The 230,686-nt window shown below is 41.9% G+C and carries 174 protein-coding genes and 2 tRNA genes (2 of these 176 cut by a window edge); 65 read left to right on the forward strand and 111 right to left on the reverse strand.

What is annotated here, in order from left to right:
* From OQX62_RS21760 to OQX62_RS21810, 11 genes are all read right to left on the reverse strand, one after another.
* Positions 1–994, reverse strand: the 5' portion of a protein-coding gene (locus OQX62_RS21760; RefSeq protein ID WP_265833771.1) for a TlpA disulfide reductase family protein. It extends 125 nt beyond the left edge of the window; 994 of the gene's 1,119 nt are visible here — the first part of the coding sequence; it begins with the start codon at positions 992–994; its stop codon lies beyond the left edge, outside the window.
* Positions 995–1,031: 37 nt separating this feature from the next.
* The gene (locus tag OQX62_RS21765; RefSeq protein ID WP_265833772.1) at positions 1,032–2,108 is read right to left on the reverse strand and encodes a TlpA disulfide reductase family protein; all 1,077 of its coding nucleotides are present in this window, start codon (positions 2,106–2,108) and stop codon (positions 1,032–1,034) included.
* 17 nt (positions 2,109–2,125) lie between these two features.
* Complete coding sequence (locus tag OQX62_RS21770; RefSeq protein WP_265833773.1) at positions 2,126–3,061, reverse strand: S1 family peptidase; 936 nt, start codon at positions 3,059–3,061, stop codon at positions 2,126–2,128.
* A 4-nt stretch (positions 3,062–3,065) separates the two neighbouring features.
* The gene (locus OQX62_RS21775) at positions 3,066–4,184 is read right to left on the reverse strand and encodes a TlpA disulfide reductase family protein (protein WP_265833774.1); all 1,119 of its coding nucleotides are present in this window, start codon (positions 4,182–4,184) and stop codon (positions 3,066–3,068) included.
* Positions 4,185–4,254: 70 nt separating this feature from the next.
* Positions 4,255–5,373 (reverse strand): TlpA disulfide reductase family protein, encoded by a 1,119-nt coding sequence (locus tag OQX62_RS21780; RefSeq protein WP_265833775.1) that lies wholly within the window; start codon positions 5,371–5,373, stop codon positions 4,255–4,257.
* Between the two features lie 23 nt (positions 5,374–5,396).
* Positions 5,397–5,930 carry a TlpA family protein disulfide reductase gene (locus tag OQX62_RS21785; protein ID WP_265833776.1) on the reverse strand — a complete coding sequence of 178 codons (534 nt, stop codon included), beginning with the start codon at positions 5,928–5,930 and terminating at the stop codon, positions 5,397–5,399.
* A gap of 23 nt (positions 5,931–5,953) precedes the next feature.
* The gene (locus tag OQX62_RS21790; protein WP_265833777.1) at positions 5,954–6,973 is read right to left on the reverse strand and encodes a DUF1735 domain-containing protein; all 1,020 of its coding nucleotides are present in this window, start codon (positions 6,971–6,973) and stop codon (positions 5,954–5,956) included.
* Positions 6,974–7,008: 35 nt separating this feature from the next.
* Positions 7,009–8,409, reverse strand: a complete 1,401-nt coding sequence (locus OQX62_RS21795) for a RagB/SusD family nutrient uptake outer membrane protein (protein ID WP_265833778.1) — start codon at positions 8,407–8,409, stop codon at positions 7,009–7,011.
* A 5-nt stretch (positions 8,410–8,414) separates the two neighbouring features.
* Entirely contained in the window at positions 8,415–12,476 is a 4,062-nt protein-coding gene (locus OQX62_RS21800; protein WP_265833779.1) for a SusC/RagA family TonB-linked outer membrane protein, read from the reverse strand.
* A 368-nt stretch (positions 12,477–12,844) separates the two neighbouring features.
* Complete coding sequence (locus OQX62_RS21805; protein ID WP_265833780.1) at positions 12,845–14,035, reverse strand: FecR family protein; 1,191 nt, start codon at positions 14,033–14,035, stop codon at positions 12,845–12,847.
* Positions 14,036–14,122: 87 nt separating this feature from the next.
* Positions 14,123–14,722: an RNA polymerase sigma factor gene (locus OQX62_RS21810; protein WP_265833781.1), complete on the reverse strand. Its 600-nt coding sequence runs from the start codon at positions 14,720–14,722 to the stop codon at positions 14,123–14,125.
* A 250-nt stretch (positions 14,723–14,972) separates the two neighbouring features.
* On the opposite strand from OQX62_RS21810, the gene OQX62_RS21815 reads away from it, so the two are divergent.
* Positions 14,973–16,736 (forward strand): hypothetical protein, encoded by a 1,764-nt coding sequence (locus OQX62_RS21815; RefSeq protein ID WP_265833782.1) that lies wholly within the window; start codon positions 14,973–14,975, stop codon positions 16,734–16,736.
* Between the two features lie 12 nt (positions 16,737–16,748).
* On the opposite strand, the gene OQX62_RS21820 is transcribed toward OQX62_RS21815, so the two are convergent.
* Both OQX62_RS21820 and OQX62_RS21825 read right to left on the reverse strand, forming a co-directional pair.
* On the reverse strand, positions 16,749–17,441 hold the full coding sequence (locus OQX62_RS21820; protein WP_265833783.1) for a hypothetical protein: 693 nt from the start codon (positions 17,439–17,441) through the stop codon (positions 16,749–16,751).
* A 165-nt stretch (positions 17,442–17,606) separates the two neighbouring features.
* Positions 17,607–18,068, reverse strand: a complete 462-nt coding sequence (locus tag OQX62_RS21825; protein WP_265833784.1) for a PA2169 family four-helix-bundle protein — start codon at positions 18,066–18,068, stop codon at positions 17,607–17,609.
* A 125-nt stretch (positions 18,069–18,193) separates the two neighbouring features.
* Between OQX62_RS21825 and tssD the strand changes: the two genes are divergently transcribed.
* The 3 genes from tssD to OQX62_RS21840 all read left to right on the forward strand — a co-directional run bounded on the left by tssD (position 18,194) and on the right by OQX62_RS21840 (position 21,669).
* Positions 18,194–18,712, forward strand: a complete 519-nt coding sequence (gene tssD / locus OQX62_RS21830; protein ID WP_265833785.1) for a type VI secretion system tube protein TssD — start codon at positions 18,194–18,196, stop codon at positions 18,710–18,712.
* An 83-nt stretch (positions 18,713–18,795) separates the two neighbouring features.
* A complete protein-coding gene (locus OQX62_RS21835) occupies positions 18,796–21,285 on the forward strand; it encodes a mechanosensitive ion channel domain-containing protein (protein ID WP_265833786.1) in 2,490 nt (829 codons plus the stop codon).
* Between the two features lie 132 nt (positions 21,286–21,417).
* Complete coding sequence (locus OQX62_RS21840) at positions 21,418–21,669, forward strand: DUF3253 domain-containing protein (RefSeq protein WP_265833787.1); 252 nt, start codon at positions 21,418–21,420, stop codon at positions 21,667–21,669.
* Between the two features lie 8 nt (positions 21,670–21,677).
* Here the strand turns inward: OQX62_RS21840 and galA are convergent, their stop codons facing one another.
* The 6 genes from galA to OQX62_RS21870 are packed head-to-tail and all read right to left on the reverse strand — an operon-like array spanning position 21,678 to position 33,176.
* Positions 21,678–24,107: a beta-galactosidase GalA gene (gene galA / locus OQX62_RS21845; protein ID WP_265833788.1), complete on the reverse strand. Its 2,430-nt coding sequence runs from the start codon at positions 24,105–24,107 to the stop codon at positions 21,678–21,680.
* A 10-nt stretch (positions 24,108–24,117) separates the two neighbouring features.
* Positions 24,118–26,334 carry a cellulase family glycosylhydrolase gene (locus OQX62_RS21850; protein ID WP_265833789.1) on the reverse strand — a complete coding sequence of 739 codons (2,217 nt, stop codon included), beginning with the start codon at positions 26,332–26,334 and terminating at the stop codon, positions 24,118–24,120.
* Between the two features lie 7 nt (positions 26,335–26,341).
* Entirely contained in the window at positions 26,342–27,397 is a 1,056-nt protein-coding gene (locus OQX62_RS21855) for a glycoside hydrolase family 53 protein (RefSeq protein ID WP_265833790.1), read from the reverse strand.
* Positions 27,398–27,404: 7 nt separating this feature from the next.
* Entirely contained in the window at positions 27,405–28,505 is a 1,101-nt protein-coding gene (locus tag OQX62_RS21860; protein WP_265833791.1) for a SusE domain-containing protein, read from the reverse strand.
* A 45-nt stretch (positions 28,506–28,550) separates the two neighbouring features.
* The gene (locus OQX62_RS21865) at positions 28,551–30,182 is read right to left on the reverse strand and encodes a RagB/SusD family nutrient uptake outer membrane protein (protein ID WP_322973790.1); all 1,632 of its coding nucleotides are present in this window, start codon (positions 30,180–30,182) and stop codon (positions 28,551–28,553) included.
* 18 nt (positions 30,183–30,200) lie between these two features.
* Positions 30,201–33,176, reverse strand: a complete 2,976-nt coding sequence (locus OQX62_RS21870; protein ID WP_265833792.1) for a SusC/RagA family TonB-linked outer membrane protein — start codon at positions 33,174–33,176, stop codon at positions 30,201–30,203.
* A gap of 195 nt (positions 33,177–33,371) precedes the next feature.
* Here OQX62_RS21870 and OQX62_RS21875 point away from each other — a divergent pair, with 195 nt between their 5' ends.
* The 3 genes from OQX62_RS21875 (at position 33,372) to OQX62_RS21885 (ending at position 39,243) form a co-directional block, all read left to right on the forward strand.
* The gene (locus OQX62_RS21875) at positions 33,372–37,511 is read left to right on the forward strand and encodes a two-component regulator propeller domain-containing protein (protein WP_265833793.1); all 4,140 of its coding nucleotides are present in this window, start codon (positions 33,372–33,374) and stop codon (positions 37,509–37,511) included.
* 460 nt (positions 37,512–37,971) lie between these two features.
* The gene (locus OQX62_RS21880; protein ID WP_265833794.1) at positions 37,972–38,202 is read left to right on the forward strand and encodes a hypothetical protein; all 231 of its coding nucleotides are present in this window, start codon (positions 37,972–37,974) and stop codon (positions 38,200–38,202) included.
* Between the two features lie 231 nt (positions 38,203–38,433).
* Positions 38,434–39,243 (forward strand): RNA polymerase sigma factor, encoded by an 810-nt coding sequence (locus OQX62_RS21885; RefSeq protein ID WP_265833795.1) that lies wholly within the window; start codon positions 38,434–38,436, stop codon positions 39,241–39,243.
* A gap of 2 nt (positions 39,244–39,245) precedes the next feature.
* Here OQX62_RS21885 and OQX62_RS21890 read toward each other — a convergent pair whose 3' ends face one another.
* Both OQX62_RS21890 and OQX62_RS21895 read right to left on the reverse strand, forming a co-directional pair.
* Positions 39,246–39,587, reverse strand: a complete 342-nt coding sequence (locus tag OQX62_RS21890) for a hypothetical protein (protein ID WP_265833796.1) — start codon at positions 39,585–39,587, stop codon at positions 39,246–39,248.
* 86 nt (positions 39,588–39,673) lie between these two features.
* Entirely contained in the window at positions 39,674–39,919 is a 246-nt protein-coding gene (locus OQX62_RS21895) for a hypothetical protein (RefSeq protein WP_265833797.1), read from the reverse strand.
* Positions 39,920–40,126: 207 nt separating this feature from the next.
* Here OQX62_RS21895 and OQX62_RS21900 point away from each other — a divergent pair, with 207 nt between their 5' ends.
* On the forward strand, positions 40,127–40,705 hold the full coding sequence (locus OQX62_RS21900) for a chemotaxis protein CheB (RefSeq protein WP_265833798.1): 579 nt from the start codon (positions 40,127–40,129) through the stop codon (positions 40,703–40,705).
* 37 nt (positions 40,706–40,742) lie between these two features.
* Here the strand turns inward: OQX62_RS21900 and OQX62_RS21905 are convergent, their stop codons facing one another.
* The 6 genes from OQX62_RS21905 to OQX62_RS21930 form a co-directional block, all read right to left on the reverse strand.
* A complete protein-coding gene (locus OQX62_RS21905; protein WP_265833799.1) occupies positions 40,743–41,531 on the reverse strand; it encodes a TerC family protein in 789 nt (262 codons plus the stop codon).
* Positions 41,532–41,620: 89 nt separating this feature from the next.
* The gene (locus OQX62_RS21910; RefSeq protein ID WP_265833800.1) at positions 41,621–41,836 is read right to left on the reverse strand and encodes a hypothetical protein; all 216 of its coding nucleotides are present in this window, start codon (positions 41,834–41,836) and stop codon (positions 41,621–41,623) included.
* Positions 41,837–41,889: 53 nt separating this feature from the next.
* On the reverse strand, positions 41,890–43,140 hold the full coding sequence (locus tag OQX62_RS21915) for a cation:proton antiporter (protein WP_265833801.1): 1,251 nt from the start codon (positions 43,138–43,140) through the stop codon (positions 41,890–41,892).
* Positions 43,140–43,580, reverse strand: a complete 441-nt coding sequence (locus OQX62_RS21920; protein WP_265833802.1) for a hypothetical protein — start codon at positions 43,578–43,580, stop codon at positions 43,140–43,142. The genes OQX62_RS21915 and OQX62_RS21920 overlap by 1 nt, the downstream gene beginning before the upstream one ends.
* A gap of 70 nt (positions 43,581–43,650) precedes the next feature.
* Positions 43,651–43,818, reverse strand: a complete 168-nt coding sequence (locus tag OQX62_RS21925) for a hypothetical protein (protein WP_265833803.1) — start codon at positions 43,816–43,818, stop codon at positions 43,651–43,653.
* A 50-nt stretch (positions 43,819–43,868) separates the two neighbouring features.
* The gene (locus tag OQX62_RS21930) at positions 43,869–46,121 is read right to left on the reverse strand and encodes a TonB-dependent receptor (protein WP_265833804.1); all 2,253 of its coding nucleotides are present in this window, start codon (positions 46,119–46,121) and stop codon (positions 43,869–43,871) included.
* 118 nt (positions 46,122–46,239) lie between these two features.
* Here OQX62_RS21930 and OQX62_RS21935 point away from each other — a divergent pair, with 118 nt between their 5' ends.
* From OQX62_RS21935 to OQX62_RS21945, 3 genes are all read left to right on the forward strand, one after another.
* On the forward strand, positions 46,240–46,899 hold the full coding sequence (locus tag OQX62_RS21935; RefSeq protein WP_265833805.1) for a metal-dependent transcriptional regulator: 660 nt from the start codon (positions 46,240–46,242) through the stop codon (positions 46,897–46,899).
* A 108-nt stretch (positions 46,900–47,007) separates the two neighbouring features.
* Entirely contained in the window at positions 47,008–47,805 is a 798-nt protein-coding gene (locus OQX62_RS21940) for a hypothetical protein (RefSeq protein ID WP_265833806.1), read from the forward strand.
* A 63-nt stretch (positions 47,806–47,868) separates the two neighbouring features.
* Positions 47,869–48,099 carry a hypothetical protein gene (locus OQX62_RS21945; protein WP_265833807.1) on the forward strand — a complete coding sequence of 77 codons (231 nt, stop codon included), beginning with the start codon at positions 47,869–47,871 and terminating at the stop codon, positions 48,097–48,099.
* A gap of 118 nt (positions 48,100–48,217) precedes the next feature.
* Here OQX62_RS21945 and OQX62_RS21950 read toward each other — a convergent pair whose 3' ends face one another.
* From OQX62_RS21950 to fucP, 6 genes are all read right to left on the reverse strand, one after another.
* The gene (locus OQX62_RS21950) at positions 48,218–49,876 is read right to left on the reverse strand and encodes a M28 family metallopeptidase (RefSeq protein WP_265833808.1); all 1,659 of its coding nucleotides are present in this window, start codon (positions 49,874–49,876) and stop codon (positions 48,218–48,220) included.
* A gap of 168 nt (positions 49,877–50,044) precedes the next feature.
* Positions 50,045–51,157 (reverse strand): M20 family metallo-hydrolase, encoded by a 1,113-nt coding sequence (locus OQX62_RS21955; protein WP_265833809.1) that lies wholly within the window; start codon positions 51,155–51,157, stop codon positions 50,045–50,047.
* Positions 51,158–51,169: 12 nt separating this feature from the next.
* Positions 51,170–51,787, reverse strand: a complete 618-nt coding sequence (locus OQX62_RS21960) for a GNAT family N-acetyltransferase (protein WP_265833810.1) — start codon at positions 51,785–51,787, stop codon at positions 51,170–51,172.
* 168 nt (positions 51,788–51,955) lie between these two features.
* A complete protein-coding gene (locus tag OQX62_RS21965) occupies positions 51,956–52,789 on the reverse strand; it encodes an amidohydrolase family protein (RefSeq protein WP_265833811.1) in 834 nt (277 codons plus the stop codon).
* Between the two features lie 7 nt (positions 52,790–52,796).
* Positions 52,797–53,132, reverse strand: coding sequence for an L-rhamnose mutarotase (locus OQX62_RS21970; protein ID WP_265833812.1), 336 nt, complete (start codon positions 53,130–53,132; stop codon positions 52,797–52,799).
* Entirely contained in the window at positions 53,132–54,376 is a 1,245-nt protein-coding gene (fucP, locus tag OQX62_RS21975) for an L-fucose:H+ symporter permease (protein WP_265833813.1), read from the reverse strand. Before fucP ends, OQX62_RS21970 begins: the two co-directional genes overlap by 1 nt.
* Before the next feature lie 146 nt (positions 54,377–54,522).
* Between fucP and OQX62_RS21980 the strand changes: the two genes are divergently transcribed.
* Positions 54,523–55,392 (forward strand): AraC family transcriptional regulator, encoded by an 870-nt coding sequence (locus OQX62_RS21980; RefSeq protein ID WP_265833814.1) that lies wholly within the window; start codon positions 54,523–54,525, stop codon positions 55,390–55,392.
* Between the two features lie 20 nt (positions 55,393–55,412).
* On the opposite strand, the gene OQX62_RS21985 is transcribed toward OQX62_RS21980, so the two are convergent.
* Together OQX62_RS21985 and OQX62_RS21990 are read right to left on the reverse strand one after the other, a co-directional pair.
* Positions 55,413–56,774 (reverse strand): hypothetical protein, encoded by a 1,362-nt coding sequence (locus tag OQX62_RS21985; RefSeq protein WP_265833815.1) that lies wholly within the window; start codon positions 56,772–56,774, stop codon positions 55,413–55,415.
* Positions 56,775–56,780: 6 nt separating this feature from the next.
* Positions 56,781–57,386, reverse strand: coding sequence for an RNA polymerase sigma factor (locus OQX62_RS21990; RefSeq protein ID WP_265833816.1), 606 nt, complete (start codon positions 57,384–57,386; stop codon positions 56,781–56,783).
* Between the two features lie 174 nt (positions 57,387–57,560).
* Here OQX62_RS21990 and OQX62_RS21995 point away from each other — a divergent pair, with 174 nt between their 5' ends.
* From OQX62_RS21995 to OQX62_RS22010, 4 genes are read left to right on the forward strand one after another with little or no spacing between them, the layout of a single operon-like run.
* A complete protein-coding gene (locus OQX62_RS21995; protein ID WP_265833817.1) occupies positions 57,561–58,448 on the forward strand; it encodes a hypothetical protein in 888 nt (295 codons plus the stop codon).
* 7 nt (positions 58,449–58,455) lie between these two features.
* A complete protein-coding gene (locus OQX62_RS22000; protein WP_265833818.1) occupies positions 58,456–58,821 on the forward strand; it encodes a c-type cytochrome in 366 nt (121 codons plus the stop codon).
* Between the two features lie 12 nt (positions 58,822–58,833).
* The gene (locus tag OQX62_RS22005) at positions 58,834–59,382 is read left to right on the forward strand and encodes a YceI family protein (protein WP_265833819.1); all 549 of its coding nucleotides are present in this window, start codon (positions 58,834–58,836) and stop codon (positions 59,380–59,382) included.
* Entirely contained in the window at positions 59,379–60,353 is a 975-nt protein-coding gene (locus tag OQX62_RS22010) for a DUF5777 family beta-barrel protein (protein WP_265833820.1), read from the forward strand. The genes OQX62_RS22005 and OQX62_RS22010 overlap by 4 nt, the downstream gene beginning before the upstream one ends.
* Positions 60,354–60,431: 78 nt before the next feature.
* On the opposite strand, the gene OQX62_RS22015 is transcribed toward OQX62_RS22010, so the two are convergent.
* From OQX62_RS22015 to OQX62_RS22075, 13 genes are read right to left on the reverse strand one after another with little or no spacing between them, the layout of a single operon-like run.
* The gene (locus OQX62_RS22015; protein WP_265833821.1) at positions 60,432–61,856 is read right to left on the reverse strand and encodes a sialate O-acetylesterase; all 1,425 of its coding nucleotides are present in this window, start codon (positions 61,854–61,856) and stop codon (positions 60,432–60,434) included.
* 23 nt (positions 61,857–61,879) lie between these two features.
* Entirely contained in the window at positions 61,880–63,163 is a 1,284-nt protein-coding gene (locus OQX62_RS22020) for an MFS transporter (RefSeq protein ID WP_265833822.1), read from the reverse strand.
* Between the two features lie 7 nt (positions 63,164–63,170).
* On the reverse strand, positions 63,171–63,737 hold the full coding sequence (locus tag OQX62_RS22025) for a hypothetical protein (RefSeq protein ID WP_265833823.1): 567 nt from the start codon (positions 63,735–63,737) through the stop codon (positions 63,171–63,173).
* Positions 63,738–63,758: 21 nt separating this feature from the next.
* The gene (locus OQX62_RS22030; protein ID WP_265833824.1) at positions 63,759–65,975 is read right to left on the reverse strand and encodes a GH92 family glycosyl hydrolase; all 2,217 of its coding nucleotides are present in this window, start codon (positions 65,973–65,975) and stop codon (positions 63,759–63,761) included.
* Positions 65,975–67,426, reverse strand: a complete 1,452-nt coding sequence (locus OQX62_RS22035; protein ID WP_265833825.1) for a sialate O-acetylesterase — start codon at positions 67,424–67,426, stop codon at positions 65,975–65,977. Before OQX62_RS22035 ends, OQX62_RS22030 begins: the two co-directional genes overlap by 1 nt.
* A gap of 2 nt (positions 67,427–67,428) precedes the next feature.
* Positions 67,429–69,636, reverse strand: coding sequence for a GH92 family glycosyl hydrolase (locus tag OQX62_RS22040; protein ID WP_265833826.1), 2,208 nt, complete (start codon positions 69,634–69,636; stop codon positions 67,429–67,431).
* Positions 69,629–71,413 carry an FAD-dependent oxidoreductase gene (locus tag OQX62_RS22045; protein WP_265833827.1) on the reverse strand — a complete coding sequence of 595 codons (1,785 nt, stop codon included), beginning with the start codon at positions 71,411–71,413 and terminating at the stop codon, positions 69,629–69,631. The genes OQX62_RS22040 and OQX62_RS22045 overlap by 8 nt, the downstream gene beginning before the upstream one ends.
* Positions 71,410–72,861 (reverse strand): glycosyl hydrolase family 28 protein, encoded by a 1,452-nt coding sequence (locus tag OQX62_RS22050; protein WP_265833828.1) that lies wholly within the window; start codon positions 72,859–72,861, stop codon positions 71,410–71,412. The genes OQX62_RS22045 and OQX62_RS22050 overlap by 4 nt, the downstream gene beginning before the upstream one ends.
* Before the next feature lies 1 nt (position 72,862).
* Entirely contained in the window at positions 72,863–74,848 is a 1,986-nt protein-coding gene (locus tag OQX62_RS22055; RefSeq protein WP_265833829.1) for an FAD-dependent oxidoreductase, read from the reverse strand.
* A gap of 6 nt (positions 74,849–74,854) precedes the next feature.
* Positions 74,855–76,426, reverse strand: a complete 1,572-nt coding sequence (locus OQX62_RS22060) for a hypothetical protein (protein ID WP_265833830.1) — start codon at positions 76,424–76,426, stop codon at positions 74,855–74,857.
* A gap of 17 nt (positions 76,427–76,443) precedes the next feature.
* Positions 76,444–77,106: a fasciclin domain-containing protein gene (locus OQX62_RS22065; protein WP_265833831.1), complete on the reverse strand. Its 663-nt coding sequence runs from the start codon at positions 77,104–77,106 to the stop codon at positions 76,444–76,446.
* Positions 77,107–77,155: 49 nt separating this feature from the next.
* Positions 77,156–78,667 (reverse strand): RagB/SusD family nutrient uptake outer membrane protein, encoded by a 1,512-nt coding sequence (locus OQX62_RS22070; protein ID WP_265833832.1) that lies wholly within the window; start codon positions 78,665–78,667, stop codon positions 77,156–77,158.
* 5 nt (positions 78,668–78,672) lie between these two features.
* Complete coding sequence (locus OQX62_RS22075) at positions 78,673–81,909, reverse strand: SusC/RagA family TonB-linked outer membrane protein (RefSeq protein ID WP_265833833.1); 3,237 nt, start codon at positions 81,907–81,909, stop codon at positions 78,673–78,675.
* 248 nt (positions 81,910–82,157) lie between these two features.
* Between OQX62_RS22075 and OQX62_RS22080 the strand changes: the two genes are divergently transcribed.
* Positions 82,158–86,087 carry a hybrid sensor histidine kinase/response regulator transcription factor gene (locus tag OQX62_RS22080; protein ID WP_265833834.1) on the forward strand — a complete coding sequence of 1,310 codons (3,930 nt, stop codon included), beginning with the start codon at positions 82,158–82,160 and terminating at the stop codon, positions 86,085–86,087.
* On the opposite strand, the gene OQX62_RS22085 is transcribed toward OQX62_RS22080, so the two are convergent.
* The 12 genes from OQX62_RS22085 to OQX62_RS22140 form a co-directional block, all read right to left on the reverse strand.
* Entirely contained in the window at positions 86,084–88,045 is a 1,962-nt protein-coding gene (locus tag OQX62_RS22085) for an NPCBM/NEW2 domain-containing protein (RefSeq protein ID WP_265833835.1), read from the reverse strand. The genes OQX62_RS22080 and OQX62_RS22085 overlap by 4 nt on opposite strands.
* Before the next feature lie 208 nt (positions 88,046–88,253).
* Positions 88,254–90,821: a BamA/TamA family outer membrane protein gene (locus tag OQX62_RS22090; RefSeq protein ID WP_265833836.1), complete on the reverse strand. Its 2,568-nt coding sequence runs from the start codon at positions 90,819–90,821 to the stop codon at positions 88,254–88,256.
* 190 nt (positions 90,822–91,011) lie between these two features.
* On the reverse strand, positions 91,012–92,514 hold the full coding sequence (locus tag OQX62_RS22095) for a RagB/SusD family nutrient uptake outer membrane protein (RefSeq protein ID WP_265833837.1): 1,503 nt from the start codon (positions 92,512–92,514) through the stop codon (positions 91,012–91,014).
* Between the two features lie 12 nt (positions 92,515–92,526).
* Entirely contained in the window at positions 92,527–95,694 is a 3,168-nt protein-coding gene (locus tag OQX62_RS22100; protein ID WP_265833838.1) for a SusC/RagA family TonB-linked outer membrane protein, read from the reverse strand.
* 356 nt (positions 95,695–96,050) lie between these two features.
* Positions 96,051–97,097 carry an NAD(P)-dependent alcohol dehydrogenase gene (locus OQX62_RS22105; RefSeq protein ID WP_265833839.1) on the reverse strand — a complete coding sequence of 349 codons (1,047 nt, stop codon included), beginning with the start codon at positions 97,095–97,097 and terminating at the stop codon, positions 96,051–96,053.
* Positions 97,098–97,256: 159 nt separating this feature from the next.
* Positions 97,257–98,504, reverse strand: coding sequence for a cystathionine gamma-synthase family protein (locus OQX62_RS22110; RefSeq protein WP_265833840.1), 1,248 nt, complete (start codon positions 98,502–98,504; stop codon positions 97,257–97,259).
* A 23-nt stretch (positions 98,505–98,527) separates the two neighbouring features.
* On the reverse strand, positions 98,528–99,280 hold the full coding sequence (locus tag OQX62_RS22115; protein WP_265833841.1) for a LytR/AlgR family response regulator transcription factor: 753 nt from the start codon (positions 99,278–99,280) through the stop codon (positions 98,528–98,530).
* A 105-nt stretch (positions 99,281–99,385) separates the two neighbouring features.
* Entirely contained in the window at positions 99,386–100,711 is a 1,326-nt protein-coding gene (locus OQX62_RS22120; RefSeq protein ID WP_265833842.1) for a RagB/SusD family nutrient uptake outer membrane protein, read from the reverse strand.
* Positions 100,712–100,721: 10 nt separating this feature from the next.
* Positions 100,722–104,075, reverse strand: coding sequence for a SusC/RagA family TonB-linked outer membrane protein (locus OQX62_RS22125; protein WP_265833843.1), 3,354 nt, complete (start codon positions 104,073–104,075; stop codon positions 100,722–100,724).
* A gap of 30 nt (positions 104,076–104,105) precedes the next feature.
* Positions 104,106–106,763, reverse strand: coding sequence for a zinc-dependent metalloprotease (locus tag OQX62_RS22130; protein ID WP_265833844.1), 2,658 nt, complete (start codon positions 106,761–106,763; stop codon positions 104,106–104,108).
* A gap of 79 nt (positions 106,764–106,842) precedes the next feature.
* Entirely contained in the window at positions 106,843–108,420 is a 1,578-nt protein-coding gene (locus OQX62_RS22135) for a sensor histidine kinase (protein WP_265833845.1), read from the reverse strand.
* A gap of 31 nt (positions 108,421–108,451) precedes the next feature.
* A complete protein-coding gene (locus OQX62_RS22140; RefSeq protein WP_265833846.1) occupies positions 108,452–109,438 on the reverse strand; it encodes an aldo/keto reductase in 987 nt (328 codons plus the stop codon).
* Positions 109,439–109,579: 141 nt separating this feature from the next.
* Between OQX62_RS22140 and OQX62_RS22145 the strand changes: the two genes are divergently transcribed.
* Positions 109,580–109,798 (forward strand): hypothetical protein, encoded by a 219-nt coding sequence (locus tag OQX62_RS22145; RefSeq protein WP_265833847.1) that lies wholly within the window; start codon positions 109,580–109,582, stop codon positions 109,796–109,798.
* 24 nt (positions 109,799–109,822) lie between these two features.
* Here the strand turns inward: OQX62_RS22145 and OQX62_RS22150 are convergent, their stop codons facing one another.
* The 5 genes from OQX62_RS22150 to OQX62_RS22170 are packed head-to-tail and all read right to left on the reverse strand — an operon-like array spanning position 109,823 to position 118,342.
* Positions 109,823–110,785, reverse strand: a complete 963-nt coding sequence (locus OQX62_RS22150; RefSeq protein ID WP_265833848.1) for an SDR family oxidoreductase — start codon at positions 110,783–110,785, stop codon at positions 109,823–109,825.
* Positions 110,786–110,843: 58 nt separating this feature from the next.
* On the reverse strand, positions 110,844–112,685 hold the full coding sequence (locus OQX62_RS22155; RefSeq protein WP_265833849.1) for an ABC transporter ATP-binding protein: 1,842 nt from the start codon (positions 112,683–112,685) through the stop codon (positions 110,844–110,846).
* Between the two features lie 50 nt (positions 112,686–112,735).
* Positions 112,736–113,902, reverse strand: a complete 1,167-nt coding sequence (locus tag OQX62_RS22160) for an aldose epimerase family protein (RefSeq protein WP_265833850.1) — start codon at positions 113,900–113,902, stop codon at positions 112,736–112,738.
* 60 nt (positions 113,903–113,962) lie between these two features.
* On the reverse strand, positions 113,963–116,410 hold the full coding sequence (locus tag OQX62_RS22165) for a glutaminase family protein (RefSeq protein ID WP_265833851.1): 2,448 nt from the start codon (positions 116,408–116,410) through the stop codon (positions 113,963–113,965).
* A gap of 24 nt (positions 116,411–116,434) precedes the next feature.
* Positions 116,435–118,342, reverse strand: a complete 1,908-nt coding sequence (locus OQX62_RS22170; RefSeq protein WP_265833852.1) for a glycoside hydrolase family 2 protein — start codon at positions 118,340–118,342, stop codon at positions 116,435–116,437.
* A gap of 211 nt (positions 118,343–118,553) precedes the next feature.
* Here OQX62_RS22170 and OQX62_RS22175 point away from each other — a divergent pair, with 211 nt between their 5' ends.
* On the forward strand, positions 118,554–121,829 hold the full coding sequence (locus tag OQX62_RS22175) for a ligand-binding sensor domain-containing protein (RefSeq protein ID WP_265833853.1): 3,276 nt from the start codon (positions 118,554–118,556) through the stop codon (positions 121,827–121,829).
* The gene (locus OQX62_RS22180; protein ID WP_265833854.1) at positions 121,814–122,641 is read left to right on the forward strand and encodes a response regulator; all 828 of its coding nucleotides are present in this window, start codon (positions 121,814–121,816) and stop codon (positions 122,639–122,641) included. Before OQX62_RS22175 ends, OQX62_RS22180 begins: the two co-directional genes overlap by 16 nt.
* Here OQX62_RS22180 and OQX62_RS22185 read toward each other — a convergent pair.
* From OQX62_RS22185 to OQX62_RS22210, 6 genes are read right to left on the reverse strand one after another with little or no spacing between them, the layout of a single operon-like run.
* Entirely contained in the window at positions 122,628–124,691 is a 2,064-nt protein-coding gene (locus tag OQX62_RS22185; RefSeq protein ID WP_265833855.1) for a glycosyl hydrolase family 28-related protein, read from the reverse strand. The genes OQX62_RS22180 and OQX62_RS22185 overlap by 14 nt on opposite strands.
* A gap of 12 nt (positions 124,692–124,703) precedes the next feature.
* Positions 124,704–125,957: an O-antigen ligase family protein gene (locus OQX62_RS22190; RefSeq protein WP_265833856.1), complete on the reverse strand. Its 1,254-nt coding sequence runs from the start codon at positions 125,955–125,957 to the stop codon at positions 124,704–124,706.
* On the reverse strand, positions 125,935–127,116 hold the full coding sequence (locus tag OQX62_RS22195; RefSeq protein ID WP_265833857.1) for a glycosyltransferase: 1,182 nt from the start codon (positions 127,114–127,116) through the stop codon (positions 125,935–125,937). The genes OQX62_RS22190 and OQX62_RS22195 overlap by 23 nt, the downstream gene beginning before the upstream one ends.
* 11 nt (positions 127,117–127,127) lie before the next feature.
* The gene (locus tag OQX62_RS22200) at positions 127,128–128,168 is read right to left on the reverse strand and encodes a glycosyltransferase family 4 protein (protein WP_265833858.1); all 1,041 of its coding nucleotides are present in this window, start codon (positions 128,166–128,168) and stop codon (positions 127,128–127,130) included.
* On the reverse strand, positions 128,168–129,343 hold the full coding sequence (locus OQX62_RS22205) for a glycosyltransferase (RefSeq protein WP_265833859.1): 1,176 nt from the start codon (positions 129,341–129,343) through the stop codon (positions 128,168–128,170). Before OQX62_RS22205 ends, OQX62_RS22200 begins: the two co-directional genes overlap by 1 nt.
* On the reverse strand, positions 129,344–130,663 hold the full coding sequence (locus OQX62_RS22210) for a flippase (protein ID WP_265833860.1): 1,320 nt from the start codon (positions 130,661–130,663) through the stop codon (positions 129,344–129,346).
* A gap of 170 nt (positions 130,664–130,833) precedes the next feature.
* Here OQX62_RS22210 and OQX62_RS22215 point away from each other — a divergent pair, with 170 nt between their 5' ends.
* Entirely contained in the window at positions 130,834–131,772 is a 939-nt protein-coding gene (locus OQX62_RS22215) for an alpha/beta hydrolase (RefSeq protein WP_265833861.1), read from the forward strand.
* A 36-nt stretch (positions 131,773–131,808) separates the two neighbouring features.
* Here the strand turns inward: OQX62_RS22215 and OQX62_RS22220 are convergent, their stop codons facing one another.
* From OQX62_RS22220 to OQX62_RS22270, 11 genes are all read right to left on the reverse strand, one after another.
* The gene (locus tag OQX62_RS22220) at positions 131,809–134,316 is read right to left on the reverse strand and encodes a TonB-dependent receptor (protein WP_265833862.1); all 2,508 of its coding nucleotides are present in this window, start codon (positions 134,314–134,316) and stop codon (positions 131,809–131,811) included.
* A gap of 161 nt (positions 134,317–134,477) precedes the next feature.
* The gene (locus OQX62_RS22225) at positions 134,478–134,879 is read right to left on the reverse strand and encodes a hypothetical protein (RefSeq protein WP_265833863.1); all 402 of its coding nucleotides are present in this window, start codon (positions 134,877–134,879) and stop codon (positions 134,478–134,480) included.
* A gap of 113 nt (positions 134,880–134,992) precedes the next feature.
* Positions 134,993–135,376 carry a hypothetical protein gene (locus OQX62_RS22230; protein WP_265833864.1) on the reverse strand — a complete coding sequence of 128 codons (384 nt, stop codon included), beginning with the start codon at positions 135,374–135,376 and terminating at the stop codon, positions 134,993–134,995.
* Between the two features lie 145 nt (positions 135,377–135,521).
* On the reverse strand, positions 135,522–135,710 hold the full coding sequence (locus OQX62_RS22235; protein ID WP_265833865.1) for an Arc family DNA binding domain-containing protein: 189 nt from the start codon (positions 135,708–135,710) through the stop codon (positions 135,522–135,524).
* 2 nt (positions 135,711–135,712) lie between these two features.
* On the reverse strand, positions 135,713–136,567 hold the full coding sequence (locus OQX62_RS22240; RefSeq protein WP_265833866.1) for an SPFH domain-containing protein: 855 nt from the start codon (positions 136,565–136,567) through the stop codon (positions 135,713–135,715).
* A gap of 123 nt (positions 136,568–136,690) precedes the next feature.
* On the reverse strand, positions 136,691–137,878 hold the full coding sequence (locus OQX62_RS22245) for a GAF domain-containing sensor histidine kinase (protein WP_265833867.1): 1,188 nt from the start codon (positions 137,876–137,878) through the stop codon (positions 136,691–136,693).
* Positions 137,879–138,021: 143 nt separating this feature from the next.
* The gene (locus OQX62_RS22250; RefSeq protein WP_265833868.1) at positions 138,022–138,342 is read right to left on the reverse strand and encodes a hypothetical protein; all 321 of its coding nucleotides are present in this window, start codon (positions 138,340–138,342) and stop codon (positions 138,022–138,024) included.
* Between the two features lie 12 nt (positions 138,343–138,354).
* The gene (locus OQX62_RS22255) at positions 138,355–139,233 is read right to left on the reverse strand and encodes an ATP-grasp domain-containing protein (protein ID WP_265833869.1); all 879 of its coding nucleotides are present in this window, start codon (positions 139,231–139,233) and stop codon (positions 138,355–138,357) included.
* Positions 139,234–139,278: 45 nt separating this feature from the next.
* Positions 139,279–139,707, reverse strand: coding sequence for a GNAT family N-acetyltransferase (locus tag OQX62_RS22260; RefSeq protein ID WP_265833870.1), 429 nt, complete (start codon positions 139,705–139,707; stop codon positions 139,279–139,281).
* A gap of 7 nt (positions 139,708–139,714) precedes the next feature.
* Complete coding sequence (locus OQX62_RS22265) at positions 139,715–140,122, reverse strand: hypothetical protein (RefSeq protein ID WP_265833871.1); 408 nt, start codon at positions 140,120–140,122, stop codon at positions 139,715–139,717.
* A 146-nt stretch (positions 140,123–140,268) separates the two neighbouring features.
* A tRNA-Tyr gene (locus OQX62_RS22270) sits at positions 140,269–140,351 on the reverse strand.
* 271 nt (positions 140,352–140,622) lie between these two features.
* Here OQX62_RS22270 and OQX62_RS22275 point away from each other — a divergent pair.
* From OQX62_RS22275 to OQX62_RS22300, 6 genes are all read left to right on the forward strand, one after another.
* On the forward strand, positions 140,623–141,183 hold the full coding sequence (locus OQX62_RS22275) for an RNA polymerase sigma factor (RefSeq protein WP_265833872.1): 561 nt from the start codon (positions 140,623–140,625) through the stop codon (positions 141,181–141,183).
* A gap of 77 nt (positions 141,184–141,260) precedes the next feature.
* Positions 141,261–142,415 (forward strand): FecR family protein, encoded by a 1,155-nt coding sequence (locus tag OQX62_RS22280; protein ID WP_265833873.1) that lies wholly within the window; start codon positions 141,261–141,263, stop codon positions 142,413–142,415.
* A gap of 260 nt (positions 142,416–142,675) precedes the next feature.
* Positions 142,676–146,200: a SusC/RagA family TonB-linked outer membrane protein gene (locus OQX62_RS22285; protein WP_265833874.1), complete on the forward strand. Its 3,525-nt coding sequence runs from the start codon at positions 142,676–142,678 to the stop codon at positions 146,198–146,200.
* 59 nt (positions 146,201–146,259) lie between these two features.
* On the forward strand, positions 146,260–147,675 hold the full coding sequence (locus tag OQX62_RS22290) for a RagB/SusD family nutrient uptake outer membrane protein (protein WP_265833875.1): 1,416 nt from the start codon (positions 146,260–146,262) through the stop codon (positions 147,673–147,675).
* An 11-nt stretch (positions 147,676–147,686) separates the two neighbouring features.
* Positions 147,687–148,853: a redoxin domain-containing protein gene (locus OQX62_RS22295; RefSeq protein ID WP_265833876.1), complete on the forward strand. Its 1,167-nt coding sequence runs from the start codon at positions 147,687–147,689 to the stop codon at positions 148,851–148,853.
* A gap of 1 nt (position 148,854) precedes the next feature.
* The gene (locus OQX62_RS22300) at positions 148,855–149,979 is read left to right on the forward strand and encodes a TlpA disulfide reductase family protein (protein WP_265833877.1); all 1,125 of its coding nucleotides are present in this window, start codon (positions 148,855–148,857) and stop codon (positions 149,977–149,979) included.
* Between the two features lie 121 nt (positions 149,980–150,100).
* Here the strand turns inward: OQX62_RS22300 and OQX62_RS22305 are convergent, their stop codons facing one another.
* Positions 150,101–150,718, reverse strand: coding sequence for a hypothetical protein (locus OQX62_RS22305; protein WP_265833878.1), 618 nt, complete (start codon positions 150,716–150,718; stop codon positions 150,101–150,103).
* Positions 150,719–151,325: 607 nt separating this feature from the next.
* On the opposite strand from OQX62_RS22305, the gene OQX62_RS22310 reads away from it, so the two are divergent.
* From OQX62_RS22310 to OQX62_RS22355, 10 genes are all read left to right on the forward strand, one after another.
* Positions 151,326–154,382, forward strand: a complete 3,057-nt coding sequence (locus OQX62_RS22310; protein ID WP_265833879.1) for a SusC/RagA family TonB-linked outer membrane protein — start codon at positions 151,326–151,328, stop codon at positions 154,380–154,382.
* A 2-nt stretch (positions 154,383–154,384) separates the two neighbouring features.
* Complete coding sequence (locus OQX62_RS22315; RefSeq protein ID WP_265833880.1) at positions 154,385–156,154, forward strand: RagB/SusD family nutrient uptake outer membrane protein; 1,770 nt, start codon at positions 154,385–154,387, stop codon at positions 156,152–156,154.
* A 128-nt stretch (positions 156,155–156,282) separates the two neighbouring features.
* On the forward strand, positions 156,283–157,146 hold the full coding sequence (locus OQX62_RS22320) for a helix-turn-helix domain-containing protein (protein WP_265833881.1): 864 nt from the start codon (positions 156,283–156,285) through the stop codon (positions 157,144–157,146).
* Positions 157,147–157,173: 27 nt separating this feature from the next.
* On the forward strand, positions 157,174–157,575 hold the full coding sequence (locus OQX62_RS22325; protein WP_265833882.1) for a deaminase: 402 nt from the start codon (positions 157,174–157,176) through the stop codon (positions 157,573–157,575).
* 137 nt (positions 157,576–157,712) lie between these two features.
* Entirely contained in the window at positions 157,713–158,768 is a 1,056-nt protein-coding gene (locus OQX62_RS22330) for an alpha/beta hydrolase (protein WP_265833883.1), read from the forward strand.
* Positions 158,769–158,834: 66 nt separating this feature from the next.
* Complete coding sequence (locus tag OQX62_RS22335) at positions 158,835–158,999, forward strand: hypothetical protein (RefSeq protein ID WP_265833884.1); 165 nt, start codon at positions 158,835–158,837, stop codon at positions 158,997–158,999.
* Between the two features lie 156 nt (positions 159,000–159,155).
* A complete protein-coding gene (locus OQX62_RS22340; RefSeq protein ID WP_265833885.1) occupies positions 159,156–159,914 on the forward strand; it encodes an alpha/beta hydrolase in 759 nt (252 codons plus the stop codon).
* A 4-nt stretch (positions 159,915–159,918) separates the two neighbouring features.
* A complete protein-coding gene (locus OQX62_RS22345) occupies positions 159,919–160,290 on the forward strand; it encodes a DoxX family protein (RefSeq protein WP_265833886.1) in 372 nt (123 codons plus the stop codon).
* 163 nt (positions 160,291–160,453) lie between these two features.
* Positions 160,454–161,266, forward strand: a complete 813-nt coding sequence (locus tag OQX62_RS22350; protein WP_265833887.1) for a helix-turn-helix domain-containing protein — start codon at positions 160,454–160,456, stop codon at positions 161,264–161,266.
* 35 nt (positions 161,267–161,301) lie between these two features.
* Positions 161,302–162,138 (forward strand): SDR family oxidoreductase, encoded by an 837-nt coding sequence (locus tag OQX62_RS22355; protein ID WP_265833888.1) that lies wholly within the window; start codon positions 161,302–161,304, stop codon positions 162,136–162,138.
* Positions 162,139–163,386: 1,248 nt separating this feature from the next.
* On the opposite strand, the gene OQX62_RS22360 is transcribed toward OQX62_RS22355, so the two are convergent.
* The 8 genes from OQX62_RS22360 to OQX62_RS22395 all read right to left on the reverse strand — a co-directional run bounded on the left by OQX62_RS22360 (position 163,387) and on the right by OQX62_RS22395 (position 172,947).
* A tRNA-Ala gene (locus tag OQX62_RS22360) sits at positions 163,387–163,460 on the reverse strand.
* 219 nt (positions 163,461–163,679) lie between these two features.
* Positions 163,680–164,756, reverse strand: coding sequence for a hypothetical protein (locus tag OQX62_RS22365; protein WP_265833889.1), 1,077 nt, complete (start codon positions 164,754–164,756; stop codon positions 163,680–163,682).
* A 5-nt stretch (positions 164,757–164,761) separates the two neighbouring features.
* Positions 164,762–166,549 (reverse strand): HSP90 family protein, encoded by a 1,788-nt coding sequence (locus OQX62_RS22370; protein ID WP_265833890.1) that lies wholly within the window; start codon positions 166,547–166,549, stop codon positions 164,762–164,764.
* Position 166,550: 1 nt separating this feature from the next.
* Complete coding sequence (locus OQX62_RS22375; RefSeq protein ID WP_265833891.1) at positions 166,551–169,037, reverse strand: tetratricopeptide repeat protein; 2,487 nt, start codon at positions 169,035–169,037, stop codon at positions 166,551–166,553.
* A 330-nt stretch (positions 169,038–169,367) separates the two neighbouring features.
* The gene (locus OQX62_RS22380) at positions 169,368–169,814 is read right to left on the reverse strand and encodes a hypothetical protein (RefSeq protein WP_265833892.1); all 447 of its coding nucleotides are present in this window, start codon (positions 169,812–169,814) and stop codon (positions 169,368–169,370) included.
* Between the two features lie 43 nt (positions 169,815–169,857).
* On the reverse strand, positions 169,858–170,304 hold the full coding sequence (locus OQX62_RS22385; RefSeq protein ID WP_265833893.1) for a hypothetical protein: 447 nt from the start codon (positions 170,302–170,304) through the stop codon (positions 169,858–169,860).
* Positions 170,305–170,489: 185 nt separating this feature from the next.
* Positions 170,490–171,128 carry an NAD(P)-dependent oxidoreductase gene (locus OQX62_RS22390; RefSeq protein ID WP_265833894.1) on the reverse strand — a complete coding sequence of 213 codons (639 nt, stop codon included), beginning with the start codon at positions 171,126–171,128 and terminating at the stop codon, positions 170,490–170,492.
* Positions 171,129–171,306: 178 nt separating this feature from the next.
* Entirely contained in the window at positions 171,307–172,947 is a 1,641-nt protein-coding gene (locus OQX62_RS22395; RefSeq protein WP_416276595.1) for a glycoside hydrolase 43 family protein, read from the reverse strand.
* 186 nt (positions 172,948–173,133) lie between these two features.
* Between OQX62_RS22395 and OQX62_RS22400 the strand changes: the two genes are divergently transcribed.
* The 5 genes from OQX62_RS22400 to OQX62_RS22420 all read left to right on the forward strand — a co-directional run bounded on the left by OQX62_RS22400 (position 173,134) and on the right by OQX62_RS22420 (position 180,564).
* Positions 173,134–174,090, forward strand: a complete 957-nt coding sequence (locus OQX62_RS22400; protein ID WP_265833895.1) for a pectinesterase family protein — start codon at positions 173,134–173,136, stop codon at positions 174,088–174,090.
* A 109-nt stretch (positions 174,091–174,199) separates the two neighbouring features.
* Complete coding sequence (locus OQX62_RS22405) at positions 174,200–175,876, forward strand: glycoside hydrolase family 28 protein (protein WP_265833896.1); 1,677 nt, start codon at positions 174,200–174,202, stop codon at positions 175,874–175,876.
* The gene (locus tag OQX62_RS22410) at positions 175,876–177,798 is read left to right on the forward strand and encodes a glycoside hydrolase family 88 protein (RefSeq protein WP_322973795.1); all 1,923 of its coding nucleotides are present in this window, start codon (positions 175,876–175,878) and stop codon (positions 177,796–177,798) included. Before OQX62_RS22405 ends, OQX62_RS22410 begins: the two co-directional genes overlap by 1 nt.
* Positions 177,799–177,849: 51 nt before the next feature.
* Positions 177,850–179,496: a UxaA family hydrolase gene (locus tag OQX62_RS22415; protein WP_265833897.1), complete on the forward strand. Its 1,647-nt coding sequence runs from the start codon at positions 177,850–177,852 to the stop codon at positions 179,494–179,496.
* A 51-nt stretch (positions 179,497–179,547) separates the two neighbouring features.
* On the forward strand, positions 179,548–180,564 hold the full coding sequence (locus tag OQX62_RS22420; protein ID WP_265833898.1) for a LacI family DNA-binding transcriptional regulator: 1,017 nt from the start codon (positions 179,548–179,550) through the stop codon (positions 180,562–180,564).
* An 18-nt stretch (positions 180,565–180,582) separates the two neighbouring features.
* Here OQX62_RS22420 and OQX62_RS22425 read toward each other — a convergent pair whose 3' ends face one another.
* From OQX62_RS22425 to OQX62_RS22450, 6 genes are all read right to left on the reverse strand, one after another.
* Positions 180,583–182,646 (reverse strand): glycoside hydrolase domain-containing protein, encoded by a 2,064-nt coding sequence (locus tag OQX62_RS22425; protein WP_265833899.1) that lies wholly within the window; start codon positions 182,644–182,646, stop codon positions 180,583–180,585.
* An 87-nt stretch (positions 182,647–182,733) separates the two neighbouring features.
* On the reverse strand, positions 182,734–184,260 hold the full coding sequence (locus tag OQX62_RS22430; protein ID WP_265833900.1) for a RagB/SusD family nutrient uptake outer membrane protein: 1,527 nt from the start codon (positions 184,258–184,260) through the stop codon (positions 182,734–182,736).
* Positions 184,261–184,270: 10 nt separating this feature from the next.
* Positions 184,271–187,783, reverse strand: coding sequence for a SusC/RagA family TonB-linked outer membrane protein (locus OQX62_RS22435; RefSeq protein WP_265833901.1), 3,513 nt, complete (start codon positions 187,781–187,783; stop codon positions 184,271–184,273).
* Between the two features lie 49 nt (positions 187,784–187,832).
* The gene (locus OQX62_RS22440; RefSeq protein WP_265833902.1) at positions 187,833–188,807 is read right to left on the reverse strand and encodes a FecR family protein; all 975 of its coding nucleotides are present in this window, start codon (positions 188,805–188,807) and stop codon (positions 187,833–187,835) included.
* 83 nt (positions 188,808–188,890) lie between these two features.
* Entirely contained in the window at positions 188,891–189,481 is a 591-nt protein-coding gene (locus OQX62_RS22445; RefSeq protein WP_265833903.1) for an RNA polymerase sigma factor, read from the reverse strand.
* A 91-nt stretch (positions 189,482–189,572) separates the two neighbouring features.
* The gene (locus tag OQX62_RS22450; protein ID WP_265833904.1) at positions 189,573–190,817 is read right to left on the reverse strand and encodes a YdcF family protein; all 1,245 of its coding nucleotides are present in this window, start codon (positions 190,815–190,817) and stop codon (positions 189,573–189,575) included.
* Between the two features lie 210 nt (positions 190,818–191,027).
* Between OQX62_RS22450 and OQX62_RS22455 the strand changes: the two genes are divergently transcribed.
* Positions 191,028–192,545 carry a sensor histidine kinase gene (locus tag OQX62_RS22455; RefSeq protein ID WP_265833905.1) on the forward strand — a complete coding sequence of 506 codons (1,518 nt, stop codon included), beginning with the start codon at positions 191,028–191,030 and terminating at the stop codon, positions 192,543–192,545.
* An 82-nt stretch (positions 192,546–192,627) separates the two neighbouring features.
* Positions 192,628–192,987 carry a response regulator transcription factor gene (locus OQX62_RS22460; protein ID WP_265833906.1) on the forward strand — a complete coding sequence of 120 codons (360 nt, stop codon included), beginning with the start codon at positions 192,628–192,630 and terminating at the stop codon, positions 192,985–192,987.
* Positions 192,988–192,991: 4 nt separating this feature from the next.
* Here OQX62_RS22460 and OQX62_RS22465 read toward each other — a convergent pair whose 3' ends face one another.
* Complete coding sequence (locus tag OQX62_RS22465) at positions 192,992–193,852, reverse strand: helix-turn-helix domain-containing protein (RefSeq protein ID WP_265833907.1); 861 nt, start codon at positions 193,850–193,852, stop codon at positions 192,992–192,994.
* A gap of 254 nt (positions 193,853–194,106) precedes the next feature.
* On the opposite strand from OQX62_RS22465, the gene hxlB reads away from it, so the two are divergent.
* The 3 genes from hxlB (at position 194,107) to OQX62_RS22480 (ending at position 195,871) form a co-directional block, all read left to right on the forward strand.
* Complete coding sequence (gene hxlB, locus OQX62_RS22470) at positions 194,107–194,691, forward strand: 6-phospho-3-hexuloisomerase (RefSeq protein ID WP_265833908.1); 585 nt, start codon at positions 194,107–194,109, stop codon at positions 194,689–194,691.
* 40 nt (positions 194,692–194,731) lie between these two features.
* Positions 194,732–195,364 carry a 3-hexulose-6-phosphate synthase gene (hxlA, locus tag OQX62_RS22475; RefSeq protein WP_265833909.1) on the forward strand — a complete coding sequence of 211 codons (633 nt, stop codon included), beginning with the start codon at positions 194,732–194,734 and terminating at the stop codon, positions 195,362–195,364.
* Positions 195,365–195,496: 132 nt separating this feature from the next.
* Positions 195,497–195,871, forward strand: coding sequence for a response regulator transcription factor (locus OQX62_RS22480; protein WP_265833910.1), 375 nt, complete (start codon positions 195,497–195,499; stop codon positions 195,869–195,871).
* A gap of 55 nt (positions 195,872–195,926) precedes the next feature.
* On the opposite strand, the gene lpxB is transcribed toward OQX62_RS22480, so the two are convergent.
* Genes lpxB through surE form a run of 3 tightly spaced genes read right to left on the reverse strand, consistent with a single transcriptional unit; the run spans position 195,927 to position 198,074 of the window.
* Positions 195,927–197,036, reverse strand: coding sequence for a lipid-A-disaccharide synthase (gene lpxB / locus OQX62_RS22485; RefSeq protein ID WP_265833911.1), 1,110 nt, complete (start codon positions 197,034–197,036; stop codon positions 195,927–195,929).
* Positions 197,033–197,302, reverse strand: coding sequence for a stationary phase survival protein SurE (locus OQX62_RS22490; protein ID WP_265833912.1), 270 nt, complete (start codon positions 197,300–197,302; stop codon positions 197,033–197,035). The genes lpxB and OQX62_RS22490 overlap by 4 nt, the downstream gene beginning before the upstream one ends.
* Positions 197,295–198,074: a 5'/3'-nucleotidase SurE gene (gene surE / locus OQX62_RS22495; RefSeq protein WP_265833913.1), complete on the reverse strand. Its 780-nt coding sequence runs from the start codon at positions 198,072–198,074 to the stop codon at positions 197,295–197,297. The genes OQX62_RS22490 and surE overlap by 8 nt, the downstream gene beginning before the upstream one ends.
* A 128-nt stretch (positions 198,075–198,202) precedes the next feature.
* Here surE and OQX62_RS22500 point away from each other — a divergent pair, with 128 nt between their 5' ends.
* Entirely contained in the window at positions 198,203–201,136 is a 2,934-nt protein-coding gene (locus OQX62_RS22500) for a M16 family metallopeptidase (RefSeq protein ID WP_265833914.1), read from the forward strand.
* Positions 201,137–201,214: 78 nt separating this feature from the next.
* On the opposite strand, the gene OQX62_RS22505 is transcribed toward OQX62_RS22500, so the two are convergent.
* Positions 201,215–201,400: a CsbD family protein gene (locus OQX62_RS22505; protein ID WP_265833915.1), complete on the reverse strand. Its 186-nt coding sequence runs from the start codon at positions 201,398–201,400 to the stop codon at positions 201,215–201,217.
* Between the two features lie 117 nt (positions 201,401–201,517).
* Here OQX62_RS22505 and OQX62_RS22510 point away from each other — a divergent pair, with 117 nt between their 5' ends.
* Positions 201,518–202,225: a hypothetical protein gene (locus OQX62_RS22510; RefSeq protein ID WP_265833916.1), complete on the forward strand. Its 708-nt coding sequence runs from the start codon at positions 201,518–201,520 to the stop codon at positions 202,223–202,225.
* Between the two features lie 83 nt (positions 202,226–202,308).
* On the opposite strand, the gene acs is transcribed toward OQX62_RS22510, so the two are convergent.
* Complete coding sequence (acs, locus tag OQX62_RS22515; protein ID WP_265833917.1) at positions 202,309–204,213, reverse strand: acetate--CoA ligase; 1,905 nt, start codon at positions 204,211–204,213, stop codon at positions 202,309–202,311.
* A 318-nt stretch (positions 204,214–204,531) separates the two neighbouring features.
* Between acs and rpmB the strand changes: the two genes are divergently transcribed.
* The 7 genes from rpmB (at position 204,532) to OQX62_RS22550 (ending at position 210,318) form a co-directional block, all read left to right on the forward strand.
* Complete coding sequence (gene rpmB, locus OQX62_RS22520) at positions 204,532–204,765, forward strand: 50S ribosomal protein L28 (RefSeq protein WP_037437638.1); 234 nt, start codon at positions 204,532–204,534, stop codon at positions 204,763–204,765.
* Between the two features lie 39 nt (positions 204,766–204,804).
* The gene (gene rpmG / locus OQX62_RS22525) at positions 204,805–204,987 is read left to right on the forward strand and encodes a 50S ribosomal protein L33 (RefSeq protein ID WP_008242799.1); all 183 of its coding nucleotides are present in this window, start codon (positions 204,805–204,807) and stop codon (positions 204,985–204,987) included.
* Between the two features lie 36 nt (positions 204,988–205,023).
* On the forward strand, positions 205,024–205,185 hold the full coding sequence (locus OQX62_RS22530) for a DUF4295 domain-containing protein (RefSeq protein ID WP_265833918.1): 162 nt from the start codon (positions 205,024–205,026) through the stop codon (positions 205,183–205,185).
* A 72-nt stretch (positions 205,186–205,257) separates the two neighbouring features.
* Complete coding sequence (gene ftsY, locus OQX62_RS22535) at positions 205,258–206,220, forward strand: signal recognition particle-docking protein FtsY (RefSeq protein WP_265833919.1); 963 nt, start codon at positions 205,258–205,260, stop codon at positions 206,218–206,220.
* 30 nt (positions 206,221–206,250) lie between these two features.
* Positions 206,251–207,585, forward strand: a complete 1,335-nt coding sequence (gene rimO / locus OQX62_RS22540) for a 30S ribosomal protein S12 methylthiotransferase RimO (protein ID WP_265833920.1) — start codon at positions 206,251–206,253, stop codon at positions 207,583–207,585.
* Between the two features lie 47 nt (positions 207,586–207,632).
* Complete coding sequence (bshC, locus tag OQX62_RS22545; RefSeq protein ID WP_265833921.1) at positions 207,633–209,219, forward strand: bacillithiol biosynthesis cysteine-adding enzyme BshC; 1,587 nt, start codon at positions 207,633–207,635, stop codon at positions 209,217–209,219.
* A gap of 10 nt (positions 209,220–209,229) precedes the next feature.
* Positions 209,230–210,318, forward strand: coding sequence for an Ldh family oxidoreductase (locus OQX62_RS22550; protein WP_265833922.1), 1,089 nt, complete (start codon positions 209,230–209,232; stop codon positions 210,316–210,318).
* A 538-nt stretch (positions 210,319–210,856) separates the two neighbouring features.
* On the opposite strand, the gene lepB is transcribed toward OQX62_RS22550, so the two are convergent.
* The 5 genes from lepB to OQX62_RS22575 are packed head-to-tail and all read right to left on the reverse strand — an operon-like array spanning position 210,857 to position 215,239.
* Positions 210,857–212,071 (reverse strand): signal peptidase I, encoded by a 1,215-nt coding sequence (gene lepB, locus OQX62_RS22555; RefSeq protein ID WP_265833923.1) that lies wholly within the window; start codon positions 212,069–212,071, stop codon positions 210,857–210,859.
* Positions 212,072–212,087: 16 nt separating this feature from the next.
* Complete coding sequence (gene dapB, locus OQX62_RS22560) at positions 212,088–212,828, reverse strand: 4-hydroxy-tetrahydrodipicolinate reductase (RefSeq protein WP_265833924.1); 741 nt, start codon at positions 212,826–212,828, stop codon at positions 212,088–212,090.
* 45 nt (positions 212,829–212,873) lie between these two features.
* On the reverse strand, positions 212,874–213,491 hold the full coding sequence (locus OQX62_RS22565; RefSeq protein WP_265833925.1) for a DUF5683 domain-containing protein: 618 nt from the start codon (positions 213,489–213,491) through the stop codon (positions 212,874–212,876).
* Positions 213,491–214,426 carry a ParB/RepB/Spo0J family partition protein gene (locus OQX62_RS22570; protein WP_265833926.1) on the reverse strand — a complete coding sequence of 312 codons (936 nt, stop codon included), beginning with the start codon at positions 214,424–214,426 and terminating at the stop codon, positions 213,491–213,493. The genes OQX62_RS22565 and OQX62_RS22570 overlap by 1 nt, the downstream gene beginning before the upstream one ends.
* Positions 214,427–214,435: 9 nt before the next feature.
* Complete coding sequence (locus tag OQX62_RS22575; RefSeq protein WP_265833927.1) at positions 214,436–215,239, reverse strand: ParA family protein; 804 nt, start codon at positions 215,237–215,239, stop codon at positions 214,436–214,438.
* A gap of 180 nt (positions 215,240–215,419) precedes the next feature.
* Here OQX62_RS22575 and OQX62_RS22580 point away from each other — a divergent pair, with 180 nt between their 5' ends.
* A complete protein-coding gene (locus OQX62_RS22580) occupies positions 215,420–215,941 on the forward strand; it encodes an NADPH-dependent FMN reductase (RefSeq protein WP_265833928.1) in 522 nt (173 codons plus the stop codon).
* An 11-nt stretch (positions 215,942–215,952) separates the two neighbouring features.
* Here the strand turns inward: OQX62_RS22580 and OQX62_RS22585 are convergent, their stop codons facing one another.
* Positions 215,953–216,408 carry a hypothetical protein gene (locus OQX62_RS22585; RefSeq protein ID WP_265833929.1) on the reverse strand — a complete coding sequence of 152 codons (456 nt, stop codon included), beginning with the start codon at positions 216,406–216,408 and terminating at the stop codon, positions 215,953–215,955.
* A 46-nt stretch (positions 216,409–216,454) separates the two neighbouring features.
* Between OQX62_RS22585 and OQX62_RS22590 the strand changes: the two genes are divergently transcribed.
* Positions 216,455–218,086, forward strand: a complete 1,632-nt coding sequence (locus OQX62_RS22590; protein WP_265833930.1) for an ABC transporter substrate-binding protein — start codon at positions 216,455–216,457, stop codon at positions 218,084–218,086.
* Positions 218,087–218,133: 47 nt separating this feature from the next.
* Here the strand turns inward: OQX62_RS22590 and OQX62_RS22595 are convergent, their stop codons facing one another.
* On the reverse strand, positions 218,134–220,581 hold the full coding sequence (locus tag OQX62_RS22595; protein ID WP_265833931.1) for a TonB-dependent receptor domain-containing protein: 2,448 nt from the start codon (positions 220,579–220,581) through the stop codon (positions 218,134–218,136).
* A 196-nt stretch (positions 220,582–220,777) separates the two neighbouring features.
* On the reverse strand, positions 220,778–223,582 hold the full coding sequence (leuS, locus tag OQX62_RS22600; protein ID WP_265833932.1) for a leucine--tRNA ligase: 2,805 nt from the start codon (positions 223,580–223,582) through the stop codon (positions 220,778–220,780).
* Between the two features lie 209 nt (positions 223,583–223,791).
* On the opposite strand from leuS, the gene OQX62_RS22605 reads away from it, so the two are divergent.
* The 7 genes from OQX62_RS22605 to OQX62_RS22635 all read left to right on the forward strand — a co-directional run.
* Positions 223,792–224,670 carry a cell division protein FtsX gene (locus OQX62_RS22605; RefSeq protein ID WP_265833933.1) on the forward strand — a complete coding sequence of 293 codons (879 nt, stop codon included), beginning with the start codon at positions 223,792–223,794 and terminating at the stop codon, positions 224,668–224,670.
* A complete protein-coding gene (locus tag OQX62_RS22610) occupies positions 224,670–224,894 on the forward strand; it encodes a DUF3098 domain-containing protein (RefSeq protein ID WP_265833934.1) in 225 nt (74 codons plus the stop codon). The genes OQX62_RS22605 and OQX62_RS22610 overlap by 1 nt, the downstream gene beginning before the upstream one ends.
* Before the next feature lie 6 nt (positions 224,895–224,900).
* Complete coding sequence (locus tag OQX62_RS22615) at positions 224,901–225,695, forward strand: undecaprenyl-diphosphate phosphatase (RefSeq protein ID WP_265833935.1); 795 nt, start codon at positions 224,901–224,903, stop codon at positions 225,693–225,695.
* A gap of 32 nt (positions 225,696–225,727) precedes the next feature.
* A complete protein-coding gene (gene truB, locus OQX62_RS22620; RefSeq protein ID WP_265833936.1) occupies positions 225,728–226,474 on the forward strand; it encodes a tRNA pseudouridine(55) synthase TruB in 747 nt (248 codons plus the stop codon).
* A complete protein-coding gene (locus tag OQX62_RS22625) occupies positions 226,467–227,330 on the forward strand; it encodes a YitT family protein (protein WP_265833937.1) in 864 nt (287 codons plus the stop codon). The genes truB and OQX62_RS22625 overlap by 8 nt, the downstream gene beginning before the upstream one ends.
* A 10-nt stretch (positions 227,331–227,340) precedes the next feature.
* On the forward strand, positions 227,341–228,276 hold the full coding sequence (locus OQX62_RS22630; protein WP_265833938.1) for a bifunctional riboflavin kinase/FAD synthetase: 936 nt from the start codon (positions 227,341–227,343) through the stop codon (positions 228,274–228,276).
* Between the two features lie 472 nt (positions 228,277–228,748).
* Positions 228,749–230,686, forward strand: the 5' portion of a protein-coding gene (locus tag OQX62_RS22635) for a cation:proton antiporter (protein WP_265833939.1). 291 nt of this gene lie beyond the right edge of the window; the window shows 1,938 of its 2,229 coding nt (coding positions 1–1,938); it begins with the start codon at positions 228,749–228,751; the stop codon falls past the right edge of the window.

Consider the following 230,686-nt stretch of genomic DNA (forward strand, 5'->3'; position numbering starts at 1 on the left):
AACTTCCCCATCCCCTCAGATCAGAAACCTGCTCCCAGTTGAGGCCATCTTTTGCAATAGCATCCGCCCAGTTCTTCCTGGCATCCTCACCGCCATCCAGCGAAACACCAAGGATGGTGAAATTTTTAGATTTATACTGTTCGTAGTTTTTTACCACGTTTGGATTTTCCTGTCTGCAGGGGATGCACCAGCTGGCCCAAAAATCTACCAGCACATACTTTCCTTTGAAAGAGGATAAACTTACATCTTCTCCTTTCGGATTTTTGAAAGTGAAATCCGGCGCCATATTACCGATGTCGAGCACCTTAGCTTTTCCAATTGAAGACAGGTAAGCTTCCCCGGCTTTTGAAGTTCTGATTTCAGGGCTTAAAGTATTGAACAAAGTACTGGCCTTTTCAGGACTTGACTCAGGACGAAAAGTAACCCTTAACAAATTAAGACTCACCAATGAGTTGGGATGATTTTTAATAAATTTCTCCTCAGCCTGTTCTTTTGACAGCATCAGGTCTTTAAGCAACTGCGCATTTTTGGCATCATCCGGAGTGTTGACTTTCGCTTTTCTGAAAGCGGCTTGTAATGCTGCTTCTTGTTTCACAAATGGAGCTAAGAGATCCACCATTTCCTGCTGGTCATGATTTAACGGAGTACCTCCCACTCTTGCCCTGAACATGGAATCGGGAGTACTGAATTCAATATGACCATTCTCCAGGTAAACTCCAGTCTGATCAGGACTTGGGCTTGAAAATAATTTTTCTCTCGCCGGACTAACCATCACATATGCTTTCATGGGGACAGAAACAACGCCTTTGAGGCTGAACTGGCCATCAGGCTGCACAGCGGCAGAGTCAAACTTCATTCTTCCGGATTCCTGGTAAACCACATAGGCCGTAGTGGGTAATCTGACTTTAGCTATAGTGCCGTTAATGGTATATTTTTGCTGTGCAAAAGCGGCAAAGGGCACTGCAGCCAGCAGCATAACAATCACTTTTTTCATGAGAATATTTGTTTTTTATCGGTTATGAAAGATGCAGTTACATGAACAATTCCTTTAGTTTATTATCCAGCGCTATTCCTCTTAAATCTTTAGCCACGATATTTCCCTGAGGGTCAATCAGCAAAGTGCTGGGTACGCCATTTATTCCATAATAAACCCTCAGGTCATCGTCCCAGCCTTTCAAATCGCAGACTTGTGCCCAGGGCATTTGATGTGCAGCTAAAGCAGCCAGCCAACGGTCTTTATCCCCGGGATCATCTACGGAAATGCTTAAAACTGTAAAATTGTGATCTTTAAAAGTGTTGTAAGTTCTGATGAGATTCGGAATTTCTCTGCGGCAGGGTGCACACCAGCTTGCCCAAAAATCCACTAACACATATTTACCTTTATAAGCAGAAAAGCTAAGCGGATTCCCCTTATCGTCTTTCTTCGTGAAGGCCATTACCTTTTCACCTACGGCACTGCGTTTCAGGATGACCAAACGATCTGCAATACGCTGACCTTCGGCAGTAGATTTCATTTTTTCACTCATCTGGTCATACATTTTCAAAATGTCTTCATAATTGCCCAATCGGCTATATTCAGTGATCAGGTTTAAACTGAAAGCACTTTGCGTATGTGCTGCAATATAATTCTTGCCCAGCATGTCCTTCTGCCCGCTAATCGCTGCGAGCTTTTCGTCCAGCACCAATTTTTCCTTCCCGGTCAGTGTAAGGGATTCATGGAAAATACGATTTTCCTCCTCTACTAATGGCTTCATTGATTTGGCATAAGCTACAGCTTCATCATTTGTTTTGGATCCGGTTATGACAAGCTGCTCTAAAGAATCTCTGCTCCCCTTAACCGTCATCATTCCTGGCTCTATGAACATATAGACAGCTCTGCCGGGGAAAATCATCGTTATTTTTTGCGCTTCAGTTACCGGTGCCTTCCAGGTAAATTTCCCGTTCGTAACTTTCAAAGTGACAGATTTGGAAACTTTACCTTCGTAGTATTGGATGAGCACACTTGAATTGCCCAGCGCGCTAAGCTCGCCGTGGACCTGAACCTGACTAAACAAAGTTTCTGTAAAGCCAATAAACAGGACAAAGGTGATGATAAAAAAATGTTTCATATTTTTAAATGTTTAGCTTATTTCGATTGAATTAAACGGCGGAGTGACCGCACTGGAATAGTTGTTTTGATGACCATTTGTAAATTTCCCTGTGGCCTTTCCTGCGCATAGATAGAATGTGTGGTAGAAACCATACCAGCCATATTTCCCCTGTCATCTAAAATAGGTCCGCCACTGGATCCTTTTGCATAATCTGCAGTAATCTCCATCCTGTCACCCATCGGACCAATTTTATGTTGTGCAGTATTACGTGCCACAACACCTTTACTGTAATAATACAAGTATTCGTTCGGGTTGGTCAGGGTATGAACGGTTTCTCCAACGCCCAGCTCAGTACCTAATGGTATGGTACTCAGACGCACCTTACCGGTGTTGATCTTAAATACCGCAGCATCTGCCATTTCATTGTAGGCCAATACCTTTTCAATAGGAAAAACCTCACCTTTTAAATTCACCAGAAAAGTGATACTATCATTAACCGGCAGTGTTGCATCAGCTTGTATAAAATTCATAAATACATGCCAGTTGGACACACACATACCATCTGCCGTGATCGCCGTAGCCGTTGCATGAAGCTGTATCTTTTCACGCTGTCCTTCGGAAGCCTTAAAATATTTGCAGACCATCAGCACACCATTTTTTCGGGTTTTTACAATCTGCGGACCTGTCATTTCCCTTGTACCTGGTTTGTCGAGTGATGGTATATCTGCCTTCGCATCAAAAGGCAGCGTCAGTGTTTGTTTTCTCAGTTCCGCTGAGCTCATAAAGGTTGTTTTTAGCTGCGCAGCTTTAAGATTTTTAAGTACGTTGCCTAACAGTTCATCGTAGTCGACATAAATATCTTCCTTTTCATTTTGCGCATAAAGGGTAAATGGAGAAGATAACAGCAGTATAAAAAGGGGAGTCATAATGACCCCCTTAATTTTTAACCCTAAACGGCATAGATTCATCATGATCCTAAAGTATAGCTGATAGTTTTGCTTCCAGTTCTTCGCCACGCAGATCTCTGCCAATGATTTTTCCTGTTGGATCTAACAAAAAGTTAGCAGGTACCGCAGTGATATGAAAAAGTTTAACGGCATAACTTTCCCAGCCCTGCAGGTCAGATACCTGTTCCCAGGTCAGTTTGTCTTTTGCAATCGCTTCCATCCATTTTTGCTTTGCATTTTCTCCTCCATCTAATGAGACGCCAAGCACGGTAAAGTTTTTCGCTTTGTACTTTTCAAATGCTTTGACCACATTAGGATTCTCTCTTCTGCAAGGCCCGCACCAGCTGGCCCAGAAATCTACGAGCACATATTTACCTTTGAACGAGTTCAGGCTAACGTCCTGATTTTTGGTATTCTTCAAAGTAAAATCCGGTGCCATATTTCCAACAGTTAATCCTTTGGCTTTTTCCAGTTTTTCTGCATAAGCTCTTCCAAAGGTGGTAGCCTGCAGTTCGGGACTTAAACCGTTGAACAATTCAGTAGATTTTTCAAGGTATTGGTCCGGATTAAATGCAGCACGCAGCAAGTTCAGGCTCACCAGTGAATTTTTATGATTTTCTATAAAACCTGCCTGTATCTGCAGTTTTGCCATGGCCATCGACTCAAATACCTGCTGCAGTTGCGCCTGTTCGCCGGCATTGCCTTCGGCTTTCTTGAAATCTGCATTTAACTGCGTTTCAGTTTTCTTAAAAGGTGCCAGCAAGGTGATCATCTCCTGCTGATCTTTATTCAATTGCGTACCGCCTACATTCGCTCTGAACAAAGAGTCAGGACTGCTTATCTCTATCGTTCCGTTTTCTAGATAAATACCAACCTGGTCAGGATTGGGTCTGGAATTAAGCTTTTCACCATTTTGTCCGAGCATCACAAAGGCTTTCATTGGATTGGAAACAGTTCCTTTTATCGTGAATTTACCATTTGGTGCCACCACAGTAGAATCAAAATTCATTTTTCCTTTTTCCTGGTAAACAACATATACCGTTGCAGGAAATTTCACTTTGGTAACTGTTCCGTTAATAGTGTACTGTTGTTGCGCTGCAGCGGCAAAAGGTAATGCTGCCAGCAGCGTGATCATTGCTTTTTTCATTTGTTGTTTTTGTTTGATTGTGTTAGAAAATTGCGCACGCTACCGGGTAGCCATGCGCAGATTGGAGGTATTATAAAAAGAGCGTTTTTAGTTTTTGATTCAGTTCATCTCCGCGTAAATCGCGGGCGATGATCTTTCCAGTCGGGTCGATCAGAAAATTCGCAGGTATCTCATTTACTTTATACAACTGTGCAACCGGACTTTCCCAGCCCTGCAGTTCAGATACCTGTTCCCAATTCAAACCATCTTTGGCAATTGCGTCCATCCACAGTTTTTTACTGTTTGCTCCTCCATCGAGCGATACACCCAGCACAGTGAAATTCTTATTTTTAAACTGCTCAAAAGAAGCAACCAGGTTAGGGTTTTCTTTCCGGCAGGGACCACACCAGCTGGCCCAAAAATCTACCAGTACGTATTTACCCCTGAAAGAAGCAAGTGAGACAGGTATATCTTTTGTGTTTTTGATGGTGAAGTCCGGCGCCAGACTGCCTACTTCAACTGATTTGGCATCTTTTAATGCGTTTTTGTAGGTCAGGCCATTTACGGAATTTTGTACATCCGGACTTAAGCTAATGAACAGTTTACGGGCTCTGGTCATATCTTTCCCCGGATCAATATTCGCAAACAGCAGGCTTAAACTCACGAGTGAATTGGAGTGGTCTTTAACAAAAGTTTCTATCGCTTCGATTCTGCGGGTTTCAAGCTTTACATAATCTGATTTGATTTTCTCCTGCTCCGTATCATTGCCTTTAGCAAGATCATACTCCGCCACCATAGCTCTGGTTGTTTTTTTGAAAGGCGCAAGCAGATCCACCATCTGCTGCTGCTCTTCGTTCAGTTTTGTACCACCTACCCTGGCATGCACCAGTGAGTCGGCAGTAGTAACTGTCACATTACCATTTTCAAGGAATACCGCCACCTGGTCCTGATCGGTCATATCTTTGATTGTAACGCCGGTATGGCTCAGTAAAACAAATGCTTTCATCTTAGTTTTCTGTGTGCCTTTAAAGACAAACTGTTTACCGGTTAAAACTGCAGAATCCTGTTTCACTTCCTGATTGACTTTGTAGTTGAGGTAAGCTTTCGCAGTAGGGGCAACATTTTTCACATTTACCCTGATCGTATAATTCTCCTGCGCCATCGCCGTAAAGGGCAATACTGCGAGCAGCGTAATAATGGATTTGTTCATGCTATTCATAGATTTTTGGTGTATTAAATTCCTTTCAGCTGATTCAGTTCCTGCTCAAGTTCGGGGTGTGAAGGCATAGTTGCATTCAGCTTCAGCACCCTGCCGCTTTTATCCAATAGAATAAAACGGGGAATGGTATTGATTCCAAAAACCTGCTCAAACACCTTGTCTCTCACCATCCATTGTATGCCGGGCATATTCGGTCCCTTCCATCTCCATTCATGTGTATCTATAGAGATCCTCACAAATGTGATGGCCTTGTTTTTCATCTTCTCTTCCAGGGCAAGGAGGTACGGCTGCTGTATACGGCATGGGTAACACCAGGATGCCCATACATCAATAAGTACATACTTTCCTTTGAGGTCACTCAGTCGCATATCATTCCCCACATGCCCGGTGGTATCTCTGAATACAATATCCGGGACTTCATCACCTACCTTCAGCCGCGTGGTATCTACAGTAGTTTTTTGTTTCGCCTCTACAGAGGTCTCTTTACTATTTCCGCTAAACAGCAGGGCTGATAGGGAGGCTACGACAATCATTGTAGTTTTTAACATCTTGGTTTCGTTTTTTGTATGATTTAATTGGATATGAAAAATCGGATATATGCCCTGGTAGAATCATTGGCCACTGGTGGTACACCATATGACGAACCTGTATAGGTCTTTACCTTCAGCCCCATCACATACCATTGATTTTTCGGAAAATTTGCCTTGTCAGGAAAACGGATCGTTACACTGTCTTTACTTAATAATAACCTGGCAGGTACGGTCACCAGATCCTTACTCAGGATATAATTGCCGGCAGGCACTGGTGCAGGAGCCGGGTAACCCGGAAATCCTTCTTTAAGAATCACCTCGTTCACCTCATCATCCGTAAGTGCAACCGCCTGAATGAGGACATCATGTGCAGGAAATAAGGTGTTGAGGGTAAGCCTGAACTTTAATGAATCCGGGACTGTACTGTAAGCAGCGCTCAACGCACCATAACCCGTTCTGCCAAAGCTGGTGCCACCAAATACGCTGCCACCATGCATTTTTGCTTTAAGGTCTCCTTTGGTCACAAATACTTTAAAGAAGAAGAGTGAATATTTTAATTTGGAACCGCTTTTGGCTGATAAGGTAACAGGAATCAGGTAAATGGTGCTGTCCTTCAACTGAAGTCCATCATTCAATACCACATACAGTGAATCTGCCGCCTGCGTTGAGCCGGAGGCCAGGGGGAAATTACCCTGATGCGAAACCTGAAAAGCTCCTTCTGGAATGGCCGGATTTTTTTCCTGGTACAACTGATTGTACTGGGCTACAAGGGAGGGATCAACTGCAGCTGTGATTTCCTCTGCAGACTTAGCGGCTTCGGTGAGCACAATAGGTATCCCGACGTAATAGGGTGTGAAATTATAACTTTCGCCATTTAATGCCACCACATTACTGCCCTGCACATAAGAAACCATTCCATTGCCCAATCTGACCTGCAGGTTATCCGCATCACTCAGGTCTTTTTTACAGGAGAAAATTCCTGTACAGATCAGACATACGAGCACTGTGCCTTTTAAATTGAAAAGTGAGTGATAGGTGATAGGATATATTTTGTTAGACATGATCTTGATTGAATAAGGATTAAAAATTGCCCCTGTTACCTGGGATTTTGAACAATATTTGGATTGGCCGCAATGACCGTCGGACTGAAAGGAACCAGGTAAAGACCGGATCCTGCGGGAAGTGTTGCGATCGCAGTGCCACTGTCGTTAAAGCGTTTAATATCCTGCTTCAATGCGGCGTCTTTATTTAATCTTTTCAGGTCAAATAAACGCAGACCACCGTGGTAAAACAACTCACGTCGCCTTTCATCCAGTACATAGCCTAAAATGTTGGCTGCGGTGTAAGTACGACTGTCTGTAATATAGGTAGGTAACCTGTTTATCCTTAGTTTAGCCAGCAGCGCACCAGCCTCGGCAAAAGAGCCGGCACGGGCCAGACATTCTGCCTTGATCAGCATCACCTCAGGCACACCCACACTATGGTCAAAAACCATTGAATTCCCCGTTGAAAGACGATAAATCGCAGGCGAAAACCTGGAAGCGGATGCAAATTTTTTACTGTACCTCAAATCAGAAGTGGTTAAAGTTGAAGTCAGGCTCGCGCTCGGCATCAGCGTAGTGGAATAAAACGAGATAAAAGCAAGATCTGTAGTCATCCTCCCCAGCAAAATTTCCGGATTAGGTACCAGGTCTGGCAATTGCGATGGATTGAAATAGGTACTGAGGCTGTAATTTTGTAAAGAACTTTGCGTCGCCAGTGTAGAATCCGCATAATTCAACGCAGCAGTATAATCACCCTGATACAAATATGCTCTTGCCAGCAATGCATAACCTGATGCTTTTCCGGGATGGATAATGTCAACCCCTTTACCCGGTAAATATGGATTGCTGACAGCCGCCTTCAGGTCGCCAATCACCTGTGCATATACCTGTGCTACGCTGGCCCTTCCCGGCAGGGCATTGGTGCCGGCGGTAGTGACCAATGGCACACCCGGATCTGTCGCCGAAGTTACTGCATCATAAGCTGCACCATAAGCGTTTACCAGCTGCAGATAATACCAGGCCCTGTTGATCAGGGCCTGCGAAACTACTGTGCTTTTATTTTGCGGGGTATTGGAAGCATCATCTGGTGCCGCATCTATCCGGTTAAGAATAATATTCATTTGCAGTATCCTGGAATACGTCGAGTTGTACATCACGTCAGCATCAGCAGGATTCCAGATGGAACTTTGCCACAGGTAACTCCGCTGGTAATAATTGCTGGCAGTTGCCACCTGCGTATTGGACAAGGTCATGTCATCGCTCATCAGGTCCAGCAGGAAAAAATGGCAATTGCTTAACGTGTCGCCATTCAGTATTTCCTGAAAATCTTTAACAGTAGTCGGATTGATACTGGTGGAAGGAGGCGACACATCCAGAAACTTTTTACAGCCTGGTAATACCCACAGTCCGCAAATTACTAAAACAAAAAATATTGATCTTTTATACATCATCATATTATTTAAAAGCTCACACTTAGGTTACATGAATAAATTCTCGGCAGGGTTGTGCCTATTCTGCCATCCACACTTACGGTCGACGGGTCTATGTGATACTTGTTCCTGGCCCAGAAAGCCAGATTCTGCACCTGCAAAGTCATTGTAAATGCACTTAAACCGTATCTCTTTATGTATTTGTTCGGTAAGTTAAATCCAAGCATAACCTCTTGCAGACGAATATTGTCTGCCGGTAAAATACTGTTACTGGAATAACGGGTAACAAATTCCCTGAAGGAATTGGTACCAGAAGTACCGATTTTTGGCACATCGGTAAAGTTCTCATCACCAGGTTTACGCCACCTATCAGCCACCAGACTGCTAGTCTCGGAATCATTTCCCGGATATGGAAGATAATACCGCATCACATAACCCAGGTTAAAGGTTAGTGCCACACGGGCAAAAAGCTGACGGAACCTGAATTCCTGAATCAAACCGCCCGTCCATGGTGCTTTGGTCACTCCCTGGTTCACCAGCGAAGCGGATATTGTAGCACTGTCCAGTACAGAGGTGACATTTCCATTGTTGTCATAAAACTGCGGATCGCCGCTTGAGTTCAGTCCGGCCCATCGCGGCGCCCAGATATTACTGACATCATAGCCCTCTCTGATCGCTAAAGTATATTCATTCGAAGCGGTGAACCGCGTAATTGGTACCTCTCTCGCGATATTGGTATTGTGTGCCCCATTGATGGTAATATTATAATTAATGTTATTGGTTTTGTAAACTACTGAGTTAAAGAAGAACTCCACGCCACGGTTTTTGATATTGCTGAAGCTTACCTGGCTGGACAGACCTGTACTTGGATCTGTTAAAACCGCCAGGTTATTCGATAAACCACTGGCATTCTGATCATAATAACGCACATCAATATTGTATCTGCTATCACTGAAACTGATTTTACCATGTGCTTCGAACAGATTACTTGCGGCAGGAAGCAGACCAAAATCGCTATTGGTAGCCTGACTAAACGAACCATTTGAGGCCACATTTGTGCTCTGCATCAAAGCCAGTCCCTGGTATGGACTAATTTGCTGCAAAATCATATTGAATGACAGATCACTGATCCGGTCAGATTTGAAATAACGCTCATGGACAATATCATAGTTAAAACTTCCATTGAACTGATTTGTCCCCTCAGGAGATTTAGCATAATTGAAGTGCAGGTTCAGCAATTTTTTCCTCATAAACATATCCAGTCCGGCACTCAGGTATTTTGTCGTAGCAGCTACGGCACCAGCCCCATTACCGGAATTGGTGGCTGCCAGATTTCCCCTCATGTTTTGCGTATTGTAGGCCGTATTCACTACAATGGCACTATCTGCAAATGCCAGTGTCAGTTTTTGATATAAAACCTTTGAACGCTGTCCTTGCTGTTGTGTCGGCGTAGCACCGTTTACCAGGATATAGTAAGTATTCCAATAGTTCTGCAAATACCTGGTATTGGTATAATTGCCGGGAAGATTAGGCATTTGAACACCATTCGCTCCCACAGAAACCAGCACATCTTTTAAAAAGCCATTCCAGTTTTTGACCAGCAGTCCTGTTACGTCAGTGTTATAGGAAGATAAAACGGAATAAGTAGCAGATTGCCCGTATAGCGGATTTAATACAGTAGTATATAAACCTGACACTTTTATTCTATCTGCAAAGCTATAGTTCAGCGATGCATTGCTATTGATGTTACGGGTTACAGCGGTATCTCCTGCCATATTTTGTGTGAGCGAAAAAGGGTAAGCGCTGGATGAGGCTCCAGAAAATAAAGCGTAAAAGTTGGTTATCGTACTTTGCGTTGAAGGGTTGGTGGGTAAATAAACAGGGGTACTTGTTTTTGTATTCCGGTTGTATCCATACAACGTAGGATAAGAAGGACTACTGGCGGTAATACTGGCAAGCCCGGCCCCTACGCCCAGGGCAATTGCATGTTTACCTAAAACCTTTGAGTAAGTTAAGCCTGATCTTACGTTTACATTATCGGTAGTCCGGTTATTCGCCTTCAATATATCACCGTAGGGCACATAAAAATTCACACCGGAGTTAGATAATTGCCCGTAAGTATTCACAAACTGCCTTACATAACTCGATTCCGCCCCATAAAGCGTACTGCTTTCGCTGCTTCTATGGGTATACAACACCGATGTTGCCCAGGTCAATCCAGGTAACAAGTTCCAGTTCATATTAAAATTGGACTGCCTGCTTTTCTCAATAGAGGATATATCATTTACCCTGTTATCTTCCAGCAGATTGACACCGAAATTTTTATATCCCCGTGATTCGATCAGCCGGTTACCAGCGGCAGACAAGCGCGTATAATCATAGATATAATTCCCTTGTGCGTCTACCAGCAACTGGTAGGGATCCATCCCGATATTGGTAGGGGAAAAGGCATAGCCATATTTTGACCTGGCATCGCTTAAATTGATGAGCCAGTTGATGTGCAGTTTATGGTTAAAAAAATTAAAGTTATTATTGAGGTTAAGGGAATAGGTATCATTCTTACTCCCCAGATTATTTGTCTTTCCTCCTATATAATTACCAATAGCGGTAAATCTGTAGGCTTGTGTCCCCCCGCTTACAGTTAAACTGTGATTTTGATTGAAAGCACTCTGCTGCAGCAACTTCATCTGGTCCTCGTTATCGAGACGTGACAGCGAATCCCATTTTGAATCAAATTGGGCAGTGCTGATTACCCCGTTTTTCACCTGGCTGAGCAGCTGTTTAGCTGGTGAAAGGTTGAATTGCGTAACACCATAGGTATTACTCAGCGCAGTGTTAACATCCTTCAGGTAATCCAGATAGGTACGGGAATCGGCCAGTTTCAATTGTGACCTGTTAAATACCGGAGCGGGTGAAAAATATAAACTGGTGGTGTAATTGATTTGCAGCTGTCCTGCTTTAGCCTGTTTTGATCGGATCAGAATAGCGCCACCAGCTGCCCTGGATCCCCATTTGATTAATTCTCTGGGATCCTTAACCACCTCAATGGATTCTACGTTGGTCATGGGATAATTAGCGGGGAAACCATCCTGCGGGAAACCATCAATCACGACGAGCATATTGGAGGTATTACTGCCAAAATTACTTGCCCCCCTGATCTCAGGAACCAGCGCGTTGGTAATGGTAGTGACTGTATTCAGACGGTACAGCAAACTAATTGAAGCCGGAACATTGGTTCCTTTGAGCAGGAGATCAATAATCTGCTGCCCCTGGGTTTTACCATAGTTACTCAGGAATTCTTCGACCGTATAACGTGTATAATTCATGAAAGGCTGACCATTTAAACGATTTGAATAGGCATCAATACTGGTGATCGTCTTCGTACTGGTGTTCACTACCTGTAAACTCAGTCCGGGAATAGTCCCCTGCAATACCTGCGCAAGATTCATATAGTTCCGGTTCTCCAGATTGACAAATTTGGTAGGATACAGTTTTGCATCATTGGATTCGATCTTCACCTCTGTCAGGTCAATAGACTTGTTATCGCCTTTTTCCAACTCGATTTTCAGATAGGTGGTATCCGTATAATCAACTGTTTTTTTCACAAAGCCGGCGGCTGACAGCAGGATAAAACCTGCTTCCCCCCCCTGTATCTTAAACTCACCATTGGCATTGGTTACACTTACCGTATTCAATGTGGGCTCTGATATGGTCACATTTTTAACCGGCAGCAGATTTTCGTCCACAACTGTTCCCCTAACCATTACTGAAGCTTGTTTTGGCGAAATATTTCTTTTCTGATCCTTATCTGCCTTATCCTGCTCCTTTTTAACCAGGATCGTCTGGGCAATGATTTTATAGGTTAAAGGCAGGTTCTTAAAAACCTGGCTTAGTGCATCCTGAATTGACCCCTTAGTCAGATTAACGGTTACTTTCGGGATATCACTGATGTCCTGACTGTCATATAGAAAAGTAAATTTAGATTGTAATTCTATGGATTTAAAGACTTTTTGTACTTCAACATTTTTCTCGTGAATAGTAATCTGACTATAACTTTTGGAAGCCATCAACAGCACTACCGCAGTTATCATTATTGTTACCCAATTAATCCGCATTACAGACCTCCGCTTTAAAGTATTGATTTACAGCATTTTTCACAAATAGAAAGGAAGCAGATTTTATTTTTTTCGCAAGTAGCTGCAATACTCCCTGCAAGGGTTTAGATAAACCATTTAAATACATATTTTTGTAATTAAGATTAAACGTTAAGATTCGATTGCCAAATTGCTTGTTAATGGGTTAATTCAGATATTGACCGGGTAAGTGCTTCAACACTTCCCGGTTTTCTATGTTAACCTGCTGAGGATTTCCTCTGATCTTAATTGAGTAGTAGATATTTCTTCATGTGTTTCTTTTTGGGGTTAGCAAATCAGTGAATTAGGTTGGTTGTATTTTAAGGTTAATTTTTTACGATAATCTTTCGTCCTTCCATGCTAAAGCGCACATTGAAGTAGGTGAGCATCTGCAGAAATTCTGAAGCTTTAACATTGCGCTTGATTTTTCCTGAGAATTTTCTCTGGGGAATCTTTCCCTGGTATTCAACTTCCACATCATACCATCTAGAAGCCTGACGCATAATGGTTTCAATGCTGGCATCATTGATCTGAAAGAGTCCGTATTTCCAGGCCACTGCCTGTTCCAGATCTGCAGGTTTAACCAGAATTGGTCCGGACGATCTGTTGACTGCCTGCTGTCCGGGTTTGAGTAATGCCGAATAACGGCTGTTCAGCTGTTGAATTTTGACCGAGCCCTCCAGTAAGGTTGTTTTAATATCCGGCTCATCGGTATAGCTATTGATATTGAAGTGCGTCCCTAAAACTTCAACGGTCTGTTTGCCTGCTTTAACAAAAAACGGTTTCGTTTTATTTTTAGCTACTTCAAAATAAACTTCTCCGCTGATTTCGACATGCCTTTCGCTGCCTCTAAACTGGGTAGGGAAAACGATGGATGAAGCTGCGTTTAACCATACTTTGGTACCATCAGCGAGTATCACCTGGTATTGACCGCCTTTGGGTGTGGCAATAGTGTTATAAGCGAGCTTTCCTTTTTGAGCCTGACCAGATTTTGTTGCATCGTAAGCGATCTCCCCTTCCTGTGTTTTATTAATCGCAATTCCGTCCTGGTTAGTCAACGTTCCATTTTTGGCGCCGTTTAACACAATAGTTGATCCATCACTCAGCGTCAGTACCGCCTTGTTACCCCCGGGAACGAAGTCCATTTTTGCCATTTGCCTGCGGGTACTATGATTATCCACGAGGAAATAAGCAAAAATTCCCATACAGATCAGTATAGACGCGGCAGCAACATACTTGAACAGCCCATTTTTGCGGAAAAAAGTAATAATGGTTTTTTTCTGATTTGCAGCGGCGATCCCGGTTTGAATCTGCTGCAGCATTTTTTCCCTTTTACCTAAAACAAAAGGATTCCGCTCAGGTATATAAGTTTGATAAGTATCCTCCATCAGGTCCAGTAATTCCTTATCAGAATGCCTTTTATTGATCAGCATCATTAATTCATTCCGCTCTTCAGCGGTTGCTGTCTTATCAAAATATTTTTGAAATAAATCGTTTATACGGTTGTTCGGCATCATAGTGTTCAGAATAACAGCGTAAATTAACGCCATTATAACACTAAAGACACATTACTTTATAAAAAGGGGTAACGGTATTTTATTTTTTTAAAAAAAAATCAGAGGGGTAGATAAAACGAGTACAATCACAGCATCATTTTGAGAGGAAAGTTCATTTTTAATGAAACGCAGTGCAAGTTTAATATGCTTTTTAACAGTTTCCGGGGATATATCTAAGATTTTAGCAATTTCCTCATGCTTTAAACGCTCTTCCCTACTCATTTTATACACTTTTTTCTGTTGAGGAGGTAATTTTTCGATTGCATCATCAATTAAGGAGCGATATTCTTCGATAACAGGCGTATCATCTGGCATATAAGCTTCTTCTTCGAACTGCTTCAACCATTCCAGTTGCCGCACTTTATCATTTGCTTTTTTCCGCAGATGATTGAGGGTTTGATTTTTGGAAAGAATGAATAAGTAATAACTGAAGTTGTCTAGCTCGGGAAGCGTTTCCCTTTTGAGCCAGATTTTTATAAAAACATCCTGCACAATTTCTTCGGTAACCTCGATCGATTCCGTGAGTTTATACACATACTCGCCTAGTTGTCTGTAATAGGCATCAAAGAGTTCGGTAAATGCACGTTCATCCCCTTTTGCGACTAATGCAAGTAATTCAGCTTCGTTTTTAACAGGTGTCAGGCCCAATGTTTGATATAAATTCTAAAGTTATATAAAATGTATGTCTTTTCACAAGCGCCACAGTTAATATTCAATTTTAACCATAAACGCCTCCCGCCAGCCTTTTTCTGTATGACGAGTTTCAGCTTTTCAATTGACGCTCCTGATATGGTAATAATTTAATACCTTCCATTCATGAAACCTGCATAAATGATAAGCTAAAAGCTGAAATGAAAATGCGGCAGGCTTCATCGCCTTTAAAGCACAATATATCCCAATGAAAGACAGTCCCTACAAAAAAGCCAAAATGACAAACTGGTTCCAGCCGACCATGTTACTGAACATCGCTTTAAAATCAGTGATCTCAGGAACATTTGGCAACTATGCTGACCGAAGGGAGCTGCAGGCCGCATTAGGGACTAAGGATGAAGAAGCCGATCCGGGCAGGTTAAGGGAAAGACTGGCTGCCGGAAAAAAAGAGATATGGGTAGATTTTATCTGTGATACAGGCGACGGATTCAATTCCACTTACTCAGTCGCAAAAAAAGCTGCGCAGCAAATACTCAGTTTGCAAAGCGAAGATGGAAAAGATGCTCCGCACAACACCCGGCGCGGAGACCTGCTGGTTTTAGGCGGTGATGAAGTCTATCCCTTCCCTACCCTCGACACCTATAATTCAAAATTCCGCCTTCCTTTTGATGCGGCGGGCGACAGAACTGAAAAATTTACTGATGCCACGCGACCGTTGTTATTTGCCATTCCTGGTAATCATGACTGGTATGACGGTTTGGGTAATTTTATGAAACTCTTTTGTCAGCAACGCAGTATAGGCATCTGGCAGACCGTACAGAAAAGAAGCTATTTTGCCATTCCACTCCCGCATAATTATTGGATCTGGGCAACAGATATTCAGCTGAATTCCAATATAGACCAACCGCAGCTGGATTATTTCAGTCGTATTGCCAAAACGGAAATGCAGGAAGGTGATAAAATTATTCTGGTCACCGCAGAACCTGCATGGGTATATAATGAGATCAGGAAAAATGACCAGTCCTTTGACAGGCTGGAATTTTTTATTGCAAGACATATCCGTGATGAATATGGTATAATTGGGAAGAAGTTCAGGCTGGCGGTTAATATAACGGGCGACTTACACCATTACTCCCGTTACTCTGCTACGGAAAACGGACATCAATACATCACTTCAGGTGGCGGTGGCGCTTTTCTTCACCTCACGCACAACTTACCTGATGCGGTAGAATCCCTGGACAGTCGGACGGCAGCAGATAAAATTGCCCGGAAAAAAGTGTTTCCTGAGGTGGCCGATTCAAAAGCACTATTATTGGGGAACTTACTTTTCCCCGTCAAAAACCCTGCATTTACGGGTCTGGCCGCTCTGGTTTATCTTTATTTGTTCTGGTTATTTCAAAGTCACCACGTGGCGCTGACGGGAGGATTTTTTCTGGAAGGATTTACAGGTATTTCCACAGCACGTTTTTTTGAAACGATGGCCGTTTATTTTCTGGGAGGCCCCTCACTGGCCATCAGCATCGGCGCACTTTTTGCTGGCTTCTGGTTGTTTGTAGACCGGGTGTCCACAAAAGCCGGGAGCTCTTTGATCGGACTATTACATGCACTATGTCAGACAGTGATGTTATTCGGCACGATGTATTGGCTGGCACAAACCACCCTGATGGATTATTGGGGAAGCTGGTGGGGAAATGCGCTGATTGTATTGATTTTCAGTACGGTTGGCGGAACCATTTCTTCTTTACTGATGGGCGTCTATCTTTACTTATCTAATCTCCTGCTGAGTATGCACGAGGATGAATCCTCTTCTTCTCTGGCAAACCCTGACTTTAAGAACTTCATCAGAATGAAAATTCACGACAAGGGAATCGACATTTATCCGATTGGTATCAAAAAAGTGCAGAAAGACTGGAAGGTAACGGGCACGCAAAAGCAGATCACTGTTGAAGGTAAAGATTTTGAAACCATATTGATAGAAAAACCTATCCATGTATTGGATCACATGCTTTAGGCTGCCCGCTTGTTAAGACCAGAATCCTTTCACACGAATCTGCTCATGCCCCATTTTTTTTAATAATTTGCGTAATGCGACGACCAACTGATGATTCCCATTGATATAAAATGAGGTATTGGCAATAGCATACTGTTGTTTGATCAGCCAGTCTGCCAGTTCATCGTAACTGGACATGGTATTGATTGCCGGAGAAAAGTTATCACGCAGCAAGTTTGTGCTTTGCGTTTTATCAAGAACTACAGCCATATCTAAACGACTGACAGGAACGGTAAGTTGCTGAAGCGCCAGTAAATGTCCGACACTGCTGGCATCACCCAGACCAACCACAAAATCTGTAGGATGTGGAAACTGACGTGTACTTTCCGGACGGAAATAAGAAACGCTATCACCACTTTTCAGCTTTTTTGCCCAGCTGCTTCCCGGCCCCTGGTGATCCGCATCAATCAATATGGAACAAGTTGAGGTTTCCTCATCCCATCCAAAGGGACTATAATCTCGGAAGCTGAATCCATCAACGCGAAACTTGATGTAGGGAATCTGCCTCCAGTCGCGCATGTTAACAGAAGGCAGGTGAAGTTCAATTTCTATTAACCTGGATTCTTCCCAGCTGCGCACATTCAATACGTTTCCAGCATTTAGCAGCTGGCTTTCAATTAACTTCCCTGCTTTATCTTTGATTTGGCTTAATATGGATTTTTTCATGTGACATTAAATTAATGCCACAAAGAAACCTGATTTTCAACGGGTTTAAAATAGCACATATCGTGTATTTGTAGCACTATTCCCGGTATTGCCGCCAAAAACACCTTGGCTGTAAAAAAAAAGCCGCTGGCATTAAATACCAGCGGCTTCATCAAAAATTATAACTTAAATTGCAGCTTGCGCATCTCTTAAAGCTTTGATGGCATCGTGACCAGCATTTACACCAACTTGTTGTTGCAATAATACTGTTCTCACATTTTCACCTAATTCATTTTCCTGAAGTGCATCTCTGTAGGCTTTTTTGATCGCATCCTCACCTCTTTCACATTCCGCTAAGATACTGTGACGGTCATCACCACCAAATCCTGCTTTGATATCTATCCAGGCTCTGTGTAATGTACCCAGAATCGTATTACCCGTATCAGGATTTTCTCCGTTTCTGCCAACCAGACCAGCAAGTTCGGTTACATTCGCTCTGCTCTCTGATGATAATTTATCGAAGATAGCTTTCAGGTCAATATTTTCATCCTTCAAATCTGCCGCTGCTTTATTAAATCCATCAGCTCTATCATTGTTAATCTCAATAAGGTCGTTTAAAACCTCAACTGTTTTTTCTGTGTTTTCCATTTTAATCTATTTTGGTAGTTGTTAGCTATTAAACAGCATCACAGGATGATAGTTTGAAATATTATTTTTTTTAGTTTGCGCAACATTTTCTCTACGAGCTTGTTATCTATAAAAAACAAAAATATATGAAAAACTTATTTTTATTTACGCTCAGCCTTATTTCATTAACATTTCTGGCATCACAGACCTTCGCACAATCAGAAGAATCACGCAATAAGATACAGCTGATCATAACGCATGATGGTAAATCAATAACAGCCGATTTAAATTCATTGAGCACAACCATTTCACGAACAAGTGAAGAAGATATAGCTGAGGTAAAAACAGCTGCAGATACAAGTAAAACTAAACTGCCGTCCCCCGGCACCACTGGTTCTGCATTTTATTTATCATTTGATATCAAACAGATGAGCAATGACCTGCTAAAGGTATTCGCCAGAAAAAAAACACGCTTTGATGGAACAATTACCATTACGGATAGCTATGGTAAAAATGCACCAAGAAGTATCAGGTTCAAACAGGCATCCTTATACAACTATTCAGATCAGTTCTCCTCCGCATCTTATGGCGACACCTACGGAAGTTCTGTCATTGCAATTATGTGTAAGGAAGTTGCGATCAATGGAATAACTATAGAACAATAAGGCCGGCATCATTATCCTAACGACTCCATCGTGATTTTGAAAGATCGTGATGGTTTCGTATTATTGAACTAGGCCTCATCATTATGCATATACAAAGCTATTTCCGCATTGTTATTTTTGTACTGCTCAGCATCTTTTCCATAAATGCTTCCGCACAGGGCAGGAATAGTGACAGTTCAGTTACCAGCAGGGATAGCATTGCAAAAGGATTTGTGGATAGAATGCAGGATTTCGCAAAAGAGTCTGCCATCAAGAGCAAGGCCGAATTTGACGCAGATAAAGCAATTGCAATCCAGTTAAGAATCTTCGAAGAAGTAAGACTGACAATGCAGAGCGCGAAGAGTTATATGAAATCGGGTCTCGATACCTCGGCACTCAAGCAAAACCTGAAGGAAATTCAGGGCGACTTCACAATAGCTGCTGACGGCGTTTTTATCAACAAAGGAACGGCCCAGACTTATCGCAACCTGACCGCAACTAAAAAAATAATCAATGAGCTGATTGGTGAGGCAAGGGTGAGCAAGCTGAGACTGGATACCAGACAGCAGGCACTGACCGGATACAGGTTTCGAATGGATTCATTGTTGACCACCCCGGCACTTTTTAATTTCCCGAAGGATTCCCTGGAATTGATGGATTACCTGCACAGCCTGGTTACGCTTGCCAAGGAAACGGGTCCTGTAGACTCAGCACTCAGAATTGCCGGACGGAATGTACAGCGACTGCTCAATGCCTACAATCTGGAAATCAACCAGCTGAAACTAAGTGTAGATGAAATTGAGCACGATGAGCAGAAGATGGCAAAAACCACTCTGAGCAGGGAATTTCCCAATCTTTGGAAAACACCAGGATCCTACAGACCTTTTCAGGAAATCCTGAATTTCTCCAAAGTAAAGGGGCTGCTCACCCTCCGGTTTTATGCCATTAATAATCTCTGGAAATTAGTAGCATTTACCGGATTGGCTATGCTTTCCTTCCTCTACCTGCGTTCCCTGAAGACGATTTATACTTCGAAGGGATTAATGAATAACAGTTATGAAGGACAACTGGTCATCCGATACCCGGTGTTATCTGCAGTACTGCTGGTGATCAGTATATTTCAGTTCATATTTTTTTCTCCGCCTTTTATTTTGAACGTTATATTCTGGCTGATCTCCTGCATCTGCCTCACAATTATTTTCAGGGGCTATATTACCCGATACTGGATGTGGGTATGGCTGCTCATGGTGACTTTTTTCTTTTTGGCCGCAGCAGACAACCTCGTGTTGCAGGCATCCAGAACTGAGCGCTGGTTTATGCTTGTGGTAGCCCTGGCAGGCATTTTTTCGGGTATTGTTATCATTTTTCAGCGACGTCAGCATGAATTGCGGGAGAAATGGATAGCCTATTCCATTGGTTTTATGGTTTTCCTGGAAATATGTTCGGTCGCCTTAAATATATTCGGCCGCTACAATGTCTCCAAAACCTTATTCATAGGGGGATTTCTGAATGTGATTATTGCCATACTATTCCTTTGGGTAGTCAGGTTTATCAACGAGGGATTGGTTCTCGCTTTCGATGTTTATACGGTTCAGGATAAAAAGCTGTTCTATTTAAACTTTGGACGGGTAGGGTCAAGAGCGCCCTTTTTGCTGTATGTACTTTTGGTATTGGGATGGATCGTCTTAATGGGTCACAATTTTCCTTTATTTGAATATCTTTCTCAGCCGCTACTGAACTTTTTAAGCAGGGACAGAACCATCGGGGATTATACATTTACGATCAATTCCCTGTTTCTCTTCTTTGCAATAATGTCCATCTCAGTTATTGTTTCTAAAATTGTTTCCTTTTTTGCCTCTGATGACCATCTGGGCACCAGCAAGGACAAGGAATCAAAAAAACAAAGATTAGGCAGCTGGGTACTACTGGTACGCATATTTATCCTGTCCACAGGTCTTTTTCTGGCCATTGCAGCCGTGGGTATCCCTATGGATCGCATCACTATTATTATAGGGGCATTGGGTGTTGGGATTGGATTCGGCCTGCAAACCCTGGTTAACAATTTAGTCAGCGGCCTTATCATTGCTTTTGAAAAACCAGTTAATGTAGGTGATATTGTCGATGTGGATGGCCAGGGTGGCACAATGAAGTCCATCGGTTTCCGTAGCAGTGTGATCACCACCTGGGATGGTGCTGATTTAGTGATGCCAAACGGCGACTTACTGAACTCCCACCTGATGAACTGGACCTTAGCGGGAAACCGCAAGCGGGTGTCCATCCTCATCGGTGTGTCTTACGATGCTGATCTGGAAAAATGCAGAAAAATAGTGAAGGAATTACTGGATGCAGAAGAACGGATCAGCAAATCGCATCCTCCGGTTGTACAATTTGAAGAGTTTGGTGCCAGTGCAATCCATCTCAAAATCTATTTTTGGACCAAACATATGTCCGATAACAATTCTACCAGAAGTGATCTGGTGATATCCATTACTAAAGCGTTCAAGTCTAATCAGATTCAAATACCTTTCCCTCAACAGGATGTGCATTTACATATGGAGAAGCAGGAGAATGAAAAAACAAGGGGAAGCTCCTGATAAATCTTCCCCATGCAGAATTATGCAGCCCTTCTGTTTCTTAACTCATCCACTTCAGATTGGCGGAAGTAAATGGTTGTCTTATACCAGAATTTGTAAGTCAAATTGATTATGTTTATTTGCTGATACCATATGCAACAACTCAAAGATATATCAACAACCATCTTGTCGGTCGCTACCCAGCGTGGCCCGGAAAAAAGCACCTGTCCATCAGAAATTGCACGAAAGCTATTTCCTGATGACTGGCGTAATCATATGAAAAATGTAGTAGACGTAGCTATAGATTTACATCATCAGGGTAAAGTGATGATCACACAAAAAGGGATAGCCATCGATGTGAATCACATTAAAGGACCTGTTCGCATTAAAATCATCTTACCTTAATAGCATAATTATCTGGTTTTAACTGTTATCTGTCCGTTTTCCAAACCTTCACTGATTGCCTGCAGCCGTGTGACTCCCTTCTCTTTTTGCGCCTGCAAAATAATTTGGCATTTACCATTGAATAACTTTCTTTTCCATTTCCCCTCTTCGCATTGATCTGCTTCATGACTGCTGGGATCACCATTGCCTACCCCAATGATTTTCAGACCACTTTGTACGGAAAATTCAACGCTTGAGTTTACATCGGGAACCGACCTTCCCTGCTTGTCTACAGCTGTCACATTCACCACAACAACATCTTTTCCATCTGCTTGAACCTGTGCCCGATTCGCATCAAGTACCAAACGGTAAGGGCTTCCGGTAGTTTCTATTTTAGCTGTTATCTTTTTTCCTTTTTTATAAGCTATGGCTGATAAAGTACCGGGATGGTAGGGCACGTTCCATTTCAGGTGACTGTTGCGTGGCATTGTTTTTTGCCCCTGACTTTTACCATTCAGGAATAACTCTACTTTATCGGCATTGGTATTTACCCAAACCTCTATGGGCTGCCCCTCTTTTCCTTTCCAGTTCCAGTGTGGCGAAAGGTGCAGCACATCTTTATCTGTCCACCAGGATTGATAGTAATAATAAATATTTTTCGGAAAACCACAAACATCCATCACCCCGAAATGTGAATTGATATTTGGCCATTCATAAGGTGTAGGCTCCCCTCTGTAATCAAATCCTGTCCAGATAAATCCGCCCTGCCAAAAATCATTTTCCGCAGCAAGCGTCCACCACTCTTCAGCTTTACTGGCCCACCAGGGTGCAGTAATGTCCTGATCTGGCACATAACCGGCTATAGAATCTTTCACATAAATACCTCTGGTGGTTACTGTGCTCCCCATCTCTGTACCTATAAGAGGCTGATCAGGATGATCTTTATGGTAATCGGCAACGGCAAACTGACGATAATTAAATCCCCTTACAGGGATTACCTCATTAACGCCATTAAACACGTTGGGCAGATCGGCGGCATAAGTACTGGTACGGTAAGGATCCAGTTCATGCTGTTTTGCCAATAGCGTCTGTGCAATACGTTTACCTACGGAACTGGTTTGCAGTAAACCTTCCTCGTTACCTATGGACCATAAAAATATGCTGGGATGGTTTCTGTCTCTTTTGATCAGCCTTTCTAACTGTGACAGGTATTCAGCGCCACTGTTTAACAAGCGCTGCTCATCTAGCACCAACATTCCCAGGCTATCGCAGGCGGCGAGCAATTCCGGCGTTGGTGCATGGTGACTCGCCCTGTAGGCATTACAGCCCATTTGTTTCAATAAGCTTATCCGGTAATACTGCATCTCATCTGGTAAAGCGCTACCGAGACCGGCATGATCCTGATGGTTGTTTGTCCCCTGTATCTTAATGTGTTTCCCGTTCAGAAAAAAGCCCTTTACAGGATCCATATGAATAGTTCTGATGCCATAACGCGTCACCGTACTATCCAATACTTTGGTTCCGGATTTTAAAAGGGTAACGACTTTATAGAGATAAGGATCTTCGAGCGACCAGCGTTTGGGCTGATCCAGGTTTATCACCTGCTTAGTCTGTCCCTTTGCATTCACCGCAAGGTCGAGATGCTGTACTGCTGCAGCTGATACCTTTCGGCCATTTCTATCTGTAATATAACTATACAATTGTATTTTACCAGGCTGCTGCCCCAGGTTCTGTACGGTTGATTCTACGGTCACCCTTGCTTTTTGATCTTCTATATCAGCATGAATAAAAATTCCGTCTTGCGGCAGATGAATATTGTCATACTGGTTGAGCCAGACATGCCTGTAGATCCCTGCCCCCTCATAAAACCAGCCCTCATATTGGGTAGCATCTACCCTCACTGCAATCACATTGTCTTTCCCATAAATAAGGTTGTCTGTCAGATCATAACTGACCCCCAGGTAACCACTGGCATTCCTGCCGAGATATATACCATTGACCCATACCTCCGCATCTCTGAAAATCCCGTCAAACTGTACCTGGAAACGCTGACCTGAATCTGCTTTTGACACAGTAAAATGTTTACGGTACCAACCGATGCTTGTTGCAGCAAATAAACCTCCTACCGGCTTATAACCATGTGCCAGAACATCTGCATTGGCAGATTGTGCAAATGGAAGTCCCGCTGCCCAGTCATGCGGCAGATTCAATTTCCGCCATGCTGTATCGTCAAATACAGGACTAATTGCGGTCTGCTCTGCTTTGCCGGATTTAGCAAATAAGTTGGCTACTTTATAATTAAAGTCTTTAGCAGGATCAGCAGCATGCCCGAGACTGAATCTCCAGCCTTCATCAAAATTGAGGTGTGAGGGAAGAGAAGTTTTCTGGGCAGAAACAGGTTTCGGGCTAAAGAACTGGATGCTGGAAAGCAACAGGAACAATTTTATAAAATAGCGCATATCTATATTGTTATTTAAGATAAATAGATTCAATCTCCAGGGTATTAGGCTGGTCGGTTGTACGGTTATTCATACCGTAACCAAATGTCACTTCCAGTTTTCTCGCGTCTTGCAGATGGAAAACAGCTGAGGTAACCGATTGATAGTAAAGCGGTAAGAAGCCAGGATATGGCCGCGGAAGAAGTAATTGTGCATCTTTTTTCAAACTACGGAGAGGAATCTCAATGTCTGAGAACTCGTTGCTCACCACCGCTTCAGCAGAGTAGAAATCTGCATTTTCGGTAATCAGTCCCAATTTGATTTTGATAGACTTTTTATTACCGGTTTTCGCACGTATCACGATAGTCTTCAGCGCATCAATTCCCGGAGCGTTCGGGTCCATTAAATCTCCAAAATAACTTTGAATTCCAATTAAAGGATTTTGCTCAGTTGTATCCATCTTCAGTTTCAATACCGCAGCTCCGGGGATTTCGGCATCAATGTATTCAACCGCCTTGTTATTCCAGTCGGGATTATACACCGCTATTTTTTCCCTGTCTGTAACCGGATTAAATATTTTGATCAGTGATGTCCTGGGTGCCACAAATTCACCTGCTTTGATCACCCCAAGAGCACTTTGTGCAGTATAGCTGTTTTTCTTGTCTTTTCTGCTTAACCAGTAAACACCCGGGGAAACTTTAATTTCCTTGTCATTAGCGATAGCGGATACGGTCTTGTCATTAATTGCCGTTAGCCTGTAACCACTCCCCAGATCGGGCAGGTCCAGCACCATAGCATGACTGTCCCAGCTGATCCTGCTTACATCTTTACCGGGTGAATTCTTTTCAAAAGGGTCACGGATAAATACAGCATCAGGCATGACTTCCAATCGCCATAAACCTTCTTCCACATGGTCGATAAAATAAGCACCTGTTCCTTTATACGTACTTAACACAGAACTGCCCACACCTGCTATATGTTGCAGCAATGCCGGATTTACAGGCAACGAAGTAGTGGTATTGGAGAAATAAAATTCGTCGGCAGTATTCATCTCACTCAATGAATTTTTATGGTCAAGTCTGAAAGCGTCAAACAACGTATCTATCGCATATTTTTGAAGTCTCGGCAACTGGTGAAAAGCCCTGGAGGCAATGAGCAAGCTGATTGCCTTTGAAGGAGTATAGGCCAGATTTAAGTAATGTGTCTGATATTCTACATTGCTGGAAGCGGTGGCCATCGGATCATACGCAAATTGCGTAGCCCACTGAAATCCTGCTGCACGGAAACTCCTGGCCATGGCCGGATACATATAAGCAGCCAATACATCTGCCGCATCAAATTCATAAACCATCTTCGCCCGGTTTTTAAAGCCGGGGATAGTATCGAAAGGAATGCTGTATGCTGATACGTTCGGCAGGTAATTGCCCTGCTGGGTGTGGCCGGCGACAAGCCCCGTGGGATACCATTGGAAACTATGGCCCTGTACATCTGCTTTGACGATGGCGCCGGCATATTTTGGCGATTCACTGATATTATAGAAAACGGGTTTCTTCCAGCCCGTCTGACGAATCGCTTTCACCATACGGTTAACATATTCAGTTGTTCTTGCCGGCGGACCGCTATGCTGCGGCTCATTGTTCACCTCAGTGGCAATCACATCCGGATCCTGCTGATAGGTAAGTCCGGTATAGCGGTTTTTATGCTTAAAAAATTGGGTCAGGTAGTTTTCCTGAGCTAAAAAAGCAGCTTCTTCTACCAGTGCGCGTTTTTTGCCATATTTTGAAGAGAAACTGCCCGTATTTTCATCCTTTTCCGGATAACCATTCCCCCAAAAGGCAATGGGCGTAATAATTGTTTTTATATTTCTCTTTTTAAGTTCAGCCAGCAGGAAATCGAATAACCGGAGATGTTCGTTATTGATGAGGTTGCCTAATGTGTCAGAAATTTCTGTATCCCATACATGCACCCTGAACGCATCCAGACCAAGGCGTGAAAAATGATACACATCATCTCTGATGGCCTGCTCTACAGAAATGCCCAGCCGATTGATAGAGCGGTAACCATAAGCAAATGGTGCCGTATAATTCACACCAAAAAAAGCAGCTTCCTGTTGGTTTTTCTCCCAGCGAATCACCCCCTTCGCATCTATATAAATCCCTTGTTTAGCGGCTGATGATTTTTTGGATTGTGCAGTAGCATGTAATGAGAAGGCAGTAGCCAGGGCAAATAAAAAGTATTTCTTAATCATATCAGGTTTAAGGTAAAAAAGCATCCATTGCTATTGTTGGCTTTCCGGTATCGTCAAATGCACCCAGTTTATAACCACTCCAGCTATTGTAAGATTGCGGCTCCCAGTAAAAAACGCCCAATCCTTTTTGATTAGGCAGGGATTTGTTTTTGGTTAGCAGATCAGTAATAAAAGCTTTAGAGGCGGCAGCTTCGGCGACCGGCATACCTACTTCGCAGATCATAATCTCCGAGCCATAACGCGTAACCATATCGTTCATATTGGCGAAACACTGTGTATTTTTTTCTGACCAATCTGCAATAGTCGGATATAAAGACATACCAATTACATCCCATTTGGCACCATTGTTTTTGAGTCCGTCAAACATCCATCTGAATAGTCCGTTATCATAGCCATTCGACAGGTGAACAATCACCTTCGAACCGGGATTAACTGATTTCACCGCATTATAACCAGAAAGTACCAGATCTGCAAAGTTTTTCATGTTAAGCGATGCCTTTCCCTCTTCCCACAACATCCCATTATTGGTTTCATTTCCTACCTGCACCCACTCAGGTACAATTCTATTGTTCTTCAAAAGTGTTAAAACTGCTGTGGTATGGCTGGCAACTGAAGTCTTCAGCGCCGCAATATCCTGCGACGCCCAGGCCGCAGGCTTATTTTGCTGCCCCGGATCTGCCCAGCTGTCACTATAATGAAAATCCAGTAATATCCGCATGTTCATGGTTTGTGCACGTTTTGCCTTGGCCAGTACATCATCTGCATTACACCATCCAGTTGCCGGATTTACCCATACCCTGAGCCGGATGGAATTTATTCCTTTATCGCTTAAAATCCGGAACAAGTCCTGTTGCACACCTGCACTAGTATAAAATTTCTTTCCGGCAGCTTCCATTTCGCTTACCCAGCTCACATCTGCGCCTTTGGCATAAGTACCTATAGGATCCGGCACCGGATAAATCTGGGTATCCCCTTTTGGCGTTTTTTCGCAGGCCGTGCTCAGCAGGGTAAACAGCGATAGCATTACTATACTCTTGAGGCTATATTTATTTTTAAAGATCATGTCTGTTTTAGTTAATTGAATAGGTATAATTTCCATCACCGCCACTTAAGTCCAGTGTTACTGTAAATACGCCGGTTTTGGTAACCGGGATATTGATGCCGCCCCAGGAAGGTGCTCCGGCAAACATCAATGTACCTTTATCATCCACTTTATAACTGATATCATATGCACCGTTACAGGTGAAAACAAATGCTTTCCCGGCGGTTAAGGAGACATTGGCAGCAATCCATTTTTTGGTGGCAGCATTGTAAATCATCGGTGTTGATGAAGTACTCCAGCCATTATCATCACCAGAAATAAAGAATTTTACGGGTGTGTAATTGATGGTCAGCGCATCAAGGTCTACGTTTACTTTCATATAAGCAGGCGATGGTGTCAGCCATAAATTACCTCCTCCTAAGCTTAAAGTATTCGCGTCTGTTCCCCAGCCATATACTTTTGCATCTTTCGCTGAAACAAGCTGGAAAGCATCACCACCCCATCCATCTGCATTTGGAAGGTCGATATATCCTTCATATTTGGAATTAAATTTAGCAGAAGTCAGCAGGAATCCTGCCGATTGCTCCAGGGGAGTTTTCCAGGAATTTGCGCCTTTCACCAATAATGCCGGATATTCCATAATTGCTTTATAAGGTGTTACATCCATTTTAAGCACGGAATAAATTGGTTGTATGGTAGAGCCTGTACCTATATTCTGGTTTACTTCTGTTTTTAAACGCACCACTAGTGTACTGTTTACGCCAGTTGGCAACAGCAGCTGTACCGAAAGCAAAGCGTTAAAATCCGCACCTGTGTAGGATTTCTGCAGACTATCGGCGGCAAGCTTAACGTTAATCGCTTTGCCCCAGGCATTGGCACCAATAGTATCTGCTGGCACATCAAATTGTAAGGTATAGACAGGAACGACTTTGATGCCATAATCCGGAGCTTTAAAAGTAAAAGTTACTACCCTGGAAGCATCAGTGGCTTCGGATAAAACTAAACTAGTCGCCGTACTGCTAAAAGAAAGCGAATTTGCTGCAGGCGGGATGACTATATTTTGAGACTGTTCCTTTTTACAAGCCGCAAAAAGGAAGATGATGAAGATCAGTAGAAACTGATTTTTCATAGCGTATGATTGGATGAATGAAGCTATCATGATTGCTGAACTAAATTAATAACCAGTGTTTTGAATTAAGTTTGGATTAGCAGAAAGGTCTGTGGGCGGCAAAGGGAAAATATTGAATTTCCCGGCTACGGAGGTACCTGCCCTCAATCCACCTTTCCATGACCATAAATAGGTGTTGGTGGTAAATTTATCAAAGCGGATCAGGTCTGTTCTTCTATGCCCTTCATAATACAGTTCACGGCCACGCTCGTCCAATATAAAGTCCCTCGTTAGTGCGCTGGCCGAGATATCTCCGGCAGTACTGCCATTATAAGCCCGTCTGCGTAATTTATTGACATAATCCAGTGCTTTGTTTAAATCACCGCCCGTACCTCCGCGCAATACGGCTTCCGCATAGGTGAGGTAAGTTTCACCCAATCTGAACAGGGGAAAATCTATATCTGAAAAATCTTTGGCAGCATCCTGGTTTGGCGCAGGGGCACCCGACCTGGTCTTGTTCCTGAATTTAGTACTGGAATAGCCGTCGGTTGAAACATACAGTTCAGTCATGTTCAGATTTTGCCCGGTCATATAAAACTGGGCACGGGAATCCGTATTACCTGTTTTATCTGCAAAAAGATTCACGAAATTCTCTGTAAAGCGTAGACCTCCCCAGTCGCCGTTTGAACCGGAAACATCTGCGGGAACGTGAGCAGGCCCGTGCATCAGGTAAGTAGTACCCCCAAAATTCTGCGTGCTTGTTCCATCGTAATTAATGGTCAGGATAAATTCATCTCTATTGAGGTGATTATCTGCCATGGTGAGTTCCCTGTAATTATTATGCAGGGAATAACCAGCCCCGGTTATTTTATCACAATAGGTAATGGCTTCCGTGTATTTTGCCGTACCAGTATACACTTCTGCATTCAGGTACATACGCGACAACAGTGCCCATGCCGCAGCCTGGTCTGCCCTGCCATATTCATTAGTTTTAGCAGGTGCCAGTTCTCCTTCTATGGCTTTAAGTTCAGTCTCTATATAGGTGAAGAGCTCTTTCCGCTGAATCTGTTTAGGAAAATCCTTTCCCCCAATTTCAACCGACTCCGTAACCATTGGCGGATTAGCATACAGGTCCATTAACACCCAGTACTGATAAGCCCTCAGAAAACGTGATTCTGCCCTGTACCGACGGATGTTATCTGCATCTGCACCGCTGATCCCCCTTTTAGAAAGATTGTCATCCGAAGACTGCCTGATAAAATCATTGCACAAAGTAATCTGAAAAAAAGACCTGTAATATAATCCGTTGATGATTGAATTAATCGAAGACCAGCTCAATTCATGCAAACCCTGAATTCCGGCATCACTTTGCCATGACCAGCCAGCTTCGTCCGTAGTCAGTTCCTGCAGGTTCCAGTATAACCTTAAAAAATCCGAGTTTCCCTCATCTTTAATAATTTCTACAGGAATATCCTGCTGCCCCGTGGTGGCATTACCGGTTAGCGCAAAAGCACCATATACTTTTGCCAACGCTTGTTTATAACCTTCAGGTGTAGTGTAAACTTTATCAGCTGTAAGGTCATTGGTCGGCGTCAGGTCCAATTTATTACAGGAAACCAGAGAGATCAGCGTTAAACAGGTCAGTGAAACCGTTTTGAAAAAGCCTGGCAACATATATTTTTGGTGAGAAGTATTCATTTTCTGTGAGATTAGAATTTAAAAATTGACATTTAGTCCGAGCGAGAAGACTCTTGGTCTTGGATAAAGATTATTATCTATACCAAAAGGAACTTCAGGATCCAGTCCGCTGTATTTAGTAATCGTAAACACATTCTGCACACTGGCACTCAGCATCAGATTCGCCTTGCTTTGAAAGATTTTTCCAAACCGGTAACCCAGGTTGATATTGTCCATCTTAAGGAATGAGCCATTCTCAATATAATAATCACTCAGTAACTGCTGCGTTTTAAAATTGGTGGTCAGATAATTCGGCGAAGCATTGGCAAGAACAGACGAACCCGTGATCTGTGCCAGGTTGCCGGTTTGACTATAAATATTATTGTATACGTAATTACCCAGATTAGCTCTCAGGGTAAAACTCATATTCCATTGTTTGTAACTGAGATTATTGCTGAATCCAAGAAAAACTTTAGGATCAGCAGGTTTCCCTTTATGGAAGTCATTTTCATTTACCTGGCCATCCCCATTCTGGTCTATATATACACCTTCAATAGGTTGTCCGGATTGATTATAGGCTTGTTCCAAGAGATAAAAGGTATTTTTACTGCCGCCGACTGCATTGATTAAAGCAAATTGTCCGCCTATCCCGCCGGCAATGCTTCCAGACTGAAAGCCTTTATAATTCGCATCGTTGGGCACCACCGTAAGGTTAGTGATAGTATTTTTATTGTAAGTAGCGTTGAGACTGAACTCCCAGTTCAGGTCTGCCGTTTTCACCGGGACAAAACCCAATGTAAGTTCCAGTCCTTTGTTAGTCATATCACCAACATTCACTACAGCACTTGCTGAAAAATTGGTTCCTGCAGGCTGTGGTACCCTATTGAGTAAATCGCTCGTTTTCTTGGAGTACCACTCCAGGCTACCGGTAATCCTGTTATCCAAAAAGCCAGCATCTACGGCTATATTGGTTGTGGCTGTCTGTTCCCATTTGATATTGGAAATATAAGCACTGGGGCGATACATCTGGTAAAAAGCATTTCCAAACTGGTAAGAGGCATTGGGTGTACTCAGGTTATATGTGGATAAATAACCATAATTATCAATCCCGTCCTGCTGACCAGTCAAACCGTAACTTGCCCTCAATTTCAATGCAGAAATGGTCTTGCTATCTTTCAGGAAATCTTCATTTTTCAAGGTCCAGGCTAAGGCTACAGAAGGGAAAACAGCATATTTATATTTTGGTGCAAAACGGGAAGAGCCATCTCTTCTGACAGTTGCAGTCAGTAAAAAGCGATTATCATAACTATAATTTACACGTCCGAAATAAGAAATAAGCCGGTTTTGTGGTTTGTTAAATGGAAAAGTAGGGTCTGAATTGGCTATTTTTTTCCCATCGGCATCAAAATCTGCAAAGTTGTACACCTTAGTGAGGTAATCATTGTAGGAATAACCAGCTGTAGCATCTACCCTGCCCTTGATAGATTTAAATTCTTTGATGTAATTCAGGTAAAAATCAAATACGGTATTCATCCGGGTTTGTTTATATTCCGTGTTCACACCCGGTCTGTTAATTGTTTCTGCTGCGTATTGGTCAACAAATACAGTTCCTTTACCGGTTGCCATATCATAACCTGCATTCACATTGGCATGCAGCTCAGGAAGAAAATGAAATTTATAGTCCAATTGCAAATTTCCAATACTCCGGTAAGGATTGGAACGGTCTTCCCGCTGCTCCAGTAAACCTACGGGGTTTCTACCCACCAGGTTTGCCAAACCACTTGGGTTAGCCGCATTGAGCCATTCCCAATAACCATTATAATCGCTTCTATTGGTATAAGTAGCCTGTGTCGGATCAAAACTTACCGCACCACCAATGGCTGCAGTATTGGCAAACCTTGTTTTAAGAGTACTTCCCTTAAGGTTCAGATCCAGTTTTAAATGATTATCAAAAAAAGTAGGGTTTAGTACCAGTGCCAGGGATGTTTTTTGCAGTTCATCCGTACGCAATATACCGCGTTGGTTCTGATAACCCAGCGAAAGACGATAAGGCAATTTTTTAATTCCTCCGCTGATGCTCAGGTTATTGTCCGTCGCCAGACCATCCTGATAAATCAGGTCCTGCCAGTTGGTATTGAAATTGCCCAGCATTTCTTTTTGCTGTTGAGTACCGCTGGCATTCACAATACTGCGAATCTGATCCGCACTTAACACATCCACTTTCCTGACAATTCTGGATACAGAGTTCACTGTATTGAAGGCCAGCTTTAATTCCCCGCCCAGGCCTTTTTTTGTGGTGATAATGATTACACCGTTTGCTGCTCTTGCACCATAAATTGCAGCAGCAGAAGCATCTTTTAATACAGTAAAGGTTTCTATGTCGTTCGGATTGATGAAACTCAAAGGATTCGAGGCTCCAGAAACACCGCCATTTTCAAGCGGAACACCGTCGATTACAATCAACGGATCATTACTGGCATTTAAAGAAGATCCGCCACGGATACGGATAGTACTTCCACTTCCCGGCTGACCACTATTTGAGGTAATGGATACACCTGACACTTTACCGGATAACATTTGCTCGGGGGTGGTGATATTTCCTTTTTGAAAATCCTTCGAACTGACTACCGCAATGGAACCAGTGAGGTCTTGTTTCCTGGTTGTACCATAGCCCACTACAACCACTTCAGATAAGGCAGCAGCATCTTCACGTAAGGTGATATTTAACCTGGTTGAGCCTGCGCTGAGTTCTTGTTTGATGAATCCTACAGAAGTGAATTCCAGAATGGCTTGTGGACTTGGAACGCGGATAGAAAAACGACCGTCAGTACCCGTTACGGTGACCGTAGCTGTTCCCTTTAAACGGACACTTACACCCGGCATTCCGAGTCCGTCGGTGGCCGACTTTACCGTCCCGCTCACGGTAACCGGCTGCTGTGCATACAGGCTCAGCGTAAAAATAAAGAGTAGCAGAAGGAGCATGCTGCTCTTATGATAAAAAGTAGAATTGTGCATACAGTATTTGGTTTTTTTGGAGATACAAATGAAACCTTTCCCCTGCTTTTTCATTTGTTCAATTGATCATATTTTTTGTGCTATCAGACAAATCGATTGTAATTAACCCCATAAAAGCGTTTTTAATAGTTATTTATAGTCTTAATTTCTTTTACCTTTATAAAAATATAAACCTACTTCCTGCCACAATTCACCATGATTTCCTTTACCAAAAGTCTGATCCTTTTATTATGCTGTTGTGTTTTCACAACGGTTTGCGGTCAAAATCTAAAGTTCAGACGTATAGGAATTGAGGACGGACTTTCAAATAGTACCATAGAATGCATTTTTCAGGATTACCGGGGTTTTATCTGGTTTGGCACACGTGACGGATTAAACAAATACGATGGTAACCAGATCACTTTATATCAGCATAGCGAAGCAAATAGTACTATCAGCGATAACTATATCCGCTGTATTTATGAAGACAAACAGCATCGGTTATGGATTGGTACTTCAAATGGGCTGAACCGCTTTAATCCGGAAAACAATCAGTTTACCCGGTATCATGCGGATCAAAATAAAAAGGCCGTACTGAGCAATAATGCTGTGGTTTCCATAAGTGAAACAGACCGTGGTTTGTGGATCGGTACCGATGGCGGCGGAATCAATCTGATGAATTTGCAAAGCGGAAAGGTGCAGTCTTATGTCGTTGCTGATCGTTCATCAGCCGTAGCCGCTGATCGTGTAAATGGTATCTATCCGGATCAGTCCGGCAATCTTTGGCTGGCAACAAATAAGGGCTTAGTATTTTTTAACACTGCAACCATTCAATTCAAATCAGTACCTGCACTCCGCTCCTATGCTATCAGGACCATTACAACTGCTCCCGAAGGCAATTTATGGCTGGGCACAGAAGAAAGAGGGTTATTTTGTTATGACATCAAAAACGCCACTTTAAAACAATACCAGCATCAGGAAAAAAATAAAAACAGCCTGGCAAGTGATTTGGTCAGGGCTGTGGTATTTCATAAAAAAAATGAAATATGGGTTGGTGGAATCAATGGCGGACTTGACTTGTTGAATACCGCAACGAATACTTTCCGTCATTATCAAAATGAACCTGGAGACCCCTCCAGTTTATCGCAACGAACAGTTTCTGCACTGTACCAGGACAAACAGGGAAATTTATGGATAGGAACGCATCGCGGTGGGGTTAATTTATATTGTCCCGGATCGGAGAAATTCAATCTGGTTCAGCAGGAACTAAATAAAAATAGTTTAAGCTATAATGATGTTAAAGCCTTCTATGAAGACCAGCAGCAGAACATATGGATCGGAACAGATGGAGGAGGTTTAAATTACTTCGACCAGATTAAAAAGACCTTTGCTCATTACCGGACAAATCCATTTGATTCCGGAAGCCTGGGTTCTGATGCCGTTCTTGATATTATGGCCGATCGCTACAACCAGCTGTTTATAGGTACCTGGGGAGGTGGTCTGAACCTGATGGACAAGAAAAACGGGACTTTTAAGCGCTTTACTTATGACGGAGGTCCCGGATCTATATCATCCGATTACGTACAAAAAACAATCGAAGACAGCGAAAACAACCTTTGGGTAGGCACCTATTATGGCGGTTTAAACTTGCTTGATCGTAAAACGATGCGCTTTACACGACTGACTGAAGGCAGAAACGGATCTAAGCTGGTCGGAAACAATATCATTTCCCTGCTGGAGGATGACAAGAAAAACTTGTGGATCGGGACAGATGACGGAGGCCTGAATTGTTATGATCTCCGCACAAAGATTTTTACACATTATTTTCTGAAGGAAGAACGCAAACCAGACCTGCGCGTACTCTTTATGGATAGTAAACGCAGGTTGTGGCTGGGTCAGAAGGGACTGTACCTGTTTAATCCGGCAAAAAAGATGTTCTCGTTGTACACAAAAAAAGCTGAGCTGGGCAGTACTTTTATAAAAGGCATATTGGAAGATGAAGCCGGCAATTTGTGGATCTCCACTTCCAGGGGGCTCACCAGATTTAATCCCGAAAATTTATCCTTCAAAAAATACAACAGGGCAGATGGTTTGCAGGGCCTCGAATTTGAAGCCAATGCGGTCATGAAAACAGCGAAAGGAGAGTTGTTTTTTGGCGGCGTTAACGGATTTAATTCAATTCTTCCAAAAGATATTAAGCCGAATAAATATATCCCTCCTGTATATCTGACAGAATTTCAAATATTCAACAATAAAATTGTTCCTGGTGTAAAAGGCTCACCATTAGCAAAAGACATCGGTTTTACTAAAGAGATAAGGCTGAGTTATAAACAGTCTTCATTTTCCTTCAATTTTGCAGGGCTCAATTATACGGCACCTGAAAACAATAAATATGCATTTAAGCTGGAAGGTTTTGATAAAGAGTGGAATTACAACAGTACTTCAGGGAAGGCAGCATACACCAATCTGGATCCGGGCACTTATACCTTTAAGGTAAGGGCGTCAAATAATGATGGACTGTGGAACCGGACAGGCACCTCGTTGCGCATAGTCATTGCGCCACCCTTCTGGGCTACATGGTGGTTCAGGTTGCTTGCGGCCAGTTTATCCATTTATCTGGCCTATGCATTGCTGAGTTTCCGGAGAAAGCTGGAACTGAGGACCCTCGAAGAAAAAAAGAGAGAGGAAATGCACCAGGTCCAGCTGCAGTTCTTTACCAACATTTCTCATGAATTCCGCACACCTCTCTCGTTGATCCTGGGTCCTATCGACCGTTTGCTAAAGGAAGATCACCAGGCAACCTTTCAATCTTACTATAAAACGATTCACCGGAATGCCAACCGGCTCCTCAATCTGATCAATGAACTGATGGACTTCAGGAAGATAGAATCAGGCGCATTACAGCTGAAAGTAACCCATGGCAACCTGAGCCTTTTTATTGATGAGGTAGCAGAAGAGTTTTCGGAAATGGCCTTAGAAAAGAACATCACTTTTAAAGTGAATAAAAGCGCCGAATTTACCGCCGTATGGTTTGACCGGCAGGTGATTGAAAAGATAATCCTGAACCTGATCAACAATTCTTTGAAATATACGGACACTGGTGGTGAAATCACGTTAGCTGTATTTCATGCAGCAGCCAGTATCGAGCCCTGTTATGAGAATCAGTTATTCATCAAAAGTGATTTTGAAGCGCAGGAATATATTTCTATCCGTGTAGCAGATAATGGCATAGGAATTTCTGCCGATTCGATTCATCACCTGTTTGAACGCTATTACAGGATCACTGAATCTCATATGGGTTCCGGCGTAGGGCTGGCTTTTGTTAAGAGTCTGACCCTGCTGCATAAAGGTCTGATCAGGGTATCCAGTGAAAAACATAAGGGTACTGAAATTATCATCTCCTTCCCTTGCCAGAAGGAGGATTACAATAAAGATGAACTTTGGGGACAGGGCAGCAGCCAGGGAGGTACACGTTTAGAAAGTATCAATTATAATTCTGACGAGAAGCTTCCGCCGGCCTTAACTGATACCGTTCCTAAAAATAGTGCTGCATTTACCGGCACCCGGCACATTTTGATTGTGGATGATAATCAAGAGCTGCGTTCATTCCTGAAAGAAGCGCTGGAAGATACATATCATATCTTTGAAGCCGAAGATGGTCACACTGGCATAGTAATGGCCAAAGAAGTCTTTCCTGATCTGATCATTAGTGATGTGATGATGCCTGGAATGAATGGCACTGAATTTTGCAAACTGTTGAAAGAAGATATGGAGACCAGCCATATCCCCTTTTTAATGCTTACTGCAAGAGATAGTATTGAAGCTGAGATAGAAGGTGTAGAATCAGGAGCAGATCTCTATTTTACAAAACCCGTAAATATGTATCTGCTGAAGATCAGCCTGAAGAAAATTTTTGATCAGCGGCAAAAACTTAAAGAGCATTATTCCAAAGATCATCGCTCAGCACTCAGAGAGTTGGTTCATTCTACCAAAGACCGGGAGTTTATGGAGAAACTGCTGGCGATTATCAATGCCCAGCTGATTAATCCAGACCTGGATATTGACTATTTATGTGCTGAGATTGGCATGAGCAAGACCAAATTGTATGTTAAAATCAAATCCATTACTGGTCAGTCGATAGGTGAGTTTTTGAGAGCGATCCGTCTCAGAAAGGCTGTAGAAATTATGACCAGGGAAGACGTACTGATGACTGAAGTCATGTATAGGGTTGGCATTCAGACCCAGTCTTATTTTACCAAAATCTTTAAAAAGGAATTCGGTAAAACACCAACACAATTTCTGCAGGACTTTAATCATCAGGAAAAATCCAGACATAAGGGAACTCATCTTAATTGATGAGTTATGAATTCCCGATTATTATCTTTTTTCTTAATGAATTTACCGTATCACTCAAAAAAATATGAGGGTGACAATTTGAAATACTTTATTAACAATACAATGTGTTTCAAATTGTACTTTGCGGAACTCTGTTTATTCTCTACGTTACCAACAAAAGAACCGGATACATCCAGAATCAATCCAAATTGTTTCTGTGTTAACCGATGTTGCTTTCTTAATTTTGTGGCTTCATCTATAAAATACTGTTCACACTCTTCCATAATAACCAAGCTAAAATATCCCTAATTGGATCGAAGAGCGTAACTTTTGGACTAATATAATCATATGTGAAAACATTTAAAAAATTCAATAATAAAAAAACTGAACATGGAGAATAAGCCGTTCATCCTCGCTAACAATTCAGAACAACCTAAACAATTTATAAACCCCTATGTTATAGCGGTATAATCAGATAATTATGGAAAAGTATATCTTGTACGGGGGAGAAATAGAAGGTCAGTATCGGGAGGTATTGATATACGCAGTGATATCTAAACCAGATCAATTCCTGGTACACTGGGATGGCTTTGAAGTGGGCACTATCAACAAAATGGATGGCAAATGGTATACGAGCAGCGTAGACTTAATAAATGTAACTAATGAATTGGGTAAATTTATAGATGAGAACAGGGAGAAATTCCTGTTTTGACAATAAATAGCTAAGTTACATTGGACGATTAAGATAATTATTGTATAATTATCAATTGTTATATATTCAACACCAGTTTCATCGATTATAACCAGGTATATATTCAAATTTTTCGAATAAAACAAACAAAAGGTCTTTAAAATCAATTATTGTAAATTAATTAATTTTACAACAATTCTCTACAAAAATTTGCAAAATAAATCCTATGTTTGAATAATTAGGAGCAACGATATGCAAGAGAAGAAATACTTGTTTCCTGAAGCTGACCTAGTTAATTCTCTAAAGAACAAATCTGAATCCGGATTCAAAACACTATATGAGAATTACTCTGCTTCACTTCTGGGAGTAATCTGCAGAATTATACCTGACGAAAGTTTAGCACAGGATATCCTGCAGGATGCCATGATTCTTATCTGGAATAATATTGACAAATACGATGTTTCAAAAGGAAGGTTATTTACCTGGATACTTAAACTGACCCGAAATCTGGCCATAGATACCTTACGTTCCAGGAGATATACTAATAAGGGGCGTACAGATGATTTGCATGATAATTTTGATGCAATCGATTATATGAAATCCAATACGATAAACACAGATATTATTGGTCTGCGTAAACTCACAACCATATTACCACCTAAAATATTCATAGTACTGGATAAGGTGTTTTTTCAGGGATATACTCACGTTGATGCGGCAAAAGAACTGAACCTCCCCCTGGGGACAGTGAAATCGCGTATCAACCATGCAATTACAGCGCTCAGAAAGTCTTTCGAATATACATCAGACTATAACCTAGCCTCTTTACAGGAAGATTCATCTTCAATACCATACGAAGCACGTTTTTCAAGTCCAGACAAATATATGAGAAGCAAAGCAACAACAAAGCCCATTCTGGAATGGAAAACCATCCTTGAAGTAGTGTATTATAATGATTTTACACATGAAGAAGTAGCCTCAAAACTAAATATCAAGCTAAGTGAAGCAAGAAATATGAGCAGGATGTCATGGTCGGCGTTAAAAAAGACCTATATGAAATAGAATTAACATAGGGGGAACCAATATTCAACTGTGCCTTTAATAAAGGCATGTACCTGTCTTAACATTTCATTCACACGGTCAAATGACATCACCTGATAATAATAGGTAATTACAGCAACTGTCTCTTCTACAAATTTGCTAAATATGACGGCAATTATTTTATCCATATCCAGCCTCAGTTCCAGCGCCTGCATTAATATAAATTTCTTTTCCACAATACAAGCTAATCCCTTACAGTTTTTAGCGATGCTGATATGATCGTTTGATTCCGTTCTAACTGAAATACTGAGCGCATGCACAGTTGCAGTAGTAAATTTTTGTATATCAAAAGAATGGTTTGACATCTGCTTATTTATACCCATAACTGAAATGACAGATAAAATGTTTCAGCAAAAGATTATCTATCATAAAGAGATCTGTAATTAAAAGCCTACAGATCTGTTGAGTCATTGTAATAGCCACAATCGGATCTTTCTATAAAACCACCAATAATAGTTGCATAACGATTTAACAATGGAGTGGAGCCCAGCCATATCGCCCGGCCGTCATTTTTAATAAAGGCCGAAATGTAAACATACCCTATCCTTAGTCCTTCCCACCTCACTTCATACCTTTGCTCGCTATCAGCTGCGTACACAACGATCCGTCGGTTATCTATCACGATCTCATAACTCATGCTAAAACAATTTAATATAATTAAAAGGCAATGCCCCTGTTTAACTCAAATAAAAAGAAACATAACTGATTCAGGTCATTGACTGATAGCTTGAGACCGGGCGGCGGATACCCGGCCTTTACGTTTAACTTTTATAATTAAATATTAAACAAAATACCCCTTTATATAGTTTTATAAATGAGGTTTTTCCATCAAATTTCTTTACCCATGAAAGACAGATATATTGTTGCACTAGGCGCCTCATCAGGAGGCATAGCTGCTTTGTGCAGTTTCTTTGACAATACCTTACCTGATGGTGTAACTTATATCATTACTACGCATATGTATCCCTATCAAAAAAGCCTTTTAACAGAAATTCTTCAGCAACACAGTGACATTGAGGTTTGTGAGGTCGAAAATAAAATGCAGATTCTATCTAATATAATATATGTTATGCCCGAAAATAAGGTGATGTACATTAGCGACGGGAAACTGATGTTGGAGGACAGGGATCTGGCTATAAAAGTGAACTATGCTATCGACATTTTTTTCCAGTCCCTTGCCAGCGATACTTTATTCAAGAAGATTGCAATAGTGCTTTCGGGAATGGGCGTTGATGGTACCAAAGGTGTCCAGGCTATCGCAGAAGCAGGTGGATATATTATTGCACAAAAACCACTCTCTGCTCAGGAAAGCAGTATGCCCCTTAATGTAATTAAAAAGGGCTTCGTTGACGATATTCTTTATCCCAGGCAAATGCCTGCAGCTATCATCGCACATATGAAACAAAAATTTCACCCGTTTTAACGCACAGGTGAAATTTATAGTTGATATCACATTATTCTTAAATCTGATCTTCCGCAGCAATATGCTTCTTAGGGAAGTTAAATAATAAAGAAGTGAAAACCGGAATAAGAAAGATAGCTACTGTGAATATGGATACAAAAAGATCTGTTTTTTCACCTTCAATGAGATGTGAAACAGGTGATTCAGGATAGAAATGTGTAAATAATGAAGAGGTTAATTTGATACCCAGGACACCAATAACGATGAATGCTACTGTTTCCAAAAATGTAAATTTCTCCATCAGCTTCACAAAAGCCTGCGCAACAAAACGCATCGCAAGGATGCCAATAAATACACCAATATAGATTAAGTAAATATGGTCTGTAAAAGCAACCGCGGCAAAAACATTATCGATAGAAAAGGCAAGATCCATCACCTCTACCAAAGCTACTGTCGCCCAGAAAGAACCAATTGCACCAACTGTGGATTTATAAATCCAGCTCTGATTTTTATCAACTACTTCTTCCTCTTCACCACCTTTACTGTTCTTTTTCCTGAAGTAATCGAAAGCCAGATACAGCAGGTATAAACCACCTAATGGTTTTAACCACCATATTTTAACCAGCCATGCGGCTAAAAACAAACAGATTCCCCTGAAAACGTAAGCACCGATAATACCATATTTCAACGCTTTTTCACGCTGATCTTTGGGTAAATCCATCACCATAGTTGCCAGCACTGCAGCATTATCTACAGAGAGCAGACTCTCAATGACAATTAAATTTAAAATAATAAGAAGACCGGCCTGAATGTCGTCGCCTAGAATAGTATGTAAAAAATCCATCATGTTTGTTTATAGGCCGAAGATACTTATTTATCAGATTGGTATGAGATAAAAGAACAATTTTGATGAAACCTGTATATAAGATTAAAAAACTAAGGTTTTTCGTCAGATTTATCGGGAGATTGCGGAGGTTTGAGCTGATTCAGCTGTGCATCCCAGATCTGATCCGGATTATTAAATCGGGCGGTTTTCAGCTGGCGGCGCAGGCGAACAATCTCATTCACATTAATAAAGCCCTGAAGTGGAACGTATTTATTATCAGAGGGTTCGTTTGCCTCTTCAGCACTCTTTTTTGGTTCACTCTGCATCGGGTTTAAAGTTATAAAAAAATCAGAAGATACAATAGTTCATGTAAAAAAATCTATTTGGCAATGATTTCTACATCATCCGGCAGCGTTTCTTCGAGCTTTTTAAAGGTAAAGCCAGCCGTTAAACCATGAATACCTATAGAGATCAGGATAATGAAGGCTACCAGCGACCATAATTGGTCCTGTTCTTTAAAAAAAACAGTTCCAAAGGCAAAAGCCAGGTAATAAACAGAGCCTACCCCACGAATTCCGAAAAAACCAATCACGAGTTTCTCCTGAATTTTCAGTCTGGTGCCGATCAATCCGATTAATGCACTAAGGGGTCTGATCACAAAAATGAATACTACACCAAATGCAGCCATTGGCCAGGTCAGGTAATCCAGGATTCCACGGACAAGACTACCGCCAAAGAGAATCAGCAAAATGGCAACAAAAATGCGTTCCATCTGATCGGAAAAAGCATGCAGCCGGTTATGATATTGATGTCCCCTTTCGTAGTTGCGCAAGGTCAGGGCCGCAATAAATACGGCTACGAAACCATAACCGTGTACCATCTCGGTAACGCCATACACGAAAAGTGTAAGGGCAATAGACACAAAACCATCATTTGTACCGATAGATTCATATTTTTTTGCCAGGGTAAATAGAATATAAGCGAGTAACTTCCCGATTAAAAAGCCGCAAAGTGCACCTGCGAGAATCTGATAGACCAAATGTTTCCAGGCCCAGGTAATCAGGGAACCCTCCCCTCCGGCAGAAATCATTGCAACAGTAATAGCCAGCCATACAAAAGGGAAAGCCATACCATCATTGAAACCAGCTTCTGCAGTCAGCGAAAACTTAGCATTATCTCTATCTTCTTCATTTGGATCTCCCACCTGTACATCTGTCGCCAAAACAGGATCCGTGGGTGATAAAACCGCAGCAAGTAACAAGGCTGATGCCAGCGGCATATTAAAGTAATACACTCCTATGGCAGTAACAGCGGCAATACATAAAAACATGGTGATCGTGACCAGCCGAAAAGGAATTCCCCAGGTCCGAAACGAAAATTTCTGGTCTATTTTTAATCCGGTACACATGAGGGAGACCAGGACCACCAGCTCGGTAAGATGAGTAGTCAGCTCCGGATTTTTTTTTGGATCAGGTGCAGGCAAAAAGTCGAATATGCCATATAACAGCATCCCTAGCAAAACATAGATAATAGAGTATGAGATTTTTGTTTTTGCTGTGAAGGCAGGCATCCATGCCATACCCAGAATGCCTGCTCCAATAATAGTAAGTATAACCAGGTAATGATCCACTATTTTTTATTCAGCAGATTAAGTACCAATCCTGTAACAATAGCGCCAAAAATATAATAACCCACAGTAAGCACTTTTACCTGATCGGTTTTGGTCACCGGTTCAGGGTCCAATCCCATTGGCTCTGGTAGTTTAACTGCGCCAATTCCCGCAGTAAGACCGAGGAAAACTGCTTTAGGCCACAGGTATTTCTGATTGCCTGCACCAATTAAACTATAATACAAGGTATTGCTGATCAGGTCTCCCGCCAGCGTTGTTTTATACAAACTCGCTTTATCAGGCACACTGCTGCCAAAATATTTCAGCACTTTTTGAACAGCATCTTCTCCCAGGAGATCTACTCTCGGAACATCATCAGATTCTTTTTTCAATGTTTCATGCAACACATTCAAAGCTATTGCTCCTGCTGCTCCGGCTATTAAATTTTTAACTTTACTCATGACACTCATGTTTTAAATTGAAGCGGCAAACTGATGCTGCGCTTTTACAACAAATAGCTAGTGATTATGTTTATCCCTGCTCATCTGTAGAGGGCTTCGGTCCGTTTTCATCTTCACCTTCATCAGCGGAATACTGATTACCACCATCCGCTTCATTTTCATTTCTCTGGAGTTTCTCTGTATCAGTTGTATTGATATCATGACCTTGTCCTTCTTCGTGTTTTTTTCCGTTTTCCATAATGTGGTTTTTGATTAAGAACAAGGTCTGGCTATTAAAGTTTTTAATAGCTAATATTTCAGCAGGTTATACCTTAACCCTGCAAAAACCCTTCTGCCCTGTAATGGTGCATAATTATACTCAGTATCAAAAGTATAACCATTTGGATTGGCCACCGGATCTGCTGCAGTTTTATCAAATGGATCAAAAGAGCGGATCAATGCATATTTAGGAATAAATCCCAAGATGTTTTTCAGCCCCCCATAGACCTCCAGTCCGTTTTTGAATTTCCTGGTGAGCTGCAGATTAGCAATGGTAAACCATGGTGAATATTCAGGCCGGTAATCATTTCGCTGCACCGGTAAACGCATTGTACCGGTAAAGACACCAGTAAGATCCAGCACAAAATCTTTTGGAAAGGTATAAGATGCCAGGTAATTGCCACTCCATTTTGGTGCATGCAATTGTGTTGTCTTCATTCTGCCACTACCATGATCATCCAGCTGGTAAACATCAGCATAAGTCACTCCTGCCAATAGTTTTAAAGGAAAATAAAAGGTAAAATCTGTATTTAATGATATCCCCCGGGAAATCGCATGTCCATTCAGATTGGCATAAATGATCTGATCAGGATTCTGGTCAAAGTCGCCCGTAATCTTATTGGTAAAGTAGGAATAGAAGCCCGTTACATCCAGTCCGAGTAAGAAATTGGCAGACGGGATTTTTGTTACATAGTTCAGGTTTCCATTATAAGAACGCTCCGGTTTCAGCTCTTCTGCGATCACCACCTGCCTGGCTCCGGTAAGTGCCGCATGATCTTCCGTAAAGAGATTGACTACCCTAAAACCGGTACCAAAACTCGCCCTCAGCGTATTTTTTTGATTCGGAGAAAATTTATAAGCCAGTCTTGGAGAGTGGATACTGCCATGGTACTGATCATGATCATATCTGTAGCCGGCAAGCAGGGTCTGTTTATCCGTAAATTTCCATTCATCCTGAATAAAAATTCCCGGTAATGGTGTTTTCGCAGGCATATTGACTAATCCATCCGCAGATAATGTTCCCGGTGTATTGTCATCATACCAGGTATACCGGTAAGTTCCGCCTAACAGAAAATTATGTCTTTTTCCCATTTCTTTGTCCCAGTATAACTGTGCAAAACCGACCTGCTGATTGGCCATATAGGGTGAATTGCCATACCATGAATTCTGATTATGCCAGTTATAGGAAAATTGTGCCATGATCTTTTCTTTCACAGGCAACTGGTAAAGGCCAATGAGTTCCCAGCGCCTGGTATAAATACTTTCCCCGTAGATACTGTCTGAACCCCTGAATTCCTTGTTCCAATTCATCTGTCCGCCCCACCTGTCTTCATTTACGAAGCGGGCAGCGAGACTGGCTACCCGTTTATCTTTGCGTACAAAATTCCATTTATTAAATATAGAGATTCTGTTTTGGAGCGTAACATCAGTGAATCCATCATTGTTATGATCCAGCGGATGCTGATAATTGAAATAATTTACGCCCAATAAACTCTGCAGTTTTTTGCCGCCAAATTTAAGGGCAGCATCGATATTATATTCCCGCCACGAAGTACCAAAAACATCAATACTGAAGGCAGGTGCCTGGGCAGGATTTTTCGTGATGACATTGATTACCCCACCCATCGCTTCAGATCCATAGAGGGAAGATGCTGGTCCTTTCACAACTTCAATGCGGTCTACCAGACTATTGGGGATCCCACTTAGCCCGTAAACAGTAGATAAACTACTGACTATCGGCATACCGTCAATCAAAATTAAGGTGTAAGGCCCTTCCATTCCATTGATATGAATATCCCCTGTATTACAGATATTGCAATTCAGCTGTGGCCGCACTCCATTAATAAGACCCACGCTCTCAAATAAACTGGGAGTGGGATTTTTTTTAAAATAAGCGGGAGTATAAACTTCTACCGGCACCGGACTATCCAGCCTGCGTACTTCCTTCATGGTACCGGTTACGACCACTTCATTTAAATCATCCGTGCGTTCTTCGAGCGCCACATCTACACTGATTATACTGTCCTGCACAATAACCAGCTGTTGTTTTTGGGTAAGATAACCAACAGCACTTACAGTAAGCTCATACGATCCTACCGGTACATTTTTCATGGTAAAATGTCCTGAACCCGGAGTCACGGTTTTAAAACTGCTTTTTTTCAGACTTACGGTTGCTGCGGCAAGTGCTTTGCCATTTACTTCTACCTTGCCGGTTAATCCACCGGTTTGCGCAAAAGTACAGCAGGAAGAAAATATCAAAAAGAGTAGAAGTAGAGGTTTCATAGTTTTAATTTTAGACAAACATAAAACATAAATATGATAAACCAAATAAATAAAATTAGTCATAACTAATAATTATGGTTAGACAAATAATTGTTACTTTTGATCCAGACACACAGCTATGAAAAAGACTTATTCCGAAGAGAACTATTTGAAAGCCATTTATCATTTGGGTAAAGCTAAGCATAAGGTTAGCCCCAAAGCCATTGCCGATGCGCTGGAAAACAATCCTGCATCGGTAATTGATATGTTAAAGAAGCTCCAGGAAAAAGAACTGATCACCTATGATAAAACAAAGGGCGCTTTTTTATCCCATACAGGGGAAATAGCTGCACTGGATATCATCAGAAAACACCGTTTATGGGAAGTATTCCTGGTAGATAAACTAAACTACGGCTGGGATGAAGTACATGATATTGCTGAACAGCTGGAGCACATCCACGATGATCAGCTGGCAAAAAAACTGGATGACTTTCTGGGCAACCCTGCATTTGATCCGCATGGCGACCCGATACCGGGATCTAATGGGAAGATGCCGGTATATGCGAACATACTATTAAGTGATATCGCTGTAAACCAGGTATGTAAGGTAGGGAGCGTACGTGATACTTCTCCGGCATTCCTTAAATACCTGAAGCAACTCGATCTTGGTCTTGGCGCTAAAATTAAGGTTCTGGAGAAACAGGAGTTTGACAACTCCATGGTGATCACTATCAATGGCGGACAACAAAAAACGGTTTCAAATAAAATGACAGATCATATACTGGTGATCCAGGAATAATAAAACAAACCTTGCAGTCGTCCGGATGTTGCATATTAGATAATATAAAATCAATGAACACATTATGATCTAAAAGGTCATCAACAATAAAAATTCAACTATTTACTGATGAAAAAACTGCTGCAAATATCCAATCTTGTCTCTGTAGTGATCGCTATCTTTATCAATTACTATATCAATGCAGGAAGAAACAATACGCCATCAATAAGCGAAGTCTCTGCCCGTTATGATACCCTGCTCACGCCTGCTGGTTATGCTTTTGGCATTTGGGGACTGATTTATTTAGGACTCATCATCTTCGCGGTCTATCAGCTGATGGATCATTTTAATAAAAAATTTGATAACAGTTACGTGATGGATATAGGCTGGTGGTTCGTTATTGCAAACCTGGCGAATGCTGCCTGGGTAGTCGCATTTGTGCATCATCAAATCGGTTTATCAGTTGGCATCATGCTGGTCATCTTCTTTTCACTGCTGAAGATTGTCCTCAATACCAACATGGAAAGATGGGACGCACCAGTTAAAATAATAGGCTTTTTATGGTGGCCAATCAGCGCTTATTTCGGCTGGATCAATGTCGCGCTGATGGTGAATATCGCTGCCTGGCTGACATCGCTTGGCTGGGATGGTGCTCCTTTGAGCGCGACTGCCTGGGCTATTATACTGTTATTCGTGGCCGGCCTGATATTCATTACGATGATCTGGAAAAGAAACATGAGAGAATATGCCAGTGTAGGTGTATGGGGTATCGCTGCTATAGCGGTGAAAAACTGGGAAGTAAACCCAGCTGTCGCTTATGTAGCTATAGCTGTGGCATTGGTTATTTTTATCAATACAGCTGTGCATGGTTACCAGAACAGGGCGACCGCTCCTTTTGCCAGAAGAGTAAAATCTATTGAAGGTTGATTATCATGCTGATATAAACAAAATCACAACGTTGCTGTTCTATACCTAAAAATCTGTCAAATCATGGAAGAGCAAGTAAATAATCTCGACAATAAACATAAATCTGAAGCAAGCAATACAGAAAACCAACATTCCGCTGGAAATGAAAAAGGAAATGGTCTGGATAGCTGGAATGAGCGTTTGGATGAAAATCTTGAAAATGAAGATCATGCAGACTTATCAGCGGATGAAAAAGCCAGGAGATATTCTGCAGAAAAGGGCAGTGGGGATCAGTCGGACGCCAGCATTAGCTAAATAATCTTAAATTCGTCATGTGAGTAAGTCTATAACCCTGCGCGATATCGCTATAGCTTTAAACTTATTAATTGCTACGGTATCCAGCGCAGGGATATTGGCCAGTTGGCAGCTGTATTTATTTTAATGATTTTTCTCTCGCCGCCATAAATTCTGAGCCTTTTTTCCATTTCGGGAAAGTTGTCTCCTTACTTAAACGGTAACCCATATCAAATAATAAACGGACATCTTCCACTATTCCACTGCGGTCGGCAATAGCATCAAAATTATCCTGAGGTGCATGGTAACGTGATTTTGTATATTCAGCCACCTGCTTCAATCCCCATTCCCTGCCATGCGTTACATTATCTACACCGGAACCGGTGAATAAAGAAGGAACACCAACTTTAGCAAAATTAAAATGGTCTGAACGGTAATATAATCCCGATGAAGGCACAGGATCTTTAACAATTATGCGACCTTGTTTTTTAGCTGAAGCTTCAGCATAATCTTCCAATTCTGACTGACCATAACCGTAAACTACTATATCTTTGGTTTTCCCCGCCAGTCCCATCATATCCATATTGATATCGGCTACAGTTTTTTGCACCGGGAAAACAGGATTTCCGGCATAATATTCAGATCCGATCAGTCCCTGCTCCTCTCCCGTAAAGGAAATGAAGACGATAGAACGTTCAGGTTTTACTGCAGACTGCTGAAAAGCAGCGGCAAGTTCGAGCAGTGCAGCAACGCCAGTAGCATTGTCTACTGCCCCATTGTAGATAGAATCTCCTTTAACGACCTCTCCAACTCCCAGATGATCCCAGTGCGCGGAATAGATCACACATTCGTCAGGTCGTTTTGTTCCGGGAATCACGGCAATAACATTATTGGAAACAGACTTTTTGATTTTATTATTGATGGCCAGGGAAGTAGACAATTTGAGATCTACAGCCTTAAATCCTTTTTTACCTGCATCAGCAAGTAAGGAGGCCGGTTGCCCGCTCAGTTGGAACAGTTGTTTTGCCATATCAGAACTGATCCAGCCTTCCACAATGGCTCTGGACATGTTATTGTCTTTCTCTTCGGACTGCAACTTGGATTTAGACCAGCCACTGCGCACAACAGACCATGGATAGGCAGCAGGTGCGGTATCGTGAATAATCAAAATTCCTGCAGCACCCTGACGGGCAGCTTCTTCAAATTTGTAGGTCCAGCGACCATAATAGGTCATACTTTTACCTTTAAACAAGGTGCTGTCTGCAAAACCAGGGTCATTCACCATCACTACAACGGTTTTACCTTTTACGTCCAATCCGGCATAATCATTCCAGTTATATTCAGGAGCCACAATCCCATAACCTGCAAATACAAGTGGAGAGTTGGCCAGATTTACCACAGGCTGTACGCGACGTGTAGCTGCGACAAAGTTCTCCAGATAGGTTGCTGTAACACTGCCATTAGCACCTTTAAAGATCATTTTGCTTTCCGGCACGGACTTAATTTCCACCATAGGGACTTTCTGAAAATAGGTGTCGCCATTACCGGGTTTCAAGCCCAGTTTACTAAATTCCTCTTTCAGGTAATTGATGGACCTGGTCTCACCAACCGTAAAGGGCTTACGTCCCTGAAAATCATCCGAAGCCAGTACGCTGATATGTCTGGCGAAACTGGTATCATTAATGGCCTTGATACCAACAGAATCTGTATCAGCAGCAGCTGTATTTTGATGATCTGCCGAATTACATGCCATGAGGCAGCTGCCGGCAATAGCAAGGAAAAGCACTGTTTTATTCATAATCACATCTTAATTTTAGTTAATGTATCATAAAAAATTAAGATTCATCACATAACCTGGTCGGTTTTTTCCGACCAGGTGAAGATTCTCTTTACGCTGCACCTGGTCGGAAAAAACCGACCAGGCAGGTTAAGGAGCTGTTAATCAAAGAAAAAAAATCCCTAACTATCAACAAACGCGCCCGTTAACTAAGTAGGGAAAAAGGGATTCCAGTAAAAGGATATAGAGTTCAATTCCCTCAGAGATCTCTTCCAGGTAGATAAACTCATCGGCCGTATGCGAGCGTGCCGACTCGCCCGGCCCCATCTTTATAGATGGCATATCCAGCCAGCCCTGATCTGAACTTGTCGGAGACACATACGCTTTTCTCCCGATAGCCATTCCGGTTTGCACGATAGGATGCAAATGAGCTATACAGGACGGTTTCAGTACACCTGGCCTTACTGTAAATTCACAAAAGGTATGGTTCTGAATGATATGGAGCATTTCTTTTTCTGTATAGGCATCTGTCAGCCGCACATCAACGGTAAAATGACATTCTGCCGGAATAATATTGTGTTGCAAACCTGCATGCACTTCGGTGACAGTCATTTTAACCGGTCCCATTACGGGCGACACCAGCGGAAAATGATAGGTAGAGAACCACTGCATATCTTTTAAGGCCCGGTAAATCGCATTGTCCCCCTCCTCCCTGGCCGCATGCCCCGCGCGACCAAATGACGTGCAGTCCAGCACCATAGATCCCCTTTCAGCTATTGCGATCTGCATATTTGTAGGCTCGCCCACTATTGCAAAAGCGACAGGCTGCAATTCAGGAAGAACACATTTTAATCCTTTATCTCCGGAAGTTTCTTCTTCTGCGGTAGCAGCGAGACAAAGATTGAAAGGGAGATCTTTACGTTTGTAAAAATAGAGGAAGGTGGCGATGAGTGAAACCAATGCACCTCCGGCATCATTGCTCCCTAATCCAAATAATTTTTCCTCGTTGATTGAAGGTTGAAAAGGATCTTTCTCATAAGCTTTTGAGGGCTGAACGGTATCGTGATGAGAGTTAAGGAGAATTGTAGGTTTATCACTATCGAAATGAAGATTATAACACCATACGTTATTGAATTTGCGGAAAGTAAAAACGTTCCGGCTGTTTAAATACGACTCGATAACCGACGCTGTTCCCGCTTCATTACCGCTAAATGAGGGAGTTGAAATAAGTTGTTCCAGTAAATCCAGTGATTCCGCATAAATTTGTCTGGATTGGTTAGTCTCATATGTTAAGCTTTCCATATATCGGAGAATTTAAAAAGATGATTTTATTGCTGAGAAATTGTAGGAAGAAAAAGATTGGGCTAAAGGAGGATTTGCATGCATTTCCAGTTCGGCAGGATCAAAAAGCATCGCTGTGCATAAACAGTTAGCCCGCTTCTTCCCCTCCAGGATGTCATAATTGACACAGCCTTTGCAACCTTCCCAAAACAAATCATCCTGCGTGATCTGCTGAAAAGTAACCGGCTCGAAGCCCATCCTGGTATTCATTTTTAATATGGCAGCTCCCGATGTGATGCTGAAGATCTTTGCCTGGGGATACCTGCTGCGTGAAATACGGAAGATGCGTTCTTTGATTGCTTTGGCCACACCGGAATTCCGGAATTGAGGCGCCACGATTAATCCCGAATTGGAAATAAACTGGTCATTCTGCCAGGTTTCGAGATAGGCAAAGCCCACCCATTCTTCACTGCTTGTTACAGCGATGACCGCTTTACCTTCGCGCATTTTCCTGGCAATGGATTCAGGACTACGTTTTGCAATACCGGTGCCTCTTGCGATGGCAGATTCCTCGGTCTCTGTACATATCTGTTGTGTGTATCTGATATCATTTATTGTGGCCACCCGCACAAATATCATTTGCTGTTTCATTTTCAATTTTAGAAATGACGGATCAAATGACATGCCTGCGTGCCACAAAATAGCCAAAAGGGCCTCTCTATTGGTCAGCCCTGTGATATTTCTTTAAAAACGATTAGTATGCCCCTTTACATACCCTTCCATTTTGGAAGGGAGAATAGTCAATGAGGAAGGATATACTTAGGAAAGACGGTAAAATGCAGAAGCATTTTCACCGAAAAAAAGTTCTTGTTCTCTGGCAGTAAAACGACTGAAATAGTTGGCTACAATACCCATCACATCGGTATAACTGCCGGCAGATAAACATACCGGCCAGTCTGAACCATAGAGGATTCTGCTGATACCAAAAGCTTCGACAACAGTGTCCAGATATGGCGTAAAATCATCAGCCTTCCAGGATTTAAGATCAGCTTCTGTGACCATACCCGACAACTTGCAATGTACATTTTCATGCTGTGCTATTTGTTCAAGCTCTTTTTTCCAGTCGCCCATTACCTTATTTTTGATATCAGGCTTAGCCATATGATCAATCACAAAACGAAGATCAGGAAAAGCGCCGACCAGTTCCGGCACATATTTGAGCTGATCCGGGAAAATTAAGATATCATAACTCAGGTCAAACTGCCGCAGTTTACTAATACCATTGAGAAAAGCCTTATCCAGCATCAGATCCCTTTGGGTTTCGCCCTGCAGGATATGACGCACACCTTTAAACTTATCATTACGGCTAAAGTGGTGCAGCCATTCTTCAATTGCGGGGCACTGGAGGTCTACCCATCCCACTACACCTTTAATAAAATCGTGCTCTTTTGCCAGCTGCAGTAAAAAAATGGTTTCAGCTTCTGTCTGATCTGCCTGTACAGCGATGCACCCTTCAATACCATGTTCCTGCAACACAGGGAGCAGGTTTTCAGGTAGAAAGTCCCTGCGGATCACGGCCATTTCTTCATTGATCCATTCGTGTTTCAAATAGTCATATTTCCAGAAATGCTGATGTGCATCAATTTTAACCATTGCCTGATTATTTATTCAGTTCAAAAATCCTGTCCATCAAAACCCATTTTTCACCAGGTTTCGCAGAGGGCAGTGCCTGCTGGTATTTCCACATTAATTCTTCCCATTCCTGCACTTTTGGATTCCCAGCATCCATCTCTGCCTTCTTTGTAAAGGTAAAGCTTTCATCTGTATCCATGATCATAAATAAAAGTGTACCTACCCGGTAAATTTCCATATCAGTGATTCCGGATTTCAGTATGCTTGCTTTTATTTCCGGCCATATCGCCCGGTGGATTTCTTCATATTCAGCGATCAGCCGATCATCTGGAACAAGGCCAAGGCCTAAACAATATCTTTTCATTAGTGTGCTGTTATAATTTTAACCTTTTTCACATTAAGGTTACGTAGTGCAAAATAGAAAACGACTAAAAAGCAGAGTCCCGGTACGAGGTAAGCGGTCTGGATATTTGTCATATCAGATACTCTTCCCATTAATACGGGAAAAACCGCACCTCCGACTATCGCCATGATTACAAAAGAAGATCCTTCTTTCATTCTGGAACCCAATCCCCTGATACTTAAAGAGAAAATAGTCGGGAACATGATAGACATAAAGAATTCTACCCCCATTAACGCATATACGGAAGCTTTGCCATGTAATACGATTGCGGCTATGATCAGCACCACATTGATGAGACTATATACCGCCAGTAATTTTGATGGTGAAATGTACTTCATCAGGAAAGTCCCTATAAACCTGCCCGCCATAAAACCAAAAAGGGCACCCGCAAGGAACATCGAAGCAGATTTTTCTGCTATACCTGCTACCTGAGCGGAGAAACGGATAAAAAAGCTGCTGACACATACCTGTGCACCTACATAAAAAAACTGGGCAACAACGCCCAATACCAGGTTCTTTTGTTTGAACAGTGAACCATTGTTATCGACCATATCCTCTTCATCCTGTATTTCAGGTAAAGGTGTACGCATTAAAAATATAGCGATCAGCAATACTACTAAACCAATAATCATAAAGGGCAGCTTTACAGCAGATGCCTCATGGTCAAAGTAAGTGTTCAGCTGAGCTGGATTCATTGCAGCCTGTGCTTCAGGACTCAGTGTTTCACCCGATAAGATAAACATTCCTCCCAATAGCGGTGCAAGCGTAGAAGCCAGTCCGTTAAATGATTGTGCAAAATTGAGTCGCTGTGTAGCCCCTTCCGGATCGCCCAGAACTGTAATATATGGGTTTGCTGCAGTCTCCAGAAAGGTTAATCCGCTCGCAATAATAAACAACGCGCCCAGAAAAAAAACGTATGACCTGGTCTCTGCTGCAGGATAAAACAGGAAAGCTCCTGTGGCAAACAACAGTAGTCCCAATACAATACCGCCCTTATAACCGAAGCGTTTCATGAATTTTCCTGCAGGGATAGCCAGTAAAAAGTAAGCGATATAAGAAGCAGAGTCAATAAATGCAGATTGTGTATCTGTCAGTTGACAGGCTTTCTTTAAATGCGGAATCAATATAGGATTTAAATTGAGTGCAAATCCCCATAAAAAGAAGAGGGATGTAATCAGCACTACCGCGAAATGATTTTTTTTCATCGTTTAAATATACAGGGTTATAATTTTATATCGGTTAGCCGAAAGTAAGTATGATTTAGCTGATGAAACAATTCATCTTATCAATTTATTAAGGTATATTAACATTAGTATTTAAAAATAAACAAATTCCTGTATATATTTACCTGATGAAGCCGCAGCATCTTAAAATACAAACAAACGCCGATCAATCTTTTAGTGTGAGAAAAGATACATCGCCTAATGTAAATAACAGATGGCATTACCATACCGAAGTAGAAATGGTTTGTTTTCACAATGGCACAGGAACTCAATTTGTGGGGGATAATATTGAGCGTTTTTTACCGGGTGATGTAGTGCTGTTAGGCAGTGACCTTCCGCATTACTGGCGTTACGACTCTTCTTATTTTGAGGAAGACAGGGCCGAGGAACCGCATGCTACAGTAATCCATTTTTATGAGAGTTTTCTTGGTGAAAGATTTCTGCATTTGCCGGAGACCAAGGCAATCAAAAATATATTAGAAAAGGCGAAAAGAGGGATTCTGATCCGTGGCGATGAAGCGGAGAAAATTTCCCAGCAGATGGAAAAGATTTACATAGCTGAAGGGCTGAACAAAATCACTGCGCTGCTGGATTGCCTGATGATGGTGGCGGGCATGCCTAAAATTGAAATACTGTCTTCTTTAGGGTTTAAGGCCGACTTCAGGGCAGCAGAAAATGACAGGATGAATAACATCTATAATTTCGCGCTGAATAATTTCAAGAAGAAAATCCAGCTGGAAGAAATTGCTGCCGTTGCAGATCTGGTTCCTAATTCTTTCTGCCGCTATTTTAAAACCCGGACAGGAAAAACATTTTCTAAGTTCATGGTAGATATCCGTGTGGGTTATGCCTGTAAACTGATCCTCGAAAACAGACTGGATATTAAGCAGATCTGCTTTGAATCTGGCTTTAACAACTTCTCCTGCTTCCATAAAAGTTTTAAGACCATTACAGGGAAAACCCCGAAACTTTATCAGGAAACACATTTACTTGTGTAATTCAGCCCTGCAGTTCCAGCCTATTTTAGTGATGAATACTTTACAACTGCATACTTACCCGTCTTTTTAGCCGGAAACAGGCCTATATTCAGAGAAAACGATACCCCTACCGACTTCAAATCTACATTTCCGTTTCCTATTCCCGTGAGCGGTAGCTTGGCAAAAGGCTGTAGCCCTACGCTGAAAGATTCATTTATCCGATGGTCGAAGCTGAGCGAAATATTTGCTATACCGAAAAGATGTTTGTTTTGATTCTGCACTTCCAATGTAGACACCTGCTGCCCCGCTCCGGCAGCCCCGGTAATAAATTCGTACTTTTCTTTCAGCATAAAATAACTCGATAAGCCAGTATTCACACTCACAGAAAGCCGCTTTTTATTTAACAGCTTGTAGTTCACATTCAGTGGAATATCCAGCACATTACAGTCTGCATCTACCTCCCAATCCTGCGCCGCGGCATAAGGATTATCCTGCGGAGCGGTACCCGCAGAGTTATAATATTTTTTAGCATAAATCGCACCGGAAGTCACGCTGAATTTCGGGCTCAATGCATAAGTTGCCAGCATCCCCAGGTTGGAACTCACCTTTGAGGATTTGCTCGGTTTTGCCGTAGTAATATCAGGAGCAGCCATAGCACTCAGAATTAAGGTATTTCGTGGGGACAACGCTGTTTCCATATTTTTTTGCACACTTCTTGCAATTTCAGTGGGCGTAATTTTTTCGAAAGGATCTTTACTCTGCGCCAATGCATTAGCCTTTTTTTCCAGCGCTATCCTATCGCGTTCAGCAGCTGTGCTGACATCCGCAACCTCTTTACTTGAGTGTGCTAATGTAGAAGAAACCTGTAGATTGACCTCTGGTCTCATCAGATTAATACCTGAATTTATGCCATCATTTGCGGTAATGGCACTTAATAAAGGCAAAACAGGCGGTGCCTGTTCAGTCATCAATCCCACGGCAGTTGTCCTGCCACTGATATTCCCGGCTATTTGCACTTGTGAATAGAACTGTTGACCTGTTTCCTGGTGGATATGGGTATCTGCTGAATTTATTTGATGCTCAGCACGATTCATTTTCAGATCCGCAGTGTTATTTTCCAGCTCTGCCTTTTTAATCCCTGGTTTTACCGGTTCAACCGAGGAGAGTTCTTCGCCCCCCTTTTTATTAATTTCCACAGGAGTGGAGAGCAACCAGAATAATACCACCGTCAACACTGCGGCAATACCTGTCGCCGTATATAACCACATTGGAATCAGGCGTTTTTTGTTTTCTGTTCCATCCAGTTTACGCTCCATTTTCTCCCAGTCCAGTTCATTGAAAGGAATTTCAGGATCACTTAGTCCGTTTTTAAATAGCTGATCTATATCGTTCTCGTTTTCCATCACTATTTATCGATTTTTTGCTGGCATTTCATTGTTAACATTTATAGGATTAACCCCTTGTCTGGCAATGAAGCTAACATCTGCTTTTAAACTACCGTTTATTGTTGCCAGCTTCTCTTGCAATTTTTGTCGCGCTTTAAATAAATTGGATTTCGAAGTACCCGTAGAAATTTTTAACAGCTCTGCTATTTCTTCATGCGAATACCCATCTATAGCATACAGATTGAACACGGTGCGATACGCAGGAGATAGTCCCTGGATCAGTGCCAACAACTCTTTGTAGGCCAGCTGACTATAAACTATTGCCGCATCACCGATATGTTCCAGGGTGCTTACATCCTCATGGTCAGCAAATTTTAGATTGGCGCGGTAATGATCTATCGCAGTATTGGTGATAATTTTTCCGATCCATGATTTAAATGGTTTTTCGGGATCGTATTTCTCTATGTTGTTGAATATTTTCAGGAAACCATCATTCAGCACATCCGCAGCATCCTCGTCATCTAATGCATAACGTCTGCATATAGCCAGTCCATAACTATAAAATTCTTTATAGAGTAAGTACTGACTGGACCTGTCTTTTTTGATGCACCCGCTGATGATTCTCTGCACCTTTTTTATGATTTAAGCTGAGTCATTTTCTACCCCGTATACGGACAGTTTTTACAAAAGGTTGCCCCGAAAAAAAATTTATTTATCTGCTTGCACAGGCAACCGGCAGCAGTAATGTAACGTAATCGCTACAATCGATTAAATATATCGTTTCATTCTAAAAGTAAAGAAATTATGTTGGTAATTCTTAAAAGAAATCTGGCTTTAATAAGCCTGGCAGGACTGATGGTCTTTGCTTCATGCTCAAAAAATAACGATGCTCCGGAAGACGCGGGGAAAGATCCGTATGGTAATCCTGTTACACCAGGAGGTACTGCCGCCAGCTCCGGTTTGCAGTTAGCCACCTCAACTACATTTGGCAGTGTATTTACTGATGGTAACGGAAAAGCTTTATATGCATTTGCAATAGATGCGAACGGCACTTCCGGATGTGTAGATGGCTGCCTGTTAGCCTGGCCGGTCTATTATGCGGGCAATGAAACTGCACCAGCCGGAGTAGCGGCTACAGATATTGCGACCATCACACGTGCAGACGGCAGGAAACAAACCACTTATAAAGGCTGGCCATTGTATTACTATAGCGGAGATGCGACGAAAGCAGATATTAAAGGTGACGGTGTAGGGGGAACCTGGTTTGTTGCAAAACCTGATTATTCAGTCATGTTTGCCAAAACACAACTGGTGGGCCGTGATACGAAAAACTATACCGCCGAAGGTGTTGAAGGTACAGGTGAAACGGTTTACCTGACGGATGCAGCAGGTAAAACCTTATATGCTTACGCACCAGATACATTTAATGTAAATACCTATACCGAAGCAGACTTAAGCAACAATGCGCTCTGGCCCATCTTTGAATCTGAGATCCTGAACGTACCATCTATCATCAAAAAAGATGTCATTGTACAAATCACTGCAGCAGGTAAAAAACAATTGACCTATAAAGGACATCCGCTTTATTATTTCGGTGGTGATGCCAAACGTGGTGAAACTAAAGGAGTAAGCGTACCTGCACCCGGCGTATGGCCTATCCTGACTGTAAACACGCCAGCTTTAACTAAATAAATTTCATATGTTAAAATATCCGATCACCACCATCGCTATTGCATTTGTTTACCTCCTGCTGGCCTGCTGTTCAAAAAAGCAGGCTGAGGAGATCAAACCTGATCAGCCCCCGACTGAAAAGCCGGGTACAAATGTAAGTTTCGCCAGTTTTGTGCAGCCCCTGTTGCAAACCAAATGTGCCGGATGCCATGCGCCGGGCCGTTCTGCAGCAGCCATCTGGAGCTTTAATGGCTATACCTCGGTCACCGCTAATGCAGACCGGATAAAAGATGCTGTACTGGTAAAAAAATCTATGCCGCTGGGCGGAACGATTACTGCGTCCGACCTGCAATCGCTCCAGGCCTGGTTTGACCAGGGTACACTTAACAACTAAAAAACTGATCTCATGAAAAGAATGATTCTGCTATTTGGCCTCTGCTTATCTTTCATGGCAGCCGGAGCCCAAAATATTTTTGTAAGTAAAGCGACCTCCATTACGTTTTTCTCCAGTACTCCTGTTGAAGATATTGAAGGGAAAAGCACTACTGCAAGTTCCGTAGTGGATATTAAATCCCGCAACATTGTGTTTAAAGTGTCGAATACCTCTTTTCAGTTTAAAAAAAAACTGATGCAGGAGCATTTCAATGAAAATTATATAGAGAGTGACAAATATCCTTTTTCAATTTTCAGGGGGAAAATCACAGACGATGTAGACCTGAGCAAGGATGGCAGTTATACCGTAAATGTCGAGGGTACCCTGGATATACACGGCGTTACAAAAGCTTACCAAAGTAAAGCCAATATTGTAGTGGCCAAAGGAGTAATCACTGCCCGCACTACAATAAGGGTCAAAATTGAGGATCACCAGATCAAGGTTCCTTCTATCGTATTTAAAAACATCGCGGAATTTGTCGACGTGCGCATATCGGCAACTTATCAACCCAAAAAATCATGACGACAAAACCTTTTTATTTTAACGTGGTAAAATGCTTAATCCTTTTACTGTTGGTTTCCAGGTCACTCACCAGTTATGGACAGACCGAACTGGAAAAGGACCTGGAAAATACAGCGCCTGCACATGAAAAGGTAAGCGCTACTTTTAAGTCTACCAAACTCATTAATGGCCACACCAATGAAACGATTTACAAACATGAGCTCGACTTTAAAGTAGATCACCGTTTTGGGGATATTGCAGGGAGCAATGGTGGATTAAGGCAGTTTTTTGGACTGGACAATTCAACTGATGTACGTATCGGTTTTGATTATGGGATCAGTGACCGGCTGAATGTAGGATTTGCCAGGGCAAAAGGAGCGACCACCGTGCAGCAGCTGTACGAATTTAATGTGAAGTACAGACTGCTGGAGCAGACTACAGATGATTATGTTCCCGTAGCAGTGACTTTGTTCGGCAGCAATACCATTGCCGCCGTGAAGGCCAGTGACGATCCTGCATCAGCGACTGCTTACCGTAACCTGACAGACCGGATGAATTATGTTACCCAGATCATCTTTGCAAGGAAATTTAATTCCAGTTTCTCTGTTTCCTTAACGCCTGGTTATGTACACCGGAATTTTACCGCCTTCAGGGATCAGAACAATATGTTTTCTGTAGGCGCCGGAGCCCGCGCAAAAATCACCAAAAGAATGGCACTGGTAGTTGATTATTTTATGCCTTTCAGGAATAAAGATGATGAAGCCTACCTGGAGCAACTCAATGGGGTGAAATTCTATAACACTTTAGGTGTAGGCCTGGAAATGGAAACAGGCGGACATATTTTCCATCTCAACTTTACTAATGCAACCGCTATTCAGGAGATGCAGTTTATCCCGCAAACCACCAGCTCATGGTTAAAAGGGCAATACAGGTGGGGCTTTAGTATAGCCCGCAGGTTCTCATTTGATAAGAAAAAAGATAAGCGGTCTTAGCACGAATGCAGAGATCGCTGATGCATTCATCATATCATTATACCAAACAGTAATCCTTATCCGGGATTACTGTTTGTGTTACTGTTCATCTGTTCTGAAAGGCAGTGCCGGAAAACCTTGCCGGTTATAAAAATTCACAGGAGGCGGATTATCTGTAAAAGCATACCTCAGGTACATTGGCCTGGCCACTTCGCGGGCCGAAACCGTAACTTCCCTGTTCCTGATTATTGCCCTTGCCGGATAAAACTTTTTGTCCTCTCCTGCTATGGTGAAACCACGCAGCGTATCCACGCTATCTTTTGCAACAATTCCTCCATCCACATGGTCAAAACTGGCGATTATTGTACCGTTTAGTATTTTTGCTGAGCGGAAAGCCGGACCGTATGCGGCGACCGACCGATCGCCGTAAACTTCATGGAAGGCCAGGGCAGCAAGTCGCCTGCCCACCTCCTGTTTATTGACCGGATGCGCATCAAAAGGATTTCCGATGTCATTTGTAACGACTAAACCTATATTTTTCAGCTGTTTTGACACCTTGTATTGTGCTTCCTGTACAATTGCCCATCCGGATACCGGCATTACTTTGGTTACTTTCTGGTTATAATTAGCCAGCTGAACCAGCAGAAAAGGAAGGTCCGGATCAGCCCATGATTTCCGCCAGGATTGAACCATTACTTTTAATAATTGTTCATAACCAAAGCAAACAGGCCAGTCTGAATTTGCCTCCCCCTGGTACCATAATACGCCTTTAACCGGGTAGCTGAAAAAAGGGGAAATCATTGCATTGTAGATACCTGTAGGGTATCCGTTTTTTAATGGCAACTTCAGCTGACTGAGTTTAGCGGTCAGCGCAGGGAATGCCTGCAGGTCATCTTTACCCATAAACTGTTCAATCGGTTTTCCTCCCCACGAAGCATGAACAATACCGATGGGAATCTTATTTTTTTTGTACACTTCTTTCGCAAAGAACCAGCCAACGGCAGAAAAGCTGCCGATAGTTCCTTCTCCGGCCATTTTCCATTGAGATTTGCCAATATCCTGCTGCCGCGCCAGGGAAGTGGTAAGTGGCACTGCAAATTCCCGGATGAAGGGGTATGAGGCATCTTTCACCTCTTTATCGTAATCTTTCGCCTGGTCTACCCTGAAACTCATATTGCTTTGTCCGCTGCAAAACCATACATCTCCGAAATAAATATCCTGTATGGTTTTATTTTCCTTTCCTGACCGCACCCTGAGCTGATAGGGTCCCCCTGCCTGAAAAGCGGGTACTTTTATTGTCCACGTGCTGTCCTGCTGAACAATACACTGGAAATTATGCTGGGCCAGACGCAGATGAATTTTTTCCCCCGGTACCGCCCAGCCCCGGATTTGTAAGTCCGCATTCCGCTGCATGACCATATGGTCTGAAAAGTAATTCGGCAACCTGAGCTGCGCTCTTGCACCTAATGCCGTAAATATCAACAGGATTGCCGTTAAGCCTGTTAGATTTGTTATTTTCTTCATGTATAATTCAAATCACGTTTAAACTATTCTTCCAGGAAATCAAGATCCCTGTCATGCGTTTCTTCCAGGGTCAGGATACAATAAAAGCCGATGACAAAACAGACTACCCCTACAACTGCACCAGCCTGCAGTACCGGCAAAGTGGTTTTAAGCGTAGCAAAAGCAGTGGTCATCAAGACTACGGTGCCCCGCACCATATTGGGTATGGTTGTCGCCGCCGTAGCGCGTAAATTTGTGCCGAATTGTTCTGCGCCAATGGTAACGAACATCGCCCAGTAACCAATCCCCAATCCAAGGATCAGTGTAGTGATATACATGCCATGGGCACTCTTCAGGTTCCCGAACAGGTAAAGCACTGAAGCAAAAAGGGTAAGCAGCATGAAAATAAACACAGTTTTCTTGCGGGATTTTAATCCGTGACTGAGAAAACCGCTCGCCACATCACCTGCGGACAAGCCGATATAACACCACATGATAGATAAACCGGGCTTAACTGCCTCTGGCAGATGCAGGGCTGTGCCAAATTCATTACTGAAAGTAGCCAGAATACCAATAACAAACCAGGTGGGCAGCCCCATACCAATACATCTCAGGTATCTCTTCAGGCGGTTTTTATCGGTAAAGAGGGAAAAGAAATTACCCCGTTTCACCAGTTTATCTGATTTGATATGTTCAAATACGCCCGATTCAAAAACACCCAGCCTTAATAAGAGCAAGCTGATCCCCATGCCTCCGCCAATAAAATACGCAGTTCTCCATTCAAAATATTCCACTGTAAAATAAGCGACAACGGCACCAAGCAGACCTACGCCGGCAACAAGAGAAGTTCCGATACCTCTCAGTCTTTTAGGCAAAATTTCTGATACCAGGGTAATACCCGCACCCAGTTCACCTGCCAGTCCTATACCGGCAATAAACCTGAATACTTTATACATGCCCGGATCCTGGATAAAACCACAGGCAATATTTGCAATGGAATAAGTCAGAATAGAACCGAAAAGGACGGAAAGCCTTCCTTTTTTATCTCCTAAAACACCCCATAACACTCCGCCTATCAGCAGGCCGGTCATTTGCCAGTTTAAAATGGCAGCCCCTACGGATGACATTTCACTTGCGGACAGGCCCATTGAGGCCAGGCTGGGCATACGCACTATGCCAAAGAGCAGTAAATCATAAATATCGACGAAATAACCCAAGGCAGCTACAATGACAGGGATGCTGAATAAATGCTGGAAATCTGTTTTTTCAGCACTGGCATCTGCCCTGTCTGCATTGCCTTTGGCCTGATTTTTAGTATTTTGAACCATCTTATCCTTAATTGCTTCCCTGTAAAGACTTCACTGCAATATCATCAATGCGGAAAACGACAAATTTGCCCGTCTGCCTGAACCTGACTGTTAAGTTCGCCACTTTTGGGATCGGAGCAGTTTCCCTGTAATTCCAGACCAGACCTGTGCCCGCACCTGTTGGCAAAGCGGGATATTTTATGGCTGCCCATTTTGATCCGCCATCAGTACTGTATTCTACTACCAGTTCCGATCCGTTAGCACTGTCGGGACCTTTTAAAATACCAAAGCCAATTACCGGCATCATGATTTCAATGGTATTGATACCGCTGATAACAAAATCTGTTTCCGGCACATTCGCAAAGCGAAGGTTGGCCCCTCCCGAAGCATTTGTGTATTTGCCTTCGGATGAGCCCTGCTGCTGCAGTTCGCCACTGCCTGAAAAGCTCAGTTGTTTATTGGCGAAACCTTTTGCCGCCTGATGGGCGGCGATCGTTGTATTTGCAGTGACGGTTCCGAGAGTTTCTACAGAAACCTGCGCGCTAAGCGTTAAAATAGTAAGTGCAAATGCTGCTGTTAAAATGATCTTTTTCATATGAATATATTTGGTTGCTGATTAGTTGTACTGCATGGCCGATGGCGGTGCATCTGTTATTTTACTGCCCCAGGTTTTATTTGGCAGTTCACCCATCACCAGTTCCAGTTTTCCGCCCTTGATCACGTCATCGTGACTGAACCAGGGTTTATCCCAGGTTTGGCCATTGAGCTTTGCAGACTGGATATATTTATTTGTCTCGCTGTTGTTCCTGGCAGTAAGGGTAAAGATTTTACCATTGCTTAGCTTGATGGACATCTCGTTAAAAACAGGGCTTCCAATCGTATATACTGGAATTCCCGGCGTTACAGGGTAAAAACCCATCATGGAAAAGACCACGAATGCACTCATCCCACCGCCATCTTCATCACCGGGAATGCTAAACAGATGATCGCCAAACCAGGTAGCTAAAAGACTGCGGATCCTTTTCTGACTCTTCCAGGGTGCCCCCATATAATTGTATAAATAAGGGATATGAAAGCTGGGTTCGTTGCCCATTACAAACTGGCCGACCAGTCCTGTCGCATCCGGAAAAGTAGCCTGAAAATTATATTTACCGCGACCTAAATCCTCACGGAACAACTGATCCAGCTTTGCTTCTGCCTGGCCAATTCCTCCCATCAGGGTGAATAATCCGGAAAGATCATGTTTCACATCCCAGTTATAGGTATAGGCATTGTTCTCCGTGAAATACTGCCGCCCGCCCAAACCACCGGAAAACTTGGGATCAAATGGTTCAATCCATTCCCCTTCGCTATCTTTTGGCCACATAAAACCTTTATCTGTCCGGAATACATTTTTATAGTTACCTGCCTTCTTTACAAACAGTGTTTCGTCTTTATCCGCCTTCACTACTTTAGCCAGCCTGGAAAGGCACCAGTCATCATAACTCTGCTGTAAAGTTATGGCTACCGCCTGCCTCTTCTCAAAAGGATCAACTCCGGCCACGGTCTCTTTTTCATCCGTCCGCAGTGCCGGAAAATAACCATGTACCGCATAAAAACTATCCAGCTGCGTACGCGGGCCATTTTTCCATGGCAGCAGCGTGGCTTCCAGCGAATTCTTGCGAACACCCTCATAGGCTTTTTTCAGCTCAAAATTGCGTACCCCCTTAAACCAGGCATCCGCCATCCAGGCCGCAGCATGGTTCCCGGTCATGCAGGGGTTATCCCCAAAGACCAGGGCAAAAGAAGGCATCCAGCCGGACTGCTGATACATTTTTACATAGGATTGAATTTTATCTCCTTCTTTTTCAGGATCAAGGATAGTATGCAATGGCTCCTGTGCCAGGTACATATCCCAAATCCAGTTATCTGCATAGTGGGGACGTTTATCGGTATGCACTTTATGGTCATAAGCACTGTAATATCTGCCATACTCACTGATGTCCACCATCCTTTCATAGCTGCGGTATAAGGCTGTGTAGAAAGCTCTTTTCTGTACAGCAGTGCCTCCTGCCACCTGAATCTGACCTAAAGTTTTTTCCCAAATTGCCGCTGCCCTGTTTTTCACCTGATCAAAAGACCAGTGCGGAATTTCTTTTTGCAGATTGGCCTTCGCCTGTTCGATGCTGATAAAAGATATCCCATATTTGAACTGGACTACCGCAGCGTTGGTTTCCAGAAATATAATTTTAGCCTGTGGGTCTTTGCGCTGTACTAAGGTGACAGCTGTATCCAGCTCCGCATATACAAAGGCCTGCATTCCTTTGAACTGTTCAGTGCCTGTGATGATTCTTTTGCCTGTCAGTGTCATATTTCCTTCATTTATGACCCCGATTCTCAGCTTTACCGGTGCCACAGCCGTAGCCGTAAAGCGGTAAAAACCGCTGCGCTCAGCGGGAGAAAACTCCACTCTTACTCCCGGCTCATCAAGCGCAACGGTATAATAATGCGGTGCAGTTTTTTCCAGATCCGACGTGGCCCTGACCGGCTGCTTTGCATTCCGGTAAGGCATGACTGAAAATAGATTCCCTATCCGGTGAGAATACATACTCAGCGGAAAATAACTGATCTGATCATCCAGCTGGTCTTTCCGGATCGGGTAAACCCTTACCATGCTATTGGGCAAATGCATCGTTGGTCGCGTAGGTTCCAGTAAATGACCAACAGCGCCAATTGTAGGATCCACATATTGGAGGACACCAGGGTTGGGCAGCTGATTTTGCCGGGCAGCCAGACTGCCCGATAGTGCTATAGCGACCAGGAATGCAATTCCTGCTTTAAAATTTCTCTTCATTATTTCTTCTGATCAGTAATTCCGGGCCAGTCATCCGTCCGGAAAGGTGAGGCTGGCAGCGCTGCTGCATTGATTAAATTACATACCGGATTATTGGCCCAGGCATAGCGTACTGCAACCGGATTTTTAACCTGATCCGACGAAACGATGATGCTGTTACCGCTGATTTCAGCAGTCGCCCAATAAAATTTCCGGTCTGCACCAGCAATTGCAAAACCTGTCAGGGCTTTTCCGTCCTGTGTTTTCAAAGCTGCAACCGAAGGTTTAAAACTGATCCTGATTTTAGCCCCTTCAATTTTATAGGATTGGTAAACAGGTCCCTCATCAATCACATCCTGCCCATAAACCTTTCTCAAAGCCAGTAAGGCCAGTCTTTTACCGGCATCCTGTTTATTTTTAGGATGAATATCTCCGGTTTCTCCGATATCTATAGCTACAGCCATACCTGTATTGGGTAAACGCAGGGCCATAGCCTGTGCCTCTCTCAGTTCAGCCCAGGTAGCGTCTGCCGGTTGAGGCAAAATAGCCTGGAAATTCGCCAGCTGCACAAACAGAAACGGCATTTTTGCACGCCCGAACTTCGTGCGCCAATCATTGATCAGCAATGGAAAAAGTTCACGGTACTGGTAGGCCCTTGAATTATTACTCTCCCCCTGGTACCAGATAACCCCCTTTATGGTTACCGGCAGCAAGGGATTGATCATCCCGTTAAAAAGCAAGGCAGGCTTGTTGGGATTCGTTAGTTTTGTCGCGGCAGGGATAGACGCGTATTTTCTGACCGTGTCTGTAAATACTGCTACCTTAGCAATCGCCTCCGCACTGGTCCATGATTCAATAACGGTACCGCCCCAGGTGGCATCGATTAAACCAATCGCCACATTTTTATCCTGGATGATTCTCCTCGCAAAGAAATAAGCCGTGGCAGAAAAATCTGATATGGTGGAAGGAGCACATTCCTGCCAGCCCATGGTGTTCGACTGAAAATCATGTTGCGGGTGACTATTGATGGTTTTCTTCACTTTCAGGATCCGGATATTCGGGTAATTTGCATTTGCAATCTCCTGCTGGTAGTTTTTGATCTTACCCCATCCTGCCAGCGGCATTTCCATGTTGGACTGTCCCGAGCACAACCAAACTTCTCCTATCATTATATTTTTAAGTACCAGTAATTCACCATCATTGAAAGAAAGCTGAAAAGGTCCGCCTGCAGCGGGAATGTCAATTCTGATCTTCCAGTTGCCGTTCGCATCAATTGTGGTGCTGTATTTTTTATTGTTCCAGGAGGGAATAATTGTGATAGACTTACCCGGTGCAGCTTTGCCCCAGAAGGTAGATTTTTCTTTCTGCTGCAATACCATATTGTCGGTAATGACATCCGGCAGTACGATAAATGCATTCACATTGAAAGCGCAGCAAAGCGCGATGAGTACTAGATATATTTTTTTACGCATGATTATAAATGATTTGGCCCCATGATAAAGGTTAATTGTCCACCTGCCATCACTTGCTGATGGGTGATATAACCTTCTTTTATTGCTTTGTGATTTAATACGACCGACTGTACAAAACGATTTTCAGGAGAAAGATTTTTTGCATTGATGTGCAGCGTTTTACTCCCCAGCTTTAGTGATGCCTTTGTATAAGCCGGTGTGCCGAATACATATTTTCCATCCGCCGGATTCACCGGATAAAAGCCCAGCGAGCTGAAGATATACCAGGCACTCATCTGTCCGCAGTCATCATTCCCGCTCAAACCATCAGGCTTATTTTTGTATTGGTTGGCCAGGATTTCAGGGATCAGCTGCTGCGTTTTCCAGGCTTTTCCGGCCAGGCTGTAGAGGTAGGCAATATGGTGACTGGGTTCATTCCCATGTGCATACTGACCAATTAAACCTGTCACATCCACCAGCGCACCATCTCCGAACACCTTCGAATCCATAGTAAACAGGGAATCCAGTTTAGCAATGAACGGCTCATTTCCGCCCATGAGCGAAATCAGTCCGGGTACATCCTGTAATACATGAAAAGAATATTGCCAGGCATTACCCTCCGTATAATCCCCGCCAGATGTACTGGCATGTGAAACCTTCAGGGGATCAAAAGGCTTCACCCAATTGCCATCTGTATTTTTTCCGCGCATCAAACGGACGGACGGATCAAAGAGGTTTTTATAAAAGCCGCTCCGTTTTAAAAAGAACTGGTAATCCTCAGTCTTCCCTAAACGCTGTGCCATTTGTGCCGCGCACCAGTCGTCAAAGCCGGCTTCCAGGGTACGTGACACCGCCTCTGTTTTGGTCATGTCAGACGGATAGTAGCCATAGCTATCATATTGTTTCCAGTCATGCTTAGGGTTACCATTAGTGGTCAGTGTTTTTTTTATGGCCCGGTAAGCACGCTCTGCGTCAAATCCCGGCAGCCCCTTTAAATATGCGTCAACGATCACCGGAATAGAATGGTTACCAATCATACACCAGTTTTCTTTCCCCGCCAGTGTCCACACCGGTAAGGTTTGGGCAGCATCAAAATGATCAACCATGGTGTTGACGATTTCTGCATTCCGTTCCGGATACAAAATAGTATACAAGGGATGGGCTGCCCTGAAAGTATCCCACAATGAAAGTGTGGAATAGTAGTTTTTATTTGCAGACTGGTGTACCTTGTCATCCGCACCGCGGTATTTCCCATCCGCATCGGCAATATTATTTGGCTGGATGAGTAAATGATAAAGACTGGTATAAAAGTTCTGCTTTTGCGCCAGCGTGCCTGTAATCTCCATTGCCGATAAATAGTGGTCCCATTCCCTTTTTGCAGCAGTTCTGATCGCTGTAAAAGTTTTACCGGAAGCTTCCTGCATGTTTAATTTTGCACCTGCAATACTGACTGTGGACAAGGCTACTTTGAGTCCTATTTTCGTCCCTTTGCTGACTTCAAAATCCACTATCAGCTTCCTTTTTTTGTCGCCATCCGTAAAATGGTTTGCAATGAAGGGACGGTCAAATACAATGGTAAAATATGTTCTTTTCGTCACCCATTTTTTAGACTGGATATAACCATTGATGGTCTGATTTCCCTCTGCTTCCAGCTGACCTTCCAGGATATGCATGCCCAGTTCCCTGGGAGAATTGACCAGGCCATTTTGGGCATCGATTAAAAGAGAAGCTTTGCCCGTCTTGCTGAAGGTGTACTGGTGTACGCCCACCTTGGCACTGGCGGTCAGTTCTGCCCTGATATTTCCTTCCTTAAGCAGCACCGTGTAATAACCCGGCTCTGCCTTTTCTGTCTGTTTTGAAAAACTGCTTTTCATTTTGGACGACTCTCCCTGGAAAGGAAAAATCAGGACATCGCCCAGGTCACTTACGCCCGTACCACTTAAATGCGTATGTGCAAATCCCAGCAGCGTGCTGTCTGCATACTGGTATCCCGAGGTATAATCCCATTTGAAATTCCCTGTTTCCGGACTGAGCTGTACCATACCAAAGGGTACTGTTGCGCCCGGATAGGTATGTCCGAAACCACTTGTTCCGATAAAGGGATTCACGTATTTTGAATGCCCTTCCTGTGCGGAAAGCGGTTGCAGTGCGCCTAAAAGCAGAAGGCTGCAAATTAATATTTTAAATAGCTGCTGTCTGATTGGTTCCATTTCTCTCCCTCTTCTATTCATTGTGATACATCTGTTTTAATAAGCTTCTTCTGGAGCCGCCGTTGCTATACTGCTGCAGTTTCTTGCCTGACAAGCCTTCCCACAACCTGATGGTTTCGGCATCTGCCGGATCGTCCAGTCTGGCTTTGTAATCAGGCAAATAGCCCTGAAGGCCCATCAGCTGCACCATTTTGAAATCGGGATCCTTTACCGTTAGGTCTGAAAAATAAATCAGTGTAGCCTGCTGCTCCAGTAATATTTGCTGTACCTGCAGTACCGGAATATCCTGAACTGCCATCCTGTTTTGCTGCATCAGCGCAGCGGTTACCCCTGCGGCCTGTCCCAGTGCCATCCAGCAAGGTTCCATTCTTAAAGTAGAGAAACCGATATGCGTGCCTGATACAGGAACCGGACATAGCACATTTTTGATCTTTTCACTAAACATCACCTCAATTGGTACGGTATAGGGCTGTGTTTTATAACTTAAAAAACCTTCCAGCACCGGCTTGCCGGCTTCTCTTTTTAATGTAGCATGGGAATCCAGCGAATAATGCCCGGCAGTAATACTGCTCCGGTAAAGCGGCGGACGTTCTTTTCCCGCTACAGCCAATGCATCATTCGCAGTGAATATATGCTTCCCGATAATTCTTCTTCCTTCCCTGACATAGACCTGCCGCGGAAAATGCTGGTTATCCTGGTATTCATCACTGGCCAATCCCCATTCATTGACTTCAGCCCGGAATGCAGCCGGTAAAGCAGGATCATTCGCTGCGAAATAGAGCAGTCCCAGTATATATGACCGGAGCCTTTCCGCAAATTTATCCCGCCAGGCCCAGCCGGCTTTAGGCCACCTGTAATTTTCTTCCGGTAAATCTGTAGAGATCAGGGCAGCATGCTGGTTATTGGCGTCTACTTTCCCATTGGGGATCAGTACACTGTTGACCACCACATCAATTCCATGCTTCATCGGACCGATGGCCTGCTGCCTGTTTTCCAGCACATCAGTAATCAGTGAGATATATTCTTCCCTGTTATAGTTTGCAGGCCTCTCAAAAGGAATTCTTTTTGAGGCTACCTTTGTCAGGTTTACCCGGTAATTATAAGCCTGGATGGCGGTATCCCCTTCACGTGTGCTTAAGGCAGCTATTTCCGGTCCCTCCCAGTATTTATAAATTTTACCTGCACCAGTTTCGCCGTATGCTTTCCGGCTTTCACGCCCTACCCGGAATGGAATACCTGCTGCCGCTGCAAGATCACCTTCATAGGTACCATCAATAAATACTGCAGCAGTATAGTGTTCAATTTTACCATTATCCCGGTTCGTTACCTGGATAGAGCTGACCAACCCCTTACGGATCTTTACATTTTTGTCAAGCGCATCAAACTGCCGGCGCTTCAGGACGGTAATATCCGGATATGCAGCTATCATTTGCAAAAAAACCTGCTCTGCTACCGAAGGTTCGAAATGATATCCCTCTCTGCAATCTTTTACCTGCTGGGAATTTTCGCCATAGGTTTTGATATAATGTGATTTAATATGCTGTACAAATTCTAAAAATAAACCTGTGGTTGCCCCCCTGGTGTCAATATCTGTAGCGCCCAGCCCATTGGCCGGTAAACCTCCGATATGATGCGTACGTTCCAGTACCAGTACTTTCTCACCCATACGGGCTGCAGCAATGGCGGCAGTAATTCCGCCCGGATTGGCACCCACCACCACAATATCATACTTATTTTGTGCCAAGGCAGCCATAGTTATCACATGCAACAGCGATAACAGCCATAATCTTCTCATCATTTGAAATTTACCTGTTTTACAAATTCGTTTGTCTTTACCTGAGCAGCCTTTAACTTTTCACCATTTAAGGTGATGTTTTTGAAGGAGACCTTGTTCACCAGATTCTCCGGACCATAACCCAATAACTCTACCGTCAGCGGTGTTCCTTTTACCATTATATTTTTAAAACTGATATTGTCAATATGTCCCCGGTGCTCATCCGTTGTCCACACATCTTTATTGATCCACAGGGATATAAATTTTTTAGACTCTTCTATCCTTAAGTTTTCAAAGCGGATATTGCTGACCAGACCACCATCACAATGATAAACCCTTAAAGACCACTCCCTGGCCTGATCATGAATCACATCACAATCTGTAAACAAGACATCATGTATGTTCTCGTTGATTTCTGCACCCAGGCTTAAGGCATGTGCCACTTCGTTCCACAGTACACATTTGCGCACGGTAATCTTCCTCGTATCCCCTTTACCTTTTAAAGACTTGATCACCACCAGATCATCGAGTGTTCTGATGAAACAATTTTCAACCAGTACATTGCTGCTGTTGCAGATATCCACGCCATCAGAGTTGGCCCGGTAACCCAGCAGTTTAATGTTATCAATATGGATACCGGCCGACTGCCGCACGGGCAGCGTCCATAAAGGAGCATCACGTAAGATGATACCCTCAATGCTGATATTTTCGCCCTGAACCATGATCATGTTGCGGGAATGGGTTGGACAGGCCGATGCATCAATAATTCCCCTGCCCCTTACTTTGATGTTTTTACCAGTTAAACTGATCGATGGCGGATAGGGTTTATTTTTTAATCCGCTTGTTGGCGTGGTGGATGCCTTTTCATTTTCCCCGATAACAGTTCTTAAAATAGCACCGCCGGCCAGGTAAAGGGTCTGGTTATCTTTAACTACCAGTCGGCTGATCTCATGGATCCCCGGACCATAAAACAATACATCCGGGTCATTTGCATCAGGTTTATTCTTTTCTATCGTATTCGCAAAAATATGTAAGGACTGGATGATTTCACCATTGATTTCTACCGTTACCTGCTGACCGGCCTTAATTTGAAAAATGACTTTACCCGCTTTGATTTCCGCTGCAATCTGATAGGAAGATGGCAGGATTTTTACCGTTTTAATCACTGAGGCTGCACTGACAGTAATTGTAGCACTCCCCGGTAAATCAAAATAACTGAACGCGGCCTCTTCAAAATAGCGCGCAGAATTTATCTTGTCATCCATCGCTTTGTAGCGCAGCTTACGGTCGGACGAAGCTACTTTTGCAACATAAACAGGCACGTTTTTCCCGGCAGCGGTCACCTGGTAAGCACGACTCAGCGTTTCGCCCGCAGGTGCCGGATAGATGATCACCTCTGATTCAGCCTTCCATGCAAATCCGCTGAATGCAGTAAAACAAAGGGTAAGTATAACAAGCAGTCTTCTTTTCATTTTATTTCTTTTTAAATCTTAAACCATCCGCAATCACAACTCCGCCGTTGCCCTGATTCGATAAGACAATCTTTGGCCTGTGCTGCTTTGAAAATTTGTATTCTCCCAATGTATGCCAGTAACCTGCCGGCGCCTTCCTGGTCATATCCACAGCTACCACTTTACGGCCCTCATCACAGTCGATCATAACTAATGCATTTTTACTCCTGTTTTTATCGGCCGAGTACATTAACGCTACTTCATACATTCCATCTTCTTTCAGTTCAGGGAAATAAGTAGCAGATGCTGTTTGTGTGGCAGACTGGCTGGCAAACCGGTAATTGTATAACAGGAAGGGTGCTGAGCTGATAGAATGCAGCCACTCGCCCTTAAATACGGCATCAGTATCGTCCATTACATAAGCACTGCTATCTTTATTCAGGAAAAATCCCGGTTTTGTGTCATACTTCAAGATCTGCTGCTGTGTCCGTAATTTTGTGCGGAGCTGATCTGTATTTACTTGCTGAACCGTTATATTTTCTCCGATCGCCATCGCAGCCGCTACCCCCGCCGCATGTCCCGTCATCATGAAAACAGGCTCCATTCTTAGTGAGCCGTAAATAGTATGTGAGGCCGACAAACACACGGTGACAAAAAGGTTTTCACAGTCTGCCGCCCTGGGAATGAGCGCAGCATAAGGGATCTCATAAGGTCTGAAAGGCGCATGTTCCATTTCTCCTTCATGCACCAGCTGTCCTTTGGGAGTGATAAATTGCTGTACCGTATGGCAGTCCATAAAATACGAGCCCATCGCAATACCATCTTTCTTATGAATATTGTCCCACGCATCCTGCTGTTTCATCACGTAAGCTCCCGACATTCTCCTGCCTTCTCTCACATAGAGCAGATAAGGCCAGTTGCCATGGTCAGCAAATTCATCTTTCGGATAACCATAACGCCGGGCATCTTTTCTCAGCTCATCCGGTACACGACTGTCGTTTGCTAAAAAATAAAGATAGCCCTGCTGGTATGCTTTATGGTAATTTGCGATTTCATCACGTTCAGCATAGCTGCCATCCGCATAATTCCATGAGGCATTCACCAGGTCTAAATGGTTGATGTCTGCTTTTTCATTGGGCATCGGATAAACTGTGGTGACCTGATCGAAAGTCCTCAGTTTCTCCTTATGAATCTTATTTAGCAGATCCCTGTATCTTTCCGGCTGGTAATTTTCAGGCTTGACAAAAGGGATACGGTTGTCAGCCTTTGTGGTTAAAGACAGGCGGTAAGTATAGGCCTGTACCTTTTTGTCTGCACCGCCCTGAGTTGCGGTCTCATCAAATAGATAATCCAGCGGAAAATCTTTACCAAGCAGCCTGATTTCATTAATCCTGTCCGGTTTTAGTATTCCGGTAACCTTATACTGCTGTATTCCCGCTGAAGATTCGTTGTATTCCTCTTTACTTTCCCTGCCTATACGATAAGGAACCTGACTCCAGGCCATCAGATCTCCCTCATAAGTGGCATCAATAAACATCTTTGCACCATAGGTATCACCATTGGACAGGAACAACGCTGTTATTTTACCGGCCCTTTTCTGAACCCCGGTTTTTTCCTGCAGTTTAGCCTGGTAAATCACATCTACGCCTGCTTCACTCATCATTTCCAGGTACACCTTCTCTGCCGCAGAGCTCTCCATTTCCGTACAAAAACGGTTCATTTTATAATGTGCACCTACCCTTTTCAAAAATTCCATGGTATAGCCCCCTACAGTCTCAGGATTGCCGATATCCACATGCCCCAGTCCGCTGGTCGTTAAACCGCCCAAATGCAGGTTCGGTTCCAGGATAGCTACCTTTAATCCTTCTTTTGCAGCAGCATAAGCCGCAATTACACCCGATGATGTGCCGCCGTAAATGATCAGATCGTAGCTTTTAATTGGTTTTGAACGCGTAAACGCGCTCAAAACCAAAACCAAACCACAAAACACCCAAATTAGTCTCTTCATTCTATATTATTGCTGTACAACCTTAAACGATACAGTATAAAATCCTTTGGTCGTATCTTTAGGATCTACTGTAATAGATTCAATTTTCATCATTCCAATCTTAGCCCCGCTGGTGGAAGTTGCCGCTGTCTGGAAAAAGGCAACCTCGCCCGCCACATAATTGGCAAAATCTGCCGTTACCTGTGCGCTGTTCAGATAAGTTTGTACGGCACTGGCCTTCAGCTCTGCTGAGGTAACATTATCGAAATTAAAAGCGAAGGAACCAGGCGTAAACTTTTTGATCTTAGTGGCATTTCTTGGTACACCCGTCCAGTTTTCCATCAGTGGAATGCCATTGGCCACATCTCCTGACCAGGCCTCTCCGGGTCTGTTGGTAGATGCCTGATATAAACGGACTGCACCGCCGAAGAAATAGAAGTACAGATCAATATTTGGCCTGTTCGTATAGAATTGTGCCAGGGAATATGTTTTCATATCCTTCACAGAATAGAAACAGAATACCCCCGGGTAAGCCGGATCTGCCACTTTTGAATAAAACTGCGATCCAATCCTCGCATTGGGATGATAATTCAGGTCAATAATGGTCTGGATATCAACTGTAGTTGATCTGCCCAGCTGGTCATATGCTGTAATTCTGATCCCTGTAGTGGTCGGTGTAAAGGCCGGAAGATCAGCAATGAAATTGACCGCTTTTTCTGAAGTATAAGTTTTTGCAGCCGCTGTGATTTCTGTAACAACGTTTTTCTCCAGTTTGTACACCCTGATCGCATTGATTCCTATGCCAGAAGTAGCGGTAAAATTTAACGTTTTAGTAGTATTACTGGCCGCAATAATCGGCTCCAATGTGGTTGATCCGGCCACTTTCAGTTCAGGCAATGGTATAGCAATATACCTGATGGGCAAGGTTTCAATTTTAATTTTCCCGTAAGCATCTGTCACGGAAACCTGCAGTGCATTATCCCCGGCTTTGTACAGGATTTCCTGATCAAATTCGTAAGTCAGCTGCTCTGTGCCTAAAGCAGGATTCAGGGGAACAGGCGTGGTACCTGCTGCAGAAAACAGGTTTACTTCTACCTTTGCTATCGCTGATGCCGCAGTTACGCTGAATTTTGTACGGGGGATCACGATGCTGCCCGAGTTTTCATCAATTAAGATTTCAGCTACCGGAAAAGTAATCACCGGTGCCGCCAGATACCTGGTCACACTGATCGGGATCACTTTCTCCACCGTTCTCCCTGCCCTGTCGGTAGCAATAATTTTAAAAGACTGGAAGGTATCATCCCACAAAGGCAGTTCTTTCACCGAATACTGCGTAATGTCGTAGAAGGTGGTAATTTCTTTAAAATCCGTTTCTACACCCGCTTTAACAATCTTCATTTTAACCGACTGTAAACCTGCTTCGGCGAATACCACACATACCAGTGGAATATTATCCGCCTTGTTTAAGTCCGGCTGAATAACATCCAGGATCGACTTGATTTCCGGTGCTTTCGTATTGGAATAATCCATTTCCCGGTCTTTGCTGCATCCTGCTGCCAGGATCAGGAAAGCGGCCATTAAGGCCATAACTTGTTTCATTAACATATGACAATGAATTAAAATGCTTGAACATAATTGGCATCACGCTTATAGTAGGCAAAAGCCGGGAAAACATGAATTGCACCATTGGTAGTTAGAATATTGGTGGTAACCGAGCTGATGCTGGCACTCACAAAATTGCTTGGTCTCAGGTTAACAATGATATTTCCATTGGTAATCGGAGAACCGACCGAGTTTGCTGAGGATTTATTGACCTTGATCGTTAATAAGCCATCTTCCCCCGCCAGCAGCGTCTTCACGTAAATCGGTTCAGTCGGCAGTTTCTTATCATAAGCATGGTATTCCCCCTCTATGATATGGTATTGCAAAAGTTTGCGCACTTTCTCTGCATCAATATTTTTAATGGAACTAAAACCATATTTGGTAATAAAGCTGGTCATGCCCGTATTGTTGATCAGCAAATACGTATATTTTGCATCTGTCTGTTCATAAACACTTTTCATACCTGCATATTCAGCAGCCTCCGTCATTAAAGAAAAGACATCTGGTCTGCTCTGCATAAATTGCCAGGTAGTCATGTTCACATGCGTGTCTATTGCCTCTCCTTCATATGCATAGCTTTTTTGTAAAGCCAGTTTTTTACAACCTGTTAAGGTCAGTAAGCTGCATACCTGCAGCATCAGCAGCAGGCAGGTATATCTTTTTAGTATTGGTTTCATTGATGATTCTCTTTTAGTGGATATGAAATCTGTATGCCTGTGGCAGGGATTAATAACCTGGATTTTGCACCAGTGCCTTATTCTGATTGATTAAGCTCTGATTGATAGGGAATAAAGTCTGGTTCACATTACTCATCCCGTTAATAGGTTGCATTACTTTTACTGCCCGTTTTGTTCTGACCAGATCAAACCAGCGCTTGCCTTCCCCTACCAGTTCAATCTGGCGTTCATTCAGTACATAATCCACCACCTGTTCCCTTGATGAAAAACTGCTTAGTGGCCTTGTGCTTGCGGCAACGCCTGCCCTTGTCCTCACCGTGGTCCTGATGATATCCAGTGCATCCTGCCATTTATCCAGCTGTGCTTTGGCTTCTGCCTGCATCAGCAATATATCTGTGAAACGGTATACCGGATAGGCCATCTGGCAATTGACAAAATTCTGATAAGGCAGTGAAGTACCATTCGCGATGTATTTGTGCACCTGGTAAGTGGTTGTTCCGCCACCCGAAGGTGCCAGGTAATTTTCAAAGCGGTTATCACGCGGTGTAGCGGCATTTGCTGCGGTATAAATTGCCTGCAATTTAGGCGAAAGCACTACCGTAGAACCCTGACCTGAACCGCTGCCCAGCAGCAGCCAGATCAGGCTGTAATTACTAAGTCCTGCCTCCGACACATTCTGGTGGATCACGAAAATCATCTCATTCGTTGCCGGTCCATATTCATCTTTTGTAGGGTCATTGTCGTTTACCTTATTATTCAGATCCTCCACAAACTGCTTTTTCATGAGCGACATATCAGGCTGAAAATTGGTATAGGTGACATTCGAACGCAGTTTATCTATCGTTTTATCTGCACTATCATAATCTTCCAGCCACATATAAACATCCGCCTGAATGGCATAAATCGCGTTGCGTGACAGTCTTTTTCTTTCCAGATTGCCCGGGTTGATCAATTGCTCCGCCATTTTCAGATCTGCCAGGATATGATCCCTCAGCACAGTTTTCATAGCTGTCCTGGGTCTGAATTCACCCTTATCAATATTATCTATCGGATCAAGATAGACAGGCACATCCCCCCAAACCCTTACTGCATAAAAATAACTCAGCGCGCGCATAGCATAGGCCTGTGCCAGGTAATCATTTTTTAAAACTGCATCTGTAATATCAGCATCCGGAATATTTTTGATCGCGAAGTTCGCATTGCTGATCACCTTATAAAGGGTATTCCAGTTGGCACTGACCAGGTCAGTTGTCAGCTGATTTAAAATCAGTTTTCCATTCTCTGTGGGCTGCTCACTGAACAGGACGAAGTTATCCGACCGCATTTCCCCCCAGGAGAAATAGTTTGCATTTAAGGCTATTCTGAAAGAAGAATACATTTCGGCAAGGCCAGCATTCACATCCCGCTGACTTTTCCACATTTTATCTGCAGGGATCTCACTGATCGGATCCACTTCCAGGAATTTTTTGCAGGATGGCGTGATACTGCTCAATACCAGCAGGACCAGTAAACACATACTGTTCTTCCAGGAATTCATTTTCTTTATATGAGTTATTTTCATGACGATTAAAAATTAACATTTAAGCCTAAACCAAACTCTCTTTTACGCGGATAACGGTTAATGTCCATTCCGATCCCCAGTGCACTATAAGAAGAGAACTCCGGATCATAACCTGAATAGCCCGTAAAAGTGAAGGCATTATTCACATATCCATAGAGATTAATTCCTCTTAATTTTATTTTTGACACCCATTTTGCAGGGAGTAAATAGCTTAACCTGATATTGCGGATTTTTAAATAAGACGCGTCTTCCAGGTAATAGGAACTGACCGCACGTGCATTCTGAAAGCGATCAGAATAAGGGCGTGCATAATCAACCATATCCCCCTGCTGTATCCAGAAATTATGCTGAAAATCAAATGAGGGTACTGTAGACAGCCCATTCATACTGCCCTGAACCAGATTGTATTTCGCTGCATTGTATATTTCTCCGCCTATGGAGAAGTAGGAGGCAACAAATAAACTCCAGCTTTTATGGCGGATATTGAAATTGAATCCCCCCGTAAAATCCGGCTGGGCATTGCCCAGTACCATACGGTCTTTATCTGTAATGATACCATTTGCATCACCGTCTCCATTCTCCCAGTTCATATCGCCACCTCTGAAAGGCGTGCCATCAGGCAGTTTTTTCTGGTTGACCTGACCTGCATAAGGTGCACCACCCAGGGTATAATTGCTGAGCAGGAATTTCCCGTTTGCATCTTTGATCATCTGTCCCGCAGCATCCATCTGGAAGACCGGTGTCAGTTGTTCCCAGTTACTGCTGAAGGCATTGGACTGGTCATACGCAAATATGCCCTGCGCCTTATAGCCATAGAAATCGCCAATAGGCTGTCCCTGGGAAATCCACCAGGTATCATTGAAAAGATAAGGAATGCCCCCGGCAATTTCTTTAATGCGGTTGCTGTTGAAAGAAATATTGGCCCCCAGGTTCACCGTTGTGTTTTTGGTTTTGATAAGATCACCTGTCAGGCCTATCTCTAATCCTTTGTTGGTAATTGAACCGATATTTTTGCGGACCGTATTAAATCCCCATTCTTTTGGGATCTCATAAGCAGCCAGTAAGTTAGTCGTCACTTTATTGTATAAATCCACAGTCAGCTGAAACCTGCTTTTTGCAAAACTGACATCCAGTCCCACGTTCGACTGTGCCGTTTGTTCCCAGCCCAGGTTATCTACAGCAATCCTTGCTGCTGTAACCCCTGCTACCCCGTCGTAAATTCCACCAATGCCATAAGATAAAATGGATTCATAATCCCCGATACTTTCATTACCCGTTACACCGTAACTTACTCTTAATTTGGCATCGTCTATTTTTAACTTTTTGGTCCACTGCATGAAAGCTCCATCAGAAAAACGCCATGCGGCAGATGCTGAAGGGAAATAACCAATTCTTTTGTCTTTCGCAAACCTTGAAGAACCATCAGCCCTCATGTTTGCGGTGAACAAATAGCGCGATTTATAATTATACGTCACCCTTGAAAACAGCGAAGCCAGTGTATGTGCCGATGCCGTGGTTCCGGTTTTAGTGAGGTCGAAATTTGCAGCAAAGGCATTCTGCGTATAGATCGCATCAGTTGCCGAATTTCTTCCGCTATAACCATCAATTTCTGTGCGCCAGCTCTGTGCACTCACACCCAGCAGCGCAGTGAAATTATGCACGTTATTGATTGATTTACTGTAGTTCAGGTAATTTTCATTTAACCAGTTCCAGTTCATGGTGCTGGTATGTGAACCAAAGTTGTTCAGATAACCATCACTCAGCAGGGTTGGACGCATAAAATTATAGCGCACCAGTCCCAAAACCCCATTCACATTGGTCGTAAATTTCAGGTCTTTGGTAATCTTATATTCTGCCATCTGGTAAAAGGAGGCATTGTAGATATCTGAAAAGTTAGTTTGCAGATTCAGCGCCAGGGGACTGCTCCCCCAGAGTGTTCCGATAATCGAATTATCGGGATAATACAAAGAAAGATTAGGCTTGCGCGACAACAGTGAGTTCAGGAAACCACCTTCGTCTATCCCCTTTTTCTTACCATAACTGACATTGAACCTGGTTCCAAGCGTCAGCCTCGCGTTCGGAATATAGTCGGCATTTACTCTCGTTGTGATCCTGTCATAAGAAGTATTGGTGATAATTCCCTTTTCACCGAGGTAACCACCCCCGATAAAATACTTCAGCTTTTCCGATCCGCCGCCAATACTGGCATCAATCTGATTTTTATGTGCCGGGTTAAAAGCGATATCCTGGTAATCGTTATCCGCATTCAGCAGAAAGTTAAGCGAATCTGCCATTTGCGCAGCCAGTACGTTTTGTACTGCGGCAGGTACCAGCAACTTCCCCTCTCCCTGAATATATCTAGACAATCCTTTTTGCATGTCCCGGTACTGGGCCGTGTTTAACTGCGGCACAGTATGGGTCAGCTCATTGATAGAATGCAGGTATCTTAACTCGATCACAGGTGCCCTGGAAGAACCTTTTTTAGTGGTGATGATGATTACACCATTTGCCGACCTGGAACCATAGATTGCTGCAGAAGCGGCATCTTTTAAAATTTCCATCGAGGCAATATCATAAGGATTGATCGCATCCACATTCGTTGTGGGTACACCGTCCACTACCCAAAGCGGGCCGATGCCATCGTTATTCATCGTCGATGTTCCCCTGATCACCACCGAGGCACTTTCACCCGGCTGACCAGAACCTGTAGTCACCTGCACACCCGGAGCCTGACCTTGTAAGGCTTCAAATACATTTGTAGGGGTACGTTTTTCTATATCTTCTGCCGTTACGGATACAATCGCTCCCGTGATATCACGTTTTTTTGCAGTTCCATAACCCACTACCACCACGTCCTTCAATTCATTACTGGTGCTGAGCAAGGTAATACTGATCCGGCTTCCATTGCCTGCCACGCGTTCAGCGTTCTGGTATCCCAGGTACGAAAAACTCAGAATATCTGTAGGTGCGGCAATTGCAATCCTGAATACGCCGTCTTTGTCCGTAATTACGGTGACATTTGTGTTTTTATTTTTAACAGTAACTCCCGGAATGGAAACGCCGTCACCATATACAGTACCCGTTACTGTTGCGGCCGTTACTGCATCTTTTTTGACAGGGGTATTTTTTTGAGCTACGTTCTGGGCCTGAAGATTGCCGGATAACGTACAGCATCCCAAAGTGAGGCAGAGCGCGATCCTTTTACCAACATCCCTTAAAAGGAAAGTAAAATTTTTGTTCATATAGATACTTGGTTAGTTTAATTTTTAATACGCCGCTGAAGGCAATATTTGAGTAGGGCAATTCTACAAAAACAGGACGGAAGTGGCAGTCAAAATTTATATCAACCTGCACTAAAATCCTATCAAAAAGCTTTTAGTAGCAGATAATGTTCCTATTTTCGTGTCAGACGTACATCAGTTAGTTTCAGTATAAAAAAAGACATGCAGATTTTAACTGGCCGCGAAGATACACATGTACAGGAAAACCTATGAACAGACTTCATTATAAATTTTTCATCCACCTGTTGCCCTTACTATTGCTGCTGGGTCTCTTCAAAACCGGCTACACACAGGGGTTTCATAATCTCTCTGTAGAAAATGGGCTGAGCAACGCTACTACTTTCGCCATTGCCCAGGATGAAAAAGGATTGATGTGGTTTTCCACCAAGGAAGGCATAGACAGATACGATGGATCAGGCTATAAACACTATGACTTATACCCCGCAGCACAAATTACGCGCTATGGGCTAAGAAGGAATAAGTTTCATGTTGATGCCAGAAAAAGAATCTGGGTGAATAATTTCAGCGATATTTTCATTTACGAGCCTCAGCAGGATAAATTCAAATTTGTTTACCAGGTATCCCATCAAAACACGGTCAGGGATCTCTTTGTAGATGCAAAGTCCGGCACAATTTACCTGGCTACGGATCAGGGTCTGATCAAATACAATTACCATACAAAAAAGACGTTTACCTATCCCAACATCCGTAAAATATTAATTGGCCTGGCATTATACGATGAACAATTTCTCCTGCTGGCCGCAAAAAAAGACGTACAGTTCTTTGATCTGCAGTCGGGAAAATTAGCGCCTGGAAAAATACATCCCGCTATCAACGCTGCGATCAGCAAATTAAACCTTTCTGCGGTGGCGGTAGACCATCATCAGCATATCATTACCGGATCTACCGGGCAAATCTCCATGTTCCATTCAGGTGACAGCATTTTGCAAACAAATGAAAATTTAAATGCCCGGATCAGCAAGGTAGAAATCACTAAAATTCTGCCCGACAACCAGGAGGCCATCTATTTTGGTACTGAAGGCAAAGGTGCCTATAAAATCAGTACAGCACTGCAGATTTTACAGCCTTATCTGACGGATAATAACGATGCCAGCTCTTTGCCCGAGAATGAAGCGGTAGATATTTTTATCGACAATGAAAACAGGGTTTGGTTTGCAGGTCATGAGATATCTTACCTCAATGCCAATAAGCTAAAATTCAAAACCTATACCCACCAGATCAATAAAACGAATAGTCTGGTGCATAATTCCATCCGTTCTGTAGTGGAGGACAGGAAAGGAAATTTATGGATCGGTACAAATTATGGGATCAGCATCTTAAAATCAGACCGGCAGCACTGGGACTATATCAATACGCAGCAGACGGCCGACAGATCAACCAGTAACAAAATAACCGCATTAACCAGGGGCGCGGGGGATGACGTCATTGTAGGGACTTACCAAAATGGGATCTACCGTATACTGGGTCAGGAGATTAGCCACATCAGTCCCGAGAAAGAGGTTACTTTCAGAAACAATGTCAACACGCTACTCCTTGACGGCGACCAGCTCTGGTCTGGCGGTGCAGGCGTTTTCCTGAAAATGCAGCAGCTCAAAACCGGAGCCATCCAAACATTGCCCATCTCAAATGTGCTTTCACTTGCAAAAAATAGCGCTAACCAGCTCATTGCAGGTGGTCACAACGGGCTGCACATTATCAATCCCGATGGGAAAATCCAGACCTACAATGCCAGCACCTATAAGATCGGCTCTATCTTCTCCGTATCAGTCGCGCTCAATGGCGATATCTGGCTGGGTGCTGAAGGCCAGGGTTTAATCAGGTTCAGCAAAGGCAGGTTTAAAAAATACAGTACCCGGGATGGTCTTCCATCCAACTTAATTTATGGCGTTTTAAACGATAATTCAGGTAACCTCTGGCTCAGCACTACCAAAGGCCTGTCCTGTTTCAATATCGCTAAAGAAACTTTCAGAAATTACGGCCTGGCAGATGGTTTAGGCATCAAGGAGTTTGCCTATGGTGCCTATGCCAGAACTGCTTCGGGAGAAATGGTATTTGGCGGCAACCATGGTTTTATCCTCTTTAATCCCGCAGAGATTGTCAGCACTAAATTTAAAACCAGGCTGATCTTTACCGACTTTAAGATTTTTAACAGATCCGCAGATATTGATGTAAAAAACAGTCCCCTTAGAGCCGCCATTGACGAAACCCGAACGATCGAACTGAAATATAACCAAAATGCGGTTACGTTCGACTTTACCTCTGTCAATTATACCAATGAAGCCAATCTGTACCGCTGGAAACTGGACGGATTAGAAAAAGACTGGTCGCCCGCCACGAGCGAACACACGGCCAATTACACCAACCTGAAACCGGGAAAATATACCTACAGGGTACAATGGACCAATTCGGGGATAGGATCGCAGTTCAGCGCAAATGAGCGCACAATCTATATGGTGATTTCTCCGCCGTTCTGGGCTACGCCCTGGGCATACCTGCTGTATACCCTGATCGCCGGCTCCGTTATTTATTCGGTCATTAAATTTTACCATATACAGCTGAGCGAGCTGCATGCGAAAGATAAAATAAGATTCTTTATCAATATTGTACATGATATCAGAACCCCTTTATCACTGATCAAATCCCCTTTATCCATTGCACTGAAGAAAAATGATTTTTCTGCTGAAACACAGGAGATCCTGAAAACAGCCAGCCATAATACTTCACGACTGAACGGCCTGATTGATCAGCTGCTCGACTTTGAAAAAGCAGACTTCAAAAAACTGAAACTTAAAATCTCCACCATACAGATGGAGAAAACACTGGATCAGATCTGCAACGACTTCATCCCCCTGTTGGAACAGCGTGGAATTATCCTCACCAGGAATTATAAAGACAGTAGCAGTATTTTAAGAGTAGATAAGGATAAGTTCGATAAAATCATTTTTAACATTTTATCCAACGCTGTAAAATATACCCCGAAAGGCGGCCAGATAGACATCAGTACCAATATCTTTAATAAATATTACCATATCGCTATCAGAGACAGTGGCCTCGGCATTCCAAAGGAACAGCACAAAATGATTTTCAAAAGGTTCTTCCGGGCTAAAAACGTGATCAATTCCAATGAAGTTGGCTTTGGAATTGGTTTGATGGTGACCAAGGAACTGGTAAAAATGCATCAGGGTGATATCTGGTTTGACAGCCACCTGAACCATGGCACCACCTTTCACCTGAAATTCCCCCTCCCTGCATTCCAGTTTGCCGCAGCAGAGGCAGAACCATCAGCTCATTTTGACGAAATGACCGAACCGATGGAAAATGCCAGCAGTACCACAGCAGTGACTGCCAGTCATAAAAAAGCAAAAATATTGATTGCAGAAGATAATGAGGAATTGCGGACATTGATGTCCAGACATCTCTCCGGCCTGTACCATGTACAGCAGGCGGTCAACGGACAGGAAGGTTTGCTGGCAACAGCCAGGTTTTCACCAGATGTAATCATATCTGATATGATGATGCCCGTGATGGATGGAAATGAATTCTGTTATGAGATTAAAAATAACATCAAAACCAGTCATATCCCATTTATTTTGCTCACTGCACTGAGTACCAATGAACATAAAATTGAGAGTTACAGAACAGGTGCTGACACCTACCTGGAAAAGCCATTTGATCTGGATTTACTGATCAGCTGTATCAACAACCTTTTAGAAAACAGGAAGAAGCTGAGGGAAAAATTCGCCGGCAATGAGCTGCCTGTTGGTGTTGATTTAAGTCCGCTCGACAAAAAATTCATTGAGCAGGCCATAAAAATCACCGAAGAGAACTTAGCTAATCCCGATTTTGCGATTGAAGACCTGGAAAAGCAGATTGGGATGAGCCATGCCAGTTTATACCGAAAATTTAAGGGGCTGTTAGGTAAAACGCCCCTGGAATTTATTCAGCAGTACCGGCTTAAACAGTCGATGGAGTTATTGGTCAGTGGTAAATATAATGTAAATGAAGTAGCTTATCTCGTGGGCTTTTCCGACCCCAAGTATTTCAGTACGGTATTCAAAAAATACTTTGGCCAGAATGCCAGTCAATACCTACGTGATAAAAGCAAGCCAGCAGATTAACTGGCTGGCTTTACAATCAGTAATCTGACACCATGAGCAGGCAGCATCGTTTCATAACTTGTTTTATAACTTCCGATATCCTCCTGTTTCCAGGCGTCACGTACGCGCTGTTTTCCCTCTGCACCTATTGTTTTCCAGTCGGCCTGGATCTTTTCAGGAAAGATACCCCGGTTAAACAGTCCTACCGCTTTTGATCCGTTTTCCAGTGCTTTCACCCATATTTCCAGTCTTCCGGATACATATACCCTGCTCGCCTGTTTGCCCAGCGGGTCCTGATTGATCGCAATGACCTCATCATTGGTCAGTAAATTCTTCGTAAACGCATCTAAACGTGTCATATCGCAGCCAATCAGCAAAGGCGAAGCCAATAGAGACCATAAGGAAACATGCGTATACTGTTCATCAGCACTCAGACGTGTGGGACGTAAGTCGGGCCCCCAGCCTACCATTCCAATAACCAGCATATCTTCATCGTTCCAGTGACCCGGTCCAGCATTGACTTCCTTACCTGCCTGCGCAAAGCCAATTCCGGACATACTGGTCCAGGTGTCATGCACATCCCTCGATATTCTCCAGCTATTGCCCCCTACCGTGCGCCCCCATTTCCCTACATTTCCCATACCATACTGACATAAACTATAGAGTATATCACGGTTGGCCTTTCTGATGCCATCACCCAGGAGCTGAAAAGGCTTTTGCAATGCAGGAATATTGGAAGTATCAGTGGTCGTATCGTAAAACTTATAATAAGAGCACCAGTCATATTTGATATAATCAAATTTCCACTGCGTCCAGCGTTGTACATCCTTTTCTTCAAAACCATAGGAAGCCGCATATTCTCCGCAGGTGGTTTCTCCAGGTGAAGAGTAGATCCCGGCCTTGAAGCCAAGGCCATGGATATAATCCGTCAGTAGATTCATATCCGGAAATTTCCCGTTACTATTGATCATTCCATTCACATCACGTAAGGGGCCCGATAACAGGGGATCTTTCGAACCAGGCTTCATGGCCCAGCAATCGTCGATATTGATATAATTCCATCCATGATCAGCCAAACCCGAACTTACCATTGCATCTGCCGCAGCCATCACTTTCTTTGCGTCCACCGCCTGCGCAAAGCAGTTCCAGCTGTTCCAGCCCATTGCCGGAGTCAATGAAATCTCATCGCCGCCCACAATTCTCAATTCACGACTGGCCGTACCCAATTCATTTTCCGCTGTCAGCATCACCCTGGTTTCTCCTTTTGCTACCAGTGATCCGGAGATGATTCCGGTACTGTTATCCAATACTAATCCTTCAGGTAAATGCACCGCAGTAAATTTCATAGGCTTTTTTCCGCTTGCGGCAATCCTGTATAAAAAAGGGTGGCCCGGACGCGATCCGTAGATTTTTGCCCCGTTGATTTTTGGTTTCAATGAAACCGCCGGTGTAAGGATATAAGGTTCAAAAGGTTTTTCAGGCAATACTGCAGGTGCGGTATTGCGGTAGCTGATATAAGCATTCATCCAGTCTGCGTGTGCAGTATGTATGCCATCTCCCTCATTCTCCACGAGTAAGTATAACTTACTGAATCCTTTCAAACTGACATTAAAAGAGATCGGATGCGTTCCTTTCCGCAGGACAGGACTTTTAAACAACTCTTTCCGGTCGCCCATAATGATAAACCGCACTCCTCCTTTGGGCACATGATCATCCATTCCTACCATTCCTGTGAAATGATCAGCTGCTTTCTGCAAATCGAACTCAATTAAGCCTTCCGGTGCGGCAATGCCTTCAGTATAGGGCTTACCATTAACTGCAAGTGGCCGCTTTAAAGTGGAAGAAGTTTCAATTAAACTGTTGACACCGGAATAATTCACCCGGTGCAGACCCAGTGAATCCAGGTCGCCAGCTTTGGCAATTCCCGGCATCACACACCACATCCATACGGTCAGGCATATCATTAAATTTACTTTCATACAAGCTATAAATTAGTTCAGGAATTGATCCCTGACGGTTAACACCATCAAAAATAGGATCCAGTCTTTTGACAGAAATTAAAATTCCTATCAACTTTTACTAAGTTTATATCAGGAAAGCAATTTATTGAATAAATGCCTGTCTCTGCAGGTCAGTATACAGGAAAAGAGGGCAAAAGAATCTGCCCCCCGTTTCCTGTTATTTTGTTTAGTACCTGAAATTTAAAGCGATGTATGGATACCAGCCCTCATCAGAATGACCCGCTACGACTCGTAAAACCGCCATAGATGCTGGTGCAAAGTAGAAGCCTCCACCAACGCCATTATGCCATTTTTGCGAGTCTTCCCCTTTTTTCCAGACACGTCCGATGTCGTGGAAGCCTAAGACACCAAATTGTCCCGGTAGTACATAACTCGCAAAATCTGCCAGTTTAACGCGCATCTCCAGGTTATTGTAAAAACTATGATCGCCCGCAAACCTGAATTGTCTGTAGCCCAACAAGGTGCCTTCCCCACCTATAAATGCCGACTGGTAAAAGGCATGTTTTCCTACCGTGATCCCGCCGCCAAAACGTTCCGCAATGACGAAATTAGCGCGACTGTCCAGTCGCTGATAAAAAGCTGCGCTTCCTGTCAGCTGACCGAAAGTGTTTGCATAGTTATTCAGCCCCGTATAGCCCTGCAATCTGACGTTGATCAATCTTCCCTTGGTCGGTATAATTTCGCTGTTGCGTGTATTATTGATAAAATTCACCACTGCACCGGCGTAAAACTTAGCTTGTGTAATCGTCAGGCTATCCGAAGAATGTAATCCTGTACTGTTATTGATAAAGCGGCCTGTATTGTCCTCAGCTTCCAGGGCATAATATTGTAATGATGGTCCGACACTAATCGAGGATTTCTCACTTCTCCATCTCAATGCAGGATCTAACTGAAATAAGCTGAACCGCGTTCTATAATATCTGATACCATCAATAGCTTTATCAAAAGTGGTCTCATTACCTAAACCAAAGAAATTCTGCGTATTGTGCGGCGCAAAAGCACTGGCATGTAAAGTGACATCCGCCTTGCCTATGGTATGGATCCATTCTCCTTTATAATCGAACTTGAACGCTTTGGTACTGAAAGAATGCAGGAAGGAAAACTGCTGTGTATTGCCATAAGGAAATCTTCTGAATCCGGGATTGATGAACTTAACAGACAGTCCCAGTAAAAAGCCATCATCGTTATTGAATCCGGCATTTGGCAGATACATGCTTCTGTGATACAAATCTGTTTGCCTGTAAGACAGGTTCGCCGTATCGTTCCCTAGTTTTTTGATCAGCCTTTTATCATTTCCTGTAAAAAAGGCGCTGTCGGTTTTATCATATAATTTAACCTTTTGGTATGCATTTTCCACATGATAAGCTTTGAAGCCATGGCCGCCGATGATACGTAATTTGATAGCTGTAGATTGATTATTCAATATCACACTATCGTTTCCGTCATGTGTATATAAACGAATCTCTTTGGTAACTGCCGGATCGAATGTTTTTTCAAACAGTACTTCCTTTACCTTTTTATCTTTTGATAATTTATTGATCTTTACCCTAAGGCCTTTACCCGCAGCATCAGAAAGTTCCATCAGCTCTCCTTTATCACTTCCTTGAATATCTACGATTTTATTTAAAAAATGATAATAGGTATTCATCATTTCCGGCAATGTTCTCCTGCGTTCTTTTAATTGAGCAAGCAGCTCGTCATGTCGCAATGTATATACCGATGAAGGCAATCTTTTTAGCGCTTTTTCGAAAACCTCGTCGGTCAGATCGGCACAAAAATCATGAATAATGTCCATCCATTCTTTTTCACTCAGCTGGCTCAGCAAGCGGCTATCGATTCCCCTGCTCTCCCATACGTACCAATTGATATTGTGCACATTCCTTTCATAACCTTGTATATAAGGCAATAAATACGAAGACTGTGCATATCTTGGAATAACACCCTGGGTAAGATAAAAAACCTGATCCCTGTCTCTCGGAACCGGTTTATAAACAGACTTGCCATCTATATTTTCCGCTTTCCATCTCCATTGATCATCATGCCTGTCCCAGTCACCAATCACTACATCCAGCGCCTTTGCCCTCAACATCAGCGGTCCGTCATAGGTATTATCATTGTCTGTGACCAGCTTTTTAAACATTTTTATCGTGTTGTCTGATTCACCTAAGGGCTCGCGCTCTTCTATCAGACAAAGTGTGTTTGCGAAGACATCCGTAAATTCGCCCAGATTCTCGTCCGGCGCTATCCAGCCGATCATCGGTTCCGCATGCGGCACACCAACAGCCTTAGCAATTACAGGTACAATCAGCGCAGAAAAGGGATGCTGAGCAGACATGTTATCTTTTAATATATCCAGTACAAAAGTCTCTCTCAGATTTTCAGGTAAGAGCGACTCAGGATACTTCTCCACACTTCTCAATACCCATTCTTTACCCTGTTTGTCTTCCAGCCTTAGTGAATGCGACTGAAAACCGCCGCCCCGCTTAAGCGGGATGAGTCCCCCTTTAATTTTAGAAAGTCTGATTACCGGCACCTTAGTTTCCATTGCGTACTCCTTCCGGTAGTTCTCTCCAAAAAAGAAGCGGTGTATTTTACTCACACTGTCGTACTTTGGATAAACTTTAATTGCTATACTATCCTGTGTGACAGGGATAGTATTTTGTATACGCGGGCTTTGGGCTTTTAGTTCTGCCGTTCCGCATAAAATGAAAATCAGGAGCGCATAATACTTCATAATGAAAAGATATTCAAGGGATTAACCAACAAACCCCTTTCTGTAATAAGTATAGCAAAACTACAGTAATTTTTAGTATGATACTAAATCCAATCGACCGAATGGGTTAAAAACTCGTTGAAATATTAATTCAACAAAAAAGGCATCCAGAATTAACTGGATGCCTCGGTGTTATTTGATAAAAATCGGTCTATGGGTTTTGCTGACCAGCTAAACTCTTATTCGCGTCCATTTCTGCTCTTGGAATAAGATATTGCCATCTTACGTCACCCGCAGGCACCAACATTGTTCCTGCAACAACTGCAGATACAAAGTTAGGCACAACTGTTCTGTCCAAAGGAAGATTTAAACGTTTTAAATCTAACCATCTGTGGCCTTCACCCCACAGTTCCGTTCTTCTGTTAATCAGAATTTCGTTAACTAATGCCTGACCAGTATTTGCTGATCTTACAGCACTAGGGTCTCTTTTAGACACAAAATTGAATAAAGTAGTCTGTGCATTAGCGTTATCTCCAGAGGAAGCATAAGCCTCAGCCAGGATCAGATACATTTCTGCGGCTCTCATCAATGGCACATCACCTAAGCTGGCTCCGCTTGTCAAATTTACAGAGAACTTTCTGCTCATATACGGTTGTCTCGAAAATGTTGTAGCAGGCAAAGGGAAGTTAGCTGTAGTAGGTGCTGGTTCCCAAAGTTTTTTACGTACGTCAGTAGCCGGGATTAAACTATACAACGCAGAATTGATTCTTTTTGGATTTCCTCTCATGTATGAAGTATTTGCATTGAAAGCAATCTGTCCATAAAAAGAGCCAAAAGTATCATCCTGATCCACTGTAGGATGTGATGCCCAGATATATTCTTTAAGGCCCATATTATTAAAGCCTGATAAGTATTCATCAGTTGTCATCAATGTGAATCCACCATTATCAATTATATCTTTAGCAAATTTAATTGCATTGGGATAGTCTTGCATAACCAATGCAACCCTTGCCCTGATACCTTTAGCTATCCAAATGCCTGCATGGGTTTTATTGTATACTGTGGTTGCATTCAATGCGATTGCAGCATCCAGATCTTTGATCACAGCAGCGTAAACTTCTTCCACAGTTGAACGTGGTTTATTTGTGTCCGTATATGCCAGCATCAATGGTACACCCAATTGTGTATTTGGTTTAGCATTTGCATCATAACGTTTGCCATATAACTGCACTAACCAAAAATGTGCATAAGCTCTTAGTGTAAGCGCTTCAGCTTTAATTCTGTTTTTGTCCGCATCAGTACCAGTAGCTGCGTCTACGTTATCTATAATTGCATTGGCATTACCAATAATTTGATAGAATGTACGGTAGGTATAAGTTAACATGATGTGAGTATCAGTTCTGTGTGGTACCCAGGAAGCTTCTCCTGCAAACCAGTTGGAAGTAGAGATATGTATATCATCTCCAAGAAAATCCTGAAGTAACATGATACCACCTACCCCTGGCTTATTTTGCTGGTTAGTTGTTACGGTAGTTGTTCTTTCGAACATAAAACGATAAATTCCATTTAATGCAACATCGACATTTTGTGTTGTACTGAATACAGCAGTATTTGCTACTGCATCTGTAGGATTAGTTACTAAATAATCCTTTTTACAGGAAGCTAACGAAAGCGCCAGGATACCCGTAAATAATATAGTCTCTTTAATTCTCATGATTATCCTCTTTTACAATGAAACATTCAAACCTACACTGATCATTCTGCTCGGAACGTAAGATGTACTGTTTGTACCATCAAATGACTCTGATGGATTCATACCTTTTCTTTTTGAAATTATACCTAAATTTTCTCCTGTTACAAATAACCTGGCGCCTGATACATCTACTTTACTTAACCATGTTTTCGGTAAATTATAGGATAAACTGGCATTACGGAAGCTGATGTAAGAAGCATCAATAAGGAATCTGCTTGAAACTGCGTTGAAAAATGATGTTCTCGCAATGTCCAGTCTTGGAATAGTAGCAGTTGTATTAGTCGGAGTCCACGAATCCAGTGCATCAGTACTCAATGCCGAACCATATGCAGTGTTCATTAAAGAAGCATACTGGCTGTCATAGAATCTACCACCAATCTGATAAGTCAGCAAGAATGAAAACGAGAAAGCTTTATAATTAAACGTACTGTTAACCGATCCCATTAAATCTGGAATAGCTGAACCAGAATAATCATATTTTGCATTACTTGGGTTGATGGTATAGGTCTGTCCGTTAACAGTTCTCAAATCTGTAGTCGCAGTTGCCAATGGTATATAAAGACCAGCTCCGTCAGATGGATCCACTCCAGCCCATTGACGCAGGTAGAAATTATATAAATCTTTACCAACTTCTCTTCTTTTTGTGCCTGATACAATGATTGGATTTTCTTCCGGCATTTTTGTGATCCTGTTTTTGATTACAGTCCAGTTAGTCATTAAATTCCAGCTGAAATCTTTCGATCTGATTACATCTCCACCCAATGTTAACTCAATACCTTTGTTATACATCGTTCCAATATTTTTTGGAAATGTAGTAACCGGATCTGATAACGGTTGCGGAACCCTGAATAACAAATTAGAAGATGCTCTTCTGAAAAGATCCAGACTACCGGTAATTCTGTTTTTTAGGAATGCAAACGAGACACCTGTATTAAAAGTTTTATTTTGTTCCCATTTCAATAATTCTGCCGGGATAGTAGATAATAAAACACCCGCCTGATCGCCATTATTCCAGCCTAGATCATATAAAGCCTGATATAAGTAATAATTCTGTGTTCCATCAGTATTTAACAAACCATCATTACCTACAACGCCATATGATGCTTTTAATCTCAATTCATCAATCCAGCTAACATTCTTCAAAAAGTCTTCTTTGCTCAATAACCATGAAGCACCTACTGAATAGAAAGTACCCCATCTTTTATCTTCAGAAAATCTTGAAGTTCCGTCAGATCTTAATGATGCGTCTACGAAATATTTATTATCGTAGTTATAAGACACTTTACTAAGGTAAGACTCGATGGAATAAGTGTCTTTTGCGCTAGTTGCACTAGTTGGTGTCACAAAGTTTCCAAATTCAGTATTTCCATCAAGAATCTGATTGTTTTTTGAAGCTCCTGTTCTTCTGATCTGAAGATTATAGTTTTCATGTCCAGCTAATACACTGATTGTATTTAAACCAAAAGTTTTATCATAGCTTAATAACTGGTTGAAAGTATAACTCTGTGTAAAGTTCGTATTTTTTGAAGCATAACCTTTACTTGACACACCATCGCCAACAATTCTGTTCCAGTATACAGAGGTTAACCTGTCACTGATATCAACACTTGCATTTGTTCTAGCCGTGAAGTCCTTTAAGAATTTAATCTCAGCATAAGTTCTTGCATTAACTGCATTTCTTCTAAAAAGATTGTCATTTAACATGGTTTCATAAACTACGTTTCTTCCACCGTTTGCACCGATCGGACGGGCCACAGCTCCAGGATGCGCTCCATAATCCCAATATTGTTCGCCAGTAGTAGTGAGTACAGGATTACCCTGTGCATCATATGCTCTCACTGGATAAATAGGTCCGATAGTTCTTGAAAAGTTAAAAATATTACTAAAACTTGATGCATTGTCTGTGGAAGCATCACTTGCCAGATTACCGTTAGCTAATGAAGCGGCCACATTACCACCAACTTTTAACCATGGTTTAAGCTGTGAGTTCACATTTAAACGGGTGTTGAACCTCCCATAATCAGACTTCTCTATATATCCCTGCTCTTTTAAATATCCCAGAGAGAAGTAATAATCTGACTTACCGCTATTTCCGCTCAAGCTCGTATTGAAATCGCTTCTTTTGCCTGTTCTTGATAAGGGTTTTACCCAGTCAAAATCATTGTACTTAAGCGCAGCGTTAGGATTTAAGTTTCCATCGGTACCTACGATTTCTCCATTAGGCACATTAAAAGGGTTATAAACAAGCTGCGTCTGGATTTGCGCTGAAGCAGCAACTGCTGCTGCTTCAGGAGTTTGTCCTGTACCAGTTGCAGGATAAACCAAACTGTTACGCAATGCTTGCCACATTAAAGGATAATACTGTTGAGCATTAACTCTATCGTATTCTGGAATACCTCTTTCTGAGAAACCCTGACTCAAGTTTATACTTAACTTGTCTTGTCCAAGCTTACCTTTTTTAGTCGTAATGATAATAATTCCATTTGCTGCTCTTGATCCATACAATGCAGTAGAAGATGCATCCTTTAATAAAGAAACACTTTCAATGTCGGTTGCATTGATATCGGCAATATTGCCATCGAATACGGCACCATCCACTACATAAAGGGGTGAATTACTTGCGGAAAACGAGCCGAAACCACGAATCCGAACAGTCGAGCCGGTACCCGGTTGTCCGTTGCCTGCGTTAACAGAGATGCCCGGAGCAACGCCAGCTAAAGCATTACTGATATTCGTAATTACCCTTTTGTCAAGATCAGCCGAACTTAATGTAGCCACAGATCCTGTGATCGCAGCTTTTTTTGATGTGCCGTAAGCTACAACAACAACTTCATTCAGTCCTTGTGCATCTGAAATTAAAACTACGTTGACTGTGTTAGATGTACCAATAATTCTCGTTGCAGTTACAAAACCCAGAGAAGTAAATTCCAGTTCTTTTGCTGTTGATGGTACTTTGATGGCGAAACGTCCATCCGATGCGGCACTGGTTCCGATGTTTGTGCCTTTTACTTTTACAGATACGCCGGGCATCGGAAGCCCGTCGTCTTTTCCTGTAATGATTCCTGTAATAGTTCTGTCTTGCGCCATTGCATTAAAAGCAACGAATAACAATAAGAACAAACTTTGTAGAAGTTTTCTCATGTCAAAAATTTAGGTTAACAGTTAATAATTAGCCCTAAGATATCTTTGACATTTGTTGAAACAAGTTTTAGTGTAACATTTTTGAAAGAATATACTAACTACTGTGATTCTATAAAATTTATTAATCTACGGTAACGTTCCCGGAGATTTTCGGCGTAAAAAAGTGCATTTAAAGCTTGTAAATAAAGATTCTAAATATTCCTGATTTCTATATGTAACGTGTATGTTACGCAATTATTACCATTGCCTTTATAATCAAGCTAATAGGATTTAACAAAATTGCCAATTCTTCCTTTCATCTGATCAAATTTTATAAAAGCTGCAGGAGATAAAAATGATTACCTCCTGCAGACAGATTAACTGAGTGAAGCCATGTCAATCACAAAACGGTAATGTACATCACCCGCCATTGTACGTTCATATGCTTCATTGATCTGATCAATATTGATCATTTCTACATCTGAAGTGATATTGTGTTCAGCACAGTAATCCAGCATTTCCTGAGTTTCTTTAATGCCGCCTACTAATGAACCAACAAGACTTCTGCGACCAAAAATTAAATGGAAAGCCTGTACTTCTGATGGTGTTGGCGGTACGCCCAACAAGATCATTACTCCATTATTTTTTAATAAAGCCAGATAATCATTGTAATCATGAGCAGCTGAAACAGTATCAATAATGAAATCAAAACTGTTAGCCAGCCTGGTCATATTTTCTTTTTCGGTAGTCAGTTCGAAATGATGTGCACCTAATGCAGTGGCATCTTTCTCTTTACTTTTAGAACGGCTCAGTACCGTTACTTCAGCACCCATGGAGGCTGCTAATTTCACTGCCATGTGGCCCAATCCACCTAAACCTAATACCGCCAGTTTATCACCTTTTTTAACATTCCAGTGTTTCAACGGCGAATATGTAGTGATACCTGCACACAATAGCGGTGCAACCTTTTCAAGAGGTAATTTATCAGATACGCTTAACACGAAAGATTGTTTAACCACAATATGGCTGGCATAACCACCCTGAGTGATTGTTTTTTTATCCTGAGATTCTGAATTGTAAGTCTGCGTATGGCCGTTCTCGCAATATTGTTCCTGATCATCTTTGCAGCTGTCGCAATGACCACATGAATCCACAAAACAACCAACACCTACAGTATCACCTACCTTGAAATTAGTAACCTGATCCCCTACGCGGGTCACTTTACCTACAATTTCATGACCTGGTACTACCGGATAGATTGTTCCGCCCCATTCATTTCTTGCCGTGTGTATATCAGAGTGACAAACACCACAATACAAGATTTTAATTTCTACATCATCCGCTCCGGGTTCCCGGCGATCTATGTTTAATGGCTCCAATGCTTTTTCTGCACTGTAAGCTCCGTATGCTTTTACATCCTTCATCTTTGTCAATTACTTAGTTGTTCCAACAAACATAAATACAAAAGATGTTGCTTTTGTTCTGAGAAACTTAATTTTTGTGTCATGTTCATTTCCTTTTAAACAAAGCAAGCCGCATAGTTTTGATTCTATGCGGCTTGCGGAATTATGTTTGAGCTCTGTTTATACCTTTGAGGCTTCTAAAGCCTGACGGAAATCTTCAATTAAATCTGCGGAGTCTTCAATACCTATCGACAAACGGATCATCGAATCCGGTATCCCCATTTCTGCTCTGCGTTCTGCACCCAATTCAAAGAAAATCGTATGTGCAACAGGAATAGCCAATGTCCTGGTATCCCCCAGATTACTTGATTTCACCACCAATTGTAAACGGTTCAGGAATGCGAAACAATCCACGCTTTCATCCAGTGCAAAACTCATTAAACCACCAAAACGATGAAATAAAGCTGAGGCTGTTGCATGTTGAGGGTGACTCTCCAACCCAGGATAATACACCTTACTGATTAATGGATGATTTTCCAGAAAGGCGGATAATTCTCCCGCATTGCTGCATGCACGATCCAGCCTTAACGCAATAGTTTCTGCACCCACGGCAATCGTATGTGCGGCTTCAGGAGATATAGTACCACCTCCGTCACGTAAACCCCTTTTTCTAATCTGGGTCATCCCCAGCATTTCCGGGCGAATTTGTTCACGTAAAATCGGCGCTATATTTGGGAAATTTACCCAGTTGAGCAATCCTGTATCAGTTACACTACCGCCTAATGCATCTCCATGGCCACCGATATATTTCGTCAACGAATTGATTACCAGACTCGCTTTAACCGAAACCGGCTTAAAGATATAAGGCGAGGTCATGGTATTGTCCACTACATAAACCAGGTTTTTAGCTGCACAAAATTCACCTATATTGACCAGATCAGCCACCTGCGTTGCCGGGTTAGCTATGGTTTCAACAAATACCATTCTGGTATTTTCCTGATAAACATTCTTTATATTTTCGACATCAGTAGCATCTACATAAGAAATATCAAGGCCAAGATCCATGAAAGTCTGCATGATACTTCTTGTATTTCCAAACAGATAAGAGCTGGCAATAATATGATCACCTTCTTTCATCAGCGCTAATACCGTTGCTGAAATAGCTGCCATCCCGGTTGAAAAAGCAACAGTAGCCATTCCCTCTTCCATTTGCGTAACTTTATGTTCTAAAGCAGTCACTGTAGGATTTCCCTGACGTGAATAGGCATAACCTTTGGCTTTATTCTGAAATACGTTTACTAATCCCTGAACGTCATCATATCCCCAGGTTACTGCAGTATGAATAGGTTGATGCAAAGCTCCGAATTCTGGTTTCAAAAGTCGGTCTGAATGTAGAATGGTTGTTGTAAATCCTTTTTTATCGCTCATTATTAAATTTATATTTTCTTTTATTACTGATTAAGCCATTGTTTGAATGCCTCCGCCCGCTCTTCACTCACTACTACTTCCACATCTATCGGCTGATAAAGCAGATTTATTCTCACCCGATTGCGGGAAAGTTTATACATTTCTTTGATGGCATTGATATGGATGATAAACTTACGGTTGATCCTGAAAAAGGCAGCGGTATCCAGTTTAGGTTCGAGACTGCCTATTGTTTCTTCAATGATATAATGCTGATCATCTTTAGTGACCAGAAACAGGTATTTATCATCGGCCATAAAATAAGCGACTTCTTCTGAGGGAACTGTTTTAATCAGCTTGCCTGCCTTTACCATAAACCTGTTACGGATCTTATGCGCCACTTCTTCATTATCCGGGATAAACTGCTTCGGCATGACCGGTCCCGGTTTTCTGATATTGCTGAGCTTTTGCAAAGCGGCTCTTACATCTTCTTCATCGAAGGGTTTCAGCAGATAGTCGATCCCCTGATTTTTAAAAGCCTTTAAGGTATATTGATCATAAGCGGTTGTAAATATCACCGGACTGCTTACTGTGATTTGCTGAAAGATCTGAAAGCTTTCCCCATCACCTAAGTGAATATCCATAAAAAGCAGGTCGGCCGTATGCTGCTGCAACCAATTCACCGCAGCTTCTACCGTACCTAATACTGCCAGGATCTGTATTTTCGGATTAATGTGCACGAGCATATTCTGCAGTGTGGTTGCTGCAAGTTCTTCGTCCTCAATAATCAATACATTCATGGTGTGTGGTTTGCCCGTAAATGTAAAAAAAAACTCCGGCCTAAAAAATGGCAGGAGTTTTAACTTTATTGGTTTATCATCCATCAAGTCTTCAGGTTGTACCCATTATTGAAGATTCGGATTGTTTGCGATGGCCGATTTCGGGAAGCGCAAGGTATATCTTGGATCGTTTTGCTGTAGCGTAAAATCTTCTCCGCCCACATTGTGGGTGATCGAAGGCTGACCATAACGTCTCAGGTCATACCAGCGGTGACCTTCCAAAGCCAGCTCTCTTTCTCTTTCTGCAATAATTTCCTGTAATAGTGCTGCTGAACCCAAAGCTGAAATTCTGGCTCGTTCTGTAGCAAAGTACGCAGGTTTAAGACGTTTTGCTTTTAAGTCCAGTAAACTTTGCAGTGCAAGAGGGGTATTGCCCGATTGCAAAGCAGCTTCTGACTGGATCAGGTATAATTCGCCTGTTCTGAAAGAAACTTTTAATGCAATTGACTCACCTTTCAAAGACACATAGTCACCTCCGGATTTACTGAAGTAAAGCGGGAAACGTAAGTCATTCGCCTGGTTATAAATGCCCAGCAAATGATCAGAGATGTAAGAAGAATTACTAACTGTAGGATTATTTGTTCTTTCCAGGTTCATTACACTTTCTTTCGAAAGATAGTTAGCAGGAATTATAGCCCCGGCTGTATTTAAGTCTTCCAAAGTGCTGTTCAATGCCAATGCCTGTTGTGCAGCAGCCAGTGAGCTTGCCCATTCTCCCCTGTACTCATAAACTCTTGCAGCAAATGCCAGGGCAGCAACTTTTGTGAAACGGTAATTTTTACCTGCTTCAAAAGTTGTTACGTTCAGGAATTTCTGTCCTTCTGCAATATCAGCTAATACTTGTGTATAAACCTCTTCAATAGTTGAAAGTGAGTAATTTTGTTCCAAATCAAGTTTCAGCGATAAAGCAATACCACGATCAGTTGATGCAGTTGCTTTGTTATATGGTTTAGCATACAGGTTCAACAGTTCAAAGTGACTATATGCACGAAGTAAATAAGCCTCCCCTTTCATCTGATCTGTCTCTGCATTTTTACCTGCAGCAGATTCGATATTTGCAATCACTTCATTTGCATAGAATATAGTTTTGTAAAAGGCATTATACTGAAAGTCTGCAGTGACAGCATCAGGGTTACTATCATTCCATCTGGCAATATCACGAAGGCTGGAATAGTCAAAGCCATACTCATCCAATATTACCTCATCTGTGCGCAAAGCGAGCAAAGATTTATGCTGCGGAAACCCTGAATAGGCAGAAGTCATCAAAGCTCTGTAATCTGCTACAGTTTTAGGAATCACTCTTCCTACCGGTTCTATATCTAAATATTTTTTACAGCTGCCTAATGTTAGTAAAACCAACAATACAGCGGATAATTGTATAATCTTCTTCATTTGAATAATCTTAAAATGTTGCATTTAAACCAAAAGAGATACTTCTAGTGATAGGTTGTGCGTAGATATTACCATAAGTTTCAGGATCAAAATATCCTTTATAATCACCACCCAAAACGAAAAGATTTCTGCCTTCAACACTAAATCTCAAGGTATTCGCTTTTATCTTTTTAGCAATTCCTGAAGGTAGTGTATAACCTAAACGAATACTGTTGATACGGACATAACTTATTTTCTTTGCAAAAATATCAAGATTTTGATACGAACGGCCTGGGTCATTATCACTTAAAAAGTTAAAAGCCATCCACCTACTGCCATCACCAGTATCTTTACCAATAATCTGAGGCAAAGTTGAACCTGTATTTTCAGGTGTCCATGCATTGAGAATATCTCTTGAATAATTCTGACCGCGATCTACTGTAGCAGGCCCATATATAGGCGCACTGGTTACCATTTGGTCAAGGTTAAAAATAGCTGTAACAGCCAAATCAATATTTTTATAACGGAAACGGTTAGTTAAACCTCCAGTGTATTTAGGATCTCTATCACCCGCATAGGTATATAAGTCTCTGTATTCTGCTGCAGAAAGCGCGCTTTCTGATGCCTCACCAGGAAAAAAATCGGCATATGGATCATACAACTTGTAGAAATCTTCATAAGATACTGTTTTACCATCCTTTACAAACTGAGGAATACCATTTGCATCCAACCCTGCGGTTTTGAGTACAAATAACGCATTTACCGGATAACCTGCCCTTGAAGGATTATATTGATTTACCTTTGGTTCTTCTTTAATGACTTTGCTTTTGTTATGTGCAATGTTAAAGTCTGTTGACCAGGTAAATTGTTTTGTATTGATATTTCTTGTTGAGATGGTGAGCTCTAATCCTTTATTTTTAACTTGTGCAAAGTTCGCATTAGTAAAATCAAATCCCGTTTCTAAACCTAAAGCCTGTAAACCAATTAAGTCAACACTGTTCCTATTGTAATAATCAAAAGTAACCTGCACAACATTATTAAATAATCCTAAGTCTAAACCAGCATTAAATGTAGACGTTTTCTCCCAGCGTAATTTGTTATTCGGTGGGCTGGTTACTGAGATTAAATCTTCATTTGGTCCTGGTAATATTGCACCTGTTCCATAAGTACCTACAACAAAAGGGGAAGTATTTTTATCGATGTTACCCTGAATACCGTAAGAAGTACGGACACGTAAATTAGAGATCGTTTTGATATTTTTTATAAAATCTTCTTCGCTTACATTCCATGCCGCTGATGCAGAATAAATAGGCAGGTATTTATACTTAGGGTCTACACCAAATAGATCTGATCCGTCATAACGGATACTTCCATAAGCAGTGTATTTCCTATCATAAGTATATGACAATGTACCGTACATAGAAGCAAAGGCATTCGTCACCATTCCTTTTTGATAGGTACGATATTTAGTATTGTTAATTTCGCTTGAATTAGCAGGGTAAGCGATAGTTTGACTTGTTAAAGTTCGCTCATTGAAACCGAATGCCTGAGTAAATAAATCTTCATTGTTATTCCTTCTCAATTCACTCCCAACATTTGCCTCGATCTCATGTTTATCGCTGATGACTTTTTTGTATTCCATTAACGTTTTCCAGTTATACTGGAAAAAAGAAGTCTCCTGATTTTGGATAATTCCACCGGCAGGAAGAAAGAATTCATATTTTTTAGTAGCAGAGTTATAATATCTTGTTCCTTGCCTGAATTTACGCTGATAATAAGAATCTACACCCGCGTATTTTTCTGAACTTGTTTCTTCAAACTGCAAGCCTAGTTCAGTATGAAAATTCAGGTCTTTATATATTTTGTAATCCGCGCTCAATATACTTTTCACACTTTTATTGCCCAAAGTATACCTTGTATTATTCCGTTCTTCGATAATATTGTAAGGTAAATATACGTCGCCATTGTCCGCTCCCAGAATATCCGGATCATATGCATAATTACCATTCGCATCTCTTACCGTCTGATAAGGATTTACATTTCTCGAATAAGTAGATGGATTAGTAAAAGCAGAAGTTTCGGTAAGGTAGTTCTTACGCTCTGTTTTTGAAGCAAATACTGCCGCACCAAACTTCAGCTTATCTGAAATATTGTAATCTGTTTTTAACGTCATGTTGTAACGTTCCAGACCTGTACCGATAGTTGTACCTTTTTCATTATAATAACCACCAGAGAAATAATAAGTCGCCTGATCGTTCCCACCAGAAAGGCTTAAAGTATATTGCTGGTTCAATGCAGTCTGATATAATTCCTTGCCCCAGTCTGTATTGTTCTGACGTAAACCATTAATCGCTTGTTGTGTGGCTGAACTCAATCCACCGAAACCACTGGTTCTGTAAGTATTCAGTTCATTATTTGCATTTAAGATTCTGGTTACGCCGCCTTGTCCGTCACGGTAAGTTAAATCTGGTCTTGAGATTAACCCCAGTTCAAAGTCGACCTTCTCATTTGAATTCATCAGATTCAGCTTGTCGAAATCAGGTCGCTGCGCAATAAAAGTATTGGCGTTGAAACTGATCGCAACCGGTCCTTTTTTACCTCTTTTTGTGGTCACTACAATAACACCATTTGCTGCTCTTGCACCATAAATAGCTGTTGCTGCCGCATCTTTCAGGATAGTAATATCCGCGATATCATCAGGATTCAAACCCGCAATCGGCAAGTTGCGCAGCTGATCCAGCGCTTCCTTATCATAGATATTTGGCAGGTTCGTTCCTTCCAAAGGAATACCGTCCAATACCCATAAAGGATCCTGACCCCCATTTAATGAAACTGTACCACGGATACGGATCTTAGGTGCAGATGATGGCCCTCCGCTTAAACTGGTAACCGATACACCGGCAACCTGCCCTTCCAGCAACTGGTCAATTCCTGAAACACCCGCCTGACGGATTTTCTCATAATCAACTACAGCAATGGAAGTGGTATTTTTACGCTTGGCAGTCGTGGTATAACCATTCACAATTACCTCACCTAAATTATTGTCATTGCTTTGAAGTGATACCGTAATATTCGTTTTATTGATCACATTAACCAGCACTGAATTATATCCGAGATAACTGACGCGGATATTCTGCGTACCTTCAGGTACTGTTAAACTGAATTTACCAGCAGTATTGGTTACTGTTCCAATTGCGCTGTTCTGAATTACACCGGGTACACCAGTCTGCTCCCCTATGGTTGATTTGTCAACATATACGGAAGCTCCCGGTATGGGTTTTCCACCAGCATCCAAGACCTGCCCGGTAATGGTTGACTGATTCTGGCTATATCCTGAAAAGCCAAGGCCAAACAGAAAAAGCATTAAAAGTAAAAGTTTATTCATTTGTGTATAGTTTAGTTGGGTTATGATATTTTAATTAATTCTAAGACTTTGACGGATTCTAAGAATCAGGTCTTCATAATGACTTTTCGTCGCCTGATCTCCATTGTTTTTGTGTTTCTCCAACAGGGCTACAATCCGTAATAACTCTCCGCGTTTAGCAGATGCTACATCAGATGTACGACTCATTGATGTCACGTAGATGTTTCTCAGTGTTATAGTAGGGTTATCCATCTTTTCTAAACCTTTATCCAGCCCCAGATCACATGTTTGCGGAAGATTCATTAATGCAGCAGGCTGCAATGATTTTTTAGTCACCTTGTCCAGCATTTTATCAGTGCTTACGAGTAAAACATCAACATAGTTCTGCTGTAACATCCTGTCTGTAATAGATAGCTGGCGACCTTTTAAGGTTTGTGCAAATACGGAATTCCTCACATCATTTAACAATGTTGCTACTGTAAAGACCTTTTCTTTGTCCTCCATCAATTCCATCTCGAACATTCTTAACAAGCGCTCTTCACTCATCAGACTGTAGAGCAAACCGTATTGAAATTCGCGGCGCAAATTGTATGGTGCATATTCAAAAGGACCAAGAGGAGTATCTTTAATAGGGAAGGTTTTTTGTAGCAATGCTTTATCAAATAACCAATCCGGCATCGTAAATACCTGGTCTTTGATATAATCCAGCGCACCTTGCTGTACAGCTACAGGAACTGGTGTATACGTATTCTTGCGATCGCCGCTTACAGGATTTTCAAGGTAGTAACCACCAATGTTTGCAGTTACGTGCTCTGCATAAGTTTGCCACTGTCCTAAAGCAGCCATGTACAACTTGCCCGTTTGGTAATAATCTTCGCCATCTTTGGCCGACCAGTCCGCTATCTGTGGAATCAAACGTTTCAGGTTCGCTAGTCCGTAGCGACTTGCTTTAACCGCATCATCTCCCAGATCTTCAGATTGCGCTCTTGGATCAACGATATTCATGGAGCTCTGCTGCTCGCCATAATGGTATAAAGGATCGTTTTCGTGCAATTTGATCCAGCTTTTCAGCAACGGCAACTCATCGTGTGCATCTGCAACGTCTAACCAGCGATAACCCCAGGCGATTGCATATTTATCATATACACCAATCTGAGGAGTAATATTAGTTACTTTATCTTCCGGCTGCGCTACATAGTTGAAACGGGCATAATCCATAATTGAAGATGCCGTACCACCCATCCTGTTTGTAAAAGCAGGAGAACGTAAAGAATCAACCGGGAAAGAAGTGGAAGCACCCATATTGTGCTTTAAACCCAATGTATGACCAATCTCATGCGAAGAAACGAAACGGATGGCATGTCCCATTCTATCGTCGCTCAGTTTATTTGACCTTGCTCCTGTATCAATTACACCCGTCTGCACGCGCATCCAGGATTGCAAAGAGGTCATCACATTATGCCACCAGATCACATCAGACTCAAGAATTTCGCCGGAACGCGGATCTACCACCGCCGGCCCCATGGCATTGGATTTCGGCGATGCGGCATAGGTAATTTCTGAATAACGCACATCATCACCATCGTAATCAGCCGTATCCCTAACTTCTCTTGCCTGAATTGCATTTTTAAAACCCGCTTGTTCAAAAGCCTTTTGCCAGTCTACCACACCCGCAATAATCTGTTTTCTCCATTGTGGAGGTGTTGCCGGATCTATATAAAATATAATAGGCTTTACAGGCTCTACCAGTTCACCTTTCAGGTAACGCGCACGATCTGCTGCTTTAGGTTCCATCCTCCAGCGGGTAACCAGTTCCCTGCTTTCCATTTTATGCTGAGCATCAGAAAAATACCATCTGGGTGTACTAAAAAAGCCCACTCTGTTATCCGCGAAACGTGGTTTCATTGGAATTTCCGGCAACAGTAACAGGTTAGTGGTTACCGCAACGCTGATCGGGATGCTGCTTTGTCCTTCAGTAACCCTGGTACTTAACAGGGCGCGAACTACTATATTCTGAGGAAAACTTTTAATGCGTTCTATGGAAGATAAAGATGTTTTGGCAGATGTACCCAGGCCGATATCAGTAAATACATCATTGAAACTCTTCTCTGTACCATCAAAAACTTTATTCATCTTGATCACCACCGCGGATGAATCCGGCGAATAGGCTTCTATTTTGAAAGATTCGATTACAGATCCGGTAAAGTTATCATTTACTGAACGGGTAATCGCATCACCCACAACAGATTCTATCTGTGGCACAATGGTTTTAACCCAGACCGTACCGGCCAGTTTGTTTCTTGAGAAGCGGATCACTTTGTTTTCAAAGTTCATCCCTTTATTCAAGCCCGATTCGTTTAATGCCATTGGCACTGAGGAGATCTTGTTAACAAGCAGAAAATCTTTATTCATCAGGGCCAGAGGCACTTCGAAATAGTAATCCGTCTCTACCTGATGGACTTTAAACAAGCCTTTAACAGTTGTTGCTTTTTTTAATAAATCAGCATAACTTTTCAGCGACTTGGTTTTGGAGCTATCGGCACCTTTTTTAAGACTATCAGTAACTTTTTTTCTTACAGCATCTGCTACTGTTTTTTTATGCGCAGGCTTTGGTAATTTTTTAGGGATTTGAGCAAATCCATTCACACCAAATAAAAACAAGAAAAATGCAGTAGAAGCAATTTTCAAAACTTTTTTATTCAAAATCATGCTACAAAATCATGCTTAGTTGGCATATTTTAAAATTACTCAACGCCAAACAGCAGCTTTTTGAGGTGAAAGCGCAGTTTTAAGGAGTGGACACAATTGTAATTACCGGTAAAAAGCACTTATATCTATCATTTTCAACAGTAGAGACTAAATAGTAGTCGCCAAAATGTGCATATACACTCTGTAAATAATTCAAGCCCTGTTTTCCTGAATCTTTAACATCATTACGCAACTGCAAATTATTGGTTACCATAATTCCATCTCCTTCACTTTTCATGGTAATATGAAGTGGGCGCGATTTGGAAACCACATTATGCTTCACCGCATTTTCTACCAAAGTTTGTAAACTCATAAAAGGAATGTACGCCGCTTTATGCGCTGCTGAAATATCTATAACCAGGGACGCCAGCGACTCACCAAACCTGATTTTCAATAAAAAGAAATATTCACTGGCAAATCTGATTTCTTTGGACACTTCTTCTAATCCGCCCGGTGATGGATCGAGTACATACCGATACACCCTGGATAGTTTAACGACGAAAGACTTTGCCATTTCCGGCTGTTCCTCTATCAGTCCGTTTAATGAACTTAAAGAGTTGAACAGAAAATGGGGATTCACCTTTTCTTTCAGTTTATCCAGCTGCAGCAGCGCATTCTCTTTCTGCTTCCGCTCGGCAGTCAGCTCCGCCTCCTGCCTCATCATAAATTCTTTCTGCCATTTGGCCTGCGACCAGCCAATGAGTCCCAGTATAATCAATGCAGTACTCACAAACATAATGAGCACATACTTTTCGATGGCTTTTACATCTTCATCGATCACAAAAACAGGTGTATCTACGACCATCGTCCAGTTCATTTTACCAATATTCAAAGGGGTGTAAAACCTGACCACCGGAACCTGTAAATAAGAAGAGTTGACAATCTCATAACTGCTCACACTATCTGACAAGATGGTTTCCCCTTTCATTTTTTCCCTCACGGGAACTTTCTGACCGATCAGCTGCTCATCCTGATTAGTGATATACAATCTGTTTGCATCCACTATAAATGCAGAAGCCCGCCCGGTGCTGTCCACACTCCATAAATAATGCTGTAATTCATTGAAGTTGATATCCAGGCCGAAAATGAGAATTGATGAATCCGTCAGTTGATGTCTTGCAGCCAGCAGACAATGGAGGGAATCATTCACACTGATCAGTGTGCTGCTGCTCACAGCGGTATCTGTTCTGTTTAATTGTGTACGGATCCAATTTTGCTGGTAAACAAGTCCTGCGCCCTTAAGATATTTATCTTTTTGCTTTGTGATGGTATGGTAAACCGTATCACGACCTTTTACCATGGCATACCAGCCGTGATGCACTTTTGAATGGCTCAGTAACAGGGAATTAAAGAGAGGTTCTGCTTTAAAAAAGTCAGACTCTGTTTTTAACAAGGGAATGATGACTTCGGCATTGCCTAAGCCTTTGATGAAACTATCGAATTCATTGCGGATGACGTTTGATTTCAGCTGATAGATCTTCGTAGCCATATCCAGACTGATCCTTTGTGTGCGTTCATTGAACTTACTTTTCATGAATAAGCCCATGCCGGTAAAACACAAAAAAATAAAAAAGCCGATAGCAATAAAATATTTGGAGTTATATACCGCAGGTTTCATACCTGCAAATATATAAGCTCCAAACTATACACTAGTTTTTATCGACAAACTTATTGTTCGACTCATTGTAACGTGCGCCTGTATTTGGATATTTTTTAAGGATATCTTCCAGCAATTGCAGATCAGCAGAACTAAGTACCACGTCAACCGCACCAGCATTATCGATCAGGTAGTTCCTGCGTTTAGTACCGGGAATAGGAATGATATTTTCTCCCTGTGCCAGCACCCAGGCGATAGCCAACTGTGCAGGTGTACATTGTTTATGCGTAGCAAGATTAGCAAATTCAGCTGTCAGACTTCTATTGTTATCAGCGTATTCGGCTTGATAACGAGGCAGTGTTTTCCTGAAATCGTTATCAGCCAATTCCTCCACATTTAACATATTGGTTACTAATCCCCTCGCCAGCGGACTAAAAGGAATAAAAGAAATTCCCAGTTCCTTACATACCGGCAAAATTTCACTTTCCACTTCCCTCGTCAGCAATGAATACTCACTTTGCAGCGCGCTGATCGGATGTACTGCATTTGCTCTTCGGATTGAATTTGCTGAAGCTTCAGAAAGACCAAGGTAACGCACTTTACCTTCTTTCACCAGATCTGCCATCGCGCCAACCATCTCCTCCACCGGCACATTCGGATCGATACGGTGTGCATAATACAGATCTATTACATCTGTCTGCAATCGCTTCAGACTTTTTTCGACCGCAGTTTTAAGATAGGCGGGCGACCCGTCAAAGGAGCTGATCTTTTTATCGGCATCTGCATGGAAGCCAAATTTAGTAGCAATAAAGATCTTCTGGCGGTTCGGTTTGAGCACTTTTGCCACCAGTTCCTCATTAGCACCGTTGGCGTATACATCTGCCGTATCCCAGAAATTAATTCCCAGTTCGATTGCTTTTTCAAGGGTGGCAACAGATTCCACATCATCAGGTTCACCATAAGCATGGCTCATCCCCATACATCCCAAACCTACAGCCGATAATTCTACGTCTGTTTTTCCTAACTTTCTATATTTCATCCTGTCTTCATCTATATGATATACGTGCAATAAAAGAGAACGTAATTCTTTTTAAACAACCACGCCACAGCTTTGTTCCTGTATGTGCAATTATTTAATTCCTGTGTCTGATCAGGAACAGGAAATCTCACGAAACTTATTATGCCAAAGAAGACAAAAAAGACCACTTCCAAAAAGACATCAACAAAGAAAAAAGGAAGCAAGAAAAAAGGGACTAAGAAAAAGAATAAGCTCGGTGTCAAAAACTCTTTAGTCAACAACATCAACGCCCGCAAGAAAAAAGGCATAGGTCGCGCTAAAAGCAAAAAAACAGTGAGTAAGAAATCTTATAAAAAGATGAAAAAGAAATGGAAAGATTAAGTTGGTCTTAATCTTTCCCGCTATCTATTTCTTACTCAATAACAGCAGACCAAATGCGGCTATAATCCCTAATCCTCCGGCAATATATTTGCGGTGTGCTTTAGGTTTTCCGGGTAATCCCCAGCCACCATGCACAGCATTGCCATATTTTACAGGATTAAACAGATTACCGTCTGTTCTTGGAATTTCCTCTGCATTTTTGAGGTAGGTGCTGATTACTTTCTGTGTGATACCTATAGTAAGTTTAGGCAACAGGGCATAAGAAAGGCGTAACAGAATTGAGGTACTGCCAATCATCATATTTGCCTGCGGGTCTTCCGCAAGTTTCACGATGCCCATAGCCACTCTCTTCGGATCGTAAACCGGAGGAGCGGGTTTGATTGCTCTTCCCGTATAGTTGGCGGCATGCTGAATTCCCGGAGTATCCAGAAATGCAGGGAAAGCATCGCAGACATGAATATCAGGGTACTCGCCCATTTCAGCTTTCAGCGCCGCAGAAAAACCGCGAATCCCAAACTTACTGGCAGAATAGCCTGCACCATAAGGCACGGGCAGGAAACCTCCTATCGAAATATTATTGATCAGGATTCCTTTTCCCTGCTGTATAAAATAAGGCATTACTGCATGTGCGCCATTCATATAGCCTAAAAGATTAGTGCGGATGACCTGCTCATGAACTTCCATGGGCGTTTCTTCAAAGGAGCCGACAGCCAGCACACCTGCATTGTTGACCCAAATATCTATTTTCCCGCCAAAGTCCTCTGCCTTAGAGGCCAGGTTGATCATGCCTCCGTAATCAGTCACATCAGTTTCCACACATTTCACCCTGGCTCCTAATTCTTCACATTCCAGGCCCAGCTCCAGCAATGCATCGAGGTTTCTTGCCGCGAGGACGAGTTTTGTTCCATGGATAGCAAATTCCAACGCGATAGCCCGCCCCGCCCCACTGGAAGCACCTGTAATTACAATTGTTTTGTGATTTAGCATAATGATGGTTTTGTAAAAATAACCGCTCATCAGCATTAATGTTTTTGTTTATTGAAATCTAACGGTAGCCCATCGCCTGTAAATCGAATAATTCTGCATAGCGGCCCGACTTTTTAAGGAGCTCCTCATGGCTGCCTATTTCAATTAATTCACCCTTATCCAGCACCAGGATCCGGTCGGCCATTCTTACAGTGGAAAAACGGTGTGAAATCAGTACTGCCGATTTCCCCTTAGTGAGTTCTGCGAAGCGCTGGAATACTTCATATTCCGCTCTGGCATCCAATGCTGCCGTTGGTTCATCAAGGATCAGGAGCTGTGCATCTTTCATATAAGCCCTTGCCAATGCTACTTTTTGCCATTCACCGCCAGAAAGTTCAACGCCATCAGCAAAACGTTTACCCAGCATCTGGTCATAATGATGAGGTAGCTTTTCTGCAAGTACATCAGCAAGACTTTGCCGGGCTGAGGTGATGATCAGTTCCCGGTTTTCTTTTTCACTGATATTGCCGACAGCAATATTCTGTGCAAAGGTCATCTGATAACGCAGATAGTCCTGAAAAATAATGCCTACATGAAGACGTAATGCATCAAGGTCATACTCTTTAAGGTCTATCCCATCCAAAAGAATCCTTCCCTCGGTCGGGTCATACAACCTCGACAGTAATTTAACCAGTGTGGTTTTGCCGGATCCGTTTTCACCCACCAGTGCCAGTTTTTCTCCGGGATGTAAAGTAAAGTTGAGGTGTCGGTTTGCCCAGCGGGTAGAATTCGCATACTGAAAACCTACATTTTCAAAAGTGAAACCCTGCCGGATAAATTTGGGGAATGGTTTGGGATGTAGCGCTGCCTTAATTTTGGGCCTGATTTCAAAAAACTCGAAGAAATCGCTCAGGTAAATTGCGCCCTGAGATACTGCCGTAAAGCGGGTCAGCACCCCTTCCATAATTGACCTCAATTGCCGGAAAGAACCCGCCAGAAAAGTAAGCTCACCAATAGAGACACTGCCATTAATGGTCCGGAGTATAATGATGACATAGGCCATATAATAACCTGTACTGCCCAATAGCGCAAAAAATGTTCCCCATAAGGATCTGGTTACAGACAGCTTTTTATTTTCATCATAAAAGCGATCCGAGAGCAGGCGAAAACGTTCGACGATGAAACCAGACAGGTTAAACATTTTCACTTCTTTCGCCGTTTCATCACTGGCACCTAAAAAGCGGAAATAGTCGAGTTCCCGCTGTTCTGGCGTCCTGCGCCGTGCAAGGGAGTAACTTTGATTGTTGAAATAAGATTCGCCCAGAAAAGCAGGGATAATGGCGACTAACAACAGGAGGATCAGCCAGGGATTGAATGCCATTAAACCAACAGCAAGAAAACCTATGGTAATCAGGTCCTGTACCTGACTCATTACCTGCGACAGTAAAACGGTCCGACCGGCAGTTTGCTGTCTTGCACGTTCCAGTTTATCATAAAAGACTGCATCTTCGAACTGGTCCAGATCCAGCGTACCGGCATGTTCCATAATTCTTACTGAAGTATGGTTAGCAAACAGGTTGCCCAGCAGACTATCCATTAAGGTAATAGCCCTTGATAATCCGTCAGAACTGATGGCAAGTACAAATTCGAGTGCAATCAGTTCCCATAACAGGTCATGGTTGTGGTGTCCGGGATCCCGGCTCAGCAGTACTACCTGGTCAATGATCAGTTTTCCTACATATAAAATAGCGAGTGGCATTATAGATTTTGCCACCCGCAGTATTCCATTGGCAACAGTCATTTTCGGGCTGGTCTGCCAGATGAGCTTAAAAAACTCAGGCAGATTTTTCAGGGCCTCTATCCTGTCACGGAAAGTTAAAGAAGTAATTTTAGGATTTTGGTTCAGCGGCTTTCTTACCATATGTCGAAAGCAGCAATATAACAAATATCCTACCGCTGTCTCTCCCGCGATTATTTATTTACACTAAACTGGTATAAAGATTTTGTAGAATACGTCTGTCCCGGTTTGAGTACTATCGGTGCAAAAGAAGGCTGGTTAGGTGCATCAGGAAAATGCTGTGTCTCCATCGCAAAAGCTGTACGGAAATCGTCCTTAGCCCCACCTTTCAACGTATTCTTACTTTGCATAAAGTTACCGCTGTAAAACTGCAGTCCGGGTTCTTCGGTATAAACTGACATTATAATTCCACTTTTATCTCCTTTTACGGTAGCTACAGGAGTGGTAGCAACATGTTTATTTAGAGCGAAGTTATGGTCATAACCCTTACCATTAATCAGTTGCGGATCTTTAACCTCAATTCTGGCTCCAATTGAAGTTGTCTTTTTGAAGTCGAACGGCGTACCGGAAACACCTGCAATTTTACCCGTAGGGATCAAAGTAGAATCAACCGGGGTATACCCATCTGCATTGATCTTTACCAGGTGATTCAGGATCGTACCACTTCCTGCACCATTTAAATTCAGGAAAGCGTGGTTGGTCAGGTTAACCACCGTAGTTTTATCTGTAGTAGCTTCATAGCTGATGGACAAACCATTTTCGGCAGTCAGCCCATAAGTAACTTTAACCTTCAGGTTTCCCGGAAAACCTTCTTCCATATCTTTTGATAAGTACGTAAGTTCCAGCGTAGAATCATTGAGCTGTTTAGCATCCCATACCACATCCTGAAAACCTTTTTTACCCCCATGTAAGGTATTCTGACCATTATTGGTAAAAATGCTATAGTCTTTACCCTCCAGCTTAAACTTCCCCTTCGCTATCCTGTTACCTACGCGACCAATGGTGGCGCCAAAATAGGGCTCGGTAGAGTTTTTAAAACCATCTACACTGTCAAAACCCACAATTACATCTGTCTGTTTCCCAGTAGAATCCGGCACTAAAAGGCTTACCAGACGACCACCATAATTAGTGATCGCAGCTTCCATTCCTTTTTTATTTTTCAATACGTACAAGCTGGTTTGTTTACCATCGATTGTTTTTTCAAAGGCACCTTTTTCGGCAACTCCAGCCTGCTTAACAGTAGCGGTTCCTTCGGCAGTATTTTTTTTACCAGAGGGATTACAGGCGGCCAGTAAAATTAGTGAGCCTGCAGTGAGACTCAGAAGATTGATTCGTTTCATCGTTTTTAGTTTATGTGGATTACTTCCTCATGTATGGGTTAACAGGATAACAGCAGAAGATTATCGATGGTTCAGTTTATTATCTAATAATTTAATAGCATATCCTGCAACCACACTACGCGCCTGGAAACCTACTTGTTTACCATCAGTAGTTTCGTGCCAGTCGCCCAGCGGAACACGTGTAGGGGTTTCCAAAGCGTATTTATAAATAGGATCCACAAACTTATTAAAATCAGCCTCATTATCCGCTAAAGTGGCCGTCCACATGATCCAGTCAGATTTAGTATAGGTACGGCGACTATCCAAAGGCAATCCAAAAGCGTTTTGCTTCTTTAAATAGAAGTCGATTTCCTTTTTGTACACTTCCTTAGGGAAAATGCCCAGTTTTAATACTTTGTCCCATACCAGATTATATTTCTGGCTCCAGGTATCTTGATTATCGAACGTTAATGCATAATGATCCCCTGCATCCGCCATCTTCATCCATTTCTGTCCCATATCTTTGGCTATCTGATGATACTTAACCGCTACATCCTTATAACCCAGCTGATCTGCCAGCATCGCATAACCACCCAGGGCAACAATCGCTTTTACTGATAAGTTGGCGTTACGTGCAAGGTGACCAGCAAAATCATCCGTACATAATTGCGTAGCAGGATCAAATCCTTCTTTACTTAAATATTCTGCCCATGTAGTTAAGGAAGCCCAGTGTTTTTTAGCGTAATCCGCGTTACCTTCAGCTTTTGCAATTGCGGCGGTCAGGATTACCATATTGCCCGACTCCTCTACGGGCATGTCCTCACCATAAGTTTGTCCGTTAGCCAATGGATAAGTCCCCAGATCATGCGCAGGAAAAGGTTTTTTCCATTTGCCGCTTTCGCTGTAATAAAAGATTCCGTTCATCATCCCTTTTAATAAATCCGGATTATAAACCAGGAATAAAGGCGCCGATGGATAAGTGATATCCACTGTATTGATAGAGCCATTACTAAAGTTTTCTTTAGAAAGGAAGAGGATTTCTCCTTGCGGACTTTTCACTAATTTATGCGCAGAGATGGACTGGCGGTAAGCCAGATCAGCTAATTTTGCATATTTCTCTCCGCCGGCTTTTACATTTTCTGTGTAAAACTTTTTGTTGAAATCGTCACATTTTTGCAATACAGCTGCATACTCATTATTTGCAGCAATCAGTTGTTTATCTATAGTTTGATCACCTTTATCATTCCACCAGGGTCTTAAGTTCTGTCCGAAATACTGGATGGAATATAAATCGTCATAACCGATTAAAATATTTTTTGATACCACACCAGTGCCTACCCCATTGAATGGTACGACAGTTGACAACACCAGCCGTTTTCCATCAGTATTTTTAGTCGCGCTCTTTTTACCCGCAATAAAATCAGCCACTATATTTTCTGCCGGACTGATAAACTGTTGGGCATCATATTTTTGCGGAGCTGCAACATATACATAACCCCAGTCGATCCGCAAATCGTCGCCTCTCTTTTTCAGCAATGGCTGTTCTTTAGTACCTGCTTTCAATACCGATAAACTACCTGTCTGATAATGTTTCGCTGTTACCTCCTGTAAGTTGGTATTTACCGCAAGGTCAGTCGACGCACCAAAAAAGACTTCGGCATTGTGTTTTTGACCGTCATTTGCTTTCACTTTGAAGGAAACATATGAAACCGGTCTCGACAAAAGGTTCAGATCGCTCATTAACAAAGGGGAAGTAAAAGTAACCGCCAGGTTCAGTGCACCGCAATCAAAACTATAACTGGTTTGCGTAGCATTGATATCTACGTTTTTCTGTTTTGCCATTAAAACCTGCTGTGCTGCAGGTACTGGTTTTTCATAAGCCAGACCGGCATCAATAAATTGTCCGCCTGTATTGTTTTTCACATGAATAGCCAGGATATTCTGCCCTTTTTTTAACAGTTTACTGTCTACAGGCAGGTAGATGAACTTGCCCACAAAACACTGGCAGTCATAGATTTTCTCTCCGTTAAGATATACTTCTACGTCGTCATCGTGCATAATCTTTAGGTTCAATCCCTTAATAGTGGTCTGCTCCATATTAAATACGCGGCGCTGCCAAAGATCTTTAGTTCTCCATTGCGTTTTTGCATCTCCGTCGCCAAAAGGTGCGGCACCAGTTTTCCATCCTGCATCAGCAAATCCAGGCTTTTCCCAGCCTTTTGCAGGTGCAGATTCTGTGTATTTTACACTGTATTCTTTTTCATCAGCAGCAGCAAGTACTGTTGCAAAACTCTTTTCTTCGCCGCCCATAAAGCGGTACACTTTGCCATCCACTTTCAGTAAGCCAGTTAAAGACTGGCTGGCACCTGTCCAATGTTTAGTGGCAGAAGCATTCAGGTTGTCTGTAAAAGACCAGACACTAAAATAAGGGTCATGTGTAATTAAGGGGTAGGCAGGAGCCTTCCGATCCTGTGCGGTCGCATTAAAAAATGCTGCCGTGAGTAACATTATTGGGATAAATTTCTTCATTTGTGTGTGTTGGTTTTTGATAATTTAAGGCTGTATCGTATATAATTTGCTGTTTACACTTTTCAGTTGCTCAACAGGCACTTTCATCACTTTACGATCATAGGTCATAAAACCGTTAATCTCTCCCTCCACATCGGTAGTTTGCGTATACACTGCCGCAGATAACCCCAGGGGAATCAGTTCCGCCAGGCGATCCGTAAAAGAGGAATATTTCACAAACAGGTCATTCGAATTTTTAAAACTCTGGTATCCCCAGTTGTTTTTCTGCTGCCAGGTATGACCGTCTACAGGTAATCCCAGTCCCCCGAATTCGCCCAGCACCAAAATCTGTTTTTCTCCAAACAGATCCGGACTTGGCATTGCCGGATGCGGATAATTATGCAGGTCAATAATATGTCCGGTGACATAAAAGTTACCCCCACTTGCACTGTTCACTAAACGCGAAGGATCTTTTTTCATCGTCCATTCCGTAATCTCCACCGTTTTAAATTGTCCCCATGCCTCGTTAAAAGGAACCCAGACCACAATTGAAGGGAAGTTATACAAGCTGTTGATAATGATATCCCATTCTTTTCTGTAATATCCTTCAGACGTTGCTGTACGGTTTTTATCACTTCCGTGATCCAGTACTCCCGGACGGTTTTCCCAGCCATTGCCCAGATCGCCACTAGGCATATCCTGCCATAACAGCATTCCGCTTTTATCACAATAATTGTAATAACGTGCAGGTTCTACTTTGATATGCTTGCGGATCATATTAAAGCCCATCGCCTTTAATTTGTCGATATCATATACCATCGCTTTTTCTGTCGCCGCAGTATATAAACCGTCAGGATACCAGCCCTGGTCCAGCGGACCATACTGGAAAACGAATTGATTATTTAACAACATGCGCTGAATCCCTTTGGCATCTTTGCCCATGGAGATTTTACGCATGGCGAAGTAACTTTTGATATCGTCTACTACTTTATTTTTTCTTAGCAAGGTAATATGCAGGTCGTATAAAAAAGGATTGGTGGTAGACCATAATTTTTCATTTTCCATGCTAATCACTGCGGTTCCTGCTGCATCCACTTGCTTAGTAGTTACCACTGATTTACCATCCAGCACTTCAATCTTTAGCTGGTCGCCCGTCTGTATATTGGCTACCTCTGCACTGATGGTGATGGTATGTGCATCAATATCAGGCGTATGTTTAGTCGACATAATATAGGATTCAGGCACCGCTTCCAACCAGACGGTCTGCCAGATTCCTGTAACCGGCGTATACCAGATGCCTTCGGGTTTTCTTACCTGTTTACCCCTTGGCTGAGGTCCTTCGTCCGTAGGATCCCATACCCGGATTTTAATTTCCTGTTTCGCTCCATTATTCAGCAATGCCGTAATGTCAAACGTGAAAGGGTCGAAGCCACCTTCATGTTTACCCGCACTTTTGCCATTCACAAAAACTTCCGTTTGCCAGTCCACTGCTCCAAAATGTAATAAAACAGCTTTGTTTTTCATTGAAGAGGGAACGGTAATGGTATTGCTGTACCATAAGGTACTGTCTTTACCAACCGTTTTCCCTACGCCAGACAATGCAGATTCTACTGCAAAGGGCACCAGGATCTGACCATCATATTTCGTTGGAGCAGCTACAGTTTTAGGCACAATAGCATACTGCCACAGGCCGTTCAGGTTTTTCCAGTTATTGTTTCGCACCAGTTGCGGGCGCGGATATTCCGGAAGAGGTGCTTTAGGATTTACCTTTTCCGCCCATGGCGTTACAATTTTGTCCTTGATGACATGCCATTCCGTCTGCTGCGCATTTGCCTTGTTGGTTTGAGCACTGAGGTGAAGAGAAAGAAGAAAAAATGGAGAGAGAACTAATTGCTTTAGGTATGTACCAATAAAGGCCACACTTCTGCTGTAAGCCTGCGAACGTCTTTTCATATCTTTTATATTCGGTTAATTATTTCAAACAGGGTATCAAATCCTGTTTAGACATCCATCAAATATGATACTTTTTCATGTTTACACTAATCAATTTTGTATCAATCTTTCCTCAATTTGTCTCAGGTTTCATCATTAGTTATGTTTTGCTGCGCTGTGACGCAGCCTGAATTCAGCTTTCCTGCTCAAAAAAAGCAATTAATTACACTTTATGGAACCATCAAAGTCCATCTGTCTCTATTATTACGATCAGAATCATTATATTGAAAAGAGCCGATTCTTTAATATATTTGAAAACCAGCTAACCAAATTGAAAAAAACCGTAACCTTTCTGGTCTTATTGCTTTCGGCAAGCCTACTGTATGCCCAACCCTACTATTTCAAACATTACCAGGTAGAAAACGGGTTATCCAACAATACCGTGTTCTGTAGTGTACAAGATGGTAAAGGTTTCATGTGGTTTGGCACTAAAGACGGATTAAACAGATTTGATGGTTATTCTTTTAAGACTTACCGTAACGACCCTTCAAATCCAAAAAGTATTGGAAACGGACTCATTTACAGCCTGCACTGCGATAAAGATGCAACACTCTGGGTAGGTACGAACAAAGGACTGTATATTTATGATCCTGTAAATGACAGCTTTTCTCCCGTTAAACACACTGAACAAATGAATATTCATCATATGGAAAGCGATGATGAAGGTAATTTGTGGATTACCGTGATAGGCAAACTTCATAAATACAATAAACAGAAGAAAACACTGTACGCCTTTAAAGACAAGGCTCCTTTTGATGTGAGCTCAGTTTACCAGGCTTCAGACCATACTATGTGGATCTCTACCACACGTGGAACGATAGAGAAATATAACCGTAAGAACAATACATTCAGGTCCTATAATGTTCTGGATAAAAATGATGAAGGCAAATACAATATGATTGCTGCTGTGAGAGAAACCGGGGATGGCAAGCTCGTCATCGGAACGACCACACAGGGATTAAAACTCTTCGATATCAAAACAGGTCAGGTTAAAAATCTGATTACATTGAATGATGACAGGACCCATATTTTTGTCAGGGATGTAGCTAAGCTGTCAGACCATGAGTTCTGGGCAGGTACAGAATCGGGTGTATATATATATAACCATCAAAATGGTAAAATAACACATCTTCAAAAGCAGTATAATAATAATTATACACTGTCAGATAATGCCGTATACACCGTTGCAAGAGACAGAGAAGGCGGAATTTGGTCTGGCACCTATTTTGGCGGGATCAATTATTACTCTCCCCAGTATTCCATTTTCACCAAATACTTTCCCATGCAGCAGGCCAATTCCATTAGTGGCAGCGACGTGAGGGAAATTCAAAAAGACAAGAATGGCAATTTCTGGATAGGGACAGAAGATGCCGGATTGAATAAGCTGGATGCAAAAACAGGACTTTTTACCAATTTTCTACCCAACGGCACAAAAAACAGCATCGCTTATTATAATATACATGGTTTGCAGGTGGACGGTGACAAGCTCTGGATTGGCACTTTTGAACATGGGATTGATCTCATGGATATCCACACCAACAAAATCATTAAACATTATGGTATCCAGAACAGATCTTCGCTGAGATCTAACTTTATCATTGCTTTTTATAAAACCAAGGCCAATCAGATCATGCTCGCCAGTACCAACGGGCTATATACCTATGATCAGAAAAAAGATGACTTCGTCAGGGCAGGACCTGTTCCCTACACTTTTTACAATTCTATCTGCGAAGATCATGAAGGTTATATCTGGGCGGGAACTTTCAATGAAGGTGTTTTTCGCTACAAGCCCGGAGAGCGCACTTTCAGAAATTTCAAGTCAGCAAATGCTGATCCCGCCAGTCTGGGCAACAATACCATCAACGATATCTTTGAAGACAGCAAACACAGAATCTGGGTAACCACAGATGGCGGCGGTATATGTTTGTACGACCGAAAAAAGCAGAACTTCCGGCGGTATACGGATAAAGATGGATTCCCAAGCAATTTTCTTTTCAGAATAGAGGAAGATGCAGCTCATAAGCTGTGGATCAGCAGTACGCGGGGGCTTGTCCATTTTGATCCGGAAAATGGCAGCATGAAAATATATTCAAAATCAGATGGTCTGCTCACGGATCAGTTTAACTACAATTCATCTTTCAAAGCTGCTGACGGTCGTTTATATTTCGGCAGTGTAAAAGGACTGATCAGTTTTCAGCCAGACCAGCTCCATAATAAATCCTATGCCGTCCCCGTATTTCTTACCGATTTCCAGATTGAGAATGAGGAAAATGCTGACGACAAAAATCGTTCTCCCTTAAAAAAATCAATTCTCTATACCGATACCATTGTATTGAACAGCAGCCAGTCTTCTTTTAGTATCAATTTTGCCGCACTCAGTTATTTTTCTCCGGAAATGACCCAGTATGCGTATAAGATGAGTGGATTGTATAAAGAATGGGTATACCTGAAAACAAACAGGAAGGTGTATTTTACCAAACTTGCTCCGGGTGATTATGTATTCGAAGCCAAAGCCCTGATCAATGGCAGCAATGAGTGGAGCAACAGGAACGTAAAAGTTTTTATCAGGATTCTTCCCCCTTTCTGGAAAAGTCCGGCAGCCTGTATTTTATACTTTCTTTTTTTAGTGGCAGCAGGTTATTATCTCGTGATGCGTTACCACCGTCGTACTGCCCGTAAAAACAAAAGGCGGATGGAAGTTTTTGAACATGAAAAAGAGAAAGAAATTTACCAGGCCAAGATTGAGTTCTTCACCATGGTTTCCCATGAGATCAGGACACCACTAACACTCATCAAAGGGCCGATGGAAAAGATCATCAAGCTGGCACATCAGGTGCCTTCTATTGAGAAAAACCTGAGGATTATGGACAGGAATACGAATCGTTTGCTGAACCTGACCAATCAGCTGCTCGATTTCAGAAAAACAGAGATCAACGGTTTCTCACTTAATTTTGTGAAAGCCAACATTTCAGAGATCTTACAGGACATCACCTTAAATTTCCAGCCGCTGGCGGAGCATAAAAATATCAGCTTACAGACAGACCTGCTTGAGGATGCTTTTTACGCGTATGTAGATACTGAGGCCCTGCATAAAATACTGAGCAGCCTGATAGACAATGCCATTAAATATGGAAAATCCAGGGTGATCGTCAGCCTTCTGATTGATCCGAAAGATGAAAACTATTTCCAGGTAAAGGTGATGAGCGATGGTGCAATTATTCCGGCCTATCTCCATCAAAAGGTCTTTGAACCTTTTTACCGGATCAAAGAAACGGAAATAAGTCCCGGCACCGGCATTGGACTGTCCATCTCGCGCTCACTGGCAGAGCTGCACCAGGGAACACTGGTTATAAAGAATACCATTCCCGATTTTAATATATTTGTGATTAGGCTCCCGATTCATCAATTGATTGAATTTAACCTCAATGGAAAATGGAAAAAGCATTAAATACTGATTTAATTCAGCACGTTGAAGATGTAAAACCTTTTATCTTACTGGTAGATGATAATGAGGACATATTGGATTTTGTATCGGACGACCTCAGTGAAAAATATCATGTACTTACCGCTAAAAACGGTGTCGAAGCCCTTGTCATTTTACATCAGGAAATTGTGCAACTGGTGATCAGCGACATTATGATGCCGGAAATGGATGGTTTTGAATTGTGTGAAAAGATCAAGTCGACACTGGAATTCAGCCATATCCCTGTGATCCTGTTAACAGCAAAAAATACCATGCAGTCAAAAATTGAAGGGCTGGAACTGGGTGCTGATGCTTATGTAGAAAAACCATTTTCTCCGGAATTTTTGCAGGTACAGGTTTCCTCACTGATCAAAAACAGGAACAAGATCAAGGCTTATTTCTCCAGTACACCACTGATCCATATTAAAAGTATGGCTTATTCTAAAGCTGACGAGTTGTTTTTGGGGAAATTGCAGGAGACGATTCACAAAAACCTGGATAACCCCAACCTTGACGTAGAACATCTTGCCGAGAACATGAATATTAGTCGCCCTACGCTCTACCGGAAAATCAAGGCAATTTCGGACCTCAGTCCCAATGAACTGATTAACCTTGCCCGTTTGAAGAGGGCTGCAGAATTACTCAACGAAGGCGTGCTGAAAATATATGAGATCTCAGAACTGGTAGGCTACAGCTCACAAACACATTTCGGCAGGAACTTTTCCAAACAGTTCGGCATGTCGCCCACAGAATATATCAACAGCAAACAAGCAGAACGGAATATTAACCAGCTTTAAAAATTACTCTATCCCCCATTAACTCCCAGACTACAGTTCCGTCATTTGCTGTATCAGCCGTAGTTTTAAACATTAAGGTGCCAGTACGTCCCGCTTTGACACAGCGCCATACTTTGGTGCCTGCATAGACCGTCTGCCCTTTATTCACCGGCTTACTTTTCTCCCAGCTATTTTGTGCCGCAAAACCGGAATTTGTGGCTATCCATTGCATAGGCGGATTATTGATATCACGGATCACCGATCCTTTTGAATAATTACCATAAGCAGGGATCTTCGAACCATAACTCTGCGTAATGATCCATGGTTTATTCTTCTGGTTGAAACCGGGTATAATGACTTCCGGCAGATCATCCGTACTACCAGAATAGTTATCCCGGAAACCTGTAGTGGGATAAGGTTTGTCTTTGGTGACCATGTATGAAGTCACTACACTGGAAAAGCCTATTTCATCCAGGCCATGTCCGCTGATCTGATTATCAGCAACAATCAGGTTATTCATTTTAGTAAAACCGACGCCAGTAAAATAGATGCCGTGCGTGGTATATACGCTGTCTTTCATCGACTGAAAAGTTAACCTTTTACTATTGCGCAACTGGTTACCAGAGATATTCAGTTGTGTGATCCATCCATCTTTTGCCTCTATTAAAATATCTGCTGCTACTTTTTTATTCAGCCAGTTACGGCCATCAGTTACAGAGTTGTCTTTGATGAGACCGAACAGGTTGGTGGCCACTGCACTGAAGTAGATCCCATGTGCACCCGCAGCATTAACATGGTTGTTAACCAGTTTGAGATCCCGTGCTTGTCCCCCTACAAATATCCCGTTATTCTTGGTATCATATACAGAGTTTCCATCTAGTACTATATCGCGACTCTGCCCTTTTGCACTGTTCACGACCATGATGCCGTTTCCATCTTCAATCCCATTGATCACTTTACGATTCTGGTTATCCCCAATTCCGTTAATGGTGTTATGCAGTACTTTCACGTGGAAAGCATCGATCACATAAATCCCGCAGCTTTGCGAACGGGAAGCTGTAGTATCGGTATCGAAGTTGAACTCTCCACGGATGAAATTCTCACTGATAATTGTATTTCTCGCCGTCCCCTGCGCATAGTCATCGCCATAAAAAATGGCTGCTGCAGAACCCGCATCACCTGCGTTTTTGTTTCCCGCGCAATAGAAGTGATTAGAGGAAATCAGCGTTTGCCGGCATCTTTGTGCATCTATTCCATTATCACCTGTAAATTCTATTCTGTTGAGCGTAATGCGCAGATTCTGACACTGGTGATTGGCCAGGCCTATTCCCGAAATCTGCGACAGATAATTATCTTCGATAGTCAGCCTGTTGATGCGGTACGAAGAAATGGCATGCGTACCTACAAACTGAAACGTATTGTGCAGGATCCTGATATCAGCACATTCGTTACGCCCGAAATTACTGATGGCTCCATCCAGAGGTTTAAAGTTGATGTTATACCTGCCTAACCTTAAGAAGTCGCAGTTCCTGATGGTGATATCTTTCCCTTTGAACAACAATGCCCTGCCATAAGCATCACTGAAACGGCATTCTTCTATTAGCACATTTTCGGACGGTTTCTGATCGAAACTGATATTCATGATACTGTATCTGCCCTTTGATTCGACCGACTTCTGATCCGGCGCTACTGGTCGCCCTCCGGAAAGACCTAATCCCCTGATGGTGATGTGCTCTCCCTGAACGTTGATTAAAGCCGGGTGACCCGCATCTGCAACAGTATCGGTCACCAGTAAAGAATTCTCTTTACCGTTTCCCTGTATCGTTACATTCGAAGTAATATTTAATGAACTTGTTGACGGAATATAATATTTACCAGAGGGCACCAATAATATTTTCATCTCTTTCGAGGCGGCATCAATACCTTTCTGAAACGCAGGCGCATCATTATGTTTACCATCGCCGACAGCACCAAACTGTTTTACATCAAATACAATATCATTTTGGGCTAAAACAGTATCGGCGCAAAAAAGGAACAGGACAAAAGAAAACAGGACAGGGAATAAACGCATGATAAATTCAGTTTAATCACCCACAATTTCGCTACGCTCTATCCAGAAAGGTAATGATAAAAGGATCCATAAAGACAGGTAAGCGAATTCAGGAACCGAACACATCAGCATCATGAAAGCAGCGAACAGGGCAATGACATAATATTTTTTAAATTGTAAGTTTTTAAGCTTTATAAAGGCGTGCTTAAAATAGAACACCGTAAAGACAACAAGACCAAGCAGCCCATTGTTTACCAATAGTGTAGAGAAGAAGTCCGTGGACCTCACATAACCGAATCCGAGGCCTGTAAATTTCCCTACGATATTCATCTGGTCTTTCCAGTAATTGAACTGATGCAGGAAGTAACCCGAACGTTCTGAGCCCGATTGATTGGTACCCGAGAATTTATCGATAAACACACTGTGCACCAGCTTATGAATAGCCGGAGAAATAAAAAAGAGCCCTACCAATATGGCAACGATAAGCGGCAGCACCCAGATCATTTGTTTTGCGATCCTTCTGTCTGCCACACAGGCACCGAACATCAGGATAATTATCCCTAAATAAGCAGAGGTAGAAAAAGTAAGCAACAGTGCCAGTCCGAATAAGGCTAAGTCCAGATAACGCTTTAGCGGGATCGTCAAAATCCAGAATGGAATGAGAGAGAAGGCAAACATGGAAGGTTCGCCAGTTAAGCTCTTCAAACGCTGCATGCGCAATCCACTCAGCGTGATGGTCTGGAACAAGCTCCCGCTGCCAGGTTTATTGTTAAAAACCCTGTTCGTGAGCAGGTCGCCATTTACCCCTGTCAGCTGAAAAATGATAATTTCCAGAAATCCGAGGATGACGATTACCCGCAATCCGATATACAGATAGCGAAGATGACTTGTTGTAGCATAATAGCGCAGATACAGATAACACAGGATTCCGGCAAATAAGTAGATGGTCTGACTGAATAAGGTAGTACGCAATAGTGTTTTTTCCGGACTAGCCTTATCTGTCAACGTGAGCGAAGGATCCAGCTGGACAGAGAAAAGCCATACATGTGCCTGTGCAAGTACGTTGAGTACTACAAATACAGCCCCTATGATCAGCAGGTTTTTGATCAGCGCTTTATCGCCCAGATAACTCACCGCCAGAAACAACGGACAGCCCAGGTATATTAAAACATACGAAGGTACCGTTAAGGATACCTTCGTATAAAGAACTATAGAAACAATGAATGAGATGCACAGTAACAGTGCAAGATACAATTGGGTAATGTTAAGCAACTTCTTTTCGGGCATACATAATCTTTTCAGTGAGCGACATATAAAATTGTTTCTCCGTTTTCAGGATATAAATCTTACTTACAAACGCAGACAATTTAGCAATAAAATTAGGTGCGCTGAATAAATTCGCATGATTACGTATAAACTTAGGATTGAATTCCAATTGTTCTGCTTTATGAATTGCAGCAATTAATGATTCAACAGTCTGTTCTTCAAAGAATACTGAAGTACATTTAGTACTGTCATTCGTATAAGGTACCATTGTCTCTTTCACACCCCCTACACCAAAAGCGATTACCGGGCGACCAGAAGCGGCAGCTTCCAATGGCGTAATTCCGTAATCCTCATGCTGAGGAAAAACCAACGCTTTACAGTTGGCATACAGATCAGCTAACTGCGCAGCAGATTGTGCTTTAAGGAAAGTAATATTATCACCCGCAAGCTCTTTCAATTCTGCTTCTTTCGAACCAGTACCTACAATAATCAGCTTTTTATCAGGCATTTCATTAAATGATTTCACGACAAGGTCTACCATTTTATAATCTTCCAATCTGCTTACTACCAAATGATAATCTTTAACCTCATCAGAGATATAAAAGTTATCCAGTTTAGCTGCAGGATTGATAATTTTTACCGGTTGATCAGGATTGTATGAATCTTCGATACGTGCTTTAACCTCTTTTGAATTCGTCAGGTAGAAGTCGGTACATTTCGCAGCCATACTATCAAATTTCCTTAATACTCTCGATGCGAATAAAAATATATTACGAATAATGAAGTTAGATGAATTTACTATAGAATAGGAAAACGGTCTCCAGGCTAATCTGAATGGGGTATGACAGTAAGTAATTACCGAAGCATTTTTATCTGTACGAACAAATTTACCACAATGCGTAGTAGAGATCAGTACCACATCATATCCTTTAAGATTGAACATGCGCATGGCTAAGATGGCGAAGGGAAAGTACAGCATTTTAATTAAACGTTCGCTTTTACCAAGGTACTGGAACCACGAAGTAAAAACACGTGCATTCTTAAATTCTTCATAAGTTTTATCCTTGTTGTAGCATAATGTAAAAATATCTGCTTCAGGGTAGGCTTTGTGCATATCTAAAACCACCTGTTCGGCTCCGCCTCTTCTAACTAACTCGTCGTGTACAATTGCTACTTTCATCTTATTCGTATTTAATACTGCTTAATAATTCGGTCTACTATCTCTGCTGATGATTTCCATGTTGAACTTTTCAGTTGATTAGTTTTGACAGTTTGTGTATAACCATTAAAACTTTTTATCAAACCTGACAGCTCAGCAACATCAGATGTATTGAAGTAAACAACATCCGTACCACCAACCTCGCGGAAGGCTTCAATGTCTGATGCCAGAACCGGACAATTCATGGAAAGTGCTTCTGCGACCGGCAATCCGAAGCCTTCATACAATGACGGATTGATCAGTGCCAAAGCTCCGGCATAGTAATTACGCAGTTCCGAATCCGATATATAACCAGTAAAAATGATGTTGTTCAGGCTCCTGTATTGTTCCAGCTCAGGATTGACCGCAAAAGAGGCATGACTGGCTCCAACTATCACTAAATCAACATCTTTCAGTCCCGATGAAGTGAATGCTTTCAATAAAAAAAGCAGGTTTTTACGTGGGTCCAATGAGCCCACAAACAGGAAATAAGGTTTTGTATGTACTTTAACCACAGGTTCTGCAGTTGAAGCGTTAAATGCGCTCGCATTGGGTACTACTGTAATTTTTTCATTACTGATCCCATAAAAGCTGGCAATCTCCTTTTTGGAGAACTCGCTTACTGTAATGATATGTTTACTGGTGTTCAGTACTTTAGGAATTAACCATCTGTAATACAATACAAATTTCTTAGAGAAAAATTCGGGATGGCGCTCAAATGCGATATCATGCAGGCAGGTGATCTTATTTGTATATAAAAGAGGCGCAACGTTGCATAAACTGATCAGGAGCGGACTAGCGTTCGACTTTAAATGGAGCGGTAAACTGATTTGTTCCCAAACCACTCCAGCGGCCTTCCCGACTATATCAAGCGGCTTTTTCAGTTGATATACGGTATCATCCTGCTGATCCGCTGCGCAAATTACACGTACATCAGCACTTAGATTTCTGCAAATTTCAGATGCATACCGTTGTACCCCGCTCATCTTCTGAGAGAGGAACTTGCCATTTACATATACCGTGTTTTGAGTCATTATGATTCCTTTAAAAATTCTATCAATTGTACGTTGAGTACTTCAGGAGCATAGGCATTAGGGATGCCTGCACAGGCTGAGGACTTCTCTGCAATCAGCTCCGTATGCGCTAAAATGCCACTTAAAAGCATCCTGAGACTATTTTCCTGCATCTCAAATTGCCACATATACTTTTCATTATACAGTTCGCTTAAACCTGCTTTATCTGCCAGACAAACAGGAGTACATGCTGCAACGGCTTCAATAGGTACCCTTCCGAAAGGTTCATTCCAGTTAGATGGCACGATAACCACATCCACACTGCGATAGAACTGCAAAGGATCCGTTTTTCCGATAAACGTAAAATCGAATTTGCCTCTGTACAGTTCCGTCATTTCAGCCTCAAACTCTTGCTCTGCTTTACCCGCCAAAACCAGCTTAAAACGTATAGATGACTGTATTCCAGCCAATTCCTTAAAAAGAAAGTCGACCCCCTTCTGCTGATTCACCTTACCTATAAAACCAAAAATGACTTCTTTTACCGGATTTTTAATCAGGGGTTCCGGATAATTATCTGTGTTTAAACCGTTCGCAATCACACGTACAGGTGTCTTTTTCCCTACCTTATACCGGTTGTGCTGCGCTAAAATAAATTTGCTGATACCCACAAATCCGTCAGGTAATGAAAAAAAGTTTTTTTTAATTTGATAGGTGATTTTACATGCCGTGCAAAGTTGTTGACAATCTCCACACTTTGTGTACATAGTCGCGGTGTGACACATTAAATAATAATCCCTCAGCGTGTGCACCAGCTTGATATTTCTTGACTTAATAATTTTCCAGATGTATGGAGAGAAACCCTGAATGTTATTCGTATTCACCACATCCGGTTGAATCCTGTCCAGTAAAAGCCCGACAGCTGTCCTGTATAAGGGATTAAAAGAATCCAGCAAATGCCAGATGAGTTTTTTAATCGCGGGCTGTCCTACTGCCTGTTCGATATGGTAAAGGTTTTTTGTTTTTATAGCAATGACGATTACCCCGTTCATCTTTTTTACAGATTGGGTATAACCCAGCGTGAGCACATATACTTTATGGCCGGCTTTCACCAGTTCTTCCGCCATGGTGCGGACGGAGACTTCTGCCCCTCCCACCTGAAACGGCGCATAAAGCGTATTTACAATTAGTATCTTCATCTATTTTTTGCGAAAGGTGTTCATTACATTCTGTCCGGCCTGTTTTAAATAAGCCACACTGAAATAATGCTGATCTATCAAATTAATTTTCTGGCTCCGCAGTACAAAAAAGAGCGTCAGCATGATGCTGATCTCCGTTCCTACCCAGGCCAGCGCAGTACCATAATAACTCCATAGCGGAATCAGGATCAGGTTAAGCGTTACATTAAATACGCAACCGATAATGGTTACCCTGAAATATATCTTATCCAGTTTCAGGTTCAGCAGGGTCTGTACGCCCATTACATTACTTATACTCGCTACGAAGGGGCTGATGGCCAGTATACGCAGGATCCAGATCGAGTTTTCGAATTTTGCACCATATAAAATATGAACAATCAGCGGTGCAAAAAGCGCTGCGAAAAGACACATCGTCAGGGTATATAACATGACTATCGGAAATACCTTTTTTACTTCCTCAATTCCTTCTTCCTTACCCTTTGAAAAAGCAGTACCGATATGCGGGAATAAAGCCTGGCTCATGGGCAGGAGCATCACACTTTGCACTACCGCAATTACCCTTGAGGCCGCGGTGAAAATCCCGACTTCCTTTTCTGTGGTCAGTAAACCCAAAATCACCGTATTACTCGTTGTATAAAAACTGATCATCAGCGTTGCGATAAACACCATTTTATCCTCTTTCAGCAAGCCGTAAACCTCTCTGATTTTTGCCGCTTTGAAATGAAGATCAAACTTGCGCATCGCATAAATAAACAAGATAATGCTGACTACAATTTGCGACGAGGCCGACATAATTGCATACCAGATATAATCATCCGGCTGCCTGATCAGGAAGATAATCGAAACACAAAAAACAAGCTTCGCCATGAAATTGAACAAAGCAGTTTTATGAATGACCTGCAAACCCTGAAAAAGCCAGTTTGGTGTAAATACATTTGCCAGGCAGCTGCCGAAGATAAAGATACTCACCATCGGGTGCCGGTTCATCTGCGGGATTGTGGCGAAAAGAATACAAAACAGCAATACAGACAATGCAAAAAGCAAAATTCGGGAGTAGAAGATCTGCGAAAAAAGTTCATTGATCATGTTCTTATCCTCCCTGTTCTGCGCCACCCTTCTCGTAGCCGTGAAATCGAATCCGAAGTTGATAAACAGGATAAAGTACGTGACTATCGCAATGGAAAAGTTGATCGCCCCAAAACGTTCAGGCCCGATTGTCCTTACAATAAAAGGCAAGGTTAGGAATGGGAGCAGGAAATTGGAAGCTTGTATGATGGTTAAAGCACCATAGTTTTTACCTAATGCTTTATTCTTAGACATTCATTTTAGTTTTACGCTATGTTTACAGATTATTGAGAGCAAATATACTACCAATATAAACGTACTAAGAGATCATATTGTTCATTCAAATTTTACAATCTATTTAAACCACGCTAATCTTTTCTGCGTTATCAATATCTTTGTAATTGATAGCCAGAACCATTTACCTCATGAGATTCAGATCCTTCAGCCTATTTACTTTCTTCCTGCTGTTTTGCCACAATGCATTCGCTCAGCTTAAAAATTCAGATCAGTCTTTTCTAAAGCAGACCTACCAATACAGTGTTAAAGACACACAATCATTGAAACTGGATATTTATAGCAATGAAGAGCTAAAGGTGAAGAAACCTACAATCCTGTTTGTATTTGGAGGCGGATTTTTTACTGGTCACAGGGATGATAAATTTTATATTACCTATTTTAGAAAACTGGTGCAGCATAATTATAAAGTAGTTTCTATTGATTACAGGTTAGGCCTGAAAGGCGTAAAAAAGCTCGGTCCATTACATACAAAACCGCTTCGCAACGCGATAGATACGGCAGTTACTGATTTGTATCAAGCAACGGCCTACCTGATCAATAATGCAGACCGTTTAGGAATAGATAGCTCAAAAATTATCCTGTCAGGTTCCAGTGCCGGTGCGATTACCGTTTTGCAGGCAGACTGGGAAAAGAGAAACCATACTCATCTTACCCTTCCACTACCAGCGCATTTCCAGTACGCAGGAGTAATTTCATTTGCCGGGGCAATACTGAGTTACAGAGGTGCACCTTCTTATAAGGTAGCACCAGCGCCAACCATGTTATTTCATGGCACTGAAGACAAAGTAGTAGTTTATAATAAAATCAGGCTTTTCAATAAAGGTTTTTTCGGTTCTAATTATTTAGCAAAAAGGTTCAAAAAACATAAATATCCCTATTATTATCAGCGCGTAGAAGGAATGGGACATGAAGTTGCCGGTTCACCAATGACGAATAATGTAGAAGATATCCTATGGTTTATTGATAACTATATAATGAAGAAAAAACAGTATCTGATCGAAAGGGACTATAACGATTTGCAGAGAAAAAGGACTTTTAACAAAACAGCTGCAGATTTATATCATTAAACCTGCAGCTGTTTTACATCAGTAATTACTCAAGGACTAAAACATATACCCTACACTGGTCATAAAGTTCCTTGGCATACCTGGAAATAAACGAACATAATCATATCCGCCTATCCAATGTGTTTTATCAAAGATATTATTGAAGTTCACAGCCATTTTAAATTTTTTCACACTGTAAGATAGCGCTGCATTCATCAGGGTATATCCCGGTAGCTGTAAATTTACATTTTGCGTATTACGCTCCGTTACGTAATTAGCACCCAATGCTACGCCTACCCCATTTAGTGATCTGTTGGTAAACACATACTTTGCCCAGATATTTCCCTGCGAGCGTGGTGCATTTGGCATTGTCCTGCCAATTTCGCCGGCAATATTACTATCCGTTATAATCGCTTTATTATAAGAGAAATTTGCCAGTAAACTGAGGTTTGAAGACAGGGTTCCATAAATATCCGTTTCAATACCAGTAGCGCGCTGCTGACCTATCTGACGGAGTATATCACCATCGCCTGATGGCACAAGGATGTTATCCTGTACAATCCTGTAAGCCGCAATATTTACAGCCAGTCGTTTTTCCAATATTTCCATTTTCAGACCACCTTCAATCATTTTCCCCTCCAGCGGGTCGAACGGCCCACCATAAACGTCAGGATTACCTATCCGGGAAGAACCCTGCGGCTGATAACTCTGTGTATAGGTACCATAAAAACTTAGTTCGGGCATTGGTGTATAAACGACTCCAACACGTGGTAAAAGCGCCGATTGTTCTACTTTTTGCTCATTACTCTCCTTCAGATTGATGACATCCACGTAATACTCTTTACGAAGCCCAAGCAGTACCTGCATTTTTCCCCATTTAATTTGATCCTGAACATATACTCCGTTCACGTAATACATGGTAGGAGTAAACTCATTGGCTTCCGGTACATTGAAATATTCGTTGATGTCTGCATAAGCATAATCAGGCTTAGTCAGATCGAAGTGGGGAACATTTGGTACAGGTCTGCCATTTACAATCAGATACCTTTCTTTTCTCAATGGATCGTATGTGTTGATTTTTCCAGTATTCGCAGCATTACGGTATCCTCTGGCATTGTATGCTGAATTGTTATCTTTTGGAAAAACACTTTGTATATAATCATAACCTAATAAGATACGGTGTGAAAGCGGTCCCGTTTCCACGTCATACACACCATAGAGCGTTAAGTTATCAGTATAGTTACGCTGCTTTCTGCGAATTGTACGCATTTCCATTAAAGTTGGAATTGGAATACCAGCTTCGTCAACTGCATAATTATTGGACGTTCTGTGTTCCAATAAATCTTCATTCCACATAAATTTCATATATGAAGCGTTCAGTGAGATCTTGTCTGATACTTTATGCTGAATTGAGATGGTGGAGAACAAGTTAGTTTCATTCAGAAAGTCGTTATCCTTTCCTATAGCAAATGATATTGGAGTAGTATAAAGCGCTTCAGACCCTGAATCTGCAGTTGCCCCAAAGATGGCCTGACCTCTGTCTAATCGACCATTTGTGCGTGCATACACCAATTCGAAGTTCACTTTAGTTTTATCATCAGGAATGAAAGTAAATGAAGGAGCAATAACAATATCTTCAGTTCCCTGCAATAAACGGAAAGAACCTGCTTTCTGATAACCCAGATTCAGCCTGTACAGGAAGGTACCTGAAGTATCAATAGGTCCTGTAAAATCGGCTGCAATCCTTGTTGTATTGTAACTACCAGTTGACAACATTATAGATTTTCTGTTTTCATTTAATGGTTTTTTAGTGATCATATTCACTGTACCACCCGGATCTGTATTTGCAAACAGTGCCGATGCAGGCCCTTTAATTACTTCCATTTTCTCTACATAAGAAAGTAACGAAGAGCTCCATCCATTGGAAATAGTACGTAATCCGTTAATCAATGAGTTGGAAGCACGAAAACCCCTGATCACGATATCATTTTCATAATATGAAAAGGCATTGGCCCCGCTTACGTTTTTAATCAGGTCCAGTGCGCGATATGCCTGCTGGTCTTCAATTACCTCTTTAGTTACGTAACTGATCGCCTGAGGTATATCCTGAAGCCTTGTTTCTGTTTTAGAGCCCGAAAAGGAACCCGATGCTTTATATGACCGTTCCTTTCTACCCGTAATCTCTACATTCTGGAGATGGTTATCATCCGATGCAAGCGTAACATTAAACGATCTAATGTCTTTTTGCACCTCTATAGTTTTGGTTATCCTGCGATAACCAATAAAGCTGAACTGAACAGTATATTTTCCGGGTTTAATTTTCAATGTAAAATGACCTGTATCGTCGGCCGTTGTGCTCAGTTTAAGTTGGGTGATGAAAATTGATGTACCTGGAAGAGGTTTTCCCTCTTCATCGGCAATTACACCTTCGATCATAAATTCGTTTGCTGTCTGAGCATCTGCATTGGCAAGTGGTAATCCTATACATATACAAATGAGGATCAGGATTTCGCTAAAAAGTTTTCTGGTAAAGCGCATATAGTTTTTAATGAGTCTAAATAACATAAAGGCGCAATGATAGGGAAAATAGCCCTAAAAGACAAGATTTAGCGAAATAAGAGGATTTTAGATCTGTAACAATTTCACAGAAAGATCAATAAGAAGAGTGATAAACACGTAAACGGAGAGAGTTGATGGTAAAGAAGCTGAGCTGCGTTGGTCTTTAACTATTCACCGTTATTCCAGTCAGGCAGTACACCATGCACATTGCCGTAGGTTATAAATAATCCATCCTGAACGACTTCAGGATCATCATCATTTTTCCCATCGTCTTTTGTGACATACCAATATACATCAAGAGCCTCGATTCGTTCAGCAGTTAACATAGCTGTCCATCCTGTATCAGTTAGCTTGTTACCAAACTGCTCGCCCTTTAAGATTTGATCCTTTAATCCTATTCCTTCATTAGTGGCGCCTATATAAACCAGCTCAATACGCCCCATTTTCAAGGCATACACGAGATAAACACCAACTTTATCAGCTGGCGCATTACACACGTCAGCCAGATAATCACCCAGGGAAAAGAAAAAGTGTCCATTCTTTTTATATGGATTTAACTCGTCGAACATAACTGCGGTTTTAAGTTCTTAATTTAATAAAAAAATATATAAAATCAGATATAAAAAAAGCCGGTCCCAAAATAATTTGAGACCGGCTTATGCCAGATTTCTTTACTTGAAATTTAAGCTATAACTTCAGCTTCTTCTTTTAATGCAGCAGCTTTAGCTTCTTCTTCAAGGATCAGTTGATCATTGATTTGATTATACATTGCTTTTGCTTCAGGATGTAAAGATAAAATACCATTTACCTGAGCAATTCCACCTTCAGCTATTGTAGCATTTAACTCTTTTACATCTGCAACAGATAAGTTATTGTGTTCAAATTTATCTTTCCAGTATTTCATGAATTTAGCCACACGCTGTGTTTCTATTTCATCAGTAATTGGCTTCAAACTTTTTTTCAAATCCTCTGCTTCGGTATCCCCTTTACCAGATTTCTTTCTAACAATGCTGATGACGTAAAGAACAGCAATGATTCCAACTAATGCGATGATGATGTTTAACACACTAAAATTCATATTTAAATTGTCTTTTATAGGTAGCTAATTGTCTTGATTAAGGCTGCAAAAATAAGTTAATTATTCTGATATGCATACTTTTATGGTTAAGTAAATCGATTTTTTAATTGGATGCAAAAATTAGTACTTCCAGTCAGGATCTGATTTCAGGATCGTCCTTCTTTTCATTCTTTGCCTTGAGCCTTTTTGCATCTTTGAGGCTTTTGTTCAGCATCCACTCTATCTGACCATTCACACTACGAAATTCATCAGCAGCCCACTTCTCTATCGCCTTCATTGTTTCTGAATCAATCCTTAATGCAAATGATTTCTTGTCTGACATATTTATTGGTTTAAAGTCCCGGTATTGATTACAGGTTTAGTTTCACTATCTCCGCACAAAACAACCATCAGGTTGCTGACCATAGCGGCTTTCCTGTCTTCGTCGAATTCAATAATAGCTTTGTCTGCTAAAAGTTTCAGGGCGCTTTCTACCATACCCACAGCACCTTCAACAATTTTATGTCGCGCTGCCACTACAGCTGATGCCTGTTGTCTTCTTAGCATAGAATGCGCAATTTCGGGAGCATAAGCCAGATAAGCAATTCTGGACTCAATCACTTCAATCCCGGCAATCACCAGACGCTCTGCCAGTTCTTTCTCCAGCGCTATATTTACGTCATCAAAATTCGTACTTAAAGTAATTGTGGCTGTTTCATCTTCAAAATGATCATAAGGGAAAGAGCCTGCAAGCTTTCTTACTGCAGAATCCGTCTGAATCTGTATGAAAGAACTATAACTATCTACTTCAAATGCCACCTTGAATGTATCACGCACACGCCATACTAAAATCACACTGATCATAATCGGGTTACCCATTTTGTCATTCACCTTAATCTTCTCACTTTCAAAATTTCTTGCCCGCAGCGAATAAGTAAATCTGCTGTATAAAGGATTTGTCCAGAACAGCCCGTTTTGCTTGATGGTGCCTTTGTATTTCCCGAACAGCAGCAATACTGCAGAACTGTTGGGACTAACAATCACCAATCCCTTAGCGATGATAATAATTACAGGAACACATACAGCAATCAGTATGATCAGCTGATTGACCAAGCCGTAGGCCAAAAGGCCGCCTGCAATTAATAAAAATAAAACTGCTAAATAACCATTAAACGGTACAACTACCTTTTCTGTTTTCATAAGAATCTAATATTTAAATGATATTATTTTGATATCATAAATATAGGTAAGATTATGGTAATTTAAAATAAAAAAAGAGCTTCCGTTTGAAAGCTCTCTGTAGTTATGAATTGGCTAATTACCTCAATCACATGGAAAAGTCAGCGTAAAGCGCGTTTCTTCATCTGTGGAAGTTGCGGTAAGCGTACCACTATGTGCCTTTGCAATTTCTGATGCGATATACAATCCCAAACCCAGTCCCTCTTTGTTTTGCCCCGCTTCACCCCGGTGAAAGGGCTGGAAAAGATTGCCGACTTTGCATTCAGGGATTTTATCTCCGCCATTACTTACGGTTAATGTAAAAACTCCATTCGCAGCAGTGCCATTGATATTTACCGGAAGATCAACGGCTCCATAAGTCATCGCATTTCCAAGCAGGTTAGAAAAGAGCTGGGCAATACGTTTATGATCACAGTTTACTGCACAATCAAAAGAGAAGTTATAATTGATAATTCTGTTCGGCCAGATCATTTGTAATTCTTTGATCACCTGAAGCAGCGGTTTTTCTATTGGCTCGTCTGAAGAGCGGTTGAGTGTAATCCCGTCGCCTAGTCTGCCACGTGCAAAATCCAATACATTCTCTACCAGTCCGGAGATCCTGAATGAGCTATCTTGTATAATCTGCGCTAAACGTGCCTGCCGATCAGTTAGTTTATCACGCAGTAATAATTGCGAACTTGTGCGGATGGCGCCGACCGGGTTACGCAGATCATGTCCTAAAATCGCGATAAACTGATCACGGAATTCAGACGTTTGCTGTTCTTCCAATAATGAAGTTTCCACCACAGCTAAATGTGCAACAGTATTCAGGTGAAATGCAATCATATCTGCATACAGCTTAAACATGGTGATGACTTCCGGTGTATTCAGCTTTGCCGGTTCAGGATCAATTGCACAGAGGGTCCCAAACATGGTCCCGTCTTTGAGAAAAATAGGTATAGAAATATAACTTTGAAAGCCATAAATTTTCGGCGTATGGTGATTGCAATAACGTTCATCAGTCGAAACCTCGTCAATCACCACCAGTTCACGGGATGCTTCTATTTCATAGCATATAGTCGTTTCAATTTCCAGCTCGCCCCCTACAGCCAGTCCAAAATTAATATTATCCTTCACTGCGCAAGCCACCCAACGGTCTTGAGTAACACGGGCAACGGCAGCAAAGCCCATATTAGTTGTTCTGCAAATCACTTCGAGAATGTTATCAACTACAGGGATCTGACCAATTGCATCGATGTCGGCCTGAAAATTAACTGCTGAACTATCTATCATAAGGGGATTATGAATAATTGTACATTTTAGGTGGCAAAGATACAATTTTTTTCATTTTCCAAACCCACTATAACGACTGTTATTTGGAGATTGCGGAGCAGCAGCAACCAGACCATTTACAACTTTCCCAGAGTATGATATACTTATAAATAATCGTTAATATATTCCAGCGCCTTTTCCGTGGCATACACGATGGAATCTTTATACACTACAAAATTATTTTGCCTGGCTTCATCACTAAAACTCTCTTTCGTAAATCTTTTGTTGCTTTTAATCTCACTCAGGTCATACTTAAAAAGATTGCCGAATATATTGGGATGTCTTTTGTACAAGAGCCTTAATACGATCGCAAATTCCAGACTTATTTCATTCACTATTTCAGCATTCTGCTCATTGTATACCTCTACCGGGGCGATAGTTACCAATATTTTTTCAAGTCTTGCTTTCTCTTTACCTAAACTCATAACAGCTGCAATTTAGTGCTTATTTATCTGCGATACTAATGCGTGATAGTAATTGTTGACTGCATCAGGATGATAAGCTAAATACAGATAAGGCTCAATCAGTTCAATCTCCATCAGAACGAAATTTCCGGCGGTCATTACCCCATCGATACGTGCATAAAAAGTATCTTGTCCAAACACATCCAGATACTCCTTTGCTTTTTTTATGAGTTCTGCATCTGGTTCAACAGGATGTATTGTACCGCCAAAAAATTGCTGAACACGGAAGTCGCCCTCTTTAGGTTTTTTTATCAGACAATGGCTGAACTGCCCGTTAAAGAATATAAAAGACCATTCTCCATCTTTTATTTCCTGCATGAAAGGCTGCACAACGTAACTACCTTCCAGCAATAAGTTATTAATTTCATTTGCATAGTCAGCCGTATGACCTTTTAATAAAGCTATCGTATTCTTTGATCCGCCGCTAACACAGGGTTTAACAATAATTTTATCAGCAGATAGTGTTTCAAAAAGCGATTCCAGATCTGGTGTATCAGCCTGCGCAAGAAACGCTGAAGGAATCACGTCAAAACCTGCATCGATAATTTCCTGCAGGTAATGTTTGTCCATATTCCATCTCACTGTCTGGTAAGAATTTAGCAACCTCACACCTGCAGCCTCTACGTGATTTAGCCAGACATTAAATGCATCAAACTTTTCATGGTAATCCCAGGGTGATTTGAGGATAGCCAGGTCATACTGTTGCCAGTCCACTTCAGGATCATCCCAGATCCGGGCTTCAATATCCAGTCCTTTTTCCAGCAGAAACTTCAGAAGGTCGGGATTCTCATCAAAACTTGTGGGAGAGGTATATTTATTTTGATCCTGGTAGATGATATAGGCAATCTTCATGGTATAAAATTTAAAGATTGCAATTTGGTAAAATGTATCAATACCCTACTGATTTATTAATAAATAATATCTCCCGGTTTCATCCAAACCCGACATTTCAAATTTCCAGCCGCAGGACTTATAAAATGATATCGCGTTTTTATTCCTGACCAGGCATTTCAGTCTGACCGGCTGTACCAGTATCTTCACCGCAGCATTTAAGAGTTGCTTTCCTATTCCTTTTTTATGGTAATCGGCTCTGATGTATAAGTGGTGGATAAAGCTTTCCGATAAATAGACGGCTACAAATCCAACCAGTACACCGTCATGTTCAGCAACTAAGATGTGTTCACCTTTAGTATGCGTATCAAAATCTTCCAAGTGATAAGTTGAAGTATCAAGCCAGGTAAAGGTTTGTTTAAGGCAAGTCAGGTAGAGCTGTTGTAATTCATGCCTGTCATTTTTTTCAAAATCCCTGATTTTCAGACCCTGCATAAAACATTTATTCGTTAATACAACTCGTATTCAGAAGATATTCCACTTCATTATCCACCAACCGATAAGGCATATAATACAAAATAGGTTTGAGTCCCGGCATGTTTAGTCGCACAACGATTACTTCTACAGGCTCAGGGTAATCAATATTCGTAATTCTCGCGGCATAAGCAATTGCAGAGCCTTTGATCATCCCTGCACTTTGCTGTTGGTCAAAATCATATTTAATAATATTAATCAGGCCTGTACTCAGCGGAAAGTCATCACCATCAGGAAACAACCTTTGCGTGATCACATTCTCAGCATTTAGATAAACACCAAAGGGATAAAATTCACCCTGTTCAATTAAAATTAAGCGGGCCAGCGACTGACAATAATGGATCAATCCATTTAATTCGTTAGGAATAGAATTCATCAGCCAAAGGTCGGTGTTTTCCAGTTGAATTTTTGCTAAAGCTTCTCTCCGGTTAATAATAAAAATCCATTTCAGGATTGGCCATTCTCAATCAGTTTTTCCGGGAATGAAACCATCCATTTTTGGGATGGCCTTGAAAGCATAAGTGGGGGGAGAAGGATTCGAACCTTCGAAGTCTTGCGACAACAGAGTTACAGTCTGTCCCATTTGGCCACTCTGGTATCCCCCCATTTCCACGAACCTTTATTTCTGCAGGCCATTTAATAACAGGTATTAAATTCCGCGTGGGTCGCAAAAGTAATGATTTTTGCTTCGTATCCAAACAATAGTTCAAAAAGACAGGCGGGTTTCACTTATATTTTTCTGAGCAATATTTATCCACCACGTTATGTAACTGTACACCAGCAGGAAACCCGATATCCTTAAATGCTTTTTGCTTTACTGAATATTTTCCCTTACCTATGCGGAGACCACCACCAATTATATTCATATTTCAATTAATGGAGGGGAAAGACACCAAAACACTCAACATTGACGAATTCGAAACGCTGTTTCGCAGGAACCATCAATTTCTGTGCATGGTGGCTATGCAATACGTTCACGATCAGTTTATCGCGGAAGACATGGTGCAGGACTTTTTTATAGACTTCTGGCAAAGACGTCATATGATTCAACTGACCATAGGTTTTGAAGCTTACGCGCGTAGGGCAGTAAAATACAAATGCATCGACTTCCTGCGTAAAAATGCAGTGGCAGAGAAGAGAAATTCCATGTTTTCTCTTCTGGAAGCGACACAAATGCCAAACGAAGAACCAGATCAGGAAGAGATGAAGCATCAGCGATATATCCGGATTGTTGAATTGATACAACAGCTTCCCGAAAACAGGAAAAACATTTTCATTCTGCACGCAGTAGAGAAATTAAGCTATGCTGATATCGCAAAAAAGCAAAATATTTCCATTAATACTGTAAAAACACAATTGAGCAGAGCATATGCTGCGCTCAGAAACAAAACTATCATCGCTTTTATCGGTTTTCTACTGGCAATCGCCCGTTTTTAAGGCCATTTTAAAAAAATGTACAGATTTATTTGTTTTGCTGTCACCCATTTTCAACATATCTACGACAGTGTGTTGATATGGATGAAAAACTTTTAGAAAAACTGGAAGCGGATGAGCAGTCGCCACAAGACCTCAGTCCCGAAGAACAGTTACTATTGGCAGAACTCCGCACGCTAAGGGATGAGTCTGCCGAGGCCTTAAACGTATACTCCTCTTTTGATACCAGAAAGAAATGGGCTCAATTAAAGGAACAGATTGGTGTTGACGTTATATCCCATCACCATAGTAAAGGTAAGGTGCGTAAACTATGGATCAGCATTTCATCTGCCGCTGCAGCAATTTTAATGATTGCAGGTATCAGTCTTATTTATGTTAAAGATCGGCATAAGCCACAACATCTGGTCAACATCATCAAAAATGATATCGCTCCGGGCAAAAACACCGCAACACTCACATTAGATAATGGCAAAAAAATAGTCTTATCCGCTGCAAATAAAGGGCAGCTGACCCGTGAAGCAGGCATAGTGATCAGTAAAACGGCCGACGGACAAGTCGTTTATAGTGTAGACAATCAGGAATCGGGTCCTGACACGCGTATCCATATGCTATCGACCGCCAAAGGTGAAACTTATCGTCTCCGTCTGCCCGACCAGAGTGAAGTATGGCTGAATGCTTCCTCATCTGTTAAATTTCCTGCTTCATTTGCCTCACAAAAAGTACGTCAGGTAGAACTAACAGGAGAAGCCTACTTTGAAATTGCCAAAGATAAAGCGCATCCTTTTATTGTAAAAACCAACCAGCAGGAAGTTCAGGTATTGGGCACACATTTCAACATCAACAGCTACCCGGATAAAAACAACACGACTACTACCCTGCTCGAAGGAAGTCTGCGTGTATTAAACCATGCGCAACAGGGAGAAATTATCAAACCTGGCGAGCAGTCAGTATCAGACGCCGGTAAAAACATCACTATTTCTCCAGCAAATATTAAAAATGTGATGGCCTGGAAAAACGGTTATTTCCGTTTCAGAAATGAGCCGATTGAGGATATTATGGAAAAAATCATCCGCTGGTATAATATAGACGTCATCTACGAAGGGAAAGTATCCAATGAGAAATTCAGTGGTCATATTTCAAGAAACAAAAATATAAGCGAGGTATTAAATATGCTGAGCTATTCTAATGCTGTTAAATTTAAAGTTGAAGGAAGGAGGGTGACGGTGATGCAATAAAAATCTACCTGAACAAAATCTACCGGAAAATTTTAAAGCTTTGCTCAGAACCACGAGGAACAGCTAAAAAATACATACCAGTCCGACGCCAATCGAACTGGTAAAATAAGGCTGGTAAATCAACAAAATTGTCAACAAACCGCTGAAAGCCGCGATCTCGAAAATACAAGGCTTAAAGCTACAACCGAACTTAACAAATGTACCAAATTTGCACTACACTGGTGCGCTTTTGCAGCGCGCAGTATAACCTATGGAGAGTTATGAAGCTAACCACTCTGCTCCTGCTCGCATTTTTCATGCAAGTCAGTGCCGGAACCTACGCACAGAAAATTACTTTGTCAGCCAAAAACGCTGAACTGTTTACCATTTTTGATCAGATCAGTGACCAGAGCGGCTACGATTTTGTCATTACCAATTCTATACTTAAGCATGCCAGAAAAGTAAATATTCAGGTTAAAAATGCTGAACTGAAGGATGTACTCGATCAGATTTTTAAAGACCAGTCACTTGAGTTCAGTATCAGCAACAAATCAGTACTGGTAAAAAAGAAAGAACCTACCTTCCTGGAAAATATCATCAATCGTTTTCAATCGATCGACGTTACCGGTAAAGTACTGGATGAACAGAACCTGCCTTTACCCGGAGCAACGGTAAAAGTAAAGGATCAGAAAAAGCAGGTATTAACAAATAGTGATGGTGAATTTACGCTGACGGACGTTGATGAAGATGCGGTGTTAGTGGTTTCATTTATTGGTTACCAGACAAGAGAAATCAAAGCCTCGGCAAACCTGGGGAATATCAATCTGACCATTCAAACAGGTCAGCTGGATGAAGTTACTGTTTCAACCGGATACCAAACCCTTTCGAAAGAACGTGTAACAGGATCATTTTCGACCATCTCTGCTAAAAAACTGGAGCAGCAGCGCTTAAGCAGTATGCAATCTTTGCTGGAAGGAAGAATTCCCGGTTATAACAATGGATTGATCAGGGGAACAACTTCTATGCAAGCAAATAAGGAACCGCTATATGTAATTGATGGGTTCCCTGTTGAAAATTCAGCTTTAAACAATAGCAACCAGGTCATCCCGGATATCCCTGGTCTGAATCTTGAAGATATTGAAAGTATTACTGTACTTAAAGATGCTGCGGCAGCTTCTATTTACGGTGCGCGCGCTGCTAATGGCGTAATCGTGATCGTCACCAAAAAAGCAAAAAAAGGAAAGCCACAAATTTCTGCATCTAGCACCTTTACACTTTCACCCTACAGACAATATACAGATAACCTGGCCAATTCAGCAGATATTGTAGGATTAGAACAAGACTGGGCTGCAAATAATCCCAATTTACGCGGTGCTAATGCTACCACCTATGCAGCCAATTTACTACAAAATATGGCCTACCCAAGTCAGGGTATCAATGCGATACTCAGAAATGCCGCCGGTACCCTTTCTCAGGGAGACCTGAATGCGAAATTAAGTCAGCTTGCAGCTGGGGGCTATCAGTACTATGATGATGTGGAAAAATATAGCAAGCGTAGTCCTTTTTACCAGCAATACAACCTTAGTGTAGCTACTGCTACGGAGAAAAATGCACTTTACAGCTCCGTAACCTACAGGAACAATAAAACGCAGGACAAATATGCAGGTGATGAGTCACTTGGCGTGAACATCAACAATACCACCCAAATCAATAAATGGCTAAGTCTGGAACTAAGTACTTATTTGTCATACAGCGACGGCAGCGAGCAGCCTTATACTACACTATCAACAAACAACACGCTCGCTCCAGCCTATGCTTTTTTACCATACGACCGGCTGGTTAATCCGGATGGCAGCAATTTTACATCTACCGCTGCCTCCCGTTTATCAGCCAATACGATGGCTTTAATTAACAATAACGGCTTGTACAGCCAGGATTTTACACCCCTGGATGAACAGGGAATAAACCTTGCAAATACAAAAAGCTTTAACAGCAGGTCTTTTATCAGACTTGGCGCAAAAATTAACAGCTGGTTATCCTACAAATCCAGCTTTCAATACGAATATATTACCAGCCGTTTAAATCAATTATATGATAAAAACTCTTACTATGTTCGCAATAAAGTCAATAGTTTTGCATCAACCAACCCTACTCCTGGCGGTACAGCTGTTTTCAATCTGCCTTATGGAAATATCAATTATAAAGAGAACCAGTTCAGCAACTTATACAACTTTCGTCAGCAAGTAAACGTCGATAAAACATTTGGAGAAAAACACAATATCACAGCCATTGCAGGTACTGAGATCAGAAACAGAAGACTTGATTTTGAAAATCAGACACTCTATAACTTCAATCCCAACACGCTAACCTATAGTCTGATCAACCAGACCTTATTAGGAACATATCCGGGTAACATTCTTGGAGGAGGGAATCTGATAAGCAGAGATGTGGCCAGTATCTACCAAAATACCGAGCGTTTTGTCTCTTTATACGCAAATGCGGGATATTCCTACGATGATAAATATTTATTTACCGGTAGCATTCGCTGGGATAAGTCGAACTTATGGGGTACCAGCTCCAAATATCAGAACTCACCTATCTGGTCGTTAGGTGCTGGCTGGAATATCAGCAGGGAATCTTTTTTTAATGCAGACTGGGTTGATATGCTGAAATTTCGTGTATCACATGGTATAGGTGGCAATGTATATACCAATACTGCACCATTTACGACCTTCAATTTCTATCCAAATAATAACGTAGGTGGTTCTTATGCAAGTGTAGGCAGCAGACCTAACCCTTTATTATCCTGGGAAAAAACAACAACGACTAATGCAGGGCTTGATTTCGCCGTCCTAGGCAACCGTATATCAGGATCCCTGGATTATTACCATAAACAAGGGAAAGATTTATTAGCAAATACACAAGGAGTACCAACAGAAGGCTTCGGCTATTCCACTTATGTGATCAATAACGGAGAGATGCTGAATCAGGGAATTGAACTGGCCTTATCTGGTGATGTGATACGCAGTAAAGACCTGACCTGGAATTTAGGTGTTCAGTATGCCTTTAACAAAAATAAAGTGACTTATGTAAATGTTGAAGCACCGGTTTACTTCCTGCAGCTGGATTACCCGCAGTCATTTCCACGTATCGGAAATCCATACAATGCAATCTACAGCTACCAATGGGCCGGATTGAGTGCAACAGGTTTACCACAGGTGTATGATGAAAAAGGAGCAAAATTTCAGGCCTCTCCCGCCACACTGGAATCAATTGTATACAGCGGTTCTACCGTTCCAAAATATAGCGGATCGGTAAACAGTGCACTTTCTTATAAAAATTTCACCCTGTCCTTCCTGCTGACTTTTGAAGGCGGACATAAAATGAGAAATACATTTTTACCTGTGCTGGGCAGTAGCTATAATGGTGCCCTGCGTGGCTATGCCACACAAATTGCAGCAGTTAACAAAGACATCGTTAACAGATGGAAAAATCCGGGCGACGAGGCGATAACAAATATTCCGAAAGCAGTTTTTGCAGAAGACCCTGCATACAATAGCCAGAGTGCTGATATTTACCGATATGCAGATATCAATGTCCTTGATGCGACCAATGTTCGGTTGAGGAATATATCCCTGGCGTATAAAGTTCCGCAACAATTAGCCAGAAAAGCAGGATTAGAAAATATCCGGTTCCAGTTCAATGTAGAAAATGCCTTTACTATTGCACAAACTAAAACAGCAAAATACCTGCTAAACGGATATCTGACGCCAAATTATGTATGGGGCGTTTACCTGAATTTCTAGGGACCGTAAAATTTTTATGCTGCGATCAGCAGCGAATGACCATTTAAAAAATATACGTGATGAAGAACATATTTTCAAACACCATAAAAATATCAGCACTGGCTGTATTAATGAGCTTCAGCAGCTGCAAAAAATTCATAGACATCCTTCCTGTAGGAGACGGACAAATACCAACCACACTGGCAGATTACGAAGCACTGATACGCGACGAATATGGCAATCACCGCGCAGTAATTACCCAGGCTGTACTTTTGCTAAATGATAAATTTGAAACAGTTGCCAACCTGAATTATTACCCGCTGGATAAAGCCAACTATAATTGGGACGAAACTGCAAACAGAATTGCCTTAAATAATAGTGATGAAACCACTTATTATGCTAACTATTCCGGCATCAATACGAGCAATCTGATTATTGAACATGCAAATGAAACCACAGAAGGAACTCCGGCGCAGAAAGCAGAGTTGATTGGACAGGCAAAAGTGTTAAGAGCTTTGGACTATGACATGCTGGTAAATTATTATGCAGATACTTACGAAGAAGCCAATGCAGCAACTAAATTATCCGTTCCCCTGATTCTCAGTGCCGATATCGGTGCCCCATATACCCAGGTTAGCATCAAAGAATTGTACGACTTCATCTTAAAGGATATTGATGAGGCTATTCCTGCTTTAGGTGCTACCAGTGCTACGGTCTTACATCCTAACCTTGGCTCGGCAAATGCTTTAAAAGCACGTGTACTGCTCCAGATGGGAAGATATTCAGAAGCTTTGGCTGCTGCCAATGAGGCTTTGAAGTATAATGATAAACTGTTCGACTGGCCAGCTTTTTATGCGACTTACAAGACACAAATTGAGGCTCCCGGAATTTATACTAACGCACCTACTCCAATGGGTTTCAACTACGTTGAAAATTATTATTTCCGTCATGGGACGACCAGCAGCCCCGGTCGCGAGTCCGCCATCCGCACTGATCGTGCTCCGCGTTTTGAACAGGGCGATGCCAAATTTGCATCCCGCTGGAAGTTGAGAACAGTAGGTGCAGACACCTATTTTACCAGCATCACGACCGGTTACTTTAATGTAGGGGGCCTGACAACCACTGAAGTATACCTGATTAAAGCAGAATGCCAGGCACGTCTGAACGATGTTCCCGGTGCAATGACTACTTTAAACACCGTGCGTGCTAAACGTATTTTCGCTGCAAACTATACTCCTCTCAGTGCAGCGTCAACAATTGACGCTGTAAAATTGATTCAGCGAACTAAAGGTAATGAACTGATCATGAGCATTGTTCCTTTTGCCGATGCGCGCCGGTTAAATAAAGATCCCAATTACGCCACTCCACTAACTAAAACAGAAAACGGGCAGGCGCTGACGCTTTCGCCAAATTCTCATCTATGGACCATGCCTTTCCCTATGGGCGCATCGAAAAATCCAGGTAATGGAACGATTAAACAAAATGTAGATAAATAAAATCTTAAAATATGAAATTGAAAAGCATACTGCTCCTGATACTACTTATAGTATTTACAGGAACGCTAAGCGCTGCACCCGCACCATTTACTATTACCGGTACTATTAAGGGACTACCCGATGGCACCCAGATCAACTTAGTTCCGGGAGCTACTCATGCCGATGAAAAGCCTGTAGCGAAAGCTACTGTAAACAAAGGAAAGTTTGTAATCAAAGGTACGATTGGTGCTGAACCCCGTCTGTTTTACCTGCGGACAGCAGGTATTCCCGGTGGTACATCCATCATGGTGCAAAGTGCAAAAATCACCCTGACAGCAACGGCTCAATTATCCGGCAATGGAGAAAGTAAATACTATGATTTTACCAACGTTGTGATAAAGGGAAGTAATGCGCATGTATTGTACCTAAAAAAAGTAATGCCGAAAGCAGAGTTAAATACACTGTACCTGGCTAATGAGGAAGCAAATAAAGCGGTTGTGGCAAAAAGAAACGAAGCATATGCCAACAAGGATACAGTACTGGCAAATTCAATTATGCAATCAGCACCATGGAAAAAACTGGAGGCCGACGATAAAGAATTTTTCAGACTTGCTGACGAAAAAATGTATAAAATTATCAGCGATAATAAGGATACTTTTTGGGGTCCGCTACTGGCGCTCGACTTATTCAGTTATTTTACTCCGGAGAATAAAAGCATGTACGCGTCTCTGTCGCCTCAGGCAAAGAATAGCTACTACGGTAAAATCATGGGCGAACTGATTAACCCTAAAGGTTTTAAAGGAACACCAGCACCGGCAATTGACTTAAAAGATGAAACGGGGGTATCTCCACAACTGGCCGTTTTAACAAAGGGGCATAAATATGTGCTGGTAGATTTCTGGGCATCGTGGTGTGTACCCTGCCGTAAATCTATTCCTAACCTGAAAAAAGCTTATGAAGAATTTAAGGATAAAGGTTTCCAGATCGTTAGTATTTCTATTGACAAAAAAGAGGGCGACTGGCTAAAGGCACAAGGTGAAGAAAAACTGCCATGGCCAAGTTTCCTGGATAAAGGAGCTACTGCTAATGCATGGAAAATACAGGCTATCCCTGCTATGTTTTTATTAGATGAAAATGGGAATGTTGTACTGGAAAATATGGGTCTGGAAGAAGTAATCACCAAACTAAAAGCCATTTAATATGTATAATATAATAAGAAAAACACTAGCCATTGTTCCGGTTGCCGCACTGGTATTTTGTGGTGGACAATCACTTGCCCAAAATGGCAAGTATGTACTGAAAGGTAACCTTGCCAGTGCTAAAGGCAAGATTTATCTTGGTCATGAGCTGGAAGGCAAACCCGTTATTATAGATTCTGCCAGCGTTGTTAATGGCACTTTTACATTTAAGGGATCAGTAAAACAACCCGACTTTTATAGTTTAAGCAATAAAAATCTGAAATATCCGATCCAGTTTATCCTGGAAAATTCGGCTATTACTATTACCCAGTCGGCAGACAGCTTGGCCAGACCAGAAATCAAAGGTTCTGCTGCTCAGGATGTATATAAAGGTTTTTATGAAGGCCCCTGGAAAGGAATTACTGCGAAAGCAGGTGACATTTACGGTCGTCTGGACAAGGCAGGGAAATCAGGAAAAATAGATTCAATAACCCGTGCAGGATTTGACAGGGAATTTAGAACCCTGGATACCCTCAATATTGCCGCTGTAAAAGCATATGTGATTCAACATCCTGCTTCTGCAGGATCGGCAGCGATTATATATGAACGTTTTATAGGTTATCCCAATTTCCCTGTGGCAACTGATCTCTTTGCTTTGTTAACAAAAGAGAATCAACAATCAGCGATTGGCAGCCAGATCACCGCAGCTTTGCAAACTGATGCAAAAACGGCTAAAGGAAAAATTGCTCCCGCAATATCAATGGCAGATAAAGACGGCAAAATCGTAAAGCTATCTGATTTTAAAGGCAAATATGTACTCATTGATTTCTGGGCAAGCTGGTGCGGCCCCTGCAGAAAAGAAAATCCCAATGTGGTTGCTGCTTATAAAAAATACCATGATAAGGGATTTGAGATTCTGGGTATATCTCTCGATTCAAAAAAAGATGCCTGGTTAAAAGCAATCGCAGCAGATGGCTTAAGCTGGACGCATGTATCAGAATTACAAGGCTGGTCAAATACCGCAGCAACAGCATACGGAGTGAAGTCCGTACCCGCAAGTTTCCTGCTCGATCCGGAAGGTAAGGTAGTTGGTAAAGATCTGAGAGGAGAAGAATTGAATAAAACTTTAGCAGGCTTATTTAAATAATTGATCTCCGGATGATCTGATCCGGGGTAATTTACGATAATCAACACCTGTAGAAAAATTTCAGTTCAATAGCAAAAGGCATCGTAATGATGCCTTTTGCTATTGAACTGTTTCCATTTCCTTATTTTTCTTTGTATATATCGAACTGCGTGAAAGGCACTTTACCAAAATCTTTTACTGTGTAAGTGGTGGTCTTTCCTTTATCAGGCTCAGTGGCATGATAACTTTCATGTCCGTCTTTATGCAGGTACCAGTTTTTATCTGCTGCTGAATATTTATAGGTAACAAACCTGGTCCACCGCCATGCGCTGCCCCCAAAATGTTCTATTGTGAAGTAGCCCTTTTTTATGGTGATGCCACTGAAAGGATCGCCCATTATACCGCCGCACTTATAGCAATACACTGTGTTTTCACTCCTTGCGGCAAGTTTATAACTTTTATCAGGCTGACCAATTAAAATGAGCAGCGGCCTTTTTTCCGGATGCTCACTATCATCAGTCGTTTCTTCTTCACCTATCTTTTTGAGCACCATGATCACATCCGGATAAGCATCCAGATTCAAATCACCCTTCGTCATATTCAGCGCCTGATACCCTTTAGGCACAAATTTCTTTAGTCCAGCCGGCACCGGCACTTCTTCGGTTTGAATAGTTGAAGGCGAAGTGATATCATTTGCAAATAATGGAGAGATGGAGCCAATCGTAAACATCAGGCCAAGCGCTAAGGGAAGAGATTTCATTGATATAGAATTTTAACAGCTAAATTAAATAGATACAGTAGAAACGAATAAAGCTCCCACATGTTTTATAAAGAAAATATTTATGCAAGAACTAACAGTTTTGTACTTGTTATACAAAACCATTAGCTCTTTTTGTTACCCTTCTCGTCTGGTTAAGTGGTAGTTTTTACAGGGAAAGATTAACAAGGTGTTAATTTAATTAAGTCATTACGAGAAACCTGAAATACTTTCATAAAATAAAAAAGATCCTAAGCCCCGATCTTAGACCAATCTTGTCATATCAGGCGGACGCTTTACTTCAGGGGTAAAGAATAGAATTCATCCAGTGATATCATAGCATTCACACCAAAAGATACATATATCAGGTTAGTCATACCACCACTAATCCAACGTTAAATTATACAACCACCCTCCCAAAATAATTTAACCTAACCATAATGTTACGTTAAAATCCAATCAACTTACAAGCTGTTTCTTCGCATAAAATTTTAACACCTCCACTCACCACTAATTAACCTCTATGCATAAAAGAAAAAGTCACGACATCTATTAAATCAATTTAGCTTAACAAAGCAATCGCTCAAAATTATTTATTCAACCAACATTTATGTATAATAAATCTACTTTTTTCAATCTCAAAAATAGCTGTGTATTAACCATGCTATTTCTGGCCGTGCAAACCGGGCAGGCTATAACAAGACCAAAGGGGAATCTAAAACTGGATTCTAAATTATATGCTGCTTCCTTTCAGCAACAAACAATAAGAGGTAAGATCCTTGATGAGGCTGGCCTTCCGTTACCAGGTGCATCTGTTAAAGAAGCTGGTACGGCAAACATAGCCATGACCGATAATAAAGGTGAATTTAAAATCACCGTGGCTAAAGGCAGTAAACTGGAAATCTCTTTTATAGGTTATAAAAGAAAAACTGTCATCGCAGATAACACAGTACTTACCATCACTATGGAAGCTGAAGATAACAGCCTTGGTGAGGTAATGGTAGTGGGTTACGGTAAACAAGCTAAAAAAGACATTACAGGTTCAGTAACGCAACTTGAAGCCTCAAATTTCAGACAGGGCGTTGGCGTTTCAGCAGATAACCTGCTGCAAGGTAAGGTTGCCGGTGTAAGAGTTGTAGGTGCAAGCGGTGAGCCGGGCGGCGGTGTTGACGTATCCATCAGGGGTGTAGGTTCCATCAGAAGTGGAAGTACCCCTTTATTTGTTGTTGACGGGGTGCCGCTGACGAACGATGATGTGAGTCCGGCAGGACAGAACGTAGGCTTCGGTAATGCGAGAGCAAAAAACCCATTGAACTTCCTGAATACAAGTGATATTGAATCGATGACCATACTGAAGGATGCTTCTGCTGCTGCTATATATGGCTCACGCGGATCTAACGGGGTAGTGATCGTGACCACTAAAAAAGGAAAAAAAGGAGATGCATCATTCACGGCAGATTCCTATATCGGACTATCCACAGTAGCACATAAACTGGATTTATTATCCGCAGACGAATATAGAAAAGCGATTAAAGATCCGGCTTTTGACCATGGTGGAAATACAGACTGGCAGGACGTGATTTACAGAAAAGCGATGACCAGAAACAATGCCTTCTCTTTCTCTAAACAAACCAATACAGGTAACTACTATGCTTCTGCATCCCAGATGGATCAGGAAGGTATCATCAAAAACAGTAACTTCAGAAGAACCACTGCAAGAGTGAATGGTACAGAATCATTCCTTGACGATCAGCGTTTGAAAATTGGCATTAACCTGACAGCCAGCGAAACAAAAGATGACGGTGTACCTACCAGCGATGATGGTGGCTCAAATGGTCAGCTGATTGTGCATACCCTGATGGCTAACCCCACCAGAAACGTATTTGATGAAAATGGTAATTATACCAATTTCAAAATGAATGCCCACTACAACCCTGCCTATTTGCAGAGCATTTATAGTGATAAAACCCGTACTACAAGAATTCTGGCAAATACGGATATATCCTTCAGAATTTTTAAAGGTTTAGAATATAAAATGAACCTGGGTATTGACCGTTCTGTGGCCGAAAGAAATACAACGATCTATAAAAACCTGACCGACCTGAACCCGAACGGTAAATACGTTCAGTTTAACCTGGATTCGAAAAGTACTATATTAGAGCATTACCTGACGTATAACTTGTTACAGGATAAACACAAGGTTGAAGTGTTGGGTGGTTTCTCCTATCAGAAATTTGAAAGAGGTGGTAACAGCTTCAGTATTGACGGGATCAATAGGGAAAACGGCATAGCCCCGGAAAATAACCCTGCATTCTCAGGCACCCAGAGTGGCGTCAGCGGATTTGCGCAGATCAACGAATTACAATCTTATTTTGGTAGAGTAAACTACTCATTCGATAACAAATACCTGTTAACCGCATCATTACGTGCTGATGGTTCAACAAGATTTGGCACCAACAATAAATATGGTTACTTCCCGTCATTCGCTTTAGGATGGAACATTGCACAGGAAGACTTCTTACAGAAAATACCCGCTATCAGCGAACTGAAACTGAGGGCAAGCTGGGGTGAAACCGGGAACCAGGAAGTAGAGAACAAATTGACCAAATCCAGTTATTCGCTTTCACCAGCAGACGGTTATTACCTGTATGACAATTTAAACCTCGTCAACGGAGTCTCTGTAAACAGAACAGCAAATCCCAATTTGAAATGGGAAGTAGTTACGCAATATAACGTAGGTTTAGACTTTGCGTTACTAAAGGGAAAAGTATATGGTACATTAGATTATTTCAATAAAACCACTACCGATGCACTTTTACGTATCCCTTCACAACCATTAGACCCAACATCATTTGTGTGGGCAAATGTTAGCGGTAAGATTATCAACAAAGGTCTTGAGTTTATGATAGGTACTACAATCATGGACAAAGGTGACTTCAAATGGTCGGCCGATGTAAATGGTGCTACCCTGAAAAACGTCATTAAAGGTCTTCCCGTTTCAGAAATTCTGTCTGGTACGATATCGGGCCCCGGACAGTCAGGCGTATTAGCGAATATCTATAAAAACGGATATGCTGCAGGTTCATTTTACTTGTTAGAGCATATTGGTTTTGATGAAAAAGGTGCCAACAAGTTTAAAGACTTCAATAATGATGGCGTAATTGACAATAAAGATCGCCAGATCTTTCAGGGTGCGATCCCAAAGTTCACCGCTGGTCTAAACAGTCAGATGAGCTATAAAGCATTTGATTTCTCTTTCTCGATTATCGGGCAGAGCGGCGGATACCTGCTGAACAATACTGGTCTGAACTCATTGAATATTAACAATCTTGCCTCCGACAGGAACGTAGCAACAGGTTATTATGAATCAGGAGCTAATCCTTCCAACTCACCTATATTGTCTACCCTATTCTTAGAAAAGTCGGACTTCCTTAGATTAAACACTGCACGTATTGGTTATAACTTTAAACTACCAAGTTTAAAATGGCTGCAGAACTTAAATCTTTATGTATCAGGTCAGAATCTGGTAACCATAACTAACTACACAGGATACGATCCATTGATTAACAGTCCTAAATCTAACGATGGTAACCAGTCTTTAGGTATTGACTACGCAAGTTACCCATCTGCAAAAACATTCATTTTTGGCGCAATTTTAAAATTATAATAATGAAAACGAACAAAATATATAAAGTAAGAAACGTCCTGTTTTTATTTACTTTTCTAACCATTACCAGCTGTACTAAATTAAATGAGGTGGTATTGGATCAGGTGGTAGGCGAAAATACGGCCAGCCCTGAAGGTGCGCTGGCAGCAGCTTATGATCGTTTGGGAGACGGTACTTTTGTAGACAACGGGGGCATGCTGGCTATGCAGGAATACACCAGTGATATTGCCATACTGCCTACAAGAGGTAGCGACTGGGGTGATGGCGGAAAATGGCGTGCCATGCATGAGTTTACCTGGGCTCCGGATAATGCGGTGATTGTGAGCAACTGGGATATGTTAACCAATGGGGTCACCAGATCACTGACAGCTGTAAAAACGATCAGTGCCAGCAGCGTTGCGCAAAAAAACCTATTATTAGCAGAAGCAAAAGGATTACTAGCCTTTTACACTTATACTACGCTTGATCTATTTGGTCAGGCCCCCTACCGTAACCCGGCTGATAACAGCGCACCGCTGGAGATTTTACAAGCAGGTGCTGCCATTGACGGCCTGATTACTACAGTAGAAGGACTGATCCCGGATCTTGCTGCGCTCGGTACACAATCTACACATAATGGCAGATTTACAAAAGAAGCAGCCTATGCGCTACTAGCACAGATGTATCTGAACCGCGCAGTTTTCAAGGACCGTTACAATGCCTCTTCAAGCTTTAACTTTACAGAAGGTGCAGTTGGCGGAAATGGTACTGACATGGATAAGGTAATTGCCTATACCTCTTTACTGATCAATAATGCCCGGTTTAAACTGGAAAGCAATTACTTCAATAACTTTTCCATCAAAAATTCTGGTGGTTCGGAGCTGATCTTTGTTGTAGTTCAAAAAATAGATTACCTCCGCAATGGCGATAATGACCTTGCGTATGTATCCATGGAGCGTAACCAGAGAGCATCACAGGCAAACAGGGGTACCAATGCTGCTTGTATAACTCCGGAATTTTATAACAGCTGGGATGGTAATCATGACGACCCGAGGTTCCAGAGACATTATCAATATGCCGATGGCACCTGGTTTATGAATGATGGAACGGATGTAAGTGTACCAGCTACAAGTCTTGTTACAGGAACTGCTTATCCATGGTTTCACTTTAACATGGGTATCCAGGTTGGTCAGCAATACGGCCCTGTATTAACTACAGCAGGTCCCCTGGAAATGGTGGGTAACAGGATTAAAGTATCCAAGCTCGTTTGCGAAAAAAGCACCTCTACGCCGATGGACTTTACACCGTTATTGAATTTCGATAATCCTTCACAGGCGGTACTTGCACAAAATCAGATTAACCGTGGGGCACGTTGTTTCAAATTCGAATTCGACCCGGAAGAAGGTAATGGAACAAGCAATGTAGATATTCCTTTATTCCGTTTAGGTGGTATTTATACCATGAGAGCTGAAGCTTACCTGCGATCTGGTAATACCAGTGCAGCACTTGCTGATGTGAATACGCTGCGTACCAGCAGAACCCGTGAGGCACTTTATGGTAATGCACCTGGCGTGGCACTGACTACAATCAATGCTGCTATTCTGTACAAAGAAATTGGTTTCGAGATGTACTGGGAAATGTGGAGAAGACCTCAGATGATCCGTTTCGGTAAGTTTGACCTGGCTTCGCCCCTATCTGCTAAACCGGCATCACAGCCGTTCAGAAGGATTTTCCCTATCCCTCAGACTACAATTGATGTAGCTAAGGCGATTACCCAGAATATGGGTTACTAATAGCGGATTGATTTAAATTTATAGTATAAATGATGAACCCGTATCTTTTGATGCGGGTTCTTTGTATTTTTATACCGTAAAACCTGCTACAGGTAATTCACGTGTATTGTACCTAATCGACCGAAGCAATGTATTTAGAGCACACTGTCCCCAAGACCAACGGAAAAGTATATTTTATATATGATGAGCAAACGCTGGGAATCCGTTTCAAGGAAAACACCGAAAAGGAACAGCTGCTTTCTATTGCGTTGAATACCGGACCAGCACAAACGATAACAGTGAACGGGCAGAATTATACCTTTCCTTCATGGAACCTTATACCCCTGGTTTCGAATCAGGTTTTTAGCTTTGAGCATCCCGAATCGATCACCATATGGCAGTACAACAGGGATTTCTACTGCCTGATTGATAACAACCCGGTCATCAGCTGCATGGGATTTTTGTTCTTTGGATTTTCGGGCAATCTATTTATTCCCCTCGAGCAGACCGATCGCCCCAAGCTGGAAAGCCTTCAGGAAATGTTTATAGAAGAATTTGAGGCAAGTGACAATATCAAAACCGACATGTTGCAGATGCTGCTGAAACGCCTCATCATTATCACTACAAGACTTGCTAAAAACCAGGTTACCGATTTACAGCATCCGGAAGATGAAAAATTCGACCTGATCCGCGCATTCAATGTATTGGTATACCATCATTATAAAACAAATCATAGCGTGAAGTTCTATGCAGATTTGCTTCATAAGTCGCCCAAAACCCTATCTAACCTCTTCTTGCAATACAAGTATAAATCTCCTTCAATAATTATTCAGGAACGTATCATCAGTGAAGCGAAAAGACTTTTCTGTTATAGTGACAAATCTGCCAAAGAGGTTGCTTTTGAACTCGGTTTTGAGGACGCAGCACATTTCAGCCGCTTTTTCAAGAACCATACCAGGCAGAATCCTTCAGATTTCAGGAAACACCACAACACTGAAGTTCAGTCACACTAAACCCTTCCTTAAAATCAAAATTGGATCATGACTGAGCATAACAGATATCTGGAGCGCTGCCAGCAACTTGCAGCAATTGCCGCCGCAGCAGGTGAATCTGCTGTAGGAAGCGTAGTGGTCCTTGACGGTAAGATTATTGGCGAGGGTTCGGAAAAAAGCAGGCAGATGAAAGATGTGACCCGCCATGCTGAGGTTGTCGCTATCCTCGATGCGGTCGAAAAATATGGCCATTGCAGAGGATCAATACTTTACTCTAATGTGGAACCCTGTATTCTTTGTTCCTACGTGGTGCGCCATCACCAGATTTCAAAAGTAGTTTTCAGTAAATTATGCGGAGAACTCGGTGGAACGAATCCGGCATTTAATATCCTGACTACAGATCAGATCAGCGTATGGACAAAAGCGCCATTGATTGAAATTATTAAATGATAACTCCTCGAAAGGAAATTACATAAATAATCCATTCCGGCTTAAATCGGCAAGTCTTCGGGAAGGATATCCATTTTTACCCAGCCTGCGCTTACGCAACTTTGTATTGTCAATTAGGACAAATAAAAAACAATACAATGAAAACTCAAAGCAGAATAATAAGCGGTACAGCAAAAGCTCTTGTTGCTGGTTTATTTTTAGCAACAGCTGGTGTATCTACTGTAAATGCTCAGGTAGCAGACTATGCTACAGACCCGCACTTAACACCTGAAGTGAGAACCTTCCTGAAAGCTATCCACGGTGGTCCGGGTATCGAAACCCTCTCTACCGCGAATGCAAGAAAAGTATTGGAAGATGCCCAGGCCAGTGTAAAATTCGACTATTCCGCAGTAAGCGAATCGGAAAAAACCATCACTCTGGATGAGGAAACTGTCAAACTCGACATTATGCGTCCAAAAGGAGTCAAAGGTGTACTTCCTGTATTTATCTTTATTCACGGCGGTGGCTGGATACTCGGAGACTATCCTACACACAGAAGAATGGTCAGAGATCTGGTAATCGGATCAGGTGCAGTGGGCGTATTTGTAAATTATACCCGTACCCCGGAAGCTCCATTTCCTAAAGCGATCAACGAATCCTATGCTGCAACCAAATGGGTAGCGAAAAATGGTGCTGAAATTGGGGTTGATGGCAAAAGGCTGGCAGTGATCGGTAATAGTGCAGGTGGCAACATTGCAGCAGTAGTATCGATTATGGCTAAGGAACGTAAAGGTCCGGAAATTAAAACTGCTATCCTGATGTGGCCGACTGTTGATACCGATTTCAGTACTGATTCTTTCAAAGCATTTGGTGCAGACCGCTTCCTGACTATTCCTTTTATGGAACAGCTATATGACTTGTATGTTCCTGACCATTCGAAAAGAAAAGATATTCATGTTTCTCCGCTGCTTGCCACTGTAGAACAACTTAAAGGTCTGCCACCAACTCTGATTCAGGTTGCTGAAAATGATGTATTGCGTGATGAGGGTGAGGCTTATGGACGTAAATTACTGGAAGCCGGAGTAAAGGCAACAACCGTAAGATATAACGGAGTGATTCATGACTTTGGTTTATTGAACCCACTGGCAGAAATCCAGCAGACTAAAGACCTCTTCATCCAGGCTTCTGCACAACTTAAACAATACCTGAAATAGAAAATATAAGCGCCAGCCTCCTCCATTCAAACCAGGCTGACGCTTTCAATTTAAAACCAGATTGTCATGAAAATTACAAGACTATCATGGGCAGGCCTGCTACTGGAAAGCCCTTCAACCACCCTCTATATAGACCCCCTACAAAACGTAGAAAATATGGCACCCTTTCTTGGTCTGCCTAAGTTCGGGCGCTCTGCAGGGAATCAGTATCCAGAGATTAAAAGATGCTGAAACAATAAATCTGTAAGAATTGCAATTTTAAATTAAGGCTCAAAATCATTATTTGGGCAAAATCGTCAAGCATATGGGAATAATATCCATTTCTTTCGATCAATATCATCGGCACCTTTGCTACACAATAAAAAACAACAATTAAATTAAAATCAAATGAAAACAATCAAATTTATAGCTCTGTCGCTATTGATGCTATGGGCTACAGCTGGTACATACGCGCAGAATTCTGAAAAACCAACTATCATATTTGTACATGGTATCTGGGCAGATGGTTCTTCGTGGAACAGTCAGATTTTGGATCTGCAGGCGAAAGGCTATCCGGTGATCTCGGTACAGAACCCAATCACATCTCTAGCTGACGATGTTGCCGCAACAAAAAGAGCCATTAGCCAGGCTAAAGGAAAAGTAATTCTTGTAGGCCATTCCTGGGGTGGATTTGTGATTACCCAAGCCGGAAATGACCCAAAGGTTGCCGGACTTGTTTATGTGGCTGCACTGGTACCTGACCTGGGAGAAACATTACCAAGTCTGTCTGCCAAAGGACCAGCTATTACCTTAAGTAATTATTTCGAGCCAACAGGAGGATTTGTCTACATTAGCCAGGAGGGTGTGAAAGCAGTATTTGCTCAAGATTTATCGGCTAAACAGCAGCAGGTAATCTATGCTACACAGACCCCGGCAGCTGAGCAGGTATTTGCTGATAAAAGTGGAGAACCTGCCTGGAAAAATAAAGCCAGCTGGTATATTGTTGCCAAAAGCGATAAATCAATCAGTCCGGATCTGGAAAGAATGATGGCCAAAAGAGCTGGAGCGAAAACTACAGAAATTGAGGCCAGCCATGTAGTCATGATTTCCCATCCTAAAGAAGTGCTCCGTATCATCGAAGAAGCTGCAAATTTTAAAAGCAACTAAATTTATGAAAAATATGAATGTTAAATTCATTATGACCTGGATACTGATCATCCCAACAGTACTGATCCTGATTTATAATGCCTATGTTAAACTCAGTTCCAGCCCCGGAGCAATACAGCTTTTCACAGGACTCGGATTGGAACCTTACGGAAGATTGCTGCTCGGCGCTACCGAGATATTTGCGGCGCTGCTCATTGTATACCCGCCCACTATGAAATATGGCGCTGTATTAGGTGTAATACTGATGTCGGGAGTGATCCTGATTCACCTTACAAAGCTCGGGATTGCACTGGGTGGTGATTATAGCTTTTTTATAATGGGTATCGTCGCTTTCTGCTGCTCTGCCGCACTCATATGGATTAGTTACCGAAAATAGTATAGGGTTAAAAATGATCTGACAATGGAAAGGGCCGCGAGATGCGGCCCTTTTTAGTTCATGGAGAATTACAAGTTTGAGCTTCGGTAGCAAGCAAATTGAGCTTTCTGGAAAAACAAAGTCAATAAATATTACAGACCTTTGTTTCATTATCATAGCAATCATGGAAGAAGAAGAGGCATCTAGTTGTAAACACTCTGGAATAGTACATAGCCAGCAAAGTAAACCTGAATATATTTCCGGACAGGTGAATGAAGAGCATGGCTTATGTTATATTTTAGCAGGGGAATTATCCGTCGCCGAAGCTGCAAGCAGTAAAAGCTATGGTTCCGGTGAACTTATCTTTTTCCGGAAAAATCACTTTGCGAAATTCAGAAAATCACCAGCAAATGGTCAAAACTTTAAATCTATTACTGTTGTGTTTGACACTGCGATGCTCAAAGCCTTTAGCGCAGACAAGCCTGTTGCGCCGGGATTTCTTCCCAAGGTAACAGCCGCAGTTATACCGCTAAACGGCGAGCTGACGCTGATGCAACACTATTTTCAGAGCTTGTTTTATTACTTCGACACAGCACTTCCGCAGGGGCTGATGGAACTTAAGGTTAGGGAAGCATTGATGCTCTTGCTGCAAATCGACCCGGCGCTTAAAAATATACTTTTTGATTTTGGACAGCCCGGAAAAATTAACCTTGAGGCTTTTATGCACCAGCATTTCAGGTTCAATGTGGAGACGAACAAACTGGCTTATCTGTCCGGGCGGAGTCTGGCAAGTTTTAAAAGGGATTTCACAAAGACCTTTGGTAGTACACCGCGCCGGTGGTTACATAAACGTCGTTTAGAGGAAGCTTACTTTCAAATCAAAGAGCATCACCGGCGACCATCCGAGGTCTATCATGAAGTAGGCTTTGAAACAATCTCCCACTTTTCTGCTTCATTTAAACAGCACTTTGGCATAAATCCATCAGCCCTAAACTAAACCCATCAGGAAATAACCTATTAATTAAAAACAAGATGAAAAAAACAATCTTTATCACCGGAGCTTCCTCCGGTATCGGAAAAGCTACGTCCCTATTTTTCGTTCAGCAGGGCTGGAACGTGATCGCAACTATGCGAAGTCCGGAAAATGAAAAAGAACTTTCGGGCTCTCCCGATATATTGCTGCTTAAAGCAGACGTAAATGATACCAGTTCTGTACTGGATGCAATGACAACAGGTATTGCCAGGTTCGGACAAATTGATGTATTACTCAACAATGCAGGTTATGGTCAGCAGGGAATATTTGAAGCGGTGACTCCGGAAAAAATCAGACAGCAATTTGAGGTTAACGTATTCGGACTCATGGAGACCACCAGGGCCATCCTGCCTCATTTTAGAAAAAGAAAAACGGGAACAATCATTAACATCACTTCTGGTGCAGGAAGGGTGACAGTACCCTTGGTGAGTATCTATGCGGCATCAAAATTCGCGGTAGAAGGATTTTCTGAAGCTCTTTCATATGAATTGGAATCCCAGCATATCAAAGTTAAAATTATAGAACCTGGCTATATCTCTACACCCTTTTATGATAGAGCGAAGGCAGACTATGCTTTCGATCCCCAATTAGAAGATTACAGTAAATTCCAACTGGAGATGAATGATCTTTTCTCTTCGTTTGGCGCAATGGATACAGCCAGTCCACAGGATGTTGCAGAGACCATATTTGAGGCAGCAACTGACGACACCCATCAGCTCAGATATGTAATTGGTCCTGATTTACAGCCAATGATCAACCTTCGTAACAGCAGTTCTGATCAGGATTATATAGATGCAATGCGTGGTCAGTTTATGCCGGAGGCGTTTGGGAAATGATAATGAGTTGTATAAGATTATGGTAAAACTCTGTTATGATCATTTTACGTTTATATTGGGCGACTCTCTAATGCAGCACCTAAATAACTGATAGTGTGACGGGTGTGTATTAACAGGTCTTTGATAGGTCCTTAACAGGTCGTAGACAGGTCAAAAGACCTGTTAAGGACTTATTAAATTCTTATGACTGACTTGTTAATACAAACCCATTAGACTATCGATTCAAACTTCATTCTAAATGATTTCAAAATTCCCGAGGAACCAATAAACTTCTGCCTCGGTTTTCTTTGTGCATCAATAGCATTAGTCTGTTTAAATTTCAATAAGAAGTATTCAAAATATACAACATAAAAATGGAAAATGTTGTAGTAAATGTCCAAGGAAGGTATATAAGAAAAACTCTTACAGGTGATCATGAGATCGGACCGTAAAACTTCAGTGCAAAACATTAGTATACACTCACCGGAATGCCTATCTAGATCTTTCGACAGCACTTTCCAGCTCTGCCATAAATTCATCAGCATCTTTTTTAGACCTGATCACTGTAGCTAAACTATCTTGACGACTAGAAGCTGAACCAGAAGATATAATATGCCCCTTATGACTACTGGCCATCTTTTTTTACTCATCGATCTTATGTTGAATTCTTTGATTCATAATACAAATATTATGAAATTGTTAGGCTAGTACAAAAACAATCATCTGATTATGAATCTATAATACCGGTAAAGATCATGTCTGGTACGATCATGATTAAATGTCTCCGGCTTTGGCTGTTTGATAAAATAGCCATGTTCGTCCTGTTCATAAGTATTGTCCCTGGAGATCCGGACATACGAATCTACGCCTATGGCAATGAAGAAATCATCAAGATATTCTTTATTAGCCTTAAACATCAAATGGTACAAGTTGCAGGACTGTCGCCAGAGCCCCGCTAACCTAAATTAAGTAATATGAGATAAAAAATGTGGTGTAGCTTGCATCAAGAATCTATCCCATCTGACTCGATTGATCAATTTGCTCATCAATGGTCAATGCATTCTTAGTATACATAAACCCCAATTATGATTGGTAAAAAGCTGTAAAAACAAAAGACACGCCCTGGTACGCTGTTCTTAAGGGTAGCGTGGCGGGTACTGTTAGTACAACAGTAAGAATTATTCTGATCTCTGTACAGCGCAAGAAATAACAAATAACGTTATAAAGCACAAAAGCCTTCCAATTTACATTGAAAGGCTTTAAACAAAGTGGAGAATACCGGATTCGAACCGGTCACCTCTTGCCTGCCAGGCAAGCGCTCTAGCCAAATGAGCTAATCCCCCGTGGGTGGCAAAAGTAATTAAATTTGACTGTGATGCAAATTATATTTTAAATATAAGCAGTGAGAATCCCTGGTGACTGACTGTAGACAAAAATTAATGAACACATTGTTCTGCCTTAGCTCAGCCACAGCGGAACCATAAGAATCCAACTAGTAGATTTCTTATGGCTCCGCTATGGGTCGTCTATGGCCTCATTATGGGTTCATTCAAAGCCAACCCCTATTCTACTATAGCTTCTTCCACTTGTGTGGTATAGCTCTTATTTCCATTTCGCGCATCAAAATCTCTTGCATGACCCGATGCTAAATCATAGTAATAAGCATAAAGATCTTTCACTTTTAACGTATCTGAACTGCTATAAAGTGGATGTTCTGCGGGAAGAACAATAGTAATATCCTGTTCCTGATCTGCCCTTTTAAGTGCTTCTGCCATGTACATCGCAAAGAAGTATTCCGTTTTCACACTGCAGGAAATTGACCAGGGAAGATATTTCTCCGTATAGTTCCATCCTTTTTCCTGATCTGTATAAAAAAGGTATACGATCAGGGCAGCTATAGAGGTGATCAGCGAAGTATCATACTCCCGCTCATGTAACTCTTCCTCTGCTTTATTAAAGAGCTCTGCTGCTTTTTCTACCTCGCCATTTTTAATCGCATGGTAACACAAATGACAAACCGTGATTACCGGTACATGGGCACAGGTAAACTGTTTCGCCAATAAAGGCTGTGCTTTTTCCCATCCCGCGTTAAAGTCACCCGTATTGAGCAGGTATGTCACTTCAGCATCCATTTCGCAGGCACGGCAATCACTCAAAGCATCAATGGGCAAAGCGTTTACCTGATCCAAACTGGCTTTACTTTTTTCCTGCTCTTTCTGATCCAGGGCTTCTGCCAGTAATTTTGAATAGTAAGAGCGCAGACCGTAACCCTGTTCAGTAACCCTGCGTTTATAATCTTGCAATATACTCTCTATTTGTTCTGCAGGAACTTCCGGGTTGGCATACAACTCATCTATGATCCATTTATACTTCCAGAGCAGATCTTCAGCATCATAACTTTCAGGATCTGCATCATGTGCATTGACCATCCAGCTGAAAGCATTCACAAATTCGCCTCTGTCTGCCAGTCCCCATTCTTTTTCCATCAGATCTTCCCGAAGTTCGTAGCCCAGTTCTGTATCATTGTTGGCATCAGCAATCTGGATAGCTTGTATCAGTAGTTTTACAGCATCTTTTGGATGTAAATCTTCCTGCGATGCTTTATTCAACAGCTTTTGTATTTCTAAAGTATATCTCATCTGGATTATATATTGATAAAATTCTCCATCCCGGTAATCACCAGGTTATGGAGTGCTTCGTTAAATAAATTCATTTCTTTGTCGTTTACCGGGTATTTGCCCAGCATCAATGCCTGCACGTACAGAATCTGTATAATAGACGGAAATACGAAAGGATCGGTAATCTCTGCCATTCTTTTCACGAGCTTATTATCTGCATTGAAACACAATACCGGTAAGTCTGCTTTCTTTTTCTTCGCGAACGCACCTAAGGTGGCTGCCAGTGGATTGGTGGAAGAGACCTGCTGTGTGCCTCCCGTGGTGGTTTCCTCTTGTGATACGACATAAATAGCCGGGGTATCTTCGGGACTGAATCTTTTGAGGCTGTAAGTACAGTTCAGTGGTTGCAGAACTGCTGCTACGCGAAGGCCAAATGCAGTTAAGGTCTCATCACCGGAGGTATCTACAGCATGAAAAGTATTCAGGAGATTACCAGGCGAAGTCTTTTCGATCTTCAATGTAGCATCCAGCCGCTGTATCTTGGTCAGGATTTCTTCTTCAAAAGTATAAGCCGCATTGATAATGAGGATGCCCTGCGAACCGGCAATACGCTGTACCTGCTTAAAGTCGTCAATATTAGGCGTATAATAAATGACAGGTTCCAGTTCCCGAATATTCCTGAAAGTGCGCATCCCTTTGTTGGTCTCAAAGGGAAGATCATTGATAAAAACCTGGAGCAGTTCATTGTCTTCTGCGGCTATCGCTTTGAGATGCAGGTAATGCACATTGATCAGCTTCTGGTAAATGGACTTGTCTATAATACCGATCGATTTCAGGTAATCTTTGATGGCAGCACCGATTTCTTTTTTTGCCTGTTTGAGCTCGCTGTTGTACACAAGAGATTCCCTGGACGCAGTTGCATCAAGACCGTCTGTATTGAGCACACAACGGATAAAAAATGCCCATTTGGGCAACAGTCTGCTGTCACTCTCGCTCAGGAACATCCTTTTTAGATAAGTTTTATGCTTCTGGATATTGGTAAACTGTGTTTTATAGGGAAGAATATAAGCCACCCCCTTTACTTTACCTGCTTCAGTTTGAATAGGAAAAACATCCAGAAAACTGGTATTGAAAGTTTTCCTGCCATACTCCAGCAGCTCTGCTTTGGTAGCGGATGGATTTAGCCAGATACTGCCTGAAGCATTGATTTGCTCTGCTGTGCCTGCATGGTGCAGGTAGATAGGTATGGGCAATGCTTCACCGTAATGCATCAGGTTTTTACGGAAAACTACAGGATCAAAAAGATGTTTGTACTCTTCTTTCGGCGAGAGAATCACTTTAGAACCTATTGGACGCTCTTCTGTAAGTGTAGTAATCTGGTAAGTACCATCTGCTTTACCTGTCCAGCGAAAAGCTTTATCGCTCAAAGCAGAACGCGATTCCACAATGATTTCATTGCTCACCACAAAACAGGATAAAAGCCCGATGCCGAACTTACCGATATAATCTTTCGCTTCAAAAGCATTGCGTTTGGAACTTTCGCCAATCACAGCCAGAAACTGATGTATTTCATCCTCTTTTAAGCCGATACCATTATCCTCGAAGATCATGCTGGAATTTTCTGCATCCGGCAGGTAAACCTGGATAGCTCCTTCATGTGCCTCATTGATCGTTTTAAAAGCGGTAACTGCATCCGTACCGTTCTGCAAAAGTTCCCTTACAAAGGTATTCGGGTCACTATACAGGTGTTCAGATAAAAGAGAGATCATCCCCTTCAGGTTCACCTGAAAAAGATATTGCTGATTATCTTCCATCTTACTTGCCCTGTTTTCTGCCTGTCAACTTCATTGCCTGCTCGTGTCCATTATCCGCAGCCCTTTCAAACCAGTGCATTGCTGTTTCTTCACTTTCCTCTACCCCGTCCTCCATCAGGTAACAATTACCCAGTTCAAACTGCGCCGTTGCATAGTCTTCCTCGGCCGCTTTAACCAGCCATTCAAGTCCTTCTTCTTTGTTCATCGTAGTTCCTTTGCCTTTCATCAGCATAGAGCCTGTATAGTACTGCGCGGCCACATGTTCCTCCCGGGCAGCATCATGGAACCAGTTAAATGCCTGCTCATCGTTCGCTTTTACACCATTTCCTTCAAGGTAAGAGCGACCGGTATGGTATTTCGCCGCTACGCTACCCTGATGGGCAGCCATCTCATAAAATTTAAATGCTTCCCCGGCATTCTCCTCCACGCCTATGCCATATTCATAACACAGTCCTAAACCTTCCCGTACAACGCCATCTTCCTGCGCTTCATGATAATAGGCAAAAGCTTTTTCTGCTTCGTCGCGCTCATCATAATCATACATGTAATAATCTCCAAGCTCAACTTTAGCCTGGGCAAAACCTGCTTCAGCTGCTTTTTCCAGCCAGTAGATGGCTTTCTCTGTATCTCTCGTGATTAAGCCATGCATGTAGTACACGCCAAGTTTGTATTGTCCGTAATAATAGTTCAGTTCTGCTGCCTGCTGCATATAATTAAATGCTTTATCAGCATCAAAGGCAACGCCATATTCGTATTCATAGCATAAACCTAATTCTACCATTGCTTTCGGATTACCAGCTTCCGCCGCGATAGTATAATTTTCCAGTGCTTTATCCGGGTTCTCGGCAACGCCGATACCAAACCTGTAGCAGCGTCCGACCTCATAATTGGCATTCGTATCTCCCAGTTCAGCTCCTTTAATGTATAATTCAAATGCAGCTTCCGGATCTGGCTGTTCATTATGATATCCATTTTCCAGATAAGTAGCTGCCATACGCATCGCGAAGGGATAATTCAGTTCCGCAGCGGCGCTGAATAAGTCGAACGCTTTCTGATAATCTTTTTCTAAGGTATCATCTTCATACATAAAAGCCAGTTCAGTGATGGAGAAAGGAGAATTCATTGCTGCGCCTTTCTGATAGTAATCAACGGCTTTTTCTATATCCGGCTCACCTGCCAATCCATATCGGTAAATTCGTCCAACACTATCTATAGCTCTGGGAAACTGTGAATCCGCAGCGCGAAGGAAATAAGTTAAAGCAGTAGGCACATCTGGTTCAGTAGCCACCAGTACGCCTGCTTCATAAAAGTCTCCGAGTTTGTTAAGCGCATAGGCCGCACCATCTGCTGCTGCCTGCTGAAAGAGTGCAATAGCTTCCTCTTCATTCTTTTCGTAGATATTACCTTCCAGCTGCAGTTCTGCTTTTTCAATCAGTGCATGCAGCGATTTATTCCTCACCGCTTCATCGAGATAATGCATTCCCAGTTCGTGGTCTTCATAAGCAGGTACAAAAAGATAAATCAGTGCCAGGCGGTAAGACGCAAAAGCATTATTATATAGATAACCGAATTGAAACCAGTGAATAGCCTGGTCATAAGCTCCCGCTTCTTCAGTCTCCGGTAAGTGATTATATCCGAGAAAATTTGCAGCATCAATGGTACCTCTTTCAAATGCTTCCTTCCACATGGCGAAAGCTTCCTGTTTCTCTGCTTCATTTTGTGCTGCTGCATGTTTCATCGAACCCAGACGGAAAAGGGCATAGTCTGAATGGTGCGTATCATATACAAATTGATAAGCAGCTTTCGCTGCCTCCAGATCTTCTATGGCGTCAAAGTAATTTGCTTCGAAGACCAGTACACTTTTAATTTCTTCTGGCCCCGCTGTTGCTTTTAACTCCTGCAGCAAAGCAGGCAGGTTAGCATTTTCACCTTTATTGAGCAGTATGAGTCCGCGGTAAAGCTTAGTCCATACATTGTCTGCGCTATCCAGTAATTGTTCTGCGCGCACTTCATCTTTATCATACTCAATCCCGAAATACAGAAAATAGGCTTTGACGGCAACGCCAAGCGGCACGTTTTGTTCTTCTGCTTTATCCAGGTAAGCTTTTACTTTTGCTGAACTTTTATATCCTCTTCTGGCATCTCTGTATTGAAAAGCAATTTGTGTATTGATTACCGGGAAATGAACAGCGAGTTTCTCCAGTACATGGATTAAAGTAAGGAAGTAAAATGCGTAATCTTCCTCAATCAAATAAACACTTGCTTTTACATCAAATCCGATGGTAACCAATTGCTTGTACAAGTCGTATACTTCCACCTGATTAGCCGGCAGCTGATCTGCAGCCAAATCCAGTAAGGCCAGGCCTCTGAACCAGGTTTCACTATCAGACAGGTCTTTTGTTAATATGTTTTTGATTTCCAGATCGATAGAATTTCCGCTCTGTTTAAAAGTGTCTACAAAGACAGGGTAAGTAAGCTTAAGACTCATTTGCTATTACGTTTAAAATGAAGATTTTTATTTCTTTGGTATAACAATATTAACGTGATAACATGTAGTTTGTTTTGTAAAAGGAGATATTTGAAGCTGTAATTTTTCCGTAACACAGCATTCTGTTTCGTATTTCCGCTTAATGTTTAAACAAAGTTAAAGATAGAGAAAAAGCAGAATTTAAACAGTCACCTGAATGTGGCATATGGAGTCTCTTGAAGTTCTGTTACAATAAGCGATGTTTAATATTTATAGCTGTTGCCCGAGTTATCAAGTAGTACAGCTAGATAGACTAACAGATAATATCGCTTCCATTGATAAACATTAATGTTAAGGTTTGACAATACTAAAGTCTATAATAGGGGGTGGTACCAGCACCAATCTAACATTATCAGTTCTGTAGCTTTTATCTGGCAATACTTCAGTAATGAAAATGTTGTATTTGTCCGGAATTCCTTTTCCTTCATTATAGAGGATTTCGGCCAACTCTTTCCAGGAAACAAAATTAAAATTAGGCTTATGTTTAGATTTTACTACTTTGGTTTTATTAATGTTATAAGTAAAAGTAGTATATCGGTCAAATGGTGAAATACATTTACATAGATAGGTGAAATAATGCATAGGCCCTTCGCTACCCATCTCAAGAAATTTATTCTCAGGAACAACGTTTATGGTATCTGCCAGAATAAACAGATCACTTTTCTTCGTCTGTGCAGTTGTATTACTGTCTATAAGTAAAAAAAGGAATGATACTACTATCAATGTATATGCTTTCATTGGATTTATATCAGATAACGACGGATATATTGTATCGTTACGATTAAGGTTTAATTATAGTAAAATCTATAACAGGAGGCGAACTAAGCATTAGTTTCACATTATCTGTTCTATAGCTCTTATCTGGCAAAGCCTCGGTAATAAAAATATTGTATTTTTTGGGAACTTCTCTTCCTTCCCTATACAGAATCTCTGATAGGTCTTTCCAAGAAACATATTTGTAACCTGGCTTGGTCTTGGAAACGACAACCTTAGTTTTATCAGTAATATATCCGAAAGTAGTATAAGTATCGTATGGGGGGATACATTTGCAAAGAAAGGTAAAATACCGACCTGGTCCCTCGCTTCCCATTTCAAAAAACTTATTTTCTGAACCAACACCTATGGTATCTGCCAGAATAAACAGATCACTTTTCTTCGTCTGTGCATGAGACTTACTATTAATAAATAGTGCAATTACCAACAGAGCAATAATTTTCGGAATCTTCATGGCGTCTTAAGTTAAGGACAAGTGTTTGGCAATCTATCTGGAGATATTGCCTTTGTATGTTTTAGTTTTAAGCTATTTATCTGGATGGCACTAAAGCCAAACTTAGCTAATAAAGTGCTAAAAAGTTAAAAAAAATTAACAGAGACCGGATCTGGAAATAATCCCGTCTCTGTTATTACTCCTTCTTATACATTAGCTATGAAAGGGGCCTGCCTGATGTAGGTTCCCTTATCAAGCTGTTCAATCATGAAACAAGCTAAATCTGTAGCACTGATATGTTCTCCGGGACAATCGATCAGACTGACAGCCATTGCTGACCGCTCATCAGTCTGTCCGATTAAGGGGAGGCGAACCAGGGTCCAGTCGACATCACTCTTCATTAACAGATCCAGCTCCACCTGCTTATCTGCTGTGGTTAGCGGATAGTTGGCTTTCATCCAGGCAGTACCAGCTGCTACAACCGGATTCTTCTGATCTGCGGGAGTATCGACATTTAAACCTGTAGCGACAATATAGCGCCTGACGCCAAACTCCTGCATGGCCTGCAATACATTGATTGTAGCCTGACTAAAGATAGTGGGTTCTCCTACAGGCTGACCAATCGTGCTCAGCACTGCAACACAATCCTCGATGAGATTCCTGACTGGCTCGTAATACCTTGCATCACCTTTCACCAGTTCTATCAGCGGATCTTTGATTGGAAAATTTTCAGGATTTCTGAGCAGGAGTTTGATTTGAAAACCTTGTTTGCGTAATTGTTTAACGAGGTATTTACCCGCTTTGCCTGTACCGCCGAGAACAGCGATTTTTATCTTTTGTTGCATAATAATCTTTATAAATTTGATACATAATTCTTCATTCAATAACCAGGTGGCTATCGAAGGCGCAATACCATTTTGTTATTGCGAAAAGGGCTGTAATATTTTATAAAGAGATTTTAATGCGTTAAATTTATAAAATAAAAATGCTCGCAGGCTATAAAGCCGGTTTTATTTGTGCTTTTTATTTGACTGCCTCAATTCTGAACCAATCATACTCTGCAGAACCTGAATCATTTGTTGCTGTATCTCTAACGGCAAACAGCCCTACTTTAGCACCAATCCATTGCCCGGCGGTCGACTGAAAAGGATTCCCTGTTTTGATAAAGGTTATACCATCAAGACTATAGCTGAACTGGCATTCCGCTCCCGAAGTGACTGTCACACGCAAATAAATAGTTGAAGTATTGAGTTTGGTTACAATGGTTTCACTCTCTGCTTTGCCTTTATCTGCATCACTCCCGACAGCACTAAAGAGACATAGACCGTTCTTCTTGTTCTTAATACCAATACTGGCATAACTTCTACCCATGACAACTAAACCTGCACGTTCATTTTCCAGCTTCATGTTAGGCTTAAACTCCAGCTTAGTTGTTGCCATGAATACCTCTGCAGGGAACTTCTGCATCAGGATATTGGGCAGATCCCAAAGATTTTTGCCCTCATCCGGCATTTTAGCAGTATAGAGTTTCAATACTCCTTTTGCTGCATTGGTAAATGCCCAGGTAGCCTGGGGATTGGCCTGCCATTGCCACTGGCGACCTAAAATATTGTCATTAAACTCATCACTTTCCTGAGGGGTCTGAACTGGGTATACCTTGCCTGTATTCGGTTTTTTGTAAGTCAGTACCGGCTCCCCCTTCCCATCATTATCTGTATCTGTGCCAATTACCGGCCAGTTGTTCACCCACTTCATCGGCTGCAGGTGAACTACGCGACCATAAGCATCTTTATCCTGAAAATGCAGAAACCAGTCCTCCCCGCTTTTAGTATCGACCCATGCACCCTGATGCGGACCATTAACATTACTTTTTCCCTGATCCATCACTACTTTCCTCTCATAAGGACCGTATATATTTTTGCTTCTCAGCACCAGCTGCCATCCCGTGGAAACTCCTCCCGCCGGAGCAAACACATAATAATAGCCATTACGCTTATAAAATTTAGGGCCTTCAATTGTTGGATCCAGCTCATGTCCGTCGTACACAATATTTCCTTCATCCGTGGCTTTGGTTCCTTCGCTGTTTAACTTCATCACCGCAACCACACTCTTGATACCCGCCCTACTCCCTGCATAAGCATAAGCTAAATAAGCCTGTCCGTCTTCATCCCACAAAGGGCAGGGATCAATAAGTCCTTTTCCGGCTTTCACTAAAGTCGGTGCCGACCACTTACTGGTTACGGTTTTAGCTCTGGTGACATAAATACCGAAATCAGGATCAGGATAATAAATATAGAATTCGCCATTATGGTAACGGATTGCCGGAGCCCAGACACCATTGCCATGCTGCACTGTAGAGAAATGCTCAAAGGGCGGCTGTTTAATTAACGCATGTGCAAGAATAGTCCAGTTGACCAGATCCCTCGAATGCAAGATAGGTAGACCGGGGATGCCATCAAAACTGGATGCAATCATATAATAGTCATCCCCCACACGGATCGCATCGGGATCAGAATAATCTGCATTCAAAACAGGATTTTTATAAGTGCCGTTCCCCTGATCAGCTACCCATACCTTGGAAACGTAGGGAGCCGGACTGGTTTTTTGTGCCATTGTAGTAAATACAGGCAAACTGAATAACACTATTGATAAAATAGATTTCATCTGTTCTTTGTTTATATTGGTATAACCCGGAGTACAGGTCTTCAGCAAGATTAATTGATTTTTAAACATAAAACAAAATATTATCATGCAATCGTTCCCGGCAGCGTTTGCAGTTTTTCTCTGCCCCGGATCGTTCAAGATTCGGATTTTAATGCTTAGCATTGCCTGTAACCAAGTATATTAAACATGAAGCACATCCTTTTCATTAGTCTGTGGATTTTAACTTTTGCTGTTAAAGCTGCCGTAAAATCAGATTTCATTGTGGCGCAAGACGGCAGCGGTAATTATAAAACTGTACAGGAAGCGATCAATGCCGTACCGGATTTCAGAAAAAAAACTACCGTGATTTTCATCAAAAAAGGAATCTATAAGGAAAAACTGATCTTACCCGGCTCAAAACAGCTGGTGAAATTTATTGGCGAGAGCAGGGATGAAACCATTTTAACTTATGATGATTACGCGCAGAAGAAAAATACTTTTGGGGAAGAAAAAGGTACATCAGGATCGGCGAGTTTCTATATTTACGGCAATGATTTTTCCGCAGAGAACATCACCTTCGAAAATTCTTCAGGCCCGGTAGGACAAGCAGTGGCGGTCTGGGCAGGTGGTGATCAGTCAATTTTTAACAACTGCCGCTTCCTGGGCTTTCAGGACACCTTATATACTTATGGCGGAAATAACAGGCAGTTGTATGTAAACTGTTATATTGAGGGTACGGTAGATTTCATATTTGGCTCTTCGACGGCATGGTTTGAAACCTGTACTTTATTTGCCAGAAAAGGAGGTTATCTGACAGCACCTTCAACGGCAGATACGGTAAAATACGGCTATGTCTTTAACCGTTGTAAGGTGACGGGTAATGCACCCGATCAGAGTTTTTATCTCGGCAGACCCTGGAGACCTTATGGGAAGTCGGCCTTTTTATATTGTGAACTTCCGGCAATCATCCACCCTGAGGGATGGAGCAACTGGGGCAAGGAAAGCAATGAAAAGACAGCGGTATTTTCAGAATATAAAAATACAGGAAGAGGAGCCGGTGCTCATCGCCGGGCAAAATGGGCACATCAATTAAACGATGAACAGGCTAAAGCTTACACTTATGCCAACGTATTTCGTGGATGGGTTCCAGATCTGAAACGCTGATTTTCTGTTCCTATATTTTACCGGCAACGATTGCATAGATTTCTCTTCTGTTTTACAGCCAAACATTGTACACTTGTTATAACCAAGTATTGATTAAACCGCTAACCAAATGAACCGTAGTATAGCTCCATCCCGCATTTTTCGCTTATCTGTGATTGCCAGTTTATTTTTCTGCTGCGCAACAACAGTCTCAGCACAATTAAAACCTGCATTACCAGTCATACAACAGCCTGAATTTAAAAAAGACACCATTAGCATCACCAGTTATGGGGCTAAAAATGATGGCCTTTTTATGAATACATCGAGTATCAATAAGGCGATTGACGATTGCAGTAAAAAGGGCGGCGGAGTTGTTTTGGTACCCTCAGGCTTATGGCTTACGGGACCGGTAGAATTGAAAAGTAATGTAAACCTGCATATCCAAAGGGATGCGATCCTGTTTTTTACGGACGACTTTAACCAGTATAAACTGGTAGAAGCAAACTGGGAAGGCGCACCAGCCTGGAGAAACCAATCGCCCATTTCAGGAACCAACCTGGAAAACATCGCTATCACGGGTAAAGGTATTATTGATGGTAACGGCGATGCATGGCGCATGGTTAAAAGAGATAAGCTGACAGAAACGCAGTGGAAAAAACTGTTAGCCTCTGGCGGAGAAGTGAGTGCCGACAATAAGATCTGGTATCCTTCAGCAAAAGTCGTTAAAGGTTCCAAAACAAAAAATGCCGGTACAATTACGCCAGGCAGTACTGCGGCTGATTATGATGATATTAAAGATTTCCTGCGACCAAACCTGGTGGTTCTAACGGGCTGCAAAAAAGTATTACTGGAAGGGGTTACTTTCCAGAATTCACCCGCATGGAACCTGCACCCCCTGCTTTGTGTGGATTTAACATTGCGCGACCTGCAGGTGAAAAATCCATGGTATGCACAAAATGGTGATGGTGTAGATGTGGAATCCTGCAAAAACGTTTTGATAGAGAACAGCACCTTTGATGTAGGTGATGACGGTATCTGTATCAAATCAGGTCGTGATGAAGCGGGTCGTTCCAGAGGGGTGCCAACGGAAGATGTGATCATCAGGAATAATATTGTTTACCATGCACATGGAGGTTTTGTGATTGGTAGTGAGATGAGCGGAGGTGCAAGAAATATCTGGGTTTCCGACTGCTCATTTATCGGAACCGATATCGGTTTACGTTTCAAAACCACACGCGGTCGCGGTGGAATTGTGGAAAACATTTATGTGAACAACATCAATATGATCGATATTGCTGGTGAGGCAATTTTGTTCGACATGTATTATGCGGCAAAGGATCCGATCCCCCTGGCAGGAGAAATAAGAGAAGCGATAAAAACTGTATTAATCCCTGTAACAGAGGCTACTCCACAATTCAGGAACTTTTTTATTAAGGATATTGTAGGTAGCGGAGCTTCAAAAGCAATCTTTTTAAGGGGACTTCCTGAGATGAACATTAAAAATATCAACCTGGAAAATGTGACTATCCAGGCAGAAAAAGGAATAGAATGTATCGAAGCAACTGACATCAATTTTAAAAATGTTAATATCATTGTTAATAACTCTGATCCGTTGGTCTCTCTACAAAACAGTACAAAGATCACCTTTAACCAGTTACAATTTAAGACCGGTGCTGAGCTGTTATTTAACCTCACGGGAGAAAAAACGAAGTCAGTCAAAGTAAGCGGAACCACTGTATCCGGTGCTAAAAAAATAAAAGTGATAAGCGCAGACGTAAAAGCATCTGCTTTACAGATCAATAAATAATGATGAACAGAGATATGATCAAATCGGGCATTTTTATACTGCTATTGGCGGGTTCGGTGAACACCGCTTTAGCTCAGCAGAAATCTACCGCAGAAAAACTGACCTTAATGGCCAGGGAAACCTTTTTCACAGATACTTCTGCCAGCGCAAAATGGTCTTACGATATGGGGGTACTCCTCGAAGGTGCAACAGCGGTGTGGCGCAATACGGGAGATGGCGACTATTTCAGGTATATCCAGCGGGCTATGGATAACTATGTTTCGTCATCGGGCACTATCAAAAATTACCGCCCTGATGAGTACAATATAGATCATGTAAAAAATGGGCGTTCACTGCTCTTGTTATATAAAGTAACGGGTCAGCAAAAATACCTGACCGCAGCCAATCTGTTATGGGAGCAACTCCAAAAACACCCGCGTACTAAAGAAGGTGGTTTCTGGCACAAAGAAATATATCCGCACCAGATGTGGCTTGACGGCTTGTATATGGGCGAGCCGTTTTATGCAGAATATGCGGCGATGATGAATAAAAAAGAAGCTTTCGATGATATCGCCAACCAGTTTATCCTGATGGAAAAACATGCACGGGACAGCAAAACCGGCCTGCTTTACCATGGCTGGGATGAATCAAGGGAACAGAAATGGGCAGATAAAAAAACAGGCCAGTCGCCTAACTTCTGGGGACGTGCAATGGGCTGGTATATCATGGCGCTGGTAGATGTGCTGGATTATTTCCCTGAAAATCATCCGCAGCGAAAAGAATTGCTCGCAATTTTAGGCCGCACGGCCAAAGCTGCTGCAAAATACCAGGATGTTAAATCCGGCGTATGGTATGATATCCTGGACATGCCCGCACGTAAAGGTAATTACCTGGAATCTTCTGCTTCGGCAATGTTTGTTTATGGATTTGCAAAAGGAGTACGTAAAGGTTATCTGCCAAAATCTTATTTCCCTGCGGCGGTTAAAGGTTATGCAGGCTTGAAAAAAGAGTTTGTGGTAGACCGCAGCAGCGACAGGGCTGATTTAAAAGGTACGGTGACTGTTTCGGGACTGGGCGGCAAAACCGTCTACCGTGATGGCAGTTTCGATTATTATATGAGCGAAAAGGTAATTACGAATGACCCGAAAGGTGTGGGCGCAGCTATCCTCGCTGCGAGTGAAATGGAAATGGCAGCAATGCCTAAACCGGGACTGGGTAAAACTGTAACGGTAGACAACTTTTTCAACAATGAATTTAAGGATGGTCCGGCAGGTGAAAAGATTCCTTTCCATTATCTATGGGAAGAGGATGATAATAACGGGTTCTCTCTATTAGGGCATGTGTTCAATAACGCAGGTGTAAAAACTAAAACACTGGCAGCAGCACCTGAACAGTCTAACCTTAAAGGAACGGATATCTATATCATTGTAGATCCGGATACGGAAAAGGAATCGCCCAAACCAAATTATATGACTGCTGCACATGCAAAACAGATCAGCGAATGGGTCGAAAAAGGCGGTGTGCTGGTTTTGTTATTAAACGATACGGGCAATTGTGAGATCAGTAAATTTAATGTGCTGCCGGAAATTTTCGGCATACGCTTCAATGAGGACAGCAGGAACAAGGTGCAGGGACTTAATTTTGCACAGGGGGCAATTGCCATCCCTTCCGGCAACACCATATTTAAAACGGCAAAAAAGGTTTATATCAAGGAGATTTCCACAATAACAATTAAAGATAAGGCGGTTGCCGCTTTAAAAGATAAAGGAGATGTGATTGTGGCGACAGCAAAATATGGTAAAGGAACTATCTTTGCAGTAGGAGATCCATGGTTCTACAATGAATATATCGACGGGCGTAAACTGCCGGCAGAGCTGGAGAACTTTAAGGCAACGAATGATTTAGTGAACTGGCTGATTTCGCAGGTACCTGCAAAGAAATAAAACCGGGGAAACGGGAAGCCATAGGTATTATAATGATTAAGATCTGATAAAATGATAACGAGAATATTAAAAATCCATCCAAATGATAACGTGCTGGTCGCCCTTCAGGACCTGAACAAAGGCGAAACAATCATTCATGATGGTCATACTTATACTTTACAGGATGATATACATGCCAAGCACAAGTTTTTTATGCAGGATATGCATATCGGCGATCCGATTATGATGTATGGCGTGCTGGTAGGTAAAGCACAGCATTTCATTCCTCAGGGTGGCTTAATGGATACAGAAAATACAAAACATGCATCTGATCCTTTTGAGTTCCGCCCTTATCATTATGAATGGCATGCACCTGATGTATCAAAATATGAAGGCCGTACATTTAACGGTTACGTACGTCCTGATGGTCGTGTAGGTACAGCAAATTACTGGCTGTTTATTCCTACGGTCTTCTGCGAAAACAGAAATCTGGACGTCATTCGTGAAGCGCTGCATAATGAATTGGGTTATGCAGTGACGGATAAATACAAATCTTATACCCATCAGCTGGTGGATGCCTATAAAAATGGTGAGAACCTGGCTGAAGCTGATACCGCCGGTTTAGGACAGGCAAACCCTGTGGCCAGCCGCGTTTTTAAAAACGTGGATGGTATTAAATTCCTGAACCATCAGGGCGGCTGTGGTGGTACCCGTCAGGATGCAGCAGTGCTGAGCAAACTTTTATCCGCTTATGCCGACCATCCCAATGTTGCAGGGGTCACCGTATTGAGCCTGGGCTGCCAGAACTTACAGGTGCAGGATTTTATGGATGATCTGAAAGCAAGGAACCCGCATTTTGATAAGCCACTGTTTATTTTCGAGCAGCAGCAGTCGCAAAGTGAAGAACAGCTGGTTAAAGATGCTATTCGCAAAACCTTTCTGGGTCTGGTAGAGATCAATAAAATTGAAAGACAGCCGGCCCCGCTCAGCAAACTGGTGATTGGCGTAAAATGTGGGGGCAGTGATGGTTTTAGCGGGATCAGTGCAAACCCGGCGGTAGGTTATACGTCCGACCTGGTGGTGGCGCTTGGCGGAACCATTTTACTGGCAGAGTTCCCTGAGCTTTGTGGTGCAGAACAGCAGTTGATTGACCGTACGAAAGATGAAGCAGCAGCAAGGAAATTCATCATGCTGATGACTTCTTATAACAATGCGGCACTGAATGCAGGTTCGGGTTTTCATATGAACCCTTCACCGGGAAATATTAAAGATGGACTGATCACAGATGCGATAAAAAGCACCGGAGCCGCTAAGAAGGGAGGAACTTCCCCTGTTGAAGACGTGCTGGACTATACCGAGCCCGCCATTAAATCAGGATTGAACCTGGTATGTACACCGGGAAATGATGTAGAAGCAACCACCGGAAAAGCTGCATCAGGGGCAACGCTGATCCTGTTTACCACAGGTTTAGGTACTCCGACAGGTAATCCGATCTGTCCGACAATCAAGGTTTCTACCAATAATGCGCTAACCAAACGGATGAGCGATATTATTGACATCAATACAGGTCCGGTGATAGAAGGTGAAAAGACGATTGAAGAAATGGGCGAAGACATTCTGGAATACTGTATAAAAGCTGCCAGCGGCGAAGTTATCCCTAAATCAGTACTGCTGAACCAGGATGATTTTATCCCCTGGAAAAGAGGCGTTAGTCTTTAATTAATTCTCCCCGCTACAGGCAACAAATAATTTTTGTATTTTGGCGGGGAGATGAGATTCGAAACTCCTACGTTAAAAGATATTGCTAAAGCACTCGGGTTATCCACTTCTACGGTATCCCGGGCTTTAAGGGACCGTTACGAAATTAGTGAGGAGACAAAAAAGGTAGTGATGGATTATGCGAATAAAATCAACTACCGGGCAAACCCGATTGCACGTAGTCTGAAAGAGCGCAGGAGTTATTCCATCGGCATTATTGTCAGCGAAATTGCCAACAATTTTTTCTCGCAGGTAATCAATGGAATTGAATCAATTGCGTATGACAAAGGTTATCACGTGATTATCTCTCAAAGCCATGAGTCATTCAAACTTGAAAAACTCAACGTAGAACATCTTGCTTCCCGCTCTATTGACGGCTTACTGATCTCCCTTTCTTCTGAGACAAAAGATATCAGCTACCTGAAAGAGCTGTATGCAAAAGGGTTACCGGTTGTATTTTTTGACCGGGTTCCTGACGATTTTGAGACACATAAGGTTATCGCGAATAATTCACAGGGTGCATTTGATGCGACGGAACACCTGATCCATTCGGGTAAAAAGGTGATTGCACACTTAACCAATGCAGAGAGTTTGTCTAACACCAAAGAACGTCTGGAAGGTTACAAGCAAGCATTGGCAGCGCATGCTATTCCATTCAGACCAGAACTGGTTAAATTCTGCCCGCATGGAGGAATGCATGCAGAAGAATTGGAAACAGCAGTTAAAGAACTGCTGCCATTAAAACCAGAAGGCATATTTATTGCAAATGACCGTCTCACCACTGGTTATATCAATGCCATTAAAAATACCAATCCTGAACTGGCACACCAGATAGAAATTGCAGGATTCACGAATTCAAACCTGGTTAACCTCTTCTCCCCTTCCCTGACTTCAGTAAAACAACCCGCTTTTGAAATGGGCCAGGTAGCTATTTCGTTACTGATTGAAATGATCGAGGCCAGGCGACCAGTTACGGAGTTTCAAACGCGTGTACTGGATACTGAAATTGTGAGAAGAGAAAACCTTTAGGCAATCTCTTCGTACAAATCAATCTAATTCAGCAACCCATCTGTTATTTATTCCCAGGCTTTTATTGGGTTCCGCAGCAGCTTCAATGACCAGTTTTCCACCATTCATGATCTCCTCATGTGTAATCCATAAACGGTTAATAACCTTACCATTAAGCGTGACTTTCCACACATAAACATGGTTATCCACATAGTTATCCACATGTACCCGGAAAGTTTTTCCTTTCGGCAATTCGAAAGAAACATCTTTAAATAAAGGTACGTTCAGGTAATAAACAGGAGAGCCTATCGCTGCCGGAGAAAAGCCGCACGCAGCAAATATGTACCACGCAGACATCGCACCTGCATCATCATCCATCGTACGGATGAAGGCATCTGGCTGATTTTTATAAATACGGTCTATAAAAGGATCTATTCCCCTGCTGTTGTCATTGAAATAATACTGCACCACCGTGTCGGCCGCAATTTGATGTACCAGCGCCTGGGACTTCCAGGGTTCAGCAGTTGCATTATACATGAACGGCGCCTGCGTATCAGGTTCATTCGCATGATTGTATTGATCGTTAGCAAAGAAATGATACAGTTGTTTAATGTAAGCCTGCTCACCTCCCATTAATTCCATTAAACCTTTCAGGTCAAATGGTGCAAACCATCTGTATTGCAGGATCGTTCCCTGGTATAATCCTCTTGCAGAAACCTGGTCGACATCTTTTTTAGTAAGATCCTCAAAATCTTTCTTCCAGTAGGTTTTATATTCTGCTGCTTTTTTAAGGTATTTAGCACTGAGCTCATCCTTCTTTAATACTTTCAGGATTTGTGAAAGTGCCCATGCGTCATAACTTGATTCCAATGCCTTATCCGGATGGCTGTAATCCAACAGGTCTACATCTTTGATCAGTGAATCACAGATCGCCGCGAAGTTTACTTTGTAACCTTTACGGTAAGCATCCAGCAGGACAACTATAGCATGTTCCGTTCTTACGGTGTTGGAAGGTTCATGCTGTGAAGCATAATCTTTTTTACCATTGGCATACAAATTGGCAATGGAAGTAGTGATGCCTGCGTATTTTTCTGGTAAGGTAATGGCCAGTAAAGGCAACTGGGTACGGTAATTATCCCAGATAGCCCAGCCATTATACAGTGGTTCTTTAGTTTTACCTATAACGCCGTTGGTTCCCCTGTAACTGCCATCTTTTTCAGAGATCACATAAGGAGATTGCATGGTACGGTATAAAAGCGAATAAAACAGTTTCTCCCGTGACGGATCACCACTGACTTTAATTCTACCCAATACCTGATCCCATTCCCGCGTAGCTGCATCTGTCAATTGCGCATAAGATTGTGTTCCTAAAGCAGCGCTTGCATGTGCAACATCGACTGATGAAAAAGCGATTCTGATTTGCACATCACTTTCCTGCGCATTTAAGGTTGCGGTTAGTTTATGGTTTGCACTATCTGCCCAGATGACCGGCTGATTGATATGAATAGCGTAGTAAATTTTGTAGGTACCCACATTGCAGGTAGTCCTTGCCTCTATATGTCCGCTGATAGTTTGTCCGCTGATGACATGCGACTCGCTGACAAATTTATTGGCCAGGGTATGACTCAGATCAATATAAAAACCTTTCTCTCCTGAGGGAAAAGTATAATTTTCTAATCCCTGTTTTTCCGACACGGCAAATCTCGCACTGATTTTATTGGTAAATGTGACCTGATAATTGCCCGGTGCAGCAGATTCGCTGGCTTTGATGAGCTTAGACATTTCCGGGTTATTACCAAGAAAGGGTTTGATTAAAATATTCCCTCCACTACCCTGACAACCTACGCCTTCAAAACGATTGTGGGTGAAGCCTAGAAATAGCTTTGCTTTGTGCTCGTAACCCGCATGGAGTTTAGGATAGGTTTGAGGGCCAATACTTAACATACTGAAAGGTGAAGTGGCGGCAGGCGATAATTGTCCGTGGTCTCCTGAGGAGCCTAAAAAAACATTTACCTGTGCAGATTTATGATCCGGTGCCGCACTGTTGGTTTGGGCAATTAAAGCAATTGGTAACAGCAGCAGGGCAAAAAAAGAATATTTCATGGATTTAATCGAATGGATTCAGGAAGTGAATTTAAAATAAACGGAGGAGAAATTGCTTCCTCCTCCGTTTAAAATAGTGTTATGCTATTAATTGTAGCCAGGGTTCTGGTACATTTTAACGGGATCCAGTTTTACTTCATCCAGCGGGATAGGGAAATACCTGTCTTTAGTGGTGAAGTTAGACAACTTTGCATTTCCAAAGTCGGCCTGTGATTTTGCCTGGAAGTAGGCAACCAGTTCCGGAGTGGTGAAAAACCTCAGCAAATCAAACCAGCGTTGATGCTCAAAAGCCAGCTCAACTCTTCGCTCATGCAAGATAGCCAGCTTTAATGTCGGGTATTTCGTGTTATAAGCAGCGTTTGTACGTGCAACTGCATAAAGCGGGAGTCCTGCCCTGGTACGTACCATATCTAAATATTGAATAGCTGCTGCATCATTTCCCTGCTGCATGTTTACTTCTGCCAGCATCAGGATGATATCTGCAAAACGCATAATCGGCGTGTTATTTCCACCATAGCCATTTTTTGTTGCGTTAGGGCTGATATCCCTGTATTTGGTGATAAAATAATCCAGCACTTTAGTATCGCTGGCATATTTTACGGAGAAATCTTTCCTGAGATCACCAGTTTCATAATCTTTAATGAGATCTGGTGTTACGTTTCCTCCTACGGAAGTGGGCGCCTTAAGGGAGTTAATCGTCTCCCCATAAGCCTGATTATCTGCCGCTATGTTAGACTTGTAATTGATGTCACCCTGCACATTTACAATCTCAAATATTGCTTCAGGATTCGACGTCTTGAGATTGACATCAAAAACATTGGCATAAGGTATAGCTGATAATGTGGTAAAAGGGCGCATTCCATAAGCAGCTGTCAGATAGGTATTTGCGTTGGTCAGATTTTCTGATTTCTGATCAGCAAATGTAGTCGCCATAGTCAGATAAACCTGACCTAATAAGCCATTAATAGCAGCCTTTGACACACGACCGGCACTGGTACCTGTTTGCAGGTTAGGCAGTGTACTGGTTAGCCCATCCTTTAAATCGGCCACAATTTGCGCATAAACAGTAGCCTCAGGCTGTCTGTAGGTATTTTCAGCGACTTCACTAAGCGCTAATTGTTTAGTCACCAGCGGCACCGCACCCCATTTTCTCACCAATTGGAAATACATCAGTGCCCTGATAAATTTAACCTCTGCCAGGTAATTGATTTTCGTATTGTTATTGGCAAAAGTTACTTTATCAATATTTGTGGTTACCACGTTACACCTGGTGATTGCATCATAAAGGCTTACCCAATGTGATTTTAAATAGGTATTACCCGGTAGAATACTAAAGTTACCGAATTGGAATGGCTCACCTGAATTGGACTGTGCATCATTTGTACCGGTGTCATCAGAACGCTGATCGGTATATAGTCCGCTGCTCTCGCCTATGTTCCTGTCAGACCTCAGTGCCGCATAGGTACCGTTTACAAAAAGCAATACATCATTTTCTGATTTAAACGCATTTTCAAGATTCCCTGCATTAGGATCATTTTGTTCTATAAAGCTCTTCTTGCATGAAGAGAATGACACAAGGGCCATTAAAAATAGGATGGAAATATATTGTTTCATTATATGTTTTTTAGAATGTTACTTTAATACCTAAGTTGAAAGTTCTGGCCAAAGGATAGTTTCCATAATCTACTCCGGGAGCAAGATTAGCCGTAGTTGTACCAGTTGCACTATTGGTTGCGTTAATATTATAATCTACATCAGGGTTATATCCTTTATACTTTGTAATGGTAAATGCATTATCTACGGCTGTGTAAATGCGTACATTCTCTACTTTAAGTCGCTGAGCAAAACTTTTAGGGATATTATAACCTAAAGTGGCATTGGTCATCCTTAAATAAGAACCATCCTGTAAATAAAATGAAGATAAACGTGTACTGTTACTTTGCGTTCCTCCACGGGAAGCACGGTAATTTAATCCGCTTCCTGGTTGAGCCGGCGATACATAACGGTCGGCCACGTCTGCATACTGGTTACCAGATCCTTCGAAGTTATACAGGTAATAATCCTGACCATCCAATACTTTATTTCCATAAGATCCATTAAATGAAGCACGGAAGTCGAATGATTTATAAGACGCAGATAAAGCAAATCCATACGTAAATTTGGCATAAGGACTGCCGATAACCGTTTTATCCGCTTCGTTAATGATACCATCTCCATTGACGTCTTCGAAATACAGATCTCCTGCTTTGGCCGGATTGGTAGAGGCCGATGATGCCGCAACTTTACCCACATTATCAGCAGTTAGTCTGCCTAAAACCTGGTAACCATAAAACATCCCCACAGGTTGTCCCTGTTGTGTAATATGGGTAAGGTAAGAACGTTCTGCACCAGATGTATAGATGGTACTTGAACCACCAAGATCCAGTACTTTATTTCTGTTCAGTGAGATATTACCACTTAAATTCAGCGTAAAATCATCCGCATTGATAATTCTGCCATCCACCTGGAAATCAAATCCCTTATTTTGGATTTTACTGTCCTTTAAATTAGTAAGGATAGATGTAGCACCGGATACAGCAGATATAGGCTGATTGAATAACAGGTTATAAGAGTTACTCAGGTAATAATTGATATTGAGGGACAAACGGTTTTTCAATAGGGAGATGTCTGTACCTAAATTATACTGAGAAGTAGACTCCCAGCCAATGTTAGGATCTTTCAGACCATTTGCAAAAACTCCTGATGAGATCACACCGCTGCCAAAAACTACTCCTGTCGGAGAACTTGCTGTCTGGGTTGAATTGTAATTACCAATATTGTTATTACCGCTCAATCCCCAGCTGGCTCTTAGTTTCACATTTGATTGCTCACCCAAAAAGTCGTTATACCATTCTTCTTGTGAAAGACTCCATCCTGCTGCTACAGAGGGGAATGTTCCCCATTTGTTTGAAGGACCGAACCTTGATGAACCATCAGTACGTAATGAACCCGTCAGGAAATATTTACCATTATAATTGTAGCTGAAACGGCCGAAATACGACAGGAGGGTATTGGTAGACTTTATTGCATTGTTCAATGTAAGGAAAGCTGCTTCAGCGCCTTTACCAGAAATCTCCGTCACATTATCATTCGTGAAACCTTTAGCTGTTAACTTGATCATGTCACTCGTTACCTGCTGAGCAGAATAACCCCCCAGGATATTAAAATGGTGTTTATTAATTGTTTTGTCGTAGTTTAAAGTAAACTCTGCCAGCTTATCTACCTGTGATAAAGTCTGGGCGATAGCATTTGCATCTGCAATTGACTGTGGAGAGTATGGCGCATTACCACCACCTGCGCTCAGACTGGTTGGCAAGTAATAATCGTATTTTTCATTATAGGTCTGTGTACCCAGATTGGCTTTAAAAGTTAATCCTTTCAACAGATCATAGGTAGCATACGCATTATAAGTACTTCTGGTAGCTAACCTGTTAGATTTTGTTTCTTCGACAGAAGCGATTGGATTTTCAATTCCCTGGTAACCGAACTGATTGGCCAGCGCATTTTGTAAATATTTGATTGGCGCGCCGTTCGCGTCTCTTGCCGGTAAGTATGGGATGTAAAGTAATGCTGACATCATCGGACTGAAACGGCCTTCACCTACTTCTTTATTATGGGTCTCGGTATAAGCCAGATTGGCGCCTACTTTCATACGTGGATTGACTGTCGCCTCAATATTAGCCCTTAAATTGGTTGCTTTCATTGAAGTATTGGTGACGATACCATCCTGATCCTGGTAACCGCTGCTCACATAATATTTAATGTCTTTCGATCCGCCAGAGAAGGATAAGTTATGACGTTGAAAAAATGCATTTCTATACAATTCGTCCTGCCAGTCTGTGTTTGTCGTTTGCGGGATCAGCGACTGTGTACCGAAGTTATAAATATCCGTAGGGATGCTGATCGAAGATCCATTACCTGGCGCATTAATCAATCGTGTAGCATTGTTATCAGCATACATGCCATCATTCCAGGGTTTACCTGCATTGACTACCAGGTCTTTATATGAATTATTACGTGCATCGATGACCAGTTGAGCGAACTGATTTGCATCCAGCAAATTGATTTTCTTTGCTAACTGAGATATACCCATCTGCACATCATATTCAAATCTGCCTTTACCTTCTTTTCCTCTTTTTGTGGTGATCATTACCACACCACCAGAAGCTCTCGAACCATAGATCGCTGCTGATGCAGCATCTTTTAAGATGTCTATTGTCTCTATATCTTCCGGATTAACGAATACATTGTTTCCTGCAGGATAACCATCAATTACATATAAGGGATCTGAACTCGCATTGATGGAACCCACACCACGAACGCGGATTTTAGTACCGGCATATGGCGCGCCACTCGTTTGCGACACCTGCACACCTGCAACTTTACCTACCAGCGCCTGGCCCACTGTTGGTGCGGAAAGGTTCATCTCTGAAGCTTTCACGCTGCTGATTGCGCCAGTCACATCCGCTTTCCTGATCTTCTGGTAACCAATTGCCACCACTTCCTGCAATACGTTACTGGATTCTTTTAATTTAACGTTGACCACTTTCTGATCGGTAATCAGCACCTCTGTTTTTTCAAAACCGATATAGTTAAAGCTCAGTCTGGAACCCGAAGCCACAGTGATGGCATATCTTCCTGATCCATCTGTGCTTGCTCTTTTATTGGAAGTAAGGTCAACCACGGTTACGCCCGGAAGCGGTTCATTTTTAGTATCGGTTACCGTACCTGTTACCTGTACCTGAACTGCAGATGTCATAACTACTGGTGCAGGAACTGCTTCCACCTGCTTTTCCTTTTCTACTTTAATCAATACATGGTAATCATCTACCTGACTCACACTGCCTTTGTAATCTTTTAATAGTTGTCTTAAAACGTCATAAACCGTTTTATCTTTAACAGTTAATGAAACCCTCTTTTTGGTATCAATCACATTGTCATAGCCAATTACGAAACTGGACTTCTTTTCAATAATCCGGAAGACCTCTTTCAGCGTAAGATTACTTGCTGTAAATGAGATGTTCGTATCTTTAATTGTTTGTGCTCCGGCGGCAAAGCCCTGCAGCGTAAACTGTAAGAAAAATGTTAGGGCTAACATTAATTTCAAAACTGGTTTGAGGTAAAATTTTCGCATTTCTGAGTTTGTATTAGTTTGTGTTTTTGGGGTGAATAGTTACTTTATTGCCTTTCATCTTGTAAGTCATGCCCGTTAAGTCTGACAATACATTGAGTACTTTATCTGCCGGTTCATTGTTGAAACTGAGCGTATATCGTTTGGAGTCCTGAGTACTATGGTCGAGCGTAACCTCCAGGTTATACCAGCGGGCGATAGTCCTGGCAATCTCTTCATAAGATGCCTGCTCAAAATTCATGTGATTGCTGCGCCAGGCACTCACAGAATCTGCATTTGCTGGTCGAACCGAATGGGTGTCTTTCACTTTGTCATACACCAGCGATTGATTATGCGTCAATCCCCTGGCAACAAGCATTCGCTTGCCATCAGCCCTGGCATTAGCTTCAACTTTTACTTTTCCTGTAGAGACGATGACTTTAAGCCTGTCGTCTTCCGGATAAGCTTTAATATCAAATGAAGTGCCCAGAACTGTAGTCTGCAGTTTACCAGAGTGGATAATGAAAGGTTTACTGACGTTACGGTGTACATGGAAAAATGCTTCTCCCGTTAATTTGACTTCGCGGTTATGCTGATCAAATTTTGAAGAGATGAAGATGCTGGATCCAGAATTAAGAAATACCGTGGTACCATCTTTAAGCGTAACTTCTTTTTTCTCTCCATTGCGTGATCTGATCTCTGTATAGGTTTCGGGCTGTACAGGTTTTGTGCCTGCTGTTCTTTTGATCAGCGTTATAGTTCCAATCAGCGCGATAAATACAGCTGCCACCTGAAGCCAGCGGAATTTAGTTTTAGCCGTTTTGCCGGACTCTCCCAGCATTGCACTGATGCGCGCGTCCAGATCGGCAAAGACCCTGGCTTCTTCTGCCGGGTTCAGCTTTTCTTTCTCCTGCGGAAAGCTGTCGAACCAGGACTCTACCAGCTGCCGTTCTTCGGCGCTCGCAGTACCTTCCTGGTATTTTTCAAATAGTGTTTTTAATCTCTCGTCCACAATGGTGCTTTATTACAGCACGCACTCAAACACAGAATGTCCTTTAAGGAATTGTTAACTTTATATTAGGTTTTGATACCTGATTAATGCTTCATCATGAAAAATAGCATTGCGAGTATTTCAGGATGTGTTTCCCTCAGGATCAGCCTTAATGTCCTGAGTGCCTCAGAAATATTATTCCGCACGGTTTTCTCAGAAATGTTCAGCATGTCAGCTATTTCCCCATTTTTCTTTCCTTCATTTTTGCTGAGGTGATAACATTTACGCGTTGTTTCCGGGAATTTCTCCACAATAAGATTGATCTGTTCATGCAGTTCGCGTGCTATTGTATTTTCTTCCGCGGAATAATCCAGTTGATTCAGACCTTCCAGCAGTAAACCTTCATTTTTAAGCTGTATATTTTTCCTGCGGTAAGCAGAGATGACATGGTTACGGGAGATGACATACAGATAAGGTTTGAAATCACGTATAGCAGGAAGCGATGCTCTTTTGAGCCAAAGCTCCATGAAGATTTCCTGTACTACGTCCTTGGCATCTTCCAGATCTGGCAAACGGAGATTTACAATCGCAAAAACACTTTTTTTATGTAACTGATAAAGTTCCTGAAATGCAGCCGTATCTCCTTCACTGCTTCTTTGCAGCAAAACCTGCTGTGCTAAGTTTTTATCTGTCATGATGATCCTTCCTTCCCTAAACCGCGTCAAAATTAGACTAACTGTATATGCATGACATTAAGCCAATGTTAAGAAAAGGTACAATCCCTCTTTAAGGATCCATAGGTTCATCAAAATCTATCTGCAAAGCTGCCGCAAGCGGATAAAACTCTGCTTCATGATCTGACAGGCGTTTACCATTTTTATAAGGCAGATAACCCAGTTCCTGTTCACAGCGCGAAGGCATTATACTGGTGATATAATAACTCTGGGATTTTGCAGTGGAGGTAATACAGGGTTTATCCATTGGAAAACCATTCGTGAAAATTATCCTGGCACAATTGCGCAAGTTGGTTGTGGTATGCCTGGCATGTGGTTCAATCAAAATCACTTTTTCAGGAATATGCAAAGTTTGCATCAGGTATTTTTTCATCTCGATGGCCTCATTGTATTTGGTTTTAAATGGATGTACACATCCTCCCGAAACCATAATAAATGGTGCCAGCCCATTTTTGTACTGTAAAACGGCTAATCTGCAACGCAACATACCTCCCGCACTTAAAGCAACACCAGCCTCTTCAGGGCCTTCGCCTGGAACGAGAATTAACGTATATTTAAAATTGTCCCAATCGACCTTTTTTGCATATGCCAGGGCAGACTTATTTTCAGTTTCATTTAGCGGTTCGTAATCCGCAGCCTGGTAACGTTCATTGATATCGAGACTTGTGAGCGCAAATGATAAAAGGCTTGCATAAAAAGAATTTCCATTATGGGTATTGACTGACAGGCTTGCGTTCATGGCCAGTAACTCAGGATATCCTCTATCCAGCACATTAAAGCTGATGGAATCTATTTTAGCGTAGTTGGGTTTTTTACCTGCTGCATATACATCAATCATATGATTTACACAGCGGGCATCCTGCTCCCATGCTTTAAGTAACAACTGTTTATGATCCATTGCCGCGTATAGATAGTAACAGCCTGAAGGAATCAGCTGATCTTTTACCAATTCTCCTAATTCGTTTTCTGGTTGATACAGCGCAACTAATCTCCCTCCCACTTCCTTAATTTCCGCTGGCGTAAACTTTGCCGCATCCGTGTAACAGCTTACAGTATTGCCGCAATTTTTGATGGCTGCCAATAGCTGAGCTTTTTTATCACGACCAATCATGGTCAGTATGCTATCCTCTTTTAAGAAGTGATTTAGCGCAGGTATTTCCTCAAATAAGGTGAGTAAATAGCAATTTTTAGACGCTGCATAATTATCCCCGCTGATCATTTTATAGCTGGCCCTTGGCTGCGCAAATCCATAGCTGGTAACGAATAAGAAGAAGAGTAATGAAGCGGTGTATTTCATAAGATGGATTTTAACGGACAAAGCAACTGACATCAGGTTAAGCCCAGATGAACAGGATATTAAATTTATTAGTTTATAAATGTAATTAAATTGAAAGATCATACTGAATTCATGAAAGTAAAAAAGAAAAGAACAAAATGAATAGCACAATTGATGCATTTAAAAAAATAAAATGTTAAATTAGGTTTACGCGTATTTACCTGATATACAATGGGAAAAGAAGAAAATTTGACAGATTATAGGGTTGGTTTTTTAAAAGGAGCTGATGAATGCACGAAAGTCATACGTTCAATTGATTGGAATCAAACATCTTTAGGCGCTCCAAATAACTGGCCACAGAGTCTGAAAACAACTTTAAGTATCCTCTTATCTGCAAAAGTTCCAATGGCCTTATTCTGGGGTCCGGAGTACATACAATTTCATAATGATTCTTATGTTTCAGAATTGAGCTGGGAAACCAGGCATGAAGCAAAAATCGGGCAAGCTGCCGCGGATTCCCATACAAGGAACTGGCCATGTATAAAACCGCTGGTTGACCTGGTGATAGCTGATGGCGAAGGACTATATATTGAAGATTTAAGTTTCAATTTCTGCTATAGTGCGGTAGTCGACGAAACGGACAGCGTTGCAGGAGTAATTATTACTTATCTGGACAGCAGCAGTAAAACCGGAGATGTTTCCAATGCCGAAGAACGTTTGCGGATGGCCAGTGATGCAACAGGAATAGGCAGCTGGGATATAGATCTGAACTGCAATTCGATTACCTATACCCCCACATTAATGGAATTACTGGGCATGGACAGGGATGACAGGCTTACCCTGGAAGAAATTAATGCCCTTACGCACCCCAATGACAAATCAATCACTGATAGCGCTTTGATGTGCGCACTTGAAACTGGTTATTACCACTGTGAATCAAGAATAGTGTGGCTGGATGATTCTGTTCACTGGATGAGCTCTACAGGAAAAGTGATCTATGATGAATATGAATTTCCGAGCAGATTGCTGGGTACAACAGTTGATATCACAGAGAATAAAATAGAACAGATGGAAAAAAATGACTTTATCGCCATTGCCAGTCATGAACTGAAAACACCACTGACTTCTATTAAAGCCTATGTACAGATGCTGAAATCGGGCCGACGCTTAGATGATCCGGACTATGTCATTAACCTGGCTACGCGTGCAGAATCACAGGTCAACAGGATGACAAAGCTGATTTACAGCTTTCTGGATATGTCGAGAATTGAATCCGGACATGTAGATCTGCAAATGGAGCCTTTTATGCTGGATGACCTGATCAGCGAAGTGGTCAAAGATTATATGATCCATACGAGCACACACGCCTTGCTTTTTAGTCCGGGAATCGCCGAAAAGATAGAGGGCGACAGATCCAGAATTGGTCAGGTAATTGATAATCTGGTCAGTAATGCCATCAAATATTCGCCTTTAAGTAAAATGGTGGAGATCAGTTCCATGACCGTGGGAGAGGAAGCTATTGTTTCTATCAAAGATTATGGAATTGGAATTGACCATAAACACCAGTCCAAAGTATTTGAACGTTTTTACAGGGCAGACGACCAGAAAGCGAGAAATGCGGTTGGATTTGGCATCGGTCTTTATTTAAGTGCAGATATCATGAAAAGGCACAATGGGGGCATCTGGATTGAAAGTGCTCCTGGTGAAGGAACGACTTTTCATTTCAGCCTGCCCTTAAGCAGATCATAACAAACCTCCTGTCAGAAAGAACTCAAGCGTAAAAACGTTCAACTTTATATCGTTTTTAATAAACAGTTCTTATATTTGAGTTATGTCTAAACTGATACAAGTCATAGAAGATGACGAGGCGATTCGTGACGTCATAGAATATATCCTGCAACAATCTGAATTCGAGGTAAATGTTGCGGCAAATGCACGGGAGTTTAAAATAAATCTGTTCAATACTTTGCCTGATTTGATTTTAATGGATGTGAAATTACCTGATGGCGATGGGATACAGCTATGCAAACAATTAAAGCAGAGCCTGGATACAAGACATATCCCGGTCATTATTATGTCGGCCCATGCGCCTGCTGAAGCCAGTAGCAAAGAAGCTTCTGCTGATGATTTTATCAGCAAACCTTTCGACCTGAACGAGCTTTTGAAAAGAATTGAGGCACAATTAGCTTAAATATTTATTCGACCAGGGTATTGAATTTGGATTCAATGTGATTCTTTGCCAGTTTCTGGAAATCTTCGGGAGAAGTGCCGGTTTGTTTTTTAAAAAACCGGCTGAAATATGGGCGATCCGTAAATCCCAAAGCATAGGCAACCTCCTTCAGCGTATGCTCACTATGGATGATCTGTCGCTTGGCCTCAAGAATAATCCTGTCATGAATCAGCTGCACCACTGTTTTGTCCAGTTTTTCTTTCAGGATCTGATTCAGCCGCTTTGAGCTGAGTCCGAGTTCACTGGCATAATATGCTGCATTTCGTTCCTGCTGGTAATTTTCTTCCAGCAAAATCATAAATTCATATACACGTTTCTGATTTACATCCTGTGTGGTAAAAACATGTTCCTTTATACGAATCAGTTTAAGCAGAAAGACTTTAAGCAAGGCCTTCAATATGACAAAACTATTGTGCTGTTGCTGGTATTCTTCAGCGAGCAGGTTATAGATTTTTGACAATTCAAGAGCAGTTCCGGCACTTAATGGTAAACAGGAAAATTCACCCTGTATGTTAAAAATCTTAAAGATGTCCAGATAAAACTCTTTGTCTCCCTCCTCCAGGAAATCTCTTTTAAAGGATAACAGAATACCGTTTTTACCTGCCTTATTCAGCTGATGAACCCGATAAGGTGGTATCAGATAGATCCAGTCGCCCCTGCCCGGCTTGTCTTCCTCTTTAATAGTGTGTAATGGAAATTCATGCTGCAGCCACACAATTTCAAAGAAATCCTTTCTTCCCGGATCATTCAGATAACTTGGCGGACAATTTTCAAGGTTACGGATATAAATAAGGGATTGTTCTAGTCCTAATGTCGTTTCTGCCATGCTGCTGCTTACCAAGATAAAATCTGAAATTCTTCCCGGATAACGGGCTGCTCAGGATTCAAATATAAACCATAGCTGCATATTGGATCGGAAATTTTAGAAAAATGAATAACATTGCCGGTATAAATCACTATTTATGGCATTCCTGTGATCTTAACATTCGGCTGTTTCCACATAGTCCCACATAATGCGCACATAGTATAACGTTGCCCCTAACAGAAGCACATACCTTTGATGCAGATAAAAACAACGGTATGGATAACTCGAATAAGGAAGATCTTTCCGGCGCTTTGCAAACCAATATGCAAATGATCCTGGAAGAAAACAGAAAGCTGGCAGACCGGTTTGATTATCAGCAACTGGCAGCAGTCATTCCCCTGATACAAAAGGCAGAGCGGATTTTTGTTGCAGGTGCAGGCAGATCAGGTCTGGCCTTACGCAGTGCAGCCATGCGTTTAATGCATTTTGGACTGAACGTATTTGTGGCTGGAGAAACGACTACTCCTGCGATCAGAAAAGGTGACCTGCTGATCGCCGCCTCCGGTTCCGGTACCACGAGTACTATTGTGAAGGCTGCAGAAAAAACGGTAGCTGCAGGAGGACAGGTAGTGGCATTGTCTACCACGACAGATTCACCGCTGGCGAATCTTGCTGTACTGGTCTTAATTCTCCCTGCCGCGCAGAAACAGGATCATGGTAAAACCATTTCCGCTCAATACGCAGGAAGTCTTTTTGAACAGTCTGTATTATTATTTTCAGATGCGATTTTTCAAACGCTTTGGGGAATTGATAATGAGCCGGCAGAAGAAATGTGGAAAAGACACGCAAACCTCGAATAACAAACTTACAAACGAATAAATATTAAATAACAATTATATTATGGCAAAATTACAAGTTGCAATAGACTTATTAACTACAGAAGATGCTTTAGCTTTAGTTGCTAAAATAGCGCCTTATATTGACATTATTGAATTGGGTACACCACTAATCAAAAACGCAGGTCTTTCCGTTGTTACCGCAATGAAAGAAGCTCATCCGGATAAACTGGTTTTCGCCGATCTTAAAACTATGGATGCTGGTGAATTAGAGGCTGATTTAGCTTTTAAAGCTGGTGCAGATTTAGTTACGGTATTAGGTGCTGCTGGTAATGCAACCATCGCTGGTGCAATCAAAGCTGGTAAAGCACATGGTAAAGGTGTTGTGGTAGATACAATTGGTGTGGCTGACCGTGTTAAACGTGCACAGGAAGTAACCGAATTAGGTGCTGAATTTGTAGAATTGCATGCTGGATTAGACGAGCAATGGGCTGAGGGATACTCTATCCAGGTATTGATCGACGAAGCTGCACGCGCAGGCGTTCCTGTTTCTATCGCTGGTGGTGTGAACATCAACAATGTACAGGCGGTAATTAAAGCAGGTGCAATAGTTGCTGTAGCTGGTGCTGCTATCTATGGTGCAGAAGACCCTGCAGCGGCTGCAAAAGCATTGCGTGAAGCAATTGATGCTGCCTAATTTTTTTAAGATTATAAGAAACGGAACAGTTGAAAAGCTGTTCCGTTTTTTTATGTAGAACCGGTCTCATTTGACCCCATATTGGAACAATGTTTGCTGTAAATCCTGAATTAAAAAGCTAACCTATTCTATATGACCAAAAGAATACATGTTCTTGAAGATGACAGTGATATCAGATTTATCATTGAATACTTGTTAAAGGATGAAGGATATGAACTGCAGCTTTCATCTTCGGTAAGTGAACTGAAAAATAAATTGAGGGATGCTTTGCCGGACCTGTTTATTATTGATGTAATGCTGCCTGATGGAAATGGAATTGAGATCTGTGATGACCTTAAGAATGACATGTTCACCAAACATATTCCTGTTATTGTGATGTCTGCCAATCCAAGGAGTAAACAGATGAGTACGCAAGCCTGCGCGGATGACTACATTAGTAAACCTTTTGACCTGGATGATGTACTTACCCGCATCAACAGATTACTGGTCAATAAAACAACTGCCTGAAAATAAGATTCCTGCATTTAAAATTAAATGCAGGTGTTCATGTTAATGCAGGGTATTAACTCCCCTGCAGATAGTTGTAAATCAATTCAGCTGTTCTTTCTGATGCACCCGGTCTGCCCATCAATGCAGACAACTCGGTATAATCATCCAGCATATCTTTTCTGCCGGTACCTGATAAAATCTGCTGCAGGTTGCTGGTGATAGCGATAGCATTACAATCTTCCTGAATAAGTTCGGCAACTACCTTCCTGTTCATGATGAGGTTGACCAGGGAGATAAATTTAATTTTAACCAGCATCCTGGCAATAGCAATAGAGATGGCTCCGCCTTTATATACCACCACCTGCGGGACGTGAAATAATGCAGTTTCGAGGGTTGCTGTTCCGGATGCAACTACCGCCGCTTTCGCTACATTCAGCAGGTCGTAAGTCCGGGCAAATACCAATTTCACGTTTTTTGAACCTATATACTGCTGATAGTATGCTGCATCAAAAGTCGGTGCCGCCGCCACAACAAAAGTTTGCTGAGGAAAACTTTCTGTGATGCCCAGCATCGCTGGCAACAGGCGTTCTATCTCCTGTTTGCGACTGCCCGGAAGCAGTGCGATCAGGTCAGCCGTACCCAGATTGTTCTGTTCACGGAAAGCAGGATCAGGTTTGAAATGTGCTTTTTCATCCAGTAAGGGATTGCCGACATAGTCTACATCCATTCCCCAGTCCTTATAGAAGTCCACCTCAAACGGAAGAATACAAAACATCCTGTCTACATCCCTTTTGATTTTCAGCACACGTTTCTGATTCCATGCCCATACTTTCGGAGAAATGTAGTAACATACTTTTATACCTTTCTGCCTGGCAAAATTTGCAATCTTCAGGTTAAAGCCGGGAAAATCTATCAGGATCAGTACATCCGGCTGCCATTGCAGGATATCCTTTTTACAGGATTTCATGTTGGTCAGTATCGTACGCAGGTTAAGCACTACTTCCGTAAAGCCCATAAAGGCCATATCAGCATAGTGTTTAACCAGCCTGCCACCCTCCGCCTGCATTTTATCGCCGCCAAAATACCTGAATTCCGCCTGCGCATCTTTTATCTTCAATGCCTTCATTAAGTTAGCACCGTGGAGATCTCCCGAGGCTTCACCAGCGACAAGGTAATATTTCATGACTGTTGTATTTTGTAGAAGAAAAATAACATGGCCCAGATAAATGTAGCGCTCAATACTCCCCTCCCCGTATGCTCCTGGTTAATTTTAAAGAAGTACTTTAACAGCAATGCATTTACACCGATACAGCCTATCAGCAGTAAATCGGCCTTAGCCAGAAAAGCGACTTTATGCATGATAAACCAGACCACAGCAACGAGCAGTCCGGGAACAAAAATCCCGATCCCGAAACCAGCCCAAACGGTATTTCTAATCTGTTTAATCATTAAATGTCCAGGTATTGAGTAAAGGGATAGCATGGTGTGCAGTGAGATCAAATTGCACCGGTACTACTGATACAAATCCATGATCTAAAGCCCATACATCTGTATCTTCCCCCTTATCATTGTTCTGAAAAACTCCTGTAAGCCAGTAATATGGTCGCCCGTACGGATCTTTACGTTCATCAAATTCCTCTGCCCATTTCGCATTGGCCTGCCTGCAAATTTTAATTCCTTTCAGGTTTGCACCTTTGGGAAAGTTTACATTCAGCAGTGTAGCTTGCGGCAAACCATGATCAAGCACTTGTTTGACAATGATCTCCACGTATTTTTTGCAGTGACTAAAGTCTGCTTCCTCAGAGAAGTCATCTAAAGAAAAGCCGATGGAAGGAATGCCTTCAATTGCACCTTCTACGGCGGCAGACATCGTTCCCGAGTAAATGACGTTAATAGAATTGTTTAATCCGTGATTGATACCTGACACACAGATATCCGGTTTTTTACCTTTAAATATTTTATTCACAGCTAACTTGACACAGTCGACCGGTGTACCTGAACATTTATACATCTCCACACCTTCATAAAGATCTACCTTATCAAATCTTAAGGGTTTTCCGATAGTAATGGCGTGTCCCATACCCGATTGAGGGCCATCCGGAGCAACAACCACCACATTTCCTATTTCTTTAACTACTTCAATCAGGTTTCTGATGCCCGGGGCCGTAACTCCGTCGTCATTTACCACTAAAATATTGGGTCTGGATTGCTCTTTCTTCATATCCTTCAAAAATACAAGATTATACTTTAAACTATACGAATTATTACCTTTTCAGATTATATTTGAATAAATAACATCATCATTCCCCGCATGGATTCATGCAGGCTTACATCTCAAAAAACTGAACAATGAAGAAAAGCTTATTCCTATTATCCTGTTTCCTGATATCAGGATCAGGTTTAATAGCGCAGACCGGTTACCAGTGGAAAACTGCTGCATCTGGTGGATATACCTACAAGTATGTCACAAACGACCCTACTAAATCCCGTTTCTATACCTTACCGAACGGTTTAGCTGTAGTACTTTCCGAAAATACCAAAGAGCCGAGCATAGAATACCGTATGGTAGTGAGAGCAGGGAGTAATACAGATCCCCGCACAAATACTGGTTTAGCGCATTATCTTGAACACCTTTTATTTAAAGGAACGGATAAATTTGGCACCATGGATTATGCGAAGGAAAAGCCATTGCTGGATAAAATTGAGAAACTTTACGAGCAGTATCACAGTACTACCGACCCTGTTAAGCGCAAGGAGATTTATGCGGAAATAGATAAAACATCTGGTGAGGCTTCTGATTATTCTATTGCGAATGAGTATGATAAGATGATGAAATCTATCGGAGGACAGTCGACCAATGCCCATACCTCTGTAGAAGAAACAGTTTACAACGAGGATTTCCCTGCCAATGCCACTGATAAATTCCTGGCTTTACAGGCAGAACGCTTCCGTAATCCTGTTTTCCGTATTTTCCATACCGAACTGGAAGCAGTTTACGAAGAGAAAAACCGCGGATTGGATAATGACGCATGGAAGGTTTATGAGAAGATGGATGAATTGTTATATCCCGTACATAACTACGGTCAGCAGACAACTATTGGTACCATTGAGCACCTGAAAAATCCTTCACTGGTAGAAATCCGCAAATATTACAACAAGTACTATGTGCCAAATAATATGGCGGTAGTTTTGGCGGGCGATTTCAAAGCGGATGAAATGATTAAAAAAGTGGCAGCAGCTTTTGCTTACATGAAAGCTAAACCTGTGGAATTATATCATCCTGCTCCTGAAAAACCATTGACGCAGATACAACTGGCAGATGTGAACGGTCCGAGTGCGGAAAGTGTGAACATCGCTTTCAGAGGCTATGCAGAGAATACCAAACAAAGTATGCTGCTGGATCTGATTTCGAGCATCCTGGCAAATGGAAAAGCCGGATTACTGGATATCAACCTGAATAAACAACAAAAAGTACTGAGTTCTGGTGCCTATTACCAGCAGATGAAAGACTATGGTAATTTCGTGATGGTTGCACAGCCCAAACAAGGTCAGACCCTGCAAGAAGCACAACAATTATTACTGCAGCAGATCGATTTGCTTAAAAAAGGTGACTTTGATGGCAGCCTGATCAAAGCTGTAGTAGCTAACAATAAACTGAGTCTGTTAAAATCATTTGACGACAACAGCTTCCGCGTAGAGGCAGTGACCAATGAATTTGTACTAAACCGTGCTGTAAAATGGGATAAGTCCTTAAATAACAATGATGAGATGGGCAAAATCACCAAACAAGAGGTGGTGGACTTTGCAAATCAGTTTTTCAAAGATAATTATGTTGTGGTACTGAAACATAAAGCGGAAGATACCAACATCCTTAAAGTAGATAAACCTGCCATCACGCCGGTGAAAACAAATACGGATCAAGTTTCTTTATTCACTAAAAATCTATTGTCGGCGCCATCAAAACCGATTGAAGCCAAATTTCTGGATTACAATAAAGACCTGAACCTGGGTAAAGCAGGTATAGCGGATGTAGTTGCCGTGCAGAATAAAGAAAACACTTTATTTACACTCGCCTACCGTTTTGACATGGGCACATGGAATTATAAAATGGCTCCTTATGCTGCCCAATACCTTGCTTTTTTAAGTACGGATAAATATACAGCAGAAGAGATCAGTAAAGAATTTTACAATATCGCCTGTAACTATAGCTTTAACGTATCAAATGATGTGACCACTATTACGATCAGTGGTTTGCAGGAAAATTTTGATAAAGCAGTTAACCTTGTGGAGCATATTTTCGCGAATTGCAAAGCAAACGAAAGTGCATTAGCTGAATTAAAAAACAGTATCCTTAAGGCAAGAGAAAACAAAAAACTGGACAAGGCGGCCATCCTTTCCGGCCTGACAGCCTATGCGCAATATGGTGCAGCAAATCCGGCTAATTATGGTTTATCAAATGAGGAGATCAAAAATATGACCTCTAAAGAGTTGTTATATATTTTACATAACATCAATAATTACAAACATACCATTGCTTATTATGGTCCTGAAACTTTAAGCGCATTTACAAAAAACATAGAGAAAGTACATGCTTTGCCTAAGGAATTTACTGATGCAGCACCTGCGCAAAAGTTCAATTATACGAACACAGCAGCTAACCAGGTTTATTTTGCGAATTATGATATGGTACAGTCAGAAGTGCGCTGGGTAAGAAATGGTGGTGTTTATGATCCTGCACAGGCAGCTAAGATCACTTTATTTAACAGCTATTTTGGTGGTGGAATGGGATCAGTAGTCTTCCAGAGCATCAGGGAATCTCAGGCATTGGCCTACTCTACTTTCGCAGTTTTTTCAGCACCTGATAAAAAAGAAAAGCAGTATGCAATGATCGCTTATGTAGGCAGTCAGGCCGACAAAATGAACCAGGCTGTTGCGGGTATGAATGAACTACTGAACAAGTTACCGGAGTTTCCAGAGAATTTTGAATCATCAAAATACAGTAGCATGAACGCTATAGAAACTTCAAGAATCACGAAATTCGATATTATTTCAACTTATTTTGCTGATAAAAGAAAAGGTTTGGATCACGATTCAAGGATGGAAGAATATGCAGCTTTAAAACCAATGACATTTACCGATATCAGAAATTTCCATGCAGATAATGTGGCTAACAAGTCTTACAATTATTGCATTGTTGCCTCTGATAAAAAAGTAAAAACGGAAGATCTGCAGAAATTCGGCACATTGAATACGCTGACTCTGGAACAGATTTTTGGTTATTAACTGAAATTGATTTCCCATAAAAAAGGTGCTGTTCCAATGGAACAGCACCTTTTTTATGCTCGTAATTTTCTTTATTACTTATAAGGATTTTAACCAGTCTACCACTTCATCCCGTGTCTTACCAGTTTTTTGCTGAATTCTGCCATACAGCTCATCATCTTTACCTTCTTCATGTTTCAAATCATCATCGGTAAGGTCACCATAGGCTTGTTTCACTTTACCTTTAATCTCGTTCCATTTTCCTTTTAATTCTAACTTATCCATGGTAATATGTTTTTTGTTTTCATTATTGAACTGTATAAATAACACCGCGGGGGAAAAAATTGTTTTACTATTGTAACCATTGTCTTGTTTTACGCGTCTTATAAGAAACCAAACCATATGAAAAGATTATTATATATCCTGCTTATTCCTGTATTGCTATCCGAAAGTTCATGTACCATGATTATTAAGGGCATGGGAAAATCAATTGCAAAAGCTTATGACGATCAGAAAGACCTGAACATCAACAACCTTGAAGTAGCTGACCAAAATGGTAAAGCTGCCAGATTTGGCGATTTATATGCCGGAAAAACGGTGTATATGTACGTATGGAGACATACTACGCTACTGCCTGCGGATGATACCAATGCCGATTATAAAGCTTTAAAAAGCCGGTTTGAAAAATATAATGATGTGGTGTTTATCAATTTATATACAGGGGAAACTGAGGGCGACTGGAAACAGGCTACCACACTTAAAAATAATGCAGTAAAGGCTTATCATCTATCCGCAAACAGTATAAATGCTGATTTCCGTGAACTGATGTCATCCTCAACTTCTCCACAGATCATCGGAAAAAATGGTTTTATATTAGGATTTAAAGGTCCGAGGCCAGCAGATAAACTGGTTGTGGATTATGCATTATTCCAGGCAAGAAGCGGAGAGAACGCTACTGAAGCAACAAAAACATTAATCAAAGGGATCAATAGTGAGCAACATTTTAAGAATGACCAGCTGACAACATGGTATGAAAGCCATTACGGGAAAAAGCCGGAAGGGAAATTAAATGTAAGTATCTCCAATTCCGGGAACAGCATCTCGAACTAAAAATAGCGGCTGCGCCTGACAACAGCATAAAAAAGGCCTGTCTGAAAATTTCAGACAGGCCTTTTTTATGCTGAGGGTTATTACTATTTCGCTTGTAAAGCTTTGGATTTTTCAATGATTTCATCTACAATTGCGGGATCAAGCAAAGTACTCGTATCACCTAAATTACCTGTATCACCCTCCGCAATTTTCCTGAGGATCCTGCGCATAATTTTACCAGACCTGGTTTTAGGCAAACCTGTCACAAATAAAATCTTGTCCGGTTTAGCAATTGCGCCAATCACTCTTGTTACCGTTTGCAGAATATCTTTTTTAGTGAGTTCTTCTTCGCTATGCAGGTTCGGATAGATCACGAATGCATATATTCCCTGTCCTTTAACATCATGAGGATAACCTACTACAGCACTTTCGACCACTCCTGCATGCATATTAATGGCATTCTCCACTTCGGCAGTACCAATCCTGTGTCCGGAAACATTAATCACATCATCTACACGACCAGTGATTTTGTAGTAACCATCTTCATCCCGCATACAGCCATCGCCCGTAAAATAAAGGTTTGGATAGGTAGAGAAATAAGTTTGTTTGCAACGTTCATGATCACCATAGGTGGTACGTAAGATACCTGGCCATGGGAACTTAATACACAGGTTTCCATTTACCCCGTTTCCTTCGATCTCCTGGCCTTGTTCATCTACCAGAATCGGTTGAACTCCTGGCAAAGGTAAAGTAGCGAAGGCAGGCTTAAGCGGTGTTACAAATGCAATCGGCGAAATCATTAATCCCCCCGTCTCCGTTTGCCACCAGGTATCTACAATCGGACAGTTTTTATGACCAATTTCTTCATCCAGCCAGTGCCATGCCTCTTCATTTATAGGTTCTCCCACAGATCCCAGTACACGCAGACTACTGAGGTCTATGCCTTCCAGAGGCTCTTTACCAAAACTCATCAGCGAGCGGATAGCCGTTGGAGCCGTATACAGGATATTTACCTGATGCTTTTCTATCACCTCCCATAGTCTTGATGGTGTGGGATAAGTTGGAATTCCTTCAAACATCAGCGTGGTTGCCCCTTGTGATAAAGGACCATAAACAATATAAGAGTGACCGGTGATCCAGCCGATATCTGCCGTACAGAAGAACACTTCTTCAGGCTGGTAATTAAATACATTGGAGAAGGTATAACCTGCATAAACCATGTATCCGCCAACGGTATGCACCACTCCCTTAGGCTTGCCTGTAGAGCCGGAAGTATATAAGATGAACAGCATATCTTCTGCGTCCATTTCCTCCGCAGGGCAAAAAGTATCCACCAGTTTAATCTCATCCTCGAACCAGAGATCACGTCCTTTCAACATGGAAACAGGTGTACGCGTATGCGTTAATACAATTACCTTTTCTACTGTCGGACAGCCAATTAAAGCATCATCAATCACTTCCTTTAATTGAATCTGTTTATTGCCGCGGAATGATCCGTCAGCAGTAATCACCAGTTTACAAGCAGAATCATTGATCCTGTCGGCGATAGATTTAGCAGAAAAACCACCAAATATAACAGAGTGTACAGCACCAATCCTTGCACAGGCCAGCACCGCTACAGCGAGCTCCGGAACCATCGGCATATAAATACAAATACGATCCCCCTTCACAACGCCATTTTTCTTTAAAACGTTTGCGAAACGGCAAACCTGCTCATGCAGAATTTTATACGTTAAAGTTACACTTGGCTTCTCCGGATCATTTGATTCCCAGATGATCGCGGGCTTGTCGCCATTTTCCTCCAGGTGTCTGTCCAGGCAATTTTCTGTAATATTTAATTTGGCTCCTTCAAACCATTTAATATTCGGTTCTGTGAAATTCCAGGACAACACTTTATCCCATTTCTTTCTCCACAGGAAGTTATCTGCTATACCTGCCCAGAACTCTTCCGGGTGATCTACACTGAATTGATAGGTCTTCTTGTACTCGGCTAAAGATTTGATTTGCATATCTATTTTTATTAAAAACTATTTGGTTTCGGACTCGAAAACTCAAATATAAACCATTTGAGATAGGATAAAAACATTCTTTGATCTAATTTATGACAGGCATCACATTCTTTATTAAAAGGTTTAAATACAGGCCTGTTTGTATTTGGAAAGCATTTGTGTACATTTGTCGTACTAAAGGGAAGGTCGCACCGAACAAAACCACAGATTATTTTTAAAAATAATCACATGTAGCCTTGATGGTTACAATTATTTTTGTGATATTTGCACACTCTTAAAAAATTAAGCGAAGAACAATTAAATATATATATTAAAGGCATGTCTAGAGTTTGTGATTTAACCGGAAAAAAGGCAATGAGTGGTTTTAATGTTTCTCACTCAAACGTTAAAACTAAACGTAAGTTTTATCCCAACTTACAACTTCAGAAATTTTATATTCCTGATGAAGACCGTTGGATAACACTGAAAGTTTCTACTTCAGCTATCAAAACCATCAATAAGATTGGTATTACTGAAGCGATTAACCGTTTCGTTAAAAAAGGATTTTTGTAAAAACATTGTTGATGTGAATCAACTAAATTATTAATAACAATGGCAAAAAAAGGTAACAGAGTACAAGTTATTCTAGAGTGTACAGAACATAAAACTAGCGGCATGCCTGGTATGTCTAGATATATCTCTACAAAAAACCGTAAAAACACTACAGAGAGATTAGAATTGAAAAAATTCAATCCTGTATTGAAGAAAGTAACTGTACATAAAGAAATTAAGTAATATTTAGTATTTAACTAAATCCAATCTATTTAGATCATGGCAAAAAAGGTAGTTGCAACCCTTAAAACGGGTAAAGGTAAAGAATATTCAAAAGTTGTTACGATGACTAAATCACCAAAAACCGGTGCATATTCTTTCAAAGAAGTTATCGTTCACAACGATCACGTTAAAGATGCTATTGCTGGCGTAAGCAAGTAATTTTAATATTAATGATATTAAAGCCGTCCCTCTTTCTGATGGATGGCTTTTTTTGTTTTCATCTACATTTCTATGGGACTATTTGATTTCTTCAAGAAAAAGGAGACTGCACCTGAAGCTCAGGAGGCACTGAATAAAGGTTTAGAGAAAACTAAAGAAGGATTCTTAAGCAAGATCACTAAAGCTGTTGCAGGAAAATCAACAGTGGATGATGATGTGCTGGATAATCTGGAAGAAGTACTGGTTACTTCTGATGTTGGCGTAACCACTACGCTGAAGATTATTGAGCGGATCCAGGACAGGGTAGCGAAAGACAAATATTTGTCGACCTCCGAATTGAATCTCCTGCTTCGCGATGAAATCCAGTTGCTGCTTTCAGAAAACAACAGCAATGACTTTCGCAGCTTTGAGTATGGTAATCATAAACCTTATGTAATTATGGTGGTTGGTGTGAATGGGGTAGGAAAAACTACAACCATTGGTAAACTGGCACATAAGTTAAAAGCTGAAGGATTACAGGTTGTATTAGGCGCTGCCGATACTTTCCGTGCTGCTGCTGTTGACCAGATTAAACTCTGGGCTGAACGTGTTGGCGTGCGTATCGTAGCACAGGCTATGGGTTCCGATCCTGCGTCCGTTGCATTCGACACGATCCAGTCGGCCGTTGCAAATGGTGAAGATGTAGTGATTATTGATACCGCAGGTCGTTTGCACAATAAGATAGGCCTGATGAATGAGCTGGGTAAAATCAAAAAAGTAATGGAAAAGGTAATACCCGGTGCTCCGCATGAGATATTACTGGTACTGGACGGCTCTACCGGCCAAAATGCTTTTGAGCAATGCAAACAGTTTACCGAGGCCACTGATGTAAATGCACTGGCCATTACCAAACTGGATGGTACTGCAAAAGGCGGCGTTGTAATAGGTATCTCTGATCAGTTCAAGATACCTGTAAAATATATCGGCGTCGGAGAAGGTATAAATGACCTTCAATTATTTGATAAAAAAGCTTTTGTAGACGGACTCTTTAAATAGCCGGAAACATCAGCATCTATATACAACAATATGAACACAAAAACTGTCTCTAACATTATACCCGTTAAAAAACCGAAGATCAACGTAATTACCTTAGGCTGCTCTAAGAACATCTATGATTCTGAAGTTTTAATGGGGCAATTAAGAGGGAATAACTTAAGTGTTGTTCACGAGGCAAATGATATCAATAAGGACGACATCATTGTGATCAATACCTGCGGTTTTATTGACAATGCAAAACAGGAATCAATAGATACCATCCTCCAGTACAGTCAGCTGAAAGACGAAGGTAAAGTAGGTAAAGTAATCGTGACAGGATGTTTATCTGAGCGTTATAAACCGGAACTGGAAGCCGAGCTGACAAATGTTGATGCATTTTTTGGCACCAATGACCTGCAGAATATACTGCACTCCCTGGGTGCAAATTACAAACATGAATTAATCGGAGAAAGGTTACTGACAACCCCATCACATTTTGCTTATTTCAAAATCGCTGAAGGTTGTAACCGTCCCTGCTCCTTCTGTGCTATTCCATTGATGCGTGGTAAACACGTATCTACAGAAATGAATGCATTGGTACATGAGGCTAAAATATTAGCTGCGAACGGAACTAAAGAGTTGATTCTGATTGCGCAGGACCTTACCTATTACGGCCTGGATATTTATGGCAAACGTAATCTTGATGAGTTATTGAGAAGATTAGCTGATATCAACGGTATTGAATGGATCAGGCTGCAATATGCTTATCCTTCAGGTTTCCCTATGGAAATCCTGGATGCGATGAACGAGCGTGATAATATCTGTAAATATCTCGATATGCCATTACAGCATATCACAGACAACATGCTGAAGTCTATGCGCCGTGGAATTACCAAGCAAAAGACAATTGATATCGTTAACCAGATCAGGGATAAAGTTCCCGGAATCGCAATGCGTACCACATTAATCTGCGGATATCCGGGCGAAACTGAAAGAGATTTCGAAGAGATGTTACGCTGGGTAGAAGATACGCGTTTCGACAGATTAGGTTGTTTTACCTATTCTCATGAAGAAAAAACGCATGCACATAATTTAGTGGATGATGTGCCTGAAGAAGTGAAACAGGCACGTGTAGATGCTATCATGGAATTGCAGCAGGGCATTTCATTTGAGATTAACCAGGAAAAAGTAGGCCGGACTTACAAGGTACTGGTGGACCGTAAAGAGGGTGATTTCTTTATCGGCCGTACTGAATTTGACTCTCCGGAAGTAGATAATGAGGTGCTGATTGATGCGGCAACTGGTTATGCTGCAAACGGAACATTCGTTCAGGTGAAAGTTGACCGTGCGGAAGACTTTGATCTATATGGACAGATTGTAAAATAAAAGCTGGTGTTTGAAGAATTGTAGTTTATTAACTTAAATTCGTGGCAATGCAAGCCAAGTACATCTCTTATCAGCAAACAAATGCTTTTTCATCCATTGTATTGGATTACATCGGTGGAAAAGCTAAACTGGAGGACTTTTATAAGTACTCCCCTACTATTCAGGGCTTTGAAAAAGCTATTGCCGAACGAAAGTTTTCAGGTGACCGCGAATTACTGACCCGAACGCTGCAAAGACAGTATATGCATATTGAGCCCTCTGCTCTTGTGCTTTCCAATATCGCTTTATTAGCTGATGACCGTACCTTTACCATCACTACCGGTCATCAGCTCAATATATTTACAGGGCCTTTGTATTTTATCTATAAGATTGTTACGGCTATTAACCTGGCCAGGGATCTTAAAAAACAATTCCCTGATTACAATTTTGTTCCTGTTTACTGGATGGCCACAGAAGATCATGATTTTGAAGAAATCAATCATGTTAAACTGGAAGATAAAATGCTGACCTGGCAGAGTAAAGCTACTGGTGCAACAGGAAGAATCAGCACCAAAGATTTCACGGAAACACTGGTCGCCTATAAAGGTTTCCTTGGCATCAGCGGCAATGGAGATGAACTGGCAAAAAAGGTGGAAAAGGCCTATACCAATAACAAAAAATTAGCAGATGCCACCCGTGAACTGGTAGATTCACTATTCGGCGAGTATGGATTGATTTGTACTGACGCAGATGATGCCGCGCTTAAAGCCCAGTTTGCTCCTGTAATAGCGCAGGACATCCTGGAGCAGCATAGTTTTGAGCTGATCAATACAACCAGCAAAAGATTAGAAGAAAAAGGCTATAAACCGCAGGTAAATCCCAGGGAGATTAACTTCTTTTATATGGATGACAACCTTCGTGAGCGAATTGTACAGGAAGGTGAACTGTTCCAGGTGATGAATACGGAAATCAGCTTCACTAAAGACAGCCTGACAGCAGAAATAAAAAGCCATCCTGAACGCTTCAGTCCAAATGTGGTGATGCGACCTGTTTACCAGGAGATTATTCTTCCAAACCTTGCTTATATTGGTGGTGGTGCAGAAGTAACCTATTGGCTGCAGCTAAAGGCGAATTTCGACTACTATAAGGTTGCTTATCCTGTTCTTATCTTACGTAACTCGGCCATAGTAATTGATGAAAGAAGTGCCAGAAAAATGCAGATTCTTGATATCAGCGCGACCGACCTTTTCGATACAGACGAGCAGCTAAAGAATAAATGGGTAAAGGCACATGTGGGCGATTCCCTTTGTCTGGATGACGAGCAAAGAGCCATCAGAGCCGTGTTTGATCAGATCAAACTGAATTCTTATAAAATCGACAAAACACTTTCCCTCTCTGCAGAAGCGGCCAAAACAAAGAGCTTAAAGCTGGTCACCAACCTTGAAAAAAAGCTGCTGCGAGCCGAAAAAAGGAAACATACTACTTCTTTAGAACAAATCTCTCAACTCAAAAACAAATTGTTCCCATCCGGCGTCTTACAGGAACGTGTGTTAAATATAGCTCCCGTATATGTCCTCTATGGGGAAGACTTTATCAATAGTTTAGTGAGACACTTTAAACCGCTGGACCATAAATTCACCGTGATATACGCCTAACCCATCCATCATGATTTTCCACACTTTTACCGCAGCACACCTCAGGGCTTTTACAATCAATGTATTTATCAAAATGGGTTGCAGTACAACAGATGCTGAGCTGGCGGCGGACGTATTATTGAAATCAGATCTGCGCGGAATCGATTCGCATGGCGTAGCCAGGTTAAGTGGTTACGTACGTCTCTGGGAAAAGGAAAGGATTAATGCTACACCCAATATCCGGATAGTACATGAAACTGCTACTACAGCTACTGTAGACGGCGACGGAGGTCTCGGATTAGTGGTTGCCCCTTTCGCCATGAAAGTAGCTATCGAAAAAGCCGCAATATACGGCAGTGGCTGGGTAGCCGTAAAAAACTCTAACCATTTCGGCATCGCAGGATACCATGCCCTGATGGCCGTGGAGCAGGACATGATTGGTATCAGCATGACCAATGCAAGTCCGCTGGTAGCCCCTACCTATGCAAATGAAAGATTATTAGGTACCAACCCCATGTGTTATGCATTCCCTGCTGGCAAATATCCACCTGTAGTAGTAGACATGGCAACTGCCGCCGCAGCAAACGGTAAACTGGAAATTGCAAGCCGTGCCAATCAGCCTATTCCTGATGGCTGGGCACAAGATAAAGACGGCAAGGGCTCTACTGATCCCAATGAATTAAAATCTGGCGGATCCCTACTCCCTTTAGGCAGCGATAAAGATCACGGCAGTCATAAAGGATATGGATTAAGTGCAACAGTGGATATCTTATCAGCTGTGCTTTCAGGTGCAAATTACGGCCCCTGGGTGCCCCCTTTTGTTGCTTTCCTTGATCCACCCACGGATCCTGTAGGAGAAGGTATAGGTCACTTTTTAGGTGCAATGCGCGTTGATGGATTCCGTCCTGCAGCAGACTTCAAAGATCATCTTGATAACTGGATTGAGCGTTTTAAAAGCGCAAAGACAGTTGATCCTGATAAACATGTGATCATTCCTGGTGAACCTGAATATGCGTTTGAGCAGAAACGGTCTGTATCTGGGATTCCTTTAATTGATGTTGTAGTAGAGGATTTAAATGTGTTGGCAGATAAGTTAGGAATCGAAAGGCTTAAGGTATAAGATTTATCATTCATAGGTTTATTCTTCTTTGTTAAAAACCGGTAATTTATCTGGTGACTGGAATATTTGCCTGAAGGGGCAAACAATCCTAGGTCACCATACAAACAACCGATTTTTTTTAAGACCATCTAAAGTCCATCTCCAGACCCATAGTATCATCCAGCAATGAGCCTGGATTCTTTCCCATTAACGCCGAGCCGTAAAACAACCAATAGTAAATACCAGGAGCAAATATGCCGACTGTCAACCCGGATTCTTTCCGGTCAATAAACTATACACGCGCTAATTGCATATGCCAGCACCCAACAGTATCCCCGTTAATAGTAAGCGCCATATACTGCCAATAGCATAATGCGGTCGCTACCCGGATTTCCCCCATTAAGGTAGGCCACATGGGTATGCAATTTGCAAAGGATCTTCTTAAAAATAAAAAAGGTAAGCTATATACTGACCTAGGAGTGTTGCCTCTTCAGGCAATATTCCAGTCAGTATATAGCTTACCTTTTTTTATTTCAGGTAAAACCTTTTTATTGGATACCTAGTGGATACCCTTAAACAACCTGCTCCATCTGATTTTGCTAAAGAACGACCCGTCAGTATTGTAACTCATCCAGATGAACAGTGCTTTACCAACTACGTGGTCTTCCGGAACAAAACCCCAGTACCTTGAATCCAATGAATTGTGCCTGTTATCCCCCATCATCCAGTAATAGTTCATTTTGAAGGTGTAACTATCCGCTTTCTGACCATTGATCAACCAGCCATTACCAGATTTTTCCAGTTTATTTCCTTCATAAATTTCAATACACCTTTTATAGAATGGCATACTTAAACTATCCAGTTTTACAGTCCATCCCTTTTTAGGAATTCTTACCGGTCCCCAGTTATCTACATTCCATTTCAGCTGCGGGTTCTGAGGGAATAAGTCCGGCTCCGCAGCACCCGGTGCTGCAGTATGCATAGTTACCGAGCTAACGAAATCCAGTTTCTTCACTTCGGCCATAAGTTCCGGAGTAGCATTGAAGTTGTAAGTATCCTGCGAAACGGCGGTAATCTGTTTGGCAATTACAAAGCCCATATCTTCAAATAGCTGGAAGTTGACATCTGCACTTTTAAATTTGACCAGGTAATCCATCTGTCCGGTGCTTTTCATCGGCTCTGGTTTACCATTAACTGAAACCAGTCCGTTAGACATGCTCATTACATCACCACTGATCCCAATACAGCGTTTAATGTAATTCTCTCTTTTATCGACAGGTCTGCTCGTTACCGTGTATTGCGTATTAACGGCCTCATGCCCCAGTGCACGCACAAGTCCGTAATAATCACGGTCCTGCACCTCCAGTGCAACAGTATCACCTTCCGGGAAGTTGAATACCACAACGTCATTTCTTTTGATATCCTGTATTCCCGGTAACCTGCGGTACTTCCATTGGATACCATCATAATAAGCTTTTGTGCCCGTTACCGGCATCGTATGGTGTGCAAAAGGGAATGCTACCGGAGTCATAGGTATCCTGGCACCGTAGTTTACTTTACTCACAAACAGGAAGTCACCTACGAGCAATGATTTCTCCATGGATTCTGTTGGAATAGTATAGGCTTCGATAAAAAACACCCGGATTACTGTTGCAGCTATTACTGCAAAGACGATGGCATCAAACCATTCTCTGCTTTTAGTTTTTTTCTTTTTGGGCTGGGTCGGCTGCGTAGATAAGCTTTCCTTATCTTTTTGCCTGAACTTCCAATTCATATGTTATGCTGTTATGTTATTTAAAATTAAAGATATCAGTTATATTATAAAATCCCTGTTTGTTTTGCAGCCATTCTGCGGCGACTACCGCGCCAAGCGCAAATCCTGCACGGCTGTTAGCCGTATGTTTTAATTCGATTTCATCCACTTCAGAACTATATACTACAGTGTGGGTACCAGGGATATTCTCAATTCTCTCCGAAGCGATCAGCAGCTGATCCTTTTTCATGACTTCCGTCAGTCCTTGTCCGGATAATTCATTGATCCATTCTGTTTTGCGGTCCAGATTTTCAATAATACCTTCCGCAATGGTCATTGCTGTACCACTAGGGGCATCCAGCTTCTGTGTATGGTGGATCTCTTCTACCTGTACATCGTATGCCGGATAATTATTCATCATTTTTGCAAGCACTTCATTGATATGAAAGAAGAGGTTCACGCCAATACTGAAATTAGAGCCGTAAAGTAAAGTATGATTTCCCTGCAGGCATTCATTCTTGATTTCCTGCAGCTGGCCGTACCAACCTGTAGTACCTACAATCAAAGGAACATTGGCTTCGAAGCAGGTATAAATGTTTTTAATTGCGGCATCAGGAAGACTGAAATCTATAGCGACGTCCGCTTTTCTTAAATTTGAAACTGTGAGTTCATCCAGGTTTGTACTTCCAATTTTCAGGACAACTTCATGCCCCCTTTCCATCGCAAAACGCTCGATAATCTGACCCATTTTACCGTAACCGATTAAAGCTATGTTCATTTTTGTTCTTTTAATAAATATTAATTTTATACATCCCGGTCATCTCTATAATCTGAATGCCAGCTTAAGCCCCGGTGTAGAGGAATGAAAACCATACATATAGCTGGAATTGATGACTGTCGGCGAAAGTTTAACGCCAAGGTCATTTCCTATATCAAAGTATTTTAAGCGTGCATCGATATAAGCCTCTACAATGTTCACTGCATACAGCGCTGCAAAAGAAATGATAATCACTTGTTTATTTCTTCTGAAAACATCCTTTGCAGTAATCAGTCCGGCAGTATTGGAGAACCCGGCCAATGAACTTTCAGGGTTGGGAAAGCCATTTGCCTGACGAAACTGGATCTCATCCAGGTACAAATGATAATTTTTATTGTTATCAATAAAGGAAAGTGCAAGTAAAGTTCCCCCGGTATAGATTGCAGCAACTTTGAGTCCGCGGTAAACTGTCAGCCCGTTTCCTACCTGTCCCCATCCAGGTATCATTGCAGAGCGCAATGCAGCCTTTCTGCCTGCTATTTTACCATAATTAACATAAGCAGCAGTATCGGCCTTTGCAGGTGTCCGCTTAAGGCTGTCGCCCTTCACTGTAAATTTCTCCTGTCCCTTCACTACAGCCGCAGTAAAAAGGAGGAAAATCGATAACCATAAGATTTTTGGCATTACCAGTCTAATAATTCTAATATTCTGCTCAGGTCATCATCAGAAACAAAAGGTATCTCAATTGCTCCTTTTCCATTTTCCCCGACCTTTAATTTAACTTTAGTCGCAAACCTTGATGCCAGATCTTTTTGCAGTTTCTGATATTCGAAAGAAACGCCAACAGACTGTTTGGCAGCTTTAGGCTTCAGTTGCAGGCTATTGATACTTCTTACCAGTTCTTCCACTTTTCTAACAGACAAACCCTTGTCGATGATCTCCTGATGAATAAACAGTTGTTTCTCCACTTCTTCCACATTGATTAAGGCACGTGCATGCCCCATCGATATTTTCTGATCGCGAATAGAGATTTGTATCACCGGCGGTAATTTCAGCAAGCGAAGGTAATTCGTCACAGTTGACCTGTTTTTCCCTACACGCTCACTCAATTGCTCCTGCTTCAGGTTACATTCTTCCAGCATGCGCTGGAAACTGAGCGCAACCTCAATCGCGTTTAAGTTTTCACGCTGAATATTTTCTATCAGTGCCATTTCCAGCATTTGCTGGTCGTTAGCACTCCGTATATAAGCCGGAATTTCAGTTAATCCTGCTAATTTCGATGCTCTTAAACGACGTTCACCTGAAATCAGCTGGTATTTACCCTGCTCCCCGTTCCTTACGGTTATCGGCTGGATCAAACCCTGTATCCGAATAGAATCTGCCAGTTCATTCAATGCTACCTGATCAAATTCAGTTCTTGGCTGATAAGGGTTGGTTTCAATATCACTGATTTTGATATGGCCTGTATTGCTGGTAGCAACTGTACTTTCCTGTTTTGGTCGCTGGTCTGTTTCAAGAGCGGAATTTATCCCGCTTTTAGGAGCATGTACAGCATCACTGTCATCTAGAAGCGCACTTAATCCTCTGCCTAAACCTGTTTTTCGCTGAAAAGATGTCATGATTTATGTTTAAATTTTCGCAGTTGTTAAACCTTCAGTTTCTTTGACCATACCATTTTTACGAACAATCTCGCGCGCAAGATTCAGGTAATTGATGGCGCCTTTACAGTTGGCATCATGCATAATAACAGATACGCCGTAACTTGGTGCTTCACTTAAGCGTGTATTTCTCTGAATAATTGTTTCGAAAACAAGGTCCTGGAAATGTGTCCGCACCTCTTCTACTACCTGATTAGACAAACGCAACCGGACGTCATACATGGTCAAAAGGATACCTTCAATTTCCAGTTCGGGATTTAATCTGTTCTGAACGATCTTGATTGTATTTAACAATTTGCCTAATCCTTCCAGTGCAAAATATTCACACTGCACGGGTATAATCACAGAATCCGCAGCGGTAAGCGCATTGATTGTAATTAAGCCCAGTGATGGAGAACAATCAACGATGATAAAATCATACTGATCTTTAATTTTCTCCAGAACGGCTTTCATTTTATATTCCCTGTTGGTCAGGTTGATCATCTCGATCTCCGCACCCACAAGATCGATGTGTGCAGGCAACAGATCAAGATTAGGCGTTTCAGTTTTCTGAATTGCTTCAGAAGGCTCTATATCATTAATGATGCACTCATAAATGCTGTTCTTAATATTTCTTGGATCAAACCCAATACCTGAGGTTGAATTGGCCTGAGGATCAGCATCTACTAATAAAGTTCTGTATTCTAATACGGCCAGACTGGCGGCTAAATTTATGGATGAAGTTGTTTTACCTACGCCACCTTTCTGGTTTGCCAATGCAATAATTTTACTCATTTATTTTTATAATAATTACCAATTATATCCCTGAGAATTTGTGAACTAGATTTCATTATCAAAAAACGTTATTTTTGCCCTATATTTAGGGCTTTTTAACGATTAGCTAAGATACAAACTTAATGACAATATTGTTGTTAAAGACTTATTGTTTTGAACATCTTATTAACAATTCCTTACATGGTTACCATTATCTCCGGAACAAACAGGCCTAATAGCAATACGCTTAAAGTAGCGAAATATTATCAGGAAACATTAGCGAAAAAAGGATTGACAACCAATCTGTTGAGCATGGAAGAGCTTCCCGATGATTTGATTGTTTCAGATTTGTATGGAAAACGTTCTCCTGAATTTGAAAGCATACAGGAACTAATGACGGCATCTGCCAAATTCGTTTTCATTATTCCGGAATATAACGGCAGTTTTCCTGGTGTGCTGAAAACCTTTATTGATGCCTGCACCTTTCCTGACAGCTTTTATGAGAAAAAAGCATGTCTTGTGGGTATCTCCTCAGGCAAATATGGAAACATCCGTGGAATAGACCATTTTGGTGGTGTATGCAGCTATCTGCACTTAAATGTACTGCCTTTACGCATCCACATTCCAGCCATAAAAACTGAACTGGATGAAAATAATGCGTTTTTTAAAGAGGATACTTTGAAATTTACAGATAGCCAGATGGATAAATTTATTGCTTTCTAAAGCAATGTTTCCTATACCACGAAACCGGTCCAGTTTGTTCCCTCATTACCGAATATAAAATACCCGGGATAAAGCATTTCCACTACATCCTCTAGTGTATTGACGAAATGTTCCGGATCACTCATATAAGCAGACTGGTCGTCCATAATATAAACTCTTTTAAACTTCACCGCTGGCCATTCCTCATTTAAAAGAGAAGGGACAATACCCATCATTTCCAGCATGCCTGTCCTGGATTCATGGTAAATAATGACCTGCGCATCCATTACCTCCTGCTTCAGATCGCCACCAGCAGATTCCATCACTACATTGAGCAGGCTGCTTGGGTTATTGAAACTGTCCAGTACAATCACAGGAATCTTATCCATAAACTTTATCTTATGCAGGATTATATCTACGCGTTCCTGAAGCTCTTCACGCAGTTCTTCATCCTCAACATTATTTATAATCGCATTTAAAAAAGACATAGCATTTAATTTTATTACTTTGTGCAAAAATAGGATTCCTTAACTGATGCCTCTAATTAATAAAAATATTTTTTTTGCTTTATGCATCATCGCCCTCTGTGGCTGTAAAAACACGACAGAAAATAACGGCAAAAAGGTTTTCACACTGAATTTTGACCAGAGCCTGACCACACTTGACCCTGCATTTGCACGTAATCAGCCTGCTATATGGATGATCAACCAGATTTTTAACGGGCTGGTGCAGGTTGATGAACAGCTGAACGCGGTACCCTGTATTGCCAAATCATGGGAAGTCGCCGGAGATGGTCTCAATTATACTTTTCACCTTCGTAATGATGTATTCTTCCATAATGATCCGCTTTTTAAAAATGGAAAAGGCAGGAAAGTCATTGCGGCCGATTTTGTCTATAGTTTTAACCGGCTGATAGATCCGAAAGTAGCGTCTTCTGGTGGCTGGATCTTTAGCGACAAGGTAAAAGATGTGCATAATTTCATTGCGGTGAATGACTCTACATTTCAGGTCCGTTTAACCAAACCTTTTCCGGGTTTCCTCAACCTGCTGACTACACAATATTGCAGCGTTGTGCCCAAAGAAATCATAACATATTACGGAAAAGATTTCAGGAGCCACCCCATTGGCACCGGCCCTTTTAAGTTTAAATACTGGAAAGAAGAAGAGATCCTGGTATTGCTTAAAAATGAAAATTACTGGGAGAAAGATGGTAATACCAGGCTCCCCTATCTGGATGCCGTTAAAGCTTCATTCATTAGTGACAAGCAAAGTGCCTTCATGAATTTCATTAAGAAAGACCTGGACTTCTTCAACAGTGTGGATGGCAGTTACAGGGATGATATCCTGACCAAAAGCGGTCATATGACCAGCAAGTACAAAGGTAAGTTTCAGCTGATCAAAGGTCCGTATCTGTGTACTGAATACCTCGGGATATTGGTCGACACCACACAGTCTATCGCCAAAAATTCCCCGCTGAAATACAAAAAAGTAAGACAGGCCATCAACTACGGCATTGATAAAGCGAAACTGATTAAATATTTAAGGAACAGTATTGGTGTACCCGCTACTTCAGGCTTTGTGCCAAAAGGTATGCCCGGCTTTGACAGCGCAGTGGTGAAAGGATATAACTATGATCCGGCAAAGGCTGCAGCACTGTTGAAAAGTGCAGGTTTCCCCAATGGAAAAGGGATGTCTGAGCTTACATTGACTACCTCTACAACTTACAAAGATCTCATAGAATTTATCCAGGGAGAATTAACCGCTTTAGGTATCAGGGTTAAAGTAGATGTTGCACCCAGCGCAAGTTTGCGTGAGTTGATGTCTAAGAATGAAGTAAACTTCTTCAGAGGGTCATGGATTGCCGACTTCCCCGATCAGGAAAACTACCTTTCTGTATTTTATTCGAAAAACAAAGTGCCATTCGGACCGAATTATACCGGATATTTTAATAAGGAATTTGACCGCTTACTGGAAAGTACATATTTTGAAAGAGATTTGAAGAAGCGCAATGCGATATTCAGGCAGATGGATAATATGGTCATTGAAAATGCTTCGATAGTACCGATCCTGTACGATCAGTCTGTGGTTATGCTGCAAAACAACATCAGCGGTTATCCGATCAATCCCCTCAGCCTGATGATCCTTAAACGGGTAAAGAAGAAATAAATAAGGCCCGCAGATAAACGGGCCTCATCATTAAATATATGCTTTTATTATTGCTGTTTCGGTATCCCGCCACCGCCACCCATTCCACCACCACTGGTTTCATCAGGTTTTAGATCGTCGTTATTGATTCCTTTTTTCTTTTTAGCAGCTGCATTAAAGTTCATTTTACCAAACTTATAACTGAAGTTCACACCAAAAGAACGGATTGGATAGTAGATATTGGTACTCTGCAGGAAGTTAACATTACCATTTTCTTCAATCCCCCTATTTTCTGTTTTGATATGCAGATCACGTGCAAATACATTGAACACATTAATACCAACTGTAGCTTTCTTTTTCATGATATCCTTTTTCACCGCTCCACCATAAAAATACATCGCACCTGTTGTTCCCTGGAACGTTCTTTTGGGGCCGACATTCACACCAAACAACTCTGTATTCCAGCCACCTTTGAAAGCGATAGCCGAGCGTAGAAATAAGGTATAATTTACATTCAGTCCGGTGCTCACATTCGTCTGCACATTTTTCACATCATAGGTATTTACACTGACGTTAGACATTAATGTCCATTTGGGCGTAGGATTATAAGAAGCGAATACATTACCACCAAAAGATTTATTGGTACCAATATTATAATAAGAAGTCAGCTTCTGGTCCTGATCATACAAACTTTCAATTACGTCTTTCGTTTCCCTGTAAAAAACAGATGCGGTAATCATCGAACCCTTGATAAAAGTAGAATAACCCAATTCAATCAAATCACTGATTTCAGGACTTAAGTTAGGATTACCCTGCTGCTGATTTTCCGGGTCATTTCTATTTAAAAACGGGTTCAGATAAGTCAGACTTGGTCGCTGCATCCTCTTATTGTAACTCAGTTTTAAGCTGGAATTATTTTTCAGTGTTTTCGAAATGATAGCACTTGGAAACAAGTTAAAATAGTCGTTGTTAAAGTTTAATGAAGTACCAGAAACGCCAGTGATATTTGTGTATTCAGCTCTTAATCCACCTTTAAAATCGATCGTCTTAGCCAGCTTAAAACTCATCACGCCATAAGCAGCAGCTACATCCTGGTTATAATCAAAATCCTGCTCACTGCTTTCATACTTACTTTTAATATCTCTGAAGATCCCTTTTACCCCTGTTTCCAGCTTCACATCTTTGCTAAAAGGATAAGTATAATCTGCCTGGGCAGTGTATTCGTTATTCTTTCCTGTATTGTCGCCAATGATCGGCACAGAGCTGCTGCCATTCGGCAAAATGATTACTGAGTTAAATTCAGTCGTATTTCTGCCAAAACTAGCCTGACCGGACAAAGTAAACTCTTCGCCTTCTTTTTTTGTTGTTCTTCTATAATCTGCACTCCAATCCACATTGTTGGAACCCACATCATTTTTAGACGTACGCATATAATTTGTCGTTGCATCCTGCAGCCTGCTCAATACATTCAGACTTCCGTCAGACCCGTTGGAGAAATCGGTATATTTTACATTCGTTGATAAGCTATTGTAGCCATTGATATCGTAATCCAGACCAAAACCACCGTTGAAGCTATACCGTTTAGCACGTGTATATCCTATCTGGCTCAATGAAGTATTGTTTGTATAATCATCATTCAACAGTTCCACCCGCGTATCCTGCGGAATGGCATACTGGCCGCCAAAGTTTGAAGTGAAACCCAGTCTCCCCTTTTTTGCATTCAGACTAAAATTGCCATTATTCTGTCGTGTACCCGCAGCAATACTTGCATTTCCATTAATCCCCTGCGCGGTCTTCTTTTTAGTGATGATGTTGATAATTCCGCCGGCACCTTCTGCATCATATTTTGCTGAAGGACTCGTGATGACTTCCACACTTTTAATCTCTTCTGCAGGAATCATCTTCAGTGCATCAGCAACACTATTAGACATGGTTCCGGAAGGTTTACCGTTGATCAGTACCCTTACCGCAGCTCCACGAAGAGAAGGGTTTCCATCAATGTCTACCGTAACCATCGGTACTTTACGCATTACATCACCTGCATTACCACCAGCAGTAGTCACATCCTGTTCAGCATTATAAACCATTCTGTCAATCTTGTTTTCTACCATAGGTGTGGCGCCCACAATGGCCACTTCTTTCAGGTTACTCTCTGTGCCAACCATATAAATAGTGCCCATATTGATATCCGGCTTTTCAGCTGTTGTTTTTACTAATACGGATTTGCTTTTATAACCCATAAAGCCAATTGAAAGCTTATACTGATCTGGTGCAACGTTCTGTAAGGTGATTTTCCCTTTGGCATCGGTTACCGCACCATTAACAGATTTGCTGTCTTTAATTCTGATTAGGGAAACTGTAGCATAATCAACTGGTGATTTTGTGGCGGAATCCAATATGATTGCCGTGATCCGGCCCGTTATGGTGATTTTTGGTGCTCCTCCACCCATAGGAAACTGGGCTTTTGTACTGAGTGCACATCCGAATAGTAGAAATAAAAATAAAATACGTTTCATAATAAGGTAATAGTTGTTGGTAATAGTTGCTTCATTAGTCTGCGCAAATTACTTTTTGTTACGGCACTCCAGAAATAGTTTCTGATCACTTGTAATAAAAAGCCGGCAAATTGCAGCAATTGACCGGTAGAAAAAATGCCCTGCTATTTTAGCAGGGCATTATACAGGAATATGATGAGATAATAAATACGAGATATTAAACTACGATATTTACAATTCTGCCTTTTACTACAATCACTTTTTTAGGCGTTTTTCCTTCCAGATATTTCTGCACCTGCTCATCAGCCAATACCAAAGCTTCAATTTCAGCAGCTTCAAGTGTCAGGCTCAAATTCAGGTTTGTCCTGGTTTTTCCATTTACAGAAACCGGGTAACTGAATTCATCTTCCACCATGTATGAAGGGTTGAACTCAGGATAGGCAGCATGAGAAATGCTTTCTTTGTTGCCTAAGAGCGACCACAGTTCTTCAGTAATATGCGGTGCATAAGGAGAAAGAACGATCACTAAATCCTGAAGAATAGCTCTCTTGTTACACTTCAAATCAGTCAGTTCATTCACCGCAATCATAAAACTGGATACAGATGTATTGAAAGAAAAACGCTCCACATCATCCTGTACTTTTTTAATAATCTTATGGAGCGCCTTTAACTCAGCTTTTACCGGTGCGGCATCACTTACGTTGAACTCCCATTGATCATTATGGAATAATCTCCAGAATTTACGCAGAAATTTGAATACGCCTTCAATACCATTGGTATTCCATGGTTTGCTTTGCTCCAGCGGACCTAAAAACATCTCATACATCCTTAATGTATCGGCACCATAGCTGTTGATCAGCACATCAGGATTAACGACGTTGAATTTGGATTTAGACATTTTCTCTACTTCCACACCACAGATATACTTTCCGCTCTCGAGTATGAATTCGGCCTCTGCAAACTCAGGTCTGAACAGTTTGAACTTTTCTATATTCAAAATCTCGTTCTCCACGATATTTACATCCACATGTAATGCAGAAGTTTTATACTGACTTTTCAGTCCGTAAGATACCAGGGTATTCAATCCCCTGCCCTCTTCATCAATAACCCGGTACACAAAATTACTTCTGCCCTGGATCATTCCCTGGTTGATCAGTTTTTTGAAAGGCTCTTCCTCGTTTACATAACCCAGATCTTTCAGGAACTTATTCCAGAAACGACTGTATAACAAGTGACCAGTAGCATGTTCTGAACCACCAATATATAAATCCACATCTTTCCAATAGGCAATTGCTTCTTTGGAAGCGAATGCGTTTTTATTCTGTGAGTCCATATAACGGTACCAGTACCAGCTTGAACCTGCCCAACCCGGCATCGTACTCAGCTCATAATTGTACTGTTGTTCGTAACTCCAGCCATCGGCCCTGCCCAGTGGCGGTTCTCCGCTTTCTGTTGGCAGGTATTTATCTACCTCAGGCAATAACAATGGCAATTCTTCTTCTTTGATTAAATAAGGCAGGCCATCCTTAAAATAAACAGGTATAGGTTCTCCCCAATAGCGCTGGCGACCAAAAATTGCATCCCGCATGCGGTAATTGATTTTAGCCTTGCCCACTTTTTTATCTTCCAGCCAGGTATTCAAAGTGTCCACAGCTTCCTTGTAGTCCATTCCATTGATGAAACCGGAGTTAATATAAGCCCCTTCTTTGGTCGCATCTGCCTGTATGTCTATATCTTTCTGTCCGTCCAGGATCTGCACAACAGGTAAATTGAAATGTTTCGCAAATAACCAGTCGCGCTGGTCACCACTAGGCACGCCCATTACCGCACCAGTTCCATAACCCGCCAGCACATAATCAGCAATCCACAACTGTACACGTTCGCCACTTACAGGATTAATCACATAAGTTCCCGTAAATGCACCGGATACTGTTTTTGTATCCGCCATACGGTCAAGCTCCGATTTCTTTTTGGTCTGTGCGATATAATTTTTAATATCGTTCTCTTGTTCCGGAGTCGTCAGAACACTCACCAGCTCATGCTCCGGAGCCAGGACTAAATAGGACACACCAAATATTGTGTCTACACGCGTAGTAAACACTTCTATATTATCTGCCGGCAAAGCAGCTGCACCAGGTACTGTCTCTATGGTGAAACGTACACTTGCGCCAACACTCTTACCAATCCAGTTGCGTTGCATTTCTTTTACCGGCTCTGGCCAGTCGATCGTATTCAGTCCCTGCAGCAATCGCTCTGCATAAGCAGAAATCCGCATGCTCCACTGCATCATTTTTTTCTGTTCAACAGGATGACCTCCGCGTTCAGAAAAACCTTCTTTAACTTCATCATTTGCCAATACCGTTCCCAATGCCGGGCACCAGTTTACTGTACTTTCACGCAAATAAGTTAAACGGTATTTAAGCAGCTCTGCCTGTTTCTCCTCATGGGTCATTGCTGCCCAGTCAGACGGCATAAAGGATTTCACCTCTTCATCACAGACAGCTTTCACATCAGCGCTGCCCGCAGCGTTAAACTTTTCGATCAGCGTGGTGATATCTTCCGCTCTGTCCGTTTCCAGGTTATACCAGGAATTGAACAGCTGCATAAAAATCCACTGCGTCCATTTGTAATAATCAGGTTCAGAAGTGCGTACTTCCTTGCTCCAGTCGAACGAAAACCCGATCTGATCCAGCTGCCTGCGGTAGGTATTGATATTGACCTCCGTGGTTAATGCCGGATGCTGACCAGTTTGAATAGCATATTGTTCTGCTGGCAATCCAAATGAATCGTATCCCATAGGATGCAAAACATTGAAGCCTTTTAATCTTTTGTATCTTGAAAATATATCTGAAGCAATGTAGCCGAGCGGGTGGCCCACATGTAAACCTGCACCTGATGGATAAGGAAACATATCCAGTACATAAAACTTAGGTTTAACAGTATCTTTCTCTGCTTTAAATGTTTGGTGCTCTGCCCAGAACGCTTGCCACTTCTGCTCTATTTCTTTAAATTGGTAATCCATTACAGCTCTTCTCTTTGTATACGGCGAAAATAAAGAAATAAAGGGTGTTTCAGAAAGGTTATGGAAAGAAATTAGGTTTTAAGGAACTATTTCAAACAGTTTCCCGTTCTGATTACATCAGGCCCACACAATATTTAGGCATTTATATCTGTCATATTTTATATTTAGTTGCTTATATTTTTTAATTTCGCAAAACATAAATGAACAACATGGAAGAATTTGAAGTTAGCGATGCTTCTAAAAAGACAAAAACAATTTATATCTCTACTATATTTAGTATTACATTGGTTTTGTTAATGCTTGGTATACTGGGTTTAATACTCGTACACGCCAAGAACCTGTCTAACTATGTGAAAGAAAATATAGTACTGAATATCATTGTGGATGAAGGCGCCAAAGAAGCTGATGTGCTGCAGTTCCAGAAAGAGCTCAATGCAAATCCGGCGGTAAAACAGACACAGTATGTGAATAAGGAGCTGGCAGCAAAAAACCTGACCCAGGATTTGGGTGAGGATTTCGTTAACTTTTTAGGTTACAACCCCTTGCTTTCTACTGTTGACGTTTACCTGAAGGCAGATTATGCAAATAATAAAAGTATTGACGCCCTGAAAGCAAACCTCAGTAAAAACCCTGTTGTTAAAGAAGTGATCTATCAAAGTTCATTGATAGACATGGTGAATAAAAATATCAATACCATAGGTTTGATTGTTCTGGGCTTCGCAGCAATACTTTTGGTGATCTCTATTGCATTGATCAATAACACCATTCGTCTGGCTATCTTCTCACAGCGTTTTCTTATCAAGAGCATGCAGTTAGTGGGCGCTACAAAAAACTTTATCCGCAAGCCTTTCATCTTACTGGCTATGCTGCATGGATTAATTGCTTCATTTATTGCAATTATCATTTTATTAGGACTGTTATATTACGCACAGAAAGAGATTCCGGAAATTGTAATCCTGAGAAATTATACTGAATTTGGATTTGTACTGCTGTTCTTAGTCGGCACAGGAATCCTGATCACTGCACTGAGCACAACTTTTGCAGTAAGCAAATATTTACGTTTAAAAATTTACGATCTTTATAGATAATGATTGAAAAGAAAGCATCTCCTGCAAGTCAGGACTCCAAAAACGAATTGGTTTTTACAAAGAAGAATTACCAGTTGCTGATTATCAGCATTGCCATCGTAGTCTTCGGATTTATTCTGATGATTGGTACTACAGACATCTACGATGTACGTAAGACGCTGATTGCACCTATGACTGTTTTATTTGGTTTTGGATTCGGCGTATATGCCATCCTGAAAAAATAACAGCGCATGAATTTCTTCCAGACCATTGTTCTCGCTATTATTGAGGGACTAACAGAGTTTTTGCCTGTTTCTTCAACAGGGCACATGATTATTGCCTCTTCCTTTATGGGCATTGCTACAGATCCTTTTGTGAAATTATTTACGATAGTGATCCAATTGGGCGCAATACTCTCTGTAGTAGTACTCTATTTCAAACGTTTTTTTCAGTCTATCAATTTTTACCTGAAGTTATTCGTTGCCTTTATACCTGCCGCGATTTTCGGCTTTCTGTTGAGTGATAAGATTGATGAATTGCTGGAAAGTCCCCTCACTGTAGCCGTATCATTGGTTGTTGGCGGAATAATCCTTCTTTTTGTTGATAAATGGTTTAATCAGCCCACTATTCACGAGGAAAAAGAAATCACTTTTCTTACCGCATTTAAAATTGGTCTTTTTCAATGTCTTGCCATGATACCTGGTACATCAAGATCAGGAGCAAGTATAGTAGGCGGTATGTCTTTAAAACTCAGCAGAAAAGTAGCTGCAGAATTCTCCTTCTTCCTGGCCGTACCCACTATGGTGGCTGCAACAGGTAAAAAACTGCTGGACTTCTATAAAGAAGGTCATACGATTTCGCATGACCAGATCCAGTTGCTTGCAGTGGGTAATATTGTTGCCTTCATCGTAGCATTACTGGCTATCAAAAGCTTCATCGGCTACCTCAACAAAAATGGATTCAAGCTATTTGGCTGGTACCGCATCATTGCTGGTTTGATCATTATTGCATTATTACAAAGCGGACACAACCTGCAAATAATTTAATGCGTAAATTGCAGCTTATTTAGATTACCGTTTTGAGTATAGAAAAATTACAGGAAAGAGCCTTCGATTTTGCTGAAGGAGAATTGTTGCTGATCAACAAACCCTACAAATGGACAAGTTTTGACGTTGTAGGAAAAATCAGAAATTCCCTGAAACCACAGAAACTAAAAGTTGGCCATGCAGGTACGCTTGATCCCCTCGCTACCGGGCTGCTGATCCTTTGCACCGGGAAGATGACCAAACAAATTGACACCTTTCAGGCAGAAGACAAAGAATATACAGGTACCATGATTATTGGTGCAACTACTCCCTCCTTTGATATGGAAACAGTAGTAGATGCTGAATTCCCTTATGATCATATCACTGATGAGGATATCTACGCCGCCGTAAAACCATTCACAGGTGATATTCAGCAATACCCGCCGGCACACTCTGCAGTAAAAGTTAATGGAGAACGTTTATATGTAAAAGCACGGAGAGGTGAAGAACAGGAATTAAGATTGCGTTTCGTTACCGTGAATATATTTGAAATCACCAGGATCGCCTTACCGGAAATTGATTTCAGGATCGCCTGCAGTAAAGGTACCTATATCAGGTCGCTCATCTCAGATTTTGGTAAACACCTCAATAGCGGCGCATACCTCTCTAAGTTGACCCGGACAAGAAGTGGTGATTTTCTGCTTGAAAATGCTTTTGAAGTAACGGATCTGGTTGATTATCTTCGTAAAAAGAGAGAAGAGGCCGCAGCAGTACGCATAGCAGAAAGCAACAATGCATAATCAAATCAAAAATAAAAACTATCAGTACATCAAAGACTTTGTACTCATTGCCTGCGGAATTGTTTCTGCCTGTTTTGGTTTGAAGAGCTTTTTAATGCCCAGTGAATTCATTGACGGAGGAGTTACGGGAATATCACTGCTGATCAGCACGCTGACCGAATTCAAATTATCTTACCTGATCCTGATCATCAATATCCCTTTTGTTATTCTCGGATACAAACAGATCGGAAAAACTTTTGCTGTTAAAACGGCTCTGGCTATAGCTACACTGGCCCTCTTCCTGATCATTTTACCTTTCCAGCCGGTAACGCACGACAAATTACTGATTGCCTTTTTTGGCGGCTTTTTTCTGGGTGGCGGTATTGGTCTGGCCATGCGCGGTGGCTGTGTAATTGATGGAACGGAAGTCCTTGCGCTCTACCTGAGCAGGAACAGTACTTTTACAGTCGGTAATATTATCCTGATCCTGAATATCCTGATCTTTGCTATTGCAGCGATCTTCCTGGGTGCTGTTACGGCAATGTATGCTATCCTCACTTATTTGTCTGCTTCAAAAACGATTGACTTTGTGGTGAACGGCCTGGAGCAATATATCGGGGTAACGATCATCTCTGAGAAAAAAGACGAGATCAAAGAATTCCTGATCAGCAATATGAAACGTGGTGTAACGATCTATAAGGGTGAAGGCGGTTATGGGGAGAAAAAAGATATTGATATTTTATATACAGTACTAACAAAGCTGGAAATCGGCAAACTACAAACTGAACTCAGACAAATCGATCCCGATGCTTTTGTGGTGCAGCAGCAGATTGCAGACATTAAAGGCGGAGTTGTTAAGCGTCATTCCTTACATTAATCTTAGCGTTTTGAAAATATATAATCAACTGTCGGAATTTGAACGGCTGGATAATGCAGTAGCCACTATCGGAACTTTCGACGGCGTCCATTTCGGACATCAGAAAATCATTAAACGCCTGTGTGAACTGGCAAAATCTACCGGAGGCGAAAGTGTAATTCTTACTTTTTTCCCACATCCGCGTCTGATCATTGATCCTGAGAACCAGGACCTGAAAATGATCAATACGATTGAGGAGAAAGCGGAAATACTGGCTGGTCTTGGTGTGGACCACCTCATCATCACTCCCTTTACGAGAGACTTCTCTAATATGAGTGCTGCTGATTACATTGAGCATGTCCTGGTTCAGAAAATAGGCATTAAACAGCTGATTGTAGGTTATGACCATCGATTTGGTAAAGACCGGACAGGTGGCACAAAAGATTTACTGGCCTACTCCAGGGTGTATGGTTATGAGATTGAAGAAATTGGCGAACAGGATATCAATGATGTGGCTGTCAGTTCTACTAAAATCAGGGAATCTTTAATCAACGGTGATGTTGCGCTGGCAGCAGAATACCTTGGTTATCACTTTTCTTTATATGGACCGGTAATTAAGGGCGACAAAATTGGTCGCACGATAGGCTATCCGACAGCAAATATATTTGTAGAACAGCCTTATAAACTGATTCCTTCTGATGGTATCTATGCGGTAACGGTAAAAATGGATACGGCTGTATATAAAGGTATGGCCTATATTGGTCGCCGACCAACCATTAATGGAATGACAAGAAATATTGAGGTCAATATCTTTGATTTTGATCAGGAGATTTACGGACAGTATATCAAAATGGAGTTCCTTGAATTTCTGCGCCATGATGTAAAATTTACTGGCCTGGAAGACCTGAAAATACAACTCAAAAAAGATAAAGAGGATACATTAGCCTACTTCGCTAAACGGGCTTAGCGGATTTAAACCGCCGCCGGCATTTTAAAAAGCACCTTATTTTTGTATATTTACAACAATGAGATGCTTTTTAACGATTATTTCTTTACTCTTTATTACGCAATCATGCTTTGCAAAAAAGCCTGCGGATAGCCCTGCGCTATATCTCCCTGCCGGCAAAAAAGTAAATTCCTTATTTACAAAGCTGTTTACTCATTCCGGTGCTGCAGAAAAATCAAATTTCTGTGAGGACTATTTTGAACATCCTACGTTAATACACCAGTTACTTAAAAAACCAGTCATCTCCTGCCTGCAGTTATTTAGTCGGACAGAAAATAACCAGCAACTCACCTCAGGCATCAAATGTTATGCTGAGGCGCGTCGGTTCAGCTATGATTTTATCTATAAATGTTTATTTCCAAAACATGTTTTCTGGTAGTGTGCGCACACGCTGAATTAAAACATCCGATTTACAATTTACATTTAAGACGCTATGCAACATCTACCCGTATTAATTACTGATTTAGGTTTAATACTCGCAGCCGCAGGGATCACTACCCTTATATTCAAAAAAATCAAACAGCCCCTTGTACTGGGCTATATACTCGCCGGACTCCTGGTGGGGCCTAATATTGACTTCTTCCCAACTGTTACTGACAACGAAAGCATCAGCATCTGGGCAGAAATTGGTGTGATCTTTTTACTCTTCAGTCTGGGCCTGGAATTCAGTTTCAAAAAACTTGTCAAAGTAGGCGGATCCGCCTCCATAACCGCTATCGTTGAAGTTGTTTTTATGCTGCTGATCGGCTTTATTGCCGGTAAAGCAATGGGCTGGTCCAATATGGACAGTATCTTCCTGGGTGGTATTTTATCGGTTTCTTCCACTACTATCATTATTCGTGCTTTTGAAGAACTCGGCGTAAAACATAAGAAATTTGCAGGTCTGGTATTTGGCGTGCTCATTGTGGAAGACCTTGTGGCCATCCTCCTTTTAGTGCTGCTTTCGACCCTGGCCGTCAGCCAGCAATTTGCTGGTCCTGAAATGTTCATGTCCATCCTCAAACTGGGTTTCTTCCTGGTACTCTGGTTTATCGGCGGAATATTCCTGGTACCCACATTTTTAAAGGCTACACGCAAGCTGATGAACGATGAGACGATGCTGATTGTTTCATTGGCGTTATGTCTCATTATGGTTTTACTGGCGGTACAGGTAGGCTTTTCAGCTGCACTGGGCGCTTTCATCATGGGATCAATCTTAGCCGAGACTACACAGGCAGAAAGAATTGAACACCTTACTAAATCAGTAAAAGACCTCTTCGCAGCAGTATTCTTTGTTTCCGTAGGGATGCTGATCAAACCAGAGGTATTGGTAGCATACGCAGTGCCGATTCTGGTGATTACATTAGCTACTGTTGCCGGTAAATTCCTGAGTTCAGGTTTAGGCGCTTTACTCTCCGGTCAGCCCCTGAAAACCTCAGTACAAACAGGCTTAAGTCTGGCGCAAATCGGGGAGTTCTCTTTTATTATTGCTACGCTGGGCTTAACCCTGAAAGTGACCAGTGATTTTCTCTATCCTATTGCAGTGGCAGTTTCAGCTATTACCACTTTCACCACGCCTTACCTCATCAAGGCCTCTGAACCTTTTTATCTTTTTATAGAACGTAACCTGCCCAAATCATGGGTAGCGGCCATCAACAGATATAGCTCCAGCACCGCGGGTATTACTACCCTGAGCGACTGGAAAGTTTTACTGAAAGCCTATACTTTTAATACCATCATCCACTCCGTGATCCTCATTGCGATGATCTTTTTAAGTTCCAGGTATGTGCAGCCATTTATTACCTCCCATATTATTAATGGAAACAAAGGCAGTATTATCAGTCTGGTAGTTTCCTTAGTCTTAATGGCACCTTTCTTATGGGCACTGGCCATCAGAAGAATGGAGCCGAAAGCTTATTCCCATTTATGGCTGAATAAAAAGTATACCCGCGGACCACTGATTTCACTGGAAGTATTAAGGATTGGCCTGGCCATTTTTGCGGTATGTTTTTTAATCTTTCAATTCTATAATACCTGGATTGCCATGACGATCGCACTGGCCATCATCATCACCGGCATGATCGTATTCTCACGTAAATTGCAGGCATTTTATGACAGGCTGGAAAACCGCTTTCTGTATAACCTGAATGCACGTGAAACGCAAAATGCACAACCCGAAATTCTGCCATGGGACACCCACCTTGCAGAGCTGATCGTAGCACCAGAATCCAGACTGGTAGGAAAAACTTTAATAGAACTCGCTGTAAGAGAAAAATATGGCGTAAATATTGCGCTGATCGAGCGTGGAAAAATGATGATCCCGACCCCTGGAAGGGATGAGCGGTTATACCCGAATGATAAAGTCTTGGTCATCGGTACAGATGACCAGCTG

This window comes from Pedobacter sp. MR2016-24, from assembly GCF_026239655.1.
In the GTDB taxonomy this organism is placed as follows: domain Bacteria; phylum Bacteroidota; class Bacteroidia; order Sphingobacteriales; family Sphingobacteriaceae; genus Pedobacter.

Excerpts from the sequence above, each read along its gene's own strand:
- OQX62_RS21765 (WP_265833772.1), bottom strand. The coding sequence starts at position 2,108 with ATGAAACATTTTTTTATCATCACCTTTGTCCTGTTTATTGGCTTTACA.
- OQX62_RS21770 (WP_265833773.1), bottom strand. The coding sequence starts at position 3,061 with ATGATGAATCTATGCCGTTTAGGGTTAAAAATTAAGGGGGTCATTATG.
- OQX62_RS21775 (WP_265833774.1), bottom strand. The coding sequence starts at position 4,184 with ATGAAAAAAGCAATGATCACGCTGCTGGCAGCATTACCTTTTGCCGCT.
- OQX62_RS21780 (WP_265833775.1), bottom strand. The coding sequence starts at position 5,373 with ATGAACAAATCCATTATTACGCTGCTCGCAGTATTGCCCTTTACGGCG.
- OQX62_RS21785 (WP_265833776.1), bottom strand. The coding sequence starts at position 5,930 with ATGTTAAAAACTACAATGATTGTCGTAGCCTCCCTATCAGCCCTGCTG.
- OQX62_RS21790 (WP_265833777.1), bottom strand. The coding sequence starts at position 6,973 with ATGTCTAACAAAATATATCCTATCACCTATCACTCACTTTTCAATTTA.
- OQX62_RS21795 (WP_265833778.1), bottom strand. The coding sequence starts at position 8,409 with ATGATGATGTATAAAAGATCAATATTTTTTGTTTTAGTAATTTGCGGA.
- OQX62_RS21800 (WP_265833779.1), bottom strand. The coding sequence starts at position 12,476 with ATGATAACTGCGGTAGTGCTGTTGATGGCTTCCAAAAGTTATAGTCAG.
- OQX62_RS21805 (WP_265833780.1), bottom strand. The coding sequence starts at position 14,035 with ATGATGCCGAACAACCGTATAAACGATTTATTTCAAAAATATTTTGAT.
- OQX62_RS21815 (WP_265833782.1), top strand. The coding sequence starts at position 14,973 with ATGAAAGACAGTCCCTACAAAAAAGCCAAAATGACAAACTGGTTCCAG.
- OQX62_RS21820 (WP_265833783.1), bottom strand. The coding sequence starts at position 17,441 with ATGAAAAAATCCATATTAAGCCAAATCAAAGATAAAGCAGGGAAGTTA.
- OQX62_RS21825 (WP_265833784.1), bottom strand. The coding sequence starts at position 18,068 with ATGGAAAACACAGAAAAAACAGTTGAGGTTTTAAACGACCTTATTGAG.
- tssD (WP_265833785.1), top strand. The coding sequence starts at position 18,194 with ATGAAAAACTTATTTTTATTTACGCTCAGCCTTATTTCATTAACATTT.
- OQX62_RS21835 (WP_265833786.1), top strand. The coding sequence starts at position 18,796 with ATGCATATACAAAGCTATTTCCGCATTGTTATTTTTGTACTGCTCAGC.
- OQX62_RS21840 (WP_265833787.1), top strand. The coding sequence starts at position 21,418 with ATGCAACAACTCAAAGATATATCAACAACCATCTTGTCGGTCGCTACC.
- galA (WP_265833788.1), bottom strand. The coding sequence starts at position 24,107 with ATGCGCTATTTTATAAAATTGTTCCTGTTGCTTTCCAGCATCCAGTTC.
- OQX62_RS21850 (WP_265833789.1), bottom strand. The coding sequence starts at position 26,334 with ATGATTAAGAAATACTTTTTATTTGCCCTGGCTACTGCCTTCTCATTA.
- OQX62_RS21855 (WP_265833790.1), bottom strand. The coding sequence starts at position 27,397 with ATGATCTTTAAAAATAAATATAGCCTCAAGAGTATAGTAATGCTATCG.
- OQX62_RS21860 (WP_265833791.1), bottom strand. The coding sequence starts at position 28,505 with ATGAAAAATCAGTTTCTACTGATCTTCATCATCTTCCTTTTTGCGGCT.
- OQX62_RS21865 (WP_322973790.1), bottom strand. The coding sequence starts at position 30,182 with ATGAATACTTCTCACCAAAAATATATGTTGCCAGGCTTTTTCAAAACG.
- OQX62_RS21870 (WP_265833792.1), bottom strand. The coding sequence starts at position 33,176 with ATGCACAATTCTACTTTTTATCATAAGAGCAGCATGCTCCTTCTGCTA.
- OQX62_RS21875 (WP_265833793.1), top strand. The coding sequence starts at position 33,372 with ATGATTTCCTTTACCAAAAGTCTGATCCTTTTATTATGCTGTTGTGTT.
- OQX62_RS21880 (WP_265833794.1), top strand. The coding sequence starts at position 37,972 with ATGGAAAAGTATATCTTGTACGGGGGAGAAATAGAAGGTCAGTATCGG.
- OQX62_RS21885 (WP_265833795.1), top strand. The coding sequence starts at position 38,434 with ATGCAAGAGAAGAAATACTTGTTTCCTGAAGCTGACCTAGTTAATTCT.
- OQX62_RS21890 (WP_265833796.1), bottom strand. The coding sequence starts at position 39,587 with ATGTCAAACCATTCTTTTGATATACAAAAATTTACTACTGCAACTGTG.
- OQX62_RS21895 (WP_265833797.1), bottom strand. The coding sequence starts at position 39,919 with ATGAGTTATGAGATCGTGATAGATAACCGACGGATCGTTGTGTACGCA.
- OQX62_RS21900 (WP_265833798.1), top strand. The coding sequence starts at position 40,127 with ATGAAAGACAGATATATTGTTGCACTAGGCGCCTCATCAGGAGGCATA.
- OQX62_RS21905 (WP_265833799.1), bottom strand. The coding sequence starts at position 41,531 with ATGATGGATTTTTTACATACTATTCTAGGCGACGACATTCAGGCCGGT.
- OQX62_RS21910 (WP_265833800.1), bottom strand. The coding sequence starts at position 41,836 with ATGCAGAGTGAACCAAAAAAGAGTGCTGAAGAGGCAAACGAACCCTCT.
- OQX62_RS21920 (WP_265833802.1), bottom strand. The coding sequence starts at position 43,580 with ATGAGTAAAGTTAAAAATTTAATAGCCGGAGCAGCAGGAGCAATAGCT.
- OQX62_RS21925 (WP_265833803.1), bottom strand. The coding sequence starts at position 43,818 with ATGGAAAACGGAAAAAAACACGAAGAAGGACAAGGTCATGATATCAAT.
- OQX62_RS21930 (WP_265833804.1), bottom strand. The coding sequence starts at position 46,121 with ATGAAACCTCTACTTCTACTCTTTTTGATATTTTCTTCCTGCTGTACT.
- OQX62_RS21935 (WP_265833805.1), top strand. The coding sequence starts at position 46,240 with ATGAAAAAGACTTATTCCGAAGAGAACTATTTGAAAGCCATTTATCAT.
- OQX62_RS21940 (WP_265833806.1), top strand. The coding sequence starts at position 47,008 with ATGAAAAAACTGCTGCAAATATCCAATCTTGTCTCTGTAGTGATCGCT.
- OQX62_RS21945 (WP_265833807.1), top strand. The coding sequence starts at position 47,869 with ATGGAAGAGCAAGTAAATAATCTCGACAATAAACATAAATCTGAAGCA.
- OQX62_RS21950 (WP_265833808.1), bottom strand. The coding sequence starts at position 49,876 with ATGAATAAAACAGTGCTTTTCCTTGCTATTGCCGGCAGCTGCCTCATG.
- OQX62_RS21955 (WP_265833809.1), bottom strand. The coding sequence starts at position 51,157 with ATGGAAAGCTTAACATATGAGACTAACCAATCCAGACAAATTTATGCG.
- OQX62_RS21960 (WP_265833810.1), bottom strand. The coding sequence starts at position 51,787 with ATGAAACAGCAAATGATATTTGTGCGGGTGGCCACAATAAATGATATC.
- OQX62_RS21965 (WP_265833811.1), bottom strand. The coding sequence starts at position 52,789 with ATGGTTAAAATTGATGCACATCAGCATTTCTGGAAATATGACTATTTG.
- OQX62_RS21970 (WP_265833812.1), bottom strand. The coding sequence starts at position 53,132 with ATGAAAAGATATTGTTTAGGCCTTGGCCTTGTTCCAGATGATCGGCTG.
- fucP (WP_265833813.1), bottom strand. The coding sequence starts at position 54,376 with ATGAAAAAAAATCATTTCGCGGTAGTGCTGATTACATCCCTCTTCTTT.
- OQX62_RS21980 (WP_265833814.1), top strand. The coding sequence starts at position 54,523 with ATGAAGCCGCAGCATCTTAAAATACAAACAAACGCCGATCAATCTTTT.
- OQX62_RS21985 (WP_265833815.1), bottom strand. The coding sequence starts at position 56,774 with ATGGAAAACGAGAACGATATAGATCAGCTATTTAAAAACGGACTAAGT.
- OQX62_RS21995 (WP_265833817.1), top strand. The coding sequence starts at position 57,561 with ATGTTGGTAATTCTTAAAAGAAATCTGGCTTTAATAAGCCTGGCAGGA.
- OQX62_RS22000 (WP_265833818.1), top strand. The coding sequence starts at position 58,456 with ATGTTAAAATATCCGATCACCACCATCGCTATTGCATTTGTTTACCTC.
- OQX62_RS22005 (WP_265833819.1), top strand. The coding sequence starts at position 58,834 with ATGAAAAGAATGATTCTGCTATTTGGCCTCTGCTTATCTTTCATGGCA.
- OQX62_RS22010 (WP_265833820.1), top strand. The coding sequence starts at position 59,379 with ATGACGACAAAACCTTTTTATTTTAACGTGGTAAAATGCTTAATCCTT.
- OQX62_RS22015 (WP_265833821.1), bottom strand. The coding sequence starts at position 61,856 with ATGAAGAAAATAACAAATCTAACAGGCTTAACGGCAATCCTGTTGATA.
- OQX62_RS22020 (WP_265833822.1), bottom strand. The coding sequence starts at position 63,163 with ATGGTTCAAAATACTAAAAATCAGGCCAAAGGCAATGCAGACAGGGCA.
- OQX62_RS22025 (WP_265833823.1), bottom strand. The coding sequence starts at position 63,737 with ATGAAAAAGATCATTTTAACAGCAGCATTTGCACTTACTATTTTAACG.
- OQX62_RS22030 (WP_265833824.1), bottom strand. The coding sequence starts at position 65,975 with ATGAAGAGAAATTTTAAAGCAGGAATTGCATTCCTGGTCGCTATAGCA.
- OQX62_RS22035 (WP_265833825.1), bottom strand. The coding sequence starts at position 67,426 with ATGCGTAAAAAAATATATCTAGTACTCATCGCGCTTTGCTGCGCTTTC.
- OQX62_RS22040 (WP_265833826.1), bottom strand. The coding sequence starts at position 69,636 with ATGAATAGAAGAGGGAGAGAAATGGAACCAATCAGACAGCAGCTATTT.
- OQX62_RS22045 (WP_265833827.1), bottom strand. The coding sequence starts at position 71,413 with ATGATGAGAAGATTATGGCTGTTATCGCTGTTGCATGTGATAACTATG.
- OQX62_RS22050 (WP_265833828.1), bottom strand. The coding sequence starts at position 72,861 with ATGAAAAGAAGACTGCTTGTTATACTTACCCTTTGTTTTACTGCATTC.
- OQX62_RS22055 (WP_265833829.1), bottom strand. The coding sequence starts at position 74,848 with ATGAAGAGACTAATTTGGGTGTTTTGTGGTTTGGTTTTGGTTTTGAGC.
- OQX62_RS22060 (WP_265833830.1), bottom strand. The coding sequence starts at position 76,426 with ATGAAACAAGTTATGGCCTTAATGGCCGCTTTCCTGATCCTGGCAGCA.
- OQX62_RS22065 (WP_265833831.1), bottom strand. The coding sequence starts at position 77,106 with ATGAAACCAATACTAAAAAGATATACCTGCCTGCTGCTGATGCTGCAG.
- OQX62_RS22070 (WP_265833832.1), bottom strand. The coding sequence starts at position 78,667 with ATGAAAATAACTCATATAAAGAAAATGAATTCCTGGAAGAACAGTATG.
- OQX62_RS22075 (WP_265833833.1), bottom strand. The coding sequence starts at position 81,909 with ATGAACAAAAATTTTACTTTCCTTTTAAGGGATGTTGGTAAAAGGATC.
- OQX62_RS22080 (WP_265833834.1), top strand. The coding sequence starts at position 82,158 with ATGAACAGACTTCATTATAAATTTTTCATCCACCTGTTGCCCTTACTA.
- OQX62_RS22085 (WP_265833835.1), bottom strand. The coding sequence starts at position 88,045 with ATGAAAGTAAATTTAATGATATGCCTGACCGTATGGATGTGGTGTGTG.
- OQX62_RS22090 (WP_265833836.1), bottom strand. The coding sequence starts at position 90,821 with ATGAAGTATTATGCGCTCCTGATTTTCATTTTATGCGGAACGGCAGAA.
- OQX62_RS22095 (WP_265833837.1), bottom strand. The coding sequence starts at position 92,514 with ATGAGAATTAAAGAGACTATATTATTTACGGGTATCCTGGCGCTTTCG.
- OQX62_RS22100 (WP_265833838.1), bottom strand. The coding sequence starts at position 95,694 with ATGAGAAAACTTCTACAAAGTTTGTTCTTATTGTTATTCGTTGCTTTT.
- OQX62_RS22105 (WP_265833839.1), bottom strand. The coding sequence starts at position 97,097 with ATGAAGGATGTAAAAGCATACGGAGCTTACAGTGCAGAAAAAGCATTG.
- OQX62_RS22110 (WP_265833840.1), bottom strand. The coding sequence starts at position 98,504 with ATGAGCGATAAAAAAGGATTTACAACAACCATTCTACATTCAGACCGA.
- OQX62_RS22115 (WP_265833841.1), bottom strand. The coding sequence starts at position 99,280 with ATGAATGTATTGATTATTGAGGACGAAGAACTTGCAGCAACCACACTG.
- OQX62_RS22120 (WP_265833842.1), bottom strand. The coding sequence starts at position 100,711 with ATGAAGAAGATTATACAATTATCCGCTGTATTGTTGGTTTTACTAACA.
- OQX62_RS22125 (WP_265833843.1), bottom strand. The coding sequence starts at position 104,075 with ATGAATAAACTTTTACTTTTAATGCTTTTTCTGTTTGGCCTTGGCTTT.
- OQX62_RS22130 (WP_265833844.1), bottom strand. The coding sequence starts at position 106,763 with ATGATTTTGAATAAAAAAGTTTTGAAAATTGCTTCTACTGCATTTTTC.
- OQX62_RS22135 (WP_265833845.1), bottom strand. The coding sequence starts at position 108,420 with ATGAAACCTGCGGTATATAACTCCAAATATTTTATTGCTATCGGCTTT.
- OQX62_RS22140 (WP_265833846.1), bottom strand. The coding sequence starts at position 109,438 with ATGAAATATAGAAAGTTAGGAAAAACAGACGTAGAATTATCGGCTGTA.
- OQX62_RS22145 (WP_265833847.1), top strand. The coding sequence starts at position 109,580 with ATGCCAAAGAAGACAAAAAAGACCACTTCCAAAAAGACATCAACAAAG.
- OQX62_RS22150 (WP_265833848.1), bottom strand. The coding sequence starts at position 110,785 with ATGCTAAATCACAAAACAATTGTAATTACAGGTGCTTCCAGTGGGGCG.
- OQX62_RS22155 (WP_265833849.1), bottom strand. The coding sequence starts at position 112,685 with ATGGTAAGAAAGCCGCTGAACCAAAATCCTAAAATTACTTCTTTAACT.
- OQX62_RS22160 (WP_265833850.1), bottom strand. The coding sequence starts at position 113,902 with ATGAAACGAATCAATCTTCTGAGTCTCACTGCAGGCTCACTAATTTTA.
- OQX62_RS22165 (WP_265833851.1), bottom strand. The coding sequence starts at position 116,410 with ATGAAGAAATTTATCCCAATAATGTTACTCACGGCAGCATTTTTTAAT.
- OQX62_RS22170 (WP_265833852.1), bottom strand. The coding sequence starts at position 118,342 with ATGAAAAGACGTTCGCAGGCTTACAGCAGAAGTGTGGCCTTTATTGGT.
- OQX62_RS22175 (WP_265833853.1), top strand. The coding sequence starts at position 118,554 with ATGGAACCATCAAAGTCCATCTGTCTCTATTATTACGATCAGAATCAT.
- OQX62_RS22180 (WP_265833854.1), top strand. The coding sequence starts at position 121,814 with ATGGAAAAAGCATTAAATACTGATTTAATTCAGCACGTTGAAGATGTA.
- OQX62_RS22185 (WP_265833855.1), bottom strand. The coding sequence starts at position 124,691 with ATGCGTTTATTCCCTGTCCTGTTTTCTTTTGTCCTGTTCCTTTTTTGC.
- OQX62_RS22190 (WP_265833856.1), bottom strand. The coding sequence starts at position 125,957 with ATGCCCGAAAAGAAGTTGCTTAACATTACCCAATTGTATCTTGCACTG.
- OQX62_RS22195 (WP_265833857.1), bottom strand. The coding sequence starts at position 127,116 with ATGAAAGTAGCAATTGTACACGACGAGTTAGTTAGAAGAGGCGGAGCC.
- OQX62_RS22200 (WP_265833858.1), bottom strand. The coding sequence starts at position 128,168 with ATGACTCAAAACACGGTATATGTAAATGGCAAGTTCCTCTCTCAGAAG.
- OQX62_RS22205 (WP_265833859.1), bottom strand. The coding sequence starts at position 129,343 with ATGAAGATACTAATTGTAAATACGCTTTATGCGCCGTTTCAGGTGGGA.
- OQX62_RS22210 (WP_265833860.1), bottom strand. The coding sequence starts at position 130,663 with ATGTCTAAGAATAAAGCATTAGGTAAAAACTATGGTGCTTTAACCATC.
- OQX62_RS22215 (WP_265833861.1), top strand. The coding sequence starts at position 130,834 with ATGAGATTCAGATCCTTCAGCCTATTTACTTTCTTCCTGCTGTTTTGC.
- OQX62_RS22220 (WP_265833862.1), bottom strand. The coding sequence starts at position 134,316 with ATGTTATTTAGACTCATTAAAAACTATATGCGCTTTACCAGAAAACTT.
- OQX62_RS22225 (WP_265833863.1), bottom strand. The coding sequence starts at position 134,879 with ATGTTCGACGAGTTAAATCCATATAAAAAGAATGGACACTTTTTCTTT.
- OQX62_RS22235 (WP_265833865.1), bottom strand. The coding sequence starts at position 135,710 with ATGTCAGACAAGAAATCATTTGCATTAAGGATTGATTCAGAAACAATG.
- OQX62_RS22240 (WP_265833866.1), bottom strand. The coding sequence starts at position 136,567 with ATGAAAACAGAAAAGGTAGTTGTACCGTTTAATGGTTATTTAGCAGTT.
- OQX62_RS22245 (WP_265833867.1), bottom strand. The coding sequence starts at position 137,878 with ATGATAGATAGTTCAGCAGTTAATTTTCAGGCCGACATCGATGCAATT.
- OQX62_RS22250 (WP_265833868.1), bottom strand. The coding sequence starts at position 138,342 with ATGAGTTTAGGTAAAGAGAAAGCAAGACTTGAAAAAATATTGGTAACT.
- OQX62_RS22255 (WP_265833869.1), bottom strand. The coding sequence starts at position 139,233 with ATGAAGATTGCCTATATCATCTACCAGGATCAAAATAAATATACCTCT.
- OQX62_RS22260 (WP_265833870.1), bottom strand. The coding sequence starts at position 139,707 with ATGCAGGGTCTGAAAATCAGGGATTTTGAAAAAAATGACAGGCATGAA.
- OQX62_RS22265 (WP_265833871.1), bottom strand. The coding sequence starts at position 140,122 with ATGAATTCTATTCCTAACGAATTAAATGGATTGATCCATTATTGTCAG.
- OQX62_RS22275 (WP_265833872.1), top strand. The coding sequence starts at position 140,623 with ATGGAGGGGAAAGACACCAAAACACTCAACATTGACGAATTCGAAACG.
- OQX62_RS22280 (WP_265833873.1), top strand. The coding sequence starts at position 141,261 with ATGGATGAAAAACTTTTAGAAAAACTGGAAGCGGATGAGCAGTCGCCA.
- OQX62_RS22285 (WP_265833874.1), top strand. The coding sequence starts at position 142,676 with ATGAAGCTAACCACTCTGCTCCTGCTCGCATTTTTCATGCAAGTCAGT.
- OQX62_RS22290 (WP_265833875.1), top strand. The coding sequence starts at position 146,260 with ATGAAGAACATATTTTCAAACACCATAAAAATATCAGCACTGGCTGTA.
- OQX62_RS22295 (WP_265833876.1), top strand. The coding sequence starts at position 147,687 with ATGAAATTGAAAAGCATACTGCTCCTGATACTACTTATAGTATTTACA.
- OQX62_RS22300 (WP_265833877.1), top strand. The coding sequence starts at position 148,855 with ATGTATAATATAATAAGAAAAACACTAGCCATTGTTCCGGTTGCCGCA.
- OQX62_RS22305 (WP_265833878.1), bottom strand. The coding sequence starts at position 150,718 with ATGAAATCTCTTCCCTTAGCGCTTGGCCTGATGTTTACGATTGGCTCC.
- OQX62_RS22310 (WP_265833879.1), top strand. The coding sequence starts at position 151,326 with ATGTATAATAAATCTACTTTTTTCAATCTCAAAAATAGCTGTGTATTA.
- OQX62_RS22315 (WP_265833880.1), top strand. The coding sequence starts at position 154,385 with ATGAAAACGAACAAAATATATAAAGTAAGAAACGTCCTGTTTTTATTT.
- OQX62_RS22320 (WP_265833881.1), top strand. The coding sequence starts at position 156,283 with ATGTATTTAGAGCACACTGTCCCCAAGACCAACGGAAAAGTATATTTT.
- OQX62_RS22325 (WP_265833882.1), top strand. The coding sequence starts at position 157,174 with ATGACTGAGCATAACAGATATCTGGAGCGCTGCCAGCAACTTGCAGCA.
- OQX62_RS22330 (WP_265833883.1), top strand. The coding sequence starts at position 157,713 with ATGAAAACTCAAAGCAGAATAATAAGCGGTACAGCAAAAGCTCTTGTT.
- OQX62_RS22335 (WP_265833884.1), top strand. The coding sequence starts at position 158,835 with ATGAAAATTACAAGACTATCATGGGCAGGCCTGCTACTGGAAAGCCCT.
- OQX62_RS22340 (WP_265833885.1), top strand. The coding sequence starts at position 159,156 with ATGAAAACAATCAAATTTATAGCTCTGTCGCTATTGATGCTATGGGCT.
- OQX62_RS22345 (WP_265833886.1), top strand. The coding sequence starts at position 159,919 with ATGAAAAATATGAATGTTAAATTCATTATGACCTGGATACTGATCATC.
- OQX62_RS22350 (WP_265833887.1), top strand. The coding sequence starts at position 160,454 with ATGGAAGAAGAAGAGGCATCTAGTTGTAAACACTCTGGAATAGTACAT.
- OQX62_RS22355 (WP_265833888.1), top strand. The coding sequence starts at position 161,302 with ATGAAAAAAACAATCTTTATCACCGGAGCTTCCTCCGGTATCGGAAAA.
- OQX62_RS22365 (WP_265833889.1), bottom strand. The coding sequence starts at position 164,756 with ATGAGATATACTTTAGAAATACAAAAGCTGTTGAATAAAGCATCGCAG.
- OQX62_RS22370 (WP_265833890.1), bottom strand. The coding sequence starts at position 166,549 with ATGGAAGATAATCAGCAATATCTTTTTCAGGTGAACCTGAAGGGGATG.
- OQX62_RS22375 (WP_265833891.1), bottom strand. The coding sequence starts at position 169,037 with ATGAGTCTTAAGCTTACTTACCCTGTCTTTGTAGACACTTTTAAACAG.
- OQX62_RS22380 (WP_265833892.1), bottom strand. The coding sequence starts at position 169,814 with ATGAAAGCATATACATTGATAGTAGTATCATTCCTTTTTTTACTTATA.
- OQX62_RS22385 (WP_265833893.1), bottom strand. The coding sequence starts at position 170,304 with ATGAAGATTCCGAAAATTATTGCTCTGTTGGTAATTGCACTATTTATT.
- OQX62_RS22390 (WP_265833894.1), bottom strand. The coding sequence starts at position 171,128 with ATGCAACAAAAGATAAAAATCGCTGTTCTCGGCGGTACAGGCAAAGCG.
- OQX62_RS22395 (WP_416276595.1), bottom strand. The coding sequence starts at position 172,947 with ATGAAATCTATTTTATCAATAGTGTTATTCAGTTTGCCTGTATTTACT.
- OQX62_RS22400 (WP_265833895.1), top strand. The coding sequence starts at position 173,134 with ATGAAGCACATCCTTTTCATTAGTCTGTGGATTTTAACTTTTGCTGTT.
- OQX62_RS22405 (WP_265833896.1), top strand. The coding sequence starts at position 174,200 with ATGAACCGTAGTATAGCTCCATCCCGCATTTTTCGCTTATCTGTGATT.
- OQX62_RS22410 (WP_322973795.1), top strand. The coding sequence starts at position 175,876 with ATGATGAACAGAGATATGATCAAATCGGGCATTTTTATACTGCTATTG.
- OQX62_RS22415 (WP_265833897.1), top strand. The coding sequence starts at position 177,850 with ATGATAACGAGAATATTAAAAATCCATCCAAATGATAACGTGCTGGTC.
- OQX62_RS22420 (WP_265833898.1), top strand. The coding sequence starts at position 179,548 with ATGAGATTCGAAACTCCTACGTTAAAAGATATTGCTAAAGCACTCGGG.
- OQX62_RS22425 (WP_265833899.1), bottom strand. The coding sequence starts at position 182,646 with ATGAAATATTCTTTTTTTGCCCTGCTGCTGTTACCAATTGCTTTAATT.
- OQX62_RS22430 (WP_265833900.1), bottom strand. The coding sequence starts at position 184,260 with ATGAAACAATATATTTCCATCCTATTTTTAATGGCCCTTGTGTCATTC.
- OQX62_RS22435 (WP_265833901.1), bottom strand. The coding sequence starts at position 187,783 with ATGTTAGCCCTAACATTTTTCTTACAGTTTACGCTGCAGGGCTTTGCC.
- OQX62_RS22445 (WP_265833903.1), bottom strand. The coding sequence starts at position 189,481 with ATGACAGATAAAAACTTAGCACAGCAGGTTTTGCTGCAAAGAAGCAGT.
- OQX62_RS22450 (WP_265833904.1), bottom strand. The coding sequence starts at position 190,817 with ATGAAATACACCGCTTCATTACTCTTCTTCTTATTCGTTACCAGCTAT.
- OQX62_RS22455 (WP_265833905.1), top strand. The coding sequence starts at position 191,028 with ATGGGAAAAGAAGAAAATTTGACAGATTATAGGGTTGGTTTTTTAAAA.
- OQX62_RS22460 (WP_265833906.1), top strand. The coding sequence starts at position 192,628 with ATGTCTAAACTGATACAAGTCATAGAAGATGACGAGGCGATTCGTGAC.
- OQX62_RS22465 (WP_265833907.1), bottom strand. The coding sequence starts at position 193,852 with ATGGCAGAAACGACATTAGGACTAGAACAATCCCTTATTTATATCCGT.
- hxlB (WP_265833908.1), top strand. The coding sequence starts at position 194,107 with ATGGATAACTCGAATAAGGAAGATCTTTCCGGCGCTTTGCAAACCAAT.
- hxlA (WP_265833909.1), top strand. The coding sequence starts at position 194,732 with ATGGCAAAATTACAAGTTGCAATAGACTTATTAACTACAGAAGATGCT.
- OQX62_RS22480 (WP_265833910.1), top strand. The coding sequence starts at position 195,497 with ATGACCAAAAGAATACATGTTCTTGAAGATGACAGTGATATCAGATTT.
- lpxB (WP_265833911.1), bottom strand. The coding sequence starts at position 197,036 with ATGAAATATTACCTTGTCGCTGGTGAAGCCTCGGGAGATCTCCACGGT.
- OQX62_RS22490 (WP_265833912.1), bottom strand. The coding sequence starts at position 197,302 with ATGATTAAACAGATTAGAAATACCGTTTGGGCTGGTTTCGGGATCGGG.
- surE (WP_265833913.1), bottom strand. The coding sequence starts at position 198,074 with ATGAAGAAAGAGCAATCCAGACCCAATATTTTAGTGGTAAATGACGAC.
- OQX62_RS22500 (WP_265833914.1), top strand. The coding sequence starts at position 198,203 with ATGAAGAAAAGCTTATTCCTATTATCCTGTTTCCTGATATCAGGATCA.
- OQX62_RS22505 (WP_265833915.1), bottom strand. The coding sequence starts at position 201,400 with ATGGATAAGTTAGAATTAAAAGGAAAATGGAACGAGATTAAAGGTAAA.
- OQX62_RS22510 (WP_265833916.1), top strand. The coding sequence starts at position 201,518 with ATGAAAAGATTATTATATATCCTGCTTATTCCTGTATTGCTATCCGAA.
- acs (WP_265833917.1), bottom strand. The coding sequence starts at position 204,213 with ATGCAAATCAAATCTTTAGCCGAGTACAAGAAGACCTATCAATTCAGT.
- rpmB (WP_037437638.1), top strand. The coding sequence starts at position 204,532 with ATGTCTAGAGTTTGTGATTTAACCGGAAAAAAGGCAATGAGTGGTTTT.
- rpmG (WP_008242799.1), top strand. The coding sequence starts at position 204,805 with ATGGCAAAAAAAGGTAACAGAGTACAAGTTATTCTAGAGTGTACAGAA.
- OQX62_RS22530 (WP_265833918.1), top strand. The coding sequence starts at position 205,024 with ATGGCAAAAAAGGTAGTTGCAACCCTTAAAACGGGTAAAGGTAAAGAA.
- ftsY (WP_265833919.1), top strand. The coding sequence starts at position 205,258 with ATGGGACTATTTGATTTCTTCAAGAAAAAGGAGACTGCACCTGAAGCT.
- rimO (WP_265833920.1), top strand. The coding sequence starts at position 206,251 with ATGAACACAAAAACTGTCTCTAACATTATACCCGTTAAAAAACCGAAG.
- bshC (WP_265833921.1), top strand. The coding sequence starts at position 207,633 with ATGCAAGCCAAGTACATCTCTTATCAGCAAACAAATGCTTTTTCATCC.
- OQX62_RS22550 (WP_265833922.1), top strand. The coding sequence starts at position 209,230 with ATGATTTTCCACACTTTTACCGCAGCACACCTCAGGGCTTTTACAATC.
- lepB (WP_265833923.1), bottom strand. The coding sequence starts at position 212,071 with ATGAATTGGAAGTTCAGGCAAAAAGATAAGGAAAGCTTATCTACGCAG.
- dapB (WP_265833924.1), bottom strand. The coding sequence starts at position 212,828 with ATGAACATAGCTTTAATCGGTTACGGTAAAATGGGTCAGATTATCGAG.
- OQX62_RS22565 (WP_265833925.1), bottom strand. The coding sequence starts at position 213,491 with ATGCCAAAAATCTTATGGTTATCGATTTTCCTCCTTTTTACTGCGGCT.
- OQX62_RS22570 (WP_265833926.1), bottom strand. The coding sequence starts at position 214,426 with ATGACATCTTTTCAGCGAAAAACAGGTTTAGGCAGAGGATTAAGTGCG.
- OQX62_RS22575 (WP_265833927.1), bottom strand. The coding sequence starts at position 215,239 with ATGAGTAAAATTATTGCATTGGCAAACCAGAAAGGTGGCGTAGGTAAA.
- OQX62_RS22580 (WP_265833928.1), top strand. The coding sequence starts at position 215,420 with ATGGTTACCATTATCTCCGGAACAAACAGGCCTAATAGCAATACGCTT.
- OQX62_RS22585 (WP_265833929.1), bottom strand. The coding sequence starts at position 216,408 with ATGTCTTTTTTAAATGCGATTATAAATAATGTTGAGGATGAAGAACTG.
- OQX62_RS22590 (WP_265833930.1), top strand. The coding sequence starts at position 216,455 with ATGCCTCTAATTAATAAAAATATTTTTTTTGCTTTATGCATCATCGCC.
- OQX62_RS22595 (WP_265833931.1), bottom strand. The coding sequence starts at position 220,581 with ATGAAACGTATTTTATTTTTATTTCTACTATTCGGATGTGCACTCAGT.
- leuS (WP_265833932.1), bottom strand. The coding sequence starts at position 223,582 with ATGGATTACCAATTTAAAGAAATAGAGCAGAAGTGGCAAGCGTTCTGG.
- OQX62_RS22605 (WP_265833933.1), top strand. The coding sequence starts at position 223,792 with ATGGAAGAATTTGAAGTTAGCGATGCTTCTAAAAAGACAAAAACAATT.
- OQX62_RS22610 (WP_265833934.1), top strand. The coding sequence starts at position 224,670 with ATGATTGAAAAGAAAGCATCTCCTGCAAGTCAGGACTCCAAAAACGAA.
- OQX62_RS22615 (WP_265833935.1), top strand. The coding sequence starts at position 224,901 with ATGAATTTCTTCCAGACCATTGTTCTCGCTATTATTGAGGGACTAACA.
- OQX62_RS22625 (WP_265833937.1), top strand. The coding sequence starts at position 226,467 with ATGCATAATCAAATCAAAAATAAAAACTATCAGTACATCAAAGACTTT.